207 protein-coding genes and 2 tRNA genes (2 of these 209 only partly in view) are annotated in these 230,686 nt (G+C 52.0%); 105 read left to right on the top strand and 104 right to left on the bottom strand.

Features of this window, described 5'->3' with window-relative positions:
• Positions 1 to 610, top strand: the final stretch of a protein-coding gene (locus ACLPHM_RS09500; protein WP_430220996.1) for a porin. It extends 1,124 nt beyond the left edge of the window; the window shows 610 of its 1,734 coding nt (coding positions 1,125–1,734); its start codon lies beyond the left edge, outside the window; it ends in the stop codon at positions 608 to 610.
• A gap of 117 nt (positions 611 to 727) precedes the next feature.
• Here the strand turns inward: ACLPHM_RS09500 and ACLPHM_RS09495 are convergent, their stop codons facing one another.
• On the bottom strand, positions 728 to 1,561 hold the full coding sequence (locus ACLPHM_RS09495) for a methylated-DNA--[protein]-cysteine S-methyltransferase (protein ID WP_430220995.1): 834 nt from the start codon (positions 1,559 to 1,561) through the stop codon (positions 728 to 730).
• A gap of 31 nt (positions 1,562 to 1,592) precedes the next feature.
• Positions 1,593 to 2,150 carry a methylated-DNA--[protein]-cysteine S-methyltransferase gene (gene ogt, locus ACLPHM_RS09490; protein ID WP_430220994.1) on the bottom strand — a complete coding sequence of 186 codons (558 nt, stop codon included), beginning with the start codon at positions 2,148 to 2,150 and terminating at the stop codon, positions 1,593 to 1,595.
• A gap of 129 nt (positions 2,151 to 2,279) precedes the next feature.
• On the opposite strand from ogt, the gene ACLPHM_RS09485 reads away from it, so the two are divergent.
• The 5 genes from ACLPHM_RS09485 to ACLPHM_RS09465 all read left to right on the top strand — a co-directional run bounded on the left by ACLPHM_RS09485 (position 2,280) and on the right by ACLPHM_RS09465 (position 9,695).
• Positions 2,280 to 3,236: a cation diffusion facilitator family transporter gene (locus tag ACLPHM_RS09485; protein WP_430220993.1), complete on the top strand. Its 957-nt coding sequence runs from the start codon at positions 2,280 to 2,282 to the stop codon at positions 3,234 to 3,236.
• A 112-nt stretch (positions 3,237 to 3,348) separates the two neighbouring features.
• Complete coding sequence (locus ACLPHM_RS09480) at positions 3,349 to 4,152, top strand: hypothetical protein (protein ID WP_430220992.1); 804 nt, start codon at positions 3,349 to 3,351, stop codon at positions 4,150 to 4,152.
• A 32-nt stretch (positions 4,153 to 4,184) separates the two neighbouring features.
• Positions 4,185 to 5,258, top strand: coding sequence for a uroporphyrinogen decarboxylase (gene hemE, locus ACLPHM_RS09475; RefSeq protein ID WP_430220991.1), 1,074 nt, complete (start codon positions 4,185 to 4,187; stop codon positions 5,256 to 5,258).
• A gap of 282 nt (positions 5,259 to 5,540) precedes the next feature.
• Positions 5,541 to 7,637 carry a primosomal protein N' gene (locus tag ACLPHM_RS09470; protein WP_430220990.1) on the top strand — a complete coding sequence of 699 codons (2,097 nt, stop codon included), beginning with the start codon at positions 5,541 to 5,543 and terminating at the stop codon, positions 7,635 to 7,637.
• A gap of 12 nt (positions 7,638 to 7,649) precedes the next feature.
• Positions 7,650 to 9,695, top strand: coding sequence for a UvrD-helicase domain-containing protein (locus tag ACLPHM_RS09465; RefSeq protein WP_430220989.1), 2,046 nt, complete (start codon positions 7,650 to 7,652; stop codon positions 9,693 to 9,695).
• A 137-nt stretch (positions 9,696 to 9,832) separates the two neighbouring features.
• Here the strand turns inward: ACLPHM_RS09465 and ACLPHM_RS09460 are convergent, their stop codons facing one another.
• Complete coding sequence (locus ACLPHM_RS09460) at positions 9,833 to 9,958, bottom strand: hypothetical protein (RefSeq protein WP_430220988.1); 126 nt, start codon at positions 9,956 to 9,958, stop codon at positions 9,833 to 9,835.
• A gap of 56 nt (positions 9,959 to 10,014) precedes the next feature.
• Positions 10,015 to 10,206: a hypothetical protein gene (locus ACLPHM_RS09455; RefSeq protein WP_135864979.1), complete on the bottom strand. Its 192-nt coding sequence runs from the start codon at positions 10,204 to 10,206 to the stop codon at positions 10,015 to 10,017.
• 242 nt (positions 10,207 to 10,448) lie between these two features.
• On the opposite strand from ACLPHM_RS09455, the gene ACLPHM_RS09450 reads away from it, so the two are divergent.
• Positions 10,449 to 11,672: a CaiB/BaiF CoA transferase family protein gene (locus ACLPHM_RS09450; RefSeq protein WP_430220987.1), complete on the top strand. Its 1,224-nt coding sequence runs from the start codon at positions 10,449 to 10,451 to the stop codon at positions 11,670 to 11,672.
• A gap of 637 nt (positions 11,673 to 12,309) precedes the next feature.
• On the opposite strand, the gene ACLPHM_RS09445 is transcribed toward ACLPHM_RS09450, so the two are convergent.
• The 6 genes from ACLPHM_RS09445 to ACLPHM_RS09420 form a co-directional block, all read right to left on the bottom strand.
• Entirely contained in the window at positions 12,310 to 13,038 is a 729-nt protein-coding gene (locus tag ACLPHM_RS09445) for a uracil-DNA glycosylase (RefSeq protein ID WP_430220986.1), read from the bottom strand.
• Between the two features lie 9 nt (positions 13,039 to 13,047).
• Positions 13,048 to 13,842: an indole-3-glycerol phosphate synthase TrpC gene (trpC, locus tag ACLPHM_RS09440; RefSeq protein WP_430220985.1), complete on the bottom strand. Its 795-nt coding sequence runs from the start codon at positions 13,840 to 13,842 to the stop codon at positions 13,048 to 13,050.
• A gap of 104 nt (positions 13,843 to 13,946) precedes the next feature.
• Positions 13,947 to 14,978, bottom strand: a complete 1,032-nt coding sequence (gene trpD, locus ACLPHM_RS09435) for an anthranilate phosphoribosyltransferase (RefSeq protein ID WP_430220984.1) — start codon at positions 14,976 to 14,978, stop codon at positions 13,947 to 13,949.
• A gap of 25 nt (positions 14,979 to 15,003) precedes the next feature.
• Positions 15,004 to 15,567: an anthranilate synthase component II gene (locus ACLPHM_RS09430; RefSeq protein ID WP_430220983.1), complete on the bottom strand. Its 564-nt coding sequence runs from the start codon at positions 15,565 to 15,567 to the stop codon at positions 15,004 to 15,006.
• 49 nt (positions 15,568 to 15,616) lie between these two features.
• On the bottom strand, positions 15,617 to 17,137 hold the full coding sequence (gene trpE, locus ACLPHM_RS09425; RefSeq protein WP_430220982.1) for an anthranilate synthase component I: 1,521 nt from the start codon (positions 17,135 to 17,137) through the stop codon (positions 15,617 to 15,619).
• 251 nt (positions 17,138 to 17,388) lie between these two features.
• The gene (locus ACLPHM_RS09420) at positions 17,389 to 18,075 is read right to left on the bottom strand and encodes a phosphoglycolate phosphatase (protein WP_430220981.1); all 687 of its coding nucleotides are present in this window, start codon (positions 18,073 to 18,075) and stop codon (positions 17,389 to 17,391) included.
• A 194-nt stretch (positions 18,076 to 18,269) separates the two neighbouring features.
• Between ACLPHM_RS09420 and ACLPHM_RS09415 the strand changes: the two genes are divergently transcribed.
• Positions 18,270 to 20,078 (top strand): GGDEF domain-containing protein, encoded by a 1,809-nt coding sequence (locus ACLPHM_RS09415; RefSeq protein WP_430220980.1) that lies wholly within the window; start codon positions 18,270 to 18,272, stop codon positions 20,076 to 20,078.
• Between the two features lie 3 nt (positions 20,079 to 20,081).
• On the opposite strand, the gene rpe is transcribed toward ACLPHM_RS09415, so the two are convergent.
• Positions 20,082 to 20,780: a ribulose-phosphate 3-epimerase gene (gene rpe, locus ACLPHM_RS09410; RefSeq protein ID WP_430220979.1), complete on the bottom strand. Its 699-nt coding sequence runs from the start codon at positions 20,778 to 20,780 to the stop codon at positions 20,082 to 20,084.
• 109 nt (positions 20,781 to 20,889) lie between these two features.
• Here rpe and apaG point away from each other — a divergent pair, with 109 nt between their 5' ends.
• The 5 genes from apaG to ACLPHM_RS09385 all read left to right on the top strand — a co-directional run bounded on the left by apaG (position 20,890) and on the right by ACLPHM_RS09385 (position 26,305).
• On the top strand, positions 20,890 to 21,264 hold the full coding sequence (gene apaG, locus ACLPHM_RS09405) for a Co2+/Mg2+ efflux protein ApaG (RefSeq protein ID WP_135862037.1): 375 nt from the start codon (positions 20,890 to 20,892) through the stop codon (positions 21,262 to 21,264).
• Positions 21,265 to 21,272: 8 nt separating this feature from the next.
• On the top strand, positions 21,273 to 22,577 hold the full coding sequence (mltA, locus tag ACLPHM_RS09400; RefSeq protein ID WP_430220978.1) for a murein transglycosylase A: 1,305 nt from the start codon (positions 21,273 to 21,275) through the stop codon (positions 22,575 to 22,577).
• Positions 22,574 to 23,761 (top strand): FAD-dependent monooxygenase, encoded by a 1,188-nt coding sequence (locus tag ACLPHM_RS09395; protein WP_430220977.1) that lies wholly within the window; start codon positions 22,574 to 22,576, stop codon positions 23,759 to 23,761. The genes mltA and ACLPHM_RS09395 overlap by 4 nt, the downstream gene beginning before the upstream one ends.
• Positions 23,762 to 23,787: 26 nt before the next feature.
• Positions 23,788 to 24,528, top strand: a complete 741-nt coding sequence (locus ACLPHM_RS09390; RefSeq protein WP_430220976.1) for a DsbC family protein — start codon at positions 23,788 to 23,790, stop codon at positions 24,526 to 24,528.
• A gap of 241 nt (positions 24,529 to 24,769) precedes the next feature.
• Positions 24,770 to 26,305, top strand: coding sequence for an EAL domain-containing protein (locus ACLPHM_RS09385; RefSeq protein ID WP_430220975.1), 1,536 nt, complete (start codon positions 24,770 to 24,772; stop codon positions 26,303 to 26,305).
• Between the two features lie 169 nt (positions 26,306 to 26,474).
• Here the strand turns inward: ACLPHM_RS09385 and dhbA are convergent, their stop codons facing one another.
• From dhbA to ACLPHM_RS09320, 13 genes are all read right to left on the bottom strand, one after another.
• Positions 26,475 to 27,248 (bottom strand): 2,3-dihydro-2,3-dihydroxybenzoate dehydrogenase, encoded by a 774-nt coding sequence (dhbA, locus tag ACLPHM_RS09380; RefSeq protein ID WP_430220974.1) that lies wholly within the window; start codon positions 27,246 to 27,248, stop codon positions 26,475 to 26,477.
• Positions 27,248 to 27,892, bottom strand: coding sequence for an isochorismatase family protein (locus ACLPHM_RS09375; RefSeq protein WP_430220973.1), 645 nt, complete (start codon positions 27,890 to 27,892; stop codon positions 27,248 to 27,250). Before ACLPHM_RS09375 ends, dhbA begins: the two co-directional genes overlap by 1 nt.
• A complete protein-coding gene (locus ACLPHM_RS09370) occupies positions 27,889 to 29,112 on the bottom strand; it encodes an isochorismate synthase (RefSeq protein WP_430220972.1) in 1,224 nt (407 codons plus the stop codon). The genes ACLPHM_RS09375 and ACLPHM_RS09370 overlap by 4 nt, the downstream gene beginning before the upstream one ends.
• Positions 29,113 to 29,178: 66 nt before the next feature.
• Positions 29,179 to 30,570 (bottom strand): YncE family protein, encoded by a 1,392-nt coding sequence (locus ACLPHM_RS09365; RefSeq protein ID WP_430220971.1) that lies wholly within the window; start codon positions 30,568 to 30,570, stop codon positions 29,179 to 29,181.
• A 99-nt stretch (positions 30,571 to 30,669) separates the two neighbouring features.
• Positions 30,670 to 31,911, bottom strand: a complete 1,242-nt coding sequence (gene entS, locus ACLPHM_RS09360; protein WP_430220970.1) for an enterobactin transporter EntS — start codon at positions 31,909 to 31,911, stop codon at positions 30,670 to 30,672.
• 5 nt (positions 31,912 to 31,916) lie between these two features.
• The gene (locus tag ACLPHM_RS09355) at positions 31,917 to 35,891 is read right to left on the bottom strand and encodes an amino acid adenylation domain-containing protein (protein ID WP_430220969.1); all 3,975 of its coding nucleotides are present in this window, start codon (positions 35,889 to 35,891) and stop codon (positions 31,917 to 31,919) included.
• Positions 35,892 to 35,918: 27 nt separating this feature from the next.
• Positions 35,919 to 36,158 (bottom strand): phosphopantetheine-binding protein, encoded by a 240-nt coding sequence (locus ACLPHM_RS09350; protein WP_135862051.1) that lies wholly within the window; start codon positions 36,156 to 36,158, stop codon positions 35,919 to 35,921.
• Positions 36,155 to 37,798, bottom strand: coding sequence for a (2,3-dihydroxybenzoyl)adenylate synthase (locus ACLPHM_RS09345; RefSeq protein ID WP_430220968.1), 1,644 nt, complete (start codon positions 37,796 to 37,798; stop codon positions 36,155 to 36,157). Before ACLPHM_RS09345 ends, ACLPHM_RS09350 begins: the two co-directional genes overlap by 4 nt.
• Before the next feature lie 8 nt (positions 37,799 to 37,806).
• Positions 37,807 to 38,499 (bottom strand): 4'-phosphopantetheinyl transferase family protein, encoded by a 693-nt coding sequence (locus ACLPHM_RS09340; protein WP_430220967.1) that lies wholly within the window; start codon positions 38,497 to 38,499, stop codon positions 37,807 to 37,809.
• Between the two features lie 157 nt (positions 38,500 to 38,656).
• Positions 38,657 to 39,427, bottom strand: a complete 771-nt coding sequence (locus ACLPHM_RS09335; protein ID WP_430220966.1) for an alpha/beta hydrolase — start codon at positions 39,425 to 39,427, stop codon at positions 38,657 to 38,659.
• Positions 39,427 to 40,599: an ABC transporter substrate-binding protein gene (locus tag ACLPHM_RS09330; RefSeq protein ID WP_430220965.1), complete on the bottom strand. Its 1,173-nt coding sequence runs from the start codon at positions 40,597 to 40,599 to the stop codon at positions 39,427 to 39,429. Before ACLPHM_RS09330 ends, ACLPHM_RS09335 begins: the two co-directional genes overlap by 1 nt.
• Positions 40,600 to 40,609: 10 nt before the next feature.
• Complete coding sequence (locus tag ACLPHM_RS09325) at positions 40,610 to 41,398, bottom strand: ABC transporter ATP-binding protein (RefSeq protein WP_430220964.1); 789 nt, start codon at positions 41,396 to 41,398, stop codon at positions 40,610 to 40,612.
• Between the two features lie 6 nt (positions 41,399 to 41,404).
• Entirely contained in the window at positions 41,405 to 42,457 is a 1,053-nt protein-coding gene (locus tag ACLPHM_RS09320; protein WP_430220963.1) for a FecCD family ABC transporter permease, read from the bottom strand.
• 88 nt (positions 42,458 to 42,545) lie between these two features.
• On the opposite strand from ACLPHM_RS09320, the gene ACLPHM_RS09315 reads away from it, so the two are divergent.
• A complete protein-coding gene (locus ACLPHM_RS09315; protein WP_430220962.1) occupies positions 42,546 to 43,325 on the top strand; it encodes an alpha/beta hydrolase in 780 nt (259 codons plus the stop codon).
• A 22-nt stretch (positions 43,326 to 43,347) separates the two neighbouring features.
• Here the strand turns inward: ACLPHM_RS09315 and ACLPHM_RS09310 are convergent, their stop codons facing one another.
• The 5 genes from ACLPHM_RS09310 to denD all read right to left on the bottom strand — a co-directional run bounded on the left by ACLPHM_RS09310 (position 43,348) and on the right by denD (position 49,430).
• A complete protein-coding gene (locus ACLPHM_RS09310; protein WP_430220961.1) occupies positions 43,348 to 44,040 on the bottom strand; it encodes a dienelactone hydrolase family protein in 693 nt (230 codons plus the stop codon).
• Positions 44,041 to 44,234: 194 nt separating this feature from the next.
• Entirely contained in the window at positions 44,235 to 45,500 is a 1,266-nt protein-coding gene (gabT, locus tag ACLPHM_RS09305; protein ID WP_135865991.1) for a 4-aminobutyrate--2-oxoglutarate transaminase, read from the bottom strand.
• Between the two features lie 277 nt (positions 45,501 to 45,777).
• On the bottom strand, positions 45,778 to 47,559 hold the full coding sequence (locus ACLPHM_RS09300) for an IlvD/Edd family dehydratase (RefSeq protein WP_430220960.1): 1,782 nt from the start codon (positions 47,557 to 47,559) through the stop codon (positions 45,778 to 45,780).
• A 3-nt stretch (positions 47,560 to 47,562) separates the two neighbouring features.
• Positions 47,563 to 48,450: an NAD(P)-dependent oxidoreductase gene (locus ACLPHM_RS09295; RefSeq protein WP_430220959.1), complete on the bottom strand. Its 888-nt coding sequence runs from the start codon at positions 48,448 to 48,450 to the stop codon at positions 47,563 to 47,565.
• Positions 48,447 to 49,430 carry a D-erythronate dehydrogenase gene (denD, locus tag ACLPHM_RS09290; RefSeq protein WP_430220958.1) on the bottom strand — a complete coding sequence of 328 codons (984 nt, stop codon included), beginning with the start codon at positions 49,428 to 49,430 and terminating at the stop codon, positions 48,447 to 48,449. The genes ACLPHM_RS09295 and denD overlap by 4 nt, the downstream gene beginning before the upstream one ends.
• 148 nt (positions 49,431 to 49,578) lie before the next feature.
• Here denD and ACLPHM_RS09285 point away from each other — a divergent pair, with 148 nt between their 5' ends.
• The 12 genes from ACLPHM_RS09285 (at position 49,579) to ACLPHM_RS09230 (ending at position 62,184) form a co-directional block, all read left to right on the top strand.
• On the top strand, positions 49,579 to 51,048 hold the full coding sequence (locus ACLPHM_RS09285) for an FAD-binding oxidoreductase (protein ID WP_430220957.1): 1,470 nt from the start codon (positions 49,579 to 49,581) through the stop codon (positions 51,046 to 51,048).
• Between the two features lie 73 nt (positions 51,049 to 51,121).
• Positions 51,122 to 51,865 carry a FadR/GntR family transcriptional regulator gene (locus ACLPHM_RS09280; RefSeq protein ID WP_430220956.1) on the top strand — a complete coding sequence of 248 codons (744 nt, stop codon included), beginning with the start codon at positions 51,122 to 51,124 and terminating at the stop codon, positions 51,863 to 51,865.
• A gap of 71 nt (positions 51,866 to 51,936) precedes the next feature.
• Positions 51,937 to 52,455, top strand: coding sequence for a TRAP transporter small permease (locus ACLPHM_RS09275; protein ID WP_430220955.1), 519 nt, complete (start codon positions 51,937 to 51,939; stop codon positions 52,453 to 52,455).
• 7 nt (positions 52,456 to 52,462) lie between these two features.
• The gene (locus ACLPHM_RS09270; RefSeq protein ID WP_430220954.1) at positions 52,463 to 53,740 is read left to right on the top strand and encodes a TRAP transporter large permease; all 1,278 of its coding nucleotides are present in this window, start codon (positions 52,463 to 52,465) and stop codon (positions 53,738 to 53,740) included.
• A gap of 47 nt (positions 53,741 to 53,787) precedes the next feature.
• On the top strand, positions 53,788 to 54,795 hold the full coding sequence (locus ACLPHM_RS09265) for a TRAP transporter substrate-binding protein (protein ID WP_430220953.1): 1,008 nt from the start codon (positions 53,788 to 53,790) through the stop codon (positions 54,793 to 54,795).
• Positions 54,796 to 54,847: 52 nt separating this feature from the next.
• The gene (locus ACLPHM_RS09260; protein WP_430220952.1) at positions 54,848 to 55,579 is read left to right on the top strand and encodes an SDR family oxidoreductase; all 732 of its coding nucleotides are present in this window, start codon (positions 54,848 to 54,850) and stop codon (positions 55,577 to 55,579) included.
• 275 nt (positions 55,580 to 55,854) lie between these two features.
• Positions 55,855 to 56,580, top strand: coding sequence for a FadR/GntR family transcriptional regulator (locus ACLPHM_RS09255; RefSeq protein WP_430220950.1), 726 nt, complete (start codon positions 55,855 to 55,857; stop codon positions 56,578 to 56,580).
• 33 nt (positions 56,581 to 56,613) lie between these two features.
• Positions 56,614 to 57,597, top strand: a complete 984-nt coding sequence (locus ACLPHM_RS09250) for a TRAP transporter substrate-binding protein (RefSeq protein ID WP_430220949.1) — start codon at positions 56,614 to 56,616, stop codon at positions 57,595 to 57,597.
• Positions 57,598 to 57,600: 3 nt separating this feature from the next.
• Positions 57,601 to 58,086: a TRAP transporter small permease gene (locus ACLPHM_RS09245; RefSeq protein ID WP_430220948.1), complete on the top strand. Its 486-nt coding sequence runs from the start codon at positions 57,601 to 57,603 to the stop codon at positions 58,084 to 58,086.
• Between the two features lie 2 nt (positions 58,087 to 58,088).
• Complete coding sequence (locus ACLPHM_RS09240) at positions 58,089 to 59,372, top strand: TRAP transporter large permease (RefSeq protein WP_430220947.1); 1,284 nt, start codon at positions 58,089 to 58,091, stop codon at positions 59,370 to 59,372.
• A gap of 10 nt (positions 59,373 to 59,382) precedes the next feature.
• Positions 59,383 to 60,288 carry an HpcH/HpaI aldolase/citrate lyase family protein gene (locus tag ACLPHM_RS09235; RefSeq protein WP_430220946.1) on the top strand — a complete coding sequence of 302 codons (906 nt, stop codon included), beginning with the start codon at positions 59,383 to 59,385 and terminating at the stop codon, positions 60,286 to 60,288.
• A 240-nt stretch (positions 60,289 to 60,528) separates the two neighbouring features.
• The gene (locus tag ACLPHM_RS09230; protein ID WP_430220945.1) at positions 60,529 to 62,184 is read left to right on the top strand and encodes a thiamine pyrophosphate-binding protein; all 1,656 of its coding nucleotides are present in this window, start codon (positions 60,529 to 60,531) and stop codon (positions 62,182 to 62,184) included.
• A gap of 506 nt (positions 62,185 to 62,690) precedes the next feature.
• On the opposite strand, the gene ACLPHM_RS09225 is transcribed toward ACLPHM_RS09230, so the two are convergent.
• From ACLPHM_RS09225 to ACLPHM_RS09215, 3 genes are read right to left on the bottom strand one after another with little or no spacing between them, the layout of a single operon-like run.
• On the bottom strand, positions 62,691 to 64,187 hold the full coding sequence (locus ACLPHM_RS09225; protein ID WP_430220944.1) for an aldehyde dehydrogenase: 1,497 nt from the start codon (positions 64,185 to 64,187) through the stop codon (positions 62,691 to 62,693).
• 50 nt (positions 64,188 to 64,237) lie between these two features.
• Complete coding sequence (locus ACLPHM_RS09220) at positions 64,238 to 65,494, bottom strand: Zn-dependent hydrolase (RefSeq protein ID WP_430220943.1); 1,257 nt, start codon at positions 65,492 to 65,494, stop codon at positions 64,238 to 64,240.
• Positions 65,495 to 65,528: 34 nt separating this feature from the next.
• Positions 65,529 to 65,825, bottom strand: coding sequence for a cupin domain-containing protein (locus ACLPHM_RS09215; RefSeq protein WP_430220942.1), 297 nt, complete (start codon positions 65,823 to 65,825; stop codon positions 65,529 to 65,531).
• Positions 65,826 to 66,123: 298 nt separating this feature from the next.
• On the opposite strand from ACLPHM_RS09215, the gene pdxR reads away from it, so the two are divergent.
• The 3 genes from pdxR (at position 66,124) to rarD (ending at position 70,451) form a co-directional block, all read left to right on the top strand.
• The gene (gene pdxR / locus ACLPHM_RS09210) at positions 66,124 to 67,608 is read left to right on the top strand and encodes a MocR-like pyridoxine biosynthesis transcription factor PdxR (RefSeq protein WP_430220941.1); all 1,485 of its coding nucleotides are present in this window, start codon (positions 66,124 to 66,126) and stop codon (positions 67,606 to 67,608) included.
• Between the two features lie 195 nt (positions 67,609 to 67,803).
• Positions 67,804 to 69,255, top strand: coding sequence for an NAD-dependent succinate-semialdehyde dehydrogenase (locus tag ACLPHM_RS09205; RefSeq protein WP_135861805.1), 1,452 nt, complete (start codon positions 67,804 to 67,806; stop codon positions 69,253 to 69,255).
• 299 nt (positions 69,256 to 69,554) lie between these two features.
• Positions 69,555 to 70,451 (top strand): EamA family transporter RarD, encoded by an 897-nt coding sequence (gene rarD, locus ACLPHM_RS09200; RefSeq protein WP_430220940.1) that lies wholly within the window; start codon positions 69,555 to 69,557, stop codon positions 70,449 to 70,451.
• A gap of 353 nt (positions 70,452 to 70,804) precedes the next feature.
• Here rarD and galE read toward each other — a convergent pair whose 3' ends face one another.
• Together galE and ACLPHM_RS09190 are read right to left on the bottom strand one after the other, a co-directional pair.
• Positions 70,805 to 71,824 (bottom strand): UDP-glucose 4-epimerase GalE, encoded by a 1,020-nt coding sequence (gene galE / locus ACLPHM_RS09195; protein WP_430220939.1) that lies wholly within the window; start codon positions 71,822 to 71,824, stop codon positions 70,805 to 70,807.
• Positions 71,821 to 72,342 carry a gamma carbonic anhydrase family protein gene (locus ACLPHM_RS09190; protein ID WP_430220938.1) on the bottom strand — a complete coding sequence of 174 codons (522 nt, stop codon included), beginning with the start codon at positions 72,340 to 72,342 and terminating at the stop codon, positions 71,821 to 71,823. Before ACLPHM_RS09190 ends, galE begins: the two co-directional genes overlap by 4 nt.
• A gap of 137 nt (positions 72,343 to 72,479) precedes the next feature.
• On the opposite strand from ACLPHM_RS09190, the gene rsmB reads away from it, so the two are divergent.
• From rsmB to ACLPHM_RS09170, 4 genes are all read left to right on the top strand, one after another.
• A complete protein-coding gene (gene rsmB / locus ACLPHM_RS09185) occupies positions 72,480 to 73,817 on the top strand; it encodes a 16S rRNA (cytosine(967)-C(5))-methyltransferase RsmB (RefSeq protein WP_430220937.1) in 1,338 nt (445 codons plus the stop codon).
• A gap of 78 nt (positions 73,818 to 73,895) precedes the next feature.
• The gene (locus ACLPHM_RS09180; RefSeq protein ID WP_430220936.1) at positions 73,896 to 74,495 is read left to right on the top strand and encodes a DUF4390 domain-containing protein; all 600 of its coding nucleotides are present in this window, start codon (positions 73,896 to 73,898) and stop codon (positions 74,493 to 74,495) included.
• Positions 74,495 to 76,795 carry a sensor histidine kinase gene (locus tag ACLPHM_RS09175; RefSeq protein WP_430221387.1) on the top strand — a complete coding sequence of 767 codons (2,301 nt, stop codon included), beginning with the start codon at positions 74,495 to 74,497 and terminating at the stop codon, positions 76,793 to 76,795. The genes ACLPHM_RS09180 and ACLPHM_RS09175 overlap by 1 nt, the downstream gene beginning before the upstream one ends.
• A 9-nt stretch (positions 76,796 to 76,804) precedes the next feature.
• Positions 76,805 to 77,524, top strand: coding sequence for a response regulator (locus ACLPHM_RS09170; RefSeq protein WP_430220935.1), 720 nt, complete (start codon positions 76,805 to 76,807; stop codon positions 77,522 to 77,524).
• A gap of 71 nt (positions 77,525 to 77,595) precedes the next feature.
• Here ACLPHM_RS09170 and ACLPHM_RS09165 read toward each other — a convergent pair whose 3' ends face one another.
• Complete coding sequence (locus ACLPHM_RS09165) at positions 77,596 to 78,498, bottom strand: methyltransferase domain-containing protein (protein ID WP_430220934.1); 903 nt, start codon at positions 78,496 to 78,498, stop codon at positions 77,596 to 77,598.
• Between the two features lie 72 nt (positions 78,499 to 78,570).
• Here ACLPHM_RS09165 and ACLPHM_RS09160 point away from each other — a divergent pair, with 72 nt between their 5' ends.
• Genes ACLPHM_RS09160 through ACLPHM_RS09150 form a run of 3 tightly spaced genes read left to right on the top strand, consistent with a single transcriptional unit; the run spans position 78,571 to position 80,697 of the window.
• Complete coding sequence (locus ACLPHM_RS09160; protein ID WP_430220933.1) at positions 78,571 to 79,317, top strand: ComF family protein; 747 nt, start codon at positions 78,571 to 78,573, stop codon at positions 79,315 to 79,317.
• Between the two features lie 15 nt (positions 79,318 to 79,332).
• Positions 79,333 to 79,800: a tRNA (cytidine(34)-2'-O)-methyltransferase gene (locus tag ACLPHM_RS09155; protein ID WP_430220932.1), complete on the top strand. Its 468-nt coding sequence runs from the start codon at positions 79,333 to 79,335 to the stop codon at positions 79,798 to 79,800.
• 30 nt (positions 79,801 to 79,830) lie between these two features.
• Positions 79,831 to 80,697, top strand: a complete 867-nt coding sequence (locus tag ACLPHM_RS09150) for an MOSC domain-containing protein (protein ID WP_430220931.1) — start codon at positions 79,831 to 79,833, stop codon at positions 80,695 to 80,697.
• Here ACLPHM_RS09150 and ACLPHM_RS09145 read toward each other — a convergent pair whose 3' ends face one another.
• Genes ACLPHM_RS09145 through ACLPHM_RS09130 form a run of 4 tightly spaced genes read right to left on the bottom strand, consistent with a single transcriptional unit; the run spans position 80,698 to position 83,004 of the window.
• Entirely contained in the window at positions 80,698 to 81,744 is a 1,047-nt protein-coding gene (locus ACLPHM_RS09145) for an NAD(P)H-dependent glycerol-3-phosphate dehydrogenase (RefSeq protein ID WP_430220930.1), read from the bottom strand.
• A gap of 5 nt (positions 81,745 to 81,749) precedes the next feature.
• Positions 81,750 to 82,265, bottom strand: coding sequence for a protein-export chaperone SecB (gene secB / locus ACLPHM_RS09140; protein ID WP_430220929.1), 516 nt, complete (start codon positions 82,263 to 82,265; stop codon positions 81,750 to 81,752).
• A 43-nt stretch (positions 82,266 to 82,308) separates the two neighbouring features.
• Positions 82,309 to 82,566 (bottom strand): glutaredoxin 3, encoded by a 258-nt coding sequence (grxC, locus tag ACLPHM_RS09135; protein ID WP_135867043.1) that lies wholly within the window; start codon positions 82,564 to 82,566, stop codon positions 82,309 to 82,311.
• Positions 82,567 to 82,593: 27 nt separating this feature from the next.
• Positions 82,594 to 83,004 carry a rhodanese-like domain-containing protein gene (locus ACLPHM_RS09130; RefSeq protein ID WP_430220928.1) on the bottom strand — a complete coding sequence of 137 codons (411 nt, stop codon included), beginning with the start codon at positions 83,002 to 83,004 and terminating at the stop codon, positions 82,594 to 82,596.
• 91 nt (positions 83,005 to 83,095) lie between these two features.
• Here ACLPHM_RS09130 and gpmA point away from each other — a divergent pair, with 91 nt between their 5' ends.
• The 4 genes from gpmA to ACLPHM_RS09110 all read left to right on the top strand — a co-directional run bounded on the left by gpmA (position 83,096) and on the right by ACLPHM_RS09110 (position 87,735).
• A complete protein-coding gene (gene gpmA / locus ACLPHM_RS09125) occupies positions 83,096 to 83,842 on the top strand; it encodes a 2,3-diphosphoglycerate-dependent phosphoglycerate mutase (protein ID WP_430220927.1) in 747 nt (248 codons plus the stop codon).
• 1 nt (position 83,843) lies between these two features.
• Entirely contained in the window at positions 83,844 to 85,364 is a 1,521-nt protein-coding gene (locus tag ACLPHM_RS09120) for a murein hydrolase activator EnvC family protein (RefSeq protein ID WP_430220926.1), read from the top strand.
• Between the two features lie 115 nt (positions 85,365 to 85,479).
• Complete coding sequence (locus ACLPHM_RS09115; RefSeq protein WP_430220925.1) at positions 85,480 to 86,970, top strand: S41 family peptidase; 1,491 nt, start codon at positions 85,480 to 85,482, stop codon at positions 86,968 to 86,970.
• Between the two features lie 12 nt (positions 86,971 to 86,982).
• Positions 86,983 to 87,735: a HesA/MoeB/ThiF family protein gene (locus ACLPHM_RS09110; protein ID WP_430220924.1), complete on the top strand. Its 753-nt coding sequence runs from the start codon at positions 86,983 to 86,985 to the stop codon at positions 87,733 to 87,735.
• On the opposite strand, the gene ACLPHM_RS09105 is transcribed toward ACLPHM_RS09110, so the two are convergent.
• The 6 genes from ACLPHM_RS09105 to ACLPHM_RS09080 all read right to left on the bottom strand — a co-directional run bounded on the left by ACLPHM_RS09105 (position 87,732) and on the right by ACLPHM_RS09080 (position 91,912).
• Positions 87,732 to 88,490, bottom strand: a complete 759-nt coding sequence (locus tag ACLPHM_RS09105) for a pyrimidine 5'-nucleotidase (protein WP_430220923.1) — start codon at positions 88,488 to 88,490, stop codon at positions 87,732 to 87,734. The genes ACLPHM_RS09110 and ACLPHM_RS09105 overlap by 4 nt on opposite strands.
• Positions 88,490 to 89,389: an acetylglutamate kinase gene (gene argB / locus ACLPHM_RS09100; protein WP_430220922.1), complete on the bottom strand. Its 900-nt coding sequence runs from the start codon at positions 89,387 to 89,389 to the stop codon at positions 88,490 to 88,492. Before argB ends, ACLPHM_RS09105 begins: the two co-directional genes overlap by 1 nt.
• 91 nt (positions 89,390 to 89,480) lie before the next feature.
• The gene (locus ACLPHM_RS09095; RefSeq protein ID WP_430220921.1) at positions 89,481 to 89,990 is read right to left on the bottom strand and encodes a peroxiredoxin family protein; all 510 of its coding nucleotides are present in this window, start codon (positions 89,988 to 89,990) and stop codon (positions 89,481 to 89,483) included.
• Entirely contained in the window at positions 89,987 to 90,706 is a 720-nt protein-coding gene (locus ACLPHM_RS09090) for a BON domain-containing protein (RefSeq protein ID WP_430220920.1), read from the bottom strand. The genes ACLPHM_RS09095 and ACLPHM_RS09090 overlap by 4 nt, the downstream gene beginning before the upstream one ends.
• Entirely contained in the window at positions 90,706 to 91,299 is a 594-nt protein-coding gene (locus ACLPHM_RS09085; protein ID WP_430220919.1) for a phosphoheptose isomerase, read from the bottom strand. The genes ACLPHM_RS09090 and ACLPHM_RS09085 overlap by 1 nt, the downstream gene beginning before the upstream one ends.
• 154 nt (positions 91,300 to 91,453) lie before the next feature.
• Positions 91,454 to 91,912, bottom strand: coding sequence for a YraN family protein (locus ACLPHM_RS09080; RefSeq protein WP_430220918.1), 459 nt, complete (start codon positions 91,910 to 91,912; stop codon positions 91,454 to 91,456).
• 34 nt (positions 91,913 to 91,946) lie between these two features.
• Between ACLPHM_RS09080 and rsmI the strand changes: the two genes are divergently transcribed.
• Positions 91,947 to 92,885, top strand: coding sequence for a 16S rRNA (cytidine(1402)-2'-O)-methyltransferase (gene rsmI, locus ACLPHM_RS09075; protein WP_430220917.1), 939 nt, complete (start codon positions 91,947 to 91,949; stop codon positions 92,883 to 92,885).
• Here rsmI and ACLPHM_RS09070 read toward each other — a convergent pair whose 3' ends face one another.
• From ACLPHM_RS09070 to ACLPHM_RS09025, 10 genes are all read right to left on the bottom strand, one after another.
• Entirely contained in the window at positions 92,886 to 93,791 is a 906-nt protein-coding gene (locus ACLPHM_RS09070) for a septal ring lytic transglycosylase RlpA family protein (RefSeq protein ID WP_430220916.1), read from the bottom strand.
• Positions 93,788 to 94,663: an RNase adapter RapZ gene (rapZ, locus tag ACLPHM_RS09065; protein ID WP_430220915.1), complete on the bottom strand. Its 876-nt coding sequence runs from the start codon at positions 94,661 to 94,663 to the stop codon at positions 93,788 to 93,790. Before rapZ ends, ACLPHM_RS09070 begins: the two co-directional genes overlap by 4 nt.
• A 72-nt stretch (positions 94,664 to 94,735) precedes the next feature.
• Entirely contained in the window at positions 94,736 to 95,671 is a 936-nt protein-coding gene (hprK, locus tag ACLPHM_RS09060; protein WP_430220914.1) for an HPr(Ser) kinase/phosphatase, read from the bottom strand.
• Positions 95,646 to 96,134, bottom strand: a complete 489-nt coding sequence (locus ACLPHM_RS09055) for a PTS sugar transporter subunit IIA (protein WP_135863084.1) — start codon at positions 96,132 to 96,134, stop codon at positions 95,646 to 95,648. The genes hprK and ACLPHM_RS09055 overlap by 26 nt, the downstream gene beginning before the upstream one ends.
• A gap of 157 nt (positions 96,135 to 96,291) precedes the next feature.
• Entirely contained in the window at positions 96,292 to 96,618 is a 327-nt protein-coding gene (gene hpf, locus ACLPHM_RS09050) for a ribosome hibernation-promoting factor, HPF/YfiA family (protein WP_135863082.1), read from the bottom strand.
• 153 nt (positions 96,619 to 96,771) lie between these two features.
• Positions 96,772 to 97,548: an LPS export ABC transporter ATP-binding protein gene (lptB, locus tag ACLPHM_RS09045; RefSeq protein WP_430220912.1), complete on the bottom strand. Its 777-nt coding sequence runs from the start codon at positions 97,546 to 97,548 to the stop codon at positions 96,772 to 96,774.
• Between the two features lie 9 nt (positions 97,549 to 97,557).
• Positions 97,558 to 98,181, bottom strand: coding sequence for a lipopolysaccharide transport periplasmic protein LptA (gene lptA, locus ACLPHM_RS09040; RefSeq protein WP_430220911.1), 624 nt, complete (start codon positions 98,179 to 98,181; stop codon positions 97,558 to 97,560).
• A gap of 8 nt (positions 98,182 to 98,189) precedes the next feature.
• Positions 98,190 to 98,795, bottom strand: coding sequence for an LPS export ABC transporter periplasmic protein LptC (lptC, locus tag ACLPHM_RS09035; RefSeq protein WP_430220910.1), 606 nt, complete (start codon positions 98,793 to 98,795; stop codon positions 98,190 to 98,192).
• Positions 98,796 to 98,803: 8 nt separating this feature from the next.
• Positions 98,804 to 99,412 (bottom strand): KdsC family phosphatase, encoded by a 609-nt coding sequence (locus ACLPHM_RS09030; RefSeq protein ID WP_430220909.1) that lies wholly within the window; start codon positions 99,410 to 99,412, stop codon positions 98,804 to 98,806.
• Position 99,413: 1 nt separating this feature from the next.
• Complete coding sequence (locus tag ACLPHM_RS09025) at positions 99,414 to 100,403, bottom strand: KpsF/GutQ family sugar-phosphate isomerase (RefSeq protein WP_430220908.1); 990 nt, start codon at positions 100,401 to 100,403, stop codon at positions 99,414 to 99,416.
• Between the two features lie 156 nt (positions 100,404 to 100,559).
• Between ACLPHM_RS09025 and ACLPHM_RS09020 the strand changes: the two genes are divergently transcribed.
• The 7 genes from ACLPHM_RS09020 (at position 100,560) to ACLPHM_RS08990 (ending at position 108,148) form a co-directional block, all read left to right on the top strand.
• Positions 100,560 to 101,129, top strand: a complete 570-nt coding sequence (locus ACLPHM_RS09020) for a GbsR/MarR family transcriptional regulator (RefSeq protein WP_430220907.1) — start codon at positions 100,560 to 100,562, stop codon at positions 101,127 to 101,129.
• The gene (locus ACLPHM_RS09015; protein WP_430220906.1) at positions 101,122 to 102,696 is read left to right on the top strand and encodes a cytochrome ubiquinol oxidase subunit I; all 1,575 of its coding nucleotides are present in this window, start codon (positions 101,122 to 101,124) and stop codon (positions 102,694 to 102,696) included. The genes ACLPHM_RS09020 and ACLPHM_RS09015 overlap by 8 nt, the downstream gene beginning before the upstream one ends.
• A 13-nt stretch (positions 102,697 to 102,709) precedes the next feature.
• Positions 102,710 to 103,864: a cytochrome d ubiquinol oxidase subunit II gene (gene cydB / locus ACLPHM_RS09010; RefSeq protein WP_430220905.1), complete on the top strand. Its 1,155-nt coding sequence runs from the start codon at positions 102,710 to 102,712 to the stop codon at positions 103,862 to 103,864.
• 17 nt (positions 103,865 to 103,881) lie between these two features.
• Complete coding sequence (gene cydX / locus ACLPHM_RS09005; protein WP_430220904.1) at positions 103,882 to 104,019, top strand: cytochrome bd-I oxidase subunit CydX; 138 nt, start codon at positions 103,882 to 103,884, stop codon at positions 104,017 to 104,019.
• A 2-nt stretch (positions 104,020 to 104,021) separates the two neighbouring features.
• Positions 104,022 to 105,800: a thiol reductant ABC exporter subunit CydD gene (cydD, locus tag ACLPHM_RS09000; protein WP_430220903.1), complete on the top strand. Its 1,779-nt coding sequence runs from the start codon at positions 104,022 to 104,024 to the stop codon at positions 105,798 to 105,800.
• The gene (gene cydC, locus ACLPHM_RS08995; RefSeq protein ID WP_430220902.1) at positions 105,797 to 107,455 is read left to right on the top strand and encodes a thiol reductant ABC exporter subunit CydC; all 1,659 of its coding nucleotides are present in this window, start codon (positions 105,797 to 105,799) and stop codon (positions 107,453 to 107,455) included. The genes cydD and cydC overlap by 4 nt, the downstream gene beginning before the upstream one ends.
• A 117-nt stretch (positions 107,456 to 107,572) precedes the next feature.
• Positions 107,573 to 108,148, top strand: coding sequence for an adenine phosphoribosyltransferase (locus ACLPHM_RS08990; protein WP_135865071.1), 576 nt, complete (start codon positions 107,573 to 107,575; stop codon positions 108,146 to 108,148).
• Between the two features lie 871 nt (positions 108,149 to 109,019).
• Here ACLPHM_RS08990 and ACLPHM_RS08985 read toward each other — a convergent pair.
• The 4 genes from ACLPHM_RS08985 to ACLPHM_RS08970 form a co-directional block, all read right to left on the bottom strand.
• Positions 109,020 to 109,508, bottom strand: coding sequence for a HugZ family pyridoxamine 5'-phosphate oxidase (locus ACLPHM_RS08985; protein ID WP_430220901.1), 489 nt, complete (start codon positions 109,506 to 109,508; stop codon positions 109,020 to 109,022).
• Positions 109,509 to 109,537: 29 nt separating this feature from the next.
• On the bottom strand, positions 109,538 to 110,740 hold the full coding sequence (gene pncB, locus ACLPHM_RS08980) for a nicotinate phosphoribosyltransferase (RefSeq protein WP_430220900.1): 1,203 nt from the start codon (positions 110,738 to 110,740) through the stop codon (positions 109,538 to 109,540).
• Positions 110,741 to 110,864: 124 nt separating this feature from the next.
• A complete protein-coding gene (locus tag ACLPHM_RS08975; protein WP_430220899.1) occupies positions 110,865 to 114,800 on the bottom strand; it encodes a DUF3683 domain-containing protein in 3,936 nt (1,311 codons plus the stop codon).
• A gap of 235 nt (positions 114,801 to 115,035) precedes the next feature.
• Entirely contained in the window at positions 115,036 to 115,599 is a 564-nt protein-coding gene (locus ACLPHM_RS08970; protein ID WP_430221386.1) for a YqaA family protein, read from the bottom strand.
• Positions 115,600 to 115,717: 118 nt separating this feature from the next.
• On the opposite strand from ACLPHM_RS08970, the gene ilvA reads away from it, so the two are divergent.
• Positions 115,718 to 117,226, top strand: a complete 1,509-nt coding sequence (gene ilvA, locus ACLPHM_RS08965; protein ID WP_430220898.1) for a threonine ammonia-lyase, biosynthetic — start codon at positions 115,718 to 115,720, stop codon at positions 117,224 to 117,226.
• 52 nt (positions 117,227 to 117,278) lie between these two features.
• Here ilvA and phoR read toward each other — a convergent pair whose 3' ends face one another.
• Together phoR and phoB are read right to left on the bottom strand one after the other, a co-directional pair.
• Positions 117,279 to 118,571 carry a phosphate regulon sensor histidine kinase PhoR gene (gene phoR, locus ACLPHM_RS08960; protein ID WP_430220897.1) on the bottom strand — a complete coding sequence of 431 codons (1,293 nt, stop codon included), beginning with the start codon at positions 118,569 to 118,571 and terminating at the stop codon, positions 117,279 to 117,281.
• Positions 118,568 to 119,278 carry a phosphate regulon transcriptional regulator PhoB gene (gene phoB, locus ACLPHM_RS08955; RefSeq protein ID WP_135863195.1) on the bottom strand — a complete coding sequence of 237 codons (711 nt, stop codon included), beginning with the start codon at positions 119,276 to 119,278 and terminating at the stop codon, positions 118,568 to 118,570. Before phoB ends, phoR begins: the two co-directional genes overlap by 4 nt.
• Before the next feature lie 177 nt (positions 119,279 to 119,455).
• On the opposite strand from phoB, the gene ubiE reads away from it, so the two are divergent.
• On the top strand, positions 119,456 to 120,220 hold the full coding sequence (gene ubiE, locus ACLPHM_RS08950; RefSeq protein ID WP_430220896.1) for a bifunctional demethylmenaquinone methyltransferase/2-methoxy-6-polyprenyl-1,4-benzoquinol methylase UbiE: 765 nt from the start codon (positions 119,456 to 119,458) through the stop codon (positions 120,218 to 120,220).
• Positions 120,221 to 120,234: 14 nt separating this feature from the next.
• On the opposite strand, the gene ACLPHM_RS08945 is transcribed toward ubiE, so the two are convergent.
• From ACLPHM_RS08945 to ACLPHM_RS08935, 3 genes are all read right to left on the bottom strand, one after another.
• Positions 120,235 to 121,176: a LysR family transcriptional regulator gene (locus tag ACLPHM_RS08945; RefSeq protein ID WP_430220895.1), complete on the bottom strand. Its 942-nt coding sequence runs from the start codon at positions 121,174 to 121,176 to the stop codon at positions 120,235 to 120,237.
• 158 nt (positions 121,177 to 121,334) lie between these two features.
• Positions 121,335 to 123,404: a methionine--tRNA ligase gene (gene metG, locus ACLPHM_RS08940; RefSeq protein ID WP_430220894.1), complete on the bottom strand. Its 2,070-nt coding sequence runs from the start codon at positions 123,402 to 123,404 to the stop codon at positions 121,335 to 121,337.
• An 87-nt stretch (positions 123,405 to 123,491) separates the two neighbouring features.
• On the bottom strand, positions 123,492 to 123,770 hold the full coding sequence (locus ACLPHM_RS08935) for a hypothetical protein (protein ID WP_430220893.1): 279 nt from the start codon (positions 123,768 to 123,770) through the stop codon (positions 123,492 to 123,494).
• A gap of 106 nt (positions 123,771 to 123,876) precedes the next feature.
• On the opposite strand from ACLPHM_RS08935, the gene apbC reads away from it, so the two are divergent.
• The 7 genes from apbC to gcvH all read left to right on the top strand — a co-directional run bounded on the left by apbC (position 123,877) and on the right by gcvH (position 134,886).
• Positions 123,877 to 124,965: an iron-sulfur cluster carrier protein ApbC gene (apbC, locus tag ACLPHM_RS08930; protein WP_430220892.1), complete on the top strand. Its 1,089-nt coding sequence runs from the start codon at positions 123,877 to 123,879 to the stop codon at positions 124,963 to 124,965.
• 26 nt (positions 124,966 to 124,991) lie between these two features.
• On the top strand, positions 124,992 to 126,761 hold the full coding sequence (locus tag ACLPHM_RS08925; protein WP_430220891.1) for an autotransporter assembly complex protein TamA: 1,770 nt from the start codon (positions 124,992 to 124,994) through the stop codon (positions 126,759 to 126,761).
• Positions 126,758 to 130,321 (top strand): translocation/assembly module TamB domain-containing protein, encoded by a 3,564-nt coding sequence (locus tag ACLPHM_RS08920; protein ID WP_430220890.1) that lies wholly within the window; start codon positions 126,758 to 126,760, stop codon positions 130,319 to 130,321. The genes ACLPHM_RS08925 and ACLPHM_RS08920 overlap by 4 nt, the downstream gene beginning before the upstream one ends.
• A 73-nt stretch (positions 130,322 to 130,394) precedes the next feature.
• A complete protein-coding gene (dcd, locus tag ACLPHM_RS08915) occupies positions 130,395 to 130,961 on the top strand; it encodes a dCTP deaminase (RefSeq protein ID WP_430220889.1) in 567 nt (188 codons plus the stop codon).
• A 10-nt stretch (positions 130,962 to 130,971) separates the two neighbouring features.
• Positions 130,972 to 133,233: an Orn/Lys/Arg family decarboxylase gene (locus tag ACLPHM_RS08910; RefSeq protein ID WP_430220888.1), complete on the top strand. Its 2,262-nt coding sequence runs from the start codon at positions 130,972 to 130,974 to the stop codon at positions 133,231 to 133,233.
• On the top strand, positions 133,233 to 134,459 hold the full coding sequence (locus ACLPHM_RS08905; RefSeq protein WP_430220887.1) for a BaiN/RdsA family NAD(P)/FAD-dependent oxidoreductase: 1,227 nt from the start codon (positions 133,233 to 133,235) through the stop codon (positions 134,457 to 134,459). Before ACLPHM_RS08910 ends, ACLPHM_RS08905 begins: the two co-directional genes overlap by 1 nt.
• A gap of 46 nt (positions 134,460 to 134,505) precedes the next feature.
• Entirely contained in the window at positions 134,506 to 134,886 is a 381-nt protein-coding gene (gene gcvH / locus ACLPHM_RS08900) for a glycine cleavage system protein GcvH (protein ID WP_135863174.1), read from the top strand.
• A 210-nt stretch (positions 134,887 to 135,096) separates the two neighbouring features.
• Here the strand turns inward: gcvH and ACLPHM_RS08895 are convergent, their stop codons facing one another.
• Genes ACLPHM_RS08895 through ACLPHM_RS08885 form a run of 3 tightly spaced genes read right to left on the bottom strand, consistent with a single transcriptional unit; the run spans position 135,097 to position 136,819 of the window.
• Positions 135,097 to 135,594, bottom strand: a complete 498-nt coding sequence (locus ACLPHM_RS08895; RefSeq protein WP_430220886.1) for a dihydrofolate reductase — start codon at positions 135,592 to 135,594, stop codon at positions 135,097 to 135,099.
• Positions 135,591 to 136,391 carry a thymidylate synthase gene (locus tag ACLPHM_RS08890; protein WP_430220885.1) on the bottom strand — a complete coding sequence of 267 codons (801 nt, stop codon included), beginning with the start codon at positions 136,389 to 136,391 and terminating at the stop codon, positions 135,591 to 135,593. Before ACLPHM_RS08890 ends, ACLPHM_RS08895 begins: the two co-directional genes overlap by 4 nt.
• Before the next feature lie 5 nt (positions 136,392 to 136,396).
• Positions 136,397 to 136,819: an OsmC family protein gene (locus ACLPHM_RS08885; RefSeq protein ID WP_430220884.1), complete on the bottom strand. Its 423-nt coding sequence runs from the start codon at positions 136,817 to 136,819 to the stop codon at positions 136,397 to 136,399.
• Between the two features lie 304 nt (positions 136,820 to 137,123).
• Between ACLPHM_RS08885 and coq7 the strand changes: the two genes are divergently transcribed.
• Positions 137,124 to 137,738, top strand: a complete 615-nt coding sequence (coq7, locus tag ACLPHM_RS08880) for a 2-polyprenyl-3-methyl-6-methoxy-1,4-benzoquinone monooxygenase (RefSeq protein WP_430221385.1) — start codon at positions 137,124 to 137,126, stop codon at positions 137,736 to 137,738.
• Positions 137,739 to 138,039: 301 nt separating this feature from the next.
• Here the strand turns inward: coq7 and pyk are convergent, their stop codons facing one another.
• The 6 genes from pyk to gcl all read right to left on the bottom strand — a co-directional run bounded on the left by pyk (position 138,040) and on the right by gcl (position 144,782).
• On the bottom strand, positions 138,040 to 139,458 hold the full coding sequence (pyk, locus tag ACLPHM_RS08875) for a pyruvate kinase (protein ID WP_430220883.1): 1,419 nt from the start codon (positions 139,456 to 139,458) through the stop codon (positions 138,040 to 138,042).
• Positions 139,459 to 139,478: 20 nt separating this feature from the next.
• Positions 139,479 to 139,874: a GlcG/HbpS family heme-binding protein gene (locus ACLPHM_RS08870; protein WP_135865005.1), complete on the bottom strand. Its 396-nt coding sequence runs from the start codon at positions 139,872 to 139,874 to the stop codon at positions 139,479 to 139,481.
• Between the two features lie 24 nt (positions 139,875 to 139,898).
• Complete coding sequence (locus ACLPHM_RS08865) at positions 139,899 to 141,161, bottom strand: glycerate kinase type-2 family protein (RefSeq protein ID WP_430220882.1); 1,263 nt, start codon at positions 141,159 to 141,161, stop codon at positions 139,899 to 139,901.
• Between the two features lie 121 nt (positions 141,162 to 141,282).
• Positions 141,283 to 142,167 (bottom strand): 2-hydroxy-3-oxopropionate reductase, encoded by an 885-nt coding sequence (glxR, locus tag ACLPHM_RS08860; protein ID WP_430220881.1) that lies wholly within the window; start codon positions 142,165 to 142,167, stop codon positions 141,283 to 141,285.
• 35 nt (positions 142,168 to 142,202) lie between these two features.
• Entirely contained in the window at positions 142,203 to 142,982 is a 780-nt protein-coding gene (gene hyi, locus ACLPHM_RS08855; protein WP_430220880.1) for a hydroxypyruvate isomerase, read from the bottom strand.
• Between the two features lie 24 nt (positions 142,983 to 143,006).
• The gene (gene gcl, locus ACLPHM_RS08850; RefSeq protein ID WP_430220879.1) at positions 143,007 to 144,782 is read right to left on the bottom strand and encodes a glyoxylate carboligase; all 1,776 of its coding nucleotides are present in this window, start codon (positions 144,780 to 144,782) and stop codon (positions 143,007 to 143,009) included.
• Positions 144,783 to 144,897: 115 nt separating this feature from the next.
• Between gcl and ACLPHM_RS08845 the strand changes: the two genes are divergently transcribed.
• On the top strand, positions 144,898 to 145,821 hold the full coding sequence (locus tag ACLPHM_RS08845) for a LysR family transcriptional regulator (RefSeq protein ID WP_430220878.1): 924 nt from the start codon (positions 144,898 to 144,900) through the stop codon (positions 145,819 to 145,821).
• A 6-nt stretch (positions 145,822 to 145,827) separates the two neighbouring features.
• Here the strand turns inward: ACLPHM_RS08845 and ACLPHM_RS08840 are convergent, their stop codons facing one another.
• From ACLPHM_RS08840 to uraD, 3 genes are all read right to left on the bottom strand, one after another.
• Positions 145,828 to 146,013 carry a tautomerase family protein gene (locus ACLPHM_RS08840; RefSeq protein WP_430220877.1) on the bottom strand — a complete coding sequence of 62 codons (186 nt, stop codon included), beginning with the start codon at positions 146,011 to 146,013 and terminating at the stop codon, positions 145,828 to 145,830.
• A 70-nt stretch (positions 146,014 to 146,083) separates the two neighbouring features.
• The gene (locus ACLPHM_RS08835) at positions 146,084 to 146,581 is read right to left on the bottom strand and encodes an ureidoglycolate lyase (protein ID WP_430220876.1); all 498 of its coding nucleotides are present in this window, start codon (positions 146,579 to 146,581) and stop codon (positions 146,084 to 146,086) included.
• A 106-nt stretch (positions 146,582 to 146,687) separates the two neighbouring features.
• Positions 146,688 to 147,221 carry a 2-oxo-4-hydroxy-4-carboxy-5-ureidoimidazoline decarboxylase gene (uraD, locus tag ACLPHM_RS08830; protein ID WP_430220875.1) on the bottom strand — a complete coding sequence of 178 codons (534 nt, stop codon included), beginning with the start codon at positions 147,219 to 147,221 and terminating at the stop codon, positions 146,688 to 146,690.
• Between the two features lie 166 nt (positions 147,222 to 147,387).
• Here uraD and ACLPHM_RS08825 point away from each other — a divergent pair, with 166 nt between their 5' ends.
• From ACLPHM_RS08825 to ACLPHM_RS08790, 8 genes are all read left to right on the top strand, one after another.
• A complete protein-coding gene (locus ACLPHM_RS08825; RefSeq protein WP_430220874.1) occupies positions 147,388 to 148,356 on the top strand; it encodes a LysR family transcriptional regulator in 969 nt (322 codons plus the stop codon).
• 81 nt (positions 148,357 to 148,437) lie between these two features.
• Positions 148,438 to 149,550, top strand: a complete 1,113-nt coding sequence (locus tag ACLPHM_RS08820) for an MraY family glycosyltransferase (RefSeq protein WP_430221384.1) — start codon at positions 148,438 to 148,440, stop codon at positions 149,548 to 149,550.
• Positions 149,551 to 149,594: 44 nt separating this feature from the next.
• The gene (gene tviB / locus ACLPHM_RS08815; RefSeq protein ID WP_430220873.1) at positions 149,595 to 150,869 is read left to right on the top strand and encodes a Vi polysaccharide biosynthesis UDP-N-acetylglucosamine C-6 dehydrogenase TviB; all 1,275 of its coding nucleotides are present in this window, start codon (positions 149,595 to 149,597) and stop codon (positions 150,867 to 150,869) included.
• Between the two features lie 15 nt (positions 150,870 to 150,884).
• Positions 150,885 to 151,910: an SDR family oxidoreductase gene (locus ACLPHM_RS08810; protein ID WP_430220872.1), complete on the top strand. Its 1,026-nt coding sequence runs from the start codon at positions 150,885 to 150,887 to the stop codon at positions 151,908 to 151,910.
• 32 nt (positions 151,911 to 151,942) lie between these two features.
• On the top strand, positions 151,943 to 153,256 hold the full coding sequence (gene murJ, locus ACLPHM_RS08805) for a murein biosynthesis integral membrane protein MurJ (RefSeq protein ID WP_430220871.1): 1,314 nt from the start codon (positions 151,943 to 151,945) through the stop codon (positions 153,254 to 153,256).
• A gap of 38 nt (positions 153,257 to 153,294) precedes the next feature.
• Positions 153,295 to 154,404 carry a glycosyltransferase family 4 protein gene (locus tag ACLPHM_RS08800; protein ID WP_430220870.1) on the top strand — a complete coding sequence of 370 codons (1,110 nt, stop codon included), beginning with the start codon at positions 153,295 to 153,297 and terminating at the stop codon, positions 154,402 to 154,404.
• A gap of 19 nt (positions 154,405 to 154,423) precedes the next feature.
• Positions 154,424 to 155,533: a glycosyltransferase family 4 protein gene (locus tag ACLPHM_RS08795; protein ID WP_430220869.1), complete on the top strand. Its 1,110-nt coding sequence runs from the start codon at positions 154,424 to 154,426 to the stop codon at positions 155,531 to 155,533.
• Positions 155,534 to 155,537: 4 nt separating this feature from the next.
• Entirely contained in the window at positions 155,538 to 157,859 is a 2,322-nt protein-coding gene (locus tag ACLPHM_RS08790) for a glycosyltransferase (protein ID WP_430220868.1), read from the top strand.
• Here the strand turns inward: ACLPHM_RS08790 and ACLPHM_RS08785 are convergent.
• The gene (locus tag ACLPHM_RS08785; protein WP_430220867.1) at positions 157,848 to 159,233 is read right to left on the bottom strand and encodes a phosphomannomutase/phosphoglucomutase; all 1,386 of its coding nucleotides are present in this window, start codon (positions 159,231 to 159,233) and stop codon (positions 157,848 to 157,850) included. The genes ACLPHM_RS08790 and ACLPHM_RS08785 overlap by 12 nt on opposite strands.
• Positions 159,234 to 159,334: 101 nt before the next feature.
• Between ACLPHM_RS08785 and ACLPHM_RS08780 the strand changes: the two genes are divergently transcribed.
• Positions 159,335 to 160,753, top strand: coding sequence for an FAD-binding oxidoreductase (locus tag ACLPHM_RS08780; RefSeq protein WP_430220866.1), 1,419 nt, complete (start codon positions 159,335 to 159,337; stop codon positions 160,751 to 160,753).
• On the opposite strand, the gene mutM is transcribed toward ACLPHM_RS08780, so the two are convergent.
• On the bottom strand, positions 160,750 to 161,577 hold the full coding sequence (gene mutM / locus ACLPHM_RS08775) for a bifunctional DNA-formamidopyrimidine glycosylase/DNA-(apurinic or apyrimidinic site) lyase (RefSeq protein WP_430220865.1): 828 nt from the start codon (positions 161,575 to 161,577) through the stop codon (positions 160,750 to 160,752). The two genes, ACLPHM_RS08780 and mutM, sit on opposite strands and share 4 nt — an antisense overlap.
• Positions 161,578 to 161,665: 88 nt before the next feature.
• Between mutM and ACLPHM_RS08770 the strand changes: the two genes are divergently transcribed.
• The 12 genes from ACLPHM_RS08770 to ACLPHM_RS08715 all read left to right on the top strand — a co-directional run bounded on the left by ACLPHM_RS08770 (position 161,666) and on the right by ACLPHM_RS08715 (position 172,799).
• Positions 161,666 to 163,441, top strand: a complete 1,776-nt coding sequence (locus ACLPHM_RS08770; protein ID WP_430220864.1) for a tetratricopeptide repeat protein — start codon at positions 161,666 to 161,668, stop codon at positions 163,439 to 163,441.
• 6 nt (positions 163,442 to 163,447) lie between these two features.
• The gene (locus ACLPHM_RS08765; protein WP_430220863.1) at positions 163,448 to 164,032 is read left to right on the top strand and encodes an outer membrane lipoprotein LolB; all 585 of its coding nucleotides are present in this window, start codon (positions 163,448 to 163,450) and stop codon (positions 164,030 to 164,032) included.
• Between the two features lie 5 nt (positions 164,033 to 164,037).
• Positions 164,038 to 164,970 (top strand): 4-(cytidine 5'-diphospho)-2-C-methyl-D-erythritol kinase, encoded by a 933-nt coding sequence (ispE, locus tag ACLPHM_RS08760; RefSeq protein WP_430220862.1) that lies wholly within the window; start codon positions 164,038 to 164,040, stop codon positions 164,968 to 164,970.
• Positions 164,971 to 164,974: 4 nt separating this feature from the next.
• A tRNA-Gln gene (locus ACLPHM_RS08755) sits at positions 164,975 to 165,051 on the top strand.
• Between the two features lie 106 nt (positions 165,052 to 165,157).
• Positions 165,158 to 166,108: a ribose-phosphate pyrophosphokinase gene (locus tag ACLPHM_RS08750; RefSeq protein ID WP_166407318.1), complete on the top strand. Its 951-nt coding sequence runs from the start codon at positions 165,158 to 165,160 to the stop codon at positions 166,106 to 166,108.
• Between the two features lie 89 nt (positions 166,109 to 166,197).
• Entirely contained in the window at positions 166,198 to 166,809 is a 612-nt protein-coding gene (locus ACLPHM_RS08745; protein ID WP_430220861.1) for a 50S ribosomal protein L25/general stress protein Ctc, read from the top strand.
• 108 nt (positions 166,810 to 166,917) lie between these two features.
• Entirely contained in the window at positions 166,918 to 167,514 is a 597-nt protein-coding gene (gene pth, locus ACLPHM_RS08740; protein WP_430220860.1) for an aminoacyl-tRNA hydrolase, read from the top strand.
• Positions 167,514 to 168,329, top strand: coding sequence for a CPBP family glutamic-type intramembrane protease (locus tag ACLPHM_RS08735; RefSeq protein WP_430220859.1), 816 nt, complete (start codon positions 167,514 to 167,516; stop codon positions 168,327 to 168,329). Before pth ends, ACLPHM_RS08735 begins: the two co-directional genes overlap by 1 nt.
• Before the next feature lie 66 nt (positions 168,330 to 168,395).
• On the top strand, positions 168,396 to 169,487 hold the full coding sequence (gene ychF, locus ACLPHM_RS08730; RefSeq protein WP_430220858.1) for a redox-regulated ATPase YchF: 1,092 nt from the start codon (positions 168,396 to 168,398) through the stop codon (positions 169,485 to 169,487).
• 221 nt (positions 169,488 to 169,708) lie between these two features.
• Complete coding sequence (locus ACLPHM_RS08725; RefSeq protein ID WP_094807626.1) at positions 169,709 to 170,905, top strand: tyrosine-type recombinase/integrase; 1,197 nt, start codon at positions 169,709 to 169,711, stop codon at positions 170,903 to 170,905.
• Positions 170,883 to 171,632, top strand: a complete 750-nt coding sequence (locus ACLPHM_RS08720; RefSeq protein WP_094807625.1) for a hypothetical protein — start codon at positions 170,883 to 170,885, stop codon at positions 171,630 to 171,632. Before ACLPHM_RS08725 ends, ACLPHM_RS08720 begins: the two co-directional genes overlap by 23 nt.
• Positions 171,633 to 171,674: 42 nt before the next feature.
• Complete coding sequence (locus tag ACLPHM_RS08715; protein WP_430220857.1) at positions 171,675 to 172,799, top strand: DNA methyltransferase; 1,125 nt, start codon at positions 171,675 to 171,677, stop codon at positions 172,797 to 172,799.
• Between the two features lie 12 nt (positions 172,800 to 172,811).
• On the opposite strand, the gene ACLPHM_RS08710 is transcribed toward ACLPHM_RS08715, so the two are convergent.
• The 7 genes from ACLPHM_RS08710 to ACLPHM_RS08680 all read right to left on the bottom strand — a co-directional run bounded on the left by ACLPHM_RS08710 (position 172,812) and on the right by ACLPHM_RS08680 (position 187,302).
• Entirely contained in the window at positions 172,812 to 177,023 is a 4,212-nt protein-coding gene (locus ACLPHM_RS08710; RefSeq protein ID WP_430220856.1) for a DEAD/DEAH box helicase, read from the bottom strand.
• Positions 177,024 to 177,111: 88 nt separating this feature from the next.
• On the bottom strand, positions 177,112 to 179,211 hold the full coding sequence (locus ACLPHM_RS08705) for a DUF262 and DUF1524 domain-containing protein (protein WP_126710373.1): 2,100 nt from the start codon (positions 179,209 to 179,211) through the stop codon (positions 177,112 to 177,114).
• Between the two features lie 9 nt (positions 179,212 to 179,220).
• Positions 179,221 to 182,193: a type I restriction endonuclease subunit R gene (locus tag ACLPHM_RS08700; RefSeq protein ID WP_430220855.1), complete on the bottom strand. Its 2,973-nt coding sequence runs from the start codon at positions 182,191 to 182,193 to the stop codon at positions 179,221 to 179,223.
• 8 nt (positions 182,194 to 182,201) lie between these two features.
• On the bottom strand, positions 182,202 to 183,392 hold the full coding sequence (locus ACLPHM_RS08695; RefSeq protein WP_430220854.1) for a restriction endonuclease subunit S: 1,191 nt from the start codon (positions 183,390 to 183,392) through the stop codon (positions 182,202 to 182,204).
• Entirely contained in the window at positions 183,385 to 184,902 is a 1,518-nt protein-coding gene (locus ACLPHM_RS08690; protein ID WP_126710376.1) for a type I restriction-modification system subunit M, read from the bottom strand. Before ACLPHM_RS08690 ends, ACLPHM_RS08695 begins: the two co-directional genes overlap by 8 nt.
• Positions 184,899 to 186,395: a type I restriction-modification system subunit M gene (locus ACLPHM_RS08685; RefSeq protein WP_430220853.1), complete on the bottom strand. Its 1,497-nt coding sequence runs from the start codon at positions 186,393 to 186,395 to the stop codon at positions 184,899 to 184,901. Before ACLPHM_RS08685 ends, ACLPHM_RS08690 begins: the two co-directional genes overlap by 4 nt.
• A 13-nt stretch (positions 186,396 to 186,408) precedes the next feature.
• Positions 186,409 to 187,302, bottom strand: coding sequence for a WYL domain-containing protein (locus ACLPHM_RS08680; RefSeq protein ID WP_423119159.1), 894 nt, complete (start codon positions 187,300 to 187,302; stop codon positions 186,409 to 186,411).
• A gap of 253 nt (positions 187,303 to 187,555) precedes the next feature.
• On the opposite strand from ACLPHM_RS08680, the gene ACLPHM_RS08675 reads away from it, so the two are divergent.
• On the top strand, positions 187,556 to 188,698 hold the full coding sequence (locus ACLPHM_RS08675; protein ID WP_430220852.1) for a hypothetical protein: 1,143 nt from the start codon (positions 187,556 to 187,558) through the stop codon (positions 188,696 to 188,698).
• Positions 188,699 to 188,709: 11 nt separating this feature from the next.
• Positions 188,710 to 190,824, top strand: a complete 2,115-nt coding sequence (locus ACLPHM_RS08670) for an ATP-binding protein (protein ID WP_430220851.1) — start codon at positions 188,710 to 188,712, stop codon at positions 190,822 to 190,824.
• 677 nt (positions 190,825 to 191,501) lie between these two features.
• On the opposite strand, the gene ACLPHM_RS08665 is transcribed toward ACLPHM_RS08670, so the two are convergent.
• The 5 genes from ACLPHM_RS08665 to ACLPHM_RS08645 form a co-directional block, all read right to left on the bottom strand.
• Positions 191,502 to 191,783, bottom strand: a complete 282-nt coding sequence (locus ACLPHM_RS08665; protein WP_073651901.1) for a hypothetical protein — start codon at positions 191,781 to 191,783, stop codon at positions 191,502 to 191,504.
• Positions 191,770 to 192,246 (bottom strand): putative molybdenum carrier protein, encoded by a 477-nt coding sequence (locus ACLPHM_RS08660; RefSeq protein WP_073651900.1) that lies wholly within the window; start codon positions 192,244 to 192,246, stop codon positions 191,770 to 191,772. The genes ACLPHM_RS08665 and ACLPHM_RS08660 overlap by 14 nt, the downstream gene beginning before the upstream one ends.
• A complete protein-coding gene (locus tag ACLPHM_RS08655) occupies positions 192,243 to 192,659 on the bottom strand; it encodes a hypothetical protein (RefSeq protein ID WP_043743025.1) in 417 nt (138 codons plus the stop codon). Before ACLPHM_RS08655 ends, ACLPHM_RS08660 begins: the two co-directional genes overlap by 4 nt.
• Complete coding sequence (locus ACLPHM_RS08650; protein ID WP_212667721.1) at positions 192,656 to 193,237, bottom strand: hypothetical protein; 582 nt, start codon at positions 193,235 to 193,237, stop codon at positions 192,656 to 192,658. The genes ACLPHM_RS08655 and ACLPHM_RS08650 overlap by 4 nt, the downstream gene beginning before the upstream one ends.
• Before the next feature lie 80 nt (positions 193,238 to 193,317).
• Complete coding sequence (locus ACLPHM_RS08645) at positions 193,318 to 193,971, bottom strand: hypothetical protein (RefSeq protein ID WP_058133020.1); 654 nt, start codon at positions 193,969 to 193,971, stop codon at positions 193,318 to 193,320.
• A gap of 143 nt (positions 193,972 to 194,114) precedes the next feature.
• Between ACLPHM_RS08645 and ACLPHM_RS08640 the strand changes: the two genes are divergently transcribed.
• The gene (locus ACLPHM_RS08640) at positions 194,115 to 194,354 is read left to right on the top strand and encodes a helix-turn-helix domain-containing protein (RefSeq protein WP_011806687.1); all 240 of its coding nucleotides are present in this window, start codon (positions 194,115 to 194,117) and stop codon (positions 194,352 to 194,354) included.
• Between the two features lie 685 nt (positions 194,355 to 195,039).
• Here ACLPHM_RS08640 and trfA read toward each other — a convergent pair.
• The 8 genes from trfA to ACLPHM_RS08600 form a co-directional block, all read right to left on the bottom strand.
• Positions 195,040 to 195,912: a plasmid replication initiator TrfA gene (gene trfA / locus ACLPHM_RS08635; RefSeq protein ID WP_430220850.1), complete on the bottom strand. Its 873-nt coding sequence runs from the start codon at positions 195,910 to 195,912 to the stop codon at positions 195,040 to 195,042.
• A gap of 35 nt (positions 195,913 to 195,947) precedes the next feature.
• Positions 195,948 to 196,160, bottom strand: coding sequence for a helix-turn-helix transcriptional regulator (locus tag ACLPHM_RS08630; protein ID WP_430220849.1), 213 nt, complete (start codon positions 196,158 to 196,160; stop codon positions 195,948 to 195,950).
• Between the two features lie 409 nt (positions 196,161 to 196,569).
• Entirely contained in the window at positions 196,570 to 197,175 is a 606-nt protein-coding gene (locus tag ACLPHM_RS08625) for an ATP-dependent Clp protease proteolytic subunit (RefSeq protein WP_430220848.1), read from the bottom strand.
• Between the two features lie 36 nt (positions 197,176 to 197,211).
• Positions 197,212 to 197,568, bottom strand: coding sequence for an SRPBCC family protein (locus ACLPHM_RS08620; protein WP_430220847.1), 357 nt, complete (start codon positions 197,566 to 197,568; stop codon positions 197,212 to 197,214).
• Positions 197,565 to 197,879: an ArsR/SmtB family transcription factor gene (locus ACLPHM_RS08615; protein WP_430220846.1), complete on the bottom strand. Its 315-nt coding sequence runs from the start codon at positions 197,877 to 197,879 to the stop codon at positions 197,565 to 197,567. Before ACLPHM_RS08615 ends, ACLPHM_RS08620 begins: the two co-directional genes overlap by 4 nt.
• A gap of 90 nt (positions 197,880 to 197,969) precedes the next feature.
• On the bottom strand, positions 197,970 to 198,596 hold the full coding sequence (locus ACLPHM_RS08610) for a protein-methionine-sulfoxide reductase heme-binding subunit MsrQ (protein WP_430220845.1): 627 nt from the start codon (positions 198,594 to 198,596) through the stop codon (positions 197,970 to 197,972).
• Positions 198,596 to 199,594, bottom strand: coding sequence for a protein-methionine-sulfoxide reductase catalytic subunit MsrP (msrP, locus tag ACLPHM_RS08605; protein ID WP_430220844.1), 999 nt, complete (start codon positions 199,592 to 199,594; stop codon positions 198,596 to 198,598). Before msrP ends, ACLPHM_RS08610 begins: the two co-directional genes overlap by 1 nt.
• Positions 199,595 to 200,143: 549 nt before the next feature.
• Positions 200,144 to 200,800, bottom strand: coding sequence for a carbonic anhydrase (locus tag ACLPHM_RS08600; RefSeq protein WP_430220843.1), 657 nt, complete (start codon positions 200,798 to 200,800; stop codon positions 200,144 to 200,146).
• Between the two features lie 110 nt (positions 200,801 to 200,910).
• Here ACLPHM_RS08600 and cynR point away from each other — a divergent pair, with 110 nt between their 5' ends.
• The 3 genes from cynR to ACLPHM_RS08585 all read left to right on the top strand — a co-directional run bounded on the left by cynR (position 200,911) and on the right by ACLPHM_RS08585 (position 203,569).
• Positions 200,911 to 201,798: a transcriptional regulator CynR gene (gene cynR, locus ACLPHM_RS08595; RefSeq protein ID WP_430220842.1), complete on the top strand. Its 888-nt coding sequence runs from the start codon at positions 200,911 to 200,913 to the stop codon at positions 201,796 to 201,798.
• Between the two features lie 282 nt (positions 201,799 to 202,080).
• Positions 202,081 to 202,590: an RNA polymerase sigma factor gene (locus ACLPHM_RS08590; RefSeq protein WP_430220841.1), complete on the top strand. Its 510-nt coding sequence runs from the start codon at positions 202,081 to 202,083 to the stop codon at positions 202,588 to 202,590.
• On the top strand, positions 202,574 to 203,569 hold the full coding sequence (locus ACLPHM_RS08585) for a FecR family protein (protein ID WP_430220840.1): 996 nt from the start codon (positions 202,574 to 202,576) through the stop codon (positions 203,567 to 203,569). Before ACLPHM_RS08590 ends, ACLPHM_RS08585 begins: the two co-directional genes overlap by 17 nt.
• A 4-nt stretch (positions 203,570 to 203,573) precedes the next feature.
• On the opposite strand, the gene ACLPHM_RS08580 is transcribed toward ACLPHM_RS08585, so the two are convergent.
• Positions 203,574 to 204,434: a DMT family transporter gene (locus ACLPHM_RS08580; protein WP_430220839.1), complete on the bottom strand. Its 861-nt coding sequence runs from the start codon at positions 204,432 to 204,434 to the stop codon at positions 203,574 to 203,576.
• Between the two features lie 115 nt (positions 204,435 to 204,549).
• Between ACLPHM_RS08580 and ACLPHM_RS08575 the strand changes: the two genes are divergently transcribed.
• The 6 genes from ACLPHM_RS08575 to ACLPHM_RS08550 all read left to right on the top strand — a co-directional run bounded on the left by ACLPHM_RS08575 (position 204,550) and on the right by ACLPHM_RS08550 (position 214,237).
• Complete coding sequence (locus tag ACLPHM_RS08575; RefSeq protein ID WP_430220838.1) at positions 204,550 to 205,941, top strand: aminotransferase-like domain-containing protein; 1,392 nt, start codon at positions 204,550 to 204,552, stop codon at positions 205,939 to 205,941.
• Between the two features lie 138 nt (positions 205,942 to 206,079).
• A complete protein-coding gene (locus tag ACLPHM_RS08570; RefSeq protein ID WP_430220837.1) occupies positions 206,080 to 208,530 on the top strand; it encodes a TonB-dependent siderophore receptor in 2,451 nt (816 codons plus the stop codon).
• Positions 208,531 to 208,565: 35 nt separating this feature from the next.
• Positions 208,566 to 209,723, top strand: coding sequence for a YncE family protein (locus tag ACLPHM_RS08565; RefSeq protein WP_430220836.1), 1,158 nt, complete (start codon positions 208,566 to 208,568; stop codon positions 209,721 to 209,723).
• Positions 209,724 to 209,762: 39 nt separating this feature from the next.
• Positions 209,763 to 210,893, top strand: coding sequence for an efflux RND transporter periplasmic adaptor subunit (locus ACLPHM_RS08560; RefSeq protein WP_430220835.1), 1,131 nt, complete (start codon positions 209,763 to 209,765; stop codon positions 210,891 to 210,893).
• Entirely contained in the window at positions 210,887 to 212,857 is a 1,971-nt protein-coding gene (locus ACLPHM_RS08555; RefSeq protein WP_430220834.1) for an ABC transporter permease, read from the top strand. The genes ACLPHM_RS08560 and ACLPHM_RS08555 overlap by 7 nt, the downstream gene beginning before the upstream one ends.
• Before the next feature lie 3 nt (positions 212,858 to 212,860).
• On the top strand, positions 212,861 to 214,237 hold the full coding sequence (locus ACLPHM_RS08550; protein WP_430220833.1) for an efflux transporter outer membrane subunit: 1,377 nt from the start codon (positions 212,861 to 212,863) through the stop codon (positions 214,235 to 214,237).
• Positions 214,238 to 214,255: 18 nt separating this feature from the next.
• On the opposite strand, the gene ACLPHM_RS08545 is transcribed toward ACLPHM_RS08550, so the two are convergent.
• Both ACLPHM_RS08545 and yjgA read right to left on the bottom strand, forming a co-directional pair.
• Complete coding sequence (locus ACLPHM_RS08545; protein ID WP_430220832.1) at positions 214,256 to 214,930, bottom strand: alpha/beta hydrolase; 675 nt, start codon at positions 214,928 to 214,930, stop codon at positions 214,256 to 214,258.
• A gap of 11 nt (positions 214,931 to 214,941) precedes the next feature.
• Entirely contained in the window at positions 214,942 to 215,478 is a 537-nt protein-coding gene (gene yjgA / locus ACLPHM_RS08540; RefSeq protein WP_430220831.1) for a ribosome biogenesis factor YjgA, read from the bottom strand.
• Between the two features lie 61 nt (positions 215,479 to 215,539).
• Between yjgA and pmbA the strand changes: the two genes are divergently transcribed.
• The 7 genes from pmbA to erpA all read left to right on the top strand — a co-directional run bounded on the left by pmbA (position 215,540) and on the right by erpA (position 221,625).
• Positions 215,540 to 216,907, top strand: a complete 1,368-nt coding sequence (pmbA, locus tag ACLPHM_RS08535) for a metalloprotease PmbA (RefSeq protein WP_430220830.1) — start codon at positions 215,540 to 215,542, stop codon at positions 216,905 to 216,907.
• 139 nt (positions 216,908 to 217,046) lie between these two features.
• The gene (locus ACLPHM_RS08530) at positions 217,047 to 218,153 is read left to right on the top strand and encodes a TRAP transporter substrate-binding protein (RefSeq protein ID WP_430220829.1); all 1,107 of its coding nucleotides are present in this window, start codon (positions 217,047 to 217,049) and stop codon (positions 218,151 to 218,153) included.
• Positions 218,154 to 218,335: 182 nt separating this feature from the next.
• Positions 218,336 to 218,764, top strand: a complete 429-nt coding sequence (gene rplM / locus ACLPHM_RS08525) for a 50S ribosomal protein L13 (RefSeq protein WP_135863727.1) — start codon at positions 218,336 to 218,338, stop codon at positions 218,762 to 218,764.
• A 9-nt stretch (positions 218,765 to 218,773) separates the two neighbouring features.
• Entirely contained in the window at positions 218,774 to 219,166 is a 393-nt protein-coding gene (gene rpsI / locus ACLPHM_RS08520) for a 30S ribosomal protein S9 (RefSeq protein ID WP_135863725.1), read from the top strand.
• Between the two features lie 175 nt (positions 219,167 to 219,341).
• Complete coding sequence (gene argC / locus ACLPHM_RS08515) at positions 219,342 to 220,412, top strand: N-acetyl-gamma-glutamyl-phosphate reductase (protein ID WP_430220828.1); 1,071 nt, start codon at positions 219,342 to 219,344, stop codon at positions 220,410 to 220,412.
• A 47-nt stretch (positions 220,413 to 220,459) separates the two neighbouring features.
• Positions 220,460 to 221,215 (top strand): DUF6776 family protein, encoded by a 756-nt coding sequence (locus tag ACLPHM_RS08510; protein ID WP_430220827.1) that lies wholly within the window; start codon positions 220,460 to 220,462, stop codon positions 221,213 to 221,215.
• A 41-nt stretch (positions 221,216 to 221,256) separates the two neighbouring features.
• Positions 221,257 to 221,625: an iron-sulfur cluster insertion protein ErpA gene (erpA, locus tag ACLPHM_RS08505; protein ID WP_430220826.1), complete on the top strand. Its 369-nt coding sequence runs from the start codon at positions 221,257 to 221,259 to the stop codon at positions 221,623 to 221,625.
• A 32-nt stretch (positions 221,626 to 221,657) separates the two neighbouring features.
• On the opposite strand, the gene ACLPHM_RS08500 is transcribed toward erpA, so the two are convergent.
• The gene (locus ACLPHM_RS08500; RefSeq protein ID WP_430221383.1) at positions 221,658 to 222,761 is read right to left on the bottom strand and encodes an anhydro-N-acetylmuramic acid kinase; all 1,104 of its coding nucleotides are present in this window, start codon (positions 222,759 to 222,761) and stop codon (positions 221,658 to 221,660) included.
• A gap of 47 nt (positions 222,762 to 222,808) precedes the next feature.
• Positions 222,809 to 224,191, bottom strand: a complete 1,383-nt coding sequence (locus tag ACLPHM_RS08495; protein ID WP_430220825.1) for a M23 family metallopeptidase — start codon at positions 224,189 to 224,191, stop codon at positions 222,809 to 222,811.
• A 243-nt stretch (positions 224,192 to 224,434) separates the two neighbouring features.
• Between ACLPHM_RS08495 and tyrS the strand changes: the two genes are divergently transcribed.
• From tyrS to ACLPHM_RS08465, 6 genes are all read left to right on the top strand, one after another.
• Positions 224,435 to 225,661, top strand: a complete 1,227-nt coding sequence (tyrS, locus tag ACLPHM_RS08490) for a tyrosine--tRNA ligase (protein ID WP_430220824.1) — start codon at positions 224,435 to 224,437, stop codon at positions 225,659 to 225,661.
• Positions 225,662 to 225,680: 19 nt separating this feature from the next.
• On the top strand, positions 225,681 to 226,307 hold the full coding sequence (locus tag ACLPHM_RS08485) for a YbhB/YbcL family Raf kinase inhibitor-like protein (RefSeq protein WP_430220823.1): 627 nt from the start codon (positions 225,681 to 225,683) through the stop codon (positions 226,305 to 226,307).
• 183 nt (positions 226,308 to 226,490) lie between these two features.
• Positions 226,491 to 227,741, top strand: a complete 1,251-nt coding sequence (glyA, locus tag ACLPHM_RS08480; protein ID WP_430220822.1) for a serine hydroxymethyltransferase — start codon at positions 226,491 to 226,493, stop codon at positions 227,739 to 227,741.
• Between the two features lie 36 nt (positions 227,742 to 227,777).
• Positions 227,778 to 228,251, top strand: coding sequence for a transcriptional regulator NrdR (gene nrdR / locus ACLPHM_RS08475; protein WP_430220821.1), 474 nt, complete (start codon positions 227,778 to 227,780; stop codon positions 228,249 to 228,251).
• A gap of 19 nt (positions 228,252 to 228,270) precedes the next feature.
• Positions 228,271 to 229,392, top strand: a complete 1,122-nt coding sequence (ribD, locus tag ACLPHM_RS08470; protein ID WP_430220820.1) for a bifunctional diaminohydroxyphosphoribosylaminopyrimidine deaminase/5-amino-6-(5-phosphoribosylamino)uracil reductase RibD — start codon at positions 228,271 to 228,273, stop codon at positions 229,390 to 229,392.
• Positions 229,393 to 229,430: 38 nt separating this feature from the next.
• Positions 229,431 to 229,521, top strand: a tRNA-Ser gene (locus tag ACLPHM_RS08465).
• Positions 229,522 to 229,651: 130 nt separating this feature from the next.
• On the opposite strand, the gene ACLPHM_RS08460 is transcribed toward ACLPHM_RS08465, so the two are convergent.
• Positions 229,652 to 230,686: the end of a retention module-containing protein gene (locus ACLPHM_RS08460; protein WP_430220819.1), read on the bottom strand. The gene runs 3,879 nt beyond the window's last position; 1,035 of the gene's 4,914 nt are visible here — the last part of the coding sequence; its start codon lies beyond the right edge, outside the window — the gene reads right to left on this strand; its stop codon occupies positions 229,652 to 229,654.

The following is a 230,686-nucleotide window of genomic DNA, read 5'->3' as shown; positions in this document are numbered from 1 at the left end:
GGGGGTAACGCATAGCCGTGATGTGGGTGAGCGTGATTGGGAAAAGAACCGTAAACAAGTCTATAGCGTTGCTGGCCGCTATGAGAATGGTCCGTGGCAGGTTGCTACCAGCTACGAACGTCTGCAGCGCGTGAGCGTAGATGCTGATAAAGCCCGCGCACCACAAGCGTTGCAGGTAGCGTTGAGCTATGACTTTGGCAGCGTGCGTTTGGCCACGGCATGGAGTCGTCAGCAAAACGGTTTTGTAGGACGTAATGGCGAAGAGGCACCAGCTAGTCTAGAAAGTATTGGTTTGGATGGTTTGGGCCCAGAGGAATTCGTGAACGGCGGCAGACTGGATACATGGTATCTGGGCGCGGCCGTAGAGCTAGGCGGTGGCGAAGTGCAACTGCAATGGGCGTTGGGTAAACCGAATTGGACTTGGGAAGACACAGGTAGCAAAGCCCGCAAGATGCAGGTGATGTCGCTGGGGTATGTGTACCCCCTGTCACCACGCACCAGCCTGTATGCCTTTGCGGCACACGGCAAACACTACGATCCTGAAAATGTCGTCACAGCGGCTGAGCCACACTCAAACCGTGTTGCCGTAGGTCTGACCCATCACTTCTAAGCACTTTCCGTGGTGAATGCAGGGCGAGGTCTCTCACCATCACTCTGTACGTGTAACACCCCAAGGTTGGGTCCGTGCCCACTGTTTGGGGTGTTTTTTATAGAGAACTATCTGTGTTTAGGCTGATTGTTCGCGTTGCAACAGTTGCTGTTTGCGAGCTAGGCCCCAACGATAACCTCCTAACTCACCACTGCTGCGCACGACACGATGGCAGGGAATGGCAAAAGCCAACTTATTCGCCCCGCAGGCATTGGCGACAGCACGTACCGCTTTCGGTGATCCTATGCGTTGGGCAAGTTCGCTATAGCTAATCGTACGGCCAGGCGGGATCTCGCGCAGTGCCTGCCACACCCGTTCTTGGAAAGCAGTGCCTTGTATATCTAGGGGTAGGTGTATACCGATATTGGGCTGCTCTATAGCCCCCACAACGTGAGCCACCAGCGCGTCGAAATCGGGGTCGTCACCGATGAGTTGCGCGTTAGGAAACAAGTCTTGCAACTGTTGTAGTACGGTTTGTGGGTCGTCATCCAACAAGATGGCGCACACCCCATGCTGGCTTTGCGCCACAGCAATAGCACCTAGAGAGCATTGTCCCAAGGCAAAGCGAATATCTGAACCGGCCCCACCTGTTTTGTAGTTCTTGGCAGGCATGCCTAGCAGTTGCTGCGATTGCTCATAAAAACGGCTATTGGAATTAAAGCCTGCTTCATAGATGGCATCGGTGACACTGTGTTTAGGGTCTTGCAGGGCGGTGCGTAGTCGCTGTGCCCGGCAGGCGGCCGCATACGCTTTGGGGGTTAGACCCGTTTCTGCCTTGAATACACGGTGAAAGTGATAACTACTTAGCCCTGCTGACGCTGCCAACTCTGCCAAGCTAGGCGCGGGGTCTAGTGTTTGCAGTTGGCGGCACGCCTCAGCAATAAGAGTAGTATGGTGTGTAGGAGTACGCATGGCAGAGCTTCATAAAAAGTCCTATGAGCCTTTAGCGTAAAGCCAAAGGCAATTGACCACACTCTGTTTCTTGCTGTGTATGGGCACGCTCGTGCTGCAGTAGCCAGAGTTTGCGCGGCAAGCCACCGCCATAACCGGTTAGCCGTTGATTGCTACCAATCACACGGTGGCAGGGGATCACGATGCTTATGGGGTTAGCACCATTGGCTAATCCTACCGCACGCACCGCTTTGGGGTTGTGGATGCGCTCTGCTAATTCACCGTAGCTGATGGTTTGGCCACACGGGATAGTTAACAGGGTTTGCCACACCTGACGTTGAAACGCTGTACCACCTGTGCAGGTTGCTAATTGTTCTATGGCGCGCATATCACCGTCAAAGTACCGCAGTACGGCGTCGGTTGCGCTAGAACGCTGCGAGGTGTGTTGTACGGTGTAGGCCTGCCCCTTATATTGCCGTTGCATGAGGGTGTGCATGCGCTGGGCGTAGTCTTCCCAATCCAGTGCGCGCAGTTGCCCCAGTTCGTCGGTAACGACCAACATTTCTCCCAAAGGGGTGGGTGCGCGTTCAAGTAAAAAAAGGGTAGACATGGTGGTGACACAGCGGTGGTCAAGTAGTAAGACAGTGTAGAGTTTTCGCGTCTGATTCGCATCCTCTTTAGGAAAAATGCGCTGACGTATAATCGCATTTTGAGCCCTCAAGCTAGAGCAGGAGCAGGTATGCAACAGGCTGCACAGCGGCAAGAAAGGCCTTCATTAGTACGTTTTGCGGTGCTCTCCATTGTGGGGGCCATGATTACTATCGCACTGAAATCGGGCGCGTATGTCTTAACAGGCTCGGTGGGTTTGTTATCCGATGCGATGGAATCCGTCGTGAATTTGGTGGCGGCTATATTGGCCATGATAGTGCTGATTATTGCTGCTAAACCTGCCGATGAAAAACACCCGTATGGGCACGAGAAAGTAGAGTACTTTTCTAGCGGTGCCGAGGGGATGCTGATCTTGATTGCGGCGCTGATGATTATTGTGACTGCCGTCAAACATTTACTGCATCCTACTGAACTAGAGCAACCCGGGCTGGGTATGGGCTTGGCGGTGCTGGCTTCTATAGTGAACTTTGTGTTGGCGCGCATTTTGTTGTCGGCAGCACGTCGCCATGACTCTATTACCCTAGAGGCCGATGCGCAGCACATACTTAGCGATGTGTGGACGACTGGTGGTGTGCTACTAGGGGTGGGCGTGGTGATGCTGACCGGCTGGCTATGGGTAGACTCAGTGGTCGCCATTATCGTGGGGCTGCATATTATTCGTACCGGTTGGGGCTTGGTAAAACGCTCTATCAATGGGTTGATGGATGCCGCCCTCGCTGATGACGAAATTGCCAAAATCACAGCTGTATTGGATCGCTACCAAGTGCAGGGCGTTTTATATCATGCCTTGCGTACCCGACGCTCTGGGGCACAGCGCTTTATGTCCGTACATATTTTGGTGCCAGGTACGTGGTCGGTGCAAAAGGGGCACGATTTATTAGAAGACATAGAACAGCGTATTGCTGAAGTGGTGAATCCCATCCAAATAGATAGCCATTTAGAGCCTTTGGAAGACCCCGCTTCGTGGGATGATGGTGAAGCGATGCCCACAGAGCTACGTAGGTGTGCACGAACTAGCAAGAAGTGAAAGCTTTAGCACTTAGTAGTTGCTGAGTTGTTAAAACACCGAATTGTGAGTGCTTTAAGCTTTAACTACAGTACCTCCATGTTTGAAGTGCAGTCATTCACGGAGGTAAACGATGAGGGATCCCATCGATTGTGCAGTATTGATGTTAGATGGCCAGCATGACTGGGCGAGTGCTGTGGTTGGCGAGTATGCACAAGGTAAATTACGCGTCCAGATGCTGCAGCGCGAGGATTCACTACTCGCACAAGAGGCGGAAGCCACGCAGTTATTGCGAGCCTTAGCAATGCCGGCCCGACGCTTTGATGCGTGTTTGCTTTCTGTGTGTCAGCAAAACTTAGCGTTGGTACGTCAAAACCTGTTTTTTGCTCAACAAAGCTTTCAGACGCCTCTGTTTTGTTTGGTAGAAAACTTAAAGGCGGCGGCCATGAACGATCTGTTGAAGTTAGGTGTGGCAGATTTTCTACGTGCGCCTATGTGTTTGGAAGAATTACGTACCCGTATTCATATGTTGAAACGGGTACGACAGGCGGCCCATGCTTTGCAAGATAAGGCAACTACCGCCTATTATGCGGTGGACCTCAATAAGGTGGGCGCAGGGCACAGTGTCGAAGAAGACCATTTATGCGCTACCATATTGCAGCAGAGCGGGGCCACCCTTGAAGCCTATGCCGCAGCAGTTGCTACACGGTATGCCACATCGCGAGAATCCTTTCAAGATGCTAAAAACATCGTGGTTTCGCGGTTTGAACAAGCGTATATACGAGCAGCATTAGGGCGTAGTGCCGGCAATATAGCCATGGCGGCGCGTTCAGTGCAAAAGCACCGACGCGCATTTTGGGCGCTGATGCGTAAGCACGATATCAAGGCAGAAGGCTTTAGAAGCCCATCAGGGCCCCCAGTACACACCGACAGCTAAAATTGTCGGGCATTTTTCTTATAGGGATTGCTGTGTCTTTACCACAACTTAAAAACGATATTCTGTTGCGTTCATTGTTACGTGAGCCTGTGCCATATACCCCTGTTTGGCTGATGCGCCAGGCAGGTAGATATTTGCCAGAATACCGAGCAACTCGTGCTGAGGCCGGTTCTTTTATGGGGCTAGCTCAAAACCGGGAGTATGCGTGTGAGGTCACATTGCAGCCATTGCGCCGTTTTGATCTGGATGCGGCAATTCTGTTTTCCGATATTCTGACCGTACCCGATGCAATGGGTTTAGGTTTGGGCTTCTACGAAGGCGAAGGCCCACGCTTTGCATCGCCTATTCGTACTGAAGCCGATGTAGATAAACTGCATGTGCCTGATATGGCAAAACTGCAGTACGTGTTTGATGCCGTCGAGCTTATCCGCCAAGAGTTAGATGGTCGTGTACCGCTAATTGGTTTTGCTGGCAGCCCATGGACGATTGGTTGTTACATGGTAGAAGGCCAAGGTTCGTCTGATTACCGCATGATCAAAAGCATGCTGTACGCACGTCCTGATCTCTTGCACCGTATTTTGAAAATCAATGCAGAAACCACCATTGAATACCTGAACCAGCAAATTCGTTCCGGCGCACAAGCCGCGATGATTTTTGATAGTTGGGGTGGTGTATTGGCCGATGGCCTGTTCCAAGAGTTCTCGCTGCAGTACACCAAAATGGTGGTTGATGGCCTGATTCGCGAACACGATGGTAGAAAAGTACCAGTGATTGTGTTTACCAAAGGCGGTGGCCAATGGCTAGAAACTATCGCTGAGTGTGGCTGTGATGCCATGGGCTTAGATTGGACAGTGAATTTGTCGCAAGCGCGTCAGCGTATTCAAGACAAAGTCGCGTTCCAAGGTAACCTAGATCCTATGACCATGTTTGGTGGCGAAGAAGCGATTCGCCGCGAAGTACGTCGAGTCATTGATGACTATGGTGTGGTAGGTAAAGGTGGTCACGTCTTTAACTTTGGCCACGGCATCTCTCGCTTCACAGACCCTGATATGGTGAAAGTGTTGGTAGACGAGGTACATAGCTACAGCGCGGCCATGCACAAGTAAGTAAATAAGGGCCTTTGGGCCCTTTTTCACGATTGACATACTGTGGTTGTACACAGTTTTACAAAATAGCCCACTTAGAAGTCTTTATTCATCATAAGTCTTTGGTTTGTTTTGTAAGTGATTGAATTTAAATAAATATACTTATTTTCCAACAGAGACTGTTTATTTTCACAGTAGGTTGTCCACATCAATCCCCACAGTTTCCGGTGTTTTTTCCCCAAAGTTATCCACAGGCTGGTGCTAAGTACATGATCGATGTCTTATTGACCAGCGCGAGCCATTATGCATAGTCCAATCCCTGCGCCAGCAGAGCCTACCTTGAGCGTTGAGTCGGTCGCCAAATATTGGTTACGGGTGGCGTTGGATGTGCCGCTGGATGACGTATTTGATTACTACCATGACACAGCCGTGGCTGTGGGCAGTAGAGTGTTAGTGCATTTTGGGCGACGTCAGATGGTAGGGGTGGTGGTAGAAACACCTGAACAACCGGTGTTTGAGGCTAAGCAGGTCAAAGCCATTGATATGCTGCTGGACGATACTGCGCCGTTAAGTGCTGCCAGTTTGCAGATGGCGTATTTTGCCGCCAGCTACTACCAGCGACCAGTAGGCGAGGTATTGTTGCCGGTATTGCCGTTGAGTTTGCGCAAGCCCGCAGCCTATACCGGTAAGCGTGCTGCAGGTGGGCCAGTCGCGCGGTTACGTAAACGACGTAAAGTCGCTGCTAAAGCCTTATCCAACGAGCAAGAAACCATTGTGTTGAATACTGAGCAGCAACAGGCTGTGCAGCACATTCAATCTATTGCAGGGCATCAAACAGTATTGCTGCACGGCATTACTGGTAGTGGCAAAACCGAGGTGTATTTAGCCGCTGCTTTGAAGGTGTTAGAGCAGGGCAAACAAGTCTTATTTATGGTGCCAGAGATCAATCTGACACCACAGTTCGAGCAAGCCTTGCGCCGTAGACTGCAAAAAGATGGCCAAGCCTATGAGGTCGCTGTGTTGCATAGCGGGCTATCCGAGGGCGAGCGCTTACGTTCTTGGTTGTCGTTGGAGCAAGGCGAGGCCCGCGTTTTGTTGGGCACGCGCTTGTCTATCTTTGCGCCGCTAGCAGAGCTAGGGCTGATTATTGTCGACGAAGAGCACGACACTTCGTACAAACAACAGGAAGGCTTACGGTATTCGGCGCGAGATTTGGCAATATGGCGAGGGCATGCCGCACAAGTACCGGTGGTGCTGGGCTCTGCCACGCCGTCTATGGAAAGTTGGGCACATGCCAAAGAAGGCCGCTATCAACTGTGCTCGTTAACGCAGCGTGCGCGTACCCAGTCGTTGCCTGAAATACGTTTAGTGGATACTAGACGGGCTCAGCTAGAAGAAGGCTTTTCGCCGCAATTTTTAGAGGCCATGCAAAGCTGTTTAGATAATAAGCAGCAGGTGTTGGTATTTCTAAATAGGCGTGGTTATGCGCCGGTGTTAAGTTGCAGCTCATGCGGTTGGTTAAGCCAGTGCAAACGTTGTAGTGCCTACACCGTACTGCATCGTAGTAAAGGTGGCAGAACCTATCTACAGTGTCACCATTGTGGCTATCAAGCGGCTGTGCCACGTTTTTGTCCGGATTGCCGTGACCAAGACCTTAAAGCCATGGGGCGTGGCACACAGCGTGTGGAGGAGTTCTTGGCAGAACACTTCACGGGTGCACGGGTGATGCGTATTGATGCCGACAGCACTAGATTAAAAGGCAGTGCCGAAAAACTGTTTTCCGAGGTGCATGCAGGCAATGTGGATATCTTGGTAGGCACGCAAATGGTGTCCAAGGGCCACGACTTTGCCAATTTGGGCTTGGTGGTGGTGCTAAATGCCGACTCGCAGTTGTTTGCACAAGACTTCCGAGCGCCAGAGCGCCTCTTTGCACAATTGATGCAGGTAGCGGGTAGGGCAGGTCGACATACGGCAGGTGCAAAGGTACTGATACAAACAGGTTATCCAGAACAAGTGGTGTATCAGTCGTTATTAAGGCAAGATTACGTTGGTTTTGCACGCGTCACCTTGGAAGAACGTAAAACGGTAGGGTTGCCTCCGTATTCGTATCAGGCCTTGTTGACGGCAGACGCGCCAGAATTAGCGCGTGTGTTGAGTTTCTTGACGGTAGCCAAAGAGCAGGCGCAAACGTTGACGGGCATACAGCATGTGCAGTTGTATGACCCAGTGCCGTTGCGTATTGTGCGGGTTGCCAATAGTGAGCGGGCGCAGTTGCTGGCAGAAAGCCAGCATCGTCCAGCTTTGCAGCAGTTTTTACGCCATTGGCGCCATGTGTTGGCGCCGTTGGCTAAAGAGTATCGGGTACGTTGGGTACTAGAAGTAGACCCCTTGGAGATTTAAGGATAGAACCCTATGACCGTGAGCAATCAAGTACCCACGGATTTGAATGCAGAGCAGCGCGAGGCCGTGCTGTATCTGGATGGCCCTGCATTGGTATTGGCCGGTGCGGGCAGTGGTAAAACCCGTGTGATTACGCAGAAAATTGCGTATCTATTGCGTGATTGCGGCTACAGCGGGCGTAATGTGGTGGCGCTCACCTTTACCAACAAAGCAGCGCGAGAAATGCGCGAACGGTTGGAACAGATTGTAGATAAGCGGTTGATGCGTGGCATTACAGTGAGTACTTTTCACTCGTTAGGGCTGAAGTTTTTGCGTGAAGAATCCAAATGTGTAGGGTTGAAAACCAGCTTCTCCATTATGGATTCCAATGATTCTCTAGGCGTTATCCAAGAGTTATTGGCGACCACCGATAAAGGGCGGTTACGCGCGGTACAACAAGAAATCTCTTTGTGGAAAAATGCGCTCTTGGGGGCAGATGCTGCCGAGCGTAGTGCTAGCACGCCCAGTCAGGTAGAGGCGGCTCGTGTGTATCGAGACTACTGTGCCACGTTGGCAGCGTATCAAGCAGTAGACTTCGACGACCTAGTACGGCTACCCGCGCAAATTTTGTTAGAGCACGAAGAGGTACGCCAGCGCTGGCAGGCCAGAGTGCATTATTTACTGGTAGACGAATACCAAGATACCAATCAGTGTCAGTATCAGTTCTTGCTTAGCCTAATTGGGTCCAGAGGCATGCTGACAGCGGTGGGCGACGATGACCAAGCTATTTATGCATGGCGCGGCGCTACCGTAGAAAACTTAGAACGTCTGGGTATAGACTTTCCGGATCTACGGCTCATCAAACTAGAGCAAAACTACCGATCCGTGCAGCGCATTTTGACGGCCGCCAATAATGTGATTGGTCATAATCCTGTGGTGTTCGGTAAAAAGCTGTGGTCAGACTTGGGGATAGGCGAAAGCATTTCTATCAAGGCGTCCGAGAACGAGTTGGCCGAAGCCCAATGGGCAGGGGTCACCATTTCAGCCGATCGTTTTGATCGTAAAGCGCAGTGGAAAGACTTTGCCATTTTGTACCGCAGTAATCACCAAGCCAGAATCTTGGAACAAACGCTGCGTGATATGCGTATCCCCTATGTGATTGCGGGTGGGCAAAGCTTTTTTGATAAAGCCGAGATTCGCGATATTTTGGCGTACCTACGCATTATTGCGAATGACCAAGATGATCCCGCTTTTATTCGTGCAGCCACCACCCCCAGACGCGGTATAGGCCAGACTACGTTACAGAGCTTAGGTGAGTATGCCGCCAGTAGTGGGCAGTCTTTATATGAAGCCGTTTTTGAAATAGGGCTGACAGATCGTTTAGCAGAGCGTCAATTGCAGCCTCTACGCACCTTTGCTGACTTTATCCAACGTATACGGGATAGGTCAGAGCAAGAGGGGGCGGATGCGGGTGAATTGCTTGATGAATTGCTGCATGCCATCGACTACGAGCGTTATCTGTATGACATGTTTGATGAGCGTCCCGCCCAATTGCGATGGACAAACGTGTTGGAGCTTATAGGTTGGCTAAAACGCAAAGCTGATGAAGACGGTATGGGTCTGCGCGAGCTGGTACAGCATGTGGCATTAATCACCATGTTAGAGCGTGGTGAAGACGATGAAGAGCCAGATGCAGTACGGCTGTCTACCTTGCACGCATCCAAAGGTTTGGAGTACCCACATGTGTTGCTGATAGGGGTAGAGGAAGGCTTGCTGCCTCACTTAGGGCGTGAAGACGAAGATATCGTGGGTGATGAGCATGAGGTGCTCGCCAATCGCGTACAGGAAGAGCGTAGGTTGATGTACGTAGGTATTACGCGTGCTCAGCGTAGTTTGCGTTTGAGCTGGTGTAAGCGTCGTCGTCGAGCACGTGAGTATGTGGTACGCGAAAAATCCCGCTTTATAGAGGAAATGGGCTTAGAAGCGGTGCCAGAGGAAAGCCCAGAAGATAAAGCCTTGAGCCCCAAAGAGCGTTTGGGTCGTCTTAAAGATTTGCTGACTAAACCCAGTAATGCCTAGCCGAATACAAGTAGGCTAGGAGCAAAGCTGGTAGACAAAAAAATCCCAAATCGAAGGGAGATCGATTTGGGATCTAAGCGAAGTGATGCAATTTGCGGTAACTACATTACTGCCGATAACCGCAGGTATCGTAAAGATTAGTACCAGTGAGAGCGGTAGCGTGGATCACGCATACGGGCTTCATGGATAGTATCTGCCAATGTCCACAGCATATGAACAGCGCCGTAAGAACAACGTTTCAATGTATGCAGTGCGGTTTTCATGGCAACTATCCCCTAATCAATGGTACGGAATTCGGTAGGCTTTGCAGCCTCAGTTTTTACAAGATGGTGTCTTGAGCGGCTTGAACGCGTGCGTCTTTGATAATACGTTTCAGTGCAATCAATAGTTTTTTCATGGTGGATCTCTCTACGTAATGGGTGGGTGTAGAAATGTGCTGCAGTTTTGCTGCGTATCCAGGCTGTACATCATTCCAGCGCTGGCTGTATAGGTAAGACATTGCAGGAATCATGTACGTCTCTTCTTCATTTCAGAGCAGATGAGTCAATTATAGGGTTTACCCTAGGGTTAAAGCAAGGGTTTACCCTAGGTGTCATTAAAAGATGTTGTTTTTCGTGTGTTTACGGGGGAAAGCGGCGTAAACCCTGAGCGCTATTTGCACATTGATGTGTCAAAAAATAAAGAAGTGTGGCGAGTATTGATGCTAACGTATGTCTCTACTTCCCCTTATTCTTGGTAGGTGGTTTACCCCTTATGTCTACTCGCTTAGCTCCGTTAGCTGGGATCCGTGTATTGGATTTGACCCGTGTTTTAGCCGGGCCGTGGTGTACCCAGAACTTGGCTGATTTGGGTGCCGAAGTTATCAAAATTGAACGCCCAGGTTCGGGCGACGATACTCGCGGTTGGGGGCCTCCGTACCTGCGTGACGAAGCGGGTAATAACACCAGTGAAGCGGCCTACTACATGGCTGCTAACCGCAACAAAAAATCCGTAACGGTAGACATGGCCACGCCAGAAGGTGCAGAGCTAATACGTGATTTGGCTTTGCGTTCAGACATCGTGGTGGAAAACTTCAAGGTAGGTGGTTTGGCTAAATATGGCTTGGACTACGAGTCGCTTAAAGCCATTAACCCCCGTTTGATTTATTGCTCGGTAACAGGCTTTGGGCAAACCGGCCCGTATGCCCCACGCCCTGGTTACGACTTCATGATTCAAGCCATGGGTGGTTTGATGAGCGTGACTGGCGAGAAAGATGACCAGCCTGGTGGTGGTCCACAAAAAGCGGGTGTAGCAGTCGCCGATTTGATGACCGGTATGTACGCCACAGTAGGCATTTTGGCCGCGTTGCGTGAACGTGATCGTTCGGGTTTGGGGCAGCATGTAGACATGGCTTTGTTGGATTGCCAAGTTGCCATGATGGCTAACCAGAATATGAACTACCTGACATCCGGCAAAGCGCCGCAGCGTGCTGGTAATGCACACCCTAACTTAGTGCCATACCAAGTCTTTGCGACCAGCGATGGTCACATCATCGTAGCCGTCGGTAACGACAGCCAATTCCGTAACTTCTGCCGCGTGGCAGAATGCACCGAGTTGGCCGAAGATCCCCGTTTCATGACTAACCCCCAACGTGTCATGAACCGTGATGCTCTGATTCCCGTATTGACTGACATTATGCTGACGCGTTCATGCGCAACGTGGTTAGAACAACTTGAAGCCGTAGGTGTGCCAGCGGGTCCAATTAACACTTTGGATCAAGTGCATGACAACCCACAAGTACTGGCGCGTGGCATGAAAATCACTATGCCACACCCTACAGCGGGGCAAGCAACCTTGGTGGGCAGCCCCATCCGTTTGTCTGATACGCCTGTGGAGTATCGCAATGCGCCACCTATGCTAGGTGAGCATACCGAAGAGGTGTTGCGTGATGTGCTAGGGTTGGATGCGGCGCAAATTGCTAAATTCACGAATCAGTAAGTAGGCTAGTTAACGCTGCCGGGTAGCGATTGCTGGTAAATGCACGACGTGTAGGCGTGATTTACCAGCATGTTTATTTTTAGGTGTGAGATACCGAGAAAAAGGGCTACATAAGAGTAGGCAGTAAACCTAGCAACCGCTAGAAGCATCAGGGGGCGGAGAGGAAACTTTTTTGATTTGGTGTACAAATCACAAAAAGTATTCCTGCAGTCCCCGGCGTGTGCGATGAATGCAGCATTACGCTGATCTAAGATTGCCTGCATGAGCTAGCACTGCGAAAAGTATTTTTTAATTTGTACACCAAATAAAAAAACACTTTCCTCCGTTTTTCCCTTCATCGCTTGCCACGGTTTTTATACGGTGGTCGCTGTCAGATTGAATCCCTCGCCATTACAAGTGACTCTAGAGTTGTAGTTTGAGCGTGCTCATGACTCATCTTCAGGTATGGGTCACCAGAGAAAGCACTACATCAGAACGGGCAGTAAACCTAGCAATCGCTAGAAGCTTCGAGGGACGGAGAGGAAACTTTTTTGATTTGGTGTGCAAATCACAAAAAGTATTCCTGCAGTCCCCAGCATGTGCGATGAATGCTGCGTCTCAGCACTGAGCCCTAACACTCATGCTCTGATAAACCACCTTAGGACAGCCAGTTAATAGGCTCGTGATTCTGGCTAATCAACCATTCATTCGTCTTACGGAAATGCCCATTACCCATAAAAGGTACGGGTGGACGCAAGGCGGATAACGGGGAAGGGTGGTTAGAGCACAAAATTTCTATGGGCCCTTTCTGCGCATGGCGTTGAATCAGTGGTACTTTTGCTTGGGCATGATTACCCCACAGCAAGAATACTTTAGGCGTCTCAAAGTTAAGCAGATGTAGCAACAGGGCATCGGTAATACGTTCCCAGCCTTGTTTGGCGTGTGAACCGGCCTTACCGTTTTCTACCGTTAGCGATGTGTTTAGCAGCAGTACACCCTGCCATGCCCAATGGCTAAGATCATTGGTGGGTGGCGTAGTGACGTCAGGGTACTCGGCGTGCAGTTCTTTGAACATATTACGTAGGCTAGGTGGCGTACGTACGTGATCAGGCACTGAAAATGATAGCCCTTGTGCTTGCTCTGGCCCGTGGTAGGGGTCTTGCCCCAAAATCACTACTTTTACTTGCTCTGGGGCGCTAAGCTCCAACGCTTTAAAAGGGTGTTTGGGGTAGATGATGGTGCCAGCAGCGACCTGAGGCATTAGCCAGTCATCCAACACTTGCAGTTGTTTATGTATGGCAGGTTCTGCCATGACGCCTTGCCAGTCGGCATGTAGATGCGGCAGTTGCGTAAACAGGCTTTGTTGTAAGGTGTTGGATGGCTGCATAAGGTGATATTAGGCCGTGAAAAACAGTTCTTCCAGAGCGACACCAGGGTCAGGTTGGCGCATAAAGGCTTCGCCTACCAAGAAGGCGTTTACATCGTGGTCACGCATGATAGCCACGTCATCACGAGTCACAATACCGCTTTCGGTAATCACCAGTTTGTTGTCTGGAATGTCTTTCAACAGGGATAAGGTGTTGTCCAACGAGACATCAAAACTGCGCAGGTCGCGGTTATTAATACCCAGCAAGTTGGTTTTCAGCTCTAGTGCGATATCCAGCTCGTCACGACCATGCACTTCTACCAAGACGTCCATGCCCAATTCCATGGCCAAGGCTTCGTATTCTTTCAACTGGTTAGGTGACAACGCAGCGACGATCAACAAGATGCAGTCTGCACCGATGGCACGTGAGTGGATCACCTGATAGGCATCCACAATAAAATCTTTACGTAGTACTGGCAATGCGCAGGCTGCACGCGCTTGGCGCAGGTAATCGTAGCCACCTTGGAAATACTGCACATCGGTCAGTACGGACAGGCAAGCTGCGCCATGAGCGGCGTAGGAGCTCGCAATTTCAGCTGGTTGGAAATCTTCGCGGATCACGCCTTTGGAGGGCGAGGCTTTTTTGATTTCCGCAATCACAGCCGATTTGCCATCGGCATTTTTGTCGTGCAACGCACGGGCAAAACCACGTAGGTCTTTGCGGTTTTTGGCTTCGCGCAGGACTTCTGCTTCACTGCGCAGCTGGCGGGCCGTGGCAACTTCTGCTTTTTTAGTTTCCAGGATTTTGGCGAGAATATCGTTCATGGCGTTCAGCGTTCTTCGTCAGGTGGGTGACGTCATTAAGAAAATGTAGGGCTACGATAGCATGAGCCGTCATTATATGACGATCATGCCTTGGTCGTAGCGGCTTAAATAAAGCGTTTGGTGTAGCGGCAGAACTCTTCCAGTTTGTCGCGGGCGGCACCACTGGCCAGTATGTCGGATGCTTTTTCCAAACCAGCTTTGATGCTGCTGGCACCGTTACCGGCATAAATGGCCAAACCAGCATTGAACATCACAATGTCACGTGCAGGGCCGTCTTGGTTGTCCAGCGCTTGATGGATCATGTCGCGAGATTCTTCGCTGTTGTTCACTTTAATAGAGCGGTTGGATACCATGCTCAATCCGAAGTCTTCGGGGTGAATTTGGTATTCGCGCACTTCATCGTCTTTCAGTTCACCTACCAAGGTGCTTGCACCCAGTGAGGCTTCGTCCATGCCGTCCATACCGTGCACAATTAGTACGTGTTTGGAGCCCAAGCGCTGCATCGCGCGTACTTGAATACCCACCAAGTCAGGGTGAAAGACGCCCATTAACTGGTTAGCGGCATTGGCTGGGTTGGTGAGTGGCCCCAAGATGTTGAAAATGGTGCGCACACCCAGTTCTTTACGTACGGCGGCCACGTTCTTCATGGCACCGTGGTGAGCAGGGGCAAACATGAAGCCTATGCCAATTTGCTCAATACACTCGGCGACTTGCTCAGGGTTCAGATTTAGGTTTGCACCCAGGGCTTCCAATACATCAGCACTGCCAGACGAGCTAGACGCACTACGATTACCGTGCTTGGCGATTTTGACGCCAGCGGCAGCCGCCACAAACATAGAGGCGGTAGAGATATTGAAGGTATTGCTACTGTCTCCTCCGGTGCCGCACATATCCAATAAATCGGATGTGTCAGGTACGACAACAGGGGTAGAAAACTCACGCATGACCTGAGCCGCGGCGGTAATTTCGCCTATGGTTTCTTTTTTGACTCGCAACCCTATTAGCAGTGCAGAAGCTAATGGCGCAGGCATTTCGCCACGCATCAACATACGCATTAGGTGCAGCATTTCGTCGTGGAAAATCTCACGGTGTTCAATGCAGCGCACTAGGGCTTCGGTTGGCGTAATGGTTGTCATGATGGTCCTTTTTCTTTTTTCAAATTCAGAGGGTCAGGAAATTACGCAGCAAGGCGTGGCCGTGTTCGCTTAGTACCGATTCGGGGTGAAATTGTACGCCACTGATGGGCATGGTTTTGTGACGTACACCCATGATTTCGCCGTCTTCGGTTTGTGCGGTGATCTCTAAGCAATCCGGCAAGCTGGCACGTTCAATCGCCAGCGAGTGATAGCGCGTAACGTTAAAAGGAGAGGGCAGGCCGGCAAACACATCGGTGTTGTTGTGGGTAATGGGGGAAACCTTACCGTGCATCACACGTTGTGCATGAACAATCTTGCCGCCAAAGGCCTCACCAATAGCTTGGTGCCCCAAGCACACACCCAAAATAGGCAGTTGGCCCGCAAAGTGACGAATCAACTCTATAGAAATACCGGCCCGAGCAGGTGTGCTCGGGCCAGGTGAGACGCAGATGCGTTCAGGGCGCAATGCCGCTATTTCTTCAATCGTGACCTGATCATTACGGGCAACGGTGACTTCTTGTCCCAGTTCGTAAAAATACTGCACGAGGTTATAGGTAAAAGAGTCGTAGTTATCGAGCATGAAAAGCATGGGAGCACCTGGTCTAAAAAGAGAACGTATGGGGTAAGACTGAAATGGATTAAATGGGATCGTCTAAGCCAAGCTGCACTTGTTCTGCTGCACGCAGCAAAGCACGGGCTTTAGCTTCAGTCTCTTGCCATTCGGCTTCAGGGCTAGAGTCGGCCACGACACCAGCAGCGGCTTGTACATACAGCATGCCGTTTTTGATCACGCCAGTACGAATGGCAATGGCCAAGTCCATCTCACCGCTGTAGCTCAGGTAGCCTGCAGCGCCACCGTAAATGCCACGACGTACGGGTTCCAGTTCGTCAATGATCTGCATGGAGCGTACTTTTGGTGCACCAGTCAGTGTGCCAGCGGGGAAAGACGCACGTAGCACATCCATAGAGGACAGGCCTTCTTTCACTTCACCGCACACGTTGGATACCAAGTGTTGAACGTGTGAGTAACGCTCAATGGTCATGGTGTCGGTCACTTTCACTGTGCCGCCTTCCGCAATACGGCCAATGTCGTTACGCGCCAAGTCAATCAACATGACGTGTTCAGCACGCTCTTTAGGATCGGCCAGCAGTTCCTCAGCCAACAGTTTGTCTTCTTCAGGCGTAGAGCCGCGTTTGCGTGTGCCAGCCAAGGGGCGAATGGTGGCAACTTGTTTGTATTCGCCATCAATCATTTCTTTTTCTTGGCGCACCAAGATTTCTGGCGAAGCACCAACCACTTGGAAGTCGCTGAAGTTCCAGAAGTACATGTACGGTGATGGGTTCAGCGAACGCAGCGCACGGTACAAGGACAGCGGTGCATCACGGAAAGGTTTGGCAATCACTTGGCCAACCTGCACCTGCATGATTTCGCCGTCAGTGATGTACTCTTTGGCTTTTTCTACGGCTTTGATGTAGTCGGCTTTGTCGAAATCGCGGCGTTCTTTAGTTTCCAAGCTTGCGTAAGCGTAAGGAATCACCACAGGAGTGCGCAGTTTTTCACGCAATTCTTTCAGGCGACGTTTAGCACGGGAGTAGCTTTCTGGCTGAGTAGGATTGGCGTATACGATTAAGTAGGTGCGGCCAGCCAAGTTGTCCACAATCACCAGCTCATCAATATGCAGCAGCATAATGTCTGGTGTGCCTTCGTCCTGACCTGCTGGGAAGGGTTTGGTAGGTTGGCCTAAGGAAGGCTCAATGTGGCGCACGGTATCGTAACCAAAGTAACCAGCCAAGCCGCCTGCAAAGCGTGGCATGCCTGGGCGAATCGCCACTTTGTAGCGTGCTTGGTATTGTTCGATAAAGGTCAGTGGATCGCCTTCGTAGCGCTCGATAACTTCGTCGTTGTGCAGTACTTCGGTGACGTTGCCTGTGGCACGAATTACCGTTTTGGCAGGTAGACCAATAAAAGAATAACGGCCAAAACGCTCTCCACCTACAACGGACTCCAGCAAGCAACTGTTGCGACCACCTTCAGGGCCGTTGTGTGCCAGTTTCAGGTAAATGGAAAGGGGGGTATCCAGATCAGCATAGGTCTCGGCAATGAGAGGAATGCGGTTAAAACCTTCTGCGGCAAGCGCTTTAAACTCAATTTCTGTCATGGTACGGCCTTGTTTTAAAAGTTCTGTTGGCCGGGCCCTGAAAACAAAACAGCCCGGCTGTCATAGATTCCGGGCTGGTTTGACTGGGTGGTGCAGGTGCTGAGATGTTATAGGTACAACAGTATGCTCAACAAAAACACCGGGACAGTATGCTAGCTACCCGGAACACAAACGCCACCAGCGCCAATAGGCGCCGATCTGTGCATTGTGTGTAAAGGTAGCAAACATCATGTAATTCGTATCGTTAACATTTAATCCGTTATGGAACTGCGTGTGGTTGCCCACTTAGCAGCGTGCTTAATGCTGGACACTATAGCATCTGCATCCAGGGTTTGTATATCTATTCCTTCGTTGTAGCCGTAAGGTACGAGCAACACATCCATTTCAGCACCGCGCGCTGCTTGAGCGTCATTCACCGAATCACCAATGACCAAACACTGGGAAGCAGGCACATTGAGCTCGTTGCTGGCGTGTATAAACGGCAGGGGATGGGGCTTTTTCTGTGCTGTGGTATTCCCGCCAACCATCAGGTCAAAGTAGGGCGATAGTTGCAGCGCATCTAACAACGGGATGGTGAATTCTATGGGTTTGTTGGTGACTACAGCGAGTTTGCAGCCAGCAGTCTTAAAGGCGTTAAGGCCCTCTACCACGTCGGGATAAATGGTGCTGTGCTGGCCATTACTTTGCGCGTAATGATGGGCAAACGATGCTTTAGCACGCTCGTACTCGTCAGGATCTAGCTGCTCACTATTGTAGGTGTGGCGCAGTAGGCGCTGTACTAAGACATCAGAGCCTTTGCCCACAAAAGAACGAATCACATCTTCGGGTAAGGGTGGACGTTTTAAGTCGGTCAGGACGCCATTAGCCGCTGCGGCAATATCAGGGATGGAGTCTACAAGAGTACCGTCTAGGTCAAGAAGTACAGCGGTGTATTGCATGATGGGCTCTGTGAGAAAAAGTAAAGCATTGCTTGACATTGTAGAGCAGATACTAAGTGACAGTTGTTTTCTTGCACTATCTGTCATCTTTGGATTGTTTGGTAATTTTGTTGAGTTAAGGTGTTGCTTGTAGCATAACGTGTCGGTGATACAAACTGATACAAATAGGAGACGGCAGTATTAAGGTGGAGAACATGCTGACTGCTTTTCAAGAAGTACTGCAGAATAAAAAACTAACACCTTTATTTCAGCCCATAGTCGAGCTGCGACATGGCGCTATCGTTGGTTATGAGGCATTAATTCGAGGGCCTGAAAATACGCCTTTGTATTCGCCGTTAGCGTTGTTTGAGCTAGCAGACCAGCATGGACAGCGTTTTGAATTAGAGTATTTATGTTGTGAGTTGCATCTAGAACAGTTCAGAACCCTAGGGCTTACTGGTAAATTGTTTCTAAATACGAGTCCGAGTTTGCACCAAACTGAGGGCGATGAGCGCAGTTTGAGCAGTTTTTTCTCAACGTTGCGTGACAGAGAATTCGATCAAGTGGTGGTGGAACTAACAGAGGATTGCTCGGTTAGCTCCATGCAGATGCTGCACGATGTGGTCAAAATGTACCGAGAAACTGGCGTGCAACTAGCTATTGATGATCTAGGGCAGGGGTTCTCTACGCTGAAGTTATGGACGGAGCTGCGTCCTGAATACGTCAAAATAGATCGTTTTTTTGTGCGCGGCATACACGAAGACCCGCTGCGCCAGCAGTTAGTGCGATCCATTTGTGAAATTGCCTTCCAAGCGCAATCTACGGTGATTGCCGAAGGGATTGAAACCCAAGAAGAATTAGTGATGCTGCGCAGGCTAGGTGTGATGTGCGGCCAAGGCTTTTTCTTGGGGAGGCCAGAAAAACAGCCTAAGACCTCGCTAGAAACCACTTTGCTGGCATTGTTCCGAACCCCGTTTGGTACCCCCACGTTGACGGCGTTAGGGCGTGCGGATAAACCGGTGACAGCGCACCGTTTAGTACGCCAAGTGCCTGTGGTGGCATTTGAGGTTCCTACCAATGTGGTGTGTGATCGCTTTCAAAAAGACGCTTCGTTAAACACGTTGGTGGTATTGCGAGGAGGTATGCCAGTAGGGCTGCTACGACGCGATAGGTTATTTGATAGGTTGGCAAGGTTGTATCACCGCGAACTGTACGGCAGCCGTGCCTGCGGTGAAATGATAGAAAATACGCCGCTGATCATTGATAGAAAAATGCCGTTGCAGGAATTAGCGCAATGGGTGACGGATGGGCCTGAACACTATATGTCGGATGGTTTTATCATCACGCGTGACGGCAGCTACTTGGGCGTAGGGTCTAGCGCAGATTTGATGCGTGAAGTGTCGCAACTGCAACTACAAGCAGCCCGCTATGCCAACCCATTAACGCAATTGCCTGGCAATGTGCCTATTAATGAGCACTTAGAACAGTTGCTGCGTGGGCAAAGTCCGTTTGCGGTTTGCTACGGCGATTTGGATTACTTCAAACCTTTTAATGACCTATACGGCTATAGAAAAGGGGATGAGGTGATACAGATTACGGCCAGTCTGTTCGTAGAAGCCAGCCACCCTGAGCACGATTTTGTGGGGCATGTGGGCGGTGATGACTTTATTGTGATTTTCAAAAGCTCCGATTGGGAGCGGCGCTGCCAGAGCATTATCCAGAATTTACCGTTGGCGTTAAGCCACCTCTATAGTGCTGAGCATTTGCGTATGGGCGGCTACTACGCTGAAAATCGCCAGCAGGTGGAAGAGTTCCATTCGTTAGTGGCGCTGTCGCTAGGGGTGGTAGAGGTGAATCCGGTGCATCTGTATAACAGCAGCCTAGTGGCTGAGATGGCAGCCTCTGCGAAAACGATGGCGAAGAAAACCTTGGGTAGTTCGCTGTTTATTGAGCGTCGCAAGCCTTTATCTCCGGTAAAACACGGAGATAAAGGGCAAGGCCGTAATGGCAACTGGCTGATGTGACGCTTAGGCTTTAGCGTCTGCGTTGGCGATTTCCACGCGCATGGCGTCAATTACTGCTTTGTAGTCGGGTTGGTTAAAAATAGCTGAACCGGCTACAAAAGCATCCGCACCTGCTGCACGAATTTCACCAATATTTTGCACGTTCACGCCGCCATCAATTTCCAAGCTGATAGGGTGGCCGCCAGCTTCTACCCAACGGTCAATTTTCTGACGTGCTTGGCGTACTTTTTCCAGTGTGTGGGGGATAAATTTCTGACCACCAAAACCGGGGTTCACGGACATCAAGAGCACGAGGTCTAGTTTGTCCATAACGTGATCCATCCACTCCAAACCTACGGCGGGGTTGAATACCAACCCGGCCTTACAGCCTTGGTCGCGAATCAGCGATAGTGTGCGGTCGATGTGGCGAGTGGCTTCAGGGTGGAAGCTAATAATGTTTGCACCAGCCTTAGCGAAAGGCTCAACCAACGAATCTACAGGCTCAACCATCAGGTGCACATCAATAGGTGCGTCTGTGTGTGGGCGTAGTGCGTTACAGATCATGGGGCCAAACGTCAGGTTAGGAACGTAATGGTTGTCCATAACATCGAAATGTATCCAGTCAGCGCCGGCGAGGACGACATTTTTGACTTCTTCACCCAAACGGGCGAAATCCGCGGATAAAATACTGGGAGCAATGCGGGCAGCTTGTTTGTGTGACATAGATCAGCGAGTAAGTTGGTTTGTGACGTACATACTGCAATTGTGTCATGATTAGGGGTGATGTTCCATGACCCTGCAGTTTTGCAACTGATTTTTGAGGGAGACGGGTTTGAAGTCAGAAAATGTAGTGGTCAAAGTTGTGCCACGCTATTTACCCGAGCAGTCCGAACCTGAGCGCCAGCAGTTCGTATTTGCCTATACCGTACAGATCACTAACCATGCTGAGCAGCCTATACAGGTAGTCAGCCGGCATTGGATCATCTCTGATGCGAATCAAAATGTACAAGAAGTACGTGGTCTGGGCGTAGTAGGCCAGCAACCATTATTGGCTCCCGGTGAAACATTTGAATACACCAGTGGCTGTCCGCTCATGACCCCTGTTGGTACGATGAGAGGGTTTTATCATTGTGTCAGCGAAGACGGTATCCCCTTTGATGTGGCGATCCCAGAATTTGTTTTGGCTATCCCACGCACTCTGCACTAATAAACACTATGACTGTATTTCGTTTGACTGTGCTGGCTTCCGTGCTGGCTTTGGTTTCTGCTTGTTCTACAGTGGATTTGGACCAAACTGGTAGTGCGGTGGGTTCATCCAGTAGTAGTTCTACTGCCGCGACTGACGATGTGGCCTTGCGTGCTTTGCAAGTGCCTGCGCTGTCGGCATTGCCTGAAACCCCTGTGCGCCCACTGACTGGCCGCTTTGTTGCGGTGAATTGGTCTATTTTGCCGGGTTGGCAGCAGGATAATTTAGAACATGTTTGGAAAGCCTTTATCAATAACTGTAAGGGCTTGATGCGTCCGGTAAGTGGTTCGTTAACGATGCCTGCGCGGGCTGCTCCGCGTGCATGGCAAGGCGTGTGTTCCGCTGCCGCGAACAGCAATATTTCTGGTCAAGATACCGCCGCGGTACGCCAGTTTTTACAGCAGCATTTGCAACCATGGCGCGTGTTGGATGCTAACGGTGCGGTAGCCAGCAATACGGTTACGGGGTATTACGAGCCGTTGATCCAAGCCTCTACAACGCGTGGCGGTACATACCAATGGCCGCTGTACGCGACCCCCGACGACTTGCTCACCATCGATTTGGGGGCTGTGTACCCAGAATTGGCGGGCAAGCGTGTGCGCGGCAAAGTAGAAGGTAAGCGTGTGGTGCCTTACGATACACGTGCAGAAATTGCGGCCAACTCACATCGCCAGCCTCAAGCATTGGTTTGGGCGGCCGATCCGGTAGAAGCCTTCTTCTTGCAAATTCAAGGTTCGGGGCGTGCGGTATTGCCGGATGGTTCAGCGGTGCGTTTAGCGTACGACGATCATAATGGGCGTCCGTATGCGTCTATTGGGCAGTGGTTAGCCAAGCAGGGCGAAATGCCGTTGGCACAAACTTCTATGCAAAATATTAAGGCATGGGCCAAACGCAATCCTAATCGTATACAGGAAATGCTGAATGCCAACTCTGCAATGGTGTTCTTCCGTCAAGAAACCATTACTGACCCATTGTTGGGGCCTAAAGGGGCATATGGTATTCCGCTAATCGCCGAGCGTGCGGTAGCGATTGATCCTACCTTTGTGCCGCTGGGCTCACCCGTATTCTTGTCTACCTCATACCCAGGCAGCCAGAAACCCTTGCAGCGTTTGGTGTTTGCACAAGACACCGGTGCTGCGATTAAAGGCGCTGCACGTACCGACTTTTATTGGGGTACTGGCGATGAAGCCGGTGCGCAGGCCGGACGTATGAAGCAGCGCGGTGAAATGTGGGTGCTATGGCCTAAATCAGCAGGAGCACCGTCAGCACGATGACACAGCAAAAAATCTTGGTGTGTGGAGCAGGTATTGCCGGTATGGCATGCGCCTTGGGCCTAGCAAAGAAAGCCTTTACGGTAGATGTGCTAGCGCCAGAGATGTCGCGTCAGCTACCACGCCACGACGAGTACCACCCACGTGTGTATGCCATCTCCGGCGCTAGCCAGAACTTTCTGGCGTCGTTAGGTATTTGGGATCTGATGGATGCTGCGCGCCTTACTCCTGTTCAAGCCATGGAGATTTATGGCGATGGTGGTGGGCGTTTGGCGTTGGATGCGTGGCAAGATGCGCGCCATACGCTGGCATGGATAGTAGAGTCTGGCGAAATAGAACGGGCGCTACGTCAGGCGCTGAAAGTGTATGGCGTACGTTGGCACGATGACCAATTGGCGTCGCGTGATGGTGAGCACATACACACAGAATCTGGGAAAACACTGGACGCTCAACTGTTGGTGGGGGCCGATGGTGCTAAATCCACAGTGCGTCGAGTAGCAGAAATCTGGCACGACTTTAAAGCCTATGGTGACAGTGGTTTGGTGACACACCTGACTACCGAGTTACCACATCAGGGTGTGGCATTGCAGTGGTTTACCGGTGATGCGGTGGTGGCCTTATTGCCTATGCCGGATACCGATGAAGGCCCGCAGGTTTCGTTAGTGTGGTCTGGCCCTACTGAGCAAATTGCTGAATTGATGGCGCTGAATGACGAAGACAAAGCACAGCGCTTGCAGCAATGGCTGATGGGCGTGACCCAAGGGCGTCTAGGAAATATGCGTGTACGTTCAAAAATGTTTGCATTCCCGCTGACATTCGAGCGCACAGGCATGGTAGCAGAAGGTGTAGCCTTGGTCGGGGATGCCGCGCACCGTGTGCATCCGTTGGCGGGTCAAGGGCTGAACTTAGGCTTGGGTGACGTAGAGGAACTTATACGTGTTCTGGCAGCCAAACCTGTTCATCAATCCGTAGGGGCATTGCCCGTGCTGGAGCGTTATAAGCGACGACGGGCAGAACCCATCGCCGCCATGCGTGCCGTGACAGACTCTTTACATAGCCTGTTTATGGCGCAGCAAGCACCAGTAGCGTGGGCACGTAATGCCGGAATGTCCATCATTAATCAATTGCCTTTTATCAAGCGACGTTTGATCGCCAATGCGGCAGGGGACAAGATTTTCCCGCTCTAACGATATCGCTTATTAATGGAGTCAACATGCAAGTAAAAACTACGTGGTCAGGCCGTCTTGTCGCTGCACTGGCATTCAGTGTGGGTCTAGGTTTGGCAGGTACCGCGCAGGCACAAACCACCGATTACCCTGACGTCCGTCAGAAACTGGAAGCGACGTTTACCGATATCACTATCGATGAAATTCGTCCTACTCCTTTCCCAGGGCTGTTAGAAGTACGTATAGGGAATGAGCTGGTGTATGTGAATCCAGAGGTGGATTTCCTCATGCAAGGTTCGTTGGTAGACATCAAAGAGCGTATTGATTTGACGTCGCAGCGTAAAGAAGAGTTGAACAAGGTAGACTTCACGCAACTGCCATTGGATAAAGCCATTAAAACCGTGAAAGGTGATGGTAGCCGTCAGTTGGTGGTGTTCGAGGATCCTAACTGTATCTACTGCAAAAAATTGCATACTGAGCTGAAGGATATGGATAACGTCACGATCTACTCCATGATGTACCCTATCTTGAGCCCAGACTCTACCACCAAGGCTCAAAATATCTGGTGCGCAGAAGAGCCAAGCAAAGCGCTGAGTGATTGGATGTTGACGGGTGTAGAGCCTACAGCACGCAGTTGTGAGCACCCCATCAAAGAAATTTTGACTACCGGCATGAGCATGGATATTCGTGGCACTCCCGCCCTGATTTTTGAAGATGGTTCGCGCGTGAGTGGCTTTTTGCCTAAGGAGCAACTTGAGGCAAAACTGACACAAAGCAGTCAGCCTTAATAGCTAGGTACATTAAAAACAGCACTGCGTAAAACCAGTGCTGTTTTTGTATCTACATCAGCGTAGGGCAGTTTATAAGGCGATGCCTGATGTTGGATTGCGTAGGTTCATGTAAGCCGAACAAAGATGTAAATTGACAATGCTTGTCTTTGACTGGATGTGTAAAACGTTAACAATCAGAAAAGAATTAGTGTATTGATGTAACGGTAACTCCTGTTGCATACGTTGAGGCAGGGTTGATATGAAGTACGCAAGAAAAGTAGTGGTGGTGGTTGATGACGCCAACCAATGTCAAAACATGGGAAAAGAGCTGGGCTTACTGGGCGCGTCTGTTCAGACCCTATTACAAGGCCCCTCTGTTTTCAGAACCGCATTAGAAAATATTGACGCCGCAGTAGAGATTATCCTGCTGGTGTGTGAGCGTGCGCATCTAGCGCTCGTCGTCGCGAATTTGCGCTCTATCGTGCCACAGAGCGGCATTGTGGTGCTAAGTCAGGTAGAGTCTGAAGCCCAACGCACCGAGTTATTGTTTGCGGGGGCGGATGCTGTATTGCCCATGCACACGAGCGCAGCGGAAGTCGTAGCCACTAAGCATGCCTTACGCCGTAGGGCGGAGCGTTTTCTTAGCCATACGGCAGAAATGTCAGGCACAGTCGCTGAACAGCAAACGGCTTCTTTTAATGCTGATACGCCGTGGATACTACAAGACAAGGGGTGGAGCATGGTTGCCCCGTCAGGCGTTGTGCTGGAGCTTACCTACGGCGAGAAACAGCTGATAGAGCTGTTTAGTCATAGCCATGATGGACGAGTGAGCCGAGAAGACTTTCTGCAGATCAAATCAGGTGCGTTGCAAAGCAAGCGGGCTGTAGATTCGTTAATCAGCCGTTTAAAGCGTAAAGCAGCGCAGTTGAAGCTGGATTTGCCCATACGTTCAGTGCACGGTTGGGGCTACAGTTTTGCAGGCCGGATTAGTAGAGAAGAACGTAGCTTTGAAACGTTAACGGCGTTGGAAGAACAGACGCGGTTGTTGCAGCACATAGAAAGTGCGTGGCAAGACAAAGATACTATAGATGGACACCTAAGCCTGCAGTTTCAAAGCCGTATTCAGCTTAAAGATGCCATACAGCAAGGCGTAGAGATGCAGTTGTATTGGGATGGTTCGCAACGCATACATTCAGCCTTGCTAGAACAGTTGGATAAGACGGTGGCAGTAGGGCTGCTAGAGCGCAGCATTCAGATGCTGTGTGCTGATATGCGTGAGTGGCAGCAGGTGTATAGGCTGAGCACGCCTGTGCAGCTAAGCATACCGGCCAGCATCTTGCCTGAGTTACAGCCCTCTTTATTGCGCTTGCTGTCGTTCTATGTGTCTGAGGCTAGAAACCTAGAACTGGTGTTGCGCCATACTGAAGCGGACCCCGATCTCACCTGGATTACCTTGTGCGCGCCATTACGCGCCTTAGGCGTGAGTATTTGGTTAGAGCATGATGTCAGCATTCCTAGCCCACAAACTTTGGGTGTGGATATGTTAGAAGGCCTACGTTTTTGTTATCCCGATGACGAACAGCCCTTGGCAGATCAAGTACAGCAAACGTTGCTGCACGCCTGTACATTGGCGACAGAACATGGGCTGAAAACGATTGTGGGAAATGTCTGGAATAAAGCCAGACGAGATGCCGCTGTACGTGTAGGTGCTACGTATGTGCAAGGTGAGTTTCTGGGTAGCCCCATGTCCAGAGACGGGGTGTTGCTGGGCTTAGCCAGTATTGAAAGCCTGTAGTCAGAGGCTGAGGGCGTGCTGTGTAGGGTTTGAGAGCCGACTACCGCATGCATCGCTCATACCGGGGGATCTAGTGAAAACGTTTGTGTTTGGTATCTTGCATCACAAAAATCTTCTGTAATCCCCCAGTACTAGCAGGTTTACGGCCTGTGCGTACGTAGCTGGACGCTTATTGGTCTAGTGTCGCGCCGCCATCAATACGTAAATCATGCAGCGTAATGTGGCTGGCTTGGTCAGATAGCAAAAACAGTACGCCATTCGCAATTTCTGCTGGTGTCGCAATTTTTTGCAGGGGAATACCCAACCGGTAGTGGCTGCCCGAACCCGCAATTACGGTTTCTCGTGAGCTACCTTGCTGCCACATCGCTTGCTGCATAGGCGTATCTGTAGAGCCTGGGGATACCACATTCACACGCACGTTATAGGCGGCGAGTTCCAGCGCTAAACAGCGAGACATTTGTGTCACAGCGGCTTTAGAGGCTGCATAAGCACCCATGCTCATGCGCGGAGAGGTCGCAGCATTGGAACTGATGTTTACGATGGCACCACGCTTTTGTGCTTTCAAACGCAAGCCCACATGGTGGCAGAGGTTAAACACACCATTGGTGTTGGTGGTAAACGTTTTCTGCCATTGTTCAGCTGTTAGGTCGGTAATATCGCCCATTTGCAAACGGCCTGCAGCACACACCAGCTTATGTATAGTGCCAAAATGCGCTTCGGCTTTGGACACTACCTCGGCGACTTCGTCGAAGTTGCCCACATCACAACGCAATACCAAGATCTGATCTGGGTATTGTTTGACCAGAGCGTCTAAGGTGTCGGTGTGTAGATCCAGCGCGGTAATGCGTGCACCACTTTCCAGCAATTGCTGGGCAACGTTTTCGCCAATACCGCTGGCTGCACCGCTGACCAGCACGTGTTGTTGTTGAAACTCGGGATACATCACTCTGCTCCTAGTTGAGTCAGTAGAGTCTGGCTATTTACCACTACGCCGCAACGTTGTGACACATAGCGCAAAGCCATACGGTGTTCTTCTTCAGAAAAGTCCGCCACGGCATCGCTCACCATGAAGGCTTGTACGCCTTGCATAAAAGCATCCAACGAGGTGGTCATGCAGCCTATGTGTGCATAGATACCTGTCACGATAAGTTGGTCGCGGCTCCATGCTTGCATTTGCTCACGCATGGGCGAACGGAAAAACGCACTATAACGCCATTTGGTTTGCAGTATGTCATCCGCGCTAGGAGCCAGTTCATCGATGACAGCTTCTTGTCCTGCGTACTCGGGGGCGCTTAAGCCCAACCCCCAAAAGTCGGTTAGCAACGCACGATCTTCTGGGTTTTGTTCGGTAGGTTGAGCGGTGTAAATCACCGGGATTCCTAGCTTCACACATTGTGCTTTAATAGCCTGAATGTGGCGCACCAATGTAGGAATAGGCTCTGCCTGCATGTCGTACTTATTCAGAAAATAATGCTGCATGTCGTGTATTAACAGTACAGCGCGGTCAGCTTGCACCTCCCACTGCACACGATTAGGCACAGACACGTCTGGCATGGTGTAGCTGGGTAGTTGGTGAATATGACTCATAGTGTGATGCCTCCTTCAATCGTAGCGGGCTCAATGTTCAGTGCATTGAGCATCGTTCGTAATTTATTGCCAGTTTCGCGACGTTCGCTATCAGGGTCTGATGCGGCCACAATACCAGCGCCTGCGTACAGGCGTATACGTTGTTCTTGGTACAGACCGCAGCGTATGGCAACGGCCCACTCGCCGTCACCCTTATCGTCGCACCAGCCAGCAGCACCAGCATAGAATTGGCGCTCAAAAGGCTCCAGCGTCTCAATCATATCGCGGGCCGTCAGTGTAGGGGTACCGCACACGGCAGGGGTGGGGTGCATCGCCAAGGCCAGTTCTAGTGAGCTGGCGTAAGGGGCACGTAACGTACCGTGAATGGGCGTAGATAAGTGCCATAGTGTGGCGGTTTTTGCTAACTCAGGGCCATCAGGCACATGCAGGCTAGTGCAGAAGGGGCGCAGAGCTTGCACCACACTTTCAATCACAATAGCGTGTTCATGCAGATCTTTAGCCGACTGCAGCAGGGCTTGGCCTATGCGGGCATCGGCCTCAGGGTCGGCCACACGCGCAGCCGTGCCGGCCAATGGGTTCACACTGACTTGTGAGCCGCTGCGGCGTACCAGTAATTCGGGGCTTGCGCCAAAAAAACAGGGGTTATCGCCTTCTTGGTCATCTAGGTTGATGCCAAAGTTATACCCGTGAGGGTTTAGGCGTATCAGATTGTGCAACAGTTGTTGACGTTGCAGTGGCTGTTCTAGGGCCACATCCATCGTGCGAGCCAGAACGATCTTGCTCAGAGGCTGATCGTCCAGCAATGGCAATGAGCGTCCCACCATATCGGCATAGCCTGCGCCATCCGGAAACGGCTGCAACGTGGCGGCGGGATGCGGTTGCGGCGTAGTCGCGGCAGAAGGCTGCAACGGGGCACTACGCAGTACAGAATGCGGGACAAACAAATGGGCAGGTTGTGTAGTGTTGAAAGGCAATACACCCATCAACAGTGATGGCAAACCTTGTTCGTGCGCTTGGGTAAGCAGTTGGGTTGCTTGTGCGTCCAGATCGTTGTTGGCATTGCTACCACGGCATACCAGTGCCTGACCATGTGCCATCAACGCTAGCGTGGGGGAACAAAAAAGACTACTACGGGAACGATGAGCCTTCAGCCACTGCTGTAAGGAGGAATCGGTGCGTGCTGTGTCAGCGTTGTTATCAAGTAGAGAAGTAGGCGTCACGACAGTGCAGTAAGTAGTAAGTGAAAAACGCCCGACTACGGTTAGATAGTCGGGCGGTGTGATGGCTTATTTCATGTGCAGACGTGTTACTTGGTCTACAGCATCTTTGTCAGTGCTTGCAGCTTTGTGCACCACAAACAAGTTGCCTTTACCATCTGTGCTGATATGGTTAGGTTGACGGCCAGCTTCCAAATTGGCGACGACTTCGCCTTTGGTGTTCAGTGCAGTCACTTGACCGTTAGCGCGTACAGCGACAAAAGCCAGTTTGTTTTTATCGTCCCATACGATGTTCAATGGGCCTGCACCAACTTTGATGTCTTGTACCACTTCACCATTTTTCAGGTCGATCATCAGTACGTTATCGGTACCTTGAGCGGCTACCCACAGCAACTGCTCTGTAGGGGCAACAGCTACACCACTAGCACCACGTGTTTGTGGCAGTGTGATGACGTTTTCCTGTTTCTGATCTTTCAGGTCAATCACAAAGGCCTCACCTGTGTTGATGCTGATCGTGTAGAGTTTTTGATTCGCGGCATCCAAAGCTAAGCTCATTGGGGATGGGGCTTGACGACCTTTGGATTTCAGCTCGATGGAAGGCAGTTGTTCCAGTGTTTTGGTATCAAACACTGCAATTTCGCCACCGCCGAAAGCCGACGCATACGCACGACCGTTGGCCGCATCAACCACTACGTCACGAGAGTGTGCAACAGTGTTGTCGTCAAACTGTTTAACCAGGCTTAGGTCAGACTGTTTGTACACGGCTACGCTGCCGTTACGTGTAGTAGACACCCAGATGTTGCCGTTATCGTCGTCAACGCTGATGCCATACAACGCATATACGTGGTTTTCACGGTTAGGGTCAGCAGCAGGCGTAATACGCGCTTCGATAGCCAGTGTTTCTGGGTTTACTTTCAACAGCTCAGACTGCTGTACTGGAGGGCGACCTACAGAAGACACTACGTACAACTTGTTTTCTTTAGGACTGTAAGCACTTTGGTACAGACCGCGAGTCATAGGAGCAGATTGCTGAGTGAACAGGTCGGTGCCGATGATTTCTGTTTTAGGAGAAATCTTCAGATCAAACACGGCAGCAGCAGAGGGTTTAGCTGCCTGAATCACAACAGGGTGCAAGCCTACGGAAGCGTTGGCAGGGATAGCTGTTTTGCTCACAAACTCGCCGTCTTTATCGGCTACCAGTTTTTGATCGCCCACAATGGATTGACCATTGCTTAGCAACAAAACTTCCTGACCAGGAGTAAAGCCGCGACCTTGCAGGGTGGCTTCGCTACCAGGAGTAACAACGCCCATGCTGGATACATTGCCTTTGAAATCAATGTCGGCTTGATCAAAAACGCCTTGAGCATGTGCGCTACCCATAGCTAGTGCTACAGCCAGAGCTACCTGTGAAACGCGTTTAAAAGTGTTTTTATTACTAATGCAAAGAGTATTGATTTGCATTATGGCTCCTTGGTTAAGTGAGCATGGGCTTCCCATGCTGTGTACATCGTCAGACGAATAAGAAGGCCCCAGCCCGATCAGGCTGGAACACGTGTTGTGTTAGGAACTGCTCGTACTTTTTAGCGCATTTCGCCGCAAAGCAAACAGGCCCGCACAGGCACTACAGGCTGCGCCGCCTATGAGTAAGGCGGTAGAAGGTGAGAACCAGCGCGATACAGCACCCATTTGTAGGTTACCTAAGGCTGTTCCCATGGACGATTGGGTCATCCACAAGGCAGACATGCGGCCCAGTAGATGGTCAGGCGTATGACGTTGTACTAGTGTCATGCGCAACATTTTGGAAATGGTGTCAGCAGACCCCATGATGGCCAGTGCCACCATAGACGGATACAAGTGAGTGCTGAATGACAGCGCCACTACCGACAAGCCCCACACTAGCACGGCGCTGATGATGGTAAGACCAGGACGCTCTAAACCGCGAATCCAACCACTGCTTAGTGCGGTGATGGCAGCTCCTATAGCGGGTGCGGCATACAAGGCACCCGTTACTTCAGCGCCTTGTCCTAGCACTTTATCGCCCCACTCGGGCAGCAGCGCCAACGGTGTAGCAAACACCACCGCACCTAAGTCTATGAGTAACAAGCAACGCAGCAGAGGCGTGGTCAGCATGTAGCGGAAGCCCTCAATGAAGGCATGGTGCACACGGTTGTTAGGGGCGGCGGCTCCGGGTTTGGCTTGTGGTGGCAACGGAGGGAGAGCAGAGAGCAAGAAGGGCGTCAGCAACACGCCTACCAATACGATGCTATAGCAGGCAACCAAACCTGGGCCTGCAATCAGTGCACCCGCTAGCAATGGGCCTAATACACCACCTAATTGCAATGACAAGCCAGACAACGCTGCCGCTGCAGCCAAATTTTCACGCCCTACTAGCGCAGGGGTAGCAGACATCATGGCAGGTACACTGATGCCGCTTGCCGCGCCACCAATCATGGCAGCCACATAGATGACGGTAATGGATGGGTTGGCAAACAGACTATTGATCAAGAACATCAACACGCTGATGACGTACACACTACGCGACCACATCATTAATTTGCGTCTATCCATACGGTCAGACAGTACACCACCTATAAGGAGCGCAATCACCATAGGGGCAGACATGGCCACACTTAGGAAGGCCACTGCCACACTGGATTTGGTTAGATCGTATAAGTGGATGCTAGCAGCCACCAACATCATGCCGGTCACCAGTACCGATGCGGTACGTGCCATATAGGCAAAGCGGAACGCACGGCTTTGCTTGAGTGGGGTGATATCGATGACAAAACGCTTTAGTGACATAGTTGTTATACCGTGTGGGCAGTCACGCTGCCTTGTAACGCAGATTGCAGAACAGGAAGAATGTGCTTGAGAGCATCGGCTCCTGTTAAGTGGGCGTGCAGTGAAGGCACGTCGTGTACCTGCAAGTGACTGACCCAAGGGTTCCACATTGCTGGTTCTAAGGTGTCACCCACGTGATCCAGTGAGGCGCGGAAATACAGTACGGGGTGATTCAGTGGTTGATGCCAGTGCTGACGTACCAATCGGTTGTTTAACTCTACAGAGCGGAATACCCCTTGCAACTGGGCATCACTGAGGGTGCCCAGAGCATGACCGCTTTGACGTAAGAAGCCAATGACACCATCTTGGGTGAGTGGCACGTTTAAGCTGTCGGGATCATAGCCAGCAATATACAGCAACGCTTTGTAGCTGGCTTCTAAGGCAGGCTCTTCGCGGCCACGCCATACATCACTAGGGTAGGCATCTAACATGGCCACAACGCCCAGCTCGGCATTGCGAGATTGCAGAATACGCGCTATTTCATGCACCAACAGACCGCCTACGGACCAGCCCAATAAATGGTAAGGGCCTTGGGGTTGTACGGCTTGTATTTGATTGGCGTAGTCTTCGGCCATATCGTGCAAGCTAGTAGGCACAATTTGTGCTGCATCCAAACTGCGCGATTGCAAACCATATACGGGTTGGTCGCTACCGCATTGACGAGCCAACAAGCTGTAGCACCAGCTCAATCCGCCTGCTGGGTGTATGCAAAATAATGCTGGCTTAGCGGGCTTGCCATGCGCTGGTGGGCGTAAGGTAAAGATAGGGTTAAAGCCTGCATTGGCGTCTTGCTGACCATCCAGCAAACGCTGCACGTGATTGGCTAATCTATCAATGGTGGGGTGCTCAAAAATAGCCCCCAGTGTTAAGGTGATTTGGTAGTGCTCACGCAATGTAGCAGCCAGTTGGGCCGCCAATAACGAGTGCCCGCCTAAGGCGAAGAAGTCATCATCCGCATAAGGCAGGTGCTGTAGTTGCAGCAACTGTTGGTAGAAGTGCGCTAATTGATGCTGGACTTCACCTTTTAACGGAGCACCTTCTTGGCGCTCACGTGTAGGGGCAGGAAGCGCTTTGCGATCTAGTTTACCGTTAGCGTTGATGGGCAGATCGTCCATCCACACTACTGCGCTAGGCACCATCGCTTCTGGCAGATGAGCGCGAGCAAAGCTTAATAGCGCATTGCTGTCTGCGCCTTCGGCAGAACGGGCTACCGCATAGACGGCAATGTACAGATCGCCAGGTCGGTCTTCTCTAGCTATTACGGCCAGATCACGCAGATCGGGGTACTGGGCCAAGCAAGACTCGATCTCGCCCAACTCAATACGTTGACCACGCAATTTAATTTGATGATCCGCACGGCCCAAATACAATACCGCGCCATCCTCACGCCAACGCGCTAAATCACCTGTGTGATACAGGCGTTTGGTCGCATCAAAGGGGCTGGTAATAAATGCTTTGTCGGTCAGGTCTTGTCTGCCCAAGTAGCCATCAGCCAACTGAATACCACCCAAGTACAACGCACCGGCTACACCAGGTGCTACAGGGCGCAAGCAGTCATCCAGAATATACAGTTGGGTATTCCATACGGGCAGACCAATAGGAATAGGGTCGTCGGGGTGTTCTTTGCTGACGGGCCAGTAGGTAACGTCTACAGCCGCTTCGGTAGGGCCATATAAGTTGTGTAGCGTACCATTCATACGCTCGTAGAAACGCGCTGCCAAGTGGGAGCTTAGCGCTTCACCACTACAAAATACATGGCCAATCGTCAGGCCTTGGCTTTGTGGTTCATTCAAGAAAGCGGCCAGCATGGAGGGCACAAAGTGCACCACGCTGATGTTTTCGTTGTGTATCAGTTGAGCCAATGCATGGGGATCTTTGTGCTGCTCAGGCTCGGCTACCGTTAGGGTTGCACCGCACAGCATAGGCAGGAAGAGTTCCCACAACGATACGTCAAAGGTATACGGTGTTTTTTGCAGGAAACGTGACGAGCCAGTGAAACCATAATGGGTTTTCATCCACAGCAATCGGTTCACGATCGCTTTCTGGCTCACCACTACCCCTTTAGGGTCACCCGTAGAGCCGGATGTATACAGCACATAGGCGGCATCATCAGGGTGTGTTTCTGGCAGGGGATGTGTGGTGCTTGGCTGCGTACTAAATAACTGAGTCGCCTCATAGGCTGGCACAGCAAATTCAGCACTGTTCGTGCACAAGCTACTGTCGTGTATCAAGGCAGCAGGTTTAGCAGAGCCCAGGATGCGGCAAATACGGTCTGCAGGTTGTGCTGTATCCAACGGCAAGTAGGCTGCACCGGCTGCCATCACACCGTGTAAGCACATCACCATTTGATCGCTGCGCGCCATACCTACCGCCACAATGCTGCCAGGGGTGACACCAGCATTAATCAAGTGCTGGGCAATACGCTCTACTTGCGCATCAAAGCTAGCAAAGTTGGTGTGCAGACCTTTATACGATAAGGCTACCGCTTGTGGACTGCGTTGGCTTTGCTCGCGAATCAGCTGTGTAAGCGTGGTATGCGGAATAGGGTGGGCTGTGCTGTCTTGGCCTTCTACCCAGTGGGTGTACTCGGCAGGTGTTACGCTGGGTACGCTTTCCAAAGAGGAGGCTTGCAAAGCTTGTTGCACGAAGTACTGAAAGCGCTGCAAATGGGTTTGCAGGCCTTGCTGGCTATATAGCTTGGGGTTGGCTTCAATTTCTAGACGTAGGTTTTGGCCATCCGGCGCAGCCCGGAAATTGAAGTTCAGGTCTTCTACTGGCCCAGCACATAACACGCGTTGTTTGGCTTGTACGCCAGCAATGGTGTAAGGGGCGTCAAAAGGCAGAATATTAATCAGTGGGCCATGTAATCGACGTTGACCGCCCACTAACCCCAAGTCTCTACGTAATTGTTCGCTACGGTAACGGCCATGACGTCGGGCTTTTATAATAGCGCGCGAGCCAGCGGTTAACACGTCAGCGAGCGGTTCATGTTGCGGCATGGTTAAGCGCAACGGAGCCACATTCATCACGGTGGCAACACTACGGGCGCTCACATTACCCATACGCCCCATCCACGGCATACCTACCACCACATCACTTTGACCGGTGTGGCGTTGAATGTAGGCAGCGCTGAGTAGCGTGAGCAAATCAGGCCAACTAATCTGGAGGCGTGTTTGGGCGTCCAGCAGTTGCGAGAGCGTGGATGCATCAATAGGTGCATCAGCACGCAAGAAATATGGTGCGCTTAGGGCTACGCCGCTAGTTAGGCTACCTACGTCACCCAAAGCGTCTAGGGCTTGATGCCAATAGCTGGCATCTTTTTGGCGTTTTTCGCTGTGTCTATAAACTTGATCGTCTGCTACCACTTCAGCAAAAGAGGTGAGTGCAGCACTGGGGGGGCTATCGCCGGATACCTGCTCGTGATACAGCGTTAACGCACGCGACTCAATGAGTGACATCCCATAGCCGTCAGCGGCTAAGTGATGCACACGTTGATACCACTGACAATGGGTATCTGACAGCAAGAATAGCACTTGTCTAGACAGAGGGGACTGCGTAGGGTCCAGCGGGTGGTTATGATCGGCATGCATTTGTGCTGCGGCATGCTGAGCGGCATCAGGTTGATGACGCAGATCTATCACTTCCAACTGTACGCGATGGGTAGCATCAAAATACTGCAATGGCCCTGCGTCGCTTTCAACCATGTGCAAGGACAGTGCATCGGCCTCTAACAAGGCTTGATTGATGGCGTGCTGCAGAGTAGGCAGTTGCAGGCTACCGATGAAGTCAGTGCAGTGTGCTGTATTGAAAATCGGGTTATCTGGCGCTAGGCGCTGGGCATACCACAGCCCCTCTTGGGCTTCGGTCAGAGGAACAGCTTCCTCTGCGGAATGCATGCGAGGAATAACCAGCGATGAATCAGTACGAGCAGTAGACTTCATGAGTAGGTAACAACAGCGTGAAACAAATCAGGAGGCAGTATGAGCGCTAACCAGCGACCACCAGTGGCTAAGGGTAGCGTCTTCTGCCATCTGTGAGAACTCAATACGAGCGCCAGCTTCACGCCAGCGTGACGCCAAGGTCATGGCGCGCATGGAGTCTAAGCCCCAGTCCATTAAATTGTCGTCATCGGCAATCTCGCTGGGGTCTTCATGTAGCATGGCAGCAATATCTGCACGCATGCGTTCTAAGGTTAAGGTTGTACTCATGATTCGGTTGATTGAGTTTGTAGTTGAGCCTGCAGTTGGGCACGCAACGCTTTACGGCTGATTTTGCCCGCAGCAGTAGAGGTGAAAGCATCCACAAAAATGATTTGATCAGGCACTTTAAACTCGGCTACACCGCGTTCGCGTACCCATTTTTTCAAATCTATAGCACGTAGTTTTTGTTCACCTTTAGGGATCACGAAGGCGCAACTGCGTTCACCCAAATAATCATCGGGAACAGACACTACGGCTGCATCAAAAACTTGTGGATTGGCCAACAAGTGGTCTTCAATTTCTTCAGCAGAGATTTTCTCGCCGGCACGGTTGATGTGATCGCCTGCGCGGCCTTGAACAATTAAATAACCGTCGTCAGTCAGGCGCACGATATCGCCTGTGCGGTAGTAACCGTCAGAGGTGAATGAGCGTTGGTTGGCGGTGGGGTTATTGTAATAAGCACGAATGGTGTAGGGCCCACGAGTAATCAGGTGCCCCGTTCCGCCCGGTGCGACGGGCTGGTCATTATCGTCTACGATCAGGATTTCATCGTCGGGGCTAATAGGATAGCCTTGGGTTTCCACGATGGTTTCTAGGTCGTCACCCAAGCGGGTGTAGTTCACCAAGCCTTCGGCCATGCCGAATACTTGTTGCAGCGTAACACCCAAGGTAGGGTGCACGCGCTTCGCCACTTCAGGTATCAGCTTGGCACCACCCACTTGTATAACTTTGAGGCTAGACATGTCGTAGGCAGAACGGTTGACGGCTTCTAGCCATAACAGCAGCAAAGGCGGTACCAAACTGGTGAAGGTCACACGCTCTTGCTCTATCAATGCAAAGCAGTCTTCTGCGCTAGGGGAGGGGGACAAGACCACGCAACCACCCGCATACAAGGTGCCCATAAAGCCGGGGGAGCTCATGGGGAAGTTGTGTGCCAAGGGCAAAGCACCTAAGAAAATACTGTTTTCGTCTAGGTCACAAATACGGGCACTTTCACGTAAGGTATAGATGTAGTCATCATGCGTGCGCGGAATGAGTTTGGATAAACCTGTGCTGCCACCAGAGATCTGTAAAAAGGCGACGTCTTGAGGCGACGATACGTTGATAGGGAAATCGTGGGGCACGTCAGTTTGCTGCAATTCAGCAAAAGGCGTGTAGCTACCTGCATCGCCTACTACAAAGATATCTTGCAGTTCAGGGCAGCGTTCTTTCAGTTCAGCAGCCAAGTCGCGGTAGTCAAAACCACCATGGTTATCGGCGCACAAATAAGCTTTGGCGCCACCTGTTTTGGCAAAGTGCTCGATCTCGGTAATGCGGTGTGCGGGCAACGAGTATAGCGGTATGATGCCTGCACGGAATAGACCAAAAATAGCGCAGATAAATTCTGGAATATTCGGCAGATGCACGATGACTCGGTCACCTTTTTTCAGCCCTTTTTGCAACAAACCAGCGGCAATGGCTGAGGCTTGTTGATCCAGTTCGGCATAAGTCAAACGTTGAGTGCCGCCCACAATGGCTACGCGATCAGGGTATTGGGTCGCGCGTTGGCGCAGCATGGCGCCAAAGGTTTCGCCGCGCCAATGGCCTGCTTGCTGGTAGCGTTGTACAAATTCGGATGGCCAAATCTGGGTAGGGGTCTCTAGACTCATAATAAATATCAGTGCAATAAACGGTGAAGCTGTTCACTCTGGAGATGGTGTGTCTGCAACAGAGGATCAGCTAAAGAGGAGGCAACCGCACAACAGTAGTTATAAGGAGCCGGGCAGAGGCTCACTTGATGGTGCTGTAGCCCCAGAGTGGCTGGGCTGTGACGTAGCGGTTGGAAGTGTTCTGTAGGAGGAAGTAAGTCTAGCTCTACAGGGTCAGTGCGTAAGCCATTTCCGTGTGCTTTGAGTAGGGCTTCTTTGCTGGTCCAGTAGGCAAAAAACCTTGAGCCATGCAAATGCTGGGCTTCAGGTTCTGCAAAAAAATGCTGCGCGAGTGCACGGGTGTCCAACGATGTTGCTGTGTGCTCTACATCCACACCTACAGATAGGCTAGATACCGCAATACTGATTAGCTCATGTGAGTGGCTAATGTTAAAGCAAGGCAGTGGAACGTCAGCCGCGAAATGGGCGTGGGGTTTGCCATGGGTATCAGGCATCAGACGTACAGTGTGAGTACCTACGCGATTGTGGTGTGCCAGCAAATGATAGGTTGTGGCATAGGCCAGTTTACGTATCTGTTGGTGTGAGGGTTGGCGCGCTGCATTCACATGAGCCCAGTCTTGATCACGCAGACACGCAAAGAAGGACGATGGCAGCCCCTTCGCTATGTGAGTATGCAAGTGATAGACGTAAATGGTGTTCATTGCAGCAATGCTTGTAGTACCGCCGTGTGTGCATGCGACCGTGCGGATGCCCTTATAAATGATACCTATTTGCGGAATGAAATCCATTCCATTTAATAATCATTCTCATTCTAAAGTGCTTTTGTGGTGAAAGCCAGCATCACGACGGTAATTCACGTTATAGCCGCATGAGTTCAAGGGCGATTGTGGCTGAGTGAGCCAGCATGGGGCCGTGTGCCATTTGTGGGCATAACTCTAACTGGCAGTAGGGTTGCAGCGTACTCGGTAAGGCATGTAGCCACGCTTGTATCAGGGGCAGAGTGGGTTCGCCAGGCGGGCGTACTTGCCCAGGCTGCTGCGGGTGCGCATGCCATTGTTCATTTTCGCCCAACAGTATGCGCAAAGGAGCGGGGTGAGGGGCAGGATGAATGCCCGCCGCTAACTGATGCAGATGCGGCCACCGCCACCATACTGATGGGCTAGCGACGATGTACTGTGCAAACGTAGTGTCTGGTTGTAGCCAAGCGTACAGCGCATACAGGCCTGCGTAGGAGTGTCCAAACAAGCCTAGTCGTGACGTCTGTAAATCTACGTGTGGTTGCAGGGCTGGCAAAACGTGTTGCGTTAAGAAAGCACTAAATTCAGCAGCACCACCATTTTTCCATGTGGAGACACGGGGGTCTACGTTGCCATCAGGGTGTGGTGGGGTGAAGTCGTAGGCGCGTCGTACAGCGGTTTCTGCTTGCGACAAGCCATACCCTACACTGGCAATATTGATGCTGCGTGGGTAACGCTGCACAAACTGTTGAATGCTGTCCTGTACCCAATCCCCATCCAGTAACAGCAAGGTGGGGGCTTCTGCTGAGGCCGTCCACAGGCGCAGTGTATAGGTCTGGCCTGTGGGGTTAGTCAGTGACAGGGTATGGTCAGGGGGCAGCAGTGCACGCATTAGGGTTGTGTGGCGCTAGGTTGTAGCTCAACCATGTAGGTGCCTTGCATAGGAATTGTCAGAAAACGCTCATTGATTTCGTTCAACGTATCTAAGGCTGAACGATCCTGAAAGCGCTCTGGGTGTATCCAAGCCGCTAGGGCCTCAATAAATACCACGTGCAGGGGTGAGTCATTAAAAGCGTGCCAAATACCGTAGGCCTTGCCATTTTGCGTGGCGGGCAAGGATTGCAGGCGGTTGCTGTCGATAATGCGTTGCAGGCTCTCGCGGGCTTGGGCTTCTTCTATGCCCGTACCAATGCTTAGGCCTTTGTCTGCGCGTTTGCCAGCGCCTGTGCCGGTAGCCACATATACGCTAGGGTTACGTGCATTGATGTACTCGAAGTTCAGTCTGCCTGTTGCAGTTTTTAATACGTCGCTGCCAATGTTGTGGCCACCAGCGTAGCTGATCATGTCGTTGAAAGTACCTGTCCCAGGCGAGTTGCAGCAGTCTGTGCTGCCCGCATGGGCGTGTACAAATACAGGGGGGCGATCTTCGGCATCTACATCAGCCAAACGGTCGGCCACTTCTTTCATGTGGGATTCGTAAAGGGAGATAAATTCTTCCGTACGTTCAGCTTGGCCTACGGCTGTACCCAAAGCACGAATGCTGGGTACGGTGTTTTTGAGTGGGTCCACAAAGAAATCAATCACGATCACCGGTACATTGGCAGCGCTGAAGCGTTGAATCAGTTGTGAGTTCTCTGGGTCTTCGCCTGCTTTAATGCCAGCAAAGTTGGAGGTCAAAACGACTAAGTCTGGACGTTGTGCCAAGGCTTGTTCCACAGAAAAGCTTTCTGCGGTATGGCGACCTACTACAGGAATATTCGCGATCTCAGGAAAGCGTGCTTTGTAGGTGTCGTATTCATTGGAGAACGAGGTGCGGAACTCATCAGACCAACCTGCTACGATGCTAGCGGGTTCAGGGTGTACCAGCGCTAATACAGGCAAGTGACGGGCTTGGGTCAGAATGACACGTTTAGCTGGCGCAGGCAGCGTAACGGTGCGGCCTAAGGCGTCAGTCACCACAATAGGCGTTGTATCGGTGTCAGCCGCGTGAGCAGGAGCAATGAGCAAAAGGCTGCAGCAGCTCACTACCACGACGCGAAGCAGGTTTACGCAAGAACGGAGCATGTGGTCTTACCTATAAAATGGGTTTGCGCAGGCCATCAATCAACACTTGATGTATGCCTTTAGAGCAGCTTTCTATACGGGCGGAAACGCCATAAGCATCGCCCAGTGTTTGGCTGTTGATCACCTCGTTGGGCGGACCTTCTGCTAACAAACCACCGCCTCTAATCATGACGGCGTAGTCGCAATGGCGCAAAGCGATGTTTAGATCATGCAACACAATCAAGGTGGTGAGTTGGTGCTCGTGGGTTTCTTGGCGCAGCAGATCCATTACGTGGAATTGATAGTTCAAATCCAGCGCAGAGAGCGGCTCATCAAGAAGCAATAAACGAGGGCGACGAATTAAGGCTTGCGCCAACCCCACCAACTGTTTCTGGCCGCCAGATAGTTGATCTAAATAGTGCAGGGCCAAGTGCTCAATGCCAAGGCGTTTGAGCAACGATAAGATGGCCTCTTCGTTGATTTGCGTGCTGTTATCTGGGGCTAAGGCTGATGCTTTAGCGGCAACCAACACAGATTCAAATACGCGCAGGTGTACTGACGCAGGTAACGATTGCGGTAAGTACACCACATGCTGCGCGCGTTGCTCAAAGCTGCTGCGTGCCAGGTTTTGGCCATCCAGCACCACTTCGCCTTTACTCAGCTTTAAAAGGCCAGCCAAGGCTTTAAGCAGGGTGGACTTACCGCTGCCATTCGGGCCTAACAAGGCAACCAGTTGACCGCTTTTCATGGGGGCCAAACTGAGATCGGAAATAATCGTACGTTTGCCGTAGGAAAGTTGCAGGTTACTTACGTCTAGCATGGGCAATTAACGGCTTTGGCGGCGCAACACCACCGACAGGAAAAAGGGCACACCCACCAAGGAAGTCACAATACCTACTGGTACGATGATGCCACTGGAGAGGTTTTTGGATGCAATAGAAGCCAAGGACAAAATCATGGCACCAATCAGTGCACTGCCAGGCAAATAAAAGCGGTGGTCTTCACCAAAAAGGCGGCGCGAGATGTGCGGTGCAATCAGCCCAATGAAGCTAATCGTCCCTACAAAAGAGACGGCCAAAGCGGCTAAGAAGCTGATGCGCAGTAGCGATGTTAAACGCAGGCGCTGTACATTAATACCAAAGCTGGTGGCACGTTCTTCGCCTAAACGTAGCGCTGTGAGCTTCCATGAGTCACGTAAAGCTAAGGGCAGAATAATGGCAACCGCCAAGAACATGGCGCCCACTTTAGGCCACGTGGCACGCGACAAGCTGCCCATGGTCCAGAACACCAACGCTTGCAAGTCTTCGGCGCTGGCCACAAACTGCATCAACGATACCAAAGCATTAAACGAAAACACCAACGCAATACCAAACAACACCAAACCTGAGCTGCTCATGCCCCCCCAACGGGCTACGGCATCCAGCAGAAATGCTGAGAGCAGCGCAAAAATAAAGGCATTACTGGCCACCATCCATGCATGGGGCAGGCCAGGTAAAGATAAATCCAGAATGATGGCTAACGAGGCACCAAACGCTGCTGCTGACGAGATACCTAACGTAAAGGGGCTGGCCAGTGGGTTATTCAAGATGGTTTGCATCTCTGCACCCGCCAAGCCTAAGCCTAGACCTATGGCAACCGCCATCATGGAGTAGGGCAGGCGGAACTCCCACACAATGACTCGTGTGGTAGGTTCTGCGTCCGCAGGGCTCAATAGAGTTGTAAAGAGTTCTGACCAGCTCAATGCTGACGGACCTAGCGTAAAATCAGCCAGAGTGGACAGTACAATAACAAAAACCAGAGCGGCAATAAGTAACCAGCGCGTGCGTAGCAGGCGGTGGTAGGTATGGGCTGCAAGCGCAGGGTTTGATGCGATGGACATCCTGGTGTAAATGAGAATGGTTTATGAAACTATGAGTATAGTGGATTGAGCCGCGAGTTGCTGGACTGAATCGTGATAATAGGCGTTTATGAATCATGCAAAATTGACGGTGCAAACCGCTGAAGGCGATGAGTTACCTGTTTGGCTAGCGTGGCCAGAGGCGATTCCCCCTGTGGGCGGGTGGCCAGTGATCTACGTGCTGGATGAAAAAGAATTTAGGCTGCTGTTGCAAATGCGGCGCGAAGCGGGCGGACAAAGTCAGGAAGCGGTGCTGGTGGGCATAGGCATACCAGATGCTGAGCGCCGACATTATTTTTACACCCCTAGGCTGGGACGAGTGACCGAGCAACCGGCTGGTACTGGTGGCAGCGGTGTGTTGTTGCAAACCTTACTTAATGTGGTGGTGCCTGAGGTAGAGCGTTGGTTAGCAGTCAAACCCTTATCGTCAGCGACGTTGGCAGGTCATTCGTTGGGGGCGTTATTTGTGTCGCAGTTGTTGCTGCAAGAGCCCACTCGCTTTAAACGCTACGTGATTTCCAGCCCTTCTGTATGGTGGGGCGATTTTTATCTATTACGTCAGGCTGTGGAGTGGCGTTGCCGTAGTCTGGGGACGCATAGGCCTGCTGTGTATGTGAGTGTAGGCAGTTTAGAACAAGGGCTAACGCCGGCTGATTTGTTGCAACCCATAGAGAAACAACAAGAAAACCAGCAGCGTCGTGAGCGTCGACGCATGGTGGATGGCGCACGCCAGTTGTTTGAGACGCTGGATGCAACGGGGTGTTTTGACGTGGTCTTTTCAGTGATTGAAGGGGCAGACCACGGAACCGCCTCTGCCCAAGCCTTCGATGTGTTGATCGCCGCCGAATAAGGGCGGCGTATGTACTGCTACGTTATGCTGTAAAACGCTGTAGAAAAGCCAGTGATTGTGCATTGGCTTGTTGTGCAGCACTGTCTACAAAGTGCACGCCACCGGGACGAGCAAAAGCATGATCACAACCTTCATGCAGTACTACTTCCCACTCAGATCGCTGAGCTACATTGTCTTCAATGACTTTGCGCACATCGCTAGGTACATAGTGGTCTAGTTCAGCAATGTGTAGCAAAGCAGGGGCCGCTTTGGCGGGTAGAGCCGGTAGCAGGTCTTGCAGGCCTACGCCGTAGTAACTGACAGCGCAGCGAATAGGGCTATGAGCCGCCATCAATACTACTAATCTACCGCCCATGCAGTAGCCTTGGGCTGCAATGTTTTGGTGTCCTAGTTGTTTGGCTAAGAAGCTGCGAGTGGCCTCTAAGTCTGCCAGTGTCTCGTCGTCTTGCATGTTTTGCATCAGCTCTACGCCCAATGCAAACTGTGTTTGGTTGGTGGGGTTGAGCTCTAGGCCGGGCTCTTGACGCCAAAACAAATCGGGACAAATCACGTTGAAGCCTTGAGCCGCCCAGTATTGCGCCAGTTTCTGCATGGCGTGGTTAATGCCAAAAATCTCTTGAATCAGCACCAGTCCTGGAGCATTTTTATCAGCGGCAGCGACATAAAGGGCTTTCATGGTTTTGCCCTGTCCTGTAGGTATCTGTACGTAGTTCATGCAAACTCCTTGATGGATGGTGTGAGGATCACGCGGCGATGGTGCAGCGAAAAGCGTAGTGTAACAAACGCGTTTGCTAGGCGGGGCAGCATCATTGGGATAAAAAAAGCCCCAGTAACGGTAAACGTTACTGGGGATGAAGAGCACCATGTTGTCATGGTTTGACGCAGGCGCAACTGCGTCGTGCGGTTGTATTAACCGCGGATAGCCGCTTCCAGAATATCCAGAGCCTCAGCCATTACTGCATCGGTGATGGTCAATGGGAACAGGAAGCGAATAACGTTACCTTCAATACCGCATGTCAACAGAATCAGTTTGTTGGCCAATGCACGGTTTTGAATGTCTTTAACTAGTTGTGCTGCAGCTTTGCCAGTTTCTGGATCGCGGAACTCAACAGCAACCATTGCGCCCAAACCACGTACTTCACAAATGGTTTTAACGTCTTTAGCGATGTCGTTCAGGCGTGCTTGCAACAGATCACCCAACTCAGCACCACGTGCCAGCAGGTTCTCTTCTTTGATGGTGTCGATCACGGCCAATGCGGAAGCAACAGCCAATGGGTTACCAGCGTATGTACCACCCAGACCGCCAGGAGCAGCAGCGTCCATAACGTCTGCACGACCGCTCAGGCCGGACAGAGGCATACCACCGGCCAAGCTTTTAGCCATTGTGGTCAGGTCAGGTTGTACATCGTAGTGTTCCATGGCGAACAGTTTGCCTGTACGACCGAAACCAGTTTGTACTTCGTCAGCCACCAGCAAGATGCCGTGTTCGTCACATGTTTCACGCAAGAAGCGCATGAATTCTGGAGGACATACGTTGAAACCGCCTTCGCCTTGTACAGGTTCTAGGATGATTGCAGCCACACGTTTAGGGTCTACATCAGCCAAGAACAGGTGTTTCAGCGCTTCTTTAGCGTCTTCGATGGTCACACCAGCTTGTGCGTTAGGGTACAGAGCGTGGTAGATGTCGCCTGGGAAAGGACCAAAACCCAGTTTGTATGGGTTTACTTTACCTGTCAGAGCCATACCCAGCAGAGTGCGACCGTGGAAAGCGGAGTTGAAAGCGATCACGGAAGGACGGCCTGTGAAAGCACGTGCTACTTTGATGGCGTTTTCAACAGCTTCAGCACCAGTGGTGAAGAATGCAGTTTTCTTAGGGCCTGTGCCTGGGGACAGTTCGTTTACTTTCTCAGCCAGTTCTACGTAGCTTTCGTAAGGAACCACTTGGTAGCAAGTGTGTGTGAAACGGTCCATTTGCTCAGCAATGGCTTTCATCAGGCGTGGGTGACGGTGACCGGTGTTCAGCACCGCAATACCGCTAGCAAAGTCAATGTAGCGATTGCCTTCGATATCCCACAGTTCAGCGTTTTCGGCGCGTTCTGCGTAGAAATCACACATTACACCAACACCACGTGGGGTGGCGGCATCTTTACGTTTTTTCAGATCTGCGTTGCTCATGAGGCGACTCCGGGTCAATTCGTGTATTCAAGTATTCTGTTTTTCGCGAGACAGGGCTATCTGGTTGCTGACAGGTAACCGAAGAAAAAGCGATGTCATCGTGAATAGGGTATAGCTTAAGTCTTAGCTGGTGCTTTCAAAAGAGCCACTTGTGATGGATTATAGAGAACCATTACCGTACCACTTGTGTGCGACATAAAAAACGCCCTCAAACAGCAGAAACTGTATGGGGGCGAGGAAGAGGGTGTTACGGAAATTTGTGGTTGTTAGGTCGTATCTAATGATTGTGTCTAGGCAAGGTCTGGCTGACATTACTAAATTGCACTGCACTTTCCAGTACCGCTCCTGTGTTTAATTGACCCACGTCGTCACGGTAGATTTTTTGCCATGGTGTGGCGGTGGCAACAACTGGTGGCTTAAAGAGGGCTTTGCGCCTTGCAATTTCTTCTGCATCTACCAATGCATCGCAGCGACCATTGTTTAAATCTACGCGTATCAGATCACCTGTTTGCAACCACGATAAGCCACCACCAGCAGCGCTTTCAGGCGAGGCATGCAAAATAGAGGGGCTGTCCGAGGTGCCAGACTGCCTGCCATCACCCAAGGTGGGTAAGCTAGTAATACCTTTTTGTAGCAAAGCTTTAGGTGGTTGCATGTTGACCACTTCGGCGGCGCCGGGCCAGCCCAAGGGGCCAGTGCCGCGAATCACTAGAATGCAGTTCTCATCGATATTAAGTGAGGGGTCGTCTATGCGTTGGTGATAGTCTTCCGAGCCTTCAAACACAATAGCACGTGCTTCAAATACTCCTTCATGGCCCGGTTTACGCAAATACTGTTGTGCAAACTCTTCAGAAATTACACTGGTTTTCATAATGGCAAAATCAAATAAATTGCCAGATAACACTCTAAAACCAGCTTGGTGTTTTAACGGTGCTGTGTAGGGAAGAATGACATTGCGATCGGTGCTCTCTCGATCTCGTAGGGATTCGCTTAGGGGTTTACCGTTCACGTTGACGGGTTGTTCATCTAGCTTACCGTTTTGCCATAGCTCCCACATGATGGCGGGTACCCCCCCTGCTCGGTGGAAGTTTTCGCTGAGGTATTCGCCAGCAGGTTGCACGTTAGCGAGCAAAGGAATGTCGTAGCCGTAGGTTTGCCAGTCGGTATCAGCGAGCTCTACCCCTGCATGACGTGCCATGGCGACTAAGTGAGGTTGCGCATTGGTAGAGCCACCAATAGCTGTGTTCACCCTAATCGCATTTAAGAACGCCGTACGAGTCATGACATCCAGAGGGCGTATGTCTTCGTGTACCAGTTCTACGGCACGTTTACCGGTACGGTATGCCATTTGAGAGCGCTCACGGTAGGCGGCGGGTATGGCGGCACAACTGGTTAGCGACATACCTAAGGCTTCAGCCATTGCATTCATGGTAGAGGCCGTGCCCATGGTATTGCAATGGCCTACCGAGGGTGCAGAATCTAAAGCACGTTGGAAAAACTCTTCTTTGTCTATGTCTCCTGCTGCATAGGCGCGTCGTGATTGCCAGATTACGGTGCCAGATCCTACGCGTTTACCTTCGTGCCAGCCGTCCAACATGGGGCCACCAGACAGCACAATTGCGGGAATGTTAACCGTGGCCGCAGCCATCAAGGCAGAGGGAGTGGTTTTATCGCAGCCGGTGGTTAACACCACACCATCTATAGGGTATCCATACAGAATTTCCACCAAACCTAGATACGCTAAATTACGGTCTAGTGCGGCTGTGGGGCGTTTGCAGTTCTCGAAAATAGGGTGGGTGGGGAATTCCATAGGAATTCCACCTGCATCTCGTATGCCATCGCGTACCCGTTTTACCAGTTCTATATGCACACGGTTACAGGGGGTAAGATCGCTGCCACTTTGGGCAATGCCAATAATAGGTTTACCAGAGCGCAGCTCTTCGGGGGTGATGCCGTAGTTCATAAACCGCTCCATATACAGAGCGGCTAAATCTATGTGTTCGTGGTTATCGAACCAGTCTTGCGAGCGCAGGCGCTTAGGGTTGTGTGGGCTAGTCATGCGCTAACCCTCCTTAGGGTTAAGGGATTCAATCTGTAGCAGCAAAGCGCTGTGGTCTAAATCAGCGCCACCGTTTTCGCATAAGGTGCCGAACAGTTCGGTCACGCCAGAGGTAAGGGGTAGTTCCAACTGATGCAAGGCCATTTGCGACTGTATATTGCGCAGGTCTTTATATTGGTGCTTGCAAGGGCCACCGGGCTCGAAGTTGCGGTTGATCATGCGCTCGCCATGTAGAGCCAAAATGGTGCTTTCGGCGAAACCACCGCGTATGGCGTCTCTGAATGCGGCGGCAGAACCTCCTGACCGTGATACCAGCGTCATTGCTTCGGCAATGGCTCCGATGGTGATGGCCACAATTTGTTGGTTAGCCAGTTTGGCGACTTGGCCTGCACCGTGATCACCGACGCGGGTTAAGCGCCCTAACGCCGCAAAAACAGAGGCTAATGATTCAATTAGCGCTGCAGGGCCACCCGCCATTAAGGCTAGCGTGCCTTCTTGTGCTCCTTTCACGCCACCGGATACGGGGCAATCAATAAATTGCAATTGATGCTGTGCTAAGGCTGCCGCCAGTTTTTTAGCAGTAGCGGGGCGAGTAGAGCTGCTATCTATAAAAGTTGTACCGGGTCTAGCTGCTGCAATCACCGCAGGGTCCAGTAAAAGCGCTTCTACGGCCTCGTCATTGCTGAGCATGGTAAATACGACATCGGCGTGGCTTACGGCTTCGGCAGCGCTGTGTGCTAGCGTGGCTCCTAGTGGTACCAGGGCTTCTGCTTTTTCAGGGCTACGATTCCATACCCATAGTTCAAAGCCCTTTTTACGTAAATTGGCGCACATGGGAGCCCCCATTAAACCTGTGCCCAAAAAAGCGATGCGTGGTGGTGTTGTTGTCATGCTCCAGCCCTCATTTCGTCGTCAATGTATTGTTGAATGATCTCATCGAAATTTTGCTCGGCGCTAAAGCCTAAGGCAAGTGCCCGTTTGGCTTCGAAGCCAGGAGCCCAGCCAGTAACCATTTTTTGTATGTCGGGATTGGGTTGGTAATGAATAAGACGAGTAGCGTCGTCACCTGCAATACGTCGCAGCGCTTGAATTTGTTCGTCTACAGTGACGCTTACGCCAGGCATAAAGAGTGAGCGTCTGGCCCCCAAGGGGGCAGTGTCCATGGTGGCAGCATGTAGGAAGAAATTTACGGCAGAACGTGGTGAAGCATGCCAGTGCCTTACGCTAGGATCAACAGGCAAGATGGCAGTTTGGCCATGTAAAGGCTCACGGATAATGGACGAGAAAAAGCCGGATGCTGCGGCATTCGGTTTGCCAGGGCGTACGCAAATGGTAGGTAGGCGAATACCTATACCATCCATAAAGCCGCGGCGTGAGTAATCGGCTAGCAGCAGCTCAGTAATGGCTTTTTGCGTGCCATAGCTGGTAAGCGGAGTGAGGTGAAACTCATCAGGAATAGGGAAAGGCAAGGGCGCGCCCACTACCGCTATAGAAGACGCAAACACCATGCGAGGGTAATAGCCATTTTGCTCATGGGCATGACGTATGGCATCAAATAACAGCTGGCTACCGGCCAGATTAATGGCATAGCCTTTGTCAAAATCTTTCTCAGCTTCGCCAGACACAATGGCAGCTAGATGAATGATAAGGTCGGGTCTGTCACGCACAATCAGTTCTGCCGCATGGGGGCTAGAAAAATCAATGCAGTGATACTGGTAGTTGTTTGACGCCAGCGGCATGGGTAGAGCAGGGCTGACGTCATACAGTTGCATAGACTGTATAGGCGAGCTGGCTGATAAACCGTGTTGTAGCAAGTGGTTAGCCAGCTTAAAACCTATCATGCCAGCGGCACCAATGATGGCAATACGCATGTTGTCTGTCTCCTCTTAGGGTAAAACCTGATTAGAGTCATCAGGATTTTTTTTCTATAGTTGAGTTGTCTGACAATATGATGTCTGGTTTAAAAGTGCAGGTCAATCACAAAATGGCCACATTTAATTCCTACAGGAAAGAAACAAATTGAACGCACACTCCTCCTCGCCAGCAGTAGCTGAAGCCCCCGTAGCTCGTCACGATGCTGCCACAGTATGTGCGCAGTTGCGGCAATTGGTGGGGGGGGAGCATGTGTGGTTGGGAGATGATGTCCGAGCTGAGCCGTGTTTGCGCGACTGGCATGGAGACCATGTGGCAACCGCATTGGCCGTGGTGATGCCAGCCTGCACTGAACAAGTACAAAAGGTGGTGCGCTACTGTGCAGAACAAGCGATTGCCGTTGTGCCACAAGGGGGAAACACAGGGTTGGTGTTAGGGGCGCTACCACTAGGTACGGATGCTCGTGTCATTGTGCTGGGCTTGGGGCGTATGAATGCCATCCGGGACATGGATCACGACAATTATGCGATGACAGTAGAGGCGGGTTGTGTCTTGCAAACAATACAAGAGACCGCTGCTGCCCAAGGTTTTTTATTTCCGGTCTCGTTGGGTGCTGAGGGCAGTTGCCAAATAGGCGGCAATATCAGCACGAATGCAGGCGGCGTGAACGTACTACGTTACGGCATGATGCGTGAGCAAGTGTTGGGCTTAGAAGTGGTACTGCCAGATGGTAGTGTGCTGCATAACCTAAAAGGTTTGCGTAAAGATAATCGTGGCGTCGATGTGAACCAGTTTTTCATTGGGGCAGAAGGCGCCTTAGGTATTGTGACCGCTGCTTCGTTGCGGTTGTCGCCCTTACCGCACAATGTGGTGACGGCCTTATTGGCTTTGGGTTCAGTGCACGATGCGGTGCAACTGTATTTGCAGGCTAGAAAACGCTGCGGCGACCTAATGACGGCGTTCGAGCTTATGCCACAAAACGTACTGTTATTGGCACAAGAAGCCTTGCCTGATACCACACCACCCATGTCGTTTTCGCATTCTACTTATGTATTGGTGGAATTTTCAGGCGCTGAGTTGGTGGATGTGGCCGGTATTTTGGAAGGCTTTTTAGAGGGCGTGATGGAAGACGGTGTATTGCATGATGCCGTGATTGCCCACTCGCACACGCAGGCGGCCACCTTATGGCGTTATCGCGAAGCTGTAAACGAAGCGCAAGCCTTACGCGGTCTGCATTTGCGTTCGGATGTATCGGTCTCTATTTCTCGTATGGCTGAGTTTGTGGAGCAGGTACAGCAACGGCTACAGCAGGCTTTCCCTAGCGCATTGGTAGTGGGTTACGGCCATATAGGTGATGGCAATGTACACGTGAATGTATTGCCACCTGCCGATTTCACCACAGAACAACGGTTGGCATTGATAGACGAGGGGGGAAGCATCATTACAGAGTGTGTCATGACGTTTAACGGTAGCTTTAGCGCCGAGCACGGTGTAGGGCGATTAAAGAAAGGTACGTTTGAACAATATGCCGATGTGTCCCAGAAAGCGTTGATGCACAAATTAAAGCAGTGTGTAGATCCAAAAAACATCATGAACCCAGGTTGTTTGTTGTCCTGACTGGACGCTATGTGCGCTTACAAGGCACACTCGCTATTTTCAGCAAGTGTCAGCCCAAGGAGAAATGTCAGTCATGACTATTTTTGATCAGATCCAGCGCGTGGAAGGTTTGCCAGCGATGATTGCCCGCCAGATCTACGAAAAAGTGGCACAGGGACTGTTGAAGGCAGGGGACAGGCTACCCACGGAAAGTGAGTTGTCAGAAAGTTTTGGTGTGAGTCGTACTGTAGTGCGTGAAGCCATTGCTCAGCTACGTCATGAGGGACTGGTTGAAACACGACGTGGAGTCGGTGCATTTATTACCGAGCCAGAGCGTAGGCAGTTTCTGCGCTTAGATGATTTGTCGCTGAATGATCCTGAATCCTTCCGTAGCTTATTTCAACTGCGTAGCGTATTGGAGGTGGAAGCGGCAGGTTTAGCAGCACAGCACCATACCGAGGAAGAAATGGTGCGAATTGATGATGCGCTAAACCGCATGATTCATGCTGATAAATGGAGTGATGATGGCGTAGTGGCCGACTTGGATTTTCACCACGAAGTAGCTAGCGCGACAGGTAATGAGTACTTCCCGCTGTTTATAGGTTTTATCAGTGAAAAAATGCATCAAGCCATGAATACGTCTCGTACGTATTATGAGCGAGACGAGATAGTCAAAATCACTATTGATGAACACGTTGCTGTGCGCGACGCCATTGCTAAACGGGATGTGGAGGGAGCACGTAAAGCCATGGAGGCCCATATTCTGGGTGGTGCACAGCGTGTCAAATTGCAGGCAGAAGACAAAGCGGCACTCTATAAGCCGCGTGGCGAGCTGTAGGTTTTCTTCATGCCAAGACGGTAGGGAGAAGCTGCAGATGCACCGAAATACATATAAAGGAGTCAAGGTACATGCAGTGGATAATAGATTGGTTTTACCGTTTTCTTGGCCTAGTGCTGACCATTCTTCTTGCAGGCATGGTGGTCATGGTATTTGGCAACGTAGTGCTGCGCTACGCGTTTAATACCGGATGGATGATCTCAGAAGAACTGTCCCGTTTTTTCTTTGTATGGCTCACCTTTACAGGGGCTGTGCTGACCTTTAAGGAGCACAGTCATATGGGCATTGAAACACTTACCTCTCGACTACCTCGTCGTGGTCAGTTGCTCTGCATGGCCGTCACCAACTTCATCATTATGGCGTGCGCCTATATTTTTGCTGCGGGTACGTGGGAACAATTAGAGGTGAATGCCACCATGTATGCCCCGGTTACGGGCCTTTCATTAGCATGGGTATATGGCATAGGAATGTTCACTGGGGTAGGCGTATTTGTGATAGCTGCCTACAGACTTTGGATGGTGCTGACAGGTAAGGTCAGCGAAGCAGAACTAGACCGCTTTGCAGGCGGCCACGGGGCTAGCGCGGAGTAACCTCACCATGACATTACTGATTTTTGTGGCTTCATTATTAGGAGCCATGGCCATAGGCGTGCCTGTTGCTTTCGCACTGATCTTCTGTTCACTCATGCTTATGCTGCAACTGGATATGTTTAATGCCCAAATTGTGGCGCAAAACATGATCTCTGGCGCAGACACTTTCACCTTGCTTGCCATCCCCTTTTTCCTGTTAGCGGGCGAGCTGATGAATTCGGGTGGTTTGTCACGACGCATTATTGATTTTGCATTGGCGTGTGTAGGGCATATCAAGGGTGGTTTGGGCTTGGTGGCGATTGTCGCGGCCGTTATTATGGCCAGCTTGTCGGGCTCGGCTGTAGCGGACTCTGCCGCGTTAGCCGCGATTTTGGTGCCCATGATGCGAGAGGCTGGCTATAACGTACCTAGGTCAGCAGGGGTGATTGCGGCTGGCGGTGTTATTGCGCCAGTTATTCCACCCTCTATGGCATTCATTATTTTTGGTGTGGCTGCCAACGTATCGATTTCGCGCTTGTTTATGGCAGGTATTGTGCCGGGCTTGTTGATGGCGCTGACCTTAGTGGTGATTTGGATGGTGGTAGGGCGCAATAGTGCCAGCACCACGCTACCAAAACGTTCGGGTAAAGAGCGCTTGCAAGCCACCGCGCGTGCCTCATGGGCGTTAGGGATGCCTGTCATTGTGCTGGGCGGTATTCGCATGGGCATGGTGACCCCTACTGAAGCTGCAGTGATTGCTGCGGTGTATGCCTGGTTAGTAGGGACTTTTGTTTACAAAGAGCTGCGACTACGTGATCTCTACACCGTACTACTGCGCTCGGCCAAAACCACTGCTGTAGTGATGTTCTTGGTGGCAGCGGCTTTGGTGTCTGCATGGTTGATTACGGCAGCGGATATTCCAGCTGAGCTGGGTGGTTTCCTAGAACCCTTTATTGAGCACCCCAAGCTGCTGATGTTGATCATGATGCTGCTGATCTTTGTGATTGGTACCGCATTGGATCTGACCCCAACGCTATTGATTCTGACCCCTGTGTTATTGCCTATCGTGAAGATGGCAGGCATTGATCCGGTGTACTTCGGGGTGATGTTTGTGATGAATACCTGCATTAGTTTGCTGACGCCGCCTGTAGGCGTAGTGCTGAACGTGGTTAGTGGCGTAGCCAAAGTGCCATTAGGGAAGGTCATTGTGGGTGTGGGGCCATTCCTGTTGGGCTATTTCCTGTTGTTAATGCTGTTCGTAGCCATACCTGAAATCATTACTGTACCCATGAAATGGCTGTATTGAAGCGTGTCCTAGAAGACAGGCAAATTCTGAACCAAGGAGACAATGACATGAGAAAAATAGTACTAAGCAGCATGATTGCACTCATCAGCATGAGTGTGGCGTTGCCCGCGCAGGCTGACTTCAAAAAACGCAATATTCGTATTTCTAACGGATTGAATGCAGAACACCCTGTTGGCAATGGCGTAGAAGCATTTAATGCCTGCTTGCAAGAGAAGTCTGGCGGTGAAATGAAGCTAACAGCATACTGGAGTGGTTCGTTGGGGGGCGATATCCAGGCTACCCAAGCGCTGCGTTCAGGTACGCAAGAGGCTGTGATTACGTCGTCCTCACCTTTGGTGGGTTTGGTGCCAGCATTGGGCGTATTTGACTTGCCATTTTTGTTTGCGAACGACCAAGAAGCTGATGCGATACAAGATGGTGCTTTTGGTGATTTCATTAATGAGAAATTGGCAGAGCAAGGCTTGGTGAACTTGGCGTACTGGGAAAACGGTTTTAGGCAATTCAGTAATTCCAAACGTCCTATAGAGAAGTGGGAGGATTTCGACGGCATTAAACTGCGCGTGATGCAGAATAATATTTTCTTGGATACCTTCAATAACCTAGGAGCTAACCCCACACCTATGGCCTTTGGGGAAATCTTCTCGGCATTGGAAACAGGTGCTATTGATGGGCAAGAAAACCCCTTCGTGACTATTGATACCTCGAAATTTTATGAGGTACAGAAATACGTGTCAGTAACTAACCATGCTTACACGCCTTTTTTGGTACTGTTCTCTAAGCGCATTTTGGATAAATACTCCCCAGAGGAACAAGCTGCTTTGCGTGAATGTGCCATCGTTGGGCGTGATGTACAGCGTCAGGCAATTCGCGAGTTGTCAGCACAATCTTTGGCTACGATCAAAGATGCAGGCGTACAGGTCAATGAATTAACGCCAGAAGAGCAAAAACGCATGTTAGAAAAATCGCAGGTGGTGTATGAGAAGCACAAAGCTGAAATTGGAGAAGACGTAGTACAGCGTGTGCAAGAGTCATTGGCGGCCCTTCGTAACCAGTAATTTATCCGGGGTAGCCAATGTATGAAGCATTGGCTACCTGTGGGAGAGAAAAATGAGTCTAGAAGGGAAAGTAGTACTGATAACTGCAGCAGCCCATGGCATAGGTAAAGCGTCGGCGCTGGCGTTGGCAAAGGCGGGCGCGACGGTGTATGCCACCGATATAGATGAGTCTGCTTTGCAGGAACTGTCTAGGCAAGAGCCGTCTTTGACTACCTATAGGATGAATGTGCGTGATCGTGAAGAAATTGATGCTGTAGTCAAACGCATAGGGGCAGTAGACATACTGTTCAATTGCGCAGGTTATGTGCAAAACGGAACAGTCTTGCAGGCCACGGAAGACGATTTTGATGTGGCTTTTGATTTGAATGTGAAATCCATGGTGCGTACGGTACAAGCTGTCTTGCCCGGTATGTTAGAGCGCGGTGATGGCTGCATTATCAATGTGGCATCGGTAGTGAGTTCATTGAAGGGGGTGATCAACCGTTGCTCTTATGGAACTACTAAAGCAGCCGTTATTGGTTTAACCAAGTCCATTGCAGCAGATTATGTGACGCAAGGCATACGTTGTAATGCTATTTGTCCCGGTACGGTACAAAGCCCATCGTTAGACCAGCGTTTGACTGCTACGGGCGATTACGATGCTGCCATGACGGCTTTTATTGCTCGCCAACCTATGGGGCGTTTAGGTACGCCAGAGGAGATTGCCGATCTAGTGGTGTACTTGACTGGCGCACGCTATACCACAGGTTCCATATACGCCATTGATGGTGGTATGTTGATCTGACCTTATCTCTGGCCTGACCAGCTTCAACCTTTAGTCCGTTAGTTAGGTTGCCCCACGACATCTGTTGTGGGGTTTTTTTGTGCACTCCACGGGCGCATTGCAGTCAAATCTGCGGAGATTCCTCTTTTTTCGTTATGATTCTGACTCAGAGTGGGGAAAGGTGCCATTAGGTAATGATGGTTAACCCTAGGTTTGATTTTTTTTTCTTGATTAATCGCCGTGGTATCAGGTAGCTTAGTGGCCTGACCACTAGGCCAAAATAATGTGGAACAATCATGAGCGTTTTTGAAGCCGTCGCAGTGCCGCGTTTGTATCGGGTTATCGCCGATCAAATTGCCTCAAAAATCCAGCAGGGAGAGTTCTCTGTAGGAAGCAGGCTGCCGTCTGAACGCGAGTTGGCAGAGCAATTGCAAGTGAGTCGCGCGTCTATACGCGAAGCCTTGATTGCGTTGGAGTTGGAAGGTTATGTGGCAGTACGTGTAGGCACTGGTGTGTTTGTGATCAGTGACCAACAACGTAACCTGAACCACAGCTCCGATGTGAGCCAGCCAGCTCAAGTGGACAATGATTTTGGCCCTTTTGGTTTGTTGGAAACACGCTTGTTGCTAGAGCCAGAAAGTGCAGAGTTAGCGGCTGCCTTGGCAACGGATGAGCAACTGAAAGCGATCCAAGCCGCATACGAGAGCATGGAAGGTAGTTCCACGCCCGCGCGCGAAGATAGAGCGTTTCACATGGCGATTGCCGCTGCCTGCGGTAACAGTGCCTTGGCTGCGACGATCGCGCATGTATGGGAACTCGCGCTGCACAGCCCTATGTTCTCCCGTATGGAAAGACATTTTGTAGATGCCAATGTTTGGGAAAAAGCCCAGCTTGAGCATGGCCGTATTTTGGATGCCATCAAGTCTCGCGACAAAGTGCGAGCTCGAGCTGCGATGCATGACCACTTGGTTAGCATCTTGGCGCGTTTACGCGTCGATTTTGGAAATGAAGGTATAGGTTAGCCGCCTTATTTAGGCTGTTCTTAGGAGAAGGGAATGAGACTGAAGAAATCCTTATTCGGTTTAGTCATGACAGGTGCATCGCTGTTGGCGATGGCTCCAGCACACGCATTGGATATCAAACTGGGCCACGTGTTGGCACCTAACCATAGTTGGGGCGTGGCTGCAGATGGGTTCGCTCAAGAAGTTAAAGAGCGTACAGATGGTCGCGTGAATTTCGTGACTTACCCTAGCGGTCAGCTTGGCAATGAAAAAACCATGCTGGAAGGTCTGCAAATTGGTAGCCAAGGCGCAGCGATTATCGGTAGCGGTTCCCTGCAACCTATTGATGCCAAATTCGGTATCGTAGAACTGCCTTACACATGGGCTAACGTTCAGCAAGCGTACAACGCGTACGACGGTGAATTGGGTGAGCAGTTGGCTGAACTGGCCGACAAACGCAACCTGGTCATCGTATCGTGGTGGGAAAACGGTTTCCGTCACATGACAAACAACCGCGGCCCTATCAATACTCCTGCTGACATGGTTGGCCTGAAAACACGTGTAACACCAGACAAAATGCGTTTGGATACCTTCACCGCGTTAGGCGCAAACCCAGCTCCTTTGGCATTCGGTGAGTTGTACTCTGCATTGCAGCAAAAAGTATTTGATGCACAAGAGAACCCTCTGTCCATCATCTACACATCGTCTTTCTTTGATGTGCAGCAATACGCTTCGTTGACAGGTCACGTATGGGGTCCTGCCAGCTTGATTATCTCCAAACCTATCTGGAAGAAAATCTCTGACGAAGACAAAGCAATCATCCTGGAAGCTGCCGCTACATGGCGTGACAAACAGCGCGAGATGGTTCAAGAAGGCGAATTGGAATTTGTTCGTCTGTTAGAAGAAAAAGGTATGAAAGTGAATACGGTTGATCCAGCTCCATTCATGGAAGCGGTACAACCAGTGTGGGCTGAGTACGAGAAAGTATTTGGTCAAGACCTGATGGATACTTTGCAGAAATACCGTCAGGAGAACTAAATAATGGTTATACGGCGACTAATCGCCGGTTTGTCCCACGCCTGCCTGTACTTGGCAGCGCTTGGGGCAGCCCTAATGGCGGTGTTGATCAGTTATGTGGTGGTGCTACGTTTCGGCTGGCATCAAACTCCACATTGGGCAGAAGAATTGCCTCGCTTCATCTTGGTATGGAGTGCTTTCTTGGGCGGCGTGGCATGTACGTACCGTCGTTCACATTTAACAGCAGGTTTGCTGTCCACCATCCTACCTGATGGCCCACTGCAAGATTTCGTGCGCAAGATTGGGGATGTCGCCATGATTTTTGGTCTGGCCGTATTGGGTTACGCCGGCTGGGAACTGAGTGAATTGACAATGGGACAACCTTTACCCGCCATTGGCGTGGATGCAGGGTATGTCTACTTAGCATTACCCGTGGCATGTGCTGCCATGGTGATCGTTCAGCTGGGACAATTGTTCGGGCTGGTTTCGGATGAAGCGAAGGAGAGCTGATCATGTCGTTAGGTGCTTTAGCGCTTCTTGGTATTTTTGCTGTAACCCTATTAATCGACGTGCCAGTGGCCTTCGGCCTGGTACTGGCTTCAGTAGCCTACTTGCTGTTGTTTGATGCCGCACCTACGATGGTTGCCGCCCAACAGTTTGTTTCCGGTTTGGATAGTTTTACGTTGCTCGCCATCCCGCTGTTTGTGTTGGCGGCGCAGTTGATGAACAGTGCAGGTCTGACACAACGTATTGTGCGTTTGTGTGCCGCTATCGTGGGTGATGTCCCCGGTGGTCTGGCGATCGTAGCGGTTCTGGCTTGTATGATGTTTGGCGCATTGTCCGGTTCGGGCGTGGCTGACGTTGTGGCGATTGGTAGCTTGATGCTGCCAACCATGGCGCAGCGTGGCTATGACCGAGGCTTTAGTGCTGCGTTGGTTGGGTGTGCTGGGGCGAGCTCCACCATTATCCCACCAAGTATTGTGCTGATTGTGTACGGCACGATTACCGATACGTCCGTTGGCAAACTGTTCATGGCCGGTATTGTTCCTGGTCTGTTGTTGGGCCTGTCCTTGATCGTCGTTGCGGTGTGGATGTCTCGCAAACACGGTTGGAGCGGTGGTCAGCCTTTCAACGCTAAAGAACTGCGTGAGTCATTCATTGATGCTCTGCCTGCACTGATGGTGCCTGTGCTGATTATTGGTGGTATTCGTTTTGGTATCTTTACGGCGACCGAAGCGGCTTCTAGCGCAATCGTCTATGCATTGTTGATTGGTGCATTCTGGTACCGTTCTCTGTCCCTGAAAAAGCTGTGGAACGACCTGAAAGTTACGGCTGAAATCAGTGCCTCTATTCTGTTGATTATCGGTGCAGCAGCGTTGTTTGCATGGATCTTGATTGCAGAACAGTTGCCACACAGCTTGGCGCAGTTCTTGGTGAGCTTCACCGATAGCAAATACGGCGTATTGCTGTTGATCATGGCTGTATTGCTGGTGTTGGGTACGTTCATGGAAGCGATCGCGCTGATCATTATCGTGGCTCCAGTTGTGATGCCTGCGATTCACCACTTTGGTATTGATCCTGTGCACTTCGGTATTTTGTTGGTGGTTAACTTGGCGATTGGTGCTAACACACCACCGTTGGGTGTGGACTTGCTGGCAGCGTGTCGAATCGGTGGTATTCGTATGGTGCAAACCTTGCGTCCGCTGTCGTGGATGGTGCTGGCCATGTTGTCCGTCTTGATGCTGTTGATGTTCGTGCCATCCCTAGTGATGTTCTTGCCGAACACCGTAGCGTAGGAGACCAAGCATGACACAAGCGTTCTCATTGTTACGTCGTCCGCCTGCATTGCGTCGTTCCTGGCAGTTTGTGCCAGGTATGGACCAAGCCGCACATCAAGCTGCTGTAGAAGGCATGGCTGATGTGGTGGTGGCGGATCTGGAAGAGTTCACTCGTCCAGAAGATAGACCGGTAGCACGCCAACGTCTGCATGATCTGTTCGCCGCTTGCAAAGCGGCGGGCAAGGTTGCCGCAGTGCGTATTAATAAACTGGAAGAAGACGGGCACGACGATTTGGCCGGCATCATGGCAGCAGCACCGCAAGCCATTTTGTTGCCACATTCAGAGCATGCCGAGCAGATTGCTGCCTTGGATGCCGCGATTACCGAGTGGGAAGTGAAGTGCGGCCTGAATGCAGGCCAAACGGAAATCATTCCTACCTTGGAATCCGCATTGGCATTGGTGAACTGCACGCCAGTATTGCGTGCCTCACCACGTGTATCGGCTTGCTTGCTGGCTGCTGAAGATCTTAGTGCCGACTTGTGGTTGGAACGTAGTGCTACTGGCACGGCGCTATATGCCATTCGTCAACGCTTTGTGGTCGAATGTCGTGCGGCTGGTGTATTAGCCATTGATTGCCCCTTTAACTTCAAAAATGAAGACGCTTTCAAAGCAGACCTTACGTGGGCACGTAGCGTAGGCTTGCAAGCGAAGTGTGTAGTCAATGCGCGTCAAACACCAGTGGTGCATGAGTATTTCTCACCCTCTGCTGCTGAGGTCGCAGAAGCCGAAGCGGTGCTTGCCAAAGCGGCCAGCCAAGATGCTTCTACGCCGGACGCGTTGTGGGTAGATGGTCCGGTTGCTGCTACGGCTAGACGTGTTGTAAAACGTGCGGCGTTGTTTGCGGCATACGAGCAGGATAGTAGAGGCGCCTAACTGGCCTGACCTCTAAAGCAGTACAAATCGCAGCTTGTAGTCACCTTTGGCGTGGGTGCAGGCTGCACAAGCCCCATTGTGCTGGGGTTTTAGCAGAATTGTCTGGCTTTTTTTATACGTTGAAGCAAACAAACCTGCTATGATTGTAATTTAGGTGGTCAGGCCACTAGGCCGCTTGTAAGAATATGGAATGGCATACCGGATGAACAGTGGTAGCCATCATTGTTATAGGGAATGGAAATGAGCAATAAACTACACGCTGGTAGAGCTATCGCCGAGAGCTTGGCCCTTCACGGAGTTGATAGGGTGTTTGTAGTGCCAGGCGAAAGCTATCTGGCTGTGCTGGATGGTCTGTATGACACCAATATCCAGAGTGTGGTGTGCCGTCACGAAGCCGCTGCGGCTTACATGGCTGATGCCTACGGTAAGTTCACTGGTAAACCAGGTGTGGCCATGGTGACACGTGGTCCAGGTGCCGCTCAGGCGTTCACTGGTATTCACACTGCATGGCAAGATGGCGTGCCAATGGTATTGTTCGTGGGCTTGATCCCCGTGGCAGACCGCGAGCGCGAGTCTTTCCAAGAATTTGATCCTAAAGCGTGGTTTGGCTCACAGTGCAAACGTGTGTTTGTCTTGGATAGCGCGGAACGTGCTTCTGAAGTTGTGGCGGAAGCATTCTTCGCCGCGATGGAAGGTCGTCCAGGCCCAGTGGTAGTTGGTTTGCCTGAAGACATCATCCGTGAAGAGTTCACACGTGAGTTGCAACCTGTATTGCCCGTGGCGCAAGGTGCTGTAGGCCAAGATGAGTTGGCAGCACTGACAGCAGCATTGGCATCCGCTAAAAAACCATTGCTGTTTGTAGGTGGTCAGAACTGGGATAGCGAAGCGTCCCGTCAATTGACACACTTTGCTGAGCAAAACCGTATTCCTGTGCTGCACGATTGGCGTGCTGCAGATCGTATTCCGTTTAACTCACCAGCGCATGCCGGTTACTTGGGTTATGGCCGTGATGACGCAACTGCTGCGTTGTACACAGAGTCCGACGTGCTGGTTGCTGTAGGGGTAGTTCCTGGCGACGTATCCACTGATGGCTACACATTGCGTCAAGATACCTCCGCTATTACGTACCAAGTGAATTTGGACACCAGCTTGCGTGGTCGCAGCGGTTCCATGACGCACCACATTTTGGCAAACCCTAAAGTGTTTGCGCGTACGGTAGAGACACTGGAATTGCCTGGTGCAGAACAACGTCAAGCATGGTTTGATCGTTGCCACGCAGTACAGCGCGAATACTCCCGTTTCCCAACAGAGCTGCCACGTACTGCACCTGGTACAGCCCACATGACAGCGCTGATGGAAGCTATTGTTAAACGCTTGCCTGAGGATGCGGTGTACAGCTTTGGTGCTGGTAACCACTGCATTTGGGCACAGCGCTACTTGCCTACTAACGTGTTCCCTAGCCAATTGAGTGCCCGTAACGGTGCAATGGGTTACAGCGTACCCGCTGGTATTGTGGCCTCGCTGCAATCGCCTGAGCGTGTATCGGTAGTGATTGCCGGTGACGGTGAGTTCTTCATGAACGAAGCCGAGCTGTCTACTGCCGTGACCTACGGTGCACCTATTTTGGTAGTCATGATGGATAACCAAGAGTACGGCACTATCCGTCTGCACCAAGAGCAGCATTACCCAGGCCGTGTGTCGGGTACACAGTTGAAGAATCCTAATTGCGAATTGTTGGCGCAAGCCTTTGGTGCATACGGTGCGCGTATTACCGATGACTCCCAAATTGAAGCGGCTGTAGAAGCTGCCTTCAAAGCAATTCTAGAAGAAAAACGACCTGCTCTTTTGCAGATCGTGACAGATCAGGCTTTGGCATTGCCCGAGTCTGTAGCTTAAGGTGCAGCCACTCGCCGAAGAGCGATGAACCTTGCCACACTACGGCTAAAAGCTGTTGAGCACCTAGGAACGGCCCGAATCTGTGAAAGCAGGTTCGGGCTTTTTCTTTGTGGGGGAAGGGGGCGGCTTTATGCCTCGTCGCAGAGCTATCTCTCCGTAGGTTGGGGCTCTGTGAGGCCGTGCCTCTGCGGTCGGTGATGTGGCGAGGTGTGGTATATAAAGAGCCTGGGTAGAGGGGGAATAGAGAGGCGATAACAGTGCTAGAGGGCATGCCTCTACCACTTATTTTTGTAGGTGTAGATAATGAGCGGGGCTTCGTTTCTTAGCCGTGTGGGTGCAGCAAGTACAACATTTTCTCAGATTGGTGAGGCGCTGCTAGGACGATAAGTGGAACGTAGGAAGGATGTGTTGCCAGCACACATCAAAACGTGCTGTAGAGGCGCAGAATAGGCCTTGGAAGGGCACGCTTTCGTGCAAGAATGCTCGCACGAAAGCGTGTGTACTACTTACACCGTCAGATCAATCCATGTGGATTTCAAGCTGGTGTATTTGTCTATCGCGTGTATGGACTTGTCACGACCAAAGCCGGACTGTTTCACACCGCCAAATGGCATCGCAATATTGCCATTGAAGTAGCAGTTCACCCAGACCAAGCCAGCTTCCAACTCGCGGCCCATGCGGTGCGCGCGGCTGATGTTGCTGGTCCACAGGCCGGCACCTAAGCCGAACTCGTGGTCGTTAGCCATGTGCAGCACTTCTTCTTCCGTATCGAACACCGTTACTGCTAACACAGGTCCAAAGATTTCCTCACGAATGATGCGTACATCTTGTGAAGGCACTTCGAAAATGGTGGGTTCAATGTAGTAACCACCAGTTTCGGTACGAACTTGCTGGCCGCCTGTGAGCAGCGTGGCTTGTTCGCAGCCAGACGCGATGTAGTTCATCACGGTGCCCATGTGCTGCTGTGTCACCATAGCGCCCATCGCCGTGTTGGGGTCCAAAGGATTACCCGGCTGCATGGTTTTGGCGTGAGCAATCAGCTTCTCTTTGAAGCTTTCGTAGATGCCACGTTGTACGTACAGGCGTGAACCTGCAATACATACTTCGCCTTGGTTGTTGAAAATGCCAACCGCAGCCATCAGCGCCGCTTTGTCCAAATCTGGGCAGTCATCAAACACGATGTGTGGAGATTTACCACCGCACTCCAACCAGATTTGTTTCAGATTGGACTGGCCTGAGTACTGCATAAAGCGTTTGCCGGTCATGGTGGAACCGGTAAAGGTCAGGCAGTCTACGTCTGGGTGCAAGCCCAATGCTTGACCCGCACCAGGGCCTGTACCAGGCACAATGTTCAACACGCCTGGAGGCAAACCGGCTTCCAGCGCCAACTCACCCAAACGAATAGCGGTCAGCGGTGTGGCGTCGGCAGGTTTCAAGATAACGCTGTTGCCTGCTGCTAGTGCAGGAGCCACTTTCCACGATGACATCATCAGTGGGAAGTTCCAGGGCACCACGGCAGCCACTACACCCAAGGGGTGACGTGTGATGGTGGCCAGCGCATTGTTATCAGTAGGAGCTATTTCATCGTATTGTTTGTCGATGAGTTCGCCGTACCACGCGTAAGCGGTGGCGGATTCTGGGATATCAAATTGCGTGGTTTCGCTGATGGGCTTACCCATGTTCAGCGTTTCCAACAGCGCGATATCGTCCAGATTCTCACGAATCAGTTGCGCCAAGCGTTGCAGAATTTCTTTGCGCTTTACGCGTGGCATGTTGCGCCAAACGCCAGATTTAAAGGCGCGGCGAGCAGATTGAACGGCTACATCAATATCCGCTTCGTTGCAGGAGGCAACTTGGGCCAACACTTGGCCGCTAGCAGGGTTAACAATGTCCAGAACGTCGCCATTGCCTTGGTAGGCTTTACCATCAATGATGGCTTGGCTGCGGAACGACAACTGGGCTGCCCGTTGTTCCCAGTCCTGCAAGGTGAGGGGTGTAGTCATGTATCACTTCCGTAGAGCAAAAAGGGCTGCCGTGTGGGCAGCCCGAATAATTAGCAGACTTTAGCCTGCTCCAGCATGGCGCCCAGCAACACGTTGGCACCGATGGCTACGTGTTCGGGTTTGGCGTCTTCAATTTCGTTGTGGCTGATCCCGTCTTTGCAAGGGATGAAGATCATGGATGTGGGGTGTTTGCTTGCAACGAACACCGCATCGTGGCCAGCGCCAGTCACGATATCTTGGTGAGAGTAACCACGAGCCTCAGCTTGTGCACGCACGCTGTTGATCAGGTGAGGTGCAAAGGGGGTAGGTGGGAACTGCTGGATATCAGTGATAGCGATATCGGTGGTGTAGCCTGTGTGCTCACCTTGGGCAACGTCGGCGCACAGTTTGCGGAAACGTGCTTCCATTTCGTCCAGCAACGCGCTGTCTTCGTGACGCAGGTCAACGCTGAAGCTGACTTTGCCAGGGATCACGTTACGGGAAGAGGGGTATACATCCAGCACGCCAACGGTACCGCGGCCTTGAGGGGCGTATTCGCGGGCGATATCAATCACACCTTGAACAATGTAAGAGGCGGAGTACAACGCGTCTTTACGCAATTCCATAGGGGTAGGGCCAGCATGAGCTTCCATACCTGTTACCGCGACGTCGTACCAGCGCAGACCCAACGAGCCTGTAACCACACCGATCACGTTGTCGTTCGCTTCCAATACAGGGCCTTGCTCAATGTGCGCTTCGATGTAGCTGCCAAAAGCGTGGCCGGGCACAGGGTAGTCGCCGTCGTAGCCGATGTTTTTCAGTTCTTCACGTACTGATTTGCCATCCAGATCCACAGCATCCAGTGCGGTTTCAATAGGGAATACTTCGCAGAACGCACCGGAACCCATCATCACGGGTACGAAGCGTGTGCCTTCTTCGTTGGTCCAGATGATCAACTCCATAGGCGCTTCAGTTTCGATGTTGTTCTCGTGCAAGGTGCGCATGACTTCCAAGCCAGCCATGACACCAAAGCAGCCATCGAACTTGCCGCCAGTGGGCTGAGTGTCGATGTGGCTGCCAGTGGCAACGGGAGGGAGGCTTGGGTTACGGCCAGGGCGTCGACCAAAAATGTTACCCACTTGGTCAACGGTAATGGTCATCCCCGCCTCACGCATCCAGCCGCAAACCATGTCGCGGGCCTGACCATCCAGCGCCGTCAACGCCAAACGGCAGTTACCGCCTTTGGGTGTGGCGCCAATTTTGGCCAGTTCCATCAACGATTGCCAGAGGCGTTCGCCGTTGATGTTTAGGGAGGTGATGTCGGTCATGAGATTTTCCTTGCTGCAAAAAAAACGATGATGCCTAGCGTTTGAACTCGATCTCTACGAATACAAAGGGCTCGGGACCAGGATTAATAACGTTGTGTTGCACACCGGCTTGCCGGCAATAACTTTGACCCTGCGTGAGAGCATTGCTATGACGAGTACCGTCAGGAAGTTCCAACTGCAGAGTGCCGGTAGTCATTGGTACTACTACATAGTCCATGTCGTGGCCGTGCCAGCCGGTTTGGGCTCCGGGCTCGAAGTACCATTCGGTGACGCGAGTGAAATCGTTGTCAATTTGTACGGTAGGGCGGGCTGCTGGTCGTTGCTGGTTCATAGACTGTCCTTTGGTTGGTAATCACTTTCTACATCATGGCCATGGTGCTGAAGAAAAAAGCGTTTTGCATTCAGTCATGGGGCCATTTAGGGTGGTATGATTTTTATAACCTTCAACCATTACAGGTAAAAAGCGTTTCTATTCCGAGTCAACGCGTTCCCTGATAGGGGTGTTTAGGTTTAGTATTCAGGTGGTCAGGCCACAAGACCAGTTTAATGGAAAATCACCAAAAAAGGTGCACAGTATTTTCCATAGGTGATGCCTGTCCCCAAAAGCGTATGTGTGATGAGACAGAAAAATGATCGCAAGCGTATTGCATGAGTTGCTTTTACAACGTCTAGAGCGCGATAGCGGGAAGCCGTTATCCCGTCAGGTCTACGAGGCGTTTAGCGCACTAATTTTGCAGGGTGATCTGCGTGCGGGTACTAAGCTACCCGCTAGCCGTGTTTTGGCCCGAGACATGGGCTTGTCCCGTAACACCATTATTGCGGCGTATGAACAGTTAAATGCCGAAGGGTATGTGATTACGATCACGGGTAGTGGCACCTTCGTGTCCGACACAGTCCCTGTGATGGTGGGGCAGGTCATGCCCTTAGACGCCGAACTGGTGCAGCCAGTGACGGGTGATGGGCTGTTGTCTGAGCGTGGTTCTGAATTAGTAAGTACCGCGCAAGCATCACGCCATCAGTGGGGGCCATTTATTCCGGGTGTGCCGGATGTCACGATGTTTCCCAGCAAAGTATGGATGCGTTTGCAGCGCCGCTATTGGCGTGAGCCCATTCCATCGTTAATGACCTATGCGCACGGCGCTGGGTATAAGCCGTTACGTAGAGCCTTGAGCGAACATTTACGCTTGGCGCGTTCAGTGCAGTGCGATCCCGAGCAAGTGGTGATTACCTCTGGTATTCACCAGTCGCTGGATTTAATTGCCAAATTGCTAGGCGACAAAGATTGTTTGGCATGGATGGAAAACCCCGGTTATTGGGGGGCCAGTACCGTGCTGACGTCGGCAGGCATAGATTTGCGTTCCATCAATGTGGACGAAGAGGGCATGAGCCCGACGCCTGAGCAAATGCAGCAAGACGTGCCTAAGTTCATCTTTGTGACGCCCTCGCACCAGTACCCGCTGGGCAATGTGATGAGCTTGGCCAGACGCCGTATGTTGCTGGAATATGCGAACCAGTGCGGCGCATGGGTTATTGAAGACGATTACGACAGTGAGTTCCGTTTTGGTGGACGTCCTATTGCTTCCTTGCAAGGGCTAGATAGTTACGATCGAGTGATTTATCTAGGCACGTTTTCCAAAACCTTGTTCCCCAGTATGCGTATGGGGTTCATGGTGTTGCCCAAAGCTATTGCTAGGGCGGCATCGGTAGCGCTGTCTGAGTTGTACCGTGAAGGTAGGTTGATGGAGCAAGCTGTTTTGGCTGACTTCATTGCAGAGGGGCATTACGCTGCACACATCCGCAAAATGAAGGCGGTGTATGCACGACGCCAAACGATCTTACGTGATGCCATTAGCGAGCATTTTGGCCCGCAATGGCCCTTGTCTAACCAAGAGGCAGGCTTGCACCTGGTGATGCATTTACCAGAAGGCACTGACGATGAGGCCATTACCAAAGCCGCCCACGAAGCGGGTATTTGGGTGCGACCTTTAACGCGCTACTACTCGAGTGAACGTAAATCGCCCGGCTTGCTTTTTGGCTACGCAGCGGTAGAAAATGAAGATGACATTCGTCCTGCTTTTGCACAGTTGGCAGAATTGATCAAAGCAGCGTTGTAAGGCCTGCAACGCATAGATAGAAATATCAGGTACTTGGGAATGGCACTGTGAATCGTTGAGCCAATGGCTCTAGGTTATTTGCCTATTCTGGTGTATCAATGTAGGCCAGTTGCTCAATCCGCCAGTTACATGCAATGTAGCTAGGGGTAGGTGGTAGTAAATAATGAAATTGATTTTTGCTCGTGGAGTACACAAATGAAACTGACGCGTCCTGAGCTGTTTAAGCAGCAAGCGTATATTAATGGCCAGTGGGTAAACGCTGATTCCGGTGAGACACTGGAAGTGCAAAACCCCGCAACCGCTGAAGTTATCGGCACTATCCCTAAAATGGGTGCTGCTGAGACACGTCGCGCAATCGAGAGCGCTGCTGAAGCGTTCAAATTGTGGCGTGCTAAACCTGCTAAAGCGCGTGCAAACATTCTGCGTAAATGGTTTGACTTGGTTATGCAAAACCAAGAAGACCTGGCAACAATCATGACCATCGAGCAAGGTAAGCCTATTGCTGAGTCTCGTGGTGAGATTGCTTACGGTGCTTCCTACTTGGAATGGTACGGTGAAGAAGCCAAACGTGCTTACGGTGATGTAATCCCTGGCCCAGCTGGCGACCGTCGTATCGTGGTAACTAAAGAGCCAATCGGTGTATGTGCAGCGATTACTCCTTGGAACTTCCCATCCTCCATGATCACACGTAAAGTGGCTGCTGCGTTGGCTGCTGGTTGCTCTATCGTTGTGAAACCTGCTACACAAACACCGTACTCCGCATTTGCGTTGGCTGTGTTGGCTGAAGAAGCGGGTGTGCCTGCTGGTGTGTTCTCTGTGTTGACGGGTTCTGCTTCCGCTATCGGTGGCGAAATGACCTCCAACCCAACTGTGCACAAACTGAGCTTCACTGGTTCCACAGAAATCGGCCGTTTGCTGATGAAGCAAAGTGCTGAGCAGATCAAAAAAGTATCGTTGGAATTGGGTGGTAACGCCCCTTTCATCGTATTTGAAGATGCGGATCTGGACGCTGCTGTTGAAGGCGCGATGGCCAGCAAATACCGTAACACCGGACAAACTTGCGTATGTGCAAACCGCTTCTACGTACACGACAGCGTGTACGACGCGTTTGCTGAGAAATTCGTTGCCGCAGTGAAAAAACTGAAAGTAGGTAACGGGATGGACGACGGCGTGACTCAAGGTCCGCTGATCGAGCAAAGCGCAGTAGATAAAATCCGTGAACACATTGCTGACGCCGTATCCAAAGGCGGTAAAGTGTTGACTGGTGGTGAGTCCGACGAGAAAGGCGGTCTGTTCTTCCAACCTACCGTTGTTGCTAACGCTACAGCAGACATGATCGTTGCTGGCGAAGAAACATTTGGTCCTTTGGCACCATTGTTCCGCTTCAAAACAGACGAAGAAGTGATCGCTCTGGCGAACAACACGATCTACGGTTTGGCAGCTTACTTCTACAGCCGCGATTTGAGCCGTGTATGGCGCGTTGCTGAAGGTTTGGAATACGGCATGATCGGTATTAACTCCGGCATCCTGTCCAACGAAGCAGCTCCATTCGGTGGCGTGAAACAGTCTGGCGTAGGTCGTGAAGGTTCCTTCTACGGTCTGGACGACTACATGACTGTTAAATACATGTTGATGGGCGGTATTTAAGCCTCTATCACTGTGTGATTAAAAACCTGCTCGCTTAGGCGGGCAGGTTTTTTTGTGCCTGAGTGCTGGTACGTGTTGTTGTTGTTGTTGTTGTTGTTGTTGTTGTTGTTGTTGTTGTTGTTGTTGTTGCGACGGCGTAGGCAGACTACGTGTACTTGGGGCGCTGTGTGATTGTTAAGGGCTAATGCGTGGTGTGTTGTTGAGGCTGTGGCATTCTGGCATCTGGCTTGCATGGCTCTGAGTGGAGCACCATAATCAATTGCTTTACATATGAATAACTGTTCAACAAGGTGTGTGGTGTGAGTACCCATAATTCAGCTTCTGTAGCGGGCGTTATTTTCTCTATTTCGTCCTCTGTGCTCTTCGGGGTGCTCTACTACTATTCCACCTTGTTAGCACCGTTAAACGGCATACAAATCTACGGTTGGCGTATTTTGCTTACCATCCCTTGCCTGACACTTTTTCTGATCGTGACACGCCAAGCCAAAGACGTGACTGCTATTTGGAAACGGTTAAAGCATGAACCCTGGCTGTGGCTGGCGTTGCCTGTCTCGTCCTTCTTGGTGGGAGTGCAGTTGTGGCTGTTTTTATGGGCACCCGTAAACGGCTATGCCTTAGATGTGTCGCTGGGCTATTTCTTGTTGCCTCTTACCTTGGTGCTAACCGGCAGATTAGTATTTAAAGAGCGCATCACCACGCTGCAGAAAATAGTGTGTGCTATTGCCGGCGTAGGGGTAGCCAATGAGCTTTTGTTTGCGCCGCAAGTATCGTGGCCCGCCTTTATGGTGGCATTAGGCTATCCGTTTTACTTTGCTTTGCGTCGCATCCTCAAAACCAGCAACTTAGGGGGGATGTGGTTTGATTTGCTGTTAAGCGCACCTGTGGCTGCATGGTTCATCGTAGAAACTAGTAAAGCCTTACCTGACGGCACCTTTACTGCCACCTTGTTGTGGTTGATTTTGGGCTTGGGTGTTTTGAGTGCCAAGTCGTTGGGCTTGATGGTGTTGGCTAATCACCGTTTACCACTGGGGCTATTTGGGCTGCTGGCTTACGTTGAGCCTGCCTTGTTGGTCGTGGTGGCCTTGCTGCTGGGTGAGCGCATTGAAAATATGCAATGGATCACGTACGGGTGTGTGTGGACGGCCATTTTGCTGCTGATTCTTGATGGCGTGAGGTCCATGCGGAGAGAGGCTTAAGAGCCTACTGATCAACCACTGTCTGCTGTAGCCTAAGGCTGCGAAAATACTTTTTAATTTGTAAACCAAATAAAAAAATACTTCCATCCGCCTTTCCGTCGTCGCTTGCCTAGGTTTTTGTTTTGGTGGTTGCTGCTAGGTATTTCATTTTCTGTGACATGACAGATAAGAACGCATGTCGCTACTAGAAGTCTTTATTGCAGCGCTACAGTAAAAAGGGCTGTAAACCTATTAGATGCTAGAGCCGTCGGGGGACGGAGAGGAAACTTTTTTGATTTGGTGTCTCAAATCACAAAAAGCTTTCCTGCAGTCCCCCAGCGTGCGCAATGAATGCTTTGCTCCGTCGCAAAATATCAGCTGTTTTCAGAAGCGGCATGACACTGCCAGCGCCACGCATCATCACACATTTGTTGAATACCGGACGACGCTGTCCAGCCTAGTTTTTTTCTGGCTAAGGTAGTGTCTGCCCAGCACGAAGCAATATCCCCAGGGCGGCGAGGAGCAATCTGGTAAGCGATACGACGTTGGCTACTATGTTCAAAAGCCGAGATCATATCCAGCACCGAATAGCCTGTGCCTGTACCCAAGTTAACGGCCAGCAACTCGCTGTCATTGTCTAAGCAGTATTTCAATGCGGCTAAGTGACCATCAGCCAAGTCCATTACGTGAATGTAGTCACGTACTCCTGTGCCATCTGGTGTGTCATAGTCATCGCCAAATACGCTCAGGTGCGGTCTGTCGCCAATGGCTACTTGAGCCACATACGGCATGAGGTTGTTGGGTATTCCTTGAGGGGCTTCACCGATTAGGCCACTTGGGTGTGCGCCTACAGGGTTGAAGTAGCGTAAGCAGGCAATTTTCCAGCCTTCTTCGCTTTTATAAAGATTTTGTAAAATCTCTTCCACCATCAGCTTGCTATGACCATAGGGGTTGGTGCTGGATAGCGGGTGGTCTTCAGTTAAGGGCAAGAACTGGGGGTCACCATAGACCGTTGCCGAGGAAGAGAAAATAAAGGTACGCACATTAGCGTCTTGCAGGGCTTGCAGCAGTTGTACGGAGCCGTGTACGTTATTGTCGTAATAACGTAGTGGGAACTGTACCGACTCACCGACGGCTTTAAGCCCAGCAAAGTGCATAACCGCTTGTATACGGTAGCGTGTGAGCAGATCGTTGAGCAGCGCAGCATCGCGTATATCACCTTGCACAAAGTCAGGGCGGATAGTGGCGATTTCTTCTATGGCATCCAGCACTGAAGCCGAGCTGTTGCTGAGGTTATCAAGTATCAGTACGTTATAGCCAGCTTGTAGCAGGGCAACTGTGGTGTGGCTACCGATAAAACCGGTACCACCCGTCACAAGGATGTAAGGCTTCATAGTTTCTGTAAGGCGGTTTTGTAGTGTGCGGAACGTTCTTGGTAGGTCTTGGCATTGCGCTGTAGGTTAGCGACTTCTTCGTCACTGAGCGTACGTACGGCTTTAGCCGGAGAACCAATAATTAGGGATCGTTCTGGGAAGGTCTTGCCTTCGGTGACTAAGGCTCCAGCCCCTACAAGGCTATTTTTACCAATGACAGCACCATTTAAGACGACGGCTTGAATGCCGATTAAACAGCCATCTTCGACCGTACAGCCGTGAAGCATGGCTTGGTGGCCAATGGTGACGTTAGTACCAATAGTGAGCGGGTAACCGGGGTCTGTGTGCAGCACGGCTCCTTCTTGTACATTCGAGCCCGTGCCTATGTGTATAAGCTCGTTGTCACCACGCAAAATAGCACCCGACCAGACGCTGGTGTGGGCATCAAGCTGCACCTTGGCGATCAATACGGCTTCTTCGGCCACATAGGCACTGTCATGTACGTCAGGGCTGTTATCATCAAGTTTGTATTGTGTCATGCCACGCTTCCCAGATTGGACCAAACTACGATCGTAGCACCAACTGTATAAAAGCTGTATGGCACTACACAAAAGATGTTACAGTTTCTTGTGCCCAACTCTAAAAGGGCAGGCTGTTTTTTTAGTATTTTTTTGCCATGTCTTCTACTACTCCTTCTCTATCTACTGTATTGCTGGCCAGCGCCCAGCTCGTGCAAGGAGTTTTGGCAGGGAAATCACTCACCGAATGCTTAACGCAAACGCCCGCAACGGTACGTGCAGCGGCTCAGGCCGTGAGCTTTCACAGTTTGCGACGTTTGGGCTTGGCGAAGCAGTTGCTTAGCCAACTGGTTAGCCGTAAAGCGCCATCAGGGTTAACCGAAGCGTTGTTGCTGGTGTCATTGGCTGTGCTAGATAGCGCTGCCGAAGTACAAGAAAACGAAGACGCTTTCGCTGATCAGCCAGAAGTTCCTGTTTATGCCCCACATACTGTAGTGAATCAAGCCGTGCAAGCCGCTGCTGATCACAGGTTGTTGCGTGTGTATAAAGCCTTGATTAATGCCGTGTTGCGCCGCTATTTGCGTGAACGCACCGAGCTACTGGCTGAGGCCAATAGTCATCCAGAGGCCCGTTGGAATTTCCCCAATTGGTGGATCAAACAAATCAAAAAGGCCTATCCGCAGCAGTGGGAAGCCATCTTGCAGCATTCAAACCGTCCCGGTCCGTTAACGTTACGTGTGAACCAGCGCCGTTGCTCTGTTGCTCGACTGCAAGCGCTGTTTGAAGAGGCAGGTATTGCGTGCTGGACACCGGGTGGCGAGGCCGTGGTGCTGGCCGAGGCGCTGCCTGTGCAGCAGTTACCCGGTTTTGAGCAAGGGTGGTGGTCAGTACAAGATTATGCGGCTCAGCAAGCAGGAGCGTTGTTACCGGTAACAGACGGCATGCATGTGCTGGATGCGTGTGCGGCCCCTGGGGGTAAAACAGCCCATTTGTTAGAGCGTGCTGATATTTCGCTGGTGGCCTTAGATGCCGATGCCACGCGATTGCAGCGTGTGCCACAAAACTTACAACGATTGGGCTTGGATTCTGATCAGGTCACGATACAAGCCGCTGATGCAGCTACTGTAGAACAATGGTGGGACGGTACCCCTTTTGATGCGATTTTGGCTGATGTGCCATGTACTGCATCGGGTATTGTGCGTCGTCACCCTGATATACGTTGGTTGCGTCGCCCTCAAGACGTAGCGGCGACAGCGGCTTTGCAGGCAACCATTGCGGATGCTTTATGGCTGACATTAAAACCTGGTGGGTATATGCTGTATGTCACTTGCTCTATCTTCCCTCAAGAGGGTATTGAGCAAAGCAAAGCATTTTTGGCTAGGCATGCTGATGCCGTTGCGTTGCCTAGTCCAGGGCAAGTATTGCCACAGCCTGTAGAAAACGGGCAACCATGTGGTGATGGGTTCTTCTATCAGTTATTGCGTAAAGAGGCATAAACGTCGACCATGAGAGCGGGTAGATCTTTCAACCGGTTTGTACGCAAGGCAGGGCTAGCATTAGCTTTGTGTCTTGTGGTGCCTGTTGGTTCTGCTCAAGGTTTACGGGTTGCTGATGCGGTAACAGACAACACGCCTACGATGACCACCGTGGTGGACACGGGGCAACAGGGCACTACCGAAGAAGTGATACGGGTAGAGCCTGTTATACGAGATGGTCGTCTATACATAGACGCCGATGTGGATTTTGAGCTAAGTCCTGAGCTTCAGGACGTAGTCTATAAAGGGATTCCCCTGTACTTCACCGTAGATGTGGAGATACGTAGCACACGCTGGTGGTGGTTCGATAAAACAATAGTGGATGCCAATCAAACTTGGCGGGTCACCTACAATGCGTTAACCAGACAGTGGCGTGTGGGCTCGGGGGAGCTATTATTGCCGGAAAGCAGCCTAAACGAAGCCTTGGACTCATTACGTCATATACGAGGCTGGGCTGTGGCACCAGTAAGTGATTTTGATAAAAACACCGAACTGTACGGGCGTTTACGTTTGCGTCTGGATACCTCTTTATTGACTAGGCCCTTCCAAGTGGATGCGATGAATCGCCGCGCTTGGACGTTGTCCACCCCATGGAAAAACTTCACTTTTTCGATTTCCGACGCCGAGCACCAGCCGTAATTCGCTGGGTGCTGCGTATAGCCCTGATCATCGCTGCGGTAAGTGCAGTGGCGTTGCTGGGCTTATTGGTGTGGTCTACCGCTAACGCCTCACGCTATAACGAATACTACGACGTGCTGTTGATGTTAAACGGCATCTTGGCGGTTGCCCTGATTTTTTGGGTGGTGCTGTTAGGCGGACGGTTATTCAAGCAAGTAAAAAAGCGGCAATTTGGCGCGAGAATGACAGCGCGCTTCGCCTTGTATTTCACGTTAATAGGTATATTGCCGGGCACGTTGATCTACGTGTTGTCCGTGCAGTTCATGTCACGTTCTATTGAGTCGTGGTTTAACGTGCGTGTAGACCGAGCCTTGGAATCGGGGCTGGATTTAGGTAGGGCCGCGTTAGATGCGCGTTTAAGCGATTTAAAAAAGCGGGCCGCAAGCCTAGCTGTCATGCTGAATGAAAGCCATGTTGATCCAGGCTTGGTGCTAAACAGTTTGCGTGAACGCACCAACATTGGTGATGCCATGATTTTCACCAGTGCTGGCAGATTGATTGCGTATTCGTCCACGCGTTTTGATATGTCGCTGCCCGAGATCCCCAAGCAAAACGTGCAGAACTATTTGCGGGTGGCTAAAGAGTATGCCTCAGCCGAGCTAGACGACAGTCAAGGCGTAGGTTCTACTGGCCTGCGTTTGCGAGTGGTGATCCCGCTAGATAGTAGCAACAGTTACCTAGGTCAGTTTACGCAGCCTAGTGATAAGCGTTGGCTGCAAGTGACCGAGGCCGTGCCTGAAAACATTGCGCGACATGCTATGTTGGTAGAAGAAGGGTATAGGGATTATCAAGAGCTAGCGTTGTCGCGCCAAGGCTTGCGCAAGTTATATGGCATCATCTTAACGTTGGCGTTGATTTTGGCGGTGTTTGCCGCTATGGCTGCAGCGATTGCGATTTCTCGTCGGTTGGTGCGACCCTTGCTGGCACTGGCGGCAGGTACGCAAGCCGTAGGGGTGGGGGATTATCGTCCGCTACCTGAGAACTCGGATAAAGACGAAGTAGGGCAACTGACACGATCGTTTAATACGATGACCCGACAATTGGATGATGCCAGACGTACAGTAGAACGTAATAGACAGCAACTAGAACGTTCCAACTTGTATCTAGAATCGGTGTTAAGCAGTTTGTCGTCTGGCGTTTTGGTGTTTGATGATGCGTTCTGTGTGACCATGTTTAACCAAGCTGCACAGAATATTTTGCGTGCAGATTTGAGTTTAGTGAAAGGCAAACCCCTAGAGCACGTCACCGATGACAATGGTTTTGCTAACCAACTACGTAACGCATTTGCCGAACATTCAGCCGTAGGGGCTCGTGAATATTGGCAGCAACAATTTGAATTAAGCTTTGGCAGTAGGCATGATATGCGTGCTGTTATTATTACTTTGCTAGCAAGAGGTATGGAGCTTAGGATTGGACGAGACTCAAGCGGCTATTTAGTGGTGTTTGACGATATCAGTGATATTATCTCGGCGAACCGTCTAGTAGCGTGGGGAGAGGTAGCACGACGCTTGGCGCACGAAATTAAAAACCCACTGACGCCCATACAGTTATCGGCGGAGCGTTTGGCTCTGAAGCTAGAATCGAAGCTGGATGAGACGGATGCAGCGATGCTGAAACGAGCTACCACCACCATTGTGAACCAGGTGGGCTCGTTAAAGCAGATGGTGGACGACTTCCGAGAGTATGCTCGGGTGCCACAAGCGCAGATGCAAGAATTGGATATAAATGCGTTACTGCATGAAGTACTGACTTTGTACGGATGGGATCCGGAAAGTGCTTCTGCAGAAAACAGCGGACGTGTAAACTGGGAAGTATCGCTAGGAGCGGGGGTGCCCGCCGTAGAAGGTGATCCAACACAGTTACGTCAAGTGATTCATAATCTGTTGGCCAATGCTGTGTATGCGGCCACTCAAGGGCGCGAGCCTAGCGAGGGAATCATCACAGTGAAAACCTCCTGTACCATTCATGATGCAGAACAGGGCATACATGGGGTACGATTGGTGGTGGCGGATAATGGCCCAGGTTTTGATGAACAATTGTTGGCTCGAGTATTTGAACCCTACGTAACAACAAAGGCGACAGGTACTGGTTTGGGGCTAGCCATTGTGAAAAAGATCATAGAGGAACATGGCGGTAAGATAAGCGTGACGAATCAACGTGAAGGGGGCGCACGCATCACCATCCTCTTGGCCCGCTTGGCAGGATCAAAAGTAGTAGCTGATTCTGTTGAAGGTAATGATAATAGCGTAAAAAGCTCGTAGGGACGGTTTATGGCCAGAATTCTGGTAGTTGATGATGAAATCGGAATCCGTGAACTCTTGTCTGAGATTCTGTATGACGAGGGGCATACGGTGGAAGTCGCAGAAAATGCCGCGCAGGCGCGTGCTGCCCGCTTAAGGGCACGGCCTGATCTGGTACTTCTGGATATCTGGATGCCGGACACGGATGGCGTTAGCCTATTGAAAGAATGGGCATCACAAGGTTTGCTAGACATGCCTGTAGTCATGATGAGTGGTCATGCCACCGTTGACACAGCGCTAGAAGCTACACGTATAGGGGCGGTGGATTTCCTAGAAAAACCCATCACTATGCAAAAGCTATTGCAAACTGTGGCCTCCGGTTTAGAACGGGTAGTTGTGCCACCCAAAGTACCAGCTATGGCTGCTGCACCACGCGTTGGTGGGGTGCCAGCGGCAAGTGCTGATGTGGGTGTGGTAGCTAATGCCCAGAACCGTATGCAAGCACCTGCTTCAGCCATACAAGGTGAGCAAGGTGGTTCGCACTTGGGCAGCATTTCGCTAGAGCTGCCTTTGCGTGAAGCACGTGATGAGTTCGAACGTATTTACTTCGAATACCATCTGGCCCGTGAAAATTACAGCATGACACGTGTGTCAGAGCGTACAGGGTTAGAACGTACTCACTTGTACCGTAAGCTGAAGCAACTGGGTATTGACGCGTCGGCTCGCCGTCGTAGCCACAATAACCAGTAAGCTAAGCAGAATAAATCAACCGCGCCAGTCCAATAAGGAGTGGCGCGGTTATGTACGTGTGATTCTATGAGTCAGTTGCGCTTGCGGCTAATGCTGGAAATAGGAATACGCACTTCACCACTTTGTGCATCACGCAACGTTGTTGCGCGCCATGCATGCCCGTAGGCAATCTCTAAACTCAAATGAATGGTGCCATCCATATGGCGCTGAGCATTGAGTGCATCCACCAAGCGCTTGTACCACGCTTTGCCTGGTAGACCTTTTCTGCGCAAGGTGCTGGCGTTACCACCCAGCACATACACGTCTTGCAGTAGTTTCTCTGCAGATTGGTAGGTCAGGGTGATGACTTCTTGATCCATCACCGGATCAGTAAAGCCATTTTGCAGCAGTTGATCCCCATAGTCATGCATGTCCACAAATGCCAAGGTTTGGGTTTGAGCATTGGCGGCTTCCATGGCATTACGCAGTTCTAGGAACGTACCGGGACCCGGTGCGGAGAACATCACTAAGCCATTGGGCGCCAAGATACGTCGCCATTCTTGGAATACTTTTTGTGGATCGGGCTGCCATTGCAATGACAGGTTAGACCACACCAGATTTTGGCTTTCAGGAGGCAACTGTGTATTGGCCATGTCAGCCAACACAAAGTTGTTGTTTGTACCTGGTTTATTGCGCAGGCGTTCCCATAAGCCAGGGCGATGGGTGTGCCGTTCTTTGGCCACCTCTAGCAAGCGCGGGCTGATATCAACGCCGGTATAGAGCATGTCAGGGTAACGCGAACGTAATGGGTCTATCGCGTGTCCGGCTCCGCATCCAGCATCCAGCACAGTTTGTACATCTAGGCGTACATAGCCTAGCCTTGCCAACATGCGTTGGGCAATTTCACCGTACAAAAATTGCGGTGCATCTAAGGGTGCACGGCGGTCAAATTGTTGTTGTACGTGTTGTAGGCTAAGAGGAAGAGGGTGTGACATGATTGCGCGATAGAACCCTGCCAGCCATACGAGGCCGCTAGAGTATAAGTTTGGTTAGGGCAAGACACTATTATGGCGCATGCATTTCGCTTAGGCGACCTTTTACAACCACTCTGTCAGGTTATACAGATTCCAAGACCTTGTTTGGTGTGTGAGCAGAGGGCTTGGCGCTACGGTGTGTGCCAAACGTGTTTACACGAGCTAGCACAGCAACGTCAGCAGGGCAGACGCTGCGAGCGTTGTTGGGTGCAGTTGCCTGCCACAGGAGGCTGTAGAGACTGCTCAGCGCGTCCTCTGGCTGTTGATCAGGTGTTTGTGGCATGGGACTACCACGATGCGGCTGAACTGCTGATACAAGCCTATAAGGCTCGTCAGCAGCACTGGTTAGCGGCAGTAATGGCCGATGCGCTGTATCAGCAAATAGTAGGGCAGTGGATTACTAGGCCTGAGCAGATGTTGGTGTTGTCGGTGCCATCCTCTAGAGCTGCGTTGATTCGTAGAGGTTTTAATCCTGCCGCTGAAGTCGCTAAGGTAGTGGCAAAGCGATTACGGCAACCGTATCTGGTGGGTGGGCTGTACAGTGTGGACACCCAGGCTACTGCTGCGCAAAAGCAGCGTACTCGTCAGCAGCGCTTAGGGGCTAAAGCGCCCGCTTGGCGATGTGTGACGTTGCCAGTAAACAGCACGGTATTAGTAGTTGACGATGTACTCACCACCGGCAGTACACTTCAGCATGCCGCACAATTATGCCGGCGTGCAGGGGCGTACCGCGTGTATGCAGCGTTGGTTGCTCGTACGCCTTGGCGTGATCATTTTTGAATTCATCAGGTTGTTATGTTCCACATTATTCTGGTTTCTCCGGAAATCCCGCCCAACACGGGCAATGTCATTCGTTTGGCTGCTAATACTGGCGCCCAATTGCACTTGGTTAAACCGCTGGGGTTTGCGCTTGAAGATCGCAAACTAAAACGTGCGGGGCTGGATTATCACGAGTGGGCACAGGTCAAAGTACATGAAAACTTACCTGCCGCACTGGAAGCCATAGGGGCGAGTCCTGATCGTTGCTTTGCATTGACCACTAAAGGCCAAACCCTGAATAAGCCCGTGTTTAAGGCTGGCGATGTGTTTGTGTTTGGTTGTGAGACTGCCGGGATGAATGCCGAGCAAATGGCGCTCTTTGCAACAGAACAACGTTTGCGATTGCCTATGCGTCCAGAGCAGCGTAGTTTGAATCTTTCTAATGCCGTTGCGGTGACTGTGTTTGAGGCATGGCGACAGCTGGGTTACGAAGGTGCAGTGTAAAGAATGATGCTTTTCTGGGTGGAATAGGCCATGAGTGTTCGTATTAGTGCGTTATACAGTTATCCCATTAAATCTTGCGCAGCAGTCACATTGACGCGTAGCGCTATTTCGCCTTCTGGGTTGGAGTGGGATAGGCAATGGGTGATGGTCAATGCTGAAGGTGAAAAGATGACCCAACGCACCATTCCACGCATGGCCTTAATACAACCCACTATCGAAGCCGAACACATGCGTCTGCAAGCACCTGGCATGCCAGATATTCTGGTAAGTCTGCAGCGTGTAGAGCAGCCTCCCATCGTGGATGTGCAAATTTGGGCTGATTGGACACGCGGTCAAGACGAAGGTGATGCTGTTGCTGAGTGGTTGTCTACCTTTTTGGGTATGTCGTGTAGGTTATTGCGTGTGCATCCTACAGCGCATAGAGCGGTGAGTGCGACATGGTCGCGTAAGTGGGCCGATAGGTCAGGTGAAAGCGCGGAATTCTTACAGAAAGGGATGTTCGGTTTTGCCGATGGCTTTCCTTTTCTGATTTGCAATGAAAGCTCGTTGGATGAGTTGAATGGCGAGATACGCTTGCAGCAAGGTAGCGATATACGCATCAACCGTTTTAGACCGAATATTGTGGTGCAAGGCTTGGATGCGTATGAGGAAGACTACGTACAAAGCTTACAAGGTGGCGGGCATTATTTTGCGCGCCTCAAAAACTGCACTCGTTGTCCGTTGCCGAACGTGAATCCTGAAACGGCCGAGGTGGGCGATCAACCAGGTAAAGCACTGGTGAGTTCTAGACGCTCAGCGGCAGGGATATTGTTTGGTATCAATATGGCGTTGTATCAAGCCAGCGAAAGCCCATTCATTGAAGTAGGGCAAACGCTGGAAGTGGAATACGACGTCTAGTTACGCGCTTTCTTTGCGCGGATCTCGAGTTAACAAGGTTTGTACCGCCTGACGAGGGGGCAAGCCTTGTTGCAGTACTTGATACACGGCCTCGGTAATGGGGGCGTGTACATTCAAGCGCAAAGCGATGGTACGAGCGGCTTCAGCGCAGCGTACACCTTCGGCAGTCATGCCGGAACTTAATATTTTCTGCAGGTCTTCGCCTCGGCCTATGGCCAAACCCACGCGTCTGTTTCTAGACAGATCGCTGGTGGAAGACAGCACGAGGTCACCTAAACCCGTTAAACCTTGGAATGTCTCGGGTAAACCACCTAACCCTACGCCTAGACGTTGGATTTCGGCTAGGCCTCGAGTGATCAAGGCGGCTCTCGCATTAGCGCCTTGGCCCAAACCATCGCCTATGCCGCAGGCAATGGCAATAATGTTTTTGAGTGCACCACCTACTTCCACGCCAATGACATCGTGACTACTGTAAATACGCGCTTGCGTACCATGCAGCAAGCTGACGGCGCAGTGCATGAGGTCAGGGTTGTCGCTGGCAATGGTCAGTGCTACAGGTAAGCCATTAGCGACTTCTATCGCAAAGGAAGGGCCTGAAAGCACACCGTGGTGTAGCCAGTCGTGGTGAGGGGTGTGTTGCTCAGCAATGACGTGTGGCAGATCGCCACTTTGCGCATCAAAGCCTTTACAGATATGTACCAAATGCACAGGGTGTTGACGTGTGCGTGGTAAGAAAGCCGACAGTTGGGTACAGATCTGCGCCAAACCTGCCACCGGTACACCCAGAATGATGAAAGCTGGGCTGTCATCGTTACCTAGGGCGTGTTGCATGGCTGTTTCCAGCGATGCTGTGGCCGATAAGCCATCGGGTAGCTGTATATCCGGCAGATAGCGTTGCAGGCTATGTTGCTGGTTGATCTCAGCGACGCTGGCTGTATCGCGTGCCCAAAGCATAGTAGGAGCGTTGGCGTGACACAGCACGGCTAATGCCGTGCCGTAACTACCGGCTCCTAGTACGCTGACGCGTGGGGGCGCAGAACTGTGCATCCGATTTACTGGATGGGTTGGTTTTGTGCTTCGGAAGCAGCTTGCTGTTGAGCTTCGGCTACGCGTTGCTCGTACATCTGCTGGAAGTTCACTTCAGTCAGGTGCAAGGCTGGCAGTGTGGTGCGAGTGATTGCATCAGCGACTGTAGCGCGCAGGTAGGGGTACAGCATAGTTGGGCATACGATGCCCAGCAGCGGATCCAACTGCTCCGCAGGGATGTTGGCGGCTTCAAAAATACCGGATTGTGTTGCTTCGATCAGGTACAGCACTTTGCCCTGAATACGGGTGGTAACCGTAGCCGTGACAGAGGTTTCGAAAATGCTTTCAGCCAAACGCTGAGCGCCTACTTTCAGTTCAACTTCAACGTTAGGGGCTTCTTGCTCCAAGAAGATCTGTGGTGCATTTGGCATTTCCAGTGAAAGGTCTTTCACGTAGGTGCGTTGCAGGCTGAAACTAGGTTGCACAGCTTGTTCGTTAGAGGCTGCGCCAGCATTGTTTTCGGGTGTGTTCTGTTCGGACATGAGGGCTCCAGAAAAAGTGATAGTTACAGATACCGTTAAGTAATTAGGATTCCAGCAGCGGCACCAGTTCGCCAGCTCGATCCAAGGCTGCTAAATCATCATAGCCACCCACATGAGTATCGTTAATGTAAATTTGGGGAACGGTACGACGTCCGGTGCGTTCCATCATGATGGAGCGTTGTTCAGGATCACGATCGATCAGGATTTTTTCAATGTGTTCGACACCGCGCTGTTTAAGCAGCATCTCGGCCCGTACGCAGTAAGGGCAGACGGCGGTGCTATACATAAGAACTTTTGCCATGATAGTGTCAACAAGCGTAAAAAAGTGTTAGGACTTGCGCACAGGCAAGCCAGCTTCAATCCAGCCTTGTAGGCCTTTATCCAAGCTAAATACCTTATCAAAACCCAGTTTACGCAAAGTTGCAACAGCCTTAGAAGAGGTGCGGCCTTGCTCGCATACCACTACAATAGGCTTATCTTTAGCAAAGTGATTGCTGCGGCTTTCCAAATCAGCCAGTTGAACGTTTTGCGCTTGCGCAATATGAGCGGCTTTGAACAGGTCAGCAGAGCGGATGTCGATGATCACTGCATCGTGCTGGTTCATCTGAGCAACGGCTTCAGAGGGGCCAATAGGGCGGCCATTACGGTTTTTAGTGAAGGCTGGTAATAGAAGCATGATGCCGGATAACACGGCAACGACTAAAATTAGCAGATTGTTTTGACTGTATAAGAATTCCACGATAAATCCTGATGAAAGCCGGAAATGAATGGTTGAAGGGTTTAATTATAAAATGGACAGCAATTTTTAACTTAGAGGCTGTATTTTTACCATGTATAAACTTGTATTGATGCGTCATGGCGAGAGCCAGTGGAATCTGGAGAACCGTTTTACTGGTTGGACAGATGTGGACTTGACTGAAGCCGGTCGTGAACAAGCCCGTCAAGCGGGCGAGTTGCTCAAAGCCAATGGCTATGAGTTCGACATCGCATTCTGCTCAGTGCTCAAACGCGCCATCCGTACTCTGTGGATCGTTCTGGATACCATGGATGCGATGTACACGCCCGTAGGCATGAGTTGGCGCTTGAACGAGCGTCATTATGGCGCGTTGCAGGGTTTAAATAAAGCAGAAACTGCAGAAAAGTACGGTGAAGAGCAAGTACATATCTGGCGTCGCGCTTATTCTATCGGCCCTGAACCAGTGGCTGAAGATGATCCTCGTCACCCACGTTTTGACCCACGTTACAGCCGTCTGACAGCAGAGCAATTGCCCGCTACAGAATGCTTAGAGACAACCGTAGAGCGTGTGGTTCCCTTCTGGAACGATTCCATTGCTCCTGCTATTCGTGCAGGTCGTCGCGTACTGGTGACGGCTCACGGTAACAGCCTGCGCGCGTTGATCAAGTACTTGGATAACGTGTCTGAAGACGAAATCGTTAACCTGAACATCCCTACAGGCCAACCTCTGGTTTATGAGCTGGACGAAAACCTGAAGCCTATTCGTCATTCCTATCTGGGCGACGAAGAAGCGATTGCGGCACAAATGCAAGCCGTAGCTGCTCAGGGTAAGGCGAAATAATATGCGTCGTGGCGTGCTCTTGCTGTGGTCATTATTGGCTGCTTCCCCGCTAGCGGTGGGGGCAGAAGACTTACAGTCCCGACAAAATGAGGCGAGACAGCAGCAGCAAGAGCTACGCCAGCGCATACAATCGCTACAGCGAAATATCGAGAAGGCGGAAACCTCCCGCCAAGACGCAGCTCAGGCGCTGCGTACTACCGAAAGTGCTATCTCCGATACGGATAGACGTTTACTGGAATTAGAGCAACGCTCCAAACAGGTGCAAAACCACCTAAGCGAGTTGCAGGCACAAACCAGTGAGCAAGAAAAACTGCGTGATCAACGACAGCAAGAACTGGCCGAGCAGTTACGTGCCATGTATGCCAGTGGCTTATCGCCCTGGGCTGCGTTGTTGTCGGGGGACGACCCTCAGGCTATACAGCGAGAGCTAGGCTACTTGTCGTATGTCTCACAAGCGCAGGCAGAGAAAATTCAAGCCTTGCACGCAACGTTGCGTAACCTAGAACGGTTGAAAGCGAACGTGCAGTTATCGCAGCGTGAGTTGGCTCAGCTCAGCGAAGAAAGCGAGAAAAAGAAAGAAGAGTTAGTGGCTCAGCAAACTGAACGCAGCCAAGTCTTGGCGCGAGTACAGACAGAGCTGAACCAACAGCGTGGGCAAGCGTCGCGCCTGCAAAATAATGATGAGCGTCTGGGCAGGCTGATTAGCGGCTTAGATGTGGAAATTGCTAGACAAGCTGAGTTAGCCAGACAGGCTGAGCAGCGACGCCGCGAAGCCGCTGAGCGTCAACGCCGAGAAGCAGCCGAGGCGGCAGCCCGTCAACAGGCTGCAGATCGCCAAGCACGCGAAGTGGCTGCTAGACGTGCAGAAGAAATACGGTTGGCCGAAGAACGACGTCGTGCAGAGCAGGCTCGTGAACCGTTGCAGGTAGTGCAAGTTCGCCCTAGCGATGGTGTGGTGGCCGTAGACGCGACAGAAACGCCACGTGAGCGCATACGCATCACGGAGTCCACCGCGACGGTGACTACGCCGCCGCCAGCGCCTCCTCCAGTACGTGAAGTGGTGCGTGCAGCACCGCCTGAACCTACTCCTGCACCTTCTACCCCTATACGTGAAGTGCCTAGCGGAGGCTTCAATGGGTTATCCAAAGGGTTGCCTATGCCTGTGCAAGGTACAGTGCAAGGGCGCTTTGGTGTAGATAGGCCCGATGGTGGGGGTAAATGGCGCGGCATTATGATTCGTGCAGACCAAGGCCGTGCGGTGAAAAGCGTAGGCGCAGGACAGGTGGTATACGCCAACTGGCTAAATGGCTACGGTAATTTGTTAATTATTGATCACGGTAATGGTTTGCTTACCGTTTATGGGCATAATCAAAGCTTGTTGAAGCAAGTAGGTGATGTGGTGGGCGCTGGTGAAGAGGTGGCGCGAGTAGGTGCTACAGGCGGGCAAGTTGAGCCTGGTCTTTATTTTGAAATCCGTCAAAACGGGCAGCCCGTTAACCCGCAACTATGGTTGCGGGGCTAGGCAGATGGCGGTATTCTTTACCACTACGCAGGAAGTGTCTGTTGCTCAACCTTTAAAATAGTACGGGTACTGCCTCTTAGGGCACTACTAAATAATTCGAGATTACAGGAAATACATGGCTAATCGCAGGCTTCGCGGAATTGGATTAATAGGCTTAGGTGCATTGGGTGGGGTGCTGATCAGCCTAACCGTCAGTGCAGTGGCCCAAAGAGGTGAGCCGCTACCATTGCGTGAACTGCAACAGTTCGCCAATGTGTTTTCAGCAATTAAAAGCAGCTACGTAGAGCCCGTCTCCGATCAAGAACTGATCGGCGATGCGATCCGTGGCATGTTCTCCGAACTAGACCCTCACTCCACCTACTTGGATGCCGAAGCATTCCAAGAGATGGAAAACATGACGCAGGGTGGTTTTGGTGGCTTGGGTATTGAAATCGGTAGCGAAGATGGTCGTCCTAAGGTGATCTCTCCTATTGAAGACTCCCCAGCAGCGAAAGCAGGCATCATGGCAGGCGATATCATCACGCAGATTGATGGTAAGCCAACCAAAGACATGAGCTTGAACGATGCCGTCAAAATGATGCGCGGCGAGCCACAAAGCTCTGTGAAATTAACGATTCAACGTGCTGGGCAAGATAAGCCTATAGACATCACCATTGTTCGCGATCTGATCAAAGTACAAAGTGTGCGTGGTAAAAAGCTGGATAACGACTTGATGTATGTGCGTATTGCACAGTTTCAAGAGCGTACCGCTGCCGATTTGGTTCGCCAGTTGCGTACTTTGAGTGAAGGTTCTACACCTCGTGGTCTGGTGCTTGATTTGCGTAATGACCCCGGTGGTTTGTTGGAAAGCGCGATTGGCGTGACCTCAGCCTTTGTTGAGCCTGGCAAATTGGTGGTGTCTACCAAAGGCCGTATTCCATCGTCTAACCGCGAATACTTTGCTAAGCCTATGGCATCGGTATTGAGTGATTTGCGTGGCGATCCAGAAGCCTTGCGCTCACTGGGTTGGTTACGTGAAATCCCAATCGTTGTGTTGGTGAATGCAGGTTCTGCGTCGGCGTCTGAGATTGTGGCGGGTGCATTGCAAGATCACAAGCGCGCGACCATTTTGGGTGGCAGATCCTTTGGTAAGGGCTCTGTACAAAGCGTACTGCCTTTGGGCGAAGACTCTGGTATCAAACTGACTACCGCGTTGTACTACACACCAGAAGGCCGCAGCATTCAGGTGACAGGTGTAGAGCCTGATATTTTGGTAGATGATACCGCTCAAGGTAACTTGTTCCGTTTGCCACGTGAAGCTGATTTGCAGCGTCATTTTCATAATGAAAACGGCGACAACGAAGATGAGCAGAAAGACACGGAAGAATACGTGGCTGAGCCCAAAATGTTTGAGTTCGGTGGTGATGACGACTTCCAGTTGATGCAAGCAGTTAACTATCTGGAAGGCCGTGAGGTGAAAAAATCAGACCCCAGCACAGTAGTGGAAACTGCGACCGAAGCAGGGTCAGATGATGCTCAAAAAAAAAGAGTAGCGCCGACACGCAACAGTGATGGAGCAGAGCGGTTTAAAGTCACACCGCACGGACTAGAGCCTGCCAAGCCTTAAGCTGAGCTAGCGATGAACGATCAGCATTTGATGCGCTATGCACGCCATATTCTCTTAAATGAATTTGGCGTGGAAGCGCAGGAACGTATAGTGTCTTCGCATGCCCTCATCGTGGGGGCTGGTGGGCTGGGCTCACCTGCAGCTTTTTATTTGGCTGCAGCAGGTGTGGGCACCCTAACCCTAGTGGATGACGACGAGGTAGAGCTCAGTAACCTGCAGCGTCAAATTCTGCACACCACCGATCGCATAGGCATGCACAAGGCAGAGTCTGCCAAGCTCAGCCTGAATGCCTTGAACCCATCTATTACGATTAATACGGTATGCCAGCGCCTAGATGAAGACGCTTTGCGGCCGTTGGTGATGGCGGCTGATGTGGTGCTGGACTGCACTGATAACTTCGCAACGCGTCATGCTATCAATCGTAGTTGCTTACGCCACCGTAAACCGCTGGTATCGGGAGCAGGCATACGATTCTCAGGCCAGATCAGCGTGTACGATTTGCGCCAACCCACGGCACCTTGCTATAGCTGCTTGTTTCCTGAGGCGGATGACGTAGAGGAACTGCGTTGTGCAACTACAGGGGTGTTTGGGCCTGTTGTAGGCACTATAGGCTGTATGCAAGCCGCTGAGGCACTGAAAGTGTTAGGTGAGTTCGGAGAGCCGCTGGTAGGGCGTTTGCTGAGCTTTGATGCGTTGACGGCCAAATGGCACAGCATACGCTTCCAACAAGATCCGGGCTGCGAGGTATGCGGGCAGCCTGATTAACGGCTGCCGTATTCCACTAATTTCAGCTTGCGATGGCGTTGAGCTAAATCTCGTATGCTGTGAATACGTAAATCCACATAACTATTTCTACCACGGTGCAGTGCCGAGTGCGGTGTACCGGGGTTAAAAATGTGCACGGTTTGCATACCCAACTGCTTGGCGCTTTTCAGATTACGCAACGTATCTTCTACTAGAACAAACTGCTCGGCGGGTACCGCAAAACGGGCTTGTAGCTGCTGCATCAGTGCCAGTGAAGGCTTGGGTCTAAAACGGCCTTGCAATTGCATATGCTCAATGGCCCAAATCTCATCAAACAGTGATTGCATACCCACTAGCTGTAAGACTTCGCGTGCGTAATGCTCGGGTGCGTTAGTGAGCACTATTTTTCGGCCAGGCAAGCGATTGAGCTGATGGATGATGTCACCCTCAGCCGACAGCAGTGGCAGCAAATCAAAGTCATGACTACGGTGCAAGAAGGCTTGGGCATCTACACCATGATGTCTATGCAGACCAATCATTGTGGCACCGTAACGCTTCCAATATTTTTGACGTAGAGCATTGGCCTCGTGCATGTCTACTTGCACGAACTCAGCCACGGCTTCGGTCATGCTGCGGTCAATGGCTTGGAAGATGCCGTGTGAGGCATTGTGCAGGGTGTTGTCCAGATCAAAGAGCCAGACAGTATGTGGAGCCGAGGTTTGCGGATAATGCCGCCCACTGCGCGTACGCAGCGGGCGTTGCGGAGGATGCAGCATTAGTGCGCGCTAATCATGGTACCTACACCACGATCGGTGAGGATTTCCAACAGCAAGCAGTGCGGCACACGACCATCAATTACGTGTACAGAGTTCACACCATTACGAGCGGCATCCAGAGCGGATGAGATTTTTGGCAGCATACCACCGGAAATCGTACCGTCTTGGAATAGCTCATCAATAGTTTGTGCAGACAAACGACGCAGCAACTCACCATTTTTGTTCAGAACACCGGGAGTGTTGGTCAGCATAATCAGCTTTTCTGCACCCAGTACTTCAGCCATCTTGCCGGCGACAACGTCTGCGTTGATGTTGTAGGCACGACCGTCTTCGCCGTAGCCAATAGACGAGATCACAGGGATGAATTGATCGTCTTGCAACGCTTTGACTACTGCGGGTTCGATGCGAGTAATGTCGCCCACAAAACCAATATCTATCATGTTTTCAGGGTCGTTGGCATCTGGCAGGTATTTCTTCTTCACTTGGATCAAGCAGCCGTCTTTACCGGTTAAGCCCACCGCTTTACCGCCAGCTTCGTTGATCATCATGACGATGTCTTGTTGTACCTGTCCACCCAGCACCCATTCCACCACTTCCATGGTTTCAGCATCGGTGACGCGCATACCTTGAATAAAGCTGCCTTCTTTGCCTACGCGTTTTAAGGCATTGTTAATTTGTGGGCCACCACCATGGATCACTATAGGATTCAGGCCAACTAGCTTCAGCAGCACCACATCGTGCGCAAAACTGCGCTGCAATGCCTCTTCGGTCATAGCGTTGCCGCCGTACTTAATCACTACCGTTTTACCGTGGAATCGACGGATATAGGGCAGGGCCTCGGAAAGAACTTCCGCTTTAATGGTGGGGGAGGAACTAGGTGATTCGCTGGAAGTGGTCATCTCGGTGTTCACATGCAAAGATGAAAGAAAACCCGGGCGCTAACGCTTCCCGGGGTCTGAATGAATACTGTACTACCAAATGACGGAAATTTTAACTGGCAAGTGCTTTTTCAAGGGTATTGATAAAGGTTTGCTTGTCGTAATTTCCCACATAACGCCGCAGGATGTTCCCTTTTTTATCAATTAGGAAAGCCGTAGGGGTTAAGCGTACGTCGCCAAAGGCTTTGGCGATGTTGCCATCGGCATCGCGCGCAACCGTAAAGGGGAGCTGGCGTGTGCTGGTGAAGTTGCGTACGTATTCTTCGGGATCGTGCTTCATGGCGACGCCAATGACTTCAAAGCCTTGATCGGCATAGTCAGTGGCGTATTGGCTGGTGTCGGGCATTTGCGCGACGCAGGTAGTGCAGTCAGTGGCCCAAAATTTCACCAGTACTACTTTACCTTGTAGGGACGCCATACTGATATCGTTACCCTCCAGTGTGTGGAAGGTAACATCAGGGGCTTTAGCACTGGAGTCAGAGCTAGAGTCACCACAGGCGGCTAGAAAACCTAGCACGCCTACCAGCATTAACTTAGACAGTAATGAAAACAACTTGCTCATTGAACAGGCATCGCGACAGGGCCGTTATCCGGTGAGCCGGATGAGGCGGGTGAAGTAGAGGTATTGTTACTGGTGTTAGCGTTGTTTGTGTCGGTTTGGTTCTGTTCTTTCTGCACGCTAGCAGGGCTGACGTATTCAAACAGTTTAACAACTTTGTTCACGCCCTCTACACTGGCGGCTGCCAAGGCAGCGCGCTCGCCTTCGGTGGTGGTGACTTTACCTTGCAGGTACACCACGCCACGCTCGGTAGTGACGCTGATAGTGCGGCTAGGCACTTCTTTGGTGTTGATCAAGGCAGTACGCACTTTGGTGGTGAGCCAGCTGTCGTTTGAGCGTACGCTGAGCGAAGTGACGTCACCGACGCGCAGGTAGTTGTATACCTTGCGTACTTTAGCCACTTTGCCGATGTTGGATTCAGCTTGCTGGCGCAGTTCTTCGGTAGGTACATCGCCTACCAACAAGACATGCCCAGCGTAAGAGTTGGTGTTGATGCGTGCATCCTGTTCGCCAACCAGTTTGCGGGCTTCGGCACCCGCTTTCATTTCAATGCTCTGGTCTTCAACCTGCTCGCCTGCTGTACGTCTGTCGGTTGCTACGGTAGCTGTTGTAGCGGCAACGCCACCTACGGCAATAGCAGCGCAACCACTCAGTGTGATGCTGCCAGCCAAACCTAGAGCGATAAGAGAGAGGCGGGTAGTACGAACAGAAAAAAACATTATTCAACATCTCCGAGTAGGAGCGCATCAATACCATCACACATGGCATGCAACATGAGCATGTGTACTTCTTGAATACGCATGGTGCGTTCGTGTGGAACACACAGGTGAATATCGGTGTCACGCAGCATCTTGCCGATTTTGCCACCACCTTTACCGGTGAGGGCAATCACGACCAGATCACGCTCGTGGGCAACCTGAATAGCACGCATCACGTTTTCTGAGTTACCACTGGTGGAAATAGCCACCAGAATATCGCCGGTTTGCCCAAGGGCCGCGACTTGGCGTTCGAATACAGCGTCAAAGCCGTAATCGTTACCCACAGCAGTCAGAATAGAGGTGTCGGTGTTTAGGGCAATACCCGCCAATGGCAGGCGATCGCGTTCAAAGCGCCCTACCAATTCAGCAATAAAATGCTGGGCATCAGCTGCCGACCCACCATTACCACAAGCAAGTACTTTGCCGCTGTTGGTAAGGGTGGCGAATAAAAGTTCAACAGTGGCAGCCAGTGGCTCGGTGAGCTCCTGGGCACTGAGATAAAGCGCTTCGGCAGAATCGTCGAAGTGCTGGGTCATTTTAGCGATCAGATCCATGATGTTGATTATCGCATGATCAAGAATTGAGGTGAATGCCGTAGCATCGGTTCCCACGATTATGACACTTCTGCCTGCATAATGGGGCGTGCTCTAGTATAGAGTGGGGGCGGTTTCTACTGGTTATAGCGTGAAAGTGCAAAAAATCGCAACCTTATGTAAAAGCATCAGGAATCCAAAGCAGCTCAGCGCCTGTAAAAGCGACCACGTCGAAGCGGCAAGGTGGCTGTTTTCCACCGAAATGTTGTAGGCAAAGCTGGGAAAGTAGGAAAGATGCAGATAGGCGGATACGTTGTTGTTTGCTTCGGTTTACACTGGCGGCTGCGCCGTCAAAGTGCGTGTGATGGCGATAGCGAACTTCAACAAACACCAGTGTGTGTTGATCTGTAGCGATGAGGTCTATTTCCCCGAAAGGGCTAGAGATATTGTGAGCCAGTATGCATAGGCCTTGCTTGCGTAAATACTGTGCGGCACGCTCTTCATAGCGCTGTCCCACACGTTGCGTAGGGGATTGCTGAGGGTGCTTAGGTTGAGTCGCGGCGCGGGTACGTCGTTGTAGTATGCGACGTTGAGCAAGACGTGCTAGAGCGGCAGGGGTAAGTGGCTGGCTCATGGTGAAGGATAATTTGAGAAGGTGACAACGTAGTATGGATGAGATCAAGATAGAGCAGGGCATGGGTGTGACAGTTCAGAGCCTGCTGCAACGTACGGAAGAGCAGTCTTGGCCTGAATCCTGCTTGTACGTAGTAGCCACGCCTATAGGTAATTTGACCGACATGAGCTTGCGAGCATGGCAAGCCTTACGTCGTTGTGATGTGATTGCCGCCGAAGACACACGTTCAACCCGCCCATTGTTGCAAGCGTGGGGTGTGGATACGCCATTGATGGCTGCGCACCGTCATAACGAAGAGCAAGCTGCTCAGCAAATTGTGGCAAAACTAGAGGCCGGCCAGCGCGTGGCCTTGGTGTCCGATGCGGGCGCGCCAGCAGTGAGTGATCCTGGCTCGCGTATAGTGCGAAAGGTGCGCGAGGCGGGTTATAGGGTATTGCCGTTACCGGGCCCTTCTGCGGTGATTACCGCATTGATGGCAACGGGTGTCACGACTGACGAAAACCCCTCTTTTGCCTTTGCTGGTTTTGTTCCGCCTAAAACAATGGCTAGACGTAAATGGTTGCAGCAATGGGATAGATTTGAGGGTCCCGTGCTCATGTTTGAAGGCCCGCACCGTCTGCGTGCCACTTTGCTGGATATGCTAGAGGTGTACGGTCCTGATCGTCAGGTGAGCGTGGCGCGTGAGCTGACAAAGCGTTTTGAGCAAGTACACACGCTAGTATTGGCTGAGGTAGAAGCCTGGCTAGATGCAGATAGTCACCATGAGCAAGGTGAGTTTGTCTTGGTCGTGCATGCGAACGCTCAGGTAAGCGCTGCCGAAGAGTCCGATATCGATGAAGTGACGCAGCAATGGATGCGCGTATTGTTGACGCAGTTGTCCGTGAAGGATGTGGTGAAGCTGGCAGGGCAAGCTAGTTCGTATAAGCGTGATGCGCTGTACGACTACGCATTACGCTTAAAAGAACAGGGTTAGTTAGCGTATCGCTAAACTGGACACAATGCCGGTTTCTTGCTCAATGCGGCGACCGGCATCCAGCGCTTCAGTACGGCTGTTGTAAGGGCCTATTTGTACGCGGTACAAATCATTGGCTGGCGCTACGTGCGCTTCACGGAACTCCACACTGCTAATTTTTTGATTCAGATGATCCACCAGCGAATTGGCACTTTGCTGCGCGGAAAAAGCACCGAATTGTAGATATACCTGCGGCACGCCACTGTTTTCACTGATAGGGGTGAGCTTGCCCGTGGATGCGTTTTGGTACTCATGTTGAGCAGGCTGTAGTGTGGCGGGGCTTTGTGTGGTGACAGGCGTGGGGCTGCCTTGTGCATAGGCGCCGGTGCGTATGTCATCGTGGGTAATGGCCTCGACGATCACAGCACCACTACCGGGCCCTATAAGCCCCAGCTTGGTGGCTGCAACATAAGACAGGTCAATAATTCGCCCACCATGAAAGGGGCCTCTGTCGTTGATCCGTACGATGACGCTTTGCCCCGTTTGGGGGCGAGTAACTTTGGCGTAGCTGGGTAGGGGCAGCGTAGGGTGAGCAGCTGTCATGGCGTACATGTCGTAAATTTCGCCATTTGCTGTTTTGCGGCCATGGAACTGCTTGCCATACCATGAAGCGGTGCCCGTTTGCCTAAAAGGCTGGTCGCCAGTCATGGGCACATATTGTTTACCCATTACCGTGTAGGGGCGCATGTTGGCGGGGGCATGCCGCTCAATGCGGGGTTGCGCATTGGGAATAGATTGCAGGTTTTTGGGCGGGTTAACATCAGGGCCATCATTTTGATAATAACCACCGCCTCGTTTGCTTGTCGTGCCGCATCCAGCCAGGATGGCACTAAGTAAAAGAACGAAGAATAATTTGCTACGTGTCATGGCACCGGATTGATGGGGGGTTGGTTGCGATGGCGCACTAACAACGGAGAATGCTGGCCAAAGCGTCTGGCTAATTGCTCTACCACATAGACAGAGCGGTGTTGGCCGCCGGTACAGCCAATGGCTACCGTTAGGTAGTTACGCGTGTCTTGCATGTAGAGTGGTAACCAGCGTTCAACAAAACTGGCGATGTCATCCACCATGTTTTGTACGCTACCAAAACGGTCTAGCCATAACGCAACGGGTTCATCGCGGCCAGTCAGGTGACGCAACTCAGGGTCATAGTGTGGATTGGGTAAGCAACGCACATCAAATACCAGATCGGCGTCGCCAGGCACCCCTCGTTTGTAGGCAAAAGACTCAAAGGTGAGCACTACAGACGCACGGTCGGCTTGCACCAGATCACGTACCCAGGCGCGCAATTGCCCTGGGACTAGATCGCTGGTATCTATCACGTGTTCTTGTTCGCGCAGGGCCGCCATCATTTGGCGCTCGGCATCAATGCAGGCTTGCAATGATGGCGCTTGGTTATCTTGACGCAAGCGATCAGTCAGCGGGTGACGGCGGCGAGATTCAGAATAGCGCTGTTTCAGCGTATGGTCGTTGGCATCTAAGAAAATGACTTGCAATGCCACGCCACTGTTACGTAACTGGGTAAGGATGCCGGGTAGGCTGTGCAAATCGCCGGGAGCACGTACGTCGATCGCAATAGCGACACGCTCCAGTTGGGTTTCAACTGAACGGGTGATGAACTCTTGCAGGAAGGGAACAGGTAAATTGTCTACGCAGGTGTAGCCCGTATCTTCGAGCAAACGTAGGGCAACGGATTTACCAGAACCTGAAATTCCGGTGATAAGTACGACTTTCAGCATGGATGGTCAGCGACATACAGAAGGAAAAAAAGGCCGGCGTTATACCAGGACTGCCCAACTATCATACCAATTCTATACTACACGCTGTTGACTGCTTTCCTGTATGGCCTGTGCTTGACGCTCAATAAAATCACGCATGGTATCAATGCCACGAATCTTCAGGATAGTGTTTCGTACAGCAGCTTCTACTAACACAGCCAAGTTTCGACCTGCTGCCACTTGCAGCATGACTTGCAAGATATCCACTCCCAAAATGGATTGAGTGCGATCTTGCATAGGTAAACGTTCAAAGTCCGCAGGGTTGGCTCGCATCAAATGCACAATGAGTTTGAGGTTCATTTTGCGGCGTACTGATGTTTCACCAAAGATGGTGCGTATATCAAGTAGGCCCAAACCACGTACTTCTAGCAGATTTTGCAGCAATGCCGGACATTGACCTTCAATCACGCTAGGGGCTGTGCGAAATACTTCTACCGCATCATCAGCGACCAAGCCGTGTCCACGGGAAATCAATTCCAGTGCGAGCTCGCTTTTCCCTAAACCGGATTCGCCCGTAATTAATACCCCTAGCCCAAGCACATCCAGAAATACGCCATGCAAAATGGTGCTGGGAGCCAGACGCTTGTTGAGATAAACACGAAGTAGGTCGATGATCTCAGCAGCATCCAGCGGCGAGGCTAATAGAGGAACATGGTGTTGTGCGCAAAAACTCACCAAGTCCTCAGGGGCAGTTGCATTGCTGGCAATGATAATGGCAGGTACGCCGCCTTGAGCCAGTTCTTCTAGATGGTGTTGACGTCGCTTTACATCAAAGCGGTGATAGTACGACAGCTCTTCTAGACCAAAGACCTGAATACGGGCAGGGTGTATTAAGTTCAAGTGCCCAAGCAGATCGGCGGCAGCCATGCCGGGATCCAGCAGGATATGGGCGGCGGATAATTCACCTGCCAGCCATTTAAAATTCAGACGTTCAGTGGTATCGCTAACAAGTTCCTGTATCGTCAACATGGTCTGGTTTATCCACATGGCTGGTGAGAAGTTGGTGGATGACAGCAGGATCCGTTTCTGTGTTCAGCGCGTGGCGCAGGTCAGGGTCGGACATCAGGCGGGCAATTTCAGCCAGCAAGTCCAAGTGCACCTGAGTTGCATTTTCGGGAACCAACAGAATAAACAACAGACTAGCAGTGCGGCCATCGCAGGCATCGAAACGAACGGGTTCCGATAAACGAATAAAAGCCGCTAGCGGCTCTTTAAGATCTTTGATACGGCCATGAGGAACGGCGACGTTGTGACCCAGCGCGGTCGATCCTAGGCGTTCGCGTGAGAATAGGCTTTGAAAAACAACCGTACGGGCAATGCCCTGATTGTTTTCGAATAACAAACCTGCTTGTTCAAATGCGCGCTTTTTGCTGGTAGCCACCAGATCCAGTACAACATTTGAGGGAGGCAGAATTCGCGACAGTAAGTTCATGATTTACAGTACAGAGACTAGTGCGGGTAAGCACCGTCACATTAATGAGAGTTAAGCGCCATTTAATACGAAACTGCAGAAATAATAAAGCCCCATGTTACGGGGCTAGGTAGATGCAGTAGTGTATAGGCCTACTGATTATAAAGTAACTCTGACTTTATAGTGAGGCGGATTCCATACGCTTGTGCGGAGTGTGTGCGTGATTCCCAACTTTGTCCTTAGCCTTGATGATTTGCCTTTCAACCTTGTCAGCCAGTACATCAATGGCAGCATACATGGATTCTTCGGCGGCTTCGCTGTGTAGGTCTTTGCCTGCTAGACGCAGGGTAACCTCGGCTTTGTGCTGTACGCGCTCAACTGAAAGAACGACCTGAATGCCTATGACGCTATCGAAATGTTTGCCGACGCGGCCAATTTTGTTTTCCACGTATTCGCGGATGGCTGGAGTGATTTCTACGTTGCGACCGGTAATGCTCAGACTCATATAAAGCTCTCCTGTGAGGTCAATATGCACAGCGTACGTGTGCGAAGGACAGTAGGTAAGGCGTGTTCTCCATATCTGTTATCGATGACTTCAGTATACATAAGTCAACGCCTTTGAGCATGATTCTGGTCAAAAATCCGTGTTTTCCCGTACCTACATTTTGAAGTGCTGACCCAGGTACACCTGACGTACGGCTTCGTTATTAATGATCTCGTCGGGGTGGCCGCTGGTGAGCACTGTACCGTCGCTAATAATATAGGCGCGGTCACAGATCCCCAGCGTTTCACGCACGTTGTGGTCAGTAATCAGTACCCCAATTTGACGGGATTTCAAATACTGCACAATACGCTGGATTTCGATCACTGCAATAGGGTCTACACCCGCAAATGGCTCATCTAACAGGATGAAACGCGGTTGGGTAGCCAAAGCACGCGCAATTTCCACACGTCTACGTTCACCACCGGACAAGGATAGTGCGGTGTTGGTACGGATGTGATTGATTTGCAGTTCATCAATCAAGCGTTCTAGTTGCTCGTTGAGCTGAGCTGCTTTAAAGCGTTTGCCTGTTTGGCGATCGATTTGCAGCTCAAGCACAGCACGAATGTTTTGCTCAACCGTCAGACGTCTAAAGACCGAAGCATCTTGAGGCAAGTACGACAGGCCCAACTGAGCGCGCTTGTGCATGGGTAGGGCCGCAATGGGGGTGCCGTCAATTTCTATACGGCCACGGTCTGCAGCCACAATGCCCACAATCATGTAGAAGCTGGTGGTTTTACCTGCCCCGTTAGGTCCTAGCAAACCTACCACTTCACCGCTGTTTACGGTGATGGACACATCTTTTACGACGGTACGTTTGCCGTAAGTTTTGCTTAGCCCAGTGGCGATAAGGTGGCCAGTGGCCTCATGAGGAGTAGAAGCGGTGTTTTCCATGATACGTGATTAGCGTTTGGCAGCAGCGGAGGATTTGTTGGTGCAATCGGCTAGAGCAGCGTCAGATTTGGAACGGTGACGAGTCACAGAACGCACGCGCTGGTTGGGGCCGGCGGATTGTGGGCCACCGAAAGCTTCGTAGGTGTCGGTATCTTGGTGATACACAATACGCTCACCACGGATGTTGTCTTGGGGTTGGCCGCATACATAACGTGTGACCACGGCTTGGCCTATCAAGATCAGTTGTTTGGTTTTGCCATCGTATTCAGCACGTATGCTTTCTGATTTGATGTTCTCAAATTTTTCAGGCTTTTCTTGGCGTAGATGTACGCGATCCGATTGTTCTACTGTGGCGGTACCGTATTGAAAACCGTCGGCATCTTCGCGCATGGCTAGGCGATCAGACGACAGCGTCATATTGCCACGCGTCATGGTCACGTTGCCCACAAACACACTTTCGCGCTTGATGTCATCGTAGTGTAGGGTGTCGGACAAAATCAGCGTGTCAGGCTCTTCTACAGGTGGCGTGGTTTGCGCCGCCGCCATCGTAGTACCTAGCGCTAACACAATCCCTGCACACCAAAGCAAGGGGCGTGAGCGAGGTTGCGTAAGAGTAGAAAGTGCAGGAATCATAGGGGTCTTCAAGGGTTGGAGGAAGACTGACGTTCTTGTCGGTCTTGGCCTGATATTTTGACATCTGAGGCGGAAAACACCTCAAGCTGACGTGTGGTGTTGTTGTAGCGCATGCCTGTGCCGCGCATGGTGGAATTACCATTCACGACCAAGGCGGGTTCTTTGGTGTGTACTACATCTTCGTCAGGCAGAATCACCAGCACTTCACTTTGTACATCCAAGGGCTTGCGCTCGGCATCTGGCAAACGTTGAGCATGTGCATCGCCCACCAAGGTAATGCGGCTGCCGTCTTGATCCATGATGGCGGTGTTGGCTGTGGCAATGATAATGGGGGAGTCTACTTGGTTGCTCACCGCACGGGCGTTAGTAATTTCGTACGAGTCGTCGTCCGGGAAGTGCAGCATGTGCTCACCTTCCAGACGGTTTAATGCACGTCCTGTTTCGTCACTACGCACCAAGATAAAGTTCTTTGCCCACGAATCAGGTTCGTGTGTGAAACGTCGTGGGGGGTCTACTTCAATAGAACGGTGCGTATAGTCGGCCGCCCACCATGTGCCTGCGACCAAAATGGTCAGCAGTATCATCGCAACGAGTGAAGGCAGTTTTTCGCGCATGCTAAGCCTTACTGAATAGAACCAGCAGTGTTGAAGGTTCTGGGTTGCAAGCAAGCGCCTAGTTTGCCTTGTGCGGCCAGAATCAGATCACAGCACTCACGTACGGCACCAGAGCCACCGTCTTGCGCAGCGACCCAATGGGCAACTTGTGAAATGTAGGGAGGTGCATTGGGCACGCTCGCCGCAAAGCCCACACGTTGCATTGCCATCAAGTCAATAATGTCGTCGCCCATGTAGCCGATTTCAGAAAGGTTTAGCCCCATTTTGGTGGCGATTTCTTGAATCACTGGCAACTTGTCGCTTATGCCCTGATGTACTTCGGCAATACCCAGATCGGCGGCACGTCTAGCCACGATGGCTCCTTGTCGGCCTGTGACCAATGCGACGTGTACACCGTTTTCTTTGAGTAGGCGCAGGCCTAACCCATCCAATGCATGGAAAGCTTTTAGTGCTTCGCCGTGTTCGCCATACCAGAGTCGGCCATCCGTGAGCACGCCGTCTACATCAAACACCATCAGACGGATGGCTTTGAGGCGTTGCTGTAGTGATGCATCCACACGCGCCAAGATTAAGGCTTCTACAGGGTGTGGGGCGGTGAGGGGAGAGTGTTGAGACATGTTAGATCACCTTCGCAGCCAGCAGGTCATGCATATGCAATGCGCCAATCAGTTGGCCGTGCTGGTTTGTGATGAGTACTTGATGAATACGATTATCGTCCATCATTCGGGCGGCTTCTATGGCTAGCGCTTGAGCAGGAATCTGGCGCGGCGAGGGTGTCATACCTACCGAAACCGTAGCCTCGCGTATGTCGCCTTGTTTGGCAATCAGTCTGCGCAAATCGCCATCCGTAAAGATGCCCACAGGATGCTGCTGGGCATCCACGACGATGGTCATTCCCATGCCTTTGGCGGACATTTCAGCCAATGCGTCGGTAACCAGAGTGTCTGTATGAACGATAGGGAGTGCGTCGCCTTGGCGCATGACATCGCGCACAAAGGTCAGTAGTTGTTTGCCTAGTGCGCCACCGGGGTGCGAGCGCGCAAAATCTTCAGCACTAAAACCACGGGCTTCTAAACACGCTACAGCTAATGCGTCACCCAATACCAAGCAGGCGGTGGTGCTGGCAGTAGGAGCTAAATTCAGCGGACAAGCCTCTTGGTCTATATGCACCTCTAGATGCAGGTCTGCACTTTGTGCTAATTCGGACTGCTCGTTACCTGTCATGGCAATCAATTTGATGCCTAGGCGTCGTGTCACAGTGAGTACAGTGATGAGCTCTTGTGCTTTGCCTGAATACGATAAGGCGATCACTAAGTCGTCTTCGGTAATCATGCCCAAATCACCATGCAGGGCTTCTGCCGCATGCATGAAGAAAGCAGGAGTGCCAGTGGACGCCAAGGTTGCGGCAATTTTCCGCGCAATATGGCCAGATTTGCCAATTCCTGTGACGACTACTCTGCCTTTGCAATTCAGCAACAGGCCTACCGCTTTGACGAGGTTGTCATTCAGCCTGCCTCGCAATGCTTGCAAAGCATGAGTCTCTATATCGAATGTGCGCTGAGCCGAAGCAATAACGCGTTTTGGATCCGGTGTGATGAAGGCTCTCATAGCAAAATTCTACCCTAATCGCGTATTTTAGCCGGACTTTGCCTGCTTGCGGAGAAGTAATGATTTAAAGCTTGAGGCTTGAATAGGCTAGTGCATAGCGCTATGATTCTGTAATTATCGCAATTTCAGTAATTACTGAAACTTCAGGAGTCACAGATGGTATTGGACCAGCAAGCCGAACGCTTTATTTTGCATTTCGGTGAAATGGGTGGGCGCTGGGGCGTAAATCGAACCGTAGGGCAGATTTACGCATTGTTGTTTTTGTCTCCTGAGCCGTTGCACGCAGAAGAAATCGCCGAAACCTTAAAAATCTCGCGTTCTAACGTGAGCATGAGCCTGCACGAGTTGCAGTCTTGGCGGCTGGTGTTACTGACCCACAAAGTGGGTGATCGCCGGGATTACTTTGAATCACCCAAAGATGTTTGGGAAATCTTTCGCATCCTGGTCGAGGAAAAACGTAAGCGCGAGATTGATCCTACGCTGACGCTGTTGCGTTCCATATTGATGGAGCAACCAGACGGTGAGCGTGAGGAGTACGAACATCAACGAATTGCGGCAATGTTGGAGTTGATAGAGCTGGCTACGGGCTGGTTTGATGAGATCCAGAACTTGCCGCCAGAAACCTTGCAGAGCTTGATGAAACTTGGCTCCAAGGTGCAGAAGGTGTTGGGCCTAGTGGGCAAGGTCCGCAAAAGTGTGAAGTTATCCGGAGATCAACATGATTGATTTAGACGTGGTGTCATTGTCGAGGTGGCAATTTGCCTCCACCGCAATGTTTCACTTTCTTTTTGTTCCCTTAACCTTAGGGTTATCGTTCTTGCTTGCCATTATGGAGAGCGTGTACGTCATGACGGGCAACGCCATTTGGCGTCGTATGACCATGTTCTGGGGCAAGCTGTTTGGTATCAACTTTGCGCTAGGGGTGGGAACCGGGGTAGTGATGGAGTTTCAGTTCGGGATGAACTGGGCGTACTACAGTCACTACGTAGGTGACATTTTTGGTGCACCGTTAGCGATTGAAGGCTTGATGGCCTTCTTTTTGGAAGCGACGTTTGTAGGGTTGTTCTTTTTTGGGTGGGATAGGTTGTCCAAAGTGAGCCACTTGGTGGTGACCTGGCTGGTTGCTTTTGGTGCGAACTTCTCCGCGCTGTGGATTCTGATTGCCAATGGCTGGATGCAAAACCCAGTAGGCGCCATTTTTAATCCTGAAACCATGCGTATGGAAATGACCAACTTTGCTGATGTGCTGTTCAACCCTGTGGCACAAGCGAAGTTTGTACACACAGTTAGCTCAGGCTACGTGTTGGGTGCCGCGTTTGTGGTAGGGGTAAGTGCTTGGTACGTTTTGCGCGGACGTCACCTTGAAATTGCACGTCGATCCCTGACCGTTGCGGCGAGCTTTGGTTTGGCCGCTTCTTTGTCGGTTGTTGTATTGGGTGACGAAAGTGGTTACCTCACTACTGAACACCAACAAATGAAAGTTGCAGCGATGGAAGCGATGTGGGAAACAGAGCCTGCACCAGCGAGCTTCAAACTGTTCGCGATTCCTGATCAGGAAAAACGTGAAAACGTTATAGAGCTGGATATTCCATGGGCGATGGGCATTATCGGTACACGCTCCTTGAGTACCGAAATGGCCGGTATCAACGACCTGGTTGCTCATGCTCAAGTACGTATACGCAATGGTTTGTTGGCCTATGACGCGTTGCAAAAAGTGCGTGCTGATAAAACCGATAGCGAAGCACGTGCCGTGTTTGATGCGCACTGGCAAGACCTAGGTTACGCCTTACTGCTTAAACGTCATGTCAGCGATATGACGCAAGTGACCGACGAACAAATTGCACAAGCGGCGTGGGATACCGTTCCACAAGTAGCACCGCTGTTCTGGAGTTTCAGAGTCATGGTGGCGCTGGGTTTCTACTTTATTGCGTTCTTTGCTGTGGCTTTCTTCTTGGCTTCCAAAGACCGTATCACCCACAGCAAACGCTTCCTCAAAGTGGCGCTATGGACGATTCCATTGCCATGGGTTGCGATTGAGTGTGGTTGGTTTGTGGCCGAGTTTGGTCGTCAACCATGGATTATTGAAGGGGTACTGCCTACTTACTACGCCGCCTCGGGCTTGAGCGTGACAGATCTGGTAATCAGTATGGCTGTCTTTATGGGTCTGTACACCACATTGGCCGTGATTGGTATCAAGGTGATGTTGCACTCTATCCGTAAAGGTCCAGATGAGCACAGTCCTGAGCCTAATGTACCGCTCACACCTCAGACTAGTGTGCTAGGCGCGGAGTAATAAGGGGATAACCATGGATTCATTTATTTTGCTTGATTACGATACCCTGCGCATTATTTGGTGGTTGCTGCTAGGCGTATTGTTGGCACTGTTTGCCGTGATGGACGGGGCGGATATTGGTGTGGCGATGCTATTGCCAGCCGTAGCCAAAACCGATGATGAACGACGTGTGCTGTACAACGTGATTGGCCCTGTCTGGGAAGGTAACCAGGTATGGTTGATTCTAGGCGGTGGTGCGATCTTTGCCGCATGGCCCGTGTTGTATGCGATGGCATTCTCAGGTTTCTACCTTGCCATGCTGTTGCTGTTGGTCGCGCTGATTGTGCGTCCGGTAGCGATTAAGTACCGCAGCAAGATGGAGTCGCAACAGTGGCGTAACCGTTGGGATGCGATCTGGTGCTTGAGTGGTGTGGTGTCAGCGCTGGTGTTTGGGGTGGCGATTGGTAACGTGCTGTTGGGCGTGCCATTTGGTTTTGATCCCGAAACTCTGCGTCCACTGTACACAGGTAGCTTCTTTGGTTTGTTCACACCCTTTGCTTTGTTGACTGGTGTGGTCAGTATCTTGCTGTTGGCTTTCCAAGGTGCCGTTGTGCTGTCTTGGAAAACAGACGGTGTGATTGCGCAGCGTGCAACACGTTGTGCCAGAATCACGGGCCTGTTGATGGTGCTGCTCTTTATTGGCGCAGGGGTGTGGGTGGCTTACGGTTTGGATGGTCAAGTTGTGACATCCGCACTGGTATCCGATGCATTCTCTAACCCATTGAGCAAAACAGTAGAAGTGACTGGTGCGGGTGGTTGGATGCTGAACTTCAGTCTCTACAGCTGGATGTGGTTGGCACCTATTATTGCCGTCTTGACGGCAGTAGCTGCGGTGTTGATCGTGTCGCGTGGTTCGCTGTGGGCGGTGTTCTTCTCGTCGGTATCCGTGATTGCGGTAGTGCTGACCTTTGGTTTCGCGCTGTTTCCTTTCTTGCTGCCATCGTCATCGCAACCCGATGCTGGCTTGACGATCTACGATGCGTCCGCGAGCCATCTCACTCTATGGGTGATGCTGTTGGTTACTTGCATCTTCTTACCAATGATCATTGCATACACCAGCTGGGTATACAGTGTCATGCGTGGCAAGGTAACGGCAGACAGCGTGCATAACGCTCCCCATTCCTATTGATTTGCGAGGGCTGTATTATGTGGTACTTTTCTTGGATATTGGGTTTGAGTCTAGCTTGTGCGTTCTCTATCCTGAATGCCATGTGGTTTGAATTAAGGGTAGTGAATTCACAGAACAGACAACAGAACGATACTTCAACGCTGTCTAATGAGTAACTGTGACTAAACCTTTGGTTGTTTCTTCCCCCCGCGCGAAACGTAGCGGGGGGTGGCTAGCGCAATCGTGGCGACTAGCCCCCAGACGTATGCTCTGGGCATTATGTGCACCTTTGTTAGCAGGGGTGCTATTTTTGTTTCAGGCCTGGTGGCTGGCAGATATTTTGGACCGAGCCGTCATCGGTCATGCCGCGCTACAGCAGTTATGGCCCGCTATCAGCATTGTGGCAGGACTTTTATTAGTCAGAGCTCTGTTGGTCTGGTCTGGTGAGCGTGCGGCTAACTCTGGTGCTGAACACATCAAACATTGGTTACGGGCTACCTTGATGCAGCGTTTGCTGGATAAGGGGCCGGCGTGGTCGCGTCAGCATCCATCGGGTGAGCTGACCACCGCATTAATAGATCACGTGGAAGCCTTAGAGGGCTATTTGCAACGTTACATGTCTGCAGCCGTGGCGGCGGTGTTTTTGCCATTACTGTTGGCCGTAGTTGCGATGGGCGTGGATATCGTCGTGGGGCTGCTGCTGTTGCTGACAGCACCGTTGATCCCTGTTTTTATGGCGTTGGTGGGTTGGGGAGCAGAAGCGGCTAACCAAAAATACCACCAAGCCTTACAACGTTTATCTGGCGTTTTTGGCGACCGCGTCAAAGGCGTATTTACCTTGGTATTGTTTGGCAGAGCCAAGGAAGAAGTAGAAGCGGTACAGCAAGCCAGCCAAGACTTAGGCAAAACCACCATGAAGGTATTGCGTATTGCCTTCTTGTCTTCGGCAGTGTTGGAACTGTTTGCGGCACTGGGCGTAGCGGGTGTAGCCGTATATATAGGGTTGAGCTATTTGGGCATGCTGGGCGAGAGCTTTAGCGGTATGACACTACAGCAAGGCTTGTTCTGTTTGTTCTTGGCCCCCGAGGTATACCAACCATTGCGCCAGATGGCCGCCAGTTATCACGACCGTGCTCAGGCTAAATCGGCCATTACTTCCTTAGAAGGCATTTTTAAAACCCTGCCTGCTGTGCCGTCTAAACATGTGGATCACACCTGTACAGAGGCTGTCCCTGAAAAGTGGGAGGGCGTGAGTGTACGTTTCCCCATGACGGATGCACTGGGCGATACGCCCATATTGCAAACAGAGAGTTTTAGTTTAACGGCACCGGGTACCGATACCGTATTGTTGAAACCGGTGTCCTTTACGGTCAATAAGGGTGAGTCAGTGGCGCTGCAAGGCAGCAGTGGCAGCGGTAAAACGACGTTATTAGAAAGTCTCTTGGGGCTGCGTACGCGTCATGGTGGCGAGGTGCGGTTATATACAGCCGACAAACAAACCGATGATGAGCACGCGTTTTTGCCGGGCGTGTGCTTATTGACTGCACACCCCTTCTTATCGGGCGAAACCGTAGAGCAAGTGCTTAAACTGGCCGCGCCCGAGGCTACCGACGAACAACTGTGGCAAGCCTTAGATAAGGTAGAGATGGCACAGGTGCTGCGTACCCAGCATGCGGGCTTACAAACCTTGTTAGGGACGCGAGGGTATGGTTTATCGGGTGGGCAGTTACAGCGTATCGCGTTAGCCCGATTATTCTTGTGTGATCCAGAGTTGGTGTTGATGGATGAGCCTACCGCACACCTAGATACCCACACCCGTGACCGTGTGCTGGATGCCATCTTGGCGTTTTGTGCTGACAGAGCATTAATTATTGCTACACACGATCCAGCTGTTGCAGCGCGTTTGCAGCAGCAATGGAGTCTGCAGGATCAAACCTTGGTAGGAGTGCAATCATGACGCTATGGTGGGGATTGTGTCGTGATTGGTTAGTACGACGTCGTTGGTTGGTCGTGGGCAGCATCTTGGTGGCGCTGGGTACTGTCGTCGCTGGGGTAGGGTTGCTCGCCGTAGCAGGTTGGTTTTTGACGGGGGCGTTTCTTGCAGCCTCCATGACTAGCTTTAATTTGTTTGGGCCATCGGCCTTGGTGCGTGGGTTATCCATGTGGCGTATTGCTTCGCGCTATGTGGAGCGTATAGCAGGTCACACCGTCACCTTGGAATTGCAGGCAGAAATACGAGCACAAACCTTTGCGCAATTGATGCAACTACCACCGTCTGAGTTAGCTAAGTACCGTGATGGCGACTTGGTAGCTCGTTTGGTGAATGACGTAGAGCGTTTGGATAGTGTGTATTTGCTGTTGGTAGTGCCTACGTGTACGGCCTTGCTGGGCGGTGGCATGTATGCGCTTTTAACAGGATCACAAATGCCATGGGGCGGAGTGGCTCTGGCGTTGGTGATCTTAATTGCGGCTGTATTGGTGCCTTATGTGGTGGCACGTAGAGCGGCCGCGGGTGGTATGCAATTGGCGGCGCAAGTGGCTCAGGCCCGTAGCGTATTACACGACACGATTGCGGCGCACGTGGATGTGGTGGTGTTTAATGCCACTGACAAAGCACAGGCGCGTTTTGAGCAGTTAAGCCAGGCGTTGTCAAAACAACGTGAAAAGTTGGCCGCCATGGCTAGCCTAGGTAGCTTGTGGCAGCAGTGCTGCATGGCGCTGACCTTGGTGGCGTTGGTAGTGATAGGTTTGGATGCTTACAGCAAAGAGTTGCTGACCGGCCCAATGTGGGTAGGTTTGTTACTGGGGGCGTTAGGGCTATTCGAAATCATGGCACCTTTAATGCGAGGTGCAGCAGGCTTAGGTGTGGCCAGTGCTGCAGCATCACGCTTGGGTATGCTGCGCAGCGTTGATGAGAAAATGCCCTCTGGTTCTACCCCGTTACCTGATCACGGTGTACTGTTTACACAGGGTTTGCGCGTGGGTTTTGATGTGCAAGTGCCGTTGTTGAAAGACGTGACATTACACATTCCACAAGGTGGTAGGTGCTTAATACGTGGCGTCAGTGGTTCAGGCAAAACTACATTGCTGCAAACCTTGATGGGGGTGCAACCAGCGTTGGTCGGGCAGGTGTTGTACGGTGATGTCGATGTACAGCAAAGTCCTACCGACCAGCGTTTCCAACGTTTTGCCTTGCTGTCGCAGCACTCTACGGTGTTCATGGGTAGCCTACGCTATAACCTAACGCTGGGCTGCGCACAGGCGACGGACGAACAACTGTGGGATGCGTTACAGCGTGTACGTCTTGCTGATTTTGTACGCAGTTTGCCTGATGGCTTAGACAGTTGGATAGGTGAGGGTGGTAATACCTTATCCACAGGCCAAGCGCGTAGAGTATGTTTGGCACGTATTGTGCTGGCTCCTGCGAGTGTGTGGTTCTTAGATGAGCCCACTAGTGGCCTAGACAGAACCAATGCGCATGCCTTGCTACAAGACGTATTGCAGTTTGCCGGTACACGTAGCGTTATCATGGTGAGCCATGATGAAGTGCCCGAGGGATGCTTCGAACAAGAATGGCAAGTGCAGGGCGACACATTACAGCAGGTCTCCTAGCGAACGTTCCTTTTAGGATACGTTCCCGGTTTTATCTGGTGCTATTGTGTACACTGCACATGTGCCTGCAGTGCATCCTGCGCTGTGGCCTTTTTTGTGTCTAGAGTTAGTAGAAACATGCATACTGATCCCGCTAATTACATCCGTAACACGATACGCAGCGTACCGGACTGGCCAAAGCCAGGCGTGATGTTCCGTGACATTACGCCTGTGTTGCAAGATCCTCAAGCGTTCCGTGTACTGATTGATTTATTCGTATATCGCTACATGCGTCAGCGCCTGGACTTGATTGCTGGTATTGATGCGCGTGGTTTTATTGTTGGGTCTGTATTGGCCTACGAACTGAATCTGGGCTTTGTTCCCGTACGCAAAAAAGGCAAATTGCCTTTCCAGACTGTCGCTGAAGAGTACTCCTTGGAGTACGGTAATGCATCGGTAGAGATGCATACTGACTCAGTACGTCCTGGTCAGCGAGTATTGTTGATTGATGACCTGATCGCCACAGGCGGTACCATGATTGCGGCATCGCGTTTGTTGCAGCGTTTGGGTGCGAATGTGATTGAAGCGGCTGCCATCATTGATCTGCCTGATTTGGGTGGTTCAGCGGGTGTGCGCGAAACAGGCTTGCCGGTGTACACCGTGTGTGAGTTTGATGAGTCGCTGCCTGATCCAGATGCTCTGCCTGGTCAGTAATACATAAGGTTGCCAGTGTAGGCTGGCGTTATGGTTGCTACTAAACCCCTGGTTTTGCCGGGGGTTTGTTGTTTGTGGCGGTGGTTTGTTGCTTCTTACTGTGAGTAAGGAGAAGTGTGAACTGCTGCATTCATCGCATGCGCTGGGAACTGCAGGAATACTTTTTGTGATTTGTACACCAAATCAAAAAAGTTTCCTCTCCGTCCCCCGGTTGTTTTGAATGTGGTGAGGTTTACAGACCTTTCTGTGGTCGCGGTATTTTCAGCGACAGAACTATCCATCACCTTCAACGGCAATTTATCCCTAACTCGTTGCAAGCTACGGCAGTTAGTGGTGAGCATGTTGAGGCAGCATCCATTGCATACGCAGGGGATTGCAGAAAACTTTTTGTGATTTGAGATACTAAATCAAAAAAGTATCCCTTCACCCCTTCGATTGTTCTAAATGCGGTGAGGCTTACAGCCCTTTATTCTGTGGCGATGGTCACGCGTTTTAGCATCTTGCATAGCGTTCCTCGGGTTCTTAAAGGGCTAGTAAGGCAGCCCCTTTCATCTGTCACAGAAGTACGCGTTAGCCTCAATGGCAACCACACTAAAAACCGTTGCAAGCGATGAAGGGAAAACGGAGGAAAGTATTTTTTTATTTGGTGTACAAATTAAAAAATACTTTTCGCAGTGCTAGCTACAGCAGCCAATGGTTGAGTATATTGAGGCGGCACTCATCGCCCATGTTGGGAGGGGAGCTGCAGGAATACTTTTTGTATTTGTGGCCGTGTCTCTTTTTATCTGGCGTAGAGATAGAGCAGCAGGGGAGAGTACCAGCGAGAATGTCCCTGTCATCTGCCGCAGGGTTTAGCAGTGCAGAAAAAGTCTCACGCCCCTTGGCGTATACGAGCGCAAACATCTTCCGCACTGAGCGTACGAGCCGCACCAAATCCTGCTACGTGTCGTACACGCTGCACGGTAAGCGCAAAGAAATGGAAGTCGGTGAAGTCCGTCATAAAGGCCACATCAGGGAAGCGGCCCAAGTAGGTGTCGCGTGCCGCTTCACGTTCTGGGGTGTTGCGCTCTAGTAGCGTAGCTTCTACTTGTAGTGTGACTCTGGGCAGATCGTGCACACCGGCATCTTCAGTCGGTGTTTGGCAAATCATCAGCGAGGCTTGAGGGCGCTCTTTTAGGTAGCGTGTGTGGGCCGCCATGTCGCTGATGTGTATGAGCAGTCGACCATGTTCCGCATCTAGGGCAAACGGCACCATGGACACAAAAGGCAGCCCTTGATTCGTTAGGGTGCCGAATGAAGCCAGTCGTTGCTGTTGCAGCAACTGGTACAGCGAATCCAAAAAAACTTGATGTGTGGACATAAGCGCTTAATGGAAAAGCCAGAGTTAGCTTACTGGTAGTGGTTAAACACCTGACGCAGGTAGGCGAGGAAGGTTTCATCATCGCACATGGTTTTACCCGCCGAGTCAGACAGTTTTGCGGTAGACGCACCGTTGCAGCTGACCAGTTTCATGACGATATTCAAGGGCTGTGTGCCCATGTCGTTGGTCAGGCTAGTACCTATACCAAAACCAACCTGTATGCGGCTACCGAAGTATCTATACAGCGCAATGGCGCTGTCTATAGTCAGGCCATCCGAAAATACTAGGCGTTTGGATTTAGGGTCTATGCGCAGTTTTCGGTAGTGCTCAATGGCCAAGTCGCCCCACCAGTATGGATCGCCAGAGTCATGGCGCAAACCATCAAACAGTTTGGCGAAGTACAGGTCGAAATCGTTGAGGAAGGCTTGCATGCCTACGGTGTCGGTGAGGGCAATACCCAAGTCCCCACGGTATTCTTGCACCCAGTCTTCCATGGCAGCCTTTTGGAAGTCGCGTAAGCGCACGGAGCCAAAAGCTTGGAAGGATTGGAAATATTCGTGTGCCATGGTGCCGATGGGCACCAAGTTGTGTTTTCTGGCTAAGTAAACGTTAGAAGTACCTTTGAAGAACTCAGGTACTTGGCGTGCTAAGGTGCCGATGACTTCATCGTGCCATGCAGCACTGTAGCGTCTACGTAGACCGAAATCCGATACGTCAAAACTGAAGATTTCTTGTTTTTCTTGGCCAAAGTGTTTTAGGCGTTGGATTTTATCTGCCAGACGTTGGCGGCCTTCGGTCAGCAGCGTCAGCGGATCAAAGCGTCTGAAGTACAGCTCGTTCACAATGGCGAGCACAAAAATCTCGAAGCCCATCACGTGTACTTGTGGGCCTTCGGCAATGATGATCAGGCGTTCGCCATCGGTTTCCACGCGTATAAAACGGCGTTGAAAGCGAAAGAGTGACAGGAAATCGATGAAGTCAGACTTCAGGTAGCGCAGTTGGCTCAGGTAGTCTAATTCTTCTTGGCTGAAGTGCAGGCTGCACAGATGATTCAGCTGCGCCTCTACTTCTTCTGCCAGCTCAGCCATAGGGTAGGCAGTCTGGTTACGGCACAAGAACTCGTAGCGTGCTTGAGTGGCTGGATGGCGATGCAGCATGGCCTGCCACATCGTAAATTTGTAGAGATCTGTTTCCAGCAACGACGTAATTACTGGAGAAAACGGGACATTCATCGTGAACTACACACCAAATGCATCATGCAGAGAACTACAGTCTACCTGCATTTCTCTGCATAATGCTCATTTTGTGCATAATTTCCCAGAAAACTCACAAAGGCTATTCTGGGAAAGGATGTGGTTACACCAGTACGCGTTCAATACCGCCGTTATTGGCCGATTTCACGTAGTTAGGCAGCCAGTCTGCGCCCAAAATGTGCTTAGCCATTTCTACCACGATGTAGTCGGCTTCTACGCCAGTGTCGTCTTGGTAACGGGACAAACCTTGCAGACAGGATGGACAGGAAGTCAGCATTTTGACTTCGCCACCAAAACCGTCAGCACGGATGTTGTCTTGGTTTTTCTGCAGTTCTTCCTGTTTACGGAAACGGATCTGAGTAGAAATATCAGGACGCGTAACGGCTAACGTACCCGATTCACCGCAACATCTGTCGCTCTTGATGGTTTGATCACCCACCAAGGCTTTGACGGTTTTCATTGGGTCCTGACGCTTCATTGGGGTATGGCAAGGATCGTGGTACATGTAGCGAGTACCGTTGATACCTTCTAGCTGAATACCTTTTTCTAGCAAGAATTCGTGAATATCAATCAGGCGGCAGCCTGGGAAGATGTTCTCAAACTCGTACATAGAGAGCTGGTCGTAACAGGTACCACAGCTAACGACTACTGTTTTGATATCCAAGTAGTTCAGCGTGGTGGCCATGCGATGGAACAGCACACGGTTATCGGTAATCATCTGGTCGGCTTTGTCTTTCTGGCCGCTACCACGTTGTGGGTAACCACAGCATAGGTAACCCGGAGGCAATACAGTTTGCACGCCAGCGTGCCACAGCATGGCTTGAGTCGCCAAACCTACTTGTGAGAACAGACGTTCAGAGCCACAGCCTGGGAAGTAAAACACCGCTTCGCTATCCGCGCTGGTGGCTGGATTGCGAATAATAGGTACGTAGTCGGCGTCCTCAATGTCCAAGAGCTTACGCGCGGTTTGCTTAGGCAAACCACCGGGCATTTTCTTGTTCACAAAGTGGATGACTTGCTCGCGAATGCTGGGCTTAGTCACCGACGCTGGAGGTGCTTCGGTTTGTTTATGCGCCGCATTGCTCAGCAAGTTGTTCGCCATACGCTGTGCTTTGTAGCCCACTTCCAAGACTTTACGAGTGGTGTTGATCACACGTGGGTCTTTGGCGTTCAGGAAGAACATGGCTGCTGATGAACCGGGGTTGGACGATTTTTTGCCCATGCGGTTCAACAAGGCGCGCATCTCCATGGTGACGTCACCAAAGTCGATGTCTACCGGACAGGGAGTAAAGCATTTGTGGCACAGCGTACAGTGGTCAGCGACGCCCTCAAAGTCTTCCCAGTGTTTTAGGCTAATACCGCGACGCGTTTGTTCTTCGTACAAGAAGGCTTCGATCAGCAGTGATGTGGCCAGAATCTTATTGCGTGGGGAGTACAGTAAGTTGGCGCGTGGCACGTGGGTGGCACAGACCGGTTTACATTTACCGCAACGCAAACAGTCTTTGATCGCGTGAGAAATCGAGCTGATTTCACTACGTTGCATGATCAACGACTCGTACCCCAGCAAGTTGAAGCTAGGCGTCCACGCACGACTCAAATCAGCGCCGGGCATCAGTTTGCCAGCGTTGAAGTGGTTTTGTGGGTCGATACGACGTTTGTAATCTTGGAAAGGCTGTAGTTCTTCTTGTGTTAAGAACTCGTACTTAGTCAGACCAATACCGTGCTCACCAGAAATCACGCCATCCAGACGGCGGGCGATTTGCATGATGCGTTCTACAGTTTCATTGGCCTCTTGCAACATGCCGTAGTCATCCGAGTTGACCGGAATGTTGGTGTGCACGTTACCGTCGCCCGCGTGCATGTGCAGCGCGACAAACACACGGCTTTTCAGTACTTTGTCGTGAATGGCTTGTAGTTCTGCCAACACTGCTGCACAGTCAGCGCCGGGGAAGTGTTCTTCCAAGCGCGAGCGTACTTCGGTTTTCCACGAAATACGCAGTGTGTGGTCTTGCAGCATTTCTACAATGCGCACATCAGGTTGAGCGGCAATACGCTCTTGCAAGGCAGGGATTACCGCTTCCAAGCCGTGGGCTCGCAAGGTATCCAGTTGCTCGGCAACGGGGGCATCCAAGTTTTGCAGCAGCCAGCTCCAGCGATCACGCACGGATTGCAGGGTAGCCAAGGCATCATGCCTACGGTTTTCCAGCACTTCTTCGCGCGTGTGATCGGCATCGGCTGGGTCGGCCAGTTTGCCGATGGGCAAATCGCCTTGCAGGAATTCTTCTAGTGAATCCAGCAAACGCAGTTTGTTGCGTGTGGACAGCTCGATGTTGATGCGTTCGATTTCGTCGGTGTACTCGCCCATACGGTTGAGCGGGATCACCACATCTTCGTTGATCTTAAACGCGTTAGTGTGACGGGCAATCGCCGCCGTACGGGAACGGTCTAGCCAGAAACGTTTACGGGCTTCGGGGCTAACAGCCACAAAACCTTCACCGTGACGGCTGTTGGCAATGCGTACTACTTCGCTCGCAGCGTGAGCAACAGCATCGGCATCATCACCGACGATATCGCCAATCAGCACCATCTTGGGCAGTACACCGCGCTTGCTCTTGGTGGCATAGCCTACCGCGCGCAGGTAACGTTCATCCAAGTGTTCCAGACCAGCCAATAACGCACCGCGCTCTTTGCCTTCGGTGTCCAGATAATTTTTGACTTCAACAATAGACGGCACGGCATTACGTGCGCTGCCGAAGAACTCCATACAGACGGTACGGGTGTGTTCAGGCATGCGGTGCAGAATCCAGCGTGCAGAGGTAATCAGACCATCACAGCCTTCTTTTTGCACACCGGGCAAGCCGGACAAGAATTTGTCGGTAACGTCTTTACCTAAACCTACTTTACGGAAAGACTGGCCTTTGATGCGCAAGGTTTCGCTACGCAGCAATTTGGCACCGGGAGCAAAAGCCCCGTCAAACCATTGCAGGTCGAAAACCGCTTCGTCTACTTCGTGGATTTTGCCCAAGTTGTGATTAACACGGGTAACTTCTAGCCAGTTACCTTCTGGGTCTACCATGCGCCACCAGGCTAGGTTATCCAGCGCAGTACCCCAGAGCACGGCTTTTTTACCGCCGGCGTTCATGGCTACGTTACCGCCCACACAGGAGGCATCAATAGAGGTAGGATCAACCGCAAACACGCGGCCTGCTGCGGTCGCGGCATCGGCCACACGACGAGTCACCACACCAGCACCAGACAAAATCGTGTGTACTGGGGTGTCTAGGCCAGGCATGGCGATGGCTTCTACTGGGCCAAGCGCTTCTAGCTTTTCAGTGTTAATAACGGCAGAGCGTGGACTAAGCGGAATAGCACCACCGGTATAGCCTGTACCACCTCCCCTAGGGATGATGGTCAGACCTAATTCCATACAGGCGCGTACCAACGCTGCCATTTCGGCTTCGTGGTCGGGCGTCAGTACAACAAAGGGGTATTCCACACGCCAGTCGGTGGCGTCAGTCACGTGCGACACGCGGGACAAACCATCAAACTTGATGTTGTCAGCGGCAGTGATTGCACCTAGGCGTTTTACTGTGCGCTGACGTAGGTCGCGCATCGTGGTGAATTCGTTTTCAAATGCCGTCACAGCAGCTTGAGCGCTGTGCAGCAAAAACTGTACTTTCTGGTCGCGCTCGGCAACGTCTACATCACGGCGCTTGTCGATTTCGTTCAAGCGGTGCTGCAAAGCTTCGATCAACTGGTGCAAACGTTTAGGGTTGTGCAGCAGGTCGTCTTGCAAGTAGGGGTTGCGGCGTACTACCCAGATGTCGCCTAGCACCTCAAACAGCATCTTGGCAGAACGGCCTGTACGGCGTTCGGAACGTAGCTCGCTGAGTTTTTCCCATGCTTCATCCCCGAGTAGACGCAAAACAATTTCGCGATCGGAGTAAGAAGTGTAGTTGTAGGGGATTTCACGCAGGCGTGTATTGAGCACCGAGGAAGAATGGGCGGCAAGATACTGGCTGGCGATGGGGGCGTTCATAAAATCTGGTGTGGCCTACAAGGCGAACAAGGATTGACTGAACGTCTTAGTTTAATTCATTCGTTGGTGTTCGGCTTGGCTAAGTGTGTGGTTTGACGGTTCTAGGGGGTAAAACGCGTCAAACTGTGGCTGCTTTACCATTTTTTCTGTCAGTTCAGCCTACCGCGGAAAAAGGCTCACGGGGTGAACAGCCTATACACATAGAGTCTAGGTAGTGTTGTGGTGGCTGCCTTGATTACGACTGCGGTACTGATAGATCACCCCAGCCCAGCATCGGAAACACCCACAGCAAGAAGGTGGTCATGATGATGTAGCGCAAACATTTACCTACCGCCATGTATGCCATGCACGGGCCTAACGGTAAACGTAGCCAGCCCGCGACGCTACATAAGGGGTCACCTACGATGGGTAGCCATGACAGTAATAGTGCCGGAGGCCCCAGTTTGTCTAACCAGTTTTGTACCGTTTGATGCCAGCGACCTGTGCGTGCGTTTTTTTGTGCTTCATCGTCATTGGCTTGTGGATGGTTTTCTTTCCATACCTCGTAGGCACGATGTGCTGCGGACCCCATCCAGTAACTGACTACACCGCCCAAGGTATTGCCGATGGTGGCAATGACCACCGCAGGCCAGAACATATGCGGTGAAACCGTAACGTAAGCGAAAACGGCGGGTTCAGAGCCTAGCGGTAAAAGTGTTGCCGAAACAAAACTGACCATGAAAATGGCTGTCAGTCCTATCTCGGGTAACGCCAAAGATTGTAGCAACCAGTTGATGGATGTTTGCAGCCATGCTTCCATAGGGGGATGAGTACCTTGTATATAGCGTGCCACGGGCGCTGATTTTATGGCACTCTATGTTATCCTTTTTTCTTCTTGTCTATTTTTAATCTGTCGCGGGGTTTCGGCAGTCAGTATTATGTCCAACGACTATCTTAAACGCATTCTAACTTCTAGAGTCTATGACGTGGTGCGAGAAACACCACTTGAGCATGCCCCTTTGGCATCGGCGCGGTTGAACAACCGAATTTTGCTCAAGCGAGAAGACCAGCTGGATGTGTTCAGCTTCAAGCTGCGCGGTGCGTACAACAAAATGGCTCACCTTACCCCTGCAGAGTTGAAGCGCGGCGTGATTGCGGCCTCAGCGGGTAATCATGCTCAAGGCGTTGCATACTCTGCCAAGCGCTTGGGCACGCGTGCTGTGATTGTGATGCCTGAGACCACCCCACAATTAAAAATCGATGGCGTGCGACGTTTTGGTGGTGAAGTTGTGCTGGCAGGTGAAAGCTATTCCGATGCTTACGCGCATGCACAAGAGCTGGAAAAGAAAGAAAAGCTCACCTTTGTGCACCCCTTTGATGATCCTTATGTGATCGCGGGGCAGGGCACTATTGGTATGGAAATTCTGCATCAACATCCAGGCCCTATAGATGCCGTATTTGTGCCTATTGGTGGTGGTGGTTTGATTTCAGGTGTGGCGGCGTATATCAAGCAGTTGCGTCCTGAAATCAAAATCATTGGTGTACAAACTGAAGATTCAGCGGCAATGGCGCGTAGCGTCAAAGCTAACCGCAGATTGAATCTGACAGACGTAGGCTTGTTCTCAGACGGTACAGCGGTGAAACAAGTAGGTCAGGAGACCTTCCGTATTGCCCGCGAGTATGTGGATGATTTCGTGTTGGTGGATACAGACGCGATCTGTGCGAGCATCAAAGATGTGTTCCAAGAAACGCGTAGCGTGTTGGAACCCGCTGGTGCGTTGGGCTTGGCGGGTTTGAAACGTTATGCGCAAGAGCATAAGCTGAAAAACAAAACGCTGATCGCTATTACTTCAGGCGCGAACATGAACTTCGACCGTCTGCGTTTTGTGGCAGAACGGGCCGATGTGGGGTTGGCACGTGAAGCGGTATTTGTTCTGAGCCTACCCGAAGAGCGCGGTAGTTTCCGTCGCCTGACCGAGTCATTGGGTGATCGCTCTGTGACCGAGTTTAACTACCGAATTTCTGATGCTAAAGAAGCCCATGTGTTTGTGGGTTTGCAGATCCAATCAGAAGCCGATATAGCCAAGCTTGAAAATCACTTTGTACGCAAGGGCTTTCCAACCTTAAATCTGACTGATAACGAAATGGCTAAAACCCACATTCGTTATATGGTGGGTGGCAGATCGCCTTTGTCCGAGCACGAGGAACTGTACCGTTTTGAGTTCCCAGAGCGTCCAGGTGCTTTGCGCCGTTTCTTAAGCAGCATGAACCCTGACTGGAACATCAGTTTGTTCCACTACCGTAACCAAGGTGACGATTACGGTCGTATTTTGGTGGGCTTGCAGGTACCGCCCGCTGACAAACAGGCATTTAAAGAGTTTGTGAATGCGTTGGGTTACCCGCACTGGCGCGAGACTCACAACCCTGTGTACAAGATGTTTTTGTAAGAGTCGCGTCTATACGGCACAACGAAAAATGCACCCACTAGGGTGCATTTTTTTATAGAGTACGGACACGTAACGGAGCAAACCGTAGTGTGAACATGCTCCCAGTACCAAACTGGCTTTGAATCAGCAATTCAGCGTTGTGACGCATGGCGACGTGGCGCGTGATGGCTAAGCCTAGGCCTGTGCCACCAGTGGCTCTGGAGCGGCCTTTGTCTGCACGGTAGAAGCGCTCGGTTAGGCGAGGAATGTCTTGTGGGGCAATGCCTATGCCGGTGTCTTGCACGGAATAACAGGCGCCGCCGTCCTCGGTGCTGTACCAACTGACGGTAATTGTGCCGTCTTTAGGGGTGTAGCGTATGGCGTTAGTCAGCAGGTTGGAAATGGCAGAGGTTAATTCGTTTTCAGAGCCCACAATGCATAAGGCTGGGTCTATATTTTCTACAAACTGGTGTTGCCCGTTGGACAGCGCTTTGGCTTGCTCCAAGGCGTGTTGAATAATTAAGCTCACGCGTACCGGTCTACCTTCGGTAGGGGGCGAGGACTCCAGCGTAGATAGGGTGAGCAAATCAGCCACAATGGCCTGCATATGTTGCGCTTGTTCGAACATCATTTGTTCGTAGCGCTCGCGTTGCTCTACGCTGAAGCTGTCAGCAGGGTGCTCACGTAATGTCTCTAAGAAACCAAATAACACTGTCAGCGGTGTACGCAATTCGTGCGATACGTTGGCGACGAAGTCTTTGCGGGTGGTTTCCAGCTTTTCTACTTGGGTGACGTCACGTGTCACCATCAAGAATTGCCCAAAGCCATACGGGCTAAGCTGTATGAGCAGGGATTTATCCAAACCACCTTGCTCGGTATGCAGTAATAGCGGGCTATCCCATTTGTTTTGATTCACATATTGTGTGAATTCAGGCGCACGCAAAATATTGAAAATACTGTGGTGCAGGTCGGTGTCTATGTTTAAGCCCAAATGCTCTGCAGCAGTTTGGTTACACCATTGCAGCCCCATGCTTTCATCTAGGGTGATAGCGCCGTCAGGTAGGGCTTCTGCCGCCAGCATAATGGCTTCAATGCCACGGTTTAGCGACGCGATTTGCTCGCGGTCAGCTTTGAGCTGCCTGTACACAGGAGCCAGAATTTCATCCCATGGCCCAATAGAGACTGGGGGAGGCTGATGCAGATCGCGCACCCAACCTCGTATTTTTTGTAATTGCATGCCGCTGATTAACACCATCAACAGCAGGCCCAGGGCAAAAACAGCCCAGCCTATGGAGCTGCCTAGCCAAGAGCCTAGTAACACGGCCAAGATGGCCCAAGCAGCAATGGAATAAAGGGTTTTGTTCATGATTTGCCGGAGCTGGCGGAAAGCACGGCAGAAAAGCGATAGCCAGCACCACGTACGGTTTCAATATGAGCGTCGTGACCGCTAGGTTCTAGTGCTTTACGTAGGCGGCGAATGTGTACGTCTACGGTACGTTCTTCCACGAATACGTGATCACCCCATACTTGATCTAACAGCTGGGTGCGAGAGAAAACGCGTTCAGTGTGAGTCATGAAGAAGTGCAGCAATCTAAATTCTGTAGGTCCGATATTCAGTACCTGCTCACTACCCGTAACACGGTGTGTGGCAGGGTCCAGTTGCAGAGAGCCAATCTGGATCAGGTCATCGGTAAGTTGTGGCGCACGACGGCGCAGCACAGCTTTGATGCGGGCCAAGAGTTCTTTGGGCGAGAAGGGTTTGGTGATGTAGTCATCCGCACCGGCTTCTAGACCTTCTACCTTATCCAGCTCAGCGCCTTTTGCGGTGAGCATGATAACAGGAATTTCACGGGTACGTTCATCTGTGCGCAGCTTACGAGCCAGACTAATACCAGAGGCGCCAGGTAGCATCCAATCTAGTAAAATCAGATCAGGCAATTCGGCATTTATGAGAGTTTGTGCTTGTTCGGCATCGGCAGCGCGCAGCACTTTGTGGCCAGCAAAACTCAAGTTAACAGCAATCAGTTCTTGGATCGCTGGCTCGTCTTCAACAACAAGAATAGTCGTACTCATACTCTTCATTCCAAACAGTGGTTTGCACGCATATAACGTGGATCATAGCCCATATGATATGGCGTCAATATTTCAGGTTTGTGACGAAAAGCGGAGTCGCTGTCATGATTGATTTTTTACGGCTTTTCTTGGTGCTAGAGTAACGCCAGAAGCGCTTTTTGAGGTACGATACGCATCATGGAAAAAAATCACCAAACCCCTCCTAACGAAAGCACTACGCATTTCGGATTTCAGACGGTACGTGAAGCAGAGAAGGCTTCTCGTGTAGCCGAGGTCTTTCATTCTGTAGCGACTAAATACGACGTCATGAACGATTTGATGTCGGGTGGCTTGCACCGTATTTGGAAACATTTCACGGTGGGCAGAGCCGATGTGCGCCCTGGTATGAAAGTGTTGGATATTGCTGGGGGTACGGGTGATATTGCCAAGGCGCTGGCTAAAAAAGCGGGCCCTTCTGGTGAGGTGTGGTTAACGGATATCAACAGTTCTATGTTGGGAGTAGGCCGTGATCGCATGCTAGATAACGGGCTGGTGTTGCCTGTTGCAGTATGTGATGCCGAGTTTCTGCCCTTTCCATCCGGTTATTTTGATCGCGTAACCGTGGCATTCGGTTTGCGTAACATGACACATAAAGACAAAGCCTTGGCAGAAATGCGACGCGTCTTAAAGCCCGGTGGCAAGTTGTTGGTGCTGGAGTTCTCGCGCATCGCGAAGCCACTGGAAAAAGCCTACGACTGGTACTCGTTTAACATTCTGCCTAAAGTAGGTCAGATGGTGGCGAACGATGCAGAAAGTTACCGCTACTTAGCGGAATCTATTCGCATGCACCCTGATCAAGATACGTTGGCAGAAATGATGCGTTCTGTTGGCTTAGAGCGCGTGCAGTACTTCAACCTAACAGCCGGTATTGCCGCGCTGCATGAAGGTGTGCGTCTAGAATAAGACGCGTCTGCGTCTTAGCTGCCTAACCACACGCTCGCATCTAAACTGGCTTTAGAGTCTGCAGGATTTAGCTCCGCAAAGCGGCGCATTTCCTGCATGGCAGCGTTCACAATGGTATTGGTGAGTGATGCAATTACATCAGGACGCCAACTGGCGACCAAGCTCATATCAGGCAAGCTGATATCGCACTTTAACTCGCAGAATCTACCTTCCAGAAACCCGCTGCGATATGCCGCCAGCGGTACAGCGCCTACCCCAATCCCTGCTTCCAATAAGTACATACTGGCCGCGATCGATGATACGTGGTGGATTTTGGTGTGCTGCAACCCCTCTTGTTCCAGAATGTTCAGCAACAACAAATGCGGTTGCGAGTGCCGAGGAAAGGTCACAATAGAACTGTTTTGCAGAATGTCAGCCAGTTTCACTGGTTGTGGCGGTAGCTGTGAAACAGCAATGATCCAGCCCATTTTCATGGTGCCTACCGGTGCGTTATGCACCCCCTCGGCCAGAATGGGGTCAGTTTGCAGGGCGACATCAATGAGGCCGCGTTTAAGCAGGTCATGTAGCCGCATGCTGGACTCTACAGTCAGCTCAATTTCAATTTCTGGATGATGCTCGTGCAGGGTGGTAATAAACGAGGTAAACCACGTGTGCACCACCGAATCAATAATGCCTAGTCTGACGCGACCACGTACTGTCACTGGCGCTTTTAACTCTTTGAGCAGCTCTTGCTCCAAATGCAGCATCTGTTTGGAGTAGCCCAGTAGTTTTTGCCCAGCCGAGGTTAACAGCAAACCGCGTTTACCGCGTTCAAAGAGCTGTTGTTCCAAGTCGCTTTCCAGCGAAGCAATACGGCTGGAAATAGCCGCTTGGGTCAGGTGTAGCTTGTTGGCTGCAGCCTTAAAACTGCCTAACTTGGCGATCCAGATAAACGTTTCTAGAAAACGTAGATTCATGGTGATGCGGCACGGAAGTAATAGATAAGATTCTATTGTACGAAGTTGTAGAAGTTACAGGGGTTTCTTTGCGTTGCGTCGCGCTAGCTGGTAGTTAAAAACAAAGGGGGAAAGCTGTATGAGCTTTCCCCCTGTAGTGGTGTAGGTGTCAGGTGGAATTAGCTGATACGCATACCTGGCGTAGCGCCACTGTGTGGTTCCAGAATGAACAAACCGTTGTTCACCTTGCTGTCGTTATGGCTGGCAGCCAGTACCATGCCTTCAGACACGCCAAAGCGCATTTTGCGTGGTGCTAGGTTGGCCACTACAACGGTGAGCTTGCCAATCAGGTCTTCGGGTTTATAGGCAGACTTAATGCCAGAGAAGATTTGGCGATGACGGCCTTCGTCTAAATCTAGTGTCAGGCACAGCAGTTTGTCAGAGCCTTCTACTTCGGTGCAGTTCACAATTTTAGCGACGCGTAAATCGATTTTGCCGAAGTCTTTGATGTCGATAGTATCGGCAATGACCTCGCCGCCTGGTTCTACTACAGGGGCTTCTGGTGGTGCCAGCAGCTCGTCTAGTTTGGCAGGCTCTACGCGTTGCAGCAGGTGTTTGAAGGCAGCGATGCGAGTAGGCAGTTCTGCGGCATCGGTCCACACGAAATCGCGGTCCATTTCCAGCAGTTCGCGCGCTACTTTTTGGCTCAGTTGCGGCAAGATGGGGGACAGCATCACGGACAGGGCTTTGAAACCGGCCAGTGCGCGTGAGCAAATATCTTGCAGTTCAGCTTTCTGTTCAGCAGACGCTTCAGCAATACCTTTGGCCAACAACCATGGCTTAGCGTTATCAAAAGCTTGGTTGATTTGGTCAGCCAAAGCCATAATCTGACGCACAGCACGGCCGTACTCACGACGCTCTAGGTCAGCACGAATGGTAGCGGCGGTGTCGGCGAAGTTCTGCTGCATGGCAGTTGTATCACCCACGTAGGCCAATTGACCATCAAAGTGTTTACTGATGAAGCTTGCGGCACGGCTAGCAATATTGACGTACTTGCCTACCAAGTCACTGTTCACACGGGCAATGAAGTCGTCTGGATTGAAATCCATGTCTTCAACGTGTGAGTTCAGTTTGGCGGCAATGTAATAACGCATCCACTCTGCATCCATACCTATTTCTAGGTAACGCAGTGGTGAGATACCTGTGCCACGGCTCTTGGACATTTTCTCGCCGCTAACGGTGATGAAACCGTGTACGTTCAAAGAGTCTGGTGTTTTGCGACCAGAGAACTTCAACATAGCAGGCCAGAATAGGGCGTGGAAGTACACGATATCCTTACCAATGAAGTGCACCTGTTCGGTGTCGCCATTGGGGTCCATCAAGGCATCAAAGTCCATGCCTTTGACTTCGCAGTAGGATTTCAGCGAGGCCAAATAGCCTACTGGCGCATCCAACCACACGTAGAAGTATTTGCCAGGAGCATCAGGAATAGGTGTGCCGAAGTAGGGCTCATCGCGTGAGATGTCCCAGTCATTCAGGTTGCTTTCGCCGTCTTCATCTTTGCCCAACCACTCGCGGGTTTTACCCAGCACTTCGGATTGCAAGCGTGGATTGCCGTGGCGGTCTACGCCAGTGGTCCATTCTTTCAAGAAGGCGACGCATTTGGGGTCAGACAAACGGAAGAAAAAGTGTTCTGAACTACGCATGACGGGCGTAGCATTGGTGAGTGTGGAGTATGGGTTGATGAGGTCGGTAGGAGAATACACCGAGCTACATACTTCACAGGAGTCACCGTACTGATCTTTAGCTTTACATGACGGGCATTCGCCCTTGATGTAGCGATCAGGCAGGAACATACCTTTGACGGGGTCATAGAACTGTTCGATGGTGCGGGTTTCAATGAAACCAGCAGCCTTTAGCTCTTTATAGATGCTTTGCGACAGCTCTTTGTTCTCTGGCGAGTTGGTACGATGCCAGTGATCAAATTTGATATGAAACCCGTTTAGGTAGCGTGGGCGCTCAGACGCAATACGCTCAACCAGCTGGTCAGGCGTAATGCCTTCGGCTTCAGCTTTAAGCATAATGGGAGCGCCGTGCGCATCATCTGCCCCTACGAAGTGCACTGTGTGGCCCGACATTCGCATTGACCTGACCCAGATATCGGCTTGGATGTATTCCATGATATGGCCGATGTGAAAAGAACCATTGGCGTAGGGTAGGGCCGTAGTAACGAAAATCGTGCGTGACATATGCTTTATCTAGGGTTAAAGAAGGGTATACCCTCATGCTACTGAGGGGAGCCCAGAAAGGATAGCAGATGCTGTGGTAAAAATCTGCTAGTTGAGTTCGCGCATCTCTATGTCGCTGACATTTTGTGGCTTAGGCGGTCTGGCCGTATTCTGCTGGCGCTCTTGAAACGCTTGTGCAGGATTAGGACGACGGCGGTTTTGCCAGTAGGAGCGAATACCAAATGGTCGGCCACTAATACGCGCAACAATGTATAGGATGGCAATGGCTAAGGCTGTAGACGCCATGAAAATAACCGCCATAATCATGCCTATGACAGTCAGCATTGCGAATAGTACAGCTCGGAGTATTTGAGTAAATGTATTCATAGCATTAAGTATGACAGCTTTTGATGCAAAAAATTCCCTCGTTCCGCTATTTTTACGGTGGCGGTTGTTGTAGTGTTAGCACGTATCTGTGCAGGATGATGAGTAAATGAATGTAAACACAGTTGATGTGGTGAATGCGTTACGTAGCGTAACGGATCCCTATACACGTAAAAAACTGGAAGTGAGCCCTGAAAGTTGCTGTGTCACGCTGAATGGGCAGGTGGCAGATATTGCATTGAACTTGGGTTACACCACCGACAGTGGTGGTCAAGAGCAGTTTAAAGAGCGTTTGATTCCCGCGTTGGAAACTGTAGGGGTGGCCTTGGGCAAACTTACTCTAGGGCTGAAAGTGCTAACACACGCGGTACAACCTGATCTACGTCCTATGGGCAACGTGCGCAATATTATTGCGGTGGCCTCTGGTAAGGGCGGTGTGGGTAAAAGTACGACCTCGGTAAACTTGGCGTTGGCCTTGCACATGCAAGGTGCGCGTGTGGGGTTGTTGGATGCCGATATTTACGGCCCTAGCGTGCCGACGATGTTGGGGTTGAGTGGCAAGCCACAAATGACACCTGAAAACCTGATGAAACCCATGATTGGGCACGGGTTGCAGGCAAACTCTATTGGTTTCTTGATTGATGACGATGCGCCAGCGATTTGGCGTGGTCCTATGGTTACCCAAGCGTTGTTGCAGTTGTTGACGCAAACCGCGTGGGAAGACTTGGATTACCTGATCATCGATATGCCTCCGGGTACGGGTGACATTGCGCTGACGTTGTCGCAGAAGGTGCCTCTGACAGCGGCGGTCGTCGTGACCACGCCACAAGATATGGCACTGATCGATGCTCGCAAAGGGCTAAAAATGTTCCAAAAGGTAGACGTACCGGTACTGGGCGTGGTTGAAAACATGTCGGTGCATGTGTGCAGCCAGTGCGGTCACGAAGAAGCAATTTTTGGTAAACATGGTGGCCGGGATATGGCAAGTCAGTACAATGTACCCTGGCTGGGGGCGCTGCCTTTGGCAATGAGTATTCGGGAACAAACTGACTCGGGTTTGCCTACCGTTTTGGCAGCGCCACAAAGCAGAGAAGCAGCGATTTATCATGAAATTGCCAGCCGTGTGGCTGCTAATGTCGCGGTACTGCCTGTGGATACGTCGGCGCAACGTCCTAAGGTTGTCCCCCGAGCTTTATAAGATAATTCTGGTACAGGCGGGTTTTTATGGGTGTACGCACGGCGGGATGGATGCTCGCTCTGGCATGTAGTCAGAGCGTAAGCGCCGCGATGGTGCCTGAAGTAGTGATTGATCCTGGTGGCGTAGGCCCCGATGCATTGCGTGTTATCCATGGCGCTGTGGAGGCTATCACCCGCCTGGCAGAAGACCAGGACTTATCCGAGGTTTCTCGTTTGCGCCGTAGAGCGCATGACGCCACAATTTCAGCGTTGCAAACGCAAGGTTATTACGACTCCATCGTCACGGTGGAGATCGGTGAAATTGGCGAGCAAGAAACGTGGGATATCTTGATTCAACCGGGTGTGCGTACTCTGGTAGACAAGGTAGATATCAAACTAAGCGGACAAATCAACCAGCCCGAATTTGCGGTGCGGGTAGAGGGGTTGCGTGCCGACTTGCCGCTGAAAGTTGGGGATGTGTTCCTCAACAATAAATGGTCCAGCGCAAAGCAAGATTTGTTGCTGGGCGTGAAAAACAAAGATTTTTATTTCGCACGTTATGAACAAACACGTGCGGTGGTGCATGCCGAAGAAGGTAAGGCCGATCTAGAACTGGCGATACGTAGTGGTCCGCGTGTGCGTATGGGGCAGCTTTATACATCAGGTTTGAAACGCGTGCCTGAAAGCCTAATCCACCGTTATGTACGCTATAGCCCCGGCGATCCTTACGACCAAGATAAATTGGATGAGTGGCAACAAGCGCTGCAAAACACCAGTTTCTTTATGGGGGCGTTTGTCACCATGGACGATACCTCGCCTAATCAGCGGGTACGTTCTGACGGCGAGGTAGAGATCCCGGTGAGCATTCGTGTGACCGAAGCGCCTGCGCGTCGTTTCACTGGCTCATTGGGTGCAGACAGTGATCATGGTATACGTGCCGAAGGCTTATACCGCCAGAACGTGGTGTTTGGCTTGCCCGTATGGACAGAAACCGGGATTGGGGTGGATAAAGACCGCCAACGGTTTTTTACGGATGTATATTTACCGCCCACTATTGGCGGCTACCAGAACAGCCTAGGGGTATTGGTTCAACACGAGGACATACAGGGGCTAGAAACCACCCGTTTAGCAGGGGGCTGGAAGCTTAGCAAAGAGCGTAAAAGCCAAGCTGGCGTGGACTACAAGGTGCAGTGGAGCCTGATTGGTTCGTGGGATGAAAACCGCATTGATGGCGTGGGACGCTTTAAAACGCCTTCCGTTATAGGGACGTGGCAGTGGTTGCGTCGCGATGTAGATAGTCTGTATGACCCCACATCCGGTAATTTGCTAGACCTGAACTTAGCGTCGGGCGTGAGTTTAAAGAATAAAAAACCGTTTTATCGCACCAGCTTGCGGGCGCAACAGTGGTGGCCTGTTGGGACGAATGATGTGTTGACCGTACGCGGTGAGGTAGGCAAGGTCTGGAAAGATACCGAATACGTACCCCCTGATTTTGGCTTCCGTACTGGGGGCGCACGCAGCATTCGTGGTTATAGCTATCAAAGTATTGGTCGTGAACAAGGTGATGCTACGGTGGGGGCGCCAGCCTTAGCATTGGCCAGCGTTGAGTACACGCATTACTTCACCAGTATGTTTGGTATGACCGCGTTTGTGGACGTGGGCGATGCGGCAGAATCCTTTGGCGATATGAAAGCCTACTTAGGTTATGGCTTGGGTGCGGCGGTTCGTACACCGGCAGGCCCCATTTATGTCGATTTGGCCTACGGCCAACGTGACCACAAACTCCGTCTACACTTTGCGCTGGGGATCGCGTTTTGAGCAAGCGAAGCAAAAAATCCTTCTGGTGGCGTTTAGTCTTTTGGGCAGGCCCTATCGTTGTGCTAGGGCTGTTAATGATTTGCGGGTTCTTGTATTGGGCCGTGGCATCACAACCCGGAACGCAATGGCTATTACGTACGGCAGTATCGTTTGTGGATGGTGAAGTACGTGGCGTGCGTGGTTCGCTGTGGGACGGTGTGCAAATAGACAGTTTGGACATCAATATTCCGGGTACAAAAGTTGCTGCACGAGATGCCAAGCTGCAGGTGTTATGGCCTGCTTTGTTGCAGCGTAAAGTGCATGTGCGCGAATTATCTGTAGGTGATTTGTCGGTAGCGCTAGAAACCTTACCCGACGCAGAGCCTGAGCCACCCTCTGATGAACTCTTTGAAATGCCTAGCTTGCCTGTGAATATTCAGGTGGATAGGCTGGCCTTGGGGACATTAGCATTCACCCAAGACGGTAATGAATTACCCATCACTGTGGGCGGTTTGACGGCAGCCGCTAGTTTGGAGGGCGGGCAGGCCAGCGTCTCGGTACGCAGCCTGGATGTTATATACGAACAGATTCATGCGGCAATTCAGTTGCAAGCGCGTAGCGAGCAACTGGCAGCGCCTTGGCCTATGCAAGCGGCACTGAGTGTGAAAGCCAGCACAGATCAGCATGATGCTGCTATTTGCGCACAGCAATACCTGCCGGGCTTGGCAGATCAAGGGCAGACGGCCGAGTCAACCGACACAGCAGCATGTGAATTTGAGTTGCAAGCAGGGCTGGAAGGTTCGTTGCAAGGCATGAAAGTCAGCGTGGACGGTAAAGGCCAAGGTATCAGCCTTGAGGCTGCCGCCGATTTGTTGCCAGAAGCTTCTATGCCCTTGCGTCAAGCGTTAGTCAGTTTGCAAATAGGCTCAGAGACCGAACTACAAGCCAAGTTGGATTGGTCTGATGACAATGGTACAGATCGTATACAAGGCACCCTACACAGTAAGAATCTGGATGTGGCGGCGTTATTAGCAGACGCCTCCTTACCGGCGTTATTGAGTCTGGATGCGGATTACGATGTACGTTTCCAGCCAGAAATGCAGTTGGATAATGCCAAGTTGAATCTGGCTGTGCACGAGGGGTCCCGTTGGAATGGTCAGCCTTTACGAGGCAAGGTGGCGGTAGAGGCGCAAGCTGGTACAGCACCTAGTGGCATGCCTGAATGGGCAGGCTACCAACTGGTAAATAGCGACATACAGCTGAGTTTGGGGCGCAACACCGTCACGGTAGCAGGTGGTTTTGGTCAGGCTACGGATGTCTTAACACTGGATGTGGCGTTGCCTGCGGCAGAGCAAATACTAGCCAGCTTAAGCGGCGTGGGAGCGGCCACGGTTAAGGGGCAGGTCAAAGGCGGTATTGTTCAGCACAGCTTGGCGTTGAAAGCTAAGTATGATCTGGGTGGTGACGAGTCTGGCCAATCGTTGGGCCAAGGGCCTGTGGATGTAGACGTCGCGCTAGACGGCCACTTGAACTATGTAGCTGATCAGCCCATACAGTGGCGTGCTGCGGTAGACCGTTTGAAAGTCAATCACTCGGGTTTTGGCCTTCAAACACTGAGCAAATGGCCACTGTTCCTGCAGTTGCCCGAAGGCGAACAGCCGTTGCAATTCAAGGCCGAGGCCACACGCATACAAAGTTTCCTGAATGACCAGCCTTGGGTGACGCTGGTGCACCAGTTGTCGGCGTTGGATGGCGAAAACTGGCAAACAGCCGGTGGGTTAGAGCCATTCTCTATTTCGCCTGCTCGTTTGAAACTGTTGCAGACGAAGTTGGGGCTGGATAGCGAATCTGAACAGCGTGGTGGCGTGAAAGACATGCGCGCCAGCAGCAAAACCAATCGCTTGGAAGACTTGCGTATGGAAGCTGACTGGAATGTGCGTTTCCAAGGGGCGCTGGCAGGACAGATTTCTGTGCGTCACTTAGCTGGGGACATCATGATTCCAGCCGAGCCTTCTTTCCCATTGGGGCTGACAGAATTAGGCTTGCAAGTGAACTTGGTGCCTACAGGTAGCGATAGTCGTGTGCAGGCGCGGTTAGCGGTTAAAACCAGCAAGATGGGTGAAGTGCTAGGCGATGTGAATGCGCTGTTACGCTTCACGCCGGAGCAAGGTTTTCATCTACGAGACTCCGATTTGGTCAAAGCATCCCTAGAAGCCAATGTGGCAGACTTGGGCTGGACTAATCTGATTCTGGGTGATGCCATGGAGTTGCGTGGCCGCTTAAATGCCAAGGTGGATATGGAAATGCGTCCATCGGGGTACTTCTCTAGCCAAGGTCAAATCCAAGGCCGAGAACTACGCGTGACTCGGTTGGATGACGGTATTCGTTTGCTAGACGGTAGTTTAGATGCGCGTATTGATGATCAACGCTTTATTTTGGATCAGTTGTACTTCCCTGCCGTATTGCGTGTAGAGCCTAAAGAGTGGCGTACAGCAACCTGGATTAGCGAGAACCCTGAAGCTAAAGGCGGCTTCTTGAAGGTCTCGGGAGAGTGGGATTTAGAAAACTCTACGGGTAAATTCCTAACAGAACTGTTCCGCTATCCTATCTTGCAGCGTGCGGATAGATATGCGATGGTGAGTGGTAACATCGATGCCAATTTGGTACTGCCGCAAATTGCCTTAACCGGTAAGGTGACGGTAGATGCGGGTTGGTTTAACTTGGATATGCTGGGTGGCATTCCTACCATTGATAGCGATATCGTGGTGTTGCGTGCCGGACAAACGTTAGAAGAACAACCGCCACCAAGTACGACAGACCTCAGTATGAACGTGGAAGTTGATTTAGGGCCACGTTTCTATTTAACAGGCTATGGGGTGAACTCAGGTTTGGTAGGGCAGTTACGTGTCAGTATGTTTGATGGCCAGTTGAACGGTTTTGGTGCGCTGCGCACTCGTGGTGGTGCCATCGAGCAATACGGCCAGCGTTTACAGCTACGCCGAGGTTCTATTACCTTCCAAGGCGATATCACCAATCCTATTTTGGATATAGAAGCGCTGCGTACGGGTTTAGCTGTGCAGGCGGGTGTGAAGGTGGTAGGTACGGCGCGTAAACCACGCATTGATTTGGTATCGTACCCAGATGTTGATAACGTAGAGAAACTGTCGTGGTTGTTGTTTGGCCATGGCACGGATGATAACGGTAGCGATTTGGCGCTGTTGTTCTCGGTAGGGGCTTCATTTATTGGCGGCGACGACACGGGCGAGCCGTTCTACCGACAGTTCGGTATTGATGAGGTCACCATGAAATCCGGTGAGCTAGGCAGCGCAGGTAGTATTTTGCCGGTAGAGAGCACCATTGGTGGCATTGATAGCGGTACCACCGATATGGAACGCCAGTTCTTGCAGATCAGCAAGCAGATAGGTTCTAACATTACCTTGAGCTTGCAGCAGGCACTGTCCGATACCGGAACGGTGGGTAGAGCCAGTTACCAGCTCACACGCAGACTGACAGCAGAGCTGAATGTGGGTACGGTAAACGGCTTGGCGTTGGTGTACCGTTGGTTCTCTTCCACGGATTAAAGGTTATTCATGTTGTGATGCTGCATTTGTGCTGTAACAGCATAAAATAGCGCCTTACATCATAGAGGGAAATATGAGTATTAAAAGTGATCGCTGGATTCGTGAACAAGCTGAACAACAGGGCATGATTGAGCCGTTTGAAGCAGGCCAAGTGCGTGCTATCAATGGCGAGAAAATCGTAAGCTACGGTACTAGTAGTTACGGTTACGACGTGCGTTGTGCCAACGAGTTCAAGATTTTCACCAACATTAACTCCACCATCGTGGACCCTAAAAACTTTGACGAGGGTTCGTTTGTGGATTTCGTGGGTGATGTGTGTATTATTCCGCCGAACTCTTTTGCATTAGCTCGTACGGTGGAGTACTTCCGTATTCCTCGTGATGTGTTGACCATTTGCTTGGGTAAAAGCACGTATGCACGTTGCGGCATTATCGTTAACGTCACACCACTGGAACCCGAGTGGGAAGGTCACGTCACTTTAGAGTTTTCTAACACTACACCACTGCCTGCCAAAATTTATGCAGGTGAGGGTTGTGCACAGATGCTCTTTATTGGTGGCGATCAGATTTGTGAAGTGTCGTACAAAGACCGTGGTGGTAAATACCAGGGTCAGCGTGGTGTAACCCTGCCTCGCACTTAGGAGCTGTGGCATGAAATTTCGTTTTCCTATCGTCATCATTGACGAAGATTATCGTTCCGAAAACGCCTCCGGCCTGGGCATCCGAGCATTAGCCGATGCCATAGAGGCCGAAGGGGTGGAAGTGTTAGGGGTCACCAGTTATGGTGACCTTCGTTCTTTTGCGCAGCAACAGAGTCGTGCTAGTGCATTTATCCTGTCTATTGATGACGAAGAGTTCAGTGTGGACTCGCGGGAAGACGTCGCAGCAGTCATTCAGAATTTGCGGGAATTCATTGGCGAATTGCGTTTTCGCAATGAAGATATCCCTATTTATTTGTACGGTGAAACACGTACTTCGCAGCATATCCCTAACGATATCTTGCGCGAGCTACATGGTTTCATCCATATGTTTGAAGATACACCAGAGTTCGTGGCGCGCCACATCATCCGTGAGGCACGTGCGTATCTGGACAGCTTAGCTCCACCGTTTTTCCGTGAGTTGGTGAAGTACGCCTCTGACGGTTCGTACTCGTGGCACTGTCCCGGTCACTCTGGTGGTGTCGCATTTTTGAAAAGCCCAGTAGGCCAAATGTTCCACCAGTTTTTTGGTGAAAACATGTTGCGTGCCGACGTGTGTAACGCGGTAGACGAATTGGGCCAGTTGTTGGATCATACCGGCCCAGTGGCCGAAGCCGAGCGTAATGCTGCGCGTATTTTCCACGCTGACCACTGCTTTTTCGTGACCAACGGTACTTCTACTTCCAACAAAATTGTGTGGCACGCGAACGTGGCCAACAATGACATCGTGGTGGTAGACCGTAACTGTCACAAATCTATTTTGCACGCGATCACCATGACGGGCGCTATTCCTGTGTTCTTGCGTCCAACGCGCAACCACTTAGGGATTATTGGTCCTATTCCTCTGGAAGAGTTCCACCCTGATAGCATTCAGCGCAAAATCGAAGCTAACCCCTTTGCTAGCCTCGTTGCGGATAAGCGCCCACGTATTTTGACTTTGACACAAAGTACGTACGACGGTGTGATCTACAACGTAGAGATGATCAAAGAGACCTTGGGGTCTACGCTAGATACCTTGCACTTTGACGAGGCTTGGTTGCCGCACGCAGCGTTCCACGAGTTCTATCGCGATATGCATGCGATTGGCCCAGGCCGTCCGCGTAGCAAAGACACTATGATTTACGCCACGCACTCCACCCACAAGTTGTTGGCTGGTTTGTCGCAAGCATCACAAATTACCGTGCAAGATGCGGAAGACCGTCCATTGGATCGCAACGTGTTTAACGAAGCGTACCTGATGCACACGTCTACATCACCTCAGTACGCCATTATTGCGTCCTGCGATGTGGCTGCTGCCATGATGGAGCCTCCAGGCGGCACAGCACTGGTAGAAGAAAGTATTAAAGAAGCCTTGGATTTCCGCCGTGCCATGCGCAAGGTGGATGAAGAGTACGGTGATGATGAGTGGTGGTTCAAAGTCTGGGGCCCCGACCATCTGGTGAGTGAAGACATTGGTACACGCGAAGACTGGTTGCTGGCGTCTGACGACGAGTGGCACGGTTTTGGTGATTTGGCCGATGGCTTCAACATGCTGGACCCTATCAAAGCCACTGTGGTGACTCCAGGTTTGGATATTTCGGGTACGTTTGCAGATACAGGTATTCCTGCTGCATTGGTATCCAAATACTTGGCTGAACACGGCGTGGTGGTCGAGAAAACCGGCTTGTACTCCTTCTTCATTTTGTTCACCATCGGTATTACCAAAGGCCGTTGGAACACGTTGTTGACCGCTTTGCAGCAGTTCAAAGACGACTACGACCGCAACCAACCGTTGTGGCGCATTCTGCCTGATTTCTGCAAAGAGTATCCACGCTACGAGCGTTTTGGCCTGCGTGATTTGTGTCAGCACATTCACGAGGTGTACCGCAAGTACGACTTGGCACGTTTGACTACCGAGGTGTACTTGAGCGACATGGTTCCAGCCATGAAGCCATCAGACGCTTACGCCAAAATGGCACACCGTGAAGTAGAGCGTGTGGGTATTGATGAGCTGGAAGGCCGTGTAACGGGTGTGTTGTTAACCCCTTATCCACCCGGTATTCCACTGTTGATCCCCGGCGAACGCTTTAACCGCATGATTGTGGATTACTTGAAGTTCGCGCGAGAGTTCAATGCCCAGTTCCCTGGCTTTGAAACGTACGTACACGGGTTGGCACAAGATACGGATGCGAACGGTAACTCCCGTTATTACGTGGATTGCATTCGCGAGTATTAATGGCTGCTCCTGTTTATGATGTAGCCGTCATCGGTGCCGGTGCTGCCGGCATGATGGCGGCCAGTGTGGCTGGCCAGCGAGGGTTGCGTGTGGTCTTAATTGACCACGCCACCAAGCTGGGTGAGAAAATCCGTATCTCGGGTGGTGGGCGCTGTAACTTCACCAACTTGGGCACTACACCAGCCAACTATATTTCTAAGAATCCGCATTTCTGTAGGTCGGCGTTATCTGCCTATACCCCTCAGGACTTTCTGCGGTTGCTTAAAGAGTACGGTATCGCGTGGCACGAGAAACATAAGGGCCAGCTTTTTTGCGACGACTCGGCAGAAGACATCATTCAGATGCTGCGCCAAGAGTGCGAGAAAGGGCAGGTTTCGTGGCGTATGCCGTGTGCTGTGGATACCATAGATCAACACGAGAATGGGTTCGCCATACGTTCCAGTCACGGCACGATTGTGGCTAAGCAAGTGGTGATTGCAACGGGTGGTATGGCAATTCCGCAGTTGGGGGCGACTGACTTCGCTTTAAAATTGGCCCGCCAATTTGATCTAAAAGTGATAGAGCCTAGACCTGCGTTGGTGCCGTTGCAGTTTGATGGTGGTGAGTGGCAGCCCTTTGTGACGCTGAGCGGAATGTCGTCGCCCGTGCGTCTGAGTGTGCCTGCGGTAGCCAAGCCTAGAATGAAGTTTGATGAAGACTTGCTGTTTACCCACAGAGGCTTATCGGGCCCGGGTATTTTGCAAATCTCCAGCTACTGGGAGCCAGGTGAGGCCTTGGCCATTGATTTGGCGCCTGAGACAAATATGGAAAAACTGTTGCTAGACGCCAAATCAGGTGGGAAGCAGCAGGTAGGTAATTTATTGGGTCAGCATTGGCCTAAACGGCTGGTGGAGCACTGGTTGCCTGCGCATCCACAGTTGCCTGCAGGGTTGTTGCAGCAGCGCGTGGCAGACGTGTCGGATAAGGTGTTAAGGCAGTTGGCAGCTTCTATACATCGTTGGGAGCTACAGCCTTCGGGCACCGCTGGCTACAAAAAAGCAGAAGTAATGCGCGGCGGTGTAGACACGGCCATGCTGGATCAGCGCAGTCTGCAGGTACGTTCTGTACCGGGTTTGTATTTTATCGGTGAAGCCGTGGATGTCACGGGTTGGTTAGGCGGCTATAATTTTCAGTGGGCTTGGGCATCAGGCATGGCGTGTGGGCGAGCCCTACAGCCAACTGCGTGACCTAAAGCATGCCGCATAAACACTACTATAGAGAAAAAGGAACAGCATGAATCTGCCTGGAGATCGCAAGTATGCGCCTACCCACGAATGGGTATTGGAAGACAACGGCCTATTGCAGGTAGGTATTACCGATCATGCCCAAGAGCAGTTGGGTGATTTGGTGTTTGTGGGTGACTTTGCAACGGGCAAAACCTTGTCAGCGGGTGAGACTGCTGGGGTAGTAGAGTCGGTGAAAGCAGCATCGGATATTTATGCACCCGTGGCCGGTGAGGTGGTGGAGTTCAACACAGCGCTGTCCGATCAGCCAGAGCTGTTGAATACCGAACCATACCAAAGCTGGATCTTTAAACTGCGCCCACAAAATGTGGCTGATGTGCAGAGTTTGCTGAATGCTGATGAGTACGATGCAGTGAAAGACGATAACTAAGTGGTACGGTTGTAGTTGTTGAGCCAGTGGATGGCTCAACACGACTCACTCACAGCGATGGTACAGGCGTAGTCAGAAATCACTACGCTACCAATAAAAAACCCTACAGGCGTCATAGCCGCGTAGGGTTTTTTTTATGCAAAGTAGCTGTGGTGTAGTGTGCAGCAGCTAATGCAAAGGTTCGCTGCAAAGTAGGGCGTAGCGAGTTTGTTAACGCTTGCGTGTGTAGTGCACAAAATCGTAGCTATAGCCGTTTTCTTCTGGCTGCGGGCTACGCGAAACTTCTTGCCACACCGCAGGGTCTAGCTCAGGAAAAAACGTATCGCCTGGCACGTCTGCTTGTACTTCCGTGGCGTAGATGTCATCGGCAACGTCTAGGCCCTGAGTAAAGATCTGTTCACCACCGATAATGCAGCAGTCTTCGGTGTCTTGGCAGGCAGCCAAGGCGGCATCCAAGCTACCATGCACACTAGCACCATCAGCCATGTACGCTGCATTACGACTAATCACCAGATTAGGACGACCCGGAAGCGGGCGGCCTAAGCTTTCCCAGGTTTTTCTGCCCATAATAATAGGCAGGCCCAGTGTCAGCTTTTTAAAGTGTGCCAAATCGGCAGGCAGTCGCCATGGCAACTGATTGTCCATACCTATGCTGCGGTTGCGCGCATAGGCGACCACCATGCGGATGTGGGGGCGTACAGAACTCATACAGCTACCGGAGCCTTAATGTGTGGATGCGGATCGTAATCAACGATTTCGAAGTCATCCAGTTGATAATCAAAAATCGACGCTGGTTTGCGTTTGATATTCAGTTTTGGGTAGGCGCGGGGTTCGCGTGACAGTTGCAGTTCTACTTGCTCGTAGTGGTTGCTGTATAAGTGGCAGTCACCGCCCGTCCAAATGAAATCACCTACGTCTAGATCGCATTGTTGAGCCACCATGTGCGTCAGTAAAGCGTAGCTAGCAATGTTGAAGGGTACACCCAAGAAAATATCGGCACTGCGCTGGTACAACTGGCAAGACAGTTTGCCGTCAGCGACATAAAATTGGAAGAATGCATGGCACGGAGGCAGCGCCATGTTAGAGATTTCTGCCACGTTCCATGCTGACACAATCAGACGGCGGGAATCGGGGTTATGGCGAATTTGGTCTACCACTTGGCTGATCTGGTCAACATGGCCACCGTCTGGAGTAGGCCAAGAGCGCCACTGTACGCCGTATACAGGGCCTAAGTTGCCATCGGCATCCGCCCATTCATCCCAAATGCTGACGTTGTTTTCTTTAAGCCAGGCAATGTTAGAATCGCCACGCAAGAACCACAGCAGCTCAATGAAGATACTGCGAGTGTGTAGCTTCTTGGTGGTGACCATCGGGAAGCCTTGCTGCAGGTCAAAGCGCATTTGATGGCCAAACACCGAGCGGGTGCCTGTGCCTGTGCGGTCTGCTTTCTCGGTGCCATGTTCATAGACATAGCGCATCAGTTGTTCGTATTGATTAGTGGCCATAGCGATTAGACTTCACGAATCTCAAAGGAGTGAGTGATCTCGGCTGTTTTAGCCAACATCGCTGATGCTGAGCAGTATTTTTCGTGAGACAGCTTAACAGCGCGTTCTACAGCCGCTTCAGTCAGACCTTTACCACTCACAATGAACGTGAAGTGAATACGCTCGAACACTTTAGGGTCGGTGTCTGCACGTTCGGCTTCTAGTTTGACTTGGCAGCCTTGAATATCGTGGCGACCGCGTTTTAGGATCAGCACCACATCATAGGCTGCACAGCCGCCAGTACCTGCCAACAGCATTTCCATGGGTCTGGGGGCCAAGTTATGACCACCACCTTCAGGAGCGCCATCCATGGCTGTAACGTGACCGCTACCCGTGGTAGCAACAAAAAGCATACCTTCTGGGCCACCCCAGTTGATTGTGCATTCCATGTGTGAAATCTCCGAAAGTCGTCTGGCAGTGTTGCCTGCCGGCTGGTTATTGTACCGTTTCAGGCGCTACCCGTCAGGCGTGCGTATGGGCTGTAAGCGGCCTAGATAAATAGATGGCAGGCGTGTGGGTTATGCAAAGCAGCATAGCAGGGCAGTGGTAAGATTGATCCTATTCGCGTAATGCGTTTGAGGATATATAGATATGACAGAAAAGCGTGTAAATCCGGAGCAGGCGTTGGTCGCACACCACTCTGCGCGACCAGCACATAAGCCGTTGATTCGCCAAAACACCTTCTTGGACAACATGATGGGTGAATTGAATGCGGCATTGTCGGTATTAAGCCGATCAGCGCAGGCATCACGTCCTAATCCAGCAGGTAAGAAAACCGACACTGACGACACCTTGGATGCACAGCAAACTCGTCACGTGGCAGGGCTGATGCGTGTAAATCACGTGGGTGAGGTATGTGCCCAAGCTTTGTACAGAGGCCAAGCACTACTGAGTGAGCAAGAATCCTTGCGCCAATTGTTGCGCGAGGCAGCAGTGGAAGAGGTAGACCATTTAGTGTGGTGCGATGAGCGCCTAAAAGAGCTAAACAATAGGCCCAGTATCTTTAACCCTTTTTGGTATGCCGCCTCGTTTGGGCTAGGTGTCATTGCCAGCAAAGCGGGGGCTCCTTACAACTTAGGGTTTATGGCCGAGACTGAGCGTCAAGTAGAGCAGCATTTGGATAGCCATTTGCAGCAGTTACCGGCTGAGGATAATCGCAGTCGTCCTATTTTGGAGCAAATGCTTAAAGACGAAGCAGGGCACAGGATGAGTGCAGAGGCAAATGGTGCCGTAGCATTGCCGGGGCCTATACGCTTTGCCATGCGGTGCATGTCTAAGGTGATGACCGGTACGGCGTATTACGTTTAGGGGAGCTATGTTGCACTGCCGCATTTTTACTACACTGTGGTAGAAAATGCGTGTTGTTCTTGCAATGCACAAAACTAGGGTATACACTAATAACAAATGGATGTAGAACAGAACGCAAGAGTAAAAACCCTAACGTTCTAGGCTCAGGTAAATCCTTAGTAGCCCTACATGCCCCGGTTGTCTCCTCCACCCTCCTCCTTTGGTGGATTTGCCCGAGATCTACAGATCTCGGGCTTTTTTTTGTGCAAAAAATGGGGCTGATGTGACTCAGCCCCTATTTTTCGTACAACCTTACAGCGATTTACTCAGTAATCGTAGCAACGTGCAGCAAGTTAGTGCTACCGCTATGACCAAAGGGTAGGCCGGCAATAATCACCACGGTATCGCCCACTTTAGCGAACTCGTAACGTTGAGCGATACGTGTGGCGTGGTGCACCATTTGCGTAACATCGGATACGTGCTCAAAGGGTACGGGGTGTACACCCCATGCCAATGCCAAGCGACGTGCCGTGTGCAGACTAGGCGTCAAGGCCATGATGGCTGCATGCGGACGCTCACGGCTGGCACGCAGAGCACTGAAACCACTGGTGGTGTAGGCAATGGTGGTCGCGGGCGACAAGATATCTGTTACGCGGCGCAAGGCACAGCAGATTGCGTCTGGTGTGTTTTGATCCGGGTTGCTGTGGTTGTCATCCAAACCTTTACGCCATTCTGGATCGTGCTCTACTTCCTGAATAATGCTGTCCATAATTTGTACAGCAGCTTCTGGGAATTGACCGGAAGCCGACTCAGCAGACAGCATGACGGCATCTGCGCCAGAATAAATCGCGGTGGCAACGTCAGAGGCTTCAGCACGCGTCGGTACAGGCGATGTGATCATGGATTCCAGCATCTGCGTGGCAACCACGACAGGACGGCCATGCGCACGCGCTTTTTTCACGATCCGGCGCTGTAGTACTGGCACAGACTGTGGCGGTACTTCTACGCCCAAGTCGCCACGAGCAACCATCACGCCATCGCTGAGGCGAATGATCTCATCTAGGTGATCTAGCGCAGCCGGTTTTTCCAGTTTGGACATAATCCAAGCACGGTTACCTATCAGTTTGCGTGCTTCTTCAATGTCGCTTGGGCGTTGTACAAAAGACAGCGCCACCCAATCTACCCCTAAAGACAAACCGAATTCCAAATCTTTCAGGTCTTTTTCGGTCAGTGGCGAGATGGGTAGAACCACACCGGGAACGTTCACACCTTTGCGATCCGACAAGGCGCCACCCACCATAACGGTGGTTTCGGCGAAGTCAGGGCCGAAGCTGTCTACGCGTAAGCGCAGTTTGCCATCGTCCAATAAGAGGTCGGTGCCGTTTTCCAGTGCAGCAAAAATTTCGGGGTGAGGCAGGCAAGCACGAGTGCTATCGCCCTCGCTGGTGTCCAGATCAAGGCGAAATTTCTGGCCTTTCTCTAGCATAACTTTGCCGCCTGCCATGGCACCAACACGGAGTTTGGGGCCTTGTAGATCCATCAGGACGCCGATAGTGCGACCGCTGTTCATTTCTAGTTCACGGATGATACGCAGTCGGGCGGCGTGATCTTCATGGGTACCGTGGCTGAAATTTAAGCGGAAAACATCCGCACCAGCTTCAAACAGTTCACGGATTTTTTCCGGTGTAGAACTGGCTGGCCCTAGTGTAGCGAGAATGCGTGCACGTCGTTGACGTCTCATGATGGATCCTTTGATGAAAATTACAGGGCGTTTACGCCTGCAAGAGCGATGCGGGCATCGTCAGCCGCTGCTACGCCGGATACACCTACCGCACCGATGACGTTGCCATCAACAATGATGGGTTCGGCACCTTCTAGTGGTTTGATAGGCATAGCCAAAGCAGCAACACGACCGCCGTTGACCATATCTTCCAATGCTTTGGTGGGTTTGCCACTCAATGCACTGGCGCGGGCTTTATCAGGTGCAATGGTGGCACTCATTACTGGAGCGCCATCAAGGCGTTGCAGCCAAAGTAGGTGACCACCAGCATCACAAATAGCGATACTGACTTTCCACTGGTTTTCTTGCGCTTTTTGTTCAGCGGCCTGAGCAATACGTTTCAGGTCATCCAGTGTCAGTTGTTGAACGGTTTTCATGGACAGATACTCTCTTAGCAAAAGTTAAAGAATTAGTATGGCTCGGAAATCGTTGACGTTAGTCAGGGTAGGGCCGGTAATCACAGAATCGCCAAGCGCTTCAAAAAAACCGTGCCCATCGTTGTTGTCCAAACTATCGCGTGGACGTATTCCAAGTTTCCAAGCTCGTGCTAGTGTATCAGGGGTGCAGACTGCGCCTGCAATTTCCTCTTGTCCATCGACGCCATCGGTATCGCCAGCAAGGCCATAGACCTCTTTGGCACCATTCAATGCGATAGCGGTAGAAAGTAAAAACTCCACATTACGGCCGCCGCGACCTGAGCCCTTGATCGTGACAGTGGTTTCACCGCCAGATAACAACACACAAGGAGCGGGTACGGGTTGACTGTGGGCACGTACACTGAGGGCAATGCCAGCCATGACTTTACCTACATCACGGGCTTCGCCTTCAATGCTGTCGCCTAGCAATACCGGGGTCACGCCAGCGTCTTGAGCGACTTTGGCGGCGGCTTGCAGCGCCAGTTGTGGGGTGGCAATCAAGTGTGTAGTCACACGTGCCAGTCGTGGGTCATCGGCTTTGATGCTTTCGCCTTCACCGGACTCTAAATAGCGGCGTGCACCTTCAGGCAGTTTGATGCCATAACGGCGTACGATTTCTAGGGCTTCTTCGCAGGTGGTAGGGTCTGGCACAGTAGGGCCTGAGGCGATGTCGATAGGATTATCGCCAGGCACGTCTGAAATCAGCAGATTCACGACTTGGGCAGGGTGGCATGCAGCAGCCAAACGCCCTCCCTTGATTTGGGAAAGGTGGCGGCGCACGCAATTCATCTCAGTGATGTTGGCGCCAGAGCGCAGCAACTCACGGTTGATGTGTTGTTTGTCTTCCAGCGAAATGCCAGGGCCTGGGAGCGGCAGCAAGGATGAGCCACCACCGGAGATCAAGCAAATCACCAGATCGTCTTCGGTCAGGTTGCTCACCGTTTCCAGCAGCGTGTTAGCGGCGTTAAGCCCCGCTTCGTCGGGAACGGGGTGAGCCGCTTCCAGAATACGAATGTGTTCGCAAGGAACCGCATAGCCATAACGCGTGACGACTACACCTTCCAGCTTACCTACCCAGTGCTGCTCTAGGGCTCTAGCCATTTCTGCTGACGCTTTGCCGGCGCCAATCACAATGGTTCGGCCTTTAGGCGCAGCGGGGAGAAACGGTGGAATGCAGGCTTCGGGCAATGCAGCACGAACCGCAGCATTAAACATGTTCTCAAGTAAGTGACGTGGTGTGGTGGTCATGTGGCTTGTTCCTGTGTTAGTGCTAGGTATATGACAAGTAGTAAAGGACCATAAATTCAAATCTAGCGGGGATGAAAAAGGCGGGTGCTGTACCCACCTTTCTCAAACAGCTAGTAGGGGATTATTGGCCGATTTCGTAGTTTGCCATGATCTCCAGCGCGCGCACGATAGCAGAGTGATCCCATGCGCCACCACCGTGAGCTGAGCAGGTGTTGAACAGCTCTTGTGCAGAGGCTGTATTTGGCAAGGCCACGCCCAACTGTCGTGCGGTGGTCAGTGCCAAGTTCAGGTCTTTCTGGTGCAGCTCAATACGGAAGCCAGGATCAAAAGTACGTTTCACCATGCGCTCGCCGTGTACTTCCAGCACGCGAGAGTTAGCAAACCCCCCCATCAGCGCTTCACGAACTTTGGCTGGATCAGCGCCAGCTTTGGCGGCCAACAACAAGGCTTCGCCTACGGCTTCGATGTTCAGCGCAACGATGATCTGGTTGGCAACTTTGGTGATTTGTCCATCGCCGTAACCCCCTACTAGAGTGATGTTTTTACCCATCAGCTCAAACAGAGGTTTTACCTGATCAAAGGTGGCTTGTTTACCGCCCACCATGATGGTCAAGGATGCAGCTTTAGCACCTACTTCACCGCCAGATACCGGAGCGTCTAGGTACTCAGCGCCCAATTCAGTAATGCGTTTAGCAAACTCTTTGGTTGCTACAGGGGAGATGGAGCTCATGTCCACCACAATTTTGCCTGCGCTCAAACCAGCGGCAACACCGTTTTCACCAAACAGTACGTCTTCAACGTGTGGGGTGTCTGGCACCATGGTGATGATGATGTCTGCTTTCTGAGCGACTTCTGTAGCGTTGGCACATACAGTAGCACCAGCTTCAGGAATGCTGTCAGGGGTAGTGCCGCGAGTGTAGGTATACAGTTCGTGTCCACCTTTGATTAGGTTGATAGCCATGGGTGTACCCATGATGCCCAAACCAATAAAACCAATCTTGGCCATAGTATTCTCCTTAAAAATTCTTGTAGTACGTGCGATTAGTTCGTCAGTGCTTTGATCCAGCCCAAACCGTCGGTGGTGACACCGGCCGGTTTGTATTCGCAACCTACCCAGCCGTCATAGCCGATTTGATCCAGATAGCGGAACATCCAGGGGTAGTTGATTTCCCCTGTGCCTGGCTCATTACGGCCAGGGTTGTCTGCCAATTGGATGTGGGCGATGCGTGACTGGTGTGCTTTGATGGTGTTCGCCAGTTCGCCTTCCATGCGCTGTGCATGGTAGATGTCGTACTGAATAAACAGGTTGTCTGAGCCTACTTCGTCCAGAATGGCCGCGGCTTGAGCGGTGTAGTTCAGGAAGAAACCAGGCATATCAAAGCTGTTGATAGGCTCGATCAGCAAACGGATATTGGCGGCTTTCAGCTCTGCAGCGGCGTAGCGTAAGTTTTCCACAAAGGTTTTGTGGGCTACAGCTTTATCCAGACCTGCAGGAACCAAACCAGCCAAGCAGTTCACTTGTTTGCAGTTCAGTGCAGTGGCGTACTCAATGGCACGGGCTACGCCCTCTTTGAACTCGTCTACGCGATCCGGCAAGCAAGCAATACCGCGCTCCCCAGCCGCCCAATTACCTGCGGGCAGGTTATGCAGAACTTGCGTCAAGCCATGTTGTTTCAACAAGTCTGCCAGCTGTTGCTTATCAAAATCGTAGGGGAATAAATATTCCACGGCGTTGAAGCCTGCCTGAGCAGCTGCTTGAAAGCGGTCTAAGAAGTCCACTTCGTTAAAAAGCATAGTCAGGTTGGCAGCAAATTTTGGCATGAGGGTCTCCGATGTAAAACGTATTTATTGAATGGGCAGAGTAGCGGTAGGAGCGTCAGCGGAAGATTCAGCCAAAGCCTCAAATTCGTTGACGTTGTGCAGCTCAGTGCCCATAGCGATATTGGTGACACGCTCCAGAATCAGTTCAATGACCACAGGTACTTTGAACTCTTTCATCCAAGCACGGGCTTGAGCGAAAGCTGGTTGGATGTCTTCAGGTTTGCGTACGCGGATGGCTTTGACGCCCAAACCTTCTGCTACAGCAACGTGGTCCACGCCGTAGCCTTCGGTTTCGGGGGCGTTGATATTATCGAAGGCCAACTGCACGCAGTAGTCCATCTCAAAGCCGCGCTGTGCTTGTCGGATCAAGCCTAGGTAGGCGTTGTTCACCAGCACGTGAATATAGGGTAGGCCAAATTGTGCACCCACGGCCAATTCTTCAATCATGAACTGGAAGTCGTAATCGCCCGAAATAGCGACCACTTCTTTGCCTGGCAACGCCGCGACCGTACCCAGAGCAGCAGGGATAGTCCAACCCAATGGGCCAGCTTGACCGCAGTTGATCCAGTGACGTGGCTCGTACACGTGCAAGAACTGCGCGGCTGCAATCTGCGACAAACCAATGGTGGTGACGTAGCGGGTGTCACGGCCGAAGGCGTGGTTCATTTCTTCGTACACACGTTGCGGTTTCATCGGTACCGCATCAAAGTGTGTTTTGCGCTGCATGGTGGCTTTGCGCTCTTGGCACTCGGTGGCCCATGCTGAACGGTCTTTGAGTTTGCCGGCTGCCTTCATTTCTTTGGCAACAGCGAGCAGTTGTTCCAGTGCAGCACCAGCATCCGACACAATACCGAAATCAGGGCCAAATACACGGCCAATCTGCGTAGGTTCAATATCAATGTGGATGAAGCGGCGGCCTTTGGTGTATTCCTCTACCGAGCCTGTGTGACGGTTAGCCCAACGGTTACCGATACCGATCACAAAGTCGGACGCCAATACGGTAGCGTTACCGTAGCGGTGCGAGGTTTGCAGGCCAGCCATACCCGCCATCAGTGGGTGGTCGTCAGCAATAGTGCCCCAACCCATCAAGGTAGGAACAACAGGGATGCCGGTCAGTTCAGCAAACTCTTGCAGTTTGTCGCTGGCGTTGGCATTGATAATACCGCCACCGGCTACGATCAAGGGACGATCAGAGCTGTTCAGCATCTCTAGCGCTTTTTCGGCTTGAGCGCGTGTGGCGGCTGGTTTGTATACCTCTAATGGCTGGTAGGTATCGATATCGAATTCAATTTCAGCCATCTGCACATCAATAGGCAGGTCGATCAGCACAGGGCCTGGACGGCCAGAGCGCATGATGTGAAAGGCTTGTTGGAACACGAAAGGTACCAAAGCAGGTTCGCGTACCGTCACTGCCCACTTGGTCACAGGCTTAGCGATAGATTCAATATCTACGGCTTGGAAGTCTTCTTTGTACAGACGAGCACGTGGTGCTTGGCCTGTAATACACAGCATAGGAATGGAGTCTGCAGAAGCAGAGTACAAACCTGTAATCATGTCGGTACCGGCAGGGCCAGACGTACCAATACATACACCAATGTTTCCAGGAGCTGCACGTGTGTAGCCCTCAGCCATGTGAGAAGCACCTTCTACGTGTCGAGCCAGAATGTGCTCGAAGCCACCGTTTTTCTTCATTGCAGAATAAAACGGATTGATGGCGGCGCCTGGTACGCCAAAGACTGTACTGATGCCTTCTGCACGCAGAACGGCGGCGGCGGCGTCAACGGCACGCATTCTGGCCATAGTTATCTCCTTTTGTTGGTTCTATGTGTAAACGATAGTTTTAGTTATGATAGGTATGGCTGTCATCGCTTAAAAGAGGTGATAGTATTGCTTCTGCCGATACTAGGAGTATTGAATGAGTCGATATACGGAAATTAGAAGTTTTGTTTTGGTGGCAGAGAAAGGGAGTTTTGCCGCCGCCTCCATCATTGAGGGCGTAACGCCAGTGGTGATGGGGCGTAGGTTGGATGCCTTAGAGAAACGCTTGGGTGTGCGCTTGATGCACCGCTCTACGCGTGGGCTGACTCTCACCGATTTGGGAGAGCAGTTTCTAGAGCAGAGCCGCCAGTTGCTTAAAGATTTTGATGCGGCAGAGGCCAGCATTAGTGCCCAGCGTACGGTGGTGCGAGGGCACTTGGTGGTATCCGCTCCGGCGGCATTTGGTCGCCAGCATGTAGCACCGCACGTCATTAACTTTCGCAAGCGTTATCCTGAGTTGAAGCTGTCGTTTAACTTTACGGATAGCGTGGTGGATTTGGTGCGCGAAGGCTATGACATGGCTTTGCGTATTGGTGAGGTGACTGACCCTAACTATGTGGCTGTGCGATTGTTCCCAAACCGTCGTGTCGTGTGCGGTACGCCTGAATATTTTGAACGGTATGGTATGCCTAGAGTGCCTGAAGACTTAGCACGGCATAATTGTTTGGCGTTTAACCTGCAGGGGGGGCAGCAGCGTGGTTGGTCTTTTATGCGTGACGGCAGGCCATTTGCGGTACGCGTAGATGGTGATTTGGACTGTAACGATGGCGAGTTGCTGTATGGCTGGGTGAAACAAGGCTGGGGTATTGGCTGGCGTTCTACGTGGGAAATACAAGCCGAGCTTAAGCGTGGCGAGTTGGTCACCGTGTTAGATGACTATTCTTTGCCCAGTTACGACATTCAAGCGGTGTATCAGCAACAGCGTTATTTGCCAGCGAAAGTGCGTGCTTTCATCGACTATTTGCGTGTGGTGTACAACCAGCCAGGCTATTGGGAAGGCGAAGCACCGCCTATGCGCTAATGGCTTTTAAGGCTTTGTGGGCAGCGAGGTGGACTGCAGCCAGTTGTGCTGTGGTACTTCCTCAATGCGTACATACACCGCTTTAGGCGGGCAGTTGAAGACACGGCACGCCGCTGCTGTGTAGGCTTCGGCTAGCTCGCGCTTAGTATCGGTAGTGAGTGCGGCGGGTACGCGTAGCGTAATGGCAGGCATAAGGGCTTTCCTATGAACGCAAAAAGGCATGTGCAATGCACATGCCTTATCTTACTGCGGTAGCGCCTACTTAGGGAGCTGCAATGAGCGCAGGCTCAGCCAAGGTGATCACATCACAGTTATCACCAGGGCCTTTACGGTCAATCACCAAGAAGTCCACTACCTCGTCTAAGCCCAGCAAAGGGTGATGCCATACGCCAGTCGCGTAGTTCACACCTTGATTGCCTTGGGCAAGGAACAAGCGTAGGTCTTTGACCTCGGGGGTAGGGCCCGCTTCGGCAACCACCACAAGATAAGGTAAGCCTGATAGCGGGATAAATGCTTGGCTGCCTTTAGGGTGGCGTTCCATCATGGTGACGGTAAACGGTAATGTACGAGGTTGGCCACGGAAAATGGACACGATGGCTTTACCGTCAGGGCCGGGTTCGATGTTGGCTAGGTCGTGATAGCGTTCGGTGTTGCCTTCGTTGATGGAAAAGTGTTGGGCTTGATCAGAAGCCTCAATCACGTCACCAAACGGGGCAAACGTGTCACGATCCAGTTTTTCTAAGCGTAAAGTAAGGGTCATGGTGTGATCCTAGAATGAAGCTAAGCATGGTGCAAAAGCGAGGGCCTGCAACATACGGTGACAGGCCCTGTGCTTTTTAGCAAGACAGGATAGTGGTGCGCAGAGGCTAGGCTTCGCCAAAGCGAGCGTGCAGCCTGAAGCCGGCAATTTTGCCGATTTCGGTCAAACAGCGCAGAAACTCTTGTTCTTCATTGTTTTGCAGACGCTCTTCCACTGAATCCATGATTTGGTGGCGCGACATACCTTTCACCGCAACGATGAAGGGGAATGCAAATTTTTCTTTGTATCGTGCATTCAGGCTGCGTAGGCGTACCAATTCTTCTGCGGTGCACTGGTCCAAACCGGCACCACGTTGTTCGCCTGTGGATTCTTTAGTGAGTGTGCCTGCCTCGGCTTCTTTACCCGCTAATTCCGGGTGAGCCAAGATCAGTGCTAATTGTTCTGACTTGGGGGCGTTAAGCATCACATCACACATGGCTTGATGCAAAGCATCCACATCAGCGAACGGACGTTTCTCCCACGTGCGTTCAGCCACCCATGGGGAGTGCTCGAAAATACCATCCAAGCTGGCAATGAATTCAGCCTGTGATTGGTGCGATAACTGAGTGATAGCATGCTCAGGGTGGGCGTATGCAGTCATGGCGGTAAATCCCTGTATAAGACTTTATTGTATAGCGTCATAACAGTTTAAGTATTTTGCTTTCGTTTGAAATAGAATAAAACGTATAACATATATACGTCACCGATTATCTTGACTGATCGTGGTGTGGTCTGGCGGATAGTCCTATATGTAGGAGGAGGCAGTAATGGCAACCAAGCGCGATGATAATCCGCTGGATACCTATTTGTTACGCGTATTTTGTTTGTTGATTTCTGAGCGCAGCGTATCGCGTACAGCATTCAAGCTGAATCAGTCTCAACCCGCTGTTAGTGCTGCATTAAAACGGTTGCGAGACATTATTGGCGACCCACTCTTAGTGCGCGAAAAAGGGGGCATGGTCCCCACAGAGCGTGCGTTGTCGCTATTGGCGCATGCTAAAGGGGCATTAGCTGAAATTGAGTGCATGGTAAATGTCTCAGAGAGCTTCGACCCCAAAACCAGCAAAAATGAATTTCATATAGGCTCTCCCGATTACTTGGCCCCCGTATTTGTGAGCCGAGTAGTGGAGTGTTTGCGCCGAGAAGCACCCGAGGCCAGATTGAGTTTGCATACGTTGGATGCGCAGTCTGATTTTGAGCGTGCCTTGGCTGAAGGCGAACTGGATATTGTGATTGGTAACTGGCCAGAGCCGCCAGATCGCATGCACTTATCCATGCTGTTGGAAGACGAAATCGTGTGTTTGATGGCAAATAGCCATCCGTTAGCGCGTAGAAAGGCTGGGTTGAGCTTGGATGATTATGTCAAAGCTAGACACGTGGTGCCTCTGCCGTATGCCATTAATCAACGAGGCGTGATTGATGCGACCTTGGCGACCTTACGTGTGCGACGAGACGAAAGCGTGATGGTGCAATCTTTTTCAGTTGCTCCCTATTTGTTACAGAATACTGATCTGGTTTTCACCACCTCCCGCCACTTTGCGGAGTATTATGCACGTTTACTACCGTTAACCATTTTAGAGGCCCCGGTAGAGTTCCCTCCCATGCGTTTTTATCAGCTTTGGCACGAGCGTCATCAGCACTCCCCCAGCCATCGCTGGTTGCGGCGTTTGTTAGGGGAATGCGGCGGGGCATTAAATGCAAAGAATGTTCAGGACAACACCGTTACCGCACAGTAAAGCGCGGTATGATGACGTCCCTAGCATAGATTCCCGAGGGAAATAGAAGTGAGCTCGCTGCAAGTATGGGATCCGCTAACAATGCTATCGATTTGCGCCGTAGCATTTCTGGTGGGTGGGCTAATTGTGATGTCCGAGCGCTGGCATGGAAAACTGACCGGCGACAGCGACATGAGCAAACCGCAGGCAACGCATTTGCGTCCTACGCCGCGGGTAGGCGGGCTGGCCATTCTGGCTGGTACTTTGGCTGGGCTACTCGTGCTGGGGCCTGCTCACATGACCTTAAGTTGGTTGTGGCCTGTACTGTTTGTGGCAGCCATGCCGGTGTTTGTGGCCGGTTTGGTAGAAGACATCACTAAAGACGTGGGTTCCATGAAGCGGCTGTTAGCCGCTTTTGCCTCGGCCGCCATTGCGTGGTGGTTGTTAGGTGGCGTGTCGCGCGTGGGCGTGTTCTGGGTAGATTGGATCCTAGATTTCTGGCCTATTTCCCTGTTATTTACCATGATTGCAGTGGGTGGTTGTACGCACGCACTGAACATCATTGATGGTATCAATGGTCTGGCTGGCATGATTGCCATCCTAATGGCGGTTTCGTTGTCGTTGGTCGCTTGGCAAGTAGGCGACTACCCCATCTTTCTGATTGCTGCCGCACTGGCTTCGGCCACGTTGGGCTTTTTGGCGTGGAACTTTCCTTTTGGGCGCGTGTTCCTTGGGGATGGTGGTGCATATTTTTTAGGCTTTATGCTGGCTGAGCTGGCTGTGCAACTGGTTATTCGCAACCCCACCGTATCGCCTTTCTATGCGTTGGCCGTATTGTTTTATCCCGTATTTGAAACCTTATTCACGATTTGGCGTCGAAAGTTTAAACGTGGTGTGCCTGTGGACAGGCCCGATGCGTTGCACTTGCACCAGCTGATTTTCCGCCGAATGGTGCGAGTGAGCGTGGTGGCCTCAGGGCGTCGTCACGTGCCGCCTATGTCTAATGCCATGGCCTCGCCGTACTTGTGGGGCATTGCATTAGTAGGGTTGATTCCTGCCACCATTTGGTGGGATAACACCTGGATATTGGCACTTAGTATTCTGGCCTTTGCCTGTAGTTATGTCTGGCTGTATGCTCGACTGGTGCATTGGCGTAGGCCTGCTTGGTTATTACTGCCATCGGTTAGACGCGCACGTCGCGAACGACAGCAGTAGAATGATAACTGTGTATTGATTATTGATCCTCAGGGGAGAGCATTTTGCAAGTCAAGGACATTAAACTCGCCGTGATTGGACTGGGCTACGTGGGGTTGCCACTGGCTGTCGAGTTTGGCAAAAAACGTCCGGTTATCGGCTTTGATATCAACACCACGCGCATCGCTGAATTAAGTGCCGGTCAGGACCACACTCTGGAAGTAGAGCCAGAAGAGCTGAAACAAGCTGCTCACTTGCGCTTCACTCATGAGACTGCTCAATTGTCTGAGGCCAATGTGTTCATTGTGACGGTGCCTACTCCTATCGATGATTACAAACAACCCGATTTGACACCTTTGGTACGTGCGAGCGAAACCATTGGTAAAGTGTTGAAAAAAGGCGATATCGTGGTGTATGAATCCACGGTGTATCCCGGTGCCACCGAAGAGGTGTGTGTGCCAGTGTTAGAGCGAGTCTCTGGCCTGCGCTTCAACGAAGATTTTTACGCGGGCTACAGCCCAGAGCGTATCAACCCCGGTGATAAAGTTCACCGCCTGCCTAGCATCCGCAAAGTTACCTCAGGTTCTACACCTGAAGTGGCCGATTTGGTGGATGGCCTGTACGGTGAAATCATTACTGCGGGTACGCATAAAGCGGCCTCTATCCGTGTGGCTGAAGCCGCCAAAGTCATTGAAAACACGCAGCGTGACGTCAACATCGCGTTGATCAATGAGCTAGCGCTGATTTTCAATAAATTGGGTATTGATACCCAAGCCGTATTGGAAGCCGCCGGTACAAAATGGAACTTCCTGCCTTTCAGACCTGGTCTGGTTGGCGGTCACTGTATCGGTGTGGATCCTTACTACCTGACCCATAAAGCGCAATCCATCGGCTATCACCCAGAAGTGATTTTGGCGGGTAGACGTCTGAATGACTCCATGGGGGCTTACGTGGCATCCCAATTGGTCAAAGCAATGACCAAAAAGCGTATTCAAGTGCAAGGCTCGCGCGTGTTGCTGTTGGGTCTGACATTCAAAGAAAACTGCCCCGACCTACGTAATACGCGTGTGGTCGATATCATTAGCGAACTGGCTCAGTACGATGTGAACGTCGATGTGTACGACCCGTGGGTAGAAGCCGACGAGGCTCGCCGCGAGTACGGTGTAGACGTCGTCAGCTCGCTGGATGAAGGTCAGTATGATGGCGTGATTATTGCGGTCGCTCATAAACAGTTCGTGGAAATGGGTACCGAGCGTTTGCGCGCTCTGGGCAAAGCCGATCACGTACTGTACGACCTGAAATACGTACTTCCACAAGACGCTTCCGATCTGCGTCTGTAAGGCCAAGAGAACATCATGAGTGAAGCATTGCAAAAAGCATGGCAAACTCTGGAAGCCCAACCACGTACGTGGTTGGTGACTGGGTGTGCCGGGTTTATTGGTTCCAACCTATTGGAAGCCTTATTGCAGCACGGGCAAAAAGTGGTGGGTCTGGATAACTTTGCTACCGGACACCAACACAATTTGGACAGCGTGCAGCAAAACGTAGGCCCAGAAAACTGGGCGCGTTTCCGCTTTATCGAAGGTGATATTCGCCACCCAGAAACCTGCCAACAAGTCTGCAAAGGCGTAGATTACGTATTGCATCAAGCGGCATTGGGTTCGGTACCCCGTTCATTGAATGACCCACTGACCACCAACGAGGTGAACATCAGTGGTGCTTTGAACATGATGGTGGCAGCGCGTGATGCGGGCGTAAAAGGCTATGTGTACGCTGCATCCAGCTCTACCTACGGCGATCACCCCGGCTTGCCTAAAGTGGAAGACACCATTGGTAAGCCATTGTCGCCATACGCTGTGACCAAATACGTGAACGAGCTTTATGCCGATGTGTTTAACCGTGCTTACGGTTTCAGCAGTGTGGGCTTGCGTTACTTCAACGTGTTTGGCCGACGACAAGATCCTAACGGCGCGTATGCGGCGGTAATCCCACGTTGGATTGCGACGATGGTTGCTGGCGAGGTCGTGACCATTAATGGTGATGGCGAAACCAGCCGTGATTTCTGCTACATCGATAACGTCATCCAAGCCAATATTTTGGCAGCGCTGGCTGAAGGTGAGGCTCGCGCTCAGGTGTACAACGTTGCCGTGAGTGGTAGAACGACCCTGAATGAGCTGTTTGGCTATCTGAAAGCTGAGCTCAAAGCCAACGGTGTGGAGTACACCTTGGATGCCGTACACGGCGAGTTCCGCCCTGGCGATGTACGTCACTCTCAGGCGGATATTTCTAAAGCAGGCCGTTTGCTGGGCTACGCACCAGCCTTCACCATCCAGCAAGGGTTGGCACAAGCCATGCCTTGGTACTTGCGGTTCTTGGGGTGATATTTAAACGGTTGTGGCAGCGCTGGAGCGCAATGCATACAGACCACCACCGCATTGCCAGAGGGGCAATGCGCGTGGCGGTCTTTTTGCTGCTGGGTAAGTTTGCAGGTGCTTTAAAAGAAATGGCCGTGGCGTATCGCTACGGTATCAGTGATGTGGTGGATGCCTACCAGTTCACGATGGTGATGGCGAACTGGTTGCCCGTTACGCTTGTTGGCGCCATGTCAGTAGTGCTGATTCCCGTGCTGGTGCGTTCACGCCATCAGCCTGAAGCACAACGTCAACGATTCCTCGGTGAGTTGCTCACCAGCACGATGCTCTTAGGCTTGGCGCTGGGGGCCTTACTCTGGTTCTGCTGGCCGTGGGTGATGCAAATCATGGGTACAGGCTTGGACGCCGGTACCAAAGCGATGAGCATGGAGCTTATCCATGCGTTTGCTCCAGCGGCATTATTTACGTTGTTGATAGGCTTAAGCGCGGCGCGACTACGCGCCAGAGAGCGACACATCAATACATTGCTGGACAGTGTGCCAGCGTTTTCTATACTGATTTGGGTACTGCTGACACCACCGGGGGCTATGGCAGGGCCACTGCTGTGGGGGACGTTGTTGGGCTATATAGTGCAGTGTGTGTGGCTGCATATTTTGGCGCAACGAGCTGATCAAATTTCTGTACGCCCGCAATGGGGGTGGCAGGCTGAGCAATGGCCAGCATTAATGCAAGCGGCCACTATCATGTTGATTGGTCAGGTGGCCATGAGCTTTGTGGGCCCTGTGGATCAGTACGCCGCAGCACAATTAGGCGGTAATGCCAACGCGACATTTGGCTATGCCAACCGTTTTATCTCCTTAATGCTGGGGGTGGGGGCTGCCTCAGTGGGGCGTGCCGCATTACCAGTATTGGCCGACATTATTAGCCAAGGGGATACGCAACGCGCACGTGCAATGGCATTGCGGTGGTCATTGCTGATGGTGCTGGCAGGTCTGGTTGTGGCGTTAGTGGCGTGGGTGTTGGCACCGTGGGGTATAGCGTTGCTGTATGAGCGCGGCGCGTTTACGGCCGCAGATACCGCTAAAGTGGCTGGTGTATTGCGCTGGGGTGTGATGCAGTTGCCGTTTTATTTTGGCGTTCTAGTCTTAGTGCAATTATTAGCCAGCCAGCAGCGCTACCGGTTAATGGCCAGCATCGCCGTATTAAATTTTATTGTTAAGGCCATATTGACCTTAACCCTCGCCCCGCGCTTGGGTGTACAGGGTATTATGCTGGCGACCAGTTTGATGTATACCAGCTCGTTTGTATGCTATTTTCTGGCAGCCAGTCGCCCCGTTAAAGTGACGACTAACTAAAATTTCTGTGACCTATTTCTGATCGCATGATGCATATAATGATTGTCATCCATTCCCTAGGTGGGGGTGGTGCAGAACGAGTGGCAGTGGATCTAGCCACATACTGGCAGAAGCTTGGGCACAAAGTGTCCTTGGTGACGCAAAGTACGCGCGAGTCGGATGTGTATAGCCTGCCGGATAGCGTGCAGCGCTTTGTGTTGGGCACAGCAGGAGATTCCGGTGGCGGTTGGCGTGGTGCCTTGGCCAACTGGAAACGCATACGTAAATTACGCCGAATTTTCCGCAAACAAAAACCAGACTGTGTGCTGGGGATGATGACGACGTCGTCCGTATTGGCGGTTGCTGCCGCTAAAAAGCTGCCGTGCAAAGTGATCGTGTCGGAGCATACGCATCCGCCTTATCAGAAGCTGCCCGAAGTGTGGCAGAAGCTACGTCGGTGGGCCTACCCGCGTGCGGATGCTGTGGTGGCCTTAACCTCAGGTACAGCCAGCTGGATACAGAAAAATGTACCCGGCTCAAATGTAGTGATTATTCCTAACTCGGTACGCTGGCCGTTGCCTGATGCGCAGCCCGTGATTACGCCACCAGAGCGTGAAGGTAGGCAGCGCTTATTGGCAGTAGGGCGACTACACCCAGTGAAAGGCTTTGATGTACTGATTCAGGCTTTTTCTCTGCTGGCCAAGTATTTTCCTCATTGGGATTTAGTCATCGTGGGTGAAGGTGCTCAGCGTGAGGCCTTACAAGCACAGATTGATAGCCTACAGATGGGGCAGCGCATTGAGTTAGTGGGTAGAGCAGGCAACATACGTGAATGGTACGAAGCTTCTGACTTGTACGTACTGAGTTCGCGCACTGAGGGCCTGTCTAACACCTTGTTGGAAGCTATGGCATGTGGTTTGCCTGCTGTGGCGTTTGACTGTGATACTGGCCCACGCGAAATCATTCGTGCTGACTTGGATGGCGTCTTAGTACAACCGGTTGAAGACCCAGAAGCCTTGGCTGCGCACCTTTCCGATATGATGGCTCACCCCTTGAAGCGTGTGGCGTTTTCTCGCCGTGCCGTGGATGTACGTGACCGTTTTTCAGCGGCTAGGATCATGGCGCAATGGGAGCAATTACTAAAGGCACCAACGCGAACCAAACGTTGAGAACCCTACGGATGCAAGAGTGAAAATACTTTTTTTTGTGGGTGCAATGAATGCCGGCGGGGCTGAGCGAGTAGCAGCCACGTTAGTGAATGCGTGGGCAGCACGTGGCGATGAGGTGGTGTTGGTGCCTACTCATTTGGGGTCTTCGCGTAGCTTTTATCCCATTAACGATAATGTTCGCGTGCATTGGTTAACGCAGCATTTGCCTGCCTTGCCACTGCCTAGCGCATTACGTAAATGGTTGGGTATGCGGCGTGTGGTGCGCCAAGAGAAACCCGACGTGGTGTTGAGTTTCCTGACCAATGTTAACGTGGCGACGTTACTGAGTTTGCGTGGGGTTAATGTGCCTGTGGTGGTGTGCGAGCGCACCAACCCTGCTCATGCTACGAATGTGGGGCGAGTGTTAGGGTGGTTGCGACGCCGATACTATGGCAATGCATCGGCGGTTTGTGTACAAACCTCTGATGCGGAAAAAGCCTTACGTACCATGGTGCAACGTCTACCAGTAGTGGTCGCTATCCCCAATCCATTGCCTACTAATATTTGGCATATTCAGCGTCAGGAATCCGTAGAAAAAGAAAACTCTGCGCGCATTGATGCGTTGGGTAGGCTCGTGCCAGCCAAAGGTTTTTCACTGTTAATTAATGCGTTTGCGGAAGTGGCTGAACAGCGCCCTGATTGGCAGTTATACATACATGGTGAAGGTCCGCAGCGTGCGGAGTTAGAACGACAAGCTGAGCTAGTAGGCTTGAAAGATCGTATTCATCTTCCGGGTCGTACTGAATACCCATGGCATGAGTTAGCACATTCGCAGATTTTTGTGTTGAGCTCGCAGTACGAGGGTTTTCCTAATGCCTTGCTAGAGGCGATGGCGCTGGGCTTGCCTTGTGTGACTACCGATTGCCCGAGTGGGCCTAGTGATATTTCGCAGCAAGGCAAAGATGCACGGCTAGTGCCAGTAGGCAATAAAGCTGCCATGGCACAAGCCTTAGCAGAGTTGATGGATGATAGGCGTTTACGCGGTGCATTAGGGCAACGCGCAGCGCAATCCGTACGTGATCGCTATGCACTGGATGTAGTGCTGCAGCAGTGGGATCAGGTGTTTAAACAGGTTATGCAAAAAGAGTAGTGGTATGAGCCAAGACGCTACACCCCCTTTCATTGTTGTACATATTATTTCCGGCCTGGGGCAGGGCGGTGCTGAAGCCGTCTTATTCCGTTTGGTGACGGCGTCTAACCCCAATGCGCAGCACATTGTGATCTCCATGGGGGGTGAGGATATTTACGGCGAGCGATTGCGTCAGGCTGGCATCACCTTGTATTGCTTGCACATGGGCGGCGTCTTAGGGTTGATTCCTGGTTTTTTTAAACTGCGTAATTTGCTCAAAAGTTTACGCCCCGATGTGGTGCAAACGTGGATGTATCACGCGGACCTTATAGGCGGTATGGCAGCACGTAGCGCGGGTGTGAAGCGCATCGTCTGGGGGATACGTAACTCTGGCGAAAATCTACACAAAGGTAGCCCAAAGTCCCGCGTGGTAGCGTGGGTATGTGCCAAACTTTCTACTCGTATTCCTACCGCCATTGTGGCGTGTGCAGAAAATGCCGCTCAGCGCCATCAAGCCTGGGGTTATGACGCCGACAGGATGGTGGTGATCCCTAATGGCTATGATTTGCGACGTTGGAAAGTGCCAGAAGGTACGCGTGAGCAAATGCGCCACGAGCTAGGGTTATCGCTAGAGCAGCCAGTCATTGGTGCTATCGCACGATGGAACCCGCTTAAAGATCATGCCAATTTGTTGGCCGCTTTTTCCCAAGTCGTAAAAAGCGTTCCTGATGCGCGTTGCGTGCTGGTGGGCGAGGGGCTAAGCGCCGATAACGCCAGTGTGATGGCGTTGTTAGAGCAGCATGGCTTGGTGGATAAGGTGTTGCTATTAGGGCGTAGGGATGATATTCCCGCCATCATGGTGGCGTTAGATATTCATGTGTTGTCTAGCCAAGCAGAAGGTTTTCCTAATGTGGTGTGCGAGGCCATGGCAGCGGGCGTGAGTTGCGTGGTCACAGACGTGGGTGATGCTGCCAGTATTTTGGCAGGTACGGGTGTGGTGGTGCCTCCCCGTAATGCCAAAGCGCTGGCACAAGGCATTATTCAAGTGCTGGGTGATGTGCATTCGCCTGAGCGACAAAAGCAGCGTGACCAAGCTTTGGTGCGTGTACAGCAGTTTGGCTTAGACAAAATGGTGCAGCGTTACGTTACGTTGTGGCAAGACGGTGTTCCCCAAGTAGAGGCGGAGTGCCGGCTGCTGATGGTGGTGAATAACCCAGCGTTCTTTTTGTCGCACCGTGTACAGATTGCGATAGAGGCCAAGCGGCAAGGGTATGCCGTACATATAGCGACGATGGCAGGCGAGGCCGTGCAACAGATACGAGCGTTGGGCTTCACGCATCACGCGCTGCCCATGAGCCGTAGCGGTAAGAACCCCTTGCAAGAGCTGCACACACTGTATGTGTTGTACCGGTTGTTTCGTAAGGTCAAACCTGCAGTTGTGCACGCCGTCACCATCAAGCCTGTTATTTATGGCGGTATTGCGGCGAGGTTGGCCAAAGTGCCGGCTTTTGTGGCGGCGGTGTCGGGGCTAGGCTATGTGTTCATTAATGAGCAAGCCGGTCTGGTACGAAAATTAGCCATTTTGTTGTACCGCATGGCATTGGGTCACAAGAACAGCAGGGTGATTTTCCAGAACACCAGCGATAGAGATGTGTTGCTGCAGGCAAAGGTGGTGCGCCAAAGTCAGGTGGTGATGATTCGTGGTTCCGGTGTGGAGTTGCAGAAATTTCCGCTACAGCCTAGCCCCCCAGAGCCACCAGTGCAGGTGTTGATGGTAGCGAGGTTGCTAAACGATAAAGGGGTGCGCGAATACGTGGAAGCGGCCCGCTTAAGTGGTGAGGCTGGTGACGCCATAGCGTGGCGTATTGCTGGCGGCCCTGATGCTGGTAACCCGGCTAGCGTGAGCAAAGCGCAAATGCAGCAATGGCATGATCAGGGCATTGTGCAGTGGCTGGGTGAGCGCTCCGATATCCCCACGTTGTACGCACAAAGCCATATTGCCGTGTTGCCATCCTATCGTGAAGGCTTGCCTAAATCGTTGGTGGAGGCGGCAGCGGCAGGTGTGCCGGTGGTGACTACCGACGTGGCAGGTTGTAGAGATGCCATCGAACCCGGTGTAAGCGGTGTGTTAGTCCCCGTGCAAAACGCCAAAGCCTTATGGTTGGCGGTGCAAGAGTTGGCAAACGATAAAGCCTTGCGTGAACAGATGGGGCAGGCTGGCAGACAATTAGCAGAAGAGGTGTTTGATGTGCACAAAATTGTGCTGCAACACCTAGAGGTTTATAAAGCATTAGGGGCTGTGCCAACTGAGCGGCCAGCCCCTAGTCCTCAGCGCTTAGAAGGGTAGTGCCAGATCCGGGCGCAGACGTTGAATAGCTGTACGGAATTCATGTTGAATACGTACTAGCGCTTCTTCGTTTTGGGCCTCAAAACGTAGCACCACTACTGGCGTTGTGTTGGAGGCGCGAGCCAAACCAAAGCCATCTTCATACTCGGCACGAATGCCATCAATGGTAATGCGCTCTTGAGCGGTTTCGAAAGCATCGGACTGCTGTAGTTGCGCGACGAACGCATGAGGCTCGCCTTCGTTCATAGGCAGTTTTAGCTCTGGGGTGGATAAGTCTTGTGGCAAGCCTTCCAGCGTTTCGGACGGCTCATGGTTGCGTGCCAAGATTTCCAATAAACGCGCACCGGTGTACAGGCCATCATCAAAGCCGTACCAGCGTTCTTTAAAGAAAATGTGACCGCTCATTTCGCCAGCCAAGGGGGCGCCAGTCTCGGCGAGTTTGGTTTTAATCAATGAGTGACCGGTTTGCCACATCAGCGGTGTGCCACCCGCTTTGCTGACTTCTAGGCCTACGTGGCGGCTGCATTTCACATCGTAAATAATGGAAGCACCAGGCTCACGTTGCAAAATATCGCGCGCAAACAGCACCAGTTGACGGTCAGGCCAGATGATTTCGCCAGACTTGGTGACGACGCCTAAGCGGTCGCCGTCGCCATCAAAAGCTAAGCCTAATTCGCAATCACTGTTTGCTACGTGATGGATCAGGTCAGCCAAGTTAGCAGGGTCAGCGGGATCGGGGTGATGGTTGGGGAAGTCGCCATCTACGTCACCATAAAGCATGTCTACCTGACAGCCTATAGATTGGAACAGGGCTTCAGCCAACACAGCGGCCGCACCGTTACCGCAGTCAATAGCGACTTTCATGGGGCGTACCAAATGTACGCTAGTGTGGATTTCTTCGATGTACTGATCCAACAGGCTTTGTTGTGTGCACTCACCAGGAGTAGCGGCTGGGGTAAAACCAGCTTGCATAGCATGCTTGAGTTGTTGGATGTCGTCGCCGTGTAGTGTACGGCCAGCCATCATCATCTTGAAGCCGTTGTACTCAGGTGGGTTGTGGCTACCTGTAATGGCTACGCCTGTACCGGTTTTGAGTACGTGAGCGGCGTAGTACACCAGCGGCGTGGGTACTAAACCTAAATCTATACTGTTTGCCCCTACGCTATTAATACCAGCGTGCAAGGCAGTGGCCAATTCAGGGCTGCTGTGTCGGCCATCATAGCCAACGACAACGCTGTCAACACCGTTTTTCAGTGCTTCGGTTCCCAATGCTTGGCCCAGCAAGTGGGCAAAGGTGGCATTGAGTTGTACAGGGACGGTTCCCCGTATGTCGTAGGCCTTGAAAACAGCATCAGGCAAGAGTGTGGAGGTCATGAAAATCCTCATGAAAGGCAATGATTAACCCCTTATTATCGCTCAGGGGAGTATGCTATGAAACAGATAAACACAGCTTTGGTTTTTTTTAGAGGCATTGCATGGCAGAGTTGGCGAGCTTACGGTCTTTATTAGGTGCGGATAATGTGTTGACGGGCGAGGCGATGGCCCCGTTTTTGACTGACTGGAGAGAGCGTTACTCCGGTGAGGCAGAGGCAGTAGTTCGACCAGGAAGCACTGAAGAGGTAGCGAAGGTTGTGCTGTGGTGCCGAGAGCATGGCTTGAGCATCGTGCCTCAGGGCGGTAATACCGGTTTATGTGGGGGCGCAACGCCTGACCACCGTGGACGCCAAATTGTGCTGTCGCTAAGCCGGTTGAATCGTATCCGTCATGTGGATACCGATAACGACACCATGATCGTAGAGGCTGGCTGCATTTTGCAAAATGTACAAGACGCGGCAGAGCAAGCAGGCAGGTTGTTTCCCTTAAGTTTGGCAGCCGAAGGCAGTTGTACTATTGGCGGTAATTTGGCAACGAATGCGGGTGGTACTCAAGTGCTGCGCTACGGTAATACGCGTGAGCTGTGTTTGGGTTTAGAAGTTGTATGCGCAGACGGCCAGATTTGGCATGGGTTGCGTGGGCTGCGTAAAGACAATACTGGCTATGATTTGCGTGATTTGTTCATCGGTAGTGAAGGTACGCTAGGTATTATTACCGCTGCATCCCTCAAGCTATTCCCGCTCCCAGTGGCGCAATGCACAGCCATGCTGGCATTAGCCTCTTTGGAGGATGCGGTGAAAATGCTGTCGCTTGCCAGAGCGGGTTTTGGTGCGAGCTTGACGGGTTTTGAGGTGATGCGTCACAACTGCTTGGATGGTGTGGTACGTTGCTATCCCGAGCAGCGCCTACCTTTTGATAATGACAGCGCACAGTTCCCGTGGTTTGCATTGTTAGAGCTGTCTGACAATGAAAGCGAAGCGCATGCGCGCGAACGTTTTGAGGTGGTGCTGAGTGACGCCATTGAGGCGGGCGTTGTGCAAGATGCTGTGATTGCAGAAAGTGTCGCGCAAAGTCAGGCGCTATGGCATTTGCGAGAAAGTATCCCGCTGTCAGAAAAAAGTTTTGGCAAAAGCGTGAAGCACGACGTTTCCATTCCTGTATCGTCTATTCCCGCTTTTGTAGAAAAAACCAATGCGTTGTTGCAAGCGAATTTCGCAGGCATTGAGCATGTGATTTTTGGGCATTTAGGCGATGGTAATTTGCACTATAACGTGGCACGCGGTACGGCGTATGGTGAAGACGAGCTGTTAGCTAAACAGAGCGAGATTTATCAAGTAGTGCACGATAGCGTGCATGCTTTTCACGGTTCTATTAGTGCGGAACACGGCATTGGGCAACTAAAGCGGGATCTGTTATCACACTATAAAGACCCCGTAGAGCTGGCGCTAATGCATAAAATTAAGCAGGCTCTGGACCCTGATGGTGTGATGAATCCAGGCAAGGTCTTGCAAGAGCGTTAACGGCGTTGGCAGCGGCTGCAAAAATACGTGGCACGCTGATTTTGCACGAGTCGTAGTATGGGTTTTTGGCATTGAGGGCAGGGCTTGCCTTCTTTGTCATACACCTTGGAGTGCAGCTCGAAATACGAGCCGGGTGTACCGCTGGCATTGACGTAATCTTTAAGCGTGCTACCGCCAGAGGTCAAGGCATCGCTTAGCGTTTGAACGATGGCAGTATGTAGTTTGGCAACGCGGGGTTTGGAAAGGGTATTGGCAGGTGCTTCAGGGTGTATGCCGGCTTTGTAGAGCGACTCTGATGCATAGATATTGCCTACGCCCACGACAATCTGACCACTAAGTAGTGTAGGCTTGATGGCAAGCTTACGCTGCTGCAAATGGGCAAATAGCATAGCAGGAGTGAAGTCATCTCCTAAGGGCTCTACGCCTAGTTTTTGTAACAAAGGGTGTTGAAGTACATCGCCGTTTTGGGCTGGGTGCCATAACACAGAACCGAAGCGTCGGGGGTCATGTAACAAGAATCTGGACTCGTCGAACAACCACTCTACATGGTCATGTTTTAAACGAGGGGCATCCAACGGTACACGGCGCAGCGAACCGGACATACCCAAGTGAATAAGCTGCGTGCCGTGGGGAAACTGTATTAACAAGTACTTGCCGCGCCTACCACAGGCCAGCACGGGTTGTTCACGTACAAGTTCGGGTAATGCTTCGGGAATTGGCCAACGCATTCTAGGTTCGTGTACGATCAAAGTACGTAGCGTATGGCCAGTCATAACCGTCGCAATTCCGCGACGAGTTGTTTCAACTTCTGGCAATTCAGGCATAGTGGGGTGCTAACATTTGGTGAACGGGGCGGCCTCAATAAGCCATCTGACTGCTTAATCTTACGCGCTTTTGCGACGGTTTTTCTGGATGAATCTGTATTCCTTAGTATTTGGCTCATTTTTGCTTGCTCCACTTTATTCGGGGCTGGTTCATGCCGCTCCAAACCAGCTCGCACCCGAGCAGCAGGTTGAACATATTTACTTGCGCAGCGGAGAATTGCCCGAAGTCAGCCTGAGTGCTGACATCATGTATAGAGTCTTGGTGGCAGAAGTAGCAGCACAGTCAGGTGATTTTGATACAGCAAGCCAAACCTTTCTGGATTTGGCCAGAGACACCTTAGATCCCCGTTTTGCTGAAAAGTCTTTTCAGCTCTCTATGATCGATTACAACCAGTCTCGTGCGCTGCGTGCGGCACGTGAGTGGAACAGTTTGGCGCCTGAGAATCCAGAAGCCAAAGCCACTGTGTTGGCCTTGGAGGCGTCTGCCGGGAATACCAAAGGTATGGCGCAAGCATTGCGTCAGCGTATTGATAGCGCTAAAAACAAAGAGCAGGCCATCATTCAGGCAATGTCTTTGTCGGCGCGCATGGTGGATCCACGCTTAGCGTTGGAGGTATTAGAAGAAGCCATTCCACCTGATCTACGTCAGTTGCCAGTATCGCATTTGGCCTTGTCGGATGTGGCATGGGCAGCGCAGCGTCCAGCGCGTGCGTTGTACGAAGCTAGACAAGCCTTAGAGCGCTCCCCAGACTCCGAAGCCGCAGCGCAGCGTGTGTTGGAATACGGTTTGCATGTGGATGTGGAAACTGCGCTAAAAGAAGCTTCAACTGTCGTGCAACGCAATCCAGAAATGCGTAAGTTGCAGTTGCTGTTGATTAGCCGGTTTGTGGACCATCGCAAATTCAACGAGGCATTAGCCTTGATTGATACTATGCAGGCGCGCAACCCTGAAGATTTTGATTTGTTGTACACCAAGGCTGAAGTGCTGTTGCGTGCTCAACGTTACGATGAGGCTATAGAAGGGCTAGAAGAATTCATCAGCGTGCAAAGCCAACGCAGACGTAGTGTGAACGATGGCGTTAGCAATGCGCTGGCCGGTATTTCTGATGCACGTTTACTGCTGGTACGCATTGCTGAAGAGCGCAGAGATTACGCGGAAGCGATCAAGCAGTTGGATCTTATCGAAGAGCCCATGCTGCGTTTCCAATCGCGTGTACACCGTGCTGTATTAGAGGCACGATCGGGTGATCTGAAAAAAGCGCAACGTACCCTAGACACCTTGGGTACACAAGACCGCCAAGAGCAAGCGGTAGTCGCGTTAACTCGTGCATCTATTTACCGCGAAGCAGGGCGTACTGATATGGCCACGACGGTGTTAGAGCGCGCCAATAAAGAGCTACCGGATACCGCCGAGGTCAAATACGACTTGGCCATGCTATACGAGCGTCAGGGGCGTTATCCTGAGTTTGAAAAACTAATGCGCGAAGTGATTGAGCTGGAGCCTACTGAGGCCAATGCTTATAACTCGTTGGGTTACACCTTGGCAGATCAAAATCGTAACCTAAGTGAAGCGCAAGACTTGTTAGAGCAAGCCATGGAGCTTGAGCCTAACAATCCGTATATTCTGGATAGCGTGGGTTGGTACTTGTTCCGTGTGGGTGACTACCAAGCTGCGGCTGAGTATCTAGAGCGTTCGTACGCACTGATGCCTTCCGCTGATGTGGCGGCACACTTGGGCGAGGTGTACTGGGTAGATGGTCGTCCCGAGCAAGCCAAACAAATTTGGGCGGATGCCTTGGCGCACGATCCCACCAATGAAGCTTTGCTCAATACGTTGAAACGTTTGGGCGTCACCCTGCCGTAATCCATTATGAACGCTGTATTTTCTTTTTTCCGCTCGTGGCGACGATTAGCATGGGTGGCATTGGCCGCGTTGTTGAGTGCGTGTGCCACACCATTGCCATCATCGTCTGATGGCAACGAGGTAGTGCTGTCGACGTCGTTTGAGCGCAGCGGTAGGTTTGCTGTCACGATGCAAGAGTTTGCGGGTGAGCGCCAAGCGGTGCAGGGCGGCTTCACCTGGTTAGATCAGCAAGGTATTTTGCAAATAGATTTGACCAACCCTATGGGGACGGTCTTGGCGCGAGTGCTGGTTATGCCTCAAGGGGCTAGCTTGCAGCGCACCGATGGCAGCATGGAATATGCAACAGGGCCGGATGAGCTCGTCGAGCAACTGTTGGGCAGCCCCATTCCTGTCGCGTATTTACGTGCATGGCTGCAAGGAAAAACCAGTGTGACTGCTGAACGAGACGCTGACGGACGTCCAGAGGCGTTTGTGCAAGATGGTTGGCGCGTGCGTTTACAGCGCTACGATCAAACTGGCCCACGAGTACTGCAATTGAATCGCAATGATGCGCAGCGTGATATTAGTGTGCGTTTGGTGGTAGACAGGTAAGTAGCATGGGCAAAGCGTTATACGATGTACCTGCACCAGCTAAGCTCAATCTGTTTTTACACTTGGTGGGGCGCAGACTAGATGGCTACCATAAGCTAGAAACCGTATTTAGGTTTATTGATCTTCAAGATACGTTGAACTTTGAACGACGTAACGATGGTCAAATTGTACGAGCCCAAGAAACCTTAAGCGGCTTGGCTGCCGAAGATGACTTAATGGTGAGAGCGGCGCGTTTATTGCAGCACGCTACAGGCACCTCGTACGGAGTAGAGCTAGATTGTGTTAAACGCATTCCAGCAGGCGGTGGCTTAGGCGGTGGTTCTAGTGATGCTGCCAGTACACTGATAGCTCTGAACAAATTATGGGAAACAGGCTTGAGTCGGGCGCAACTGATGCGCTTGGCTGTACAGCTAGGGGCTGATGTCCCTGTTTTTGTGTTTGGCCAAAATGCATTTGCTACCGGCATTGGCGAGCAGTTGAGGGCAGTAAGCCTGCCACCAGCGTGGTACACGGTGGTGCAACCTAATGCTTTTGTGAGTACAGCAGAAATTTTTGCTGACAAAGGGTTGACACGTAATTCTAAGAGTGTAATAATTACGTTCTTTGATGGATGGCGAGCTGCCTCTCACAAGAAAAGTGAAAAAGAAACTTCTTCTTTGCTTTTTGGGAGGAACGACATGGAGCCCATCGCATGTAAAAATCATGTAGCGTTAGATGCAGTAATTAGGATCTTGCGAAACAATAATTTACATGTTAGAATGACAGGCTCAGGTTCGTGTGTTTTTGTTGAGTATAGCAATTACGCCACGGCCTCTAGTCAAAACAGAAGAATTAGCGGTAAACTACTCAACCTGACACATGACAGGCAGTTGCTGGTAAAAGGTCAATGGCTTAGCCAAGGGCTTGATTATCACCCGTTATACTCCTGGCTAAAATAGAATTTGGGGAATCGCCAAGCTGGTTAAGGCACTGGATTTTGATTCCAGCATGCGAAGGTTCGAATCCTTCTTCCCCAGCCAAATCACTCAGGTTAAACCCTGAAATCGTAAAGCTGTTGTGTCGTACCCGAAGGGCTGCGGCCAACAGCTTTGCTTTTTTGTTTGCATCACCTACACAGCACATCTCATGGCAAACGACCGCTTCATGATTTTCACTGGGACAGCCAACCCTCGTTTGGCTGTAGACGTTGTCAATCATCTGGATATGTCTCTGGGCAAAATGACAGTAGGTCGCTTCTCCGACGGGGAAGTGATGGTTGAAATCAATGAAAATGTGCGTGGTCGTGACGTTTTCGTTCTTCAGCCCACCTGCGCGCCTACGAACGACAATCTGATGGAAATCATGGTGATGGTGGATGCACTACGCCGTGCTTCCGCAGGCCGCATTACAGCAGCAATCCCTTATTTTGGTTACGCCCGCCAAGACCGACGTCCTCGTTCTGCGCGTGTATCTATTACCGCCAAAGTTGTAGCCAACATGCTGCAAGTGGTTGGGGTAGATCGAGTCATGACCATGGATCTGCACGCTGATCAAATTCAAGGTTTCTTCGATATCCCCGTAGATAACATCTACGCATCCCCCATTTTGTTGGGCGATATCTGGCGCTGTAACTACCAAGACTTGGTGGTGGTGTCCCCTGATATCGGTGGTGTGGTACGAGCTCGAGCCTTGGCTAAACAGTTGGAAGCTGATCTGGCGATTATTGATAAACGCCGTCCTCGCGCCAACGTGTCCGAAGTCATGAACATCATCGGTGACGTCAACGGTCGTACATGTTTGATCATGGATGACATGGTTGATACAGCCGGTACATTGTGTAAAGCTGCCGAAGCGCTGAAAGAGCGCGGTGCTGGCGCTGTATACGCATACTGTACACACCCTGTGTTGTCTGGCGAAGCCATTGAACGTATCAGCAACTCCCAGTTAAATGAACTGGTAGTCACTGACACGATTCCTTTGTCCGCCGCAGCACGTGAATGCAGCAAAATTCGCCAGTTGTCCTGTGCGCCTTTGCTGGGCGAAACCATGATGCGTATTTATAACGCTGAGTCGGTTAGCTCACTGTTTGTAGATTGATTTTTCTAGGGTTACTGGTCGCGGTAGCCCTACTAGTCGACGCATAACCTGCGTCATTGAAACGGCCTTTGGCCATATTGGAGTCTCTCATGAAATTTGCTGCTTCCTCGCGTAGCGTACAGGGTTCGGGTGCGAGCCGCCGCCTGCGTCGCGCTGGTCAGGTGCCTGCCGTTGTGTACGGTGGTAACGCTGAGCCACAAGTAATTGCTCTGGACCACAACCAGATTTACCACGACTTGAACAAACCTGCTTTCCACGCTTCCATTTTGACAATGGAACTGGACGGTAAAGCTCAAGACGTTCTGGTACGTGCTGTGCAATGGCACCCATACAAACAGCAAGTTATGCACGTTGATTTCCAACGTGTGATGGCTGGCGAGAAAATCACTACACGTGTACCTCTGAACTACGTGAACGGTGATGCATCCCCAGCAGTTAAACTGCACAGCCAAGTAATCAGCCACGTTGCTGTTGACCTGGAAATCACTTGCTTGCCAAAAAACCTGCCTACTGAAATCACAGTAGATTTGGGTGAAATGGGCGAAAACGCTAACATGTTGCTGAGCCAAATCAAATTGCCAGCTGGCGTTGAATACGCAGGTACTGAAGAAGATCCAGTATTGGCAGCTGCTCTGGCTGTTGGCGGTGCTAAGGCTGAAGAAGACGAAGGCGAAGAAGGCGAGTCCTCCGAAGAAGCTTAAGTCTGACCTTAGATCTCCACGATCTATAGCAGTACAAAACCCCTGCCAGAAATTCTGTCGGGGGTTTGTTTTTGTTGATCTAATCAGTTTGTTGTAGGCCTATACGCAATGTCTAAAGCAATACGTTTGATTATTGGTTTGGGAAATCCCGGCCCCGAATATGAAGCAACTCGCCATAATGCGGGCTTTTGGCTGGCTGATCGGTGGGCACAACAACTGCATGCGTCGTTCACGCTAGAAAAAAACTTTAACGCGTGGGTAGCAAAAGGCAGGTTTGAGGGTGAGGCGGTCATCATTGCTAAGCCTATGACCTACATGAATAGATCGGGTCAGGCCGCTGGTGCATTAATGCGTTTTTACAAGCTCACACCGGATCAAGTGCTGGTGTTGCATGACGAGTTAGACCTATTGCCTGGTCAGGCTAAAATTAAATTTGCAGGTGGTCACGCCGGACACAATGGTTTGCGTGATATACACCAAGTGTTTGCGACACCAGATTACTGGCGTTTGCGCATAGGTATAGGACACCCACGTACATTGGGCTTGGCTCAGCAAGTGGCTGGTTTTGTACTGAATGCTCCGCGTAAAGATGAGTTGTCCCAAATCGAAGATGTGCTTTACCGCTGCGACGCAATTTTGCCTGACATCTTGGCTGGGAAAATGGATGTGGCAACCGCTAAACTGCATAGTGAGAACCGTGCCTAATGAGTGCTAAACCTGTGCGTTTTCGTGATGAGCTGAAGGATTTCTTTGCCTTCCTAAGACGGCCTACAGTAAGCCGTCGTCATGTGATTCGTAGAACAGGTAGCGCGGTACAAGTGGACTGGTTTGCGGCCGCGCCATTTAAGCGTTTATTGTGTTGGGCTCTGTGTTTGTGGGCGATCAACATGGCGTTGTTTGGCCCCTTGGCGGCATCGGTGGCTGGTGCTACAGGTGCACAGCACCGTCTGGATATTACGAATTTACCGTGGCTGCAAGCCTTGATCTGGGCGCCCATCGTAGAAGAGTTGGTGTTTAGATACGGTTTACGTAGGCCGCTACAGTTTGTGTGGTTGGGGCCTATAGTCATTACGTGTCTGTTTAGTGGCCCTGTGTGGTACAGCATCGCTTTAGTGGCGTTGCTGGTATTGCTCTTGATGCAGCCAGCATGGAGCAATGTGCCACTACGAGCCAGTGCTACAACCGCAACAGGTTGGCGTTTGTGGTTACAACGCCTTAGCGGTAAACAGCCTATGCCCATGAGGTTTGCGCGTTGGTATGTGCGCTACTTTGCGTGGGTGATGTACTTGGCAACCATCGCTTTTGCGTGTTTGCATCTTTATAATTTCAATTTTGGTAATGGGCCGTGGTTACTGTTGCCGTTATTAGTGCTGCCGCAGTTAGTCACCGGATTGGTGTTAGCGTGGCTGCGTGTACGACGCGGTATTGCGGCATCTATAGCATTGCATGCCATTTTTAATAGTGGCCCGTTGCTACTGGTTTGGATCATTGTTAGTACTTTGCCAGAGCACATGTTGTAAATGCTCGGAAATGGCCGCTAAGCCGCTACAATACTCCTTTTAATTTCTCTTGTTTTCGGAAACGTCATGTCACTTCAATGCGGCATTGTTGGCTTGCCCAACGTAGGTAAATCTACTCTGTTCAACGCCCTTACCAAAGCTGGTATTGCTGCAGAAAACTATCCATTCTGCACCATCGAGCCTAACGTAGGGATTGTGGAAGTGCCGGATGCTCGTTTGGGTGAGCTGGCTAAAATCGTTAACCCTGAGCGTGTTCTACCTGCGGTAGTAGAGTTCGTGGATATCGCGGGTTTGGTAGCTGGTGCATCAGAAGGTGAAGGCTTGGGCAACCAGTTCTTGGCCAATATCCGTGAAACCGATGCTATCGTGCACGTGGTGCGTTGTTTCGAAGACGAGAACGTGGTTCACGTGGCCGGCAAAATCGATCCACTGAACGACTTAGAAGTGATCCACACTGAATTGGCATTGGCTGACTTAGCCAGTGCTGAGCGAGCATTGCAACGTAATAGCCGCACGGCACGTTCTGGTGATAAAGACGCTATTCGTTTGTGCAAATCACTAGAGCGCATCATTGAAGCGCTGGGCCAAGGCACACCCGTACGTGCATTGGATTTTGATGAAGCCGAGTTGGTTGATTTGAAGCAGTTCTGTTTCATTACCGCTAAGCCTGCTATGTACGTAGCGAACGTTAAAGAAGACGGTTTCGAGAACAACCCATTCTTGGACAAAGTACGCGAATACGCCGAGAAAGAAAAATCTCCAGTTGTAGCGGTATGTGCTGCCGTGGAAGCTGAAATCGCCCAGTTGGACGACGAGGATAAAGCCGCTTTCTTGGAAGACATGGGTATGGAAGAAGCTGGTTTGAATCGTGTGATTCGTGCTGGCTACAAACTGCTGGGCTTGCAAACCTACTTCACCGCTGGTGTGAAAGAAGTACGTGCATGGACCGTGCCTGTGGGTGCTACAGCTCCTCAAGCTGCTGGTGTGATTCACACCGACTTTGAGCGTGGTTTCATTCGTGCGCAAACCATTGCATACGATGATTTCATTCAGTTCAAAGGCGAGCAAGGTGCTAAAGAAGCGGGCAAGATGCGCGCTGAAGGTAAAGAATACATTGTGAAAGATGGCGACGTGTTGAACTTCTTGTTTAACGTCTGACCCTAGAGAGCCATTTCTCAGCATTTCATAAGATTGCTTTGAAGCCTTGAAAAAACGCTAGAACCCCGGAAAATCCGGGGTTTTTCGTTTCTGACGATTGCATGATGTTGCTCGGCCTTGCCTGCGCAAAGTGACTATACTGGTGTATATAAAGATTGGACGAGGCGGCGGAAGGCGTATATGATCCTTCTGTCGTTCCTCATTGCCGATCTCGTGACACCGTGCTGACAGATGCCCACTGCCGTGCTGCCAAACCGAAGGAGCAGCTCTACCGCCTGAATGACCTTCGCGGCCTTTACCTCGAAGTGAAGCCCAATGGGGTAAAGGCTTGGCGCTACCGCTTCAAGCTGGGTGGCAAGGGATCGTGGTTCGCGCTGGGCGACTACCCCACCGTCAGCCTGGCCGAAGCGCGGGACAAGTGCGAGGAGGCGCGGAAGCTGGTCAAGCAGGGCATCAACCCCGTTCAGCACCGGCAGCTTGAGCGCCTCAAGCGCGAACAGGATTCCACCAATACTTTTGAGATGGTCGCCAAAGAATGGCTGGCTCTGCGGGACTGGGAAGACATCACCAAGAAACGCCGCCTGGACATGCTGGAGCGGGTGGTATTCCCCAGCATCGGCAAGCTACCTGTGCGTGACATCACCCCCGCGCACGTTCTCGACATCCTCACCAAGACCGTAAAGCGCGGTGCGCCGACCGTCGCCGCCGAAGCCAAGCGCACCATGTCCGGCATTTTCGAGTTGGCCGTCGCCACCTTGCGGGCAGACAACGATCCCGTCTGGCCCGTCCGCAAGGCGTTGCCCGCCAACAAGACGCAACACAAGACGGCACTGACCACCGCGCAGATCGGCAAGCTGCTCAGCGACTTCGACAACCACCGTTGCGGCTATCAGGTCAATTTCTGCATACAGTTGATGTGGTGGACACTGGCGCGTCCCAGCGAAGCGGCAGAAGCGGAATGGGCTGAATTCGATCTCGATGCCGCGCTTTGGACGATCCCAGCTCGGCGCATGAAAGCCCGCCGCGAGCATGTGGTGCCACTGCCAACGCAGGCCATAGAGATGTTGCGGCGCCTGCGCGCCATTAGCGGCGACCGGACGCACCTCTTCCCCGGCAGGGATGACCGCAACAGGCCGATGTCAGTGCATTCGATCCGGCAGGCGCTCAAGGTGCTGGGCTGGAGCGGCACCTACAGCCCGCATGGCACCAGAACCACGGGCAGCACCCGGCTGAACGAAATGGGCTACCGCCCGGATGCCATTGAGGCGCAGCTTGCCCATTCGGAACCCAACTCGGTACGCCGCACCTACAACCATGCCACCTACCTCGAAGAGCGGCGGGGCATGATGCAGGCATGGGCGGACAAGCTTGAACTCTGGAAGCGGGAGAGCACAGGTGAAGTCAGTAAAACACAGTGAGTACCTGCCCGACACGGAGGCAGGACGCTTACTATTCAGGGAGCGCCTGATTGCAAAAATTCAGCAACATCGCGACTTCAAGGCGCTGCCACACGAAATTCAGTCGAGCTTCTTTGAGGAGTTAGCTGCACTCACCTTTTTCGGCACCAACAACTGTTCGGTGGAGACACATAGCTCACGGATACGCAAGCTCGAAAAACTGGCCGACAGTTATCGCCGGGTTGCCAATAGCATTGCACTGCTTTCGGAAATAGATGAGCTGCTGCTCGATGATGCCTTTCAACACAGCATGCCTTTGCAACAGCAAAAGAAACTGATGCGACAGCTGGCTGCCCAAGTTGATGGCCTGATAGGCGGGATGCGGCAGACGTCTACCAGCACGTCTGAGCGGATTTTGCTACGTCTGCAGGGTGCGAGCCTGCTGAAGCAATTGGGCAAACTGGGGGTCGTCTGCAAAATCAACAATGACTTTCAGAAAATCGCCCAAACTGATGCAGGGCATAGCGAGGAAACCGAGCAAGCACAGCGTTTTCTGCCGGATCTGTCGCAGAGCATGACCCTTGCCATGCTCTGCACCATGCTGGTTCTCTTCAACAGCGGCCAGGTCGTTGAATGGAGCTACTGCCGCAGACTGCTGTTGGAAGGGATAACCTTGCACAAAGCACACACTCCGGATAGAGCTAACGCCGCCAATGGTTCCCTACGCACCCATTGCCGTGTAGACTAATCCTTATATCTAAAATTCATGTCAAACACAAGTACTCAGAACGTGGCCCTCGCCTACAAAAAAGAAAATGCGCTGAACGCAATTTGCCCTTACTTTACGATGTTTCCGCTTGAGTATCCGAATAGGGTGCTCAAAAAGCATCTAAAGGAACAGCCAGTTGTGCTCGACCCATTTTGTGGTCGGGGCACCACGTTATTCTCTGCTCGAAAATTTGGACTTTCTGCCTGGGGTATTGATTCGTCGCCTGTTGCTGTTGCTATTGCAAAAGCCAAGCTTGCGAGCTGCGACATCGAGGCTCCTCTAAAGCTTGCTGCGGAACTGATTGCAGACGCCGAGCCAGCCGACTTGCCAGACACTCCATTCTTCCGTGCCGCGTATCACCGGTCGACGCTCCGTGATATTTGCGCTCTGCGCGAAGGATTGCTTGGACTCGGAAATGAAACGGATGCGTCGTCCATATTGCGTGCTGCCGCACTGGGGTGTTTGCACGGCCCACTCCCCAAGCATCTTGAGAGCGCGGGCTACTTTTCAAATCAAATGCCAAGGACTTACGCGTCAAAACCGGACTACGCTGTTCGATTCTGGAAGGAACGCGACCTCAAAGCGCCAAAGATTGATGTACTCCGAGTACTGCGTCGAAAGATAGAGCGGTTGGCTGGACTTGATCAAGCCTCCCCATGTCCGATATCTCATGTCCTACATGGAGACGCTCAATCGGAAGAGTTGTTTCAGTCGATTAGTAATGCGCCCTCGGTTGTAATAACCTCCCCCCCCTACTATGGAATGCGAACATATGTTCAAGATCAATGGTTGAGAAACTGGTTTCTGGGCGGCCCTGATTCCATTGACTATTCAGCTGGCCCGCAACTTAATCACGGTGGGCAACAGGCATTTGCAGCCTCGCTTGGAAATGTTTGGCGCAATATTGCCAATGCTGCTTCGTCCTCCGAATCGCTCCATATGTACGTCCGATTCGGAATAATTCCGTCAGCGTTGGTTGATGCAAAAAAGCTCTTCGGAGACTCTTTGCAAGAATCTGGAGTCAATTGGCGCTTGGTTTCTACGCGCTCAGCAAAGTCAGCTGATGTTGGCAAGCGGCAAGCAGATCAGATGAAAGCCGAGTCTGCCGCCGCCGTCGAGTTCGATTTTCACGTCGAAAGAATTTGATTACTGCCGCTGCTATTGGTGGTAACGCAGCTTCGCTTGTCTCGACGTTGATCCGAACGAGACTTGATCAACAAGTTCCTGATTACAGAATTCGTCGACGTAGTCTTTGATCGCGTGTGCAGTTTCGATCGCCTTCTTGTCTTGAGGGACATGCCCTGCCAGGGTCATTGGCATGACTACCAGGCACTTGGCCATCGCGCGCGAGATGGCCACGTTTGTCCTCTCTAGCTGCATCAGGAACGCTTCCTCTCCCATGATCACGTCCGCGTCCCCGACACCAAAAGTCACAACGATCGTGTGCCGCTGACCACCCTGGAACTTTTCCACGGTATCAACAGCCGAGTCGATCAAGTTCGGCGGATCAGACGGGAATATTGACCGCAGTTCTCGAACCACCAGGGCACGTTGAGCGCGATGCGGCGTCACGATTCCGATGCACTGCCCCCAGAACTGATCGGGCGTAGGTATCGCATGCGTCACGACACCTCGCCCATCAAGTTCTGCGCTCACTGTCTGCCTCAGGCACCATGTCAAGGCGGCGACGATCTTGGCTTCGAAGGAATTGCTTTGGGACGATAGATCATCGTCATGGAGCAACGTCAGCACCTTCTTCGTGGGGTCAAGAATATCCGGCCACAGAGATGACCAAGGGAAGGCCCCTGGAAAACTTGATGCGGGAGTTGGCACCGCCGCCAAGAGATGAAGTGCCGTCGCGGCGTTTGACGCCTTCAACGTCGATCGGTAGCCGATCGTGCGGGCATAGGCAACAATGTCCTCCGCCGAGCGGTAGTTCTCTTCCAGCGGACATGGAACGATTTGGCTGCCAAACGGACGGTCGAGCAGGTATTTCTGGATGCTGCCCACCAGGTATTCGGAACCCTTGGGTGGTTCAAGCGCCATGATAGGCGGCATCTGAAGATGATCGCCAGCAATGATCAGTCTCGCATCGTCCTTCAAGGTGGCCAGTGGCGAGATTGCGTGTGTGACCTGAACCTGAGAGCTTTCATCGACAATCACGACGTCAAAAATCGGCGCAACATGGCGACCATAGGTCCACTCGGCGAGCTTGTACGCCTGCATCGTCGCCGTGGCGACAATCGTGACAACATCGGTTTTAGCCAGGCTAGCCAGGCAATCCTTTGTTTCTTGATTGTCCTTGTTTAGGTTGAATGATTCGACCCGTAGATGCGAGTTACCTGCCGTGAATGACTTTGGCATTTGCGACGAGGAATATCCAACAAAGACCTCAGCAGGACAGGTTGCATCGTTGTCTAACGCCTCAACAACACGACCAATAATCTCCTCAACAGCCTTGTACGTCGGTCCGGCGACCAGCAATTTCAATGGTTGCCCCCGCCGCACGGCATCATGCACAAGGCCGTGAATACATCCAGCTAGTGTCTGGGTTTTCCCGGTGCCTGGCGGCCCCCAGATGATAGTCAGCCCTTTTTCTGCCGCCTGGGTGACAGCATCTGTCTGACTCTTGTTCAGGTTGTGCTTGGCCTTGGCGTAGGCTGCAACCGAAGAGGCCTGCGTCGCAGCGACGACGGATGTCGCGTGAAGAGCGTCGGCCTCCCAGAGCACGCGGGCAAGAGGAGTAACCGGGTCTGAGCCGGGGCGCGGAGTCCTCGCCCCCATCGCAGTGGCCGCATTGCTATCTGCCACCGCTATCGACGGGTTTCCTACTGCAGTGAGAATCCGCTTGACCGTCTCGTACCACTTGAAGGAGCCCTGGCCTTTGGTGATAAAGATGTCGTTCAGCAGATCAACAGTCGAGTTGGCCAGCAGATACGGTACGAAAGCCGGTTCACGCCAGTTGGTTAGCTTCAGGACAGCCTTTTGCATGCCTCTGTCAAAGGACACGAGCGTTACGGAAAGTACGGACCACAGCGGTGCGAGCAGCGTGTCGTTCTGCCCTGGGTGAAGCGGCGCGCCACCGGCGATCAGATCCCTTCCACGCTGCAAAGGAAGCCCAGGATGACCTTCCTTGCCGAGAGCCAGATAGCCTTCGTTGTCGTCGAGCTTGGCTTCGGTGGACCCAGGAAGCACGTCGAATACGTACTCATTCGAGGTTCCTGTAGGTTGCCCGTTGGTGAGCCGAACCGCTTCGTAACTAGCCTCTAGTGCCTCGGCATCAAGCGCCAGGCGCTGGTGGGACTCCAGCTTTTTAGTGTGATACTGCAATTCCTCCCACCAAACCCAAAGCTTGCTGTCGAACGCGACGTCGCGAGCACCCTGAGGAATAGACAATGTCAGCTTTGGAGCGTTTGCCTTGAGCTGCCCCTTGAAGTCCGTGCGCAGTCTCTCGACGATGCTGTTCAATGCCCGGCACTGTTTCTCCAGCGCATTGCCGAATTCCTGAATGACGGTGTTGCGGGGAACAGTAACGGACCCCCGTTTAATCGTGGTGACGTTGCTCCAAATCTCGTAAATGCGTTCCCGAGGAATGCCGTTGGTGAGGAATTCACGATAGAACGCATCACCCAGCCGAACTGGTCCAGGACCCGAATAGTAGGTTTCGACGGTATCGAACAGGGTGATCACATGAGGTGTAGGGGCAAAAACAACTCGCCGGACAATCTCATCAACGAAAACAACGCAGGGGCTGACTGCGCCATCGGGCTTTTCGATCAGTTCATCGGCAGGGAAAAGCCAGGCCAGCGCCTTGGTCTTGCGATTCGTCAGGCTCAATACCCGTGGCAAATGCCGCCCCATCGCCGCACAAAGCTCTTCAAACTGTCGTTTCTCCCAGAACGCGATTTGTGCAGTTAGCGGGGTTCGTCCGGCAGCGCGAACAAATGTCTCAGCCTGATCAATCAGGTCAGACAGTGTCGACAGGAGCCCCTCCAAAGCCACCCACTCGTCAGCCAGCGCCTTCTGATCCACGACAAAGCATTTCGTCGCAAACTGCCGGGGCGACTGTCCCGTCACATACGCCGTCGCTCTACCAAGTATCGAAAGGCCAGTGAGCAACCCAGCGCTCGGATCGAAGTTGACCGCGATCGCCACATGGAGTTGTGGCGCTGGCGCCAAGCTCGCCAGCACGGCGGCGCTGTCCACCGTCGTGGCCGAAGAAATCAGGGCCTGCGCCCGCGCGGGAATACGGCTTCGTTCCTTTTTGAGATGACTGTGTTGCTGGAAGGCAGGATGTGCGGAGGGGGCGCTTGCCGCACCCGCCGTGTCCTGAATGGCATTAATCTGGAGCGTCTTTCTTGCACCTCGTGTCATACCCGCGATTTGGCTCAAGTGCCCAGTCAGCTTCGCTGCGGGGTAGCAGTAGTGGTTCGGCTGAGCCGCAATTCGCGCTTTGTCCTTCGAATTTGCCCACTTTTCGTGACCCAACCAGTCGCAGGCACTACACCTGCCATCGACATGCCATTCAAGGTTCTGCCACCCGTTGGTTGATGCGTCGCCAACAGCGATGACCCGGAGCAAGTCCTCCCGGAAGAAATGCAGAACGGTGGGCAGATAGAAGCGCAAGTTGGCGTCTTCGCTATCGGCGATCAGAGCACTGAGATACTGAATCGCTGTCGCTGGGGAGGTGCCCGACATCAACGCGTCGAGTTCAGATTGGCCTTGCTTGAATCGGGTCCACAGGTAGCTGCGAATCGTTACGAAATACTCATTCTGCAACCCCTGGTCGGCGATCCAGTTCGCCAGAAAAAGTGCGTAAAGCGCTACTTCGGCGGAGTAGCTCGGATTAGCCTCGCTAGTGTGCTTTACATCAATGATGCTCAATGCACGCCGCGTCTCAGTTGCCGAGTCAATTCGCCGACGACATCCGTCTGGCCCCACCTCCTCGTCATCGGCTGTGGCCTGGCGCACGACGATGATGTCAGGGATGAGCCCGGCGATTGGCGGGACCTGAGTGATCTGTCCGGGTTGCAGACCAATATTCGCCATCACGGCGTTCTGGAAGGAAGAGGGCTCGAACTTCCCTTGCAGAATGATTGACGGCAAGGCTGTTATCTTGCCAAGCAACGACGCGAGCGGTGCCTTGACTGGTTTGTTTGCGCCTCCCTTGTCCGGCTGATAGATGACCAGACTGCCGAACGCCTGAATCAACTGATCGTTGCGCTCATCCTCAAAATCCCGTCCTGCCGTTTGGAGGACACCGATTCCAGGACGTGCCTGCAACGGAACCGGCATGCCATGCGCATCAAGCTCCGAGTCTTCATGCAAAGACAGATAAAGTTCACGATCGCACTTGGTCCGCAGGAACATGGACAAAGTACTCTTGGAGATTCGTTTCTTTGCAGTGCTCGGCATATCAGATCATTTCCAGACAATCAGGCATTTTTAGAATCGGCAATCACTCTGTCACACGCTCGTACGCTTGCCGGACCACGTTGATCGCGGCCGGCACATCGTCTTGCGAGTCCAGGTTGTACAGCACTCCCCCCGTTTCAGTTGCGCCGATGATGAAGGCGAACTCCGTGGCATCCCGGGCTCTGCCTGATGGATCTTCGCAGTCGGCAAAATCGAGATTCAGCAAGAGGCTCAGCCGCTGCTTACGCGGGATGATTTCGACGAAGAAATCAAACACACGGTAGATAACGCTCCGGTCGTTGGGCAGCTCGACTACATCTTCACCAAATGCCTGGATCTGTGGACGTAAAGCCTCCAGTAAATTCTTGGCGATGTCATCCAGTTCCAGGTCCTCGATCCTGTAGTTGGCGGCAAAGGCCTTGTGCTCCTCCAACTCCCGTTGCTTCACGGCCAGCAAATCGACGACCAATGGTCGCCATACGGTCACGGCCTTCTCGGCGAGCAACTTGCCTCGCTGCTCGATGGTCGTGCCATCCCACGCCGATTGTTCGCGAATGAACTTGTTCAAGCGCAGCGGGCTCTCATCGAAACCGCCGGCAATCGTTTTCTTCTCGGAAAATGGACGGTCGCTGTATGTGGAGTTGTATCCGGTCAGCGTCAGATTGCCCAGGCGGTGCAGCCACGTTTCCTGTATTGCTTTCCAGTCGCTACCAAGCATCGTTCGCCATTCCGGACGAAGATCCTCGTTCTGCGGCATAACGTGCTCAATGGAAAAGTTCGATGTATCGATGCGCTCCTTGCTGAAGTTCTCAAGCCGATCCAGCAGATAGAAGCAAGTTCGCATGTCGTAGACATCGCGGGTTTCGAGCGCCTCACGAAACTCAGTATCGCTTGGAAAGCGGCGCTTCTTGCCTTGCCGATACAGCGCCACCTTTAAACTGAGCAGCGGCTGGCTCTCGGTGATCCGATAGGCGAGGCTTGCGAATATTTGTCCGAGGCTGCGGGTTTGCATGTCGCACACTGAACGCCGGAAGACGAAGCTCTCCAGCAACTCGACCGCCTCGACGAACTCTTCGGCACTCAGGGTCTTGGCTCGGTCATAAAAGTCGTAAAGCGTCAGCACGACCGGCGAAGCCACCTCGACCAGGGAGCGCAGGCGGGAAAACGCCTCCTTTAATGCCGGCCGCTTCTCCTGTCCGAGACTGAATGCCGTGTAGTAGGTGCCGAAGCGGCGCAGGTCGCTGAGAATGCCGTCGACATCACGCTTTCCGACAGTACGCGAGAAGTAGCTACGGAACTCGTGATAGATATCGGCCGCCTTCAATGGCGTGCCGGGACGCAGTTGCAGCGTCAGAAAATCCTTCACGAATTTATCAAACTCGGTACGGTAGCGCCGCCCGAAAGCTTGCTCGATCGGCTGCCAGTGTTCTTCGTAGAGCTGGGTCTGGGAGGACTCGTCCAAACGCATCAGTACGAAATTTCGAATCAGATCGGCCTGAGTCAAATCCACCCCAGTAGAGTTCAGGCTTTCAAAGATCATCTGCGGGTCATCTTGGCCGCGCGTCAGGCTCACGTCCACGACCACCAGCTTCTTGATGCCGTTGTAGACGGTCTGCACATCTGCCTGGGCGACCAAATCACGCAGGAACAGGAAGTTCTCCTTCACCCGTTCCGAGGCGGCCTCTGGCAACGTCTTTCCATCCAGAAGCGCAATCAGCGTTTCGTGATCTGCCCGGCGCAGATGCAGCTTGTGCCGCCGCTCCCCTTTGCCGTGCCGGTTGCGCAGGTAATAGTCGTCCAGCTCATCGGGCGTCGCTTCCTCCTCTCCCTGGCCTGAATTTCCAGGAAGTTGTGCCAGCCGGTCACGAAGCGCGATCAACAAAAGCGTCAGCGTTGTCAGGCGTTGTTGGCCGTCGATCAACAACCAACGAGTGATGGTGGCTGTGTTGTCCTCGGCCGCGACATAGACCACTGAGCCAAGGAAGTGCCCCTTCACATTTGGGTCGCTACCGACGCGAATCACATCCTTCCACAGTTGCTGGCAGTGCTTCGTGCCCCAGCTGTAGTCGCGCTGAAAGATCGGCACGATGAATTGCTTCGCGCCCTGCAGCAGATTGGTAACCAGCGTGTCTTCTGCTTTCATGCTCGGGCCTCAGTAATACTGCCGGATGTAGCTGTACGCTTTCTCGAACAGCTCTTCATCGGCATGCAGCTTGTACTTGAACAAGGATTTCCGAAGCGCCTTCTTGATCTCACGCTCGCCAGCAAGGGTGTCCTGCCAACCGGGGAAGCGCACCAAGCGCACGATCTCGTCGATGTCGGCCACCACGCGCTCGACGATGATCGGCGTTTCGGCGGTCTTAACTTCATTGAACAGCTCGGTGAGCGCCGCCTTGCCTCGGTCCTCGTCCTCCTCCGGCGGCGTTTCCTTCTCCGCCTGCAGTACTTCCTTGGCCAGTTGCAGCAGTTGCTTCAGGAACTCGACGCTGTTGAGCACGCCGGACTCGAAGCGGTCGCGCAGGGCGTCCAGACGCTCCGAGAGCGCCTTGAACTTTGGATTTCCGAGGTGTTTGCGTAGGCGCCGGGCCACCTTGATCTCGATTTCCTTGGCCTTTTTAGGATCGGGGTTGGAGAGCACGGCCTCCAGCAGATCGGCGTCCAGCACCAAGGTGTCGAGGTCATCCCGCACCGCGTCGACATGCACGTTCTGGTGGATCAGCTCGATGGTCTTGGCACCCAGCGAATGCCAGATCAGCTTGCCGTGGCCGCTGGAGGGCTGCACCGACTGGTACACCTGCGACAACCACTTGTAGTCTTTCTCGTACTCACCGAGGATCGGATCTGGCGAGATGGCCTCCCATAGCTTGTTGAGCAGGCTGTATTCGACCGCGAAGTTGTCGCGCACCTCGTTGTTGGGCAGGCACTGCTGGGCGGCGATCAGCCCCTCGTAACCCTCGACCGTGCGGTCCACCCCGACGAAGAACGCCAGGCATTTCTGCATTGCCTCCGGCAGCCGATCCTTGAGTTCCTGGATATTCGACACCACCGCCGTAACACTCTTGTCGTCGAACTCCAGTGCCTTGGCCACGTCGTCGAAGATGCCGAGGTAATCCACGATCAGGCCATGGGTCTTCTGCTCGGAGTAGGTGCGGTTCACCCGGCAGATGGCCTGGAGCAGCGTGTGGTCGCGCAGCGGCTTGTCCAGATACATCGCCTGCAGGATGGGTGCGTCGAAGCCGGTCAACAGCTTCGAGGTGACGATGATCAGTTTGAGCGGGTCGTTGGGGTCGCGGAAGCGGTCGAGCAGCCGCTCCTCTTCATCCCGCGTGCGCGCATAGGCCCTGTACTGCGGCTCGTTGGCGTTCACCGTCATCACGATGTCGGAGGCCTCCGGCGGCAGCAGCTTGTCCAGCTCCTGCTTGTAGAGCAGGCAGGATTCGCGGTCGAAGGTGACGATCTGGCCCTTGAAGCCGTTCGGCTCTACCTTGCTCTGGAAGTGCTGGACGATGTCCTCGCACACGCGTCGGATACGCTCTGGCGTCTTCACCAGCACGGCCATCTTGGCGGCGGTCTTGCCAAGGTTGTCGCGGTCGAGGTCGGAGAGACCGCCGGTCATCTCCTTGAAGGCGGCGTCGATGGCCGCCTTGTCAATATGCAACTCCAGCAGGCGCGGCTCGAAGTGCAGCTTTAGGGTCGCGCCGTCACGGATGGACTCCTCGAAGCCATAGCGGCTCAGGTAACCCTTGTCATCCTCCTCCGCGCCGAAGGCGTAGAAGGTGTTGCGATCGAAACGATTGATCGGCGTGCCGGTCAGGCCGAACAAGAAAGCATTCGGTAGCGCATCACGCATCTTGCGGCCGAGGTCGCCTTCCTGGGTACGGTGCGCCTCGTCCACCAGCGCGATGATGTTGCCGCGATCGTTCAGCACGCCATCAGCTTCGCCAAACTTGAAGATCGTCGTGATGATGATCTTGCGCACGTCCTGCGCCAGCAGTTGGCGCAGCTTGTCGCGGGAATCGGCCTTCTCAAGGTTGGGGATATCGGCCCCGGTGAAGGTGCCAGTGATCTGAGTATCGAGATCGACACGGTCGACCACAATCAGCACCGTGGGATTCTTCAAGCGCGGATGCAGGCGCAGTTTCTGCGCCGCGAACACCATCAGCAGCGACTTGCCTGACCCCTGGAAATGCCAGATCAGGCCCTTCTTCGGATAGCCGGCCAGCACCCGCTCGACGATCTTGTTGGCCGCCTCGTACTGCTGATAGCGGCAAATGATCTTGATGCGCTGCTTTTTCTTGTTAGTGGCGAACAGGGTGAAGTTGGCCAGGATGTCGAGCACCACATGGGGCCGCAGCATGCTCTCGGCAGCCAGTTTCAAGCCTTTCAGCGGGTGCTTGAGCGCATCGCCGTCGTCTTCAAGGTTCCACGGCCCCCAATCCTTGATGGGCAGGCCGAGCGAGCCGTAGCGATACTCCTTGCCTTCGGTGGCCACTGAGAACACATTACAGACGAACAGCTCCGGCACATGCTTCTCGTAATCGTCATGCACCTGCAAGGCGCCATCCACCCAGCTCACCGCTGAACGTGTCGGTGTCTTGGCCTCGATCAACACGAGAGGCAGGCCATTGACGAGCAGGACCAGATCGGCGCGCCGCTCGGCACTCCCCGCGCGGAAGGTGAACTGCTGGGTGATGACGTACTGGTTCTGGTCGAGGTTGTCGAAATCGACCAAACGAACCGGTACATGCTCATTGTTCTGGCCGAAGGGCATGGAGCGCTCGCTCTTGATCCACGCCATCATCTCTTCGTTGGCACGGATCAGACCATCGGAGCGCACCGAGAGCACAATGGCGCGCAGCTTGTAGAGCACCTCGTCGGCACGGTCGGGCTGGGCGGCAATCTCCGGGTTGAGGCGGATCAGTGCTTCGCGTACCCAGGATTCAACCAGGACGTCCTGGTGCTGACGCGGGATCTCGGCGCTGGCGATGCGGCGCCAGCCGATCCCCTTGCGGCTGCGGCCGTAGGCGGCTTCCGGCTCCCGGACGACATTGACGGAGCTGGACGTTGCCGGGCCGGAGAGCAGGTCGTAGAGGTAGGCTTCGACGGTATTAGCTTCAGTGAACATCTCTCACCTCACTTGAGTGCTTCAGCAAGAAGCTGCTTACGCACAACGGTTAAAGAGCGTGCACGTCGCATAGCATCAAAGACTGCCTTCTCGGTTGCACCTAACTCAAAAAGCACCTGCTCTTGTTCTTGCGGAGGCGCAATCGGCACAGAGAGCTCTCGCTGCGCCTTTATGCCGATATAAGCCCTTGTAGACTGCCGTCCGTACTGATCAAGAAGCTGTTTAAACCCCGGGGATTGAAAAGCAAAATACAGCCAGTCTGATGCAAGCCTCGCCCGATCAATAACACGGTAATATGTAACTTGAGGAGTTAACATCACAAAGTCAGTTGTAAGATTCATCAGCCTGGCAACCTCACCAACCGTCCCCTTGTGACTCAAGAGAACATCTCCAGGCTTCGCGAAGCCGATCCTCAGCGTGCGAGCAAGCGCCTCAGGAATCTTGCTGCAACGCTCGAAGTCGACTTCGCCGCCTCTCAAATCAGAAGCCATTACAAACGGTATTCCCTCAGGAACGTAATCCGATGCCTTGGGGTGTTTTTCTCCATGATTACCGTCCTGCGGTGGTGCGATCAGTCCTAGTTCAACAAGCTCTCCGATTCTTTTCTTCGGAAATGAAGACCACATACGGTTAAGCAAAGATTTAAGTAAGGCTGACCCATGCGCCTCCACAGCAAGACACGACTCAAAATGCTCATCAAAAGCTTTCATCGCGGCGATGACGTTTCTCTGTTCCTCTCGCGGAGGCAATGCGAATTCAAAGCGCGCCAAATCAGAGAAGTTGATGTACGGATTAACCGAACCCTTGGAATTCTTGACTGAGAAGTCGTTAAAAGCATCCGTTTGCATGAGGAACGGAAGGAACTCGGGCAGTAGCTCCTCCGCGTTCTTCGGCTCAATCACAAAGGTGGTGTTGGCGCAGATTCCATCGAAGTCTGCGACAGCCACCTTGCGGAGGTAGGTTCGCCGAGAGCCGTAAAGTACCTGTCCTGGCCGGAAGCGCATGTGAAATGCAGGCCCAAGATAGCCACTGCCGATCTCACCCCAGCGACGGATTCGCAAATCGTCGGTATCCATGTGGTCACCGGCGACGTAGCGCTCCAGTCCTGAAGTTTCTGGCTCAACCCTTTCCTTAACTTGGCGTACCACGTCGCCGAACTTCACCTGGCGCCAGCCTTGTTTTTTTACCTTATCAAGCACGCTCGACCTCCTCGACTTCGAGCCCATCGAGCGTTTCCACCAAAGCATCCATCTGCTGCCAGAAGGCGCGTCCGTCGCTTTGCCACTGCTCCCAGGCCGCTCTCAGGCTGACGGCCTCATTGGTGCCGTTGCCGTTCGCGGAGCCTGACACTCGCCTCACGTAGAAAGGAATCGACAGGTTCGCACCGTTGCTGGCGATCTGGTCCAGCGTCGCCACCGCTGCAAAGCCCTCGATCGGCGCGAAGGCACGGAAGGCTTCCAGAATGCGTTGCTGGTGTTCCGGCTTGAGGAAGCTCTGCGCCCGTTCGCGGGTGACTTCGTTCAGCGCGTCGATGAACAGCACCTTGCCCTTGCGTTCGGCTGGCTTGCGCCTGTTGCAGACCATGACGCAGGACTCCATCGGGGAGTTGTAGAAGAGGTTCGGCCCGAGGCCGATCACAGCTTCTACCCAATCCTGCTCGACCATCTTGGCGCGCATCGCCTGTTCCTCGTTGCGGAACAGCACGCCGTGCGGCCAGAGAATGGCGCAGCGGCCACGGTCTGACAGGCTGGCCAGGATGTGTTGCTGGAAGGCGTAGTCGGCCCGCCCCTGCGGCGGGGTACCGAGGAAGTTGCGCCCCCACTTATCCTGTCCCCAAGCTTCGCGGTCCCACTGCTTGATGGAGTACGGCGGGTTAGCGAGGATCACGTCGAACTTGCGCAGCCGGTCACCTTCGATGTGTTTTGGATCGGCCAGGGTATCGCCCCGGATGATCTGAAAGTCCTCAACGCCGTGCAGGAAGAGGTTCATCCGGGCGATACCGGAGGTGATCAGGTTGCGCTCCTGCCCATAGAGCTTGAGGGTGCGGTACTCACCGCCGCTGCGCTTGACCTCGGCCAGCGCGGAAATGAGCATGCCGCCGGTACCGCAGGTGGGGTCGTAGATCGACTCGCCGGCCTGCGGGGCCAACAACTGCGTCATCAGGTGCACGACCGTGCGGTTGGTGTAGAACTCGGCAGCCGTGTGGCCGGAGTCGTCGGCGAACTTCTTGATCAGAAATTCGTAGGCATTGCCGAGCTCGTCCTCGGGCACGTTGGCGACCGAGAGCGTTTGCGTCGAGAAATGCTCAATCAGGTTCTTGAGCGTTTCATCCGGCAGGCGCTCACGGTTGGTCCAGGGCGCATCGCCGAAAATGCCGGCCAGCATGTCCGGGTTGGCTGACTCGATCTGCCGCAGCGCTGACTGGATCGCCATGCCGACGTTTTTCGGGACCTGGCGCACATCCTTCCAATGCGCGCCATCTGGTATCTGGAAGCGATGGTTTTCGGCAAACTCGGCATAGGAGAGATCGCCGCCTGACTCCTTGAGCGCCGCCTGATATTCCTCGTCCCAGACATCCGAGATGCGTTTGAAGAACAGCAGCGGAAAAATGAACTGCTTGTAGTCGCCGGCATCGATGAGGCCGCGCAGCAGCACGGCGGCGCCCCAGAGATAGGATTCGAGTTCTTGTTGAGTAATGCGGGCACTCATTGCAGCCAGCCTCCTTCCACCATAACCTTGGTCAGCCTGTCTTCCGCTTCCCGGCAGCGAATGAGTGCACTCTTGAAGGACTCGATGGCTTCTGGCAGCGGCGGGATATCCTCCTGCAACGGCGGCAGGACATAGCGTGAGATATTCAGCGTCCAGTCCTCGGCCTTGATTTCATCGAGGCCGACGATGCGTACCGCGTCCTGCACATCCTCGAACTTCTCGAACCAGCCCTGGATATCAAGGGCATGCTCTGGCTCCAGATAGTTCTGTGCGCGACCGCGCCGGAAGAGCCTGGAGGCGTCGGCAATCATCACCTTTTGGCGCCGCTGGGCCGGCTTCTTCTTGCGCAGCACCAGGATGCAGGCGGCGAGGCCTGTGCCATAAAAAAGGTTGGGCGCCAGACCAATGACCGCCTCGACCAAATCCATCTCCAGTAGCTTTTGGCGGATACTGCCCTCGGCCCCTTTGCGGAACAGAGCGCCCTGGGGCAACACCACGGCCATGCGCCCGGCCCCTTCGGCCATCGACTTGACCATGTGCTGCACCCAGGCGAAGTCACCGCTGCTGGACGGGGGCAGCCCGGCGAAGTTGCGTCCGAAGGGATCGTTCATCCATAGGTCTTCGCCCCACTTTTCGAGGGAAAAGGGCGGATTAGCGATCACGCAATCGAAGCTCGCCAGACGGTCACCCTCGAAGAACGCCGGGTTGCGCAGGGTATCGCCGCGCACGATCTGAAAATCCTCGATGCCATGCAGGAACAAGTTCATGCGGGCAATGGACGAGGTGGTGAGGTTTTTTTCCTGCCCGTAGAGTTTTCCCCACAGACGTTTCACATCGCCGTGTTGTTCTTGAACGTGCTGAACGGCTGCCAGCAACATGCCGCCAGTGCCACAAGCGGGGTCATAGATGGTTTCGCCCTCTTTGGGGTCGAGGATTTCGATCATCAGCCGCACGACGCTGCGCGGGGTATAGAACTCGCCAGCCTTTTTGTTGGTGGCATCGGCAAATTTCTTGATCAGGTACTCGTAGGCATCGCCCAGCACATCGGATGCGATGTTTTTGTTGCCGAAGGAGATGCGCGAGAAATGCTCGATCAGATCCTTGAGCAGCGCGTCGGAGAGCCGATCCTTGTTGGTCCATTGGGCGTCGCCGAAGACCCCGTACAGGGTGTCCGGGTTGGCCTTCTCGATTTCGCGCATGGCGCGCTGCAGGGCGTTGCCGACGTTGGTCGCCACGGCGCGGACGTCATTCCAGTGACAGTCGTCAGGGATCTGAAAGCGATGCGACTCTGGGAAGAGGGCCAGTTCGGCATCGCCGGTCTCATCGACGATCTCGGCGTATTCCTCGTCCCAGACATCGCAGATCCGCTTGAAGAACAGGAGCGGAAAGATGTAGGTCTTGAAGTCAGCCGCATCCACCGGGCCGCGCAGGATGTTGGCGGACTCCCAGAGGTGGCCTTCGAGCTGACTGAGATTGATTGGAGCTTCTTGCATCAAGTCGTTCTCTTCATGCTTGGTCCGGCGATCGGTAGCCAGGCGCGAGCACCGCGTTCCTGACGCCGTAAAGGGCCAAGGGGTTCTTTAGCCAGAGCCGGTACTCCGGCCCTCTCAGGCTGTGATCGGGCGAGCTGTCCACACTCCACTTCCGCAGAATGTATCCAGCCGTGGCGGCGCGGAGCTTCATGCGCAGCACGCCATCCCGCATGCCGTAGTCCATCTCCGTAACTTCAGAACGTGGCTGGTCCGGGTGGGGAATGAGTTCCAGCTCAACGATTCGCGTCCATTGGATGTCCTGGTCGCCGCGCTCATGGGCCTGCACTTCTTCATCTCGCAACAAGGCCGGGCGCTTGATCCGGGTGATGACGAAATCCCGGAACTCTTGGGATTTCCGATCGAAGGCTCGGACGTGCCAGCGTAGACCGTTGTCGATCAGCGCAAAGGGAACGATTTGACGCTCAGTCTGGCCGCTTGAGATCGAGTGGTACTCCACCCAAACAGGGCACTCCTGATGGATCGCCCGGGTCACACAGGCCAGCACATCCAGATCGGGATGCGTGAGCCTTGACGGAATTTCACTTGTCACCCACGCCTTGAGCTGGGAGGGCTCTCCGTCTCCGAAGCCTTGCGTCAGCCAGGACAGAACCCGTTCAGGCGGAAAATCGAAGAGCGGCTTGAAGTCCTCTCCAAGGACATAGCACTTGGCCTTGGTGTCGTAATCGATGTTGCCTGGTGCCAGCTCCTTGTAGATCGCCAGGTCACGCGTGGCAGCGGCCGACTGGATTCCAAACCGCGACACCAGGTCCTGGCGGCGGATATCTCCGATGAAGCGCACGCGCAGCTCCACGAAGGCAAGGCGATCGCGCTGCGGCTGAGTAAGGTCGTCAAGCTGTTCGTCAGACATCCTTGGGGCTCATGCGGGTTAACAAATGCTTGTGATGATAGTTGCGGGTAGTATATTGCACGCATTACAATCCGTCTATGCGATTCCCAGAACTCTCATGTCCGCATTGTTATGATTATGACCATGCGGCAGCAGGCGGATCGCTCTCCATAGAAAAGGAGCGAACCCGCATGAGTGAAAACCGTAGGGCCCAGCCAGGGCTCCCCAACAAGGGCTGGCATCACGTTGAAGCTGCGAAAAGCCGGGAGGGAGCATGATTGACCCGGCAAGCCAGGCCCAACTGAAAGAGGCCATCGCTGACTGCATCGGAACCGACCAAGGGGTGCTGGATGCTCTGCGAGAAGAAATCCAGCCGTTGAAGAGTGCCACGCGCCGAATCCAGCCGCGCGCCACGACGTCGATCTCACTGGTTGGCACCGATGGGGGAAACAACCAGCTTCAGTTCGACCCCTTTCTGATTCAGTTGGTCCGAGTCGTCGATAGCAGCAACAACGAGTACTGCCTGGAGGCAGTCTCGCCCACGACACCGGTGCAGAAACTTAACCAGCGCCAGTTCGCTGAGCACGGGACGCCAAAAACGGCACTGGGTGAAATGATGGTTTTCCTGGGAGTAGACAGCCTGCAGGCGCTCTCCCACATGATCCGGCCGACGGATAGTGGCAAGCCGGTTTCTCCCAGCTGGGTTCAGGTTTATCGGGAGCTGGTCGAGTGGGCGATCCTGTTCAAGATCCTCGATAAAGATTACGGCACTGACACGTTGATCATCTGCGACGGCCTTCTGCGAAGCAAGGTGTTCGCCAAAGACCTATTCCAGCGTCTGCTCCAAGGAATGAAGGAGCGTATTGACAAGCAATGGAGCAAGAGCCGGCGGCGTGTTTATCTCGCGGGTGTAGCCAAGCACAGCAAGGTGCTTTCTCGGTATCGCTTGGCCATGGCTCTTGAAGGCGTCCTTCAGACTGATTACCCCGCCTACGTCGAGGTACCCCGCGAAGTGGAGGAAAAGGCATACGTTTGGTCGGAGTTCGCACGAGGCGATGACCGTACTGACGAGGGTGGCGAAATCAACAAGTTTGTCGGCGGCAAGATGTTCCTGGTGAAGTTTGGCTCCCACCGCCGCGATCCCGTGTGGCCAATCGACATCTTTGTTCCACAAGTCAGCGAGTCCCAGGCAATTCTCGGGTCAATGCTTGCGGATGCGATCAACGGTTTTCCAGTTCCCCATTACCCACGCTGCCTGCAAAAGGCGCATGAAAATGCGGCGCTGGTCGATTTCGACTTCGATATTTTGCAGGACTTCATCTACGAGGGTGTGCGTTCGAGTCTCGGCGGCGACGCGGCCACATTGGATGCGTTTCAGCTGCAGGACGCCGATCCTGCGCAGCGTCGGTACGGATAAGGGAGGACAATATGGCAGAAATCCAACTCTTTCCCAGAGAACAGGTCGTCGGGATCTTTCGTGGCTTCCAGCAGGGAGGCATGGAATTTCACGCCGACCTTGTTTTGCCGTACCGAAATGAGTTCCAGAACATCCCGATGCACGGGCAATTCCTCATCGTCCAACTGGAGACACCCGATGAGGCGGTGTTGGGTCGCATTGCCTCCTTTTCCTCTGAGGGCAAGCTGTCGTTCGGCTCCGGCGAGGAGTTCAACATCCGTGCAGTTCGCGAGGAAAGACCTATTCCGGAGGATTTGCGTGAGCAGTATCTCAAGTATCGGATCAACATCCGCGTGCTCGGTGTCCTACGCAAGAACGGCAACGGGCTGACATTCGTTCCCTCCCATCGTCGACTTCCCCATGTTGGCAGCAAGGTTGCCTTTCCAAGCGCCGAGGTGTTGCGCGAGATCGCTGGACACAATCTCGATGGCGCCCCCATAGGCCATCTGGCTTTCGGGGAATACATCTACGCTGCCGGTAACAAATCATTCCAATCGCAGGAATGGATGCAGGTGGTCGACCCAGAGGTACTGGTTCGCTTCCCGATCGAGTCCCTTGTCTCTCGCCGCAGCTTCATCTTTGCTCGAGCGGGCTTCGGTAAATCCAACCTCAACAAGCTGCTTTTCTCGAAACTCTACGAAAACACGCCCTTCGTGACCAAGCGCGCAGGCAAGCAGGTCCCTGTGGGCACGGTCATATTTGACCCGGATGGGGAGTATTTCTGGCCAGACGACAAGGGTCGGCCCGGCCTTTGCGATGTCCCAGCGCTGGAAGACAAGGTCGTCGTTTTCACCGACCGAAAGAATCCAAGCCCTTTCTACCAATCGTTCGTTGCTGGCGGTATCAAGCTTGATATCCGTCGCCTTCGCCCTGGCGATGTGATTTCAATTGCGCTCGGGCCAGAGCGCCAAGAACAGCAAAACGTGCGGAAGCTCAGAGGGCTTCCACAAGATCGTTGGGAGTCGTTGGTCAATCTGATAGACGCCAATGGCAACACCGCGCCGCTCGAAGACGTATGTGGACTGCTCGATCTCGAGCCTCAGCGACAGGAGGCCGAGGCACTGGCAGCCCGGGGCAACATGACGGCGATCGTGAAGATGCTGCATGACAAGAGCAGCCAGCTCATGGACATGCTGGTTCATGCGCTTTCCGAGGGAAAACTGTGCGTTATCGACGTCTCTCAGATGCGCGGAGGCCAGTCCTTGGTGCTCTCTGGCCTGATCCTGCGCCGGATCTTCGATCGGAACCAGCAAGAGTTCACGGCCGCTGACCCCAAGACCATTCCGACAATCGCCGTCGTCGAAGAAGCGCAGTCTGTGTTGAACGAGAACGCACCTGCCGCCGAGCCTTACATTGCCTGGGTGAAGGAAGGCCGTAAATACGACCTGGGGGCATTGCTGATCACACAGCAACCCGGCAGCATTCCAGTTGAGATCCTCAGCCAGGGCGACAACTGGTTCATCTTCCATCTGTTGTCCGCAGCCGACCTTACATCCCTGAAACGAGCCAACGCCCATTTCAGTGATGACCTTTTGAGTTCGCTACTCAATGAGCCGATCCCTGGTCAAGGTGTTTTCTGGAGTTCGGTGGGAGGCAAACCTTATCCGGTCAGCCTCCGTGCGCTGTCGTTCGAGAAGATGTATTCAATGCGGGACCATGACTACAACCAACCCGTAGGGAATACATATGCGCAAACGCTGCGCAGCACTTTCTCTGGAATGAGGCAGAGTGCTGCGGCAGCTCGGGTTCCAGACGCAAACGCTTCAGGCTCGCTCTTTTCCGCTGAGACTGGTTTCGAAGACTCCGAGCCAGTGGACGTCATGGCAACCATAGAGCAGCGAGCGATTGATGCCTTGCTAGGAGATGCCGACATCCGCCAGAAGCTCGAGTCTTCGAATGGCATGCCTTGGTATGGGGTTCAGCAGTTTCTGATTGACCACCTGCCAGAACACTTGGAAGACCGCCGTCAGTTTGCGTACAACCTAGTTTCAAAGGCGATGAACGCGATTTTCGGCTCACAACCCAGGGGATGGGAGACTTTCAAGAGCACGTCCACGGGCAAGACTTGGATTAAGGCTCACAAGTAACCAGCTGCTGACGCTTGAACAATAAACGATGCATAAAAGATTAATTGGTACCTCCACATGGAGGCTAGTTTTTTTGGCGTAACAACCGCCCTGCGGTTTTGCCTCTCATAGAGCATAGTGTGGTAACTTGGGGCCAAGTGCTACACTATCGCCACCATCCTTGCCACACTTTCAACATCTTGTTTCCACAAAGTTGCCACCCTGCTACCACCATCTAACCACACTGTTCACACAGTAAGCCCGCAGCCTGATCTGATCGCACAGACTGTTTTTCCTGGTCACAAAGGTCTTTGCCCAGTTACTCCCCCGCTTGGGCACAAGATAGGCAATAACAGTCGAGGGATTTGGAATGTACGTTGTGCAACTTTGGAATGTACGTAGCCGGAAATAAGCTTTTCGCTGCCTGATCATGTGCCCGAACAACAAAGCATTGGAAAGAACGTTGTGCCTTGTTGGAAATAACGTTGTGCCTTGTTGGAAATAACGTAGTGCCAAATAGGGAGTAACGGGGCATGTGACCAGCAAAAAGATGTTGCGATCAGCGCAGCACCATTTGAAAACTCAACTGCTGGAAACAGCGTATTGTTTGTTTACTCAATTGTCGGCCTATCCGCATTGCCGCCGCTGCGGAAATGGGTATCAACCAAGCGGGCGATGTCGCCAATCGGTTGGGTTTGTCAGCATGGGATGGAGCTAATGCCAGCGATCCAGGCCGCACCAGCAGCCAGCGCCTCAGCCTCGCTGGCATAGGTTGTCGATGGGCCGCTGATGATGCAGGGCTCGGTTTCGCCGTCACCTTCCACCGTCCACAGCTCCCAGGTGCCATCGTTTTTCCAGCTGGGGACGGCGGCATAGGGTTTGTCTTTCAGCGCAGCCAGGGCTGCGTCAACTTCGGGGCGAATCTGCAACTCACCCGAGTAGATATAAGGTGTCGCGCAGCGGGCATCAGATCGGTTCATGTTCCGTACTCCAGAAAAGCTCCAGTAGCCCGCTCGCCTGCAGGTAAATACCGGGGTTGCGCGCTTCACTCGGGCCAGCAATGTTGAGAATAGCGATGGGATGTCTAAGCAACCAGTCTTGCCATGCCGCCAACAGCTCTTCTGCAGGGGCATGCACATCGCAAAGCAGCAGCGGTTTACCATGCCTTGTCGCCAGATCGCGAGTGAGCAAGCTGCCACCTTCTAGCCGGCCTCGGTAAATGATCAGCGTAGCATCCGCATCCAGCACATTGCACTTGGTGCGCTGACGATAGCCGCTGGATTCGGTTTCCTGCAGCTGGTAGCGCGCATCCAGGACGCCATCAGCGGCCCGACGGCCCGCCGGGCACCAGCCGCCGTGCGCAATCTTTCGGGCAATAGCGAAATCCAGCGCTGCCCTGTCTACGCCGGTCTGACCCCCAGAGATGATGCGCTGAATGTTCACCCTTGCTCCGTTGCGGCCACCGTGCAGACCAGCTGTACTTCATCATTGGGCTGATCTGCCGAGAGCTGGCCTATGCGCTCGCGCGCGCTGATGAGGTTGAGCTGCTTGCGCGCCTGCTGCAGGCTGCGCTTTTCAATCACCGCTGTATAGCTTGCACCCAGCTCACCATCCGGGTCGATGAACAGCTCGATGCGCTGCACCGGCAACCCGAACACCGTGAAGCTGCGCGTCGGCACCAGCGACCAACTGCCGGGAGCATTGGGTGCAATACCGTCCAGCATGTGCAGCGGCAAGGTTTGACGGCATTCCACGGCGGCGGCGATGGCCGGCTCAATGCGCAACCAGTGATCGATATCTGGTGCTTGGCCGTCCATCAGCACAAGCGGCAGGGCGGCAAGTAGCAGTGCGTTCATCCCTTGATGTTCCTGATCCAGAAGCGACGGTCATCGATCGTGAAATTGGAGTCATAGCCGACCAGCGTCAATAGCGAACCCACATAGTAAAGGCCGAACTGATTCATCAACCAGCGTTCCATCGCCGGGTCACTGGGCAACTTGCTGTACGGCGGGGTTGGGCCGTCGGTGCGAACCTGGCCGCTGGTTTTTCCGGAGATGGAAAAGCTCTTCCAGGTGAGCACGAAATTGTTCGACTGTTTCGGCAACTCCGGTGCACATAGCGACAGATTGCTGAAGCGCTCGGAACGCTTGGCGTCGTGCCACAGCACGGCGTCAAAGCGAATGCAATCACTGGCTTTGAGCGTAAGGCTACGGGTCAGCGTCATCTGATCAGCCGGAATTTGCAGATTGCTGATCACTACCTTGGGCCACTCCGGGGCGCGACCGTCGGTAGACAGATTCTGGCGCAAGGCGTTATGCAGTGGAGTCCCCAGCACGCTGTTGCGGTTTGCCGCGCCTGCAGGCGTAGTCACTTGCGACAGACTGGTTCCAATGGCTTGTCCCAGTCCATTCAGAGAGTCCAGCGCCCCCTGCATGTCGGTTGTGGCACATCCCGTCAAGAGAAAAGGAAGCAGCAACAGGCTTCGGTAGTGTTTCGTCGTAGTTCCTCGCGAACTTATCCGTTGAAGAGGGCATTGAGCCGGGCACACCAGGTTTCCGCTGCCCGGCGGCTCATGGGAAAACTGAGCACTGGTCGTTGTGGATCGGCGGTTTGCAGCGCAATGGCGAAGTCTTTGGCGCGTACCGTGCGCTCGAAGGTCGGCGCGCTCATGCCGCTGGCGTTGACCTGTCGGCTACCGCCGTTCATCTCCATGCTCTCGACCTCGCGCCAGGTCATCTGCCAGCCGAGCAGCCAGGAGAAGTCGTGCAGTTTGTATGCGTCATTGACCACATCGCAGGCCGCGATCTTGCGATTCTGGGAGTCAAAAACAAGGAATGCCGGCGCGGGATAACCCAGGAGATGTCCAGCATCGAATGACAGCCCATGCTGGGTGTTGATTCTGGTGACAAGGGCCTGGCAGCGGGCCTGCAGACGCGCCAGAAATCGGAAGGACAGCGCGAAGAGTGCCAGCGAAATCAGCAGATAGAGCATCAGCTCACTGGTCAACAGCCCCCAAAGCGATGTCTGTGACAGGCGCGCAGGCCCCACGCCGAACATCGCCAGTACAAGAATCAGCGTAAGACCAGCGGCAGCGAGACCTGAAAGCCCAGCCACAGGAACTGCCAGCGCCGCCGCTCCCATCCCCGCAGTCTTCCAGACGCTTGCCATACGTCATTTCCTCCATTTTGTTACTTATAGAGGCCATTTTATGGCGCCTGCATTCAATTGTCACTCATAGTGCGGGTACTTATCGGGCGTAGCCCTATAGAGGGGGTACTCATAGAGTCATTTCTCTTTAAGAAGAGAGAAATATGGCCCTTGATCCCCGACTACGCTTCGGCCTGAAGCTGATAGAAATCAGAAAGACCAGAGGGTGGTCGCAAGAACGCCTAGCACTGGAAAGTGGCTTGGCACGCAGCTATCTGGGGGGGGTTGAGCGTGGGCAGCGCAACATCGCATTGCTCAACATCTTCAAGCTGGCCGAGGCGCTGGGGGTGGAGCCTTCTGTTCTGCTGGAAGCACCGGCTGCCGGGCAGGAGCCTGCACCGTAACATCGTAACGCTACGTTATCGTAACGTTACGATGTCATCTGAAAGGGACGGGTGGGCTCCGGCCAGGCCCACCGAAGGCATATTGGAAACAGCCGACCCCAAGTAGCCCATCAGGCATTTGAAAAATGCGAGTAGCCCCAGCAAGGGAGCCCGTGGATAACTCGCTTGCGAGTTATCCACGGGCGGACGCGCAGCGACCGGAGGGAGCGAAGGCTTCTTTTGGTTAAAGAAATGGTTAAAAAGAAGGTTAGCGGCTTTGCTGGTGAAGTTAAATTTTCATTTAAAACAGTAGGTTACGATGGAGTTTGATCTGTGTGAGATGGGCCATCTGTCACGTTTTCATGGGTCATCTGTCACGCTTTTGAGTTTCAAAATTTATGCCGGCCCAAAATTTCATGGGTCATCTGTCACGAAAATCCACGTTTTTTCAGACATGCTGATGGCGGTCGAGCAGTTATCCACAGACGACCTATCAAGAGCCGCAAGATCGCTGGGTAAGCAGCTCGAAACCGTGACAGATGACCCATAAACTGCAAAACCAACATGGGTCATCTGTCACGAGAAATGGCATCCAAACGTTGTTTCTGTGGATAACTTCGAGTCGCCACTCCGAGGAAAATTTCCGGACTCAATAAAGCCCGCAATTGCGGGCCTAGAAGAAAAGTGTCAAGCTGCTTTTTTCGGATTACCCGTCCCCACAGCAGATGTAGTCATCGCTGGATAGAAAAGCTATCTTGGCAATCTGGGCGGCTTGCACCTCAGCGCATGCCTTTCTTACGGTTCGTCGCCAATCGGCTATGTCTTTGTTGTTTGACCCGCACATGGCGCGAAACCTTGTTAGAGCCAAGGGGTACGGATGCCTGTGGCTTTCAATGTAGTCTGCCAAGCGCCTCGCGACCGGCGACAAGCCCCGGTAGGCAGTCCAAGAATGGCTGGTAAACGTATTGCCAGCAAACAAATAAATTAAGTTGGGATTCATCCAGACTCGATAGTGGGTTGGCTTACCATGCTCGTCGTTGAGCACTATGTAGTTCTGGATGAGTGAAATCGCACCGCTCCTTCCATACGCTTTACTGTTGAGCGCCAGAACTTCACTGGCCTTCAGACGGCTGATGCACTCACGGGCCTTATCGTAATAGCGGCCATTTTTGTGCCAACCGACGTCCGCCACCAAGTTTTTGACGGAAAATTCGAACGGCTCACCGAGCGCCACCTTTTGGGCATAGTTCAGGATTTGCAGCCACACGAGTTCGTCATCTTCTGCGTGGAGTTCGATGCCTGTGTAGAGAATTGAAATGTGCTCGTTGTAATGGAATAGTGTTTCGTGCATGAACGCCCGGCGCGGCACTCGCTTGTTGCCAACAGTAAACAGAGATGATCTTGCGTAGTCATTGGGGATGTGCCGCAGGTCATCTCTGTTTTCCATTGAGTTCGGAAAGATCAGGTCGAGCTGGAACTGCCCGGTTGGAGAGATGCCTCTACTGCTGAGGTAAGCCGAACGTCGCAGTCGATCAATCTGTCCATCAAGAGCTGCGGCTTTTCCTAGGCTGCGCATCATCGACCCCTGCCTTCTGGCCTGCGGAATCGCGGCGATCAGGGATAGACAGCGTTGTTGCTGACAGCGCGGGCGGCAGCGGCCTTCTGTTCGAGCCACGCATCAATCTCGTGCTCAAGCCAGCCGACGACTCTTTTGTTAAGCTGGACGGATACTGGGAATGTCGGATCATCGCGAGTGATCCGCCAGAGCGTTACGTCATTGATGCCGCCAAGCTTTTCGCAGATGGCCTTGCGGCGTAGAATTTTCACTGTCCTTACCTCCTGCACATTGAAAGTCAGTGCAGGAAGTTTCAGGTAGTGACCCAGGAGCGGTCACGGACTCCCAGAAGGGAATTTTTGCGACAAAAAATCCGAAGGTGACGAAGCGGCCTGAACAAACGATAAAGAGGCCTCGCTTCGTACAGCAACGATCAAAGTGTATATATAAGTGACTACAAAGTGAGGCAAAGCAAGGGTAATACCACATCTAGCAACGCTTTGCGGCCGCATTTTTTGTTTAACGTGTAAGCATTATCACAAGGCACTTAGTCGCCATCAAACACAAAGGGGCTTTATGCCCTTTTTGTTTTGCCTAAAAATTAGTTGGTGCGTGCTCAATCAGTAACTCACCGTTTTACTTAAACGTGCAATGTGGATTGTGTTGAGAGCAGTAATGGCGTTACGCAGCCATTTTTCGTTTATCCAAAACACCATCAATTAAGCCCCATTCTAGGGCTTCTTCTGCTGTTAAAAAGCGATCTCTATCTAATGCAGTTTCGACCTCGGCGTAGCTGCGACCGCAATGTTCTGCATATAGCCTAGTCATGCGCTGTTTGGTTTTCTGAATTTCTTCGGCGTGAATGAGAATATCAGATGCTTGGCCTTGCGCGCCTCCGGATGGTTGGTGAACCAGTATGCTGGCATTGGGTAGGGACATGCGGTAACCAGGTTCACCAGCCATTAATAAGAACGACCCCATAGAGCGGGCGGTACCCATGCACAAGGTATACACCGGCGCAGAGATAAATTGCATGGTGTCATAAATAGCCAGACCGCTAGTCACCATACCACCTGGTGAGTTGATGTAGAGATGTATGGGCTTTTCAGGGTTTTCGGACTCTAGAAATAGTAGCTGCGCACACAGCAGAGCAGACACGTTGTCATTGACTTCACCATTTAGAAAAATAATGCGATCACGTAGTAGTCGTGAGTAGATATCAAAAGATCGCTCTCCACGCCCTGATTGTTCTATGACCATGGGGATAAGTTGCATGGTTTCACGCATGGCGGTTCCTTATTCGTATTCTATTTTGCGAGATAACTAGGCAGCGAGCGCTAGCCATAGTGATGCGTCATTAGCGGCACGAGAGCACGGTGTAGTGGCTATGATGGATACTTTGTGTGTGATGCGCAGGATGCTGTGATTTTCTCCATGTGGGATCACTTGAAAAACAACCACACTTTCTAGTAGTGGGAAGTCCTCATCACGCATACGGTAATGCTGTTCTTTGTTTTGCACAGTGAATATGGGGGTGCTTTCAATTAAGGCATCACTGGGCAGCCATTGTTCACGAAATTCAGGAATGCTGATGGCACGCCAGACTTTTTCAGGCGGTGCCTCCAGTTGATACTCAAGTATCAACGTGTCATCGCTACTTTCGGTGGTGATCTCACTCATTGGTCCATATCCTTGAGTAATGCTTGCAGGGCCTCAACTCGCGCAGGCCAGTAGGAACGGTATTTGGAAAACCAGTTGGCTAGTTGAGCCAAGCCTTCAGGGTTCACTTCATAATTAACAAAGCGACCCTGTTTCTCTTCACGCACTAGACTGGCCTTACGCAACACAGCCAAATGCTGTGACATGGCTGATTGGCTGATGTCTATGCCTATGCGTAACGTGCTCGCATTCATACTGCCTGCGGCGAGTTTCTCGAAGATGGCTCTACGTGTAGGGTCGGCGAGTGCCTTGAAAATATCGTTTTCAATCATGAAAACATATTAGTGGTTACTTATGTGTTAGGCAAGAACTTCTGATGAGATATGTAGTGCTCGTTGTGCTTGCTGTGTAACCCTAGGCTATTAACTAAATGACCGTTTACCCATACGTTTGTAAACTCGCCAGCCTTGTAATGCCAAGACTATAGCCACGTAGACAAACACGTCGTTCAGGTTGTTCTTACCCAGTCGCATCCAGTAGAAATGCAACAGCGCTAACCATGCTGCTACGTGTATGCAACGGTGCAAACGCTGCCAGTTTTTGGCCCCCATGGTTTTGAGCATTACTTTAGGTGAGGTGATAGCCAGTAATAGCAAGACAATGAATGTCAGCATACCCACTAAGATAAAGGGGCGTTGCAGTACGTCGTGCCAGATATCACGCCATTGCCAGTACATGTCGAACCAGGCATAGCACACCGCATGTAGCACCACATAAAAGAAGGCAAATAGACCTATTAATCGACGAAGTTTTGCCAGAGCATAAAGGTTGAAAATTTGTCGCAAAGGCGTAATGGCCAATGCCAGACAGAGCATGCGTAGCGACCAGTCGCCAGTACTACGAATTAAGGTTTCTGCTGGGTTAGGCCCTAGTGTGTTGGTCACTACCCCATAGATTAGCCATGCAGCCGGAGTCAGGCACAGCAACCACAACACGGGTTTGGTGAGGCGATGTAGAAGTGCCAGATTGAGGTTGCTGGTGAGGCTCATTAGAAATTACGCTCTAAATCCATGCCGGCGTACAGTTGGCCTACTTGCTCGGCATAGCCATTGAACAGTTCAGTTTTGCGCTTAGGGGCAAAGATGCCACTTTGACCAATAACACGTTCAGAGCTTTGGCTCCATCGTCGGTGGGGGACGTTAGGGTTCACGTTAGAGTAAAAACCGTATTCGTGTCGGGCAGCTTTGTTCCATGCGGTGGCGGGCATTTCTTCCACGAAGCGAATGCTGACTAGGCTTTTAGCACTTTTGAAGCCGTACTTCCAAGGTACGACTAGTCGTACAGGCGCACCATTTTGATTTGGTAATACCTCGCCATACATGCCAAATGCCAGCATGGTAAGCGGATGCATGGCCTCATCCATGCGTAGCCCTTCGGTGTAAGGCCAGTCTAATACCCCACTACGCAGGCCCGGCATGGTTTGGGGGTCAGCCATGGTGACAAACTCCACATATTTAGCGCTGCCCATGGGTTCTACTTTTTTAATCAGCTCAGCCAACGAATAGCCAACCCAAGGGATCACCATGCTCCATGCTTCCACGCAGCGCAGTCGGTAGATGCGTTCTTCCATTGCGGAAAGCCCTAGCAGATCTTCTAATGACCAGACCCCTGGTTTATGCACCAGACCTTCTATGTTGACGTTCCAAGGGCTGACGGGCATAGCATCCGCATTTTTAGCGGGGTCGCCTTTATCTAGGCCAAACTCATAGAAGTTGTTGTAGGTGGTGGCGTCGTTATACGGGGTCAGAGCTTCATCCAGAGTAGCACCCGCTATAGTGCTGGGCGTAGAGCTAAGCATTGGGCGTGTGGCAGAGGGTGTAGTCATGCTGGCTTTGGCATCACGCATGGCCCAATGCGCCAGAGCCGGGGTAGTAGCACCAGCAGCCAGTAACCTTAACAGCTTACGACGGTTAGTAAACACCTCGCGCGGCGTGATCTCGCTAGGTAAAGGTTGCGTAAACAAGGGGGTGACGTTGCGTTTTTTCATTATCAAGTCCCAGAGTAAAACAGCCGTGTTCTGTGTTTATAGGATAAGGGACATTGTCCTTATTGTGCATAACCTAATGATTGCATGAGCATTACAGTTTTGTAATGTATGTAATTTCTGATCTTAACTTCAGTAGAGTCAGCGAAGCCTCTGACATCATGAACTATGAGGCGTAGACGGTTATTTGATTGAACCCTTTTCGTACGCGGAGTTATTGGCCTGTGTGTGTGCACTTTGGTACGCCGACAGCCTGTACCGCTAGCAAGAACTTTTTATCTTGGTGGGTTGACGGTGGATATCTTAAAGCGCCGAGCACTCAGAGGCGGGCAACGTATTGATCTGCGCGATAAGGAGTTCGCGTTCTAGACTCGATGATTCCGGTGGATGAGGTCATGGTGAGTAGTGCCGAAACCGAGACTCAATTCACCTTACATTTCCCAGCGCATAACAACGAGCGAGTATGACGGGAAGTAGGTGCTAAGTAGAACGCCATGATAAAAGGGGCCAAGCGCGGACTCTGCTTCGCGCTTGGCCCCAGGGACTACTCGTTTAGGCGGCTGGGCGCTGCAACGGAGCAACGCGAGTATTCAGATTATCTGCCAGCGGCACAAATTTCATGGACAAGCCATCATAGGCGTCTATAGAACCGGTTTCAATATCGTAGATCCAACCGTGCAGGGTTAGTCTACCTTCAGAAATGGCGAGACGTACAGAGGGGTGCGTTTGAATATTGGCCAACTGGGCAATCACATTTTCACGCACCATCGAGGCCACACGCTCGCGATCACTGTTGTGGTGTTTGGCTTCGTTGACGAGGCGGGCAGAATCCGCATAGCGCAACCAGTGTTCAACGGCAGGCATGTGTTCCAAGCACTGGCAGTTGGCAATGGCCGTCATCGCACCGCAGTCGGAGTGACCACAGATCACGACGTCAGACACTTTCAGTGCGGCAACTGCATACTCAACCGAGGCGGTAACACCACCTGGCTCAGGGCCGTAGGAAGGCACAATATTACCGGCGTTACGGATCACAAACAGATCACCGGGTTCGCGCTGAGTAACCAGCTCTGGCACCAAACGGCTATCAGAACAGGAGATAAACAAAGCACGGGGGTTTTGCTGATGGGCCAAGTCTTTGAACAGACCAGCACGTTTTGGGTAGGCCTCTTTTTGAAACTTGAGAAAGCCCTCAATGATTTCTTTCATGGCAACTATTATGGTTATACGAACAATATAGCTGAAGCTTAACCCGTCTTATTTATAAGGTAAAATACTGATTTCTGATAAGTTCTATAATTATTACTTATGGGATTGCGATGATCTTACGCCATGTGACTTATTTTCTAGCGGTAGTGCAGTACGGCAGTTTTACCCGTGCGGCCAATGCGTTACACGTATCACAGCCAGCGCTATCGCAGCAGATACGGCAGCTTGAAGAAAGCCTAGGCGCACAACTGCTGGATCGTAGTAATAGGCAAATCAAGCTTACCGATGCCGGTGAAGTCTATGTACGGTTTGCCCGCCAAGCCATGCAAGACTTAGAGGAAGGGAGACGCGCGGTACACGATGTCAGCGATTTAAGCAGGGGGTCGTTGCGTATCGCGATGGCACCTACGTTTGCCTCGTATTTGATAGGCCCTTTGGTGGAGTCTTTTAATCGACGCTATCCTAACGTGACCTTGATGATTCGCGAGATGCTGCAAGAGCACGTGGAAACTCAACTGGTGAAAGATGAGCTAGACATAGGTATTGCGTTTGATAAACCTACGTCTAGTGCTGTGGATTCGCATCCGTTATTGGTAGAGACCTTGACATTGGCGGTGAGTGTGACGCATCCACTAGCCGGACAACGCATGATTGAACGTGCGACCTTAATAGAACAGTCATTGGTGCTATTAACCCCAGAGTTTGCGACACGTAGGCAAATTGAGCGCTACTGTCAGCAGTATGAGCTAGAGCTGCATGTGCAGATGGAGTCCAACTCGCTGAATGCGGTGATGGAAATCGTACGCCGCACCGGGTTGGCCACCTTATTGCCAGCGGCTATTGCGATGAATGATGAGCATTTGGTGGCTATAGGTTTAGATCCTACCCCTCCTAGACGACGTGCCATCTTGATGCAGCGTAAAGGGGCGTATCAGTCAGCAGCCATGCGAGCCTTTATTGAATTGGCTCAGAAATACGGGGCGGCTTCGGCCTCCTAAACCTTCTGTTTAAGCGCTGATAGCTGTGCGGTAGAGCTAGCTGGCTACTCTTTGCTCAGCACCTTGAGAAGGCTTGAGTTTGCTTGTGTATGGCAAGGAGCACACGGTTTTTCCTCAACCTTATGCACAGGCTGTGGGGATAAATACGATCTGTAGACGGGCGGTAGGGAGTGTGTCATTTTTTGAACGATTCCCTAATCGCAATTTAATAATGAGAATTATTGTTATTATTGTTGGTGTGATTGTCCGTTTTTAAGTTTCTCATGTTTCCTGTTTCCTGCTATGCATAGCCGTCCTTTGTCAGTCAAAGGCTGGTTGTCGTATTACACCGACCTGCTGGGGTCTTGGGTAAAAAACAATGCGTTAAGGCACGATGCCGAAGATGCGGCTCAAGATGCCATCATGCGTGTGTTGGCGGATCAGCGTGACAGTATTCAAGATCCCAAAGCCTATTTGTTCAGGGCGGCCCAGAATCAGTTGGTCAGTGAAATCCGTAGGCAGTCTCGCCATGAGCAAACGACGTTAGAGTCGTTGTTAGAGCACGAGCACCCTCAAACGGGGGATGTGGATACGTCGTTGCAGACCACCGAGTTGTTGGATGCGCTCTGTGAGGCGCTACAAGATTTACCCCTGAAGTGTCAGCAAGTCTTTCTATGGAATAAGATAGAGGGTTATACACAGGAAGAGGTCGCCAGACGCTTGGGATTAACTTCCAGCGCGGTGGAGAAGCATATGAAACGGGCCTTGCGCCACATCCAACACCAATTGCAGGATTATGGACCGCATCGTTAAGACCAGTCCGCTCTCTCAGGAGCAAATCCAAGAACAGGCCTTAGATTGGTTCACGCGTACCTGTTTAGGCTCACTCAGTGCTGAACAGTGCCAAGAGCGTGATCGGTGGCGTGCGCAGTATCCTGAGCATGAGGCGGCGTATCAGGCGTTGGAGACCTCTTGGAAACTAGCTGATGCATTACCTAAAACGGCTATGCACCGCTGGTTACGCCATAACGAACAGCAGGCCAAAAAACAGACCCGTCGTCGCATGCTAGGGTGGGGCGGTGGTGCCTTGGCGATGCTGAGTGTAGGGGCTGTCTTGCCCTTGGTGTGGCCCGCCCAACCGTTGTTCACCGATGTAGTGGCATCTGCCAAAGGGCAACGGCGTGAGGTGATGCTGCCAGATGGCTCCAAAATTTTGCTGAATACCGATTCCGAGGTGGCTATTGCTTATTATGCCGACCGACGAGACATACAGTTTGTGCGTGGTGAGGCCTTATTTAGCGTACTGCCTGATGTGAATAGACCTTTTACCGTGCGTAGTGGCGAGTTGGATGTGCGCGTTGTGGGTACGCAGTTTAGTGTGCGCCAAGAGCGCAGCCAAACTTCCGTGGTGGTGCGAGAGGGGGTGGTGGAAGTGTTTCCTAGCACCTCTACAGGCTTAACGGGAGTGCGGTTATCCGCTGGTTATACGGTTGCTGCATCCGCAACGGCTATAGGTAATCCACAGCAGGTTGCTGTGGAAAGTGTATTGGCGTGGCAGCGAGGCAGGTTGGTTTTCCAAGACAATGCGTTGTCAGAAGTGGTGCGCGAGTTGAATAGGTATATGGTGCAGCCCATACAAGTACAAGACAAAGCATTAGGACGTATGCGGGTGTCGGGCACGGTAAGTGTAGAAAACCCAGATGCGATTTTGGATATTTTGCCCAAAATTGCTCCAGTCAGCGTTGTGCGTGTGCCGGAGCGAGGAGTATTTCTCTTGCCGCTTGGGGGCTAAGGACTTAGGCGTAGCGTTTAGCCAGAGCCACACAAAATACAGCGCCACAGGTAGCTAGGATCATGGACATGTTCACTTGTTCGTGCAGTAGTGCCGCAGCCAAACCTAAGCCCATAAAAGGTTGCAGCAGTTGCAATTGACCTACGGCTGCAATGCCTCCCAGTGCTAGGCCTTTGTACCAGAAGATAAAGCCCACTAGCATGCTGAAAATAGACACATACCACAAGCCAATCCACGCGGTAGTGGATGCTTCACTGAGGTTGTCGGGCCAGTAAAACACAGCGAGTGGCAGCATCAACGGCAGTGAGATGACCAAGGCCCAACTGATGACTTGCCAGCCACCCAAGCGGCGTGACAATTTAGCGCCCTCGGCATAGCCCAAACCACATACCACGACGGCTGCCAACATCAGCAAATCGCCCTCTATGGACATGGCGATGCCTCCTAATGCTGCATAGCTAATCACTGAAATACTGCCTAAGAGCGAAAACAGCCAGAAAGCGGGGTGCGGCTGTTCGCCACCACGTAATACACCAAAAATAGCGGTACACACAGGCAGCAAGCCAACAAACACTAAGGCATGGGCCGAACTAATGTATTGCAATGCTAAGGCGGAGAACAACGGAAAGCCCAAGACCACGCCTACCGCTGTGATGATCAGAGACGTCAGGTCAGAGCGGACAGGACGCGGTTGCTTGAAGGTGACTAATAACAGTATGGCTAAAGCCGCTGCAATACAGCCGCGTATACCCGTTAGAAACAGCGGGGGGATGTCAGCAACCGCAACACGTGTGGCGGGCATAGAGCCAGCAAAAATGACGACACCAATTAAGCCATTGACCCAGCCACGGGTGGATGTGTTCATACGTACTCCTCAGGGATAGGCGTCCAGTAAACCATGTGGTGATGCCACTACTCCATATACGGAACAGTACAGTTTTTAATAACTGTATTGGTTAATTTGGCAGTACAGTAGCAAAATGAACGCTATTACTAAACCTCTCAGTCGCATTGAAATCGTCATGCAAGCCGTGCGTAGTCGTATTGCCGCACGCCAGTATGTACCAGGCTCTAGGCTGCCCTCTGTACGCGCGCAAGCTAAAGCCATGAACTGTTCTGTGTCTACGGTAGTAGAGGCGTATGAACGTTTGGTGGCGGAAGGCGTGGTCAAGGCGAGAGCAGGCTCAGGCTTTTATGTGGCGGGTGTGATTGCGCCGCTAGACCTGTCAGAGTTAGGCCCTAGGTTAGAGAGGGAGATAGATCCTTTGTGGTTATCCAGCCAGTCGCTGGAAACCGACTCCTCCACGCTGAAGCCGGGTTGTGGGTGGTTGCCGCCTTCGTGGATGTACGAAGAAGGGATGCGACGTGCGTTGCGGTATATGGCCAGAAGCGAGACTAGCGATTTGGTGGATTATGGTACGCCCCAGGGGCTACCCGCGCTTAGGCAAGTTTTAGCGCGTCGCATGGCGGGCTTGAGCATTGAGGCCACGCCAGAACAAATTATGCTGGTGGACTCCAGTACACAAGCCATCGATTTGATTTGCCGTTTTCTGCTGAAAGCGGGCGATACCGTCGTCGTGGATGATCCCTGTTATTTCAATTTTCATGCCTTGCTACGAGCACACCGGGTCAACGTAGTGGGAGTGCCCTACACCTCGCAAGGGCCTGATGTGACAGTGTTTGCACAAATTATTGAGCAACATAAACCGCGTTTGTACATTACGAATTCCGGTATTCATAACCCCACAGGTAGTGTGTTGTCGTCAGTCACTGCACACCGTGTTTTGCAGCTGGCTGAACATGCCAATTTGACCATCGTGGAAGATGATCTGTTTGCGGATTTTGAATGGCAGCCTGCGCCACGGTTAGCGGCGTTTGATGGGTTGGACAGGGTGATACACATAGGCAGCTTTTCTAAAACCCTTTCCGCTGCATTGCGATGTGGCTACATTGCTGCCAAGCCAGAATGGATCAGTGGGCTGACTGATTTACGTATAGCTACCAGTTTTGGGGGCGGGCGGTTGGCAGCAGAAGTTACCTTGCATGTGTTAACGGGCAGCGGCTATAGACGCCATATGGAAACAGTACGTACCCGATTAGCGCAGGCGTTAGAGCGCTTGTTACCGCGTTTACGCAAGTTGGGGATTGAGCCTTGGCTAGTTCCGCAAGCGGGTATTTTTCTGTGGTGTAGGCTGCCGGAAGGTGCTGATGCTACACGCATGGCACGCTATTGTTTACAGCACGATGTGGTGCTGGCACCGGGCAATGCATTTAGCCAATCGCATCAAGCCGAAGACTTCCTACGCTTCAATATTGCGCAAGCTGACGATGCTCGTCTATTCGAGGTTTTAGCGAAATCTCTACGTCATTGATACATTTAGTTACTATTTAATAATGAGAATCATTGCGGAATAATTCTCGTTACAGCGTCTTAGTAATGACACTGCATACCCCATCAAGAGGGTAGCGATGAATGCAGTCACTACTACATGATGTCTGGAACGGGTGCAATGAACACGCAACATACAATAATTCAGAGTTGGCTAAAACGATCAAGTAAGTTGGGGCAGGTAAGCAGGGAGGTGTGCTTGACGGCAGCGTTGTTGGGTTTGCCCACCGTTGCCATCACAGTGCAGGCGCAGACCTTGGCTATACAAATTAATTTACCTGCGCAGTCCTTAAGCGAAGCCTTAATACAGTTAGGTGAGCAGGCTTCACTGCAGATTTTCTATTTACCCGAAACCGTGCGTGGGCTACAGGCCCCGGCGGTATCTGGTGTGTTAACACCAGATCAAGCATTGCAGCGTTTGTTGGCCGGAACCGGCATAGGTTTTAGCCGCGATGGCAGTCAGGTATCTTTATCGCGTACCCCACAAAACCCAGCCCAATTGGGGGCGGTGGTCGTAAAAGGGCGCACGGATTCCACAACAGAAGACAGCGGTGCGTACACGGCGACGGGCGATAGCGCATTGTCGTCAGCTCTGGATTTGTCGCTACGCGAGACGCCACAGTCTATTAGTGTGATGACCAGTCAGCGCATGAAAGATCAGAATCTGCTGCAGTTAGAAGACGTGGTGAAAAACACGGCTGGTTTGACCTTCTCCGAACCAGGGGCAGGGGGGACTAGAAGTGGTATTTATGCCCGAGGCTTTTCCGTCAACACCTTCATGGTAGATGGTGTGCGCATGGTCTCTGACTACAACAATATGTTCTTAACACAAGACATGAGCTTGTATGACAGAGTTGAGGTGGTACGAGGTGCTACGGGGTTGATGAACGGCATGGGCTCCCCGGGTGGTGCGATCAACATGGTGCGTAAACGCCCGTTGGATGAGTATCGTACAGAGGTGCAGTTGGACTGGGGTTCATGGGCAAATCGCCGTGGCATGTTCGATATTTCTTCACCCTTGAATGAGTCTGGTTCTGTGCGTGGCCGTATGATTGCGGTTGCTCAGGACAGTAACGCGTTTGTTGAACGTTTTAATGCTAAACGCAAAATTTTCTATGGTGTGCTTGAGGCCGATGTAGGGGACAACACCTTACTGCGAGGCGGTATTACACACCAGCGCCACGACTTACGTGGCCAAGCAGACAGTGGTTTGCCAGCCTTTGATAAATACGGCAATCCGTTAAGTTGGGGGAAATCACAATCTGCTTCCGCCGATTGGACGTATTCACGTAGACGTAGCACGACCTTGTTTGGTGAGTTGGAACACCAATTCTCGGATAAATGGTCGTTGCGTTTGAATGCCTCCCGCGTCTGGACTGATTCTGATGAGCTCATTGGTTACGCCGGGATGGGGTATCCCGACCCCGATACGGGGGCAGGTGTAGGTATATGGACGACTAGATGGGTATATAAGCCCAAACAAGACTCTGTGGACTTGGCACTCAAAGGCAGTTTCGATATGTTTGGGCGTGAGAATGAGGTGGCGATGGGGCTGGCATGGTCATACTCCACGAACGAAACACCGTCTTACACCAACTGGTATCCACCAGGGTGGGATTCCAGCATAGACGATATCTTTACGTGGGATGGCAGTCATCCAGGTGAGCCTTATAACCCTTCAGTGGGTTCTCATTCTATGACGGAGAAAAACCTAGGTGCATACGCTTCCATTCGTCTGCGTCCTACAGAGCGTTTTTCTATCATTGCAGGTACACGTTATGTGGACTGGCGACGAACCACAGGCAGCTATAGTGATGCAACGAAGTCTAGCTCGTCATTGCGTCGTACCGAGTATGAGTTGGTGCCGTACTTGGGGTTGACGTACGACCTGACCGATAACTGGACTGCGTACACCAGTTACACCACAATTTTCACACCTCAAGACAGGAAAAAGCCTGATGGTTCGTATATTGATCCATTGTCGGGTGAAAGTTATGAAGCCGGTATCAAAGGTAGTTTCTTTGACGACAGGTTAAATATTTCTACCGCTGTATTCCAAGTGAAGGAAGATAATAAAGCGGTGGCGATAGAGGGCGTTAAAGCACCTGATGGTTCACAAGCCTATGAGGCGAAATCAGGTACGCGTACTAGAGGTTTTGAGGTAGAGGTAGCAGGGATGCTGACGCCGAGTTGGGAGTTAGCGGCTAGCTTTGCGCAAAACAGTACGAAAGATAAAGATAAGCAGCGCTTAAATACCAATATTCCGCGTAATACATTCAAACTGTTCACCACATACAGAATTAATGGCATAGGTGAAGGGTTGACTCTGGGTGGGGGCTTACGTTGGCAAAGTCGTATTTACAGCGATCTCACCATTGCAGGTAGAGCCCTAGAGTCAGAGCAAAAGGCGTATTCTGTGGTGGATTTATTGGCACGTTATGAAATGACTAAATCCACTACCGTGTCGCTGAATATTAATAACGTGTTGGATAAGCGTTACCGAGCAAGTACCGGCAATAGCTATTACGGCCAGCCGCGTGCCTTTATGCTGTCGCTGAGCCATCGCTTCTAATTATTTATCGCATTTTCTTTAAGGAAGTACTGACGATGAAACTCAAGAAAACCGTAGTCACTACCGTAGTAGTTGCCGCTATGACCGTATTGGCTGGTTGCCAAAGCGTGCCAGAGGCACGTCAGCAATCAGTGATTGAACAGTTGTCCAGCGTCTCTATGCTGCGTCAGGACAATATTGCAGGTGCTTATGAGGTAGCTGTGGCACCTGGCGTGGATAGCGTGTTTGTGGCTGCTGTGCCTGCATTCGAGCCTAACTCAGGTGGTGTGGTGCAAAGACTGGATCCACGTAGCCTGCAAGTGGTGCAGAGCATCCAGTTGCCACGACGCTCTTTCGCGTTGGGTTTTAACCCTACTTCTAGTACTTTGTATGTGGGCAACACCTTGGATGGTTCGTTGACGGTGATTGATGCGACGAACGGTGCCGTGAGAGGCATGATCCAGCTGGGCGAGCGCGTTGTGGATGGCAAAGGTCAAGTGTCTGCTCCGCATACACGCAAAGTAGTGGTGGATCCTCTACGCAATCAGATCTTTGTGACTAGCCCAGATAGCGAAGGCCTAGTGTGGATTGTGGATGGCGCTACAAATAAAGTGCGTCACACCGTAGAGACCAATGGCCCATGGCCAGCAGGTGCTGCCTTTGATCGTGCTAATAATCGCTTGTACGTAGGCCAAGGCGGCCTAAATGAAGTGGTGGTGATTAACCCAGAAAATGGTGAGATCGTTAATACGTTATCCACAGGTGATACCACCAGCGCTGATCCTAAAGAATCCAAACATTTCTTTGTGAACATGGCGATTGATGAGAAAAATCAGCGCTTGTTTGCGGCCGATGCCAACACAGGTTCGGTATATGTGTTTGATTTGGGCAATGGCAAAGTGGTGCAGATTGTTCCCGTGGGTGAGGGTTTGCTGGATATCGCTTACAGCGAACAGCGTAATGAGATCCTAGCCACTAACCGTGGCGTGTCGCGTGGTAGCCCAGCCGGTACAGGTAGCCTGACCGTAATCGATGGCACTAACTACAGTGTGAACCGTCGTGTGGACTTGCCAGTACACCCGAACAGCGTTGCCTTGTCTGCTAACGGACAGACAGCCTATGTGACCGTGAAAGTGCCGCATGGCAACGATCACCCCGCATGGCGCAAAGACGCACAAGACAGCATCGTACGTATTGATTTGCAAGGCGGCTAAATGCAGAAAGCTGGGAGATGTGGGCGCTGGTGCAAGCGCATGTTGTTTGCTGCGCCAGTGTTGCTGGTGGCAGGTGGGGGCTATATAGGGTGGCAATCTTCGGCATCGCAACAGGTGGAAACCACTGTGGCGCAACGTGCTGATATTGCTATCACTGTAAATGCCATTGGCACGCTACAACCCAGCCAGTATGTGGATGTAGGTGCTCAGGTGTCCGGGCAGATTATGCGTCTGCCCGTGCAGCCTGGGGATAAAGTAGAGCAGGGTCAATTGTTAGTGGAGATTGATCCTAGCGTGCAGCAAGCGGTGGTGGATGCTGGCAGGGCCGCATTGCGGGGTCTGGAAGCACAACTGCAAGAGCAGCAAGCCAAGAACTTGTTAGCACGCCAAATGCTGGCACGTGAGCAGCGTTTGCATAAAGTGGGGGCGACACGAGAAGAGTCGCTGCAACAAGCGCAAGCAGAGCTCTCGGTGACTGCCGCCAAGGTGGAACACTTGCGTGCACAAATTGCACAAAGTGAAGCCAGCCAGCGAGCCGAGGAAACCCGATTGGGCTACACACGCATTTATGCGCCCATGTCGGGTACGGTGGTGAGTGTGAAAGCACGTGAAGGCCAAACCTTAAACGCTACTTATCAAACGCCAGATATCTTACGTATTGCCGATTTGTCGGTGATGACGGTATGGACGGATGTGTCTGAGGCTGATGTGAGACAGGTGCAGCCCGGGCAGGCTGTGTCTTTTACGACATTAGGGATAGAGGAAGAACCGCGACGTTGGCATGGCAAAGTGCGTCAGGTGCTACCTGCACCGCCACAAGCGGCCACTGAAGGGGCTGAGGCCACGTCTGACAAAGCGGTGACGTATACCGTGTTGTTTGATGTGGATAACACGGATGCGGCGCTGATGTCGCAGATGACGGCACAGGTGACCTTCACGGTATTGCAGGCCGATAAGGTGTTGAGCATACCGGTGGTGGCGTTGCAGCGTGATGCCGGGCAGCCGTGGGTATGGCGTATAGCAGCTAACGATAAGCCAGTTCGACAAGATGTGACGCTAGGGGTGCGTAACCGTCATTTGGTTGAGGTACTCGATGGCTTAAGCGAAGGCACTCAAATCGTGTTGCGAGAAAATGAGCCAGAGCAACGCTGGAGCTGGCTGCAATGGTAGAGGCCGCAACAGCGCTCATTGAGCTGAAGGCAATACGCAAGCAGTATGGAGGGCAAGATGGGGCACCCGTTGTTGAGGTGCTGCATGGCATAGACCTAAGCATACAGGCGGGCGAGTTCGTTGCCATTGTGGGGCAATCTGGTTCGGGGAAGTCCACCCTGATGAACATATTGGGGTGCTTAGACAGCCCCAGTAGTGGCGATTATTTTTTCCAAGGTAAAGACGTTGCGCGCTTAGATGCGGACTCCTTGGCGCGGTTACGTCGGGAAGCTTTTGGGTTTGTGTTTCAGGGCTATCACCTGATTCCTACCGAAAGCGCGCGAGAAAACGTAGAAGTACCGGCAGTGTATGCAGGCACGCCCACCGAGCAGCGCAATGCCAGAGCCAGCGCGTTATTAGAGCGTTTAGGTTTGGCAGACAGGCAAGCCAATAGGCCGCATCAATTGTCTGGCGGCCAACAGCAGCGGGTATCTATCGCTAGGGCTTTGATGAATGGCGGCCATATTATTTTGGCCGATGAACCTACTGGTGCGCTAGATTCGCAAAGCGGCAAAGAGGTAATGGCCTTATTCCACGAGTTGGCGGATGCCGGGCACACCATCATTTTGATCACGCACGATAGATCAGTGGCAGCGCAAGCAAGGCGAGTCATCGAAATTCGTGATGGCCAAATTGTGGGTGACTCGGGCAGAGCAGTACAGTCGCAAACGCCTACGCCTGATGTGCTCGCCAACTTTTGGGAGCCTACTGCACAGCCTACGGAGCGCGCCGTGCAAGGCGAAGAATTGCGTGAGGCGCTGCGAGCAGCCTGGCGTACCATGCGCGTGAATAGAGCGCGTACCTTGCTGACCTTGCTGGGCATCATTATTGGTGTGGCTTCTGTCATTGTGATGATGGCGGTGGGCGAAGGCGCACGACAGCGGGTGATGGCGCAAATGGGTACCATGGGTACTACCATCATGTACATGAGCGGCACCAAACCCGTGACAGGAGGGCCGCGTGGCATCCTGAGCGATGAGGACTTGGCAGCGGTGCGTACCTTGCCTGAAATCAGCAGGGTCATGCCCGTGATTGGCGACCCTATTACCGTGCGTTTTTCCAACGTAAGTTTGCAGGTGTATGTGTTTGCCGCCAACGAAGAAATGCCCAGCATGCACCATTGGCGTGTGGCAGAAGGGCGTTACTACACCGCACAAGAAGACAAAAGCTTGGCACCCGTAGTGGTGTTAGGTGCAGCCATGCGTAAACGGTTTTTTGAGGATAAAAGCCCTGTTGGTGAACTGCTGCTCATTGGCAACTCCCCGTTTGAAGTCATTGGTGTGATGGAAGAACGTGGTGCTGATTCGGGGGCACAAAGTTATGACGATATGGTGTTCATTCCCTATCAAGCAGGGCGAGCACGCGTATATCAAGCGCAAACGCAGCCAGATTACGTGGTGATGGAAGCGGCATCGTCTGACGTGGTGTTCGAGGCCGAGCGATCCGTACATGATCTATTGATGGCCAGACACGGCGACCGCGAAGATTTCAGCATTGGTAATGCCGCCGCCCGTTTGCAGGCAGAAGCCTCTACGCGTCGCAGCATGACCATCATGCTGGGCTTAATTGCGGCCGTGTCGTTGTTGGTAGGCGGTATAGGGGTGATGAACGTCATGTTGATGTCGGTGAAAGAGCGTACCAAAGAAATTGGTATACGCATGGCAACCGGGGCAAGGCAGCGGGATATTCTGCGTCAGTTTATGACCGAGTCTATGGTGCTGACGGTAAGCGGCGGCATGACAGGCATTGCATTGGCAGCGTTACTGGGTATTGTGCTGGCCTTGGTAGGCATGGACATGGTGTTTTCTGTCAGTGCCATCATCGTCGCTTTTGGGTGCGCCGTGGTTACGGGGCTGGTATTTGGATTTATGCCGGCACGTACTGCCGCCAGAATGGATCCTGTGGTGGCGTTGGCAGGTGAGTAAAACATGAAAACAGTCTATGTGATGCTGGGCGCGTTGTGGCTAGCAGGGTGTGCCACCGTACCGGCCGATAGTGAAGAAAAAACAGTGAGCTTGCCTGCTGAGTGGCAAAGCGCCCAAATGCCTGAAGCGCTGTCAGGTGAGCTGCCTAGCGCTGCATGGTGGCAAAGCTTTCAGAGTCCAGAGCTGTTGTCGCTCTTGCAACAAGTACAAACCCAGAACTGGGATATGGAAGCGGCTGCTGCTCGCATACGACAGGCAGAGGCACAGGCGAAAAGCGCTGGTGCTGCCTTGTGGCCAGATGTAAAGGTAGAGTTCTCTACGTCTAGGGAAGGCCGCTTGGGCGGCGACGCGGATTACGCGGGTGGGCGATTCGGTGCTGGTTTGCGAGCTGGTTACGAGGTGGACTTGTGGGGAGGCGTGCGAGCCGGTAGTGATGCCGCGACCAGTAGACTGGTGAGGCAGCGGGCACTGTGGCAGGCGACGCAGCTTAGAGTGAGCACCGAGGCCGCTAAAGCATGGGTGGATGTGCTGAGCTTAAAAGAGCGCTTGCAGATTGCTCAGCAGAATCAAGCGGTAGCGTACGAGCTATTGCAGTGGATGACGCATCGTTCAGAAGCCGGTGCAGAAGATAAGCTGGCGGTGGTCAGACAACAGCAATTGTGGGCTGAGCAGCGTCAGCAGGTAGAAATGTTGATGCAGCAGCATCAGCAAGCACAGTCTAGATTGCAGATTTGGACAGGTGCGTTAGGAGCGTCTGAGACTATTGTGGCGAACCGCTTAGAGCAGGTTCCAGTGCCTACGCTAGACAGCGGCATGCCATCGCAGTTGTTAGTGCGTCGACCGGATTTGTTGGCGGCAGAAGCGGAGTTACAGGCGGCTAAAGCTGATGTGCAGGTCGCTAGGGCTGCGATGCTGCCGCAGCTCAATCTATCGCTGTATGCCGGAGGCTCTGCGGGTAACTTGAGTGATGTGCTGCGTAATCCCTTGTATAACGCCGCTGCGAATTTGTTAGCCCCTATCTTCAATGCGGGGCGTTTGGAGGCCGGCTATACGTTGGCACAAGCGAAGCAACAAGAGTTGTTGATGCTCTATCAGCAGTCTATTGTGCAAGCCTTTGTGGAAGTAGAGGTGGCACTAGAAGCAGTGGCTGGGCTGGCGAAACAAGAGGCTGTGCAACAAGAAATTGTGCAGTTGGCATCCGAAGCCATGCGATTGGCGCAGCAGCGTTACGAGGCAGGAGCTGAAACAGCGCAAAGCGTGCTAGAAACGCAGCGGCAATGGTACCAAGCGCGTGACGTGGTGATTCAGCACAAGGCAGCCCGTTTATGGGCGGTAATGGATTTGTATAGAGCATTAGGGGGCGGTTGGCCGGTGGCCTAGCCCCCTAGATGTGACGCGTTACTTTACCAGTACGCGTTGCAGGAAGTTGCTGATGTCAGCCAGTTCTTCAGCACATACCGAGTGCGGCATCATGGGGTAGCTGTGCCACTCCACGTGATAGCCCAAGTCTTGTAGTCGTTGACGCGATTGTAGTGCTCGGTCTATCAACACAACGGGGTCTTGGGTGCCGTGTCCCATGAAAATAGGAGTGTCTTGGTTGGCTTTGTGGCGTTCTTTGTCGATTTTGTCTATCAGTGGCAGATAGCCAGATAAACAGATCAAGCCGGCCAGCGATTCTTCTAGGCGCAACCCTGTTTGCAGAGTCATCGCACAGCCTTGTGAAAAGCCAGCCAGTACGATGCGTTCTGTGGGGATGTCGCGTGCGTTTTCGCGCGCAATTAACTCTTGTATCGAGCTTTGTGATGCGCGCAGACCACCTTCATCTTCATGGCGTACCAAGTCAGAGGTGTAGATGTCGTACCAAGAGCGCATGCTCATTCCACCGTTAATGGTGACTGGCTGTACAGGGGCATGAGGGAAAATAAAGCGTATCGCCAAATGCTTGGGCAGATGCAGTTCAGGAATGACGGGTGCGAAATCGTTACCATCGGCACCTAAGCCGTGCAGCCAGATAACAGAAAACTCTGGGCTGGGGGCGGTTTCGATTTCAATGCACTCAAGTAAAGGGGTCATAACGGCTCCAGTTACGCAACGATGGATTTGATGGCTTGAAACAGGTTACGGAAGTGTTTGCGTGAAGGCTCTTTGCCTTCTGGCAATACGGCATTTTGCTCGGCTTCTTTACGGGCTTGACGTATGAGCGTACGCAATTCTTGCGCTTGATCTTGGCCGTAAGTGTTCAAGAACTCGGTTAAGGCATTATCATCACGCATGAGCAGGTCGCGTAATGCTTCCAGCTTGTGCATGGAACGAGCCTGTTCCTTGGAACCGTTGGTCCAGATGTCCAACTGATGGCGTATGGCATCAGCGTCGACTTGGCGTAGCAGCTTACCTACGTACAGAATCTGGCGTCGCTTGCCTTCGCGAGCGGTACTGATGCGTTGTACCTCTTTAATGGCAGCATGCAGTTTTTCGCCAAGGTCTAGTTGACGTAGCTTGCTATCCGGCAGCGTGATAAGCTCCTTGCCAAGATCCACCAGTTCATGCATTTCGCGTTTGACTTGGGATTTGCTGGGGCCATAGTAGCCGTTTTCATCGGGTTCCAGAGTAGGATCAGACATAATAGAGCAAAGAGTTATTCATTAATTGGCTATCATAACCGCCTGAGCGGAAAGAGTATCAATGACCACATCAACAATTTCCAGTTTGCCCATTGTGGAAAATCAGTCGCACTTCGCCGAATTGGCTGAAGAGGCGTTGAAATACGCGAAGAAACGCGGTGCTTCTGATGCTGCCGTAGAGGTTTCCGAAAGCAAAGGGCTCTCGGTGTCTGTACGCAACAGAGATCTGGAAACCGTAGAGCAGACTAGAGATCGTGGCTTGACCATCACAGTGTTTGATGGACAGCGACGTGGCTCTGCCTCCACTTCCGATTTTGCCACCACAGCCATTCAAGAAACGGTAGAAGCAGCGTGGCATATTGCGCGTCACACGGCTACCGATGAGTCCTCCGGCTTGCCCGAGAAAAAACTACTGGCAATGGAGTACCCCGATTTGCAGTTGTATTCACCTTGGCTGGTGGATGCCGAGGAAGCACGACGTTTGGCATTGCGAGCCGAAATCGCTGCTTTGGAGCGCAGCCCTATCATTACCAATAGCGAAGGCGCTTCGGTGAGCAGTTCAGAAGGGCACTTTGTACTGGCGAACAGCAAGGGCTTTATGGGTGGCTACCCGTATAGCCGTCATGGCCTGTCGGTATCGCCTATTGCGGGTAGCGGCGACAACATGCAGCGCGACTACTGGTACAGTTCGGCACGTTGTGCCAGCCGTTTGGCAAGCCCTGAGTCGGTAGGGCAGTACGCCGCAGACCGCACGATGGCTAGATTGTCAGCGCGCCCCATTAAAACCGGTCACTACCCCGTATTATTTGAAGCGCCTCTCGCCGTGGGCTTGTTGGGCTCATTAGTGCAAGCGGCTAGTGGCGGCGCACTGTATAGAAAAACGTCGTTCTTGGTTGATGCGTTGGGCAAAGAGATTTTTGCCAAGCACTTAAGTGTGATCGAAGACCCTTTCCGCGTGGGTGCGTTTGGTAGCTCACCCTTTGATAGCGAAGGTGTGACACCACAGCGTCGTAAGATCATTAGCAAAGGCGAGCTTAAAGGGTACTTCTTGTCTACCTACACGGCACGTAAGCTGGGTATGACGACTACTGGTAATGCGGGTGGCTCACACAACCTGTCGCTGATTTCTAGCCTGACACGCCCGGAAGACGATTTCAAAGAGATGCTACGTAAGCTGGACACAGGCTTGCTGGTGACCGAGCTAATAGGCCAAGGCATTAACTACGTGACGGGTGATTATTCGCGTGGTGCGTTTGGCTATTGGGTAGAAAACGGCGAGATTAAACACGCTGTAGAAGAAATCACCATTGCTGGAAACTTGCAGCAGATGTTTAAAGACATTGTGGCGGTGGGGGCCGATGTGTTTGATAAAGGCTCCAAGGCTACAGGCTCTGTCTTGATCAGCAAAATGGCGATTGCAGGTAGCTAACGCATACGGGTTGTCATGTCTGTGCAATAAAGTGCGGTGTGGTTGCACAGAGAGTTTTAAGACGGTGTATTATCACCGAATCGGCAGGTGCGCACGGTAGTCACTTGCCTATGCTAAGAACGCCAAGGAGAAAGCAAACATGGAGCGTCGCTCATTTTTGAAAAAAGCGGGTGTAGGGGCCGTTGCAGGGACTACAGCAGCCTTTGCCGCACCAGCGATTGCGCAAAGCAATCCAAAAATTAACTGGAAGATGACTTCCACTTATGGGCCTTCACTGCCAGCATTGTTCGGCACAGCCCAGTTGTTTACCAAAATGGTAGAAGAGGCGACAGAAGGCAACTTCCAGATTCGTCTGTACCCAGCTGGTGAAATTGTTCCCGGCTTTGAAGTGATGGACGCTGTGGGTAATGGTACGGTGGAAGCAGGTCAAACAGCTTCGTACTACTTCTACGGTAAAGATCCTGCTTTCTCGTTTGATACTGCGGTGCCATTTGGCCTGAACGCACGTCAAATGGAAGCCTGGATGTACGAAGGCGACGGGATGAAGTTGATGCGTGAGCTGTTTGCTACACGTAATATCGTGAACTTCCCCTTGGGTAACACGGGTACGCAAATGGGTGGTTGGTACCGTAAAGAAATCAACTCCGTTGAAGACCTTAAAGGTCTGAAAATGCGTACAGCTGGTTTTGCTGGTGAAGTATTGGCGCGTTTGGGCGTGGTGCCTCAGCAAGTACCTCCAGGTGATATTTACCCATCCCTAGAAAAAGGTACGTTGGACGCTGTTGAGTTCGTTGGTCCAGTGGACGACGAAAAGCTGGGCTTCCACAAAGTAGCTAAATACTACTACTACCCCGGTTGGTGGGAAGGTTCTGCACAGGTTTCCCTGTACATCAACCAAGACGCACTGGCTACATTGCCTAAGCATTATCAAGAAATCATCGCGATTTGTGCTCGTGCAGCCAGCGGTAAAATGCTGACTACTTACGATACACAAGGTCCTGGTGCATTGCGTAGGTTGATCGCTTCTGGTGCTGTACTGAAAGCCTTCCCTCGTGACGTAATGGACGCATCGTTTGAGGCTTCTCAAGTGGTGTACAAAGAATTCTGCGAGCAAAACGCAGGCTTCAAGAAAATCTACGACAACTACATGGCATTCCGCGACGAGCTGGTGCCTTGGTTCCGCGTAGCTGAAGGCGCTTACGATAACTACTTGGGTATGGCATTGGCAAATCGCCGCCGTTCCTAATTAGCGTTGCGCTGATACGGCAAAAAGCCCCTTAAGCCTATGCTTTTGGGGCTTTTTTGTGCTAATATCCCATGCTTTGGCTTATCTACTTTTGGCACGGGCGAATAATAACGTCTTGGCTGGGGTAGAAAGCAGCATTGTTGCAAAAGTAATTTTGCGACCTTTTATACTTAGGAACCATCATGAAAACCTTCGTGGCTAAGCCGCTGGAAGTTCGCCGTGAGTGGTTTGTGATCGATGCCAAGGACAAAGTCCTGGGTCGTGTGGCCAGCGAAGTCGCACGTCGCCTACGTGGCAAACACAAACCTGAATACACTCCTCACGTTGATACCGGTGATTACATCATCATCATCAACGCAGCTGATATCCGTGTAACGGGTAACAAAGCTCAGGATAAAAAATACTACCGTCACTCCGGTTACGTAGGTGGTATTACAGAAACTAATTTCGAAACCATGCAAGAGCGTTTCCCCGGTCGTGCTATGGAGAAAGCGGTTAAAGGCATGCTGCCAAAAGGTCCTCTGGGTTACGCCATGGCCAAAAAACTGAAGGTATATGCTGGTGCAGAGCACCCACATACTGCTCAGCAACCTAAACCGCTGGAAATCTAAGGACAGATCATGATCGGTAATTGGAACTACGGTACAGGCCGCCGCAAATCTTCGGTAGCTCGCGTATTCATCAAAAAAGGCTCCGGCGCTATTGTGGTCAATGGCAAACCTGTAGACGAGTACTTCGCTCGTGAAACAGGTCGTATGATCGTTCGTCAACCTTTGGTACTGACAAACCACCTGGAAAGCTTTGACATCAAAGTGAACGTACACGGTGGCGGTAACAGCGGCCAAGCTGGTGCAGTGCGCCACGGTCTGACACGTGCCCTGATCAACTTTGACGAAACATTGAAAACAACGCTGAAACAAGCTGGCTTGGTAACACGTGATGCACGTGAAGTTGAGCGTAAGAAAGTTGGTTTCCACAAAGCGCGTCGTCGTAAACAGTTCAGCAAACGCTAATTCTGTTTATGGCTTGGGCATGGCTTGCTATGCTCACCTCAACAAAACCCCGGTTATGCCGGGGTTTTGTTGTATGGCAACAGCGCTGAGCTCTTTGGCTGCGCTTTGCCTCATTAGGCTTCAATTTACTGCATAATAGTTTATTGTCTTTTACGCATTTTTCAGGGTTAGTGATATGGCTGCATCCGATACGGCGACACGTATTAAAGTAGGGATTGTTGGGGCGACAGGTTACACCGGGGTTGAACTGCTGCGATTGCTCGCGCTGCACCCTAACGCAGAAGTGGTTGCGGTAACGTCGCGCCAAGAAGATGGCATGCCAGTGGCTGACATGTTCCCTAACTTGCGTGGTCATATTGATGCGGTGTTTCAAACACCAGATGCCGCGCAACTCGAAAAATGCGACGTCGTATTCTTTGCGACGCCACATGGCGTAGCCATGAAGGAAGCCCGTAAGTTGCTAGAGCACGGTGTAAAAGTCATCGACTTGGCAGCAGACTTCCGTATTCAAAATACAGATGTGTTCCAACAGTGGTACAAAATGCCGCACGAGTGCCCAGACTTGCTTAAAGACGAGTCTGTGTACGGTTTGGTTGAGCTGAACCGCGAGAAAATCCGTTCAGCAAAAATCATCGGTAACCCAGGGTGCTACCCTGTGACTGTACTCACAGGTTTGTTGCCTGTGTTGGAAGGCGGTAAAAAACTGATTGATACGTCACGCATTATTGCTGACTGTAAATCCGGCGTGTCGGGTGCGGGGCGTACAGCGTCTCAAGCTAACTTGTTTTCCGAGGCTAGCGATAACTTCAAGGCTTATGGCGTAGCAGGTCACCGTCATCATCCAGAGATCTCCGAGCACTTGCAAACCATTCATGGTTCCGAAGTTGGGCTAACATTTGTGCCGCACTTGGTGCCCATGATTCGTGGCATGTTCTCTACCATTTACGCACGTATTTTGCCTGAAGCGCTGGATACGGATTTCCAAGCTTTGTACGAGCAACGTTATGCTAACGAGCGCTTTATCGATGTGTTACCTGCTGGTCGTTTGCCAGAGACACGTACCGTGAAAGCATCGAATAATGTGCGTATTGCGGTACAACGCCCCGGTAATGGTGATCAACTGATCATCCTGGTCGTGCAAGATAACTTGGTAAAAGGTGCGGCAGGTCAGGCGGTGCAAAACATGAACGTAATGTTTAATTTGCCAGAATCTACCGGCTTGGAGCTGGTTGCTATTCTGCCTTAAGGCAACAAGGGCAGGGAACTTGTGCAATGAAAAACGGTCTGTAGACTATGCAAGAATCAGTCCCTCCCTCATCGCACGCTACGCGTTCTGGTAGTTTTGGTCGTACGCTTTCCTGGTGTTTCGCGCTGTTATTAGGCGTGGCCGGTGGGATGGCCATAGACGACTGGATACTGCCAGAGCCCTCTACTACTCAAGACTATGCAGCTCAGATGGCGATGCAGCAACTGCAACAGCAGTTGTCGCAAGAGCAGTTAGAGGCGGATACGCTGCGTGGGCAGTTGCAGGTAGAGCAAGGGACGATCAAAGGTCTAGAAGACGAACTGCAAAAAATGCAGGTAGAAAAAAGCCGCTTGGGCGAGCAGTTGGCGTTTTACGAGACGCTGTTGCCGCCAGGGCCTCAAGGTACCATCAGTATCCGGGCATTCGATGTGGAAATGATGGGGTCTTTGCTACGTTATAAGGTATTGTTGCAACGTAGCATGCTGAATGGAAAGCCCTTTGAAGGTACGATGTACTTCACTGCAGAAGGGCTGCAAAACGGTGAGCCTGTTTCTATTACCCTCGAAGAGGCCACGGCAGAATTGGCAGAAGGCCAAGAACTGGATGCTGCTAACGCTGCAGTCACGGCAGGAAAAAATCAATTCTCCCTGACCTTCGAACAGTTTAATAGAGAGCAAGGCTGGTTGGTATTACCCGACGACTTCCATATTCAGGCATTAACCATGAGTATCTTGGAAGGAAAAACGGTGCGAGCATCCCGTAAAGTGGAGCTGAATACCACAGAGGCGACAAGCGAATCGTAAAAGCTTAAAATGAATGACAAAGGTCATTGCTGGAGTATTGTATGAGTACCCTTACCGAAACTATTGATTTGCAGGCGCCTCCTGCTCCCTTGCTGTTTAGTGATGCAGCGGTGGAAAAGGTGCGTGAGCTGTTGCTGGAAGAAGGTAACCCCGATTTGAAACTGCGCGTTTTTGTGCAGGGCGGTGGTTGTTCTGGTTTTCAGTATGGTTTCACATTTGACGATGTGGTTAACGACGACGATACCACCATCGATAAAAGCGGTGTGCAACTGCTGATCGACCCCATGAGCTTCCAATATCTAGTTGGGGCTGAAATCGATTACAAAGACGATATTGACGGCGCTCAATTCGTTATTCGTAACCCTAACGCATCCACCACCTGTGGTTGCGGGTCATCCTTCTCGGTATAAGCGCTGCAAGGCGTGACTGCCCCGCCGGAGAGTTAGGCAGGGTAGTAGGCGCCGAGCATTACCGCATGACGTGCCCCGGTAACCGCCGGGGCATTTGCTTTGGTGTCGTGTACATGAGCATGAGCCAGCCACGCAAAGGCTAAAGCCTCCACATGCTGGGGATGCAATCCCAGTGCCTCAGTGCTGTGTACAGGAACGCCTAAGAACTGTGTAATGCGCAGTAGTAGTGCGTGATTGAATGCGCCACCTCCACAGACCAATACTTCTTCAGTACCTGCAGCGTAGCGCTGTATGGCTTGGCTGATGCTTTGCGCGGTCAGCTCCAGCAGGGTAGCTTGAATGTCTTCAGGGCTAGCGTTTGGGGCATGTTGCGCAATATGGTGTTCTAGCCAGTTCGCATGGAAGAGGTCGCGCCCAGTAGATTTGGGCGGAGCAAGGCTAAACCAAGGTTCAGCCAGCATGGCATCTAACAAGGTTGGGATTGCCTTGCCGCTGCTAGCCCACGCGCCAGAGGCGTCATAGGGCAGGCCTTGATGCTTGCCTATCCAGTAGTCCATCAGCATGCTGGCAGGCCCTGTATCAAAGCCACGTAGTGGCTGGGTGGGGTGCAAAATACTAATGTTAGCGATGCCGCCTAAATTCAAAATGACGCGAGGGCGCTCACACGCAAAAAGTCCGTGGTGGACACTAGGTACTAGCGGTGCGCCTTGTCCGCCCGCAGCAATGTCGCGGCTACGGAAATCGGCAATCACAGCAATGTTAGTTAACTCAGCCAGCAAGGCAGGGGCATTTAACTGAATAGTGAAGCCTAACTCAGGGCGGTGACGTACAGTTTGACCATGAGCGCCAATGGCACGCACCGAGCTGGCTGCTAGGTGTTGCCGTTCTAGTAATCTATGGCAGACGCTGGCATAACAGTGTGTTAATTCAATAGCGGCCACATTGGCGCGTTCTAGTTCGTTATCGCCAGGGCGGTTTAGGTCCAGCAACTGTTGGCGTAGCGATGGCGGAAGTTCACACGAAGCTGCATCCACTATCACGGGTGTTTGGTTGTGATCAAAGCGAGCCAGCACAGCATCCACGCCATCGGTGCTCGTGCCGGACATTAAGCCTATATACAGTTCTGGTTGCGACATGGTCATAAAAAACGGCACCGCTATGGGTGCCGTTAGTGTAGTGAGAGTTAATTGCTGTTGGCAGCTAGCAGTTCTTGGCGGCTTTGTAATAGCGCCAGTTGTGTTTTGTACTGGCCTACCTGCGTTTGGAATGCTTGCAGTCTGGCAGGTTCCAGCTTGCGAGCTACAGGCAGATCTATAGCCAGTGGGTCTATAGGGGTGCCGTCCACACGGAACTCATAGTGCAGGTGCGGACCCGTGGACCAACCTGTAGAACCTACGTAGCCAATCAATTGACCTTGATCTACGCGATCACCTTTGCGCAAGCCTTGAGCGAAGCGGCTTTGGTGGGCGTACAAGGTGCTGTAGTTGCTGTGATGCTTAAGAATGATCACATTACCGTAACCGTTCTGTACGCCAACAAACTCTACAACGCCGTCAGCCGTAGCATGAATAGGTGTGCCGCTTGGGGCAGCATAGTCTACGCCTTTATGACCGCGCCATTTACCACTGATGGGGTGACGTCTACCACCAAAGGTAGAGCTGATGCGCGTGAATTTCAGGGCGTTACGCAAGAAGGCGCCTTGCAGGCTTTGGCCGTCGGCATCGTAATAGCTGCCGCCACCGCCTGAGGTTGATTCGCTAAACCAAAGGGCTTCATGTGTTTTGCCTTGGTTTTCGAATTCCAGAGCCAAAATACGGCCAGAGCCTACTTGTTGACCATTTTGGTTGTAGGTTTCGTAGATAACGCGCAGTTTGTCGCCAGCGCGCAAATCTTTAATGAAGTCTACTTTAGTGCCCAAGATTTCAGGAATCTGCAGTGCGATGCTGTCAGGAATGCCGGCAGTATCGGTAGCACCAAACAACGAGGTGCGGATTTCGGCCTCGGCAATTTGGATGTTTGGGGTGGCAATAGAGACTTCTTCGCTTGCTACAAAGCCACCTTCGCCGTTAGTGCGAACTTCTAACCAGCGAGAGGCTGGTTTGCCATTCTCAGTGCTGGATGGGGTGTGGAAGTAGCTTAGCGATTGCAGTTGATTGTTTTCGTCCAGAGCGGCGCGTACTGTGCGACCAGGGTACAGCTTATAAATTGAGCGCGCATCTTTGTCGTGCGTCAGGAACTGTTGCAAGCCTTCCTCGCGAATATTCAGGCGTTGCAACACCGATGCCAGCGTGTCACCACGGCGTATACGGGTTTCCTGAATAAAGGGGTCAGAGAAGCTGCTATCCAGTGACTCAACAGAAAAAGGCAAGTCCAGCGTAGTGCGAGCCTGATAGACCATTGGTTTGCTGTCCTCGCCTGAAGCGGGATTCACAGCAATAGCAGCGGCGCCTGCGAACATGCCAAGGGCAAGTACTAACAGGCCTTTTTGTATCAGGCGTGCGGGGCTGGTTATGCGTTTGCTGCGGACGGTGGCGGTGGTGGTTCCGTTGATCTCTTTTTCTAGCATTGAAGCAAAACCTAGCGGTTGGCATTGCAGAAAATATGTCCTGTCGCAGGGCATACCGCCTAGCAATGCAAGTAACGTAGCAGGAAGCCAGAACGTTAAATTATTCTTCGTAGCGAAGCTGATTAGCGTTCTGTTAAGATATGGGGGTTTATACTGATCATTCGTGATGATCTGATAAACACTAGTATCCTAGCGCATTTGACTCAATTTATCGAGTATTTTCGAGAAAAAATTAGGCAGATTATGTCCTCCCCCGACTTTACTATTACTCCAGAAGTGCAAGCCGCACTTGATATTGCCAAACGTGGCTGTGACGAACTCATTGTAGAAGCTGAATTTGCTAAGAAATTGGCGCGTAGCCAAGCCTCTGGCAAGCCTCTGCGTATCAAGCTGGGCTTGGATCCTACCGCCCCTGATATTCACTTGGGCCACACGGTAGTGCTGAACAAAATGCGTCAGCTACAAGACCTAGGTCATACCGTCATTTTCCTGATTGGTGATTTCACTTCCACGATTGGTGATCCAAGTGGTCGCAACTCTACTCGTCCGCCACTGACCCCAGAGCAGGTCAAGTCAAATGCGCAGACTTATTATGATCAGGCCAAACTGATCTTGGACGAGAGCCGCATGGAAGTGCGATATAACTCGGAGTGGTGTGATCAACTGGGTTCTCGCGGCATGATCCAACTGGCGTCGCGTTATACCGTCGCTCGTATGATGGAGCGTGATGACTTCACCAAACGCTTCCAGTCACACACACCTATTTCGGTGCATGAGTTCTTGTATCCGTTGTTGCAAGGCTATGATTCCGTCATGTTGAAAGCTGATCTGGAGCTGGGGGGGACGGATCAGAAATTTAACTTGCTGGTGGGCCGTGAGCTGCAAAAAGAATATGGTCAGGAGCAGCAGTGCATTTTGACCATGCCTTTGTTGGTGGGTCTGGACGGTGTAGAGAAAATGTCCAAATCCAAAGGCAACTACATCGGTATCACTGAAAATGCAGACTCCATGTTCGGTAAGATCATGTCGGTCTCTGATACCTTGATGTGGATGTACTACGAACTGCTGTCCTTCAAGAGCATGGCTGATATCAATGCCTTGAAAGCCAGTGTTGAGCAGGGTGCAAACCCACGCGACATTAAAGTGGCGCTGGCTCAAGAAATCATTACACGTTTCCACTCGGCACAAGCAGCTGAAGATGCATTGCGCAATTTCGACGCACGTTTCCGACACGGTGAAATCCCCGAGAACATGCCCGAAGTTAGCGTAAATGGTGCGCCAATTGGTATAGTAAAACTATTGCGCGAAGCAGGACTGGTTCCATCAAATAGCGAAGCTAACCGCAGCATCGAGCAAGGCGGTGTTCGCATTGATGGCGTGAAGGTTGAAGATAAGGCCTTAGAACTTGCAGCCGGTACGTATGTGCTGCAAGTGGGCAAACGACGTTTTGCCCGCGTAAGTGTCTCTTGACTGTTTGTGAGGGCGGATTATGAAGTTACGCAGTGACTCTTTTACTGATCAGGCTGTGATCCCAGAGCGTTTAGCTTTTGGTCGGGCAGATGCCGCGACAAAAGTGGCCTTGGCAGGTAATGCCAACCCGCATCTGGCCTGGGAGGATGTTCCAGAAGGAACCCGCTCTTTCGTTGTGTTGTGTGTAGACCCTGATGTACCCGCTGTGCTGGATGATGTAAACCAACCGGGTAAAGAGGTGGACGCCGATACGCCGCGTGTCGATTTTTATCACTGGGTATTGGTGGATATTCCTGCTGATAGCCGCGAGGTTTCCGAAGGGGTGTACTCTGATCGAGTTACCCCCCGAGGTAAAGCAGGCCCATTAGCCCCGGGTGGTACACGTCAAGGCCTAAATGACTACAGTAAGTTTTTTGCGCATGACCATGACATGAGCGGAGACTACTTTGGTTACGACGGCCCGTGCCCGCCGTGGAACGATGCGTTGCAGCACCGCTATACCTTCACCATTTATGCGCTGGATCTGGAAGAGCTTCCATTGGAAGGCAAATTTGGTGGGGCAGAGGTCAAAGCGGCGATGCAAGGTCACATTCTGGCGCAAGCCAGTTTGACGGGTACCTACACCTTGAATGAGAAACTGTTATAAGCAGTTTTGACAAAACAGGTTGAGAAATATTCACCTAAAGGGTGGCACTCTTTCACACAACTGTCTTTTTTTGGAAGAAGGTTGTTGGTTTGAGTGCCACCTTTGCCTTATTTCAGCCCTAGGCAACGCTTAGGCGCTAAAATGGCAGCTTCATTTTAGTTTCCTTATTTTTTAGGATCTCTCATGTTTGATCGTTCACGTACGCTGGATATTGTAGACCCCGCTCTTTGGGATGCTATCCAGAAAGAAGACACCCGCCAAGAACAGCATATTGAGCTGATTGCTTCGGAAAACTACGCTAGCCCTGCAGTGATGCAGGCGCAGGGTACCCAACTGACTAACAAGTATGCAGAAGGCTATCCCGGTCGTCGTTACTATGGCGGTTGTGAGTACGTGGACGTAGTTGAGCGCTTGGCTATCGAGCGTCTGAAAGAATTGTTCGGTGCAGAAGCGGCTAACGTACAGCCTAACTCTGGCTCTCAAGCTAACCAAGGCGTGTACATGGCTGTGCTGAAACCCGGTGATACCGTGTTGGGCATGAGCTTGGCCGAAGGCGGTCACTTGACCCACGGTTCACCAGTGAACGCATCTGGCAAACTGTATAACTTCATTCCTTACGGTCTGAACGAAAACGAAGAGCTGGACTACGACCAATTAGAAGCGTTGGCTAAAGAGCACAAGCCTAAACTGATCGTTGGTGGTGCGTCTGCTTACTCCCTGCGCATCGACTTCGAACGTATGGCTCGCATTGCACACGAAAACGGTGCATTGTTCATGGTAGATATCGCTCACTACGCCGGTTTGGTTGCTGGTGGTGCATACCCCAACCCAGTGCCTCACGCTGACTTCGTTACTACTACTACGCACAAATCGTTGCGTGGTCCTCGTGGTGGCGTGATCATGATGAAAGCTGAGCACGAAAAAGCCATTAACTCTGCGATCTTCCCAGGTATTCAGGGTGGTCCATTGATGCATGTGATCGCTGCTAAAGCGGTAGCTTTCAAAGAAGCGCTGGAGCCTAGCTTCAAAGAATACGCTGCACAAGTCGTGAAAAACGCTGACGTAATGGCCAAAACATTGGTTAAACGTGGTCTGCGTATTGTGTCTTCCAAAACAGAAAGCCACGTTATGTTGGTAGACCTGCGTGCTAAAGGCATTAACGGTAAAGATGCCGAGCGCGTATTGGGTGACGCTCACATTACTGTGAACAAAAACGCTATCCCTAACGACCCTGAGTCTCCATTCGTGACCAGCGGTATTCGTCTGGGTGCGCCTGCAATGACAACTCGCGGCTTCAAAGAAGCAGAAGCTGAGTTGACGGCTAACCTGATTGCAGATGTGTTGGATAATCCGCATGATGCCGCCAACATTGAGGCTGTTCGCCAACGAGTCAATGAACTCACGGCGCGTTTCCCAGTGTATAGTGCTAAGTAATATCTCTACTGGCCCCGTAAGGGGCCTTTTTAAACGATGAAATGTCCGTTTTGTGGAAATAGCGATACCCAGGTCGTAGACTCTCGCGTATCAGAAGAAGGCGATTCTATTCGACGCCGTCGCCGTTGCGCGGCCTGCGATCGTCGCTTCACCACATACGAGCGCATGGAGTTGTTGATGCCTGCGGTGGTCAAGCGTGATGGCAGCCGTATGGAATTTGATGACAAACGCTTGCGAGCCAGTTTAGATTTGGCTCTACGCAAGCGTTCTGTCGCCAGTGCCGATGTAGATGCCGCAGTGCGTCGTATCGTAGAGCGCCTGATGGTCAGTGGCGAGCGAGAAATCTCTACTGAACACATAGGTGATCTGGCTATGGACGAACTGAAGCAACTAGACCAAGTGGGCTATGTGCGCTTTGCTTCCGTCTATAAAAGCTTTAATGATATTCATGAATTCATGCGGACTATCCAAGAGATGCAGGATGGCCCGATGAACCATTCCCCAGAATAAAGGCCTACCGGTGAGCAGTATGGATGACGTGAAATGGATGCAGCAGGCATTGGCCCAAGCGCAATCCGTCATGCATTTGACCTCGCCCAACCCCCGGGTGGGTTGTGTTATTGTTCAAGATGATCAGGTGGTGGCCGCAGGGGCTACACAGCAAGCCGGTGGCCCGCATGCTGAGGTCATGGCGTTAGCTCAGGCCCGTGAACGGCAGATAGATCTATCGCGTTGTACGGTGTATGTCACGCTTGAACCTTGCAGTCACTATGGTCGTACGCCGCCGTGCGTACAAGCCCTAATCCAAGCCAGGCCCCAGCGCGTGGTGGTGGCGTTACTAGACCCCAATCCATTAGTGGCAGGCCGTGGAATACGTGCTTTGCAAGAAGCCAATATCCCCGTGCAAACGGGCGTGTGTGCTGATGCCGCGCTAGAACAAAACCCTGGTTTTGTATCCCGCATGCTGCGTAAGCAGGCATGGTTATGGTTAAAATTGGCGGGCTCTTTAGATGGTCGCAGTGCATTGCTAAATGGGCAATCGCAGTGGATAACTGGGCCAGAAGCTAGGCAGGATGGACACCAATGGCGTGCTAGGTCATGCGTAGTGTTGACGGGTATTGGCACAGTGTTGGCCGATAATCCCCTGCTGAATGTACGGGGCATAGAAACGCCTAGGCAGCCTATTCGTGCCGTCGTCGATACCCATTTTCGTTTACCCATTGATGCGAAGCTGCTGAATGGAGATCCAGTTTGGGTCTTCACTGCGAGCAATGATGCGACCAAGGCTAAGCAGCTTGCTGATAACAATGTTCAGGTGATTCAGGTAGGGAAGAATGCCGCTGGCCATGCTGATTTGGCTGAGGTCATGGCGTTCATTGATGAACAAGCCATTAACGAAGTGCATGTGGAAGCAGGTGGACTCTTTAGTGGGGCGATGCTGCAAACAGGGCGTATAGATCAAATCATCAGTTATGTGGCACCCACCTTGCTAGGGCCAGGGCAGCCTATAGTGGCTTTGCCAGAACTACAGCAATTGAGTTTGGCGCAGCGTTTTGAGTTTCATGATGCTCAACGTTTAGGCAAAGATGTGCGTTTATTACTACGTGATTCTCAACGTTGGAATACTTTACAGGAAGGTTTGCTTTTTTAGTAATCTTGGCTATAATAGCAGGCTTGGCAGTACAGATAGGACAGGTGGCCGAGTGGTTGAAGGCGCACGCCTGGAAAGCGTGTATACGTTAATAGCGTATCGGGGGTTCGAATCCCCCCCTGTCCGCCAGAATTTAAAAAGCCCTTGATTTCTCAAGGGCTTTTTTGCATTTCGCATACCTGCTACATCAGGACATATATGAAAAATCCCCCATTCTTTTTTGAGAAAGGGGGATTTTTTTACGTATGAATAAACCGGATTAGATATCTGGGTTATTCAGTTTCTGGCTTTCATCCATCAAACGTCTGCCTAACTCTTGCATCAAGCTAGGTTGATCGTCATCGTGCGATCCTGCTTCTGCAGCGCGGCCTTTGTCTTGATCTTGAGCGACTGTCTCAGCAGTACGCTGTGCATCCCCTGGGGCTGTGGTGGGTTCTAAACCCTCCACTGCTTTAGGTGTGCCCAGAACATCTGCCAAATTGAGGTGGTTTGCAGCATCGCTCTCGTCAAGATTCAAGCTGAGTGGCTCGTTTGTTTGCTCGAGGTGGTCTTGTCCAGCAATGGTAGACAGGAACAGTCCCAACTCATCATCTTCGTGCAACAAGTGAGCTGGGGACAGCTCATCCAGTTGCTCGTGAGACAGTGACAAGGCGTGTGCCAGTGTATCGGTAGTGGCGGCGCTGTCAGAGGCAATAGGGTCACCATTGCTGTCTTTAGCTTGCAACTCAGCCGAAATAGACCAGTCGGTAGGATTGTCCGTTTTAGGCACTACGACGTGGATATTGATGCCTTCCAAGTCTTCACCAGAAGCATTATGGATAAACACCTTGCCATCTTGTTTCTCCCACAGCAATTCTTGGCCATCTTTGCTGATGGAAAGTTTGCTGATCTGCTCCAGTGTGAGCCCTGTAAACGATAGGAATACACCAGTTTCTGTGCCTACGTCGCTACCCAATACCGCATCCAAGTTAAAGTCATACTCCATAAAGGAAGAACCATACTTGGTGATGGTGCCGTCTTCGATCACGGTACCGTCGGTAAAGATAATGCCTTTAATGTGATTAAAGGTGGTTGTATTTAAGCCTGCCTGGCCTTGGGTATCAGTAACGCGGCCACCATAAAACTTCATGTCCCAAGCTGTATCTGTTTTGGGTGATTTGAAGTCTACGTCTGAGAATTGGTAACGGCTAGGATCGCCTTCCAGTACTAGGTAGTTAAAGCCTTTACCTGCAGCACCCTCATAGCGGCCATCAATAGACCCTACATGGTGTATACCTTTTGCGTAAATAAGCTC

The organism is Paenalcaligenes sp. Me131, assembly GCF_050487225.1.
Taxonomy (GTDB): Bacteria; Pseudomonadota; Gammaproteobacteria; order Burkholderiales; family Burkholderiaceae_B; genus Paenalcaligenes.
Note: the sequence above shows the minus strand (reverse complement) of the source record. Positions and strands in the feature narration are given on the sequence as shown.

Coding starts and splice junctions, on each gene's coding strand:
- ACLPHM_RS09495 (WP_430220995.1), bottom strand. CDS start 1,561: ATGCGTACTCCTACACACCATACTACTCTTATTGCTGAGGCGTGCCGC.
- ogt (WP_430220994.1), bottom strand. CDS start 2,150: ATGTCTACCCTTTTTTTACTTGAACGCGCACCCACCCCTTTGGGAGAA.
- ACLPHM_RS09485 (WP_430220993.1), top strand. CDS start 2,280: ATGCAACAGGCTGCACAGCGGCAAGAAAGGCCTTCATTAGTACGTTTT.
- ACLPHM_RS09480 (WP_430220992.1), top strand. CDS start 3,349: ATGAGGGATCCCATCGATTGTGCAGTATTGATGTTAGATGGCCAGCAT.
- ACLPHM_RS09470 (WP_430220990.1), top strand. CDS start 5,541: ATGCATAGTCCAATCCCTGCGCCAGCAGAGCCTACCTTGAGCGTTGAG.
- ACLPHM_RS09465 (WP_430220989.1), top strand. CDS start 7,650: ATGACCGTGAGCAATCAAGTACCCACGGATTTGAATGCAGAGCAGCGC.
- ACLPHM_RS09460 (WP_430220988.1), bottom strand. CDS start 9,958: ATGAAAACCGCACTGCATACATTGAAACGTTGTTCTTACGGCGCTGTT.
- ACLPHM_RS09455 (WP_135864979.1), bottom strand. CDS start 10,206: ATGATTCCTGCAATGTCTTACCTATACAGCCAGCGCTGGAATGATGTA.
- ACLPHM_RS09450 (WP_430220987.1), top strand. CDS start 10,449: ATGTCTACTCGCTTAGCTCCGTTAGCTGGGATCCGTGTATTGGATTTG.
- ACLPHM_RS09445 (WP_430220986.1), bottom strand. CDS start 13,038: ATGCAGCCATCCAACACCTTACAACAAAGCCTGTTTACGCAACTGCCG.
- trpC (WP_430220985.1), bottom strand. CDS start 13,842: ATGAACGATATTCTCGCCAAAATCCTGGAAACTAAAAAAGCAGAAGTT.
- trpD (WP_430220984.1), bottom strand. CDS start 14,978: ATGACAACCATTACGCCAACCGAAGCCCTAGTGCGCTGCATTGAACAC.
- ACLPHM_RS09430 (WP_430220983.1), bottom strand. CDS start 15,567: ATGCTTTTCATGCTCGATAACTACGACTCTTTTACCTATAACCTCGTG.
- trpE (WP_430220982.1), bottom strand. CDS start 17,137: ATGACAGAAATTGAGTTTAAAGCGCTTGCCGCAGAAGGTTTTAACCGC.
- ACLPHM_RS09420 (WP_430220981.1), bottom strand. CDS start 18,075: ATGCAATACACCGCTGTACTTCTTGACCTAGACGGTACTCTTGTAGAC.
- ACLPHM_RS09415 (WP_430220980.1), top strand. CDS start 18,270: ATGCTGACTGCTTTTCAAGAAGTACTGCAGAATAAAAAACTAACACCT.
- rpe (WP_430220979.1), bottom strand. CDS start 20,780: ATGTCACACAAACAAGCTGCCCGCATTGCTCCCAGTATTTTATCCGCG.
- mltA (WP_430220978.1), top strand. CDS start 21,273: ATGACTGTATTTCGTTTGACTGTGCTGGCTTCCGTGCTGGCTTTGGTT.
- ACLPHM_RS09395 (WP_430220977.1), top strand. CDS start 22,574: ATGACACAGCAAAAAATCTTGGTGTGTGGAGCAGGTATTGCCGGTATG.
- ACLPHM_RS09390 (WP_430220976.1), top strand. CDS start 23,788: ATGCAAGTAAAAACTACGTGGTCAGGCCGTCTTGTCGCTGCACTGGCA.
- ACLPHM_RS09385 (WP_430220975.1), top strand. CDS start 24,770: ATGAAGTACGCAAGAAAAGTAGTGGTGGTGGTTGATGACGCCAACCAA.
- dhbA (WP_430220974.1), bottom strand. CDS start 27,248: ATGTATCCCGAGTTTCAACAACAACACGTGCTGGTCAGCGGTGCAGCC.
- ACLPHM_RS09375 (WP_430220973.1), bottom strand. CDS start 27,892: ATGAGTCATATTCACCAACTACCCAGCTACACCATGCCAGACGTGTCT.
- ACLPHM_RS09365 (WP_430220971.1), bottom strand. CDS start 30,570: ATGCAAATCAATACTCTTTGCATTAGTAATAAAAACACTTTTAAACGC.
- entS (WP_430220970.1), bottom strand. CDS start 31,911: ATGTCACTAAAGCGTTTTGTCATCGATATCACCCCACTCAAGCAAAGC.
- ACLPHM_RS09355 (WP_430220969.1), bottom strand. CDS start 35,891: ATGAAGTCTACTGCTCGTACTGATTCATCGCTGGTTATTCCTCGCATG.
- ACLPHM_RS09350 (WP_135862051.1), bottom strand. CDS start 36,158: ATGAGTACAACCTTAACCTTAGAACGCATGCGTGCAGATATTGCTGCC.
- ACLPHM_RS09345 (WP_430220968.1), bottom strand. CDS start 37,798: ATGAGTCTAGAGACCCCTACCCAGATTTGGCCATCCGAATTTGTACAA.
- ACLPHM_RS09340 (WP_430220967.1), bottom strand. CDS start 38,499: ATGAACACCATTTACGTCTATCACTTGCATACTCACATAGCGAAGGGG.
- ACLPHM_RS09335 (WP_430220966.1), bottom strand. CDS start 39,427: ATGCGTGCACTGCTGCCCCCTGACCATACCCTGTCACTGACTAACCCC.
- ACLPHM_RS09330 (WP_430220965.1), bottom strand. CDS start 40,599: ATGCTCCGTTCTTGCGTAAACCTGCTTCGCGTCGTGGTAGTGAGCTGC.
- ACLPHM_RS09325 (WP_430220964.1), bottom strand. CDS start 41,398: ATGCTAGACGTAAGTAACCTGCAACTTTCCTACGGCAAACGTACGATT.
- ACLPHM_RS09320 (WP_430220963.1), bottom strand. CDS start 42,457: ATGTCCATCGCATCAAACCCTGCGCTTGCAGCCCATACCTACCACCGC.
- ACLPHM_RS09315 (WP_430220962.1), top strand. CDS start 42,546: ATGAATCATGCAAAATTGACGGTGCAAACCGCTGAAGGCGATGAGTTA.
- ACLPHM_RS09310 (WP_430220961.1), bottom strand. CDS start 44,040: ATGAACTACGTACAGATACCTACAGGACAGGGCAAAACCATGAAAGCC.
- gabT (WP_135865991.1), bottom strand. CDS start 45,500: ATGAGCAACGCAGATCTGAAAAAACGTAAAGATGCCGCCACCCCACGT.
- ACLPHM_RS09300 (WP_430220960.1), bottom strand. CDS start 47,559: ATGACTAGCCCACACAACCCTAAGCGCCTGCGCTCGCAAGACTGGTTC.
- ACLPHM_RS09295 (WP_430220959.1), bottom strand. CDS start 48,450: ATGACAACAACACCACCACGCATCGCTTTTTTGGGCACAGGTTTAATG.
- denD (WP_430220958.1), bottom strand. CDS start 49,430: ATGCGTATTGCCATCATTGGTGCCGCTGGCATGATAGGTTTTAAGCTG.
- ACLPHM_RS09280 (WP_430220956.1), top strand. CDS start 51,122: ATGACTATTTTTGATCAGATCCAGCGCGTGGAAGGTTTGCCAGCGATG.
- ACLPHM_RS09275 (WP_430220955.1), top strand. CDS start 51,937: ATGCAGTGGATAATAGATTGGTTTTACCGTTTTCTTGGCCTAGTGCTG.
- ACLPHM_RS09270 (WP_430220954.1), top strand. CDS start 52,463: ATGACATTACTGATTTTTGTGGCTTCATTATTAGGAGCCATGGCCATA.
- ACLPHM_RS09265 (WP_430220953.1), top strand. CDS start 53,788: ATGAGAAAAATAGTACTAAGCAGCATGATTGCACTCATCAGCATGAGT.
- ACLPHM_RS09260 (WP_430220952.1), top strand. CDS start 54,848: ATGAGTCTAGAAGGGAAAGTAGTACTGATAACTGCAGCAGCCCATGGC.
- ACLPHM_RS09255 (WP_430220950.1), top strand. CDS start 55,855: ATGAGCGTTTTTGAAGCCGTCGCAGTGCCGCGTTTGTATCGGGTTATC.
- ACLPHM_RS09250 (WP_430220949.1), top strand. CDS start 56,614: ATGAGACTGAAGAAATCCTTATTCGGTTTAGTCATGACAGGTGCATCG.
- ACLPHM_RS09245 (WP_430220948.1), top strand. CDS start 57,601: ATGGTTATACGGCGACTAATCGCCGGTTTGTCCCACGCCTGCCTGTAC.
- ACLPHM_RS09240 (WP_430220947.1), top strand. CDS start 58,089: ATGTCGTTAGGTGCTTTAGCGCTTCTTGGTATTTTTGCTGTAACCCTA.
- ACLPHM_RS09235 (WP_430220946.1), top strand. CDS start 59,383: ATGACACAAGCGTTCTCATTGTTACGTCGTCCGCCTGCATTGCGTCGT.
- ACLPHM_RS09230 (WP_430220945.1), top strand. CDS start 60,529: ATGAGCAATAAACTACACGCTGGTAGAGCTATCGCCGAGAGCTTGGCC.
- ACLPHM_RS09225 (WP_430220944.1), bottom strand. CDS start 64,187: ATGACTACACCCCTCACCTTGCAGGACTGGGAACAACGGGCAGCCCAG.
- ACLPHM_RS09220 (WP_430220943.1), bottom strand. CDS start 65,494: ATGACCGACATCACCTCCCTAAACATCAACGGCGAACGCCTCTGGCAA.
- ACLPHM_RS09215 (WP_430220942.1), bottom strand. CDS start 65,825: ATGAACCAGCAACGACCAGCAGCCCGCCCTACCGTACAAATTGACAAC.
- pdxR (WP_430220941.1), top strand. CDS start 66,124: ATGATCGCAAGCGTATTGCATGAGTTGCTTTTACAACGTCTAGAGCGC.
- ACLPHM_RS09205 (WP_135861805.1), top strand. CDS start 67,804: ATGAAACTGACGCGTCCTGAGCTGTTTAAGCAGCAAGCGTATATTAAT.
- galE (WP_430220939.1), bottom strand. CDS start 71,824: ATGAAGCCTTACATCCTTGTGACGGGTGGTACCGGTTTTATCGGTAGC.
- ACLPHM_RS09190 (WP_430220938.1), bottom strand. CDS start 72,342: ATGACACAATACAAACTTGATGATAACAGCCCTGACGTACATGACAGT.
- rsmB (WP_430220937.1), top strand. CDS start 72,480: ATGTCTTCTACTACTCCTTCTCTATCTACTGTATTGCTGGCCAGCGCC.
- ACLPHM_RS09170 (WP_430220935.1), top strand. CDS start 76,805: ATGGCCAGAATTCTGGTAGTTGATGATGAAATCGGAATCCGTGAACTC.
- ACLPHM_RS09165 (WP_430220934.1), bottom strand. CDS start 78,498: ATGTCACACCCTCTTCCTCTTAGCCTACAACACGTACAACAACAATTT.
- ACLPHM_RS09160 (WP_430220933.1), top strand. CDS start 78,571: ATGGCGCATGCATTTCGCTTAGGCGACCTTTTACAACCACTCTGTCAG.
- ACLPHM_RS09155 (WP_430220932.1), top strand. CDS start 79,333: ATGTTCCACATTATTCTGGTTTCTCCGGAAATCCCGCCCAACACGGGC.
- ACLPHM_RS09150 (WP_430220931.1), top strand. CDS start 79,831: ATGAGTGTTCGTATTAGTGCGTTATACAGTTATCCCATTAAATCTTGC.
- ACLPHM_RS09145 (WP_430220930.1), bottom strand. CDS start 81,744: ATGCACAGTTCTGCGCCCCCACGCGTCAGCGTACTAGGAGCCGGTAGT.
- secB (WP_430220929.1), bottom strand. CDS start 82,265: ATGTCCGAACAGAACACACCCGAAAACAATGCTGGCGCAGCCTCTAAC.
- grxC (WP_135867043.1), bottom strand. CDS start 82,566: ATGGCAAAAGTTCTTATGTATAGCACCGCCGTCTGCCCTTACTGCGTA.
- gpmA (WP_430220927.1), top strand. CDS start 83,096: ATGTATAAACTTGTATTGATGCGTCATGGCGAGAGCCAGTGGAATCTG.
- ACLPHM_RS09120 (WP_430220926.1), top strand. CDS start 83,844: ATGCGTCGTGGCGTGCTCTTGCTGTGGTCATTATTGGCTGCTTCCCCG.
- ACLPHM_RS09115 (WP_430220925.1), top strand. CDS start 85,480: ATGGCTAATCGCAGGCTTCGCGGAATTGGATTAATAGGCTTAGGTGCA.
- ACLPHM_RS09110 (WP_430220924.1), top strand. CDS start 86,983: ATGAACGATCAGCATTTGATGCGCTATGCACGCCATATTCTCTTAAAT.
- ACLPHM_RS09105 (WP_430220923.1), bottom strand. CDS start 88,490: ATGCTGCATCCTCCGCAACGCCCGCTGCGTACGCGCAGTGGGCGGCAT.
- argB (WP_430220922.1), bottom strand. CDS start 89,389: ATGACCACTTCCAGCGAATCACCTAGTTCCTCCCCCACCATTAAAGCG.
- ACLPHM_RS09095 (WP_430220921.1), bottom strand. CDS start 89,990: ATGAGCAAGTTGTTTTCATTACTGTCTAAGTTAATGCTGGTAGGCGTG.
- ACLPHM_RS09090 (WP_430220920.1), bottom strand. CDS start 90,706: ATGTTTTTTTCTGTTCGTACTACCCGCCTCTCTCTTATCGCTCTAGGT.
- ACLPHM_RS09085 (WP_430220919.1), bottom strand. CDS start 91,299: ATGGATCTGATCGCTAAAATGACCCAGCACTTCGACGATTCTGCCGAA.
- ACLPHM_RS09080 (WP_430220918.1), bottom strand. CDS start 91,912: ATGAGCCAGCCACTTACCCCTGCCGCTCTAGCACGTCTTGCTCAACGT.
- rsmI (WP_430220917.1), top strand. CDS start 91,947: ATGGATGAGATCAAGATAGAGCAGGGCATGGGTGTGACAGTTCAGAGC.
- ACLPHM_RS09070 (WP_430220916.1), bottom strand. CDS start 93,791: ATGACACGTAGCAAATTATTCTTCGTTCTTTTACTTAGTGCCATCCTG.
- rapZ (WP_430220915.1), bottom strand. CDS start 94,663: ATGCTGAAAGTCGTACTTATCACCGGAATTTCAGGTTCTGGTAAATCC.
- hprK (WP_430220914.1), bottom strand. CDS start 95,671: ATGTTGACGATACAGGAACTTGTTAGCGATACCACTGAACGTCTGAAT.
- ACLPHM_RS09055 (WP_135863084.1), bottom strand. CDS start 96,134: ATGAACTTACTGTCGCGAATTCTGCCTCCCTCAAATGTTGTACTGGAT.
- hpf (WP_135863082.1), bottom strand. CDS start 96,618: ATGAGTCTGAGCATTACCGGTCGCAACGTAGAAATCACTCCAGCCATC.
- lptB (WP_430220912.1), bottom strand. CDS start 97,548: ATGGAAAACACCGCTTCTACTCCTCATGAGGCCACTGGCCACCTTATC.
- lptA (WP_430220911.1), bottom strand. CDS start 98,181: ATGATTCCTGCACTTTCTACTCTTACGCAACCTCGCTCACGCCCCTTG.
- lptC (WP_430220910.1), bottom strand. CDS start 98,795: ATGCGCGAAAAACTGCCTTCACTCGTTGCGATGATACTGCTGACCATT.
- ACLPHM_RS09030 (WP_430220909.1), bottom strand. CDS start 99,412: ATGTCTCAACACTCTCCCCTCACCGCCCCACACCCTGTAGAAGCCTTA.
- ACLPHM_RS09025 (WP_430220908.1), bottom strand. CDS start 100,403: ATGAGAGCCTTCATCACACCGGATCCAAAACGCGTTATTGCTTCGGCT.
- ACLPHM_RS09020 (WP_430220907.1), top strand. CDS start 100,560: ATGGTATTGGACCAGCAAGCCGAACGCTTTATTTTGCATTTCGGTGAA.
- ACLPHM_RS09015 (WP_430220906.1), top strand. CDS start 101,122: ATGATTGATTTAGACGTGGTGTCATTGTCGAGGTGGCAATTTGCCTCC.
- cydB (WP_430220905.1), top strand. CDS start 102,710: ATGGATTCATTTATTTTGCTTGATTACGATACCCTGCGCATTATTTGG.
- cydX (WP_430220904.1), top strand. CDS start 103,882: ATGTGGTACTTTTCTTGGATATTGGGTTTGAGTCTAGCTTGTGCGTTC.
- cydC (WP_430220902.1), top strand. CDS start 105,797: ATGACGCTATGGTGGGGATTGTGTCGTGATTGGTTAGTACGACGTCGT.
- ACLPHM_RS08990 (WP_135865071.1), top strand. CDS start 107,573: ATGCATACTGATCCCGCTAATTACATCCGTAACACGATACGCAGCGTA.
- ACLPHM_RS08985 (WP_430220901.1), bottom strand. CDS start 109,508: ATGTCCACACATCAAGTTTTTTTGGATTCGCTGTACCAGTTGCTGCAA.
- pncB (WP_430220900.1), bottom strand. CDS start 110,740: ATGAATGTCCCGTTTTCTCCAGTAATTACGTCGTTGCTGGAAACAGAT.
- ACLPHM_RS08975 (WP_430220899.1), bottom strand. CDS start 114,800: ATGAACGCCCCCATCGCCAGCCAGTATCTTGCCGCCCATTCTTCCTCG.
- ACLPHM_RS08970 (WP_430221386.1), bottom strand. CDS start 115,599: ATGGAAGCATGGCTGCAAACATCCATCAACTGGTTGCTACAATCTTTG.
- ilvA (WP_430220898.1), top strand. CDS start 115,718: ATGTCCAACGACTATCTTAAACGCATTCTAACTTCTAGAGTCTATGAC.
- phoR (WP_430220897.1), bottom strand. CDS start 118,571: ATGAACAAAACCCTTTATTCCATTGCTGCTTGGGCCATCTTGGCCGTG.
- phoB (WP_135863195.1), bottom strand. CDS start 119,278: ATGAGTACGACTATTCTTGTTGTTGAAGACGAGCCAGCGATCCAAGAA.
- ubiE (WP_430220896.1), top strand. CDS start 119,456: ATGGAAAAAAATCACCAAACCCCTCCTAACGAAAGCACTACGCATTTC.
- ACLPHM_RS08945 (WP_430220895.1), bottom strand. CDS start 121,176: ATGAATCTACGTTTTCTAGAAACGTTTATCTGGATCGCCAAGTTAGGC.
- metG (WP_430220894.1), bottom strand. CDS start 123,404: ATGTCACGCACGATTTTCGTTACTACGGCCCTACCCTACGCCAATGGT.
- ACLPHM_RS08935 (WP_430220893.1), bottom strand. CDS start 123,770: ATGAATACATTTACTCAAATACTCCGAGCTGTACTATTCGCAATGCTG.
- apbC (WP_430220892.1), top strand. CDS start 123,877: ATGAATGTAAACACAGTTGATGTGGTGAATGCGTTACGTAGCGTAACG.
- ACLPHM_RS08925 (WP_430220891.1), top strand. CDS start 124,992: ATGGGTGTACGCACGGCGGGATGGATGCTCGCTCTGGCATGTAGTCAG.
- dcd (WP_430220889.1), top strand. CDS start 130,395: ATGAGTATTAAAAGTGATCGCTGGATTCGTGAACAAGCTGAACAACAG.
- ACLPHM_RS08910 (WP_430220888.1), top strand. CDS start 130,972: ATGAAATTTCGTTTTCCTATCGTCATCATTGACGAAGATTATCGTTCC.
- ACLPHM_RS08905 (WP_430220887.1), top strand. CDS start 133,233: ATGGCTGCTCCTGTTTATGATGTAGCCGTCATCGGTGCCGGTGCTGCC.
- gcvH (WP_135863174.1), top strand. CDS start 134,506: ATGAATCTGCCTGGAGATCGCAAGTATGCGCCTACCCACGAATGGGTA.
- ACLPHM_RS08895 (WP_430220886.1), bottom strand. CDS start 135,594: ATGAGTTCTGTACGCCCCCACATCCGCATGGTGGTCGCCTATGCGCGC.
- ACLPHM_RS08890 (WP_430220885.1), bottom strand. CDS start 136,391: ATGGCCACTAATCAATACGAACAACTGATGCGCTATGTCTATGAACAT.
- ACLPHM_RS08885 (WP_430220884.1), bottom strand. CDS start 136,819: ATGGAATGCACAATCAACTGGGGTGGCCCAGAAGGTATGCTTTTTGTT.
- coq7 (WP_430221385.1), top strand. CDS start 137,124: ATGATGGGTGAATTGAATGCGGCATTGTCGGTATTAAGCCGATCAGCG.
- pyk (WP_430220883.1), bottom strand. CDS start 139,458: ATGAGACGTCAACGACGTGCACGCATTCTCGCTACACTAGGGCCAGCC.
- ACLPHM_RS08870 (WP_135865005.1), bottom strand. CDS start 139,874: ATGAAAACCGTTCAACAACTGACACTGGATGACCTGAAACGTATTGCT.
- ACLPHM_RS08865 (WP_430220882.1), bottom strand. CDS start 141,161: ATGACCACCACACCACGTCACTTACTTGAGAACATGTTTAATGCTGCG.
- glxR (WP_430220881.1), bottom strand. CDS start 142,167: ATGGCCAAGATTGGTTTTATTGGTTTGGGCATCATGGGTACACCCATG.
- hyi (WP_430220880.1), bottom strand. CDS start 142,982: ATGCCAAAATTTGCTGCCAACCTGACTATGCTTTTTAACGAAGTGGAC.
- gcl (WP_430220879.1), bottom strand. CDS start 144,782: ATGGCCAGAATGCGTGCCGTTGACGCCGCCGCCGCCGTTCTGCGTGCA.
- ACLPHM_RS08845 (WP_430220878.1), top strand. CDS start 144,898: ATGAGTCGATATACGGAAATTAGAAGTTTTGTTTTGGTGGCAGAGAAA.
- ACLPHM_RS08840 (WP_430220877.1), bottom strand. CDS start 146,013: ATGCCTGCCATTACGCTACGCGTACCCGCCGCACTCACTACCGATACT.
- ACLPHM_RS08835 (WP_430220876.1), bottom strand. CDS start 146,581: ATGACCCTTACTTTACGCTTAGAAAAACTGGATCGTGACACGTTTGCC.
- uraD (WP_430220875.1), bottom strand. CDS start 147,221: ATGACTGCATACGCCCACCCTGAGCATGCTATCACTCAGTTATCGCAC.
- ACLPHM_RS08825 (WP_430220874.1), top strand. CDS start 147,388: ATGGCAACCAAGCGCGATGATAATCCGCTGGATACCTATTTGTTACGC.
- ACLPHM_RS08820 (WP_430221384.1), top strand. CDS start 148,438: ATGCTATCGATTTGCGCCGTAGCATTTCTGGTGGGTGGGCTAATTGTG.
- ACLPHM_RS08810 (WP_430220872.1), top strand. CDS start 150,885: ATGAGTGAAGCATTGCAAAAAGCATGGCAAACTCTGGAAGCCCAACCA.
- murJ (WP_430220871.1), top strand. CDS start 151,943: ATGCATACAGACCACCACCGCATTGCCAGAGGGGCAATGCGCGTGGCG.
- ACLPHM_RS08800 (WP_430220870.1), top strand. CDS start 153,295: ATGATTGTCATCCATTCCCTAGGTGGGGGTGGTGCAGAACGAGTGGCA.
- ACLPHM_RS08790 (WP_430220868.1), top strand. CDS start 155,538: ATGAGCCAAGACGCTACACCCCCTTTCATTGTTGTACATATTATTTCC.
- ACLPHM_RS08785 (WP_430220867.1), bottom strand. CDS start 159,233: ATGACCTCCACACTCTTGCCTGATGCTGTTTTCAAGGCCTACGACATA.
- ACLPHM_RS08780 (WP_430220866.1), top strand. CDS start 159,335: ATGGCAGAGTTGGCGAGCTTACGGTCTTTATTAGGTGCGGATAATGTG.
- mutM (WP_430220865.1), bottom strand. CDS start 161,577: ATGCCTGAATTGCCAGAAGTTGAAACAACTCGTCGCGGAATTGCGACG.
- ACLPHM_RS08770 (WP_430220864.1), top strand. CDS start 161,666: ATGAATCTGTATTCCTTAGTATTTGGCTCATTTTTGCTTGCTCCACTT.
- ACLPHM_RS08765 (WP_430220863.1), top strand. CDS start 163,448: ATGAACGCTGTATTTTCTTTTTTCCGCTCGTGGCGACGATTAGCATGG.
- ispE (WP_430220862.1), top strand. CDS start 164,038: ATGGGCAAAGCGTTATACGATGTACCTGCACCAGCTAAGCTCAATCTG.
- ACLPHM_RS08750 (WP_166407318.1), top strand. CDS start 165,158: ATGGCAAACGACCGCTTCATGATTTTCACTGGGACAGCCAACCCTCGT.
- ACLPHM_RS08745 (WP_430220861.1), top strand. CDS start 166,198: ATGAAATTTGCTGCTTCCTCGCGTAGCGTACAGGGTTCGGGTGCGAGC.
- pth (WP_430220860.1), top strand. CDS start 166,918: ATGTCTAAAGCAATACGTTTGATTATTGGTTTGGGAAATCCCGGCCCC.
- ACLPHM_RS08735 (WP_430220859.1), top strand. CDS start 167,514: ATGAGTGCTAAACCTGTGCGTTTTCGTGATGAGCTGAAGGATTTCTTT.
- ychF (WP_430220858.1), top strand. CDS start 168,396: ATGTCACTTCAATGCGGCATTGTTGGCTTGCCCAACGTAGGTAAATCT.
- ACLPHM_RS08710 (WP_430220856.1), bottom strand. CDS start 177,023: ATGTTCCTGCGGACCAAGTGCGATCGTGAACTTTATCTGTCTTTGCAT.
- ACLPHM_RS08705 (WP_126710373.1), bottom strand. CDS start 179,211: ATGAAAGCAGAAGACACGCTGGTTACCAATCTGCTGCAGGGCGCGAAG.
- ACLPHM_RS08700 (WP_430220855.1), bottom strand. CDS start 182,193: ATGTTCACTGAAGCTAATACCGTCGAAGCCTACCTCTACGACCTGCTC.
- ACLPHM_RS08690 (WP_126710376.1), bottom strand. CDS start 184,902: ATGAGTGCCCGCATTACTCAACAAGAACTCGAATCCTATCTCTGGGGC.
- ACLPHM_RS08685 (WP_430220853.1), bottom strand. CDS start 186,395: ATGCAAGAAGCTCCAATCAATCTCAGTCAGCTCGAAGGCCACCTCTGG.
- ACLPHM_RS08680 (WP_423119159.1), bottom strand. CDS start 187,302: ATGTCTGACGAACAGCTTGACGACCTTACTCAGCCGCAGCGCGATCGC.
- ACLPHM_RS08675 (WP_430220852.1), top strand. CDS start 187,556: ATGATTGACCCGGCAAGCCAGGCCCAACTGAAAGAGGCCATCGCTGAC.
- ACLPHM_RS08670 (WP_430220851.1), top strand. CDS start 188,710: ATGGCAGAAATCCAACTCTTTCCCAGAGAACAGGTCGTCGGGATCTTT.
- ACLPHM_RS08665 (WP_073651901.1), bottom strand. CDS start 191,783: ATGAACCGATCTGATGCCCGCTGCGCGACACCTTATATCTACTCGGGT.
- ACLPHM_RS08655 (WP_043743025.1), bottom strand. CDS start 192,659: ATGAACGCACTGCTACTTGCCGCCCTGCCGCTTGTGCTGATGGACGGC.
- ACLPHM_RS08650 (WP_212667721.1), bottom strand. CDS start 193,237: ATGCAGGGGGCGCTGGACTCTCTGAATGGACTGGGACAAGCCATTGGA.
- ACLPHM_RS08645 (WP_058133020.1), bottom strand. CDS start 193,971: ATGGCAAGCGTCTGGAAGACTGCGGGGATGGGAGCGGCGGCGCTGGCA.
- ACLPHM_RS08640 (WP_011806687.1), top strand. CDS start 194,115: ATGGCCCTTGATCCCCGACTACGCTTCGGCCTGAAGCTGATAGAAATC.
- trfA (WP_430220850.1), bottom strand. CDS start 195,912: ATGATGCGCAGCCTAGGAAAAGCCGCAGCTCTTGATGGACAGATTGAT.
- ACLPHM_RS08625 (WP_430220848.1), bottom strand. CDS start 197,175: ATGCGTGAAACCATGCAACTTATCCCCATGGTCATAGAACAATCAGGG.
- ACLPHM_RS08620 (WP_430220847.1), bottom strand. CDS start 197,568: ATGAGTGAGATCACCACCGAAAGTAGCGATGACACGTTGATACTTGAG.
- ACLPHM_RS08615 (WP_430220846.1), bottom strand. CDS start 197,879: ATGATTGAAAACGATATTTTCAAGGCACTCGCCGACCCTACACGTAGA.
- ACLPHM_RS08610 (WP_430220845.1), bottom strand. CDS start 198,596: ATGAGCCTCACCAGCAACCTCAATCTGGCACTTCTACATCGCCTCACC.
- msrP (WP_430220844.1), bottom strand. CDS start 199,594: ATGAAAAAACGCAACGTCACCCCCTTGTTTACGCAACCTTTACCTAGC.
- ACLPHM_RS08600 (WP_430220843.1), bottom strand. CDS start 200,800: ATGAAAGAAATCATTGAGGGCTTTCTCAAGTTTCAAAAAGAGGCCTAC.
- cynR (WP_430220842.1), top strand. CDS start 200,911: ATGATCTTACGCCATGTGACTTATTTTCTAGCGGTAGTGCAGTACGGC.
- ACLPHM_RS08590 (WP_430220841.1), top strand. CDS start 202,081: ATGCATAGCCGTCCTTTGTCAGTCAAAGGCTGGTTGTCGTATTACACC.
- ACLPHM_RS08585 (WP_430220840.1), top strand. CDS start 202,574: ATGGACCGCATCGTTAAGACCAGTCCGCTCTCTCAGGAGCAAATCCAA.
- ACLPHM_RS08580 (WP_430220839.1), bottom strand. CDS start 204,434: ATGAACACATCCACCCGTGGCTGGGTCAATGGCTTAATTGGTGTCGTC.
- ACLPHM_RS08575 (WP_430220838.1), top strand. CDS start 204,550: ATGAACGCTATTACTAAACCTCTCAGTCGCATTGAAATCGTCATGCAA.
- ACLPHM_RS08570 (WP_430220837.1), top strand. CDS start 206,080: ATGAACACGCAACATACAATAATTCAGAGTTGGCTAAAACGATCAAGT.
- ACLPHM_RS08565 (WP_430220836.1), top strand. CDS start 208,566: ATGAAACTCAAGAAAACCGTAGTCACTACCGTAGTAGTTGCCGCTATG.
- ACLPHM_RS08560 (WP_430220835.1), top strand. CDS start 209,763: ATGTTGTTTGCTGCGCCAGTGTTGCTGGTGGCAGGTGGGGGCTATATA.
- ACLPHM_RS08555 (WP_430220834.1), top strand. CDS start 210,887: ATGGTAGAGGCCGCAACAGCGCTCATTGAGCTGAAGGCAATACGCAAG.
- ACLPHM_RS08550 (WP_430220833.1), top strand. CDS start 212,861: ATGAAAACAGTCTATGTGATGCTGGGCGCGTTGTGGCTAGCAGGGTGT.
- ACLPHM_RS08545 (WP_430220832.1), bottom strand. CDS start 214,930: ATGACCCCTTTACTTGAGTGCATTGAAATCGAAACCGCCCCCAGCCCA.
- yjgA (WP_430220831.1), bottom strand. CDS start 215,478: ATGTCTGATCCTACTCTGGAACCCGATGAAAACGGCTACTATGGCCCC.
- pmbA (WP_430220830.1), top strand. CDS start 215,540: ATGACCACATCAACAATTTCCAGTTTGCCCATTGTGGAAAATCAGTCG.
- ACLPHM_RS08530 (WP_430220829.1), top strand. CDS start 217,047: ATGGAGCGTCGCTCATTTTTGAAAAAAGCGGGTGTAGGGGCCGTTGCA.
- rplM (WP_135863727.1), top strand. CDS start 218,336: ATGAAAACCTTCGTGGCTAAGCCGCTGGAAGTTCGCCGTGAGTGGTTT.
- rpsI (WP_135863725.1), top strand. CDS start 218,774: ATGATCGGTAATTGGAACTACGGTACAGGCCGCCGCAAATCTTCGGTA.
- argC (WP_430220828.1), top strand. CDS start 219,342: ATGGCTGCATCCGATACGGCGACACGTATTAAAGTAGGGATTGTTGGG.
- ACLPHM_RS08510 (WP_430220827.1), top strand. CDS start 220,460: ATGCAAGAATCAGTCCCTCCCTCATCGCACGCTACGCGTTCTGGTAGT.
- erpA (WP_430220826.1), top strand. CDS start 221,257: ATGAGTACCCTTACCGAAACTATTGATTTGCAGGCGCCTCCTGCTCCC.
- ACLPHM_RS08500 (WP_430221383.1), bottom strand. CDS start 222,761: ATGTCGCAACCAGAACTGTATATAGGCTTAATGTCCGGCACGAGCACC.
- ACLPHM_RS08495 (WP_430220825.1), bottom strand. CDS start 224,191: ATGCTAGAAAAAGAGATCAACGGAACCACCACCGCCACCGTCCGCAGC.
- tyrS (WP_430220824.1), top strand. CDS start 224,435: ATGTCCTCCCCCGACTTTACTATTACTCCAGAAGTGCAAGCCGCACTT.
- ACLPHM_RS08485 (WP_430220823.1), top strand. CDS start 225,681: ATGAAGTTACGCAGTGACTCTTTTACTGATCAGGCTGTGATCCCAGAG.
- glyA (WP_430220822.1), top strand. CDS start 226,491: ATGTTTGATCGTTCACGTACGCTGGATATTGTAGACCCCGCTCTTTGG.
- nrdR (WP_430220821.1), top strand. CDS start 227,778: ATGAAATGTCCGTTTTGTGGAAATAGCGATACCCAGGTCGTAGACTCT.
- ribD (WP_430220820.1), top strand. CDS start 228,271: ATGGATGACGTGAAATGGATGCAGCAGGCATTGGCCCAAGCGCAATCC.